195 protein-coding genes, 2 tRNA genes, 4 pseudogenes, 2 riboswitches and 2 other annotated features (2 of these 205 cut by a window edge) are annotated in these 230,686 nt (G+C 52.6%); of the genes and pseudogenes, 153 read left to right on the top strand and 48 right to left on the bottom strand.

Features of this window, described 5'->3' with window-relative positions; translation table 11 throughout:
• On the bottom strand, positions 1–349 hold the start of the coding sequence (locus tag MKY64_RS00815; RefSeq protein WP_340950463.1) for a YheC/YheD family endospore coat-associated protein. The gene continues 749 nt to the left of window position 1, outside the view; 349 of the gene's 1,098 nt are visible here — the first part of the coding sequence; it begins with the start codon at positions 347–349; the stop codon falls past the left edge of the window.
• A 220-nt stretch (positions 350–569) separates the two neighbouring features.
• Here MKY64_RS00815 and MKY64_RS00820 point away from each other — a divergent pair, with 220 nt between their 5' ends.
• The 5 genes from MKY64_RS00820 to MKY64_RS00840 all read left to right on the top strand — a co-directional run bounded on the left by MKY64_RS00820 (position 570) and on the right by MKY64_RS00840 (position 9,383).
• Positions 570–5,684: a WIAG-tail domain gene (locus MKY64_RS00820; protein WP_340950465.1), complete on the top strand. Its 5,115-nt coding sequence runs from the start codon at positions 570–572 to the stop codon at positions 5,682–5,684.
• A 351-nt stretch (positions 5,685–6,035) separates the two neighbouring features.
• On the top strand, positions 6,036–6,881 hold the full coding sequence (locus MKY64_RS00825) for a glycosyltransferase family 2 protein (protein ID WP_340950466.1): 846 nt from the start codon (positions 6,036–6,038) through the stop codon (positions 6,879–6,881).
• Positions 6,878–7,870: a glycosyltransferase family 2 protein gene (locus MKY64_RS00830; RefSeq protein ID WP_340950468.1), complete on the top strand. Its 993-nt coding sequence runs from the start codon at positions 6,878–6,880 to the stop codon at positions 7,868–7,870. The genes MKY64_RS00825 and MKY64_RS00830 overlap by 4 nt, the downstream gene beginning before the upstream one ends.
• Complete coding sequence (locus tag MKY64_RS00835; protein ID WP_036727116.1) at positions 7,867–8,604, top strand: glycosyltransferase family 2 protein; 738 nt, start codon at positions 7,867–7,869, stop codon at positions 8,602–8,604. Before MKY64_RS00830 ends, MKY64_RS00835 begins: the two co-directional genes overlap by 4 nt.
• A gap of 47 nt (positions 8,605–8,651) precedes the next feature.
• A complete protein-coding gene (locus MKY64_RS00840) occupies positions 8,652–9,383 on the top strand; it encodes a sugar phosphate nucleotidyltransferase (protein ID WP_036727118.1) in 732 nt (243 codons plus the stop codon).
• Between the two features lie 110 nt (positions 9,384–9,493).
• On the opposite strand, the gene MKY64_RS00845 is transcribed toward MKY64_RS00840, so the two are convergent.
• Positions 9,494–10,024 carry a GNAT family N-acetyltransferase gene (locus tag MKY64_RS00845; protein ID WP_340950470.1) on the bottom strand — a complete coding sequence of 177 codons (531 nt, stop codon included), beginning with the start codon at positions 10,022–10,024 and terminating at the stop codon, positions 9,494–9,496.
• Positions 10,025–10,296: 272 nt separating this feature from the next.
• On the opposite strand from MKY64_RS00845, the gene MKY64_RS00850 reads away from it, so the two are divergent.
• From MKY64_RS00850 to MKY64_RS00890, 9 genes are all read left to right on the top strand, one after another.
• On the top strand, positions 10,297–10,590 hold the full coding sequence (locus tag MKY64_RS00850) for a nucleoside-diphosphate sugar epimerase (RefSeq protein WP_081751236.1): 294 nt from the start codon (positions 10,297–10,299) through the stop codon (positions 10,588–10,590).
• Positions 10,591–10,623: 33 nt separating this feature from the next.
• Entirely contained in the window at positions 10,624–10,959 is a 336-nt protein-coding gene (locus MKY64_RS00855; RefSeq protein WP_036727122.1) for a hypothetical protein, read from the top strand.
• Positions 10,956–11,243, top strand: a complete 288-nt coding sequence (locus MKY64_RS00860; protein ID WP_036701531.1) for a hypothetical protein — start codon at positions 10,956–10,958, stop codon at positions 11,241–11,243. The genes MKY64_RS00855 and MKY64_RS00860 overlap by 4 nt, the downstream gene beginning before the upstream one ends.
• Positions 11,244–11,262: 19 nt before the next feature.
• A complete protein-coding gene (locus MKY64_RS00865) occupies positions 11,263–11,652 on the top strand; it encodes a hypothetical protein (RefSeq protein ID WP_036727124.1) in 390 nt (129 codons plus the stop codon).
• A 189-nt stretch (positions 11,653–11,841) separates the two neighbouring features.
• Positions 11,842–12,369: a GNAT family N-acetyltransferase gene (locus MKY64_RS00870; RefSeq protein ID WP_235191942.1), complete on the top strand. Its 528-nt coding sequence runs from the start codon at positions 11,842–11,844 to the stop codon at positions 12,367–12,369.
• 156 nt (positions 12,370–12,525) lie between these two features.
• Positions 12,526–12,624: riboswitch (purine riboswitch) on the top strand.
• A 61-nt stretch (positions 12,625–12,685) separates the two neighbouring features.
• Positions 12,686–14,029: a 5'-deoxyadenosine deaminase gene (locus tag MKY64_RS00875; protein ID WP_339311414.1), complete on the top strand. Its 1,344-nt coding sequence runs from the start codon at positions 12,686–12,688 to the stop codon at positions 14,027–14,029.
• Between the two features lie 309 nt (positions 14,030–14,338).
• Complete coding sequence (locus MKY64_RS00880; RefSeq protein WP_339311413.1) at positions 14,339–16,237, top strand: LTA synthase family protein; 1,899 nt, start codon at positions 14,339–14,341, stop codon at positions 16,235–16,237.
• A gap of 9 nt (positions 16,238–16,246) precedes the next feature.
• Entirely contained in the window at positions 16,247–17,659 is a 1,413-nt protein-coding gene (gene wsfD, locus MKY64_RS00885) for a glycan biosynthesis hexose transferase WsfD (RefSeq protein ID WP_340950475.1), read from the top strand.
• A 116-nt stretch (positions 17,660–17,775) separates the two neighbouring features.
• A complete protein-coding gene (locus tag MKY64_RS00890) occupies positions 17,776–17,949 on the top strand; it encodes an aspartyl-phosphate phosphatase Spo0E family protein (RefSeq protein ID WP_076082320.1) in 174 nt (57 codons plus the stop codon).
• Positions 17,950–18,042: 93 nt separating this feature from the next.
• On the opposite strand, the gene MKY64_RS00895 is transcribed toward MKY64_RS00890, so the two are convergent.
• Complete coding sequence (locus MKY64_RS00895; RefSeq protein ID WP_036727130.1) at positions 18,043–18,807, bottom strand: AAA family ATPase; 765 nt, start codon at positions 18,805–18,807, stop codon at positions 18,043–18,045.
• A gap of 253 nt (positions 18,808–19,060) precedes the next feature.
• On the opposite strand from MKY64_RS00895, the gene MKY64_RS00900 reads away from it, so the two are divergent.
• From MKY64_RS00900 to MKY64_RS00950, 11 genes are all read left to right on the top strand, one after another.
• Entirely contained in the window at positions 19,061–20,158 is a 1,098-nt protein-coding gene (locus MKY64_RS00900) for a glycosyltransferase family protein (RefSeq protein WP_036727132.1), read from the top strand.
• A 32-nt stretch (positions 20,159–20,190) separates the two neighbouring features.
• Positions 20,191–21,342: a CgeB family protein gene (locus MKY64_RS00905; protein ID WP_340950478.1), complete on the top strand. Its 1,152-nt coding sequence runs from the start codon at positions 20,191–20,193 to the stop codon at positions 21,340–21,342.
• A gap of 178 nt (positions 21,343–21,520) precedes the next feature.
• Positions 21,521–23,059, top strand: coding sequence for a glycosyltransferase family 4 protein (locus MKY64_RS00910; RefSeq protein WP_340950479.1), 1,539 nt, complete (start codon positions 21,521–21,523; stop codon positions 23,057–23,059).
• Between the two features lie 51 nt (positions 23,060–23,110).
• Positions 23,111–24,205: a non-hydrolyzing UDP-N-acetylglucosamine 2-epimerase gene (wecB, locus tag MKY64_RS00915; RefSeq protein ID WP_036727134.1), complete on the top strand. Its 1,095-nt coding sequence runs from the start codon at positions 23,111–23,113 to the stop codon at positions 24,203–24,205.
• Positions 24,195–25,181, top strand: a complete 987-nt coding sequence (locus MKY64_RS00920; RefSeq protein WP_036727136.1) for a polysaccharide biosynthesis protein — start codon at positions 24,195–24,197, stop codon at positions 25,179–25,181. The genes wecB (MKY64_RS00915) and MKY64_RS00920 overlap by 11 nt, the downstream gene beginning before the upstream one ends.
• Positions 25,178–26,017 carry a dTDP-4-dehydrorhamnose reductase family protein gene (locus MKY64_RS00925; RefSeq protein WP_036727137.1) on the top strand — a complete coding sequence of 280 codons (840 nt, stop codon included), beginning with the start codon at positions 25,178–25,180 and terminating at the stop codon, positions 26,015–26,017. The genes MKY64_RS00920 and MKY64_RS00925 overlap by 4 nt, the downstream gene beginning before the upstream one ends.
• A complete protein-coding gene (locus MKY64_RS00930) occupies positions 26,014–27,009 on the top strand; it encodes an NAD-dependent epimerase/dehydratase family protein (RefSeq protein WP_340950480.1) in 996 nt (331 codons plus the stop codon). Before MKY64_RS00925 ends, MKY64_RS00930 begins: the two co-directional genes overlap by 4 nt.
• Positions 27,006–27,722 (top strand): glycosyltransferase, encoded by a 717-nt coding sequence (locus MKY64_RS00935; RefSeq protein WP_036727141.1) that lies wholly within the window; start codon positions 27,006–27,008, stop codon positions 27,720–27,722. Before MKY64_RS00930 ends, MKY64_RS00935 begins: the two co-directional genes overlap by 4 nt.
• A 71-nt stretch (positions 27,723–27,793) precedes the next feature.
• Entirely contained in the window at positions 27,794–28,369 is a 576-nt protein-coding gene (locus MKY64_RS00940; RefSeq protein WP_036727142.1) for a class I SAM-dependent methyltransferase, read from the top strand.
• A gap of 24 nt (positions 28,370–28,393) precedes the next feature.
• Complete coding sequence (locus tag MKY64_RS00945) at positions 28,394–29,116, top strand: glycosyltransferase family 2 protein (protein WP_036727144.1); 723 nt, start codon at positions 28,394–28,396, stop codon at positions 29,114–29,116.
• Entirely contained in the window at positions 29,113–30,156 is a 1,044-nt protein-coding gene (locus MKY64_RS00950) for a glycosyltransferase family 4 protein (protein WP_036727146.1), read from the top strand. Before MKY64_RS00945 ends, MKY64_RS00950 begins: the two co-directional genes overlap by 4 nt.
• 105 nt (positions 30,157–30,261) lie before the next feature.
• Here MKY64_RS00950 and MKY64_RS00955 read toward each other — a convergent pair whose 3' ends face one another.
• A complete protein-coding gene (locus MKY64_RS00955; protein ID WP_340950481.1) occupies positions 30,262–31,332 on the bottom strand; it encodes a glycosyltransferase family 4 protein in 1,071 nt (356 codons plus the stop codon).
• 189 nt (positions 31,333–31,521) lie between these two features.
• On the opposite strand from MKY64_RS00955, the gene MKY64_RS00960 reads away from it, so the two are divergent.
• Positions 31,522–32,265, top strand: a complete 744-nt coding sequence (locus MKY64_RS00960) for a YhcN/YlaJ family sporulation lipoprotein (RefSeq protein ID WP_340950482.1) — start codon at positions 31,522–31,524, stop codon at positions 32,263–32,265.
• A gap of 193 nt (positions 32,266–32,458) precedes the next feature.
• Here the strand turns inward: MKY64_RS00960 and nagA are convergent, their stop codons facing one another.
• The 7 genes from nagA to MKY64_RS00995 all read right to left on the bottom strand — a co-directional run bounded on the left by nagA (position 32,459) and on the right by MKY64_RS00995 (position 41,489).
• Positions 32,459–33,652 (bottom strand): N-acetylglucosamine-6-phosphate deacetylase, encoded by a 1,194-nt coding sequence (nagA, locus tag MKY64_RS00965; RefSeq protein ID WP_340950483.1) that lies wholly within the window; start codon positions 33,650–33,652, stop codon positions 32,459–32,461.
• Positions 33,640–34,368 carry a glucosamine-6-phosphate deaminase gene (nagB, locus tag MKY64_RS00970; protein WP_036727151.1) on the bottom strand — a complete coding sequence of 243 codons (729 nt, stop codon included), beginning with the start codon at positions 34,366–34,368 and terminating at the stop codon, positions 33,640–33,642. Before nagB ends, nagA begins: the two co-directional genes overlap by 13 nt.
• Positions 34,368–35,246: a MurR/RpiR family transcriptional regulator gene (locus MKY64_RS00975; protein ID WP_036727152.1), complete on the bottom strand. Its 879-nt coding sequence runs from the start codon at positions 35,244–35,246 to the stop codon at positions 34,368–34,370. The genes nagB and MKY64_RS00975 overlap by 1 nt, the downstream gene beginning before the upstream one ends.
• Before the next feature lie 620 nt (positions 35,247–35,866).
• Positions 35,867–37,705, bottom strand: a complete 1,839-nt coding sequence (locus tag MKY64_RS00980; RefSeq protein WP_340950485.1) for an FTR1 family iron permease — start codon at positions 37,703–37,705, stop codon at positions 35,867–35,869.
• Positions 37,706–38,041: 336 nt separating this feature from the next.
• Positions 38,042–39,391 (bottom strand): iron uptake transporter deferrochelatase/peroxidase subunit, encoded by a 1,350-nt coding sequence (gene efeB, locus MKY64_RS00985; RefSeq protein ID WP_340950487.1) that lies wholly within the window; start codon positions 39,389–39,391, stop codon positions 38,042–38,044.
• 4 nt (positions 39,392–39,395) lie between these two features.
• Positions 39,396–40,310: an iron uptake system protein EfeO gene (efeO, locus tag MKY64_RS00990; RefSeq protein ID WP_340950490.1), complete on the bottom strand. Its 915-nt coding sequence runs from the start codon at positions 40,308–40,310 to the stop codon at positions 39,396–39,398.
• A 201-nt stretch (positions 40,311–40,511) separates the two neighbouring features.
• On the bottom strand, positions 40,512–41,489 hold the full coding sequence (locus MKY64_RS00995) for a LacI family DNA-binding transcriptional regulator (RefSeq protein WP_340950492.1): 978 nt from the start codon (positions 41,487–41,489) through the stop codon (positions 40,512–40,514).
• A 476-nt stretch (positions 41,490–41,965) separates the two neighbouring features.
• Between MKY64_RS00995 and MKY64_RS01000 the strand changes: the two genes are divergently transcribed.
• Positions 41,966–42,190, top strand: a complete 225-nt coding sequence (locus MKY64_RS01000; protein ID WP_019908812.1) for a helix-turn-helix domain-containing protein — start codon at positions 41,966–41,968, stop codon at positions 42,188–42,190.
• Positions 42,191–42,312: 122 nt separating this feature from the next.
• Here the strand turns inward: MKY64_RS01000 and MKY64_RS01005 are convergent, their stop codons facing one another.
• Positions 42,313–42,702 (bottom strand): hypothetical protein, encoded by a 390-nt coding sequence (locus tag MKY64_RS01005; RefSeq protein WP_340950494.1) that lies wholly within the window; start codon positions 42,700–42,702, stop codon positions 42,313–42,315.
• On the bottom strand, positions 42,699–42,959 hold the full coding sequence (locus MKY64_RS01010; RefSeq protein ID WP_339250786.1) for a hypothetical protein: 261 nt from the start codon (positions 42,957–42,959) through the stop codon (positions 42,699–42,701). The genes MKY64_RS01005 and MKY64_RS01010 overlap by 4 nt, the downstream gene beginning before the upstream one ends.
• 385 nt (positions 42,960–43,344) lie before the next feature.
• Between MKY64_RS01010 and MKY64_RS01015 the strand changes: the two genes are divergently transcribed.
• The 10 genes from MKY64_RS01015 to MKY64_RS01060 all read left to right on the top strand — a co-directional run bounded on the left by MKY64_RS01015 (position 43,345) and on the right by MKY64_RS01060 (position 54,748).
• Positions 43,345–44,334, top strand: coding sequence for a LacI family DNA-binding transcriptional regulator (locus MKY64_RS01015; RefSeq protein WP_036723514.1), 990 nt, complete (start codon positions 43,345–43,347; stop codon positions 44,332–44,334).
• A 20-nt stretch (positions 44,335–44,354) separates the two neighbouring features.
• Positions 44,355–45,344: an N-acetylglucosamine kinase gene (locus MKY64_RS01020; protein ID WP_036723512.1), complete on the top strand. Its 990-nt coding sequence runs from the start codon at positions 44,355–44,357 to the stop codon at positions 45,342–45,344.
• Positions 45,329–46,627: a 6-phospho-beta-glucosidase gene (locus MKY64_RS01025; RefSeq protein ID WP_340950498.1), complete on the top strand. Its 1,299-nt coding sequence runs from the start codon at positions 45,329–45,331 to the stop codon at positions 46,625–46,627. Before MKY64_RS01020 ends, MKY64_RS01025 begins: the two co-directional genes overlap by 16 nt.
• 24 nt (positions 46,628–46,651) lie before the next feature.
• Complete coding sequence (locus tag MKY64_RS01030; RefSeq protein WP_209876049.1) at positions 46,652–47,578, top strand: ABC transporter permease; 927 nt, start codon at positions 46,652–46,654, stop codon at positions 47,576–47,578.
• Between the two features lie 43 nt (positions 47,579–47,621).
• On the top strand, positions 47,622–48,512 hold the full coding sequence (locus tag MKY64_RS01035; protein WP_340950500.1) for a carbohydrate ABC transporter permease: 891 nt from the start codon (positions 47,622–47,624) through the stop codon (positions 48,510–48,512).
• Positions 48,513–48,546: 34 nt separating this feature from the next.
• Positions 48,547–50,193, top strand: coding sequence for an extracellular solute-binding protein (locus MKY64_RS01040; RefSeq protein ID WP_340950502.1), 1,647 nt, complete (start codon positions 48,547–48,549; stop codon positions 50,191–50,193).
• A 50-nt stretch (positions 50,194–50,243) separates the two neighbouring features.
• Entirely contained in the window at positions 50,244–51,983 is a 1,740-nt protein-coding gene (locus MKY64_RS01045; RefSeq protein ID WP_340950504.1) for a family 10 glycosylhydrolase, read from the top strand.
• Between the two features lie 58 nt (positions 51,984–52,041).
• The gene (locus MKY64_RS01050) at positions 52,042–53,763 is read left to right on the top strand and encodes a protein O-GlcNAcase (RefSeq protein ID WP_340950505.1); all 1,722 of its coding nucleotides are present in this window, start codon (positions 52,042–52,044) and stop codon (positions 53,761–53,763) included.
• Between the two features lie 225 nt (positions 53,764–53,988).
• Positions 53,989–54,483 carry a nitroreductase family protein gene (locus tag MKY64_RS01055; RefSeq protein ID WP_340950506.1) on the top strand — a complete coding sequence of 165 codons (495 nt, stop codon included), beginning with the start codon at positions 53,989–53,991 and terminating at the stop codon, positions 54,481–54,483.
• Entirely contained in the window at positions 54,452–54,748 is a 297-nt protein-coding gene (locus tag MKY64_RS01060) for a nitroreductase family protein (RefSeq protein ID WP_340950507.1), read from the top strand. Before MKY64_RS01055 ends, MKY64_RS01060 begins: the two co-directional genes overlap by 32 nt.
• 7 nt (positions 54,749–54,755) lie before the next feature.
• On the opposite strand, the gene MKY64_RS01065 is transcribed toward MKY64_RS01060, so the two are convergent.
• Positions 54,756–55,286: an NAD(P)H-dependent oxidoreductase gene (locus MKY64_RS01065; RefSeq protein WP_340950509.1), complete on the bottom strand. Its 531-nt coding sequence runs from the start codon at positions 55,284–55,286 to the stop codon at positions 54,756–54,758.
• 186 nt (positions 55,287–55,472) lie between these two features.
• Between MKY64_RS01065 and MKY64_RS01070 the strand changes: the two genes are divergently transcribed.
• The 3 genes from MKY64_RS01070 to MKY64_RS01080 are packed head-to-tail and all read left to right on the top strand — an operon-like array spanning position 55,473 to position 57,199.
• Entirely contained in the window at positions 55,473–55,829 is a 357-nt protein-coding gene (locus MKY64_RS01070; protein ID WP_209876059.1) for a winged helix-turn-helix transcriptional regulator, read from the top strand.
• A 59-nt stretch (positions 55,830–55,888) separates the two neighbouring features.
• Positions 55,889–56,311: a MarR family winged helix-turn-helix transcriptional regulator gene (locus MKY64_RS01075; RefSeq protein ID WP_340950511.1), complete on the top strand. Its 423-nt coding sequence runs from the start codon at positions 55,889–55,891 to the stop codon at positions 56,309–56,311.
• A gap of 51 nt (positions 56,312–56,362) precedes the next feature.
• Entirely contained in the window at positions 56,363–57,199 is an 837-nt protein-coding gene (locus MKY64_RS01080) for an alpha/beta hydrolase (RefSeq protein ID WP_340950512.1), read from the top strand.
• Between the two features lie 108 nt (positions 57,200–57,307).
• Here MKY64_RS01080 and MKY64_RS01085 read toward each other — a convergent pair whose 3' ends face one another.
• On the bottom strand, positions 57,308–57,493 hold the full coding sequence (locus MKY64_RS01085; RefSeq protein ID WP_340950514.1) for a hypothetical protein: 186 nt from the start codon (positions 57,491–57,493) through the stop codon (positions 57,308–57,310).
• Positions 57,494–57,744: 251 nt separating this feature from the next.
• Complete coding sequence (locus MKY64_RS01090; protein ID WP_340950516.1) at positions 57,745–58,206, bottom strand: histidine kinase; 462 nt, start codon at positions 58,204–58,206, stop codon at positions 57,745–57,747.
• A gap of 255 nt (positions 58,207–58,461) precedes the next feature.
• On the opposite strand from MKY64_RS01090, the gene MKY64_RS01095 reads away from it, so the two are divergent.
• Genes MKY64_RS01095 through MKY64_RS01105 form a run of 3 tightly spaced genes read left to right on the top strand, consistent with a single transcriptional unit; the run spans position 58,462 to position 60,969 of the window.
• Positions 58,462–59,460: an ABC transporter substrate-binding protein gene (locus MKY64_RS01095; RefSeq protein WP_036723493.1), complete on the top strand. Its 999-nt coding sequence runs from the start codon at positions 58,462–58,464 to the stop codon at positions 59,458–59,460.
• Positions 59,441–60,223: an ABC transporter ATP-binding protein gene (locus MKY64_RS01100; RefSeq protein WP_340950518.1), complete on the top strand. Its 783-nt coding sequence runs from the start codon at positions 59,441–59,443 to the stop codon at positions 60,221–60,223. Before MKY64_RS01095 ends, MKY64_RS01100 begins: the two co-directional genes overlap by 20 nt.
• On the top strand, positions 60,217–60,969 hold the full coding sequence (locus tag MKY64_RS01105; protein ID WP_340950519.1) for an ABC transporter permease: 753 nt from the start codon (positions 60,217–60,219) through the stop codon (positions 60,967–60,969). The genes MKY64_RS01100 and MKY64_RS01105 overlap by 7 nt, the downstream gene beginning before the upstream one ends.
• Positions 60,970–61,518: 549 nt before the next feature.
• Here the strand turns inward: MKY64_RS01105 and MKY64_RS01110 are convergent.
• Positions 61,519–62,346 (bottom strand): TerC family protein, encoded by an 828-nt coding sequence (locus MKY64_RS01110; protein ID WP_076083072.1) that lies wholly within the window; start codon positions 62,344–62,346, stop codon positions 61,519–61,521.
• A 569-nt stretch (positions 62,347–62,915) separates the two neighbouring features.
• Here MKY64_RS01110 and nifB point away from each other — a divergent pair.
• The 15 genes from nifB (at position 62,916) to MKY64_RS01185 (ending at position 81,126) form a co-directional block, all read left to right on the top strand.
• Entirely contained in the window at positions 62,916–64,283 is a 1,368-nt protein-coding gene (nifB, locus tag MKY64_RS01115; RefSeq protein ID WP_340950520.1) for a nitrogenase cofactor biosynthesis protein NifB, read from the top strand.
• A gap of 6 nt (positions 64,284–64,289) precedes the next feature.
• The gene (nifH, locus tag MKY64_RS01120) at positions 64,290–65,156 is read left to right on the top strand and encodes a nitrogenase iron protein (RefSeq protein WP_339250748.1); all 867 of its coding nucleotides are present in this window, start codon (positions 64,290–64,292) and stop codon (positions 65,154–65,156) included.
• Positions 65,157–65,378: 222 nt separating this feature from the next.
• Positions 65,379–66,836 (top strand): nitrogenase molybdenum-iron protein alpha chain, encoded by a 1,458-nt coding sequence (gene nifD / locus MKY64_RS01125; RefSeq protein ID WP_036723484.1) that lies wholly within the window; start codon positions 65,379–65,381, stop codon positions 66,834–66,836.
• Positions 66,833–68,392, top strand: coding sequence for a nitrogenase molybdenum-iron protein subunit beta (gene nifK, locus MKY64_RS01130; RefSeq protein ID WP_340950523.1), 1,560 nt, complete (start codon positions 66,833–66,835; stop codon positions 68,390–68,392). Before nifD ends, nifK begins: the two co-directional genes overlap by 4 nt.
• 88 nt (positions 68,393–68,480) lie before the next feature.
• Positions 68,481–69,845, top strand: a complete 1,365-nt coding sequence (gene nifE, locus MKY64_RS01135) for a nitrogenase iron-molybdenum cofactor biosynthesis protein NifE (protein WP_340950525.1) — start codon at positions 68,481–68,483, stop codon at positions 69,843–69,845.
• Positions 69,835–71,163, top strand: coding sequence for a nitrogenase iron-molybdenum cofactor biosynthesis protein NifN (gene nifN / locus MKY64_RS01140; RefSeq protein WP_340950527.1), 1,329 nt, complete (start codon positions 69,835–69,837; stop codon positions 71,161–71,163). Before nifE ends, nifN begins: the two co-directional genes overlap by 11 nt.
• Complete coding sequence (gene nifX, locus MKY64_RS01145; protein WP_340950528.1) at positions 71,138–71,548, top strand: nitrogen fixation protein NifX; 411 nt, start codon at positions 71,138–71,140, stop codon at positions 71,546–71,548. Before nifN ends, nifX begins: the two co-directional genes overlap by 26 nt.
• Positions 71,532–72,098, top strand: a complete 567-nt coding sequence (locus MKY64_RS01150) for a DUF269 domain-containing protein (RefSeq protein ID WP_340950529.1) — start codon at positions 71,532–71,534, stop codon at positions 72,096–72,098. The genes nifX and MKY64_RS01150 overlap by 17 nt, the downstream gene beginning before the upstream one ends.
• A 256-nt stretch (positions 72,099–72,354) precedes the next feature.
• Complete coding sequence (locus MKY64_RS01155) at positions 72,355–73,107, top strand: HesA/MoeB/ThiF family protein (protein ID WP_340950530.1); 753 nt, start codon at positions 72,355–72,357, stop codon at positions 73,105–73,107.
• Positions 73,104–74,246: a homocitrate synthase/isopropylmalate synthase family protein gene (locus tag MKY64_RS01160; protein ID WP_036723473.1), complete on the top strand. Its 1,143-nt coding sequence runs from the start codon at positions 73,104–73,106 to the stop codon at positions 74,244–74,246. Before MKY64_RS01155 ends, MKY64_RS01160 begins: the two co-directional genes overlap by 4 nt.
• A 396-nt stretch (positions 74,247–74,642) precedes the next feature.
• Complete coding sequence (locus tag MKY64_RS01165; protein WP_076083110.1) at positions 74,643–75,413, top strand: Cof-type HAD-IIB family hydrolase; 771 nt, start codon at positions 74,643–74,645, stop codon at positions 75,411–75,413.
• Between the two features lie 377 nt (positions 75,414–75,790).
• On the top strand, positions 75,791–77,083 hold the full coding sequence (locus tag MKY64_RS01170) for a BclA C-terminal domain-containing protein (protein ID WP_340950532.1): 1,293 nt from the start codon (positions 75,791–75,793) through the stop codon (positions 77,081–77,083).
• Between the two features lie 253 nt (positions 77,084–77,336).
• The gene (locus MKY64_RS01175; protein WP_340950534.1) at positions 77,337–79,043 is read left to right on the top strand and encodes a glycoside hydrolase family 13 protein; all 1,707 of its coding nucleotides are present in this window, start codon (positions 77,337–77,339) and stop codon (positions 79,041–79,043) included.
• Positions 79,044–79,351: 308 nt separating this feature from the next.
• Positions 79,352–80,089 carry a class I SAM-dependent methyltransferase gene (locus tag MKY64_RS01180; protein ID WP_340950536.1) on the top strand — a complete coding sequence of 246 codons (738 nt, stop codon included), beginning with the start codon at positions 79,352–79,354 and terminating at the stop codon, positions 80,087–80,089.
• Between the two features lie 41 nt (positions 80,090–80,130).
• Positions 80,131–81,126, top strand: coding sequence for an MBL fold metallo-hydrolase (locus tag MKY64_RS01185; protein ID WP_340950538.1), 996 nt, complete (start codon positions 80,131–80,133; stop codon positions 81,124–81,126).
• Positions 81,127–81,489: 363 nt separating this feature from the next.
• Here the strand turns inward: MKY64_RS01185 and MKY64_RS01190 are convergent, their stop codons facing one another.
• The 3 genes from MKY64_RS01190 to MKY64_RS01200 all read right to left on the bottom strand — a co-directional run bounded on the left by MKY64_RS01190 (position 81,490) and on the right by MKY64_RS01200 (position 83,130).
• Positions 81,490–81,807 carry a hypothetical protein gene (locus MKY64_RS01190; RefSeq protein ID WP_340950539.1) on the bottom strand — a complete coding sequence of 106 codons (318 nt, stop codon included), beginning with the start codon at positions 81,805–81,807 and terminating at the stop codon, positions 81,490–81,492.
• Between the two features lie 157 nt (positions 81,808–81,964).
• Positions 81,965–82,948 carry an IS3 family transposase gene (locus MKY64_RS01195; protein ID WP_339257364.1) on the bottom strand — a complete coding sequence of 328 codons (984 nt, stop codon included), beginning with the start codon at positions 82,946–82,948 and terminating at the stop codon, positions 81,965–81,967.
• Entirely contained in the window at positions 82,834–83,130 is a 297-nt protein-coding gene (locus MKY64_RS01200) for a transposase (protein WP_339223802.1), read from the bottom strand. Before MKY64_RS01200 ends, MKY64_RS01195 begins: the two co-directional genes overlap by 115 nt.
• A gap of 406 nt (positions 83,131–83,536) precedes the next feature.
• On the opposite strand from MKY64_RS01200, the gene MKY64_RS01205 reads away from it, so the two are divergent.
• On the top strand, positions 83,537–83,923 hold the full coding sequence (locus tag MKY64_RS01205; RefSeq protein WP_340950543.1) for a TetR-like C-terminal domain-containing protein: 387 nt from the start codon (positions 83,537–83,539) through the stop codon (positions 83,921–83,923).
• A 54-nt stretch (positions 83,924–83,977) separates the two neighbouring features.
• Here MKY64_RS01205 and MKY64_RS01210 read toward each other — a convergent pair whose 3' ends face one another.
• Positions 83,978–84,811, bottom strand: a complete 834-nt coding sequence (locus MKY64_RS01210) for a hypothetical protein (protein WP_340950545.1) — start codon at positions 84,809–84,811, stop codon at positions 83,978–83,980.
• 42 nt (positions 84,812–84,853) lie between these two features.
• The gene (locus MKY64_RS01215) at positions 84,854–85,453 is read right to left on the bottom strand and encodes a phosphatidylglycerophosphatase A family protein (RefSeq protein ID WP_340950546.1); all 600 of its coding nucleotides are present in this window, start codon (positions 85,451–85,453) and stop codon (positions 84,854–84,856) included.
• 263 nt (positions 85,454–85,716) lie between these two features.
• Between MKY64_RS01215 and MKY64_RS01220 the strand changes: the two genes are divergently transcribed.
• The 14 genes from MKY64_RS01220 (at position 85,717) to MKY64_RS01285 (ending at position 100,624) form a co-directional block, all read left to right on the top strand.
• Positions 85,717–86,838, top strand: coding sequence for a GerMN domain-containing protein (locus MKY64_RS01220; RefSeq protein ID WP_339250717.1), 1,122 nt, complete (start codon positions 85,717–85,719; stop codon positions 86,836–86,838).
• 191 nt (positions 86,839–87,029) lie between these two features.
• Positions 87,030–87,788: a ribonuclease PH gene (gene rph, locus MKY64_RS01225; protein ID WP_076083128.1), complete on the top strand. Its 759-nt coding sequence runs from the start codon at positions 87,030–87,032 to the stop codon at positions 87,786–87,788.
• Position 87,789: 1 nt separating this feature from the next.
• Positions 87,790–88,431 carry an XTP/dITP diphosphatase gene (locus MKY64_RS01230; RefSeq protein ID WP_036726063.1) on the top strand — a complete coding sequence of 214 codons (642 nt, stop codon included), beginning with the start codon at positions 87,790–87,792 and terminating at the stop codon, positions 88,429–88,431.
• Between the two features lie 485 nt (positions 88,432–88,916).
• On the top strand, positions 88,917–90,917 hold the full coding sequence (locus tag MKY64_RS01235; protein ID WP_340950548.1) for a glycosyl hydrolase family 18 protein: 2,001 nt from the start codon (positions 88,917–88,919) through the stop codon (positions 90,915–90,917).
• Positions 90,918–91,588: 671 nt separating this feature from the next.
• Positions 91,589–92,023 (top strand): NfeD family protein, encoded by a 435-nt coding sequence (locus MKY64_RS01240; RefSeq protein ID WP_209876844.1) that lies wholly within the window; start codon positions 91,589–91,591, stop codon positions 92,021–92,023.
• A complete protein-coding gene (locus MKY64_RS01245; RefSeq protein ID WP_081751185.1) occupies positions 92,023–92,958 on the top strand; it encodes an SPFH domain-containing protein in 936 nt (311 codons plus the stop codon). Before MKY64_RS01240 ends, MKY64_RS01245 begins: the two co-directional genes overlap by 1 nt.
• A gap of 145 nt (positions 92,959–93,103) precedes the next feature.
• Positions 93,104–93,562 carry a cupin domain-containing protein gene (locus MKY64_RS01250; protein WP_076083140.1) on the top strand — a complete coding sequence of 153 codons (459 nt, stop codon included), beginning with the start codon at positions 93,104–93,106 and terminating at the stop codon, positions 93,560–93,562.
• A gap of 189 nt (positions 93,563–93,751) precedes the next feature.
• A complete protein-coding gene (locus MKY64_RS01255) occupies positions 93,752–94,588 on the top strand; it encodes an aldo/keto reductase (protein ID WP_209876846.1) in 837 nt (278 codons plus the stop codon).
• A 159-nt stretch (positions 94,589–94,747) separates the two neighbouring features.
• The gene (gene nikB / locus MKY64_RS01260) at positions 94,748–95,692 is read left to right on the top strand and encodes a nickel ABC transporter permease (protein ID WP_340950553.1); all 945 of its coding nucleotides are present in this window, start codon (positions 94,748–94,750) and stop codon (positions 95,690–95,692) included.
• Between the two features lie 23 nt (positions 95,693–95,715).
• Complete coding sequence (nikC, locus tag MKY64_RS01265; protein ID WP_340950555.1) at positions 95,716–96,555, top strand: nickel transporter permease; 840 nt, start codon at positions 95,716–95,718, stop codon at positions 96,553–96,555.
• Positions 96,556–97,341 carry an ABC transporter ATP-binding protein gene (locus MKY64_RS01270; protein WP_340950558.1) on the top strand — a complete coding sequence of 262 codons (786 nt, stop codon included), beginning with the start codon at positions 96,556–96,558 and terminating at the stop codon, positions 97,339–97,341. It abuts the gene before it with no gap.
• A gap of 41 nt (positions 97,342–97,382) precedes the next feature.
• On the top strand, positions 97,383–98,210 hold the full coding sequence (locus MKY64_RS01275) for an ATP-binding cassette domain-containing protein (protein ID WP_340950560.1): 828 nt from the start codon (positions 97,383–97,385) through the stop codon (positions 98,208–98,210).
• Between the two features lie 197 nt (positions 98,211–98,407).
• The gene (locus MKY64_RS01280; protein ID WP_340950562.1) at positions 98,408–99,838 is read left to right on the top strand and encodes a nickel ABC transporter substrate-binding protein; all 1,431 of its coding nucleotides are present in this window, start codon (positions 98,408–98,410) and stop codon (positions 99,836–99,838) included.
• Positions 99,839–99,874: 36 nt separating this feature from the next.
• Positions 99,875–100,624 (top strand): class I SAM-dependent methyltransferase, encoded by a 750-nt coding sequence (locus MKY64_RS01285; protein WP_339250695.1) that lies wholly within the window; start codon positions 99,875–99,877, stop codon positions 100,622–100,624.
• An 80-nt stretch (positions 100,625–100,704) separates the two neighbouring features.
• Here the strand turns inward: MKY64_RS01285 and asnB are convergent, their stop codons facing one another.
• Positions 100,705–102,549 (bottom strand): asparagine synthase (glutamine-hydrolyzing), encoded by a 1,845-nt coding sequence (gene asnB, locus MKY64_RS01290; RefSeq protein ID WP_340950564.1) that lies wholly within the window; start codon positions 102,547–102,549, stop codon positions 100,705–100,707.
• Between the two features lie 148 nt (positions 102,550–102,697).
• On the opposite strand from asnB, the gene MKY64_RS01295 reads away from it, so the two are divergent.
• A complete protein-coding gene (locus MKY64_RS01295) occupies positions 102,698–103,054 on the top strand; it encodes a hypothetical protein (protein ID WP_036726047.1) in 357 nt (118 codons plus the stop codon).
• 190 nt (positions 103,055–103,244) lie between these two features.
• Positions 103,245–103,318: transfer RNA gene (locus MKY64_RS01300), tRNA-Arg, on the top strand.
• Between the two features lie 600 nt (positions 103,319–103,918).
• Here the strand turns inward: MKY64_RS01300 and MKY64_RS01305 are convergent.
• Positions 103,919–105,241 (bottom strand): IS4 family transposase, encoded by a 1,323-nt coding sequence (locus MKY64_RS01305; protein WP_339249709.1) that lies wholly within the window; start codon positions 105,239–105,241, stop codon positions 103,919–103,921.
• A gap of 836 nt (positions 105,242–106,077) precedes the next feature.
• Positions 106,078–106,302: a DALR anticodon-binding domain-containing protein gene (locus tag MKY64_RS01310; protein WP_445671687.1), complete on the bottom strand. Its 225-nt coding sequence runs from the start codon at positions 106,300–106,302 to the stop codon at positions 106,078–106,080.
• Here MKY64_RS01310 and MKY64_RS33355 point away from each other — a divergent pair.
• Positions 106,291–106,425: pseudogene (locus MKY64_RS33355) on the top strand (hypothetical protein); the annotation flags it as partial. The gene MKY64_RS01310 and the pseudogene MKY64_RS33355 overlap by 12 nt on opposite strands.
• 234 nt (positions 106,426–106,659) lie before the next feature.
• Here the strand turns inward: MKY64_RS33355 and argS are convergent.
• Positions 106,660–108,228, bottom strand: a pseudogene (gene argS, locus MKY64_RS01315) (arginine--tRNA ligase domain-containing protein); the annotation flags it as partial.
• Between the two features lie 54 nt (positions 108,229–108,282).
• Positions 108,283–108,505, bottom strand: a binding site (T-box leader).
• Positions 108,506–108,738: 233 nt separating this feature from the next.
• The gene (locus MKY64_RS01320) at positions 108,739–109,044 is read right to left on the bottom strand and encodes a hypothetical protein (protein ID WP_339311359.1); all 306 of its coding nucleotides are present in this window, start codon (positions 109,042–109,044) and stop codon (positions 108,739–108,741) included.
• A gap of 192 nt (positions 109,045–109,236) precedes the next feature.
• Here MKY64_RS01320 and MKY64_RS01325 point away from each other — a divergent pair, with 192 nt between their 5' ends.
• Complete coding sequence (locus tag MKY64_RS01325) at positions 109,237–109,596, top strand: hypothetical protein (RefSeq protein WP_339250689.1); 360 nt, start codon at positions 109,237–109,239, stop codon at positions 109,594–109,596.
• A 127-nt stretch (positions 109,597–109,723) separates the two neighbouring features.
• Here MKY64_RS01325 and MKY64_RS01330 read toward each other — a convergent pair whose 3' ends face one another.
• The 4 genes from MKY64_RS01330 to MKY64_RS01345 form a co-directional block, all read right to left on the bottom strand.
• Positions 109,724–113,068 (bottom strand): DEAD/DEAH box helicase, encoded by a 3,345-nt coding sequence (locus MKY64_RS01330; protein ID WP_340950568.1) that lies wholly within the window; start codon positions 113,066–113,068, stop codon positions 109,724–109,726.
• Positions 113,069–113,133: 65 nt separating this feature from the next.
• Positions 113,134–113,820, bottom strand: a complete 687-nt coding sequence (locus MKY64_RS01335) for a TetR/AcrR family transcriptional regulator (RefSeq protein WP_051478062.1) — start codon at positions 113,818–113,820, stop codon at positions 113,134–113,136.
• A 57-nt stretch (positions 113,821–113,877) separates the two neighbouring features.
• A complete protein-coding gene (locus MKY64_RS01340; RefSeq protein WP_340950569.1) occupies positions 113,878–114,915 on the bottom strand; it encodes an ABC transporter permease in 1,038 nt (345 codons plus the stop codon).
• Complete coding sequence (locus tag MKY64_RS01345) at positions 114,912–115,643, bottom strand: ABC transporter ATP-binding protein (protein ID WP_036726041.1); 732 nt, start codon at positions 115,641–115,643, stop codon at positions 114,912–114,914. Before MKY64_RS01345 ends, MKY64_RS01340 begins: the two co-directional genes overlap by 4 nt.
• Before the next feature lie 184 nt (positions 115,644–115,827).
• Here MKY64_RS01345 and MKY64_RS01350 point away from each other — a divergent pair, with 184 nt between their 5' ends.
• The 8 genes from MKY64_RS01350 to MKY64_RS01385 all read left to right on the top strand — a co-directional run bounded on the left by MKY64_RS01350 (position 115,828) and on the right by MKY64_RS01385 (position 123,425).
• A complete protein-coding gene (locus MKY64_RS01350) occupies positions 115,828–116,271 on the top strand; it encodes a hypothetical protein (protein WP_339250679.1) in 444 nt (147 codons plus the stop codon).
• Between the two features lie 171 nt (positions 116,272–116,442).
• Positions 116,443–117,876 (top strand): stalk domain-containing protein, encoded by a 1,434-nt coding sequence (locus tag MKY64_RS01355; RefSeq protein WP_340950570.1) that lies wholly within the window; start codon positions 116,443–116,445, stop codon positions 117,874–117,876.
• A 44-nt stretch (positions 117,877–117,920) separates the two neighbouring features.
• Positions 117,921–118,784 carry a phosphate ABC transporter substrate-binding protein gene (locus tag MKY64_RS01360; protein WP_036726036.1) on the top strand — a complete coding sequence of 288 codons (864 nt, stop codon included), beginning with the start codon at positions 117,921–117,923 and terminating at the stop codon, positions 118,782–118,784.
• Positions 118,785–118,874: 90 nt separating this feature from the next.
• Entirely contained in the window at positions 118,875–119,819 is a 945-nt protein-coding gene (gene pstC / locus MKY64_RS01365; protein ID WP_339250674.1) for a phosphate ABC transporter permease subunit PstC, read from the top strand.
• Positions 119,819–120,700: a phosphate ABC transporter permease PstA gene (gene pstA / locus MKY64_RS01370; RefSeq protein WP_076086486.1), complete on the top strand. Its 882-nt coding sequence runs from the start codon at positions 119,819–119,821 to the stop codon at positions 120,698–120,700. The genes pstC and pstA overlap by 1 nt, the downstream gene beginning before the upstream one ends.
• A gap of 249 nt (positions 120,701–120,949) precedes the next feature.
• Positions 120,950–121,756 (top strand): RQC-minor-1 family DNA-binding protein, encoded by an 807-nt coding sequence (locus tag MKY64_RS01375; RefSeq protein WP_340950574.1) that lies wholly within the window; start codon positions 120,950–120,952, stop codon positions 121,754–121,756.
• On the top strand, positions 121,749–122,165 hold the full coding sequence (locus MKY64_RS01380) for a hypothetical protein (protein ID WP_339250670.1): 417 nt from the start codon (positions 121,749–121,751) through the stop codon (positions 122,163–122,165). The genes MKY64_RS01375 and MKY64_RS01380 overlap by 8 nt, the downstream gene beginning before the upstream one ends.
• Positions 122,166–122,192: 27 nt before the next feature.
• Positions 122,193–123,425, top strand: coding sequence for an SEC-C metal-binding domain-containing protein (locus MKY64_RS01385; RefSeq protein WP_340950576.1), 1,233 nt, complete (start codon positions 122,193–122,195; stop codon positions 123,423–123,425).
• A gap of 757 nt (positions 123,426–124,182) precedes the next feature.
• Here the strand turns inward: MKY64_RS01385 and MKY64_RS01390 are convergent.
• Both MKY64_RS01390 and MKY64_RS01395 read right to left on the bottom strand, forming a co-directional pair.
• The gene (locus MKY64_RS01390; RefSeq protein ID WP_339257603.1) at positions 124,183–125,742 is read right to left on the bottom strand and encodes an IS1182 family transposase; all 1,560 of its coding nucleotides are present in this window, start codon (positions 125,740–125,742) and stop codon (positions 124,183–124,185) included.
• Between the two features lie 471 nt (positions 125,743–126,213).
• Positions 126,214–126,287 (bottom strand) — tRNA-Arg (locus tag MKY64_RS01395).
• A gap of 153 nt (positions 126,288–126,440) precedes the next feature.
• On the opposite strand from MKY64_RS01395, the gene MKY64_RS01400 reads away from it, so the two are divergent.
• From MKY64_RS01400 to ispG, 5 genes are all read left to right on the top strand, one after another.
• A complete protein-coding gene (locus MKY64_RS01400; protein ID WP_339250666.1) occupies positions 126,441–127,370 on the top strand; it encodes a hypothetical protein in 930 nt (309 codons plus the stop codon).
• 95 nt (positions 127,371–127,465) lie between these two features.
• On the top strand, positions 127,466–128,809 hold the full coding sequence (tig, locus tag MKY64_RS01405) for a trigger factor (protein ID WP_339250664.1): 1,344 nt from the start codon (positions 127,466–127,468) through the stop codon (positions 128,807–128,809).
• Between the two features lie 282 nt (positions 128,810–129,091).
• Positions 129,092–129,682: an ATP-dependent Clp endopeptidase proteolytic subunit ClpP gene (clpP, locus tag MKY64_RS01410; protein ID WP_036726029.1), complete on the top strand. Its 591-nt coding sequence runs from the start codon at positions 129,092–129,094 to the stop codon at positions 129,680–129,682.
• Between the two features lie 12 nt (positions 129,683–129,694).
• Positions 129,695–130,951, top strand: a complete 1,257-nt coding sequence (gene clpX, locus MKY64_RS01415) for an ATP-dependent Clp protease ATP-binding subunit ClpX (protein WP_209876883.1) — start codon at positions 129,695–129,697, stop codon at positions 130,949–130,951.
• A gap of 130 nt (positions 130,952–131,081) precedes the next feature.
• A complete protein-coding gene (gene ispG / locus MKY64_RS01420; protein WP_209877026.1) occupies positions 131,082–132,227 on the top strand; it encodes a flavodoxin-dependent (E)-4-hydroxy-3-methylbut-2-enyl-diphosphate synthase in 1,146 nt (381 codons plus the stop codon).
• 85 nt (positions 132,228–132,312) lie between these two features.
• Here ispG and MKY64_RS01425 read toward each other — a convergent pair whose 3' ends face one another.
• The 4 genes from MKY64_RS01425 to MKY64_RS01440 are packed head-to-tail and all read right to left on the bottom strand — an operon-like array spanning position 132,313 to position 136,390.
• Positions 132,313–133,434, bottom strand: a complete 1,122-nt coding sequence (locus MKY64_RS01425; protein WP_339250661.1) for a GerAB/ArcD/ProY family transporter — start codon at positions 133,432–133,434, stop codon at positions 132,313–132,315.
• Between the two features lie 33 nt (positions 133,435–133,467).
• Entirely contained in the window at positions 133,468–133,677 is a 210-nt protein-coding gene (locus MKY64_RS01430; protein WP_209876889.1) for a hypothetical protein, read from the bottom strand.
• Positions 133,674–134,879 (bottom strand): Ger(x)C family spore germination protein, encoded by a 1,206-nt coding sequence (locus MKY64_RS01435; protein WP_339250658.1) that lies wholly within the window; start codon positions 134,877–134,879, stop codon positions 133,674–133,676. Before MKY64_RS01435 ends, MKY64_RS01430 begins: the two co-directional genes overlap by 4 nt.
• A 41-nt stretch (positions 134,880–134,920) precedes the next feature.
• Positions 134,921–136,390: a spore germination protein gene (locus MKY64_RS01440; RefSeq protein ID WP_425355123.1), complete on the bottom strand. Its 1,470-nt coding sequence runs from the start codon at positions 136,388–136,390 to the stop codon at positions 134,921–134,923.
• A 182-nt stretch (positions 136,391–136,572) separates the two neighbouring features.
• Between MKY64_RS01440 and lonB the strand changes: the two genes are divergently transcribed.
• The 24 genes and pseudogenes from lonB to MKY64_RS01560 all read left to right on the top strand — a co-directional run bounded on the left by lonB (position 136,573) and on the right by MKY64_RS01560 (position 163,656).
• Entirely contained in the window at positions 136,573–138,282 is a 1,710-nt protein-coding gene (gene lonB, locus MKY64_RS01445; RefSeq protein ID WP_339250655.1) for an ATP-dependent protease LonB, read from the top strand.
• A 233-nt stretch (positions 138,283–138,515) separates the two neighbouring features.
• Positions 138,516–140,915 carry an endopeptidase La gene (gene lon / locus MKY64_RS01450; protein ID WP_340950580.1) on the top strand — a complete coding sequence of 800 codons (2,400 nt, stop codon included), beginning with the start codon at positions 138,516–138,518 and terminating at the stop codon, positions 140,913–140,915.
• Positions 140,916–140,927: 12 nt separating this feature from the next.
• Complete coding sequence (yihA, locus tag MKY64_RS01455; RefSeq protein WP_036726020.1) at positions 140,928–141,593, top strand: ribosome biogenesis GTP-binding protein YihA/YsxC; 666 nt, start codon at positions 140,928–140,930, stop codon at positions 141,591–141,593.
• Positions 141,594–141,623: 30 nt separating this feature from the next.
• Positions 141,624–142,211 carry a non-ribosomal peptide synthetase module gene (locus MKY64_RS01460; RefSeq protein WP_340950581.1) on the top strand — a complete coding sequence of 196 codons (588 nt, stop codon included), beginning with the start codon at positions 141,624–141,626 and terminating at the stop codon, positions 142,209–142,211.
• A 101-nt stretch (positions 142,212–142,312) separates the two neighbouring features.
• Positions 142,313–143,095, top strand: coding sequence for a tyrosine-protein phosphatase (locus MKY64_RS01465; RefSeq protein WP_340950583.1), 783 nt, complete (start codon positions 142,313–142,315; stop codon positions 143,093–143,095).
• A 92-nt stretch (positions 143,096–143,187) separates the two neighbouring features.
• Positions 143,188–145,197, top strand: a complete 2,010-nt coding sequence (locus MKY64_RS01470) for an S-layer homology domain-containing protein (protein ID WP_340950584.1) — start codon at positions 143,188–143,190, stop codon at positions 145,195–145,197.
• 92 nt (positions 145,198–145,289) lie between these two features.
• The gene (locus MKY64_RS01475) at positions 145,290–146,072 is read left to right on the top strand and encodes a YveK family protein (protein ID WP_076159883.1); all 783 of its coding nucleotides are present in this window, start codon (positions 145,290–145,292) and stop codon (positions 146,070–146,072) included.
• On the top strand, positions 146,053–146,739 hold the full coding sequence (locus tag MKY64_RS01480; protein WP_209876903.1) for a CpsD/CapB family tyrosine-protein kinase: 687 nt from the start codon (positions 146,053–146,055) through the stop codon (positions 146,737–146,739). Before MKY64_RS01475 ends, MKY64_RS01480 begins: the two co-directional genes overlap by 20 nt.
• Positions 146,740–146,780: 41 nt before the next feature.
• Positions 146,781–148,613, top strand: coding sequence for a polysaccharide biosynthesis protein (locus MKY64_RS01485; RefSeq protein WP_339250642.1), 1,833 nt, complete (start codon positions 146,781–146,783; stop codon positions 148,611–148,613).
• A gap of 23 nt (positions 148,614–148,636) precedes the next feature.
• Entirely contained in the window at positions 148,637–149,299 is a 663-nt protein-coding gene (locus tag MKY64_RS01490; protein ID WP_339250640.1) for a hypothetical protein, read from the top strand.
• A gap of 2 nt (positions 149,300–149,301) precedes the next feature.
• Positions 149,302–150,381: a stalk domain-containing protein gene (locus tag MKY64_RS01495; protein ID WP_339250638.1), complete on the top strand. Its 1,080-nt coding sequence runs from the start codon at positions 149,302–149,304 to the stop codon at positions 150,379–150,381.
• A gap of 109 nt (positions 150,382–150,490) precedes the next feature.
• Positions 150,491–151,120 carry a sugar transferase gene (locus MKY64_RS01500; RefSeq protein ID WP_339250637.1) on the top strand — a complete coding sequence of 210 codons (630 nt, stop codon included), beginning with the start codon at positions 150,491–150,493 and terminating at the stop codon, positions 151,118–151,120.
• Entirely contained in the window at positions 151,121–151,999 is an 879-nt protein-coding gene (locus tag MKY64_RS01505; RefSeq protein WP_339250636.1) for an NAD-dependent epimerase/dehydratase family protein, read from the top strand. It begins immediately after the preceding gene.
• Complete coding sequence (locus MKY64_RS01510) at positions 151,996–153,213, top strand: glycosyltransferase family 4 protein (protein WP_339250635.1); 1,218 nt, start codon at positions 151,996–151,998, stop codon at positions 153,211–153,213. The genes MKY64_RS01505 and MKY64_RS01510 overlap by 4 nt, the downstream gene beginning before the upstream one ends.
• A gap of 25 nt (positions 153,214–153,238) precedes the next feature.
• Positions 153,239–154,264, top strand: a complete 1,026-nt coding sequence (locus MKY64_RS01515; RefSeq protein ID WP_339250634.1) for a nucleoside-diphosphate sugar epimerase/dehydratase — start codon at positions 153,239–153,241, stop codon at positions 154,262–154,264.
• Positions 154,264–155,118 carry an SDR family oxidoreductase gene (locus MKY64_RS01520; RefSeq protein WP_339250633.1) on the top strand — a complete coding sequence of 285 codons (855 nt, stop codon included), beginning with the start codon at positions 154,264–154,266 and terminating at the stop codon, positions 155,116–155,118. The genes MKY64_RS01515 and MKY64_RS01520 overlap by 1 nt, the downstream gene beginning before the upstream one ends.
• A gap of 17 nt (positions 155,119–155,135) precedes the next feature.
• On the top strand, positions 155,136–156,260 hold the full coding sequence (wecB, locus tag MKY64_RS01525; protein WP_339250632.1) for a non-hydrolyzing UDP-N-acetylglucosamine 2-epimerase: 1,125 nt from the start codon (positions 155,136–155,138) through the stop codon (positions 156,258–156,260).
• A 10-nt stretch (positions 156,261–156,270) separates the two neighbouring features.
• A complete protein-coding gene (locus MKY64_RS01530) occupies positions 156,271–157,263 on the top strand; it encodes a hypothetical protein (RefSeq protein WP_339250630.1) in 993 nt (330 codons plus the stop codon).
• A 19-nt stretch (positions 157,264–157,282) separates the two neighbouring features.
• Positions 157,283–158,386, top strand: a complete 1,104-nt coding sequence (locus MKY64_RS01535; protein ID WP_339250628.1) for a glycosyltransferase family 1 protein — start codon at positions 157,283–157,285, stop codon at positions 158,384–158,386.
• 57 nt (positions 158,387–158,443) lie between these two features.
• Positions 158,444–159,892: an O-antigen polysaccharide polymerase Wzy family protein gene (locus MKY64_RS01540; protein WP_340950590.1), complete on the top strand. Its 1,449-nt coding sequence runs from the start codon at positions 158,444–158,446 to the stop codon at positions 159,890–159,892.
• A gap of 24 nt (positions 159,893–159,916) precedes the next feature.
• Complete coding sequence (locus tag MKY64_RS01545) at positions 159,917–161,191, top strand: hypothetical protein (RefSeq protein WP_339250624.1); 1,275 nt, start codon at positions 159,917–159,919, stop codon at positions 161,189–161,191.
• A gap of 11 nt (positions 161,192–161,202) precedes the next feature.
• Positions 161,203–162,714 (top strand): hypothetical protein, encoded by a 1,512-nt coding sequence (locus MKY64_RS01550; protein ID WP_339250622.1) that lies wholly within the window; start codon positions 161,203–161,205, stop codon positions 162,712–162,714.
• Positions 162,715–162,825: 111 nt separating this feature from the next.
• Positions 162,826–163,002: pseudogene (locus MKY64_RS01555) on the top strand (dTDP-glucose 4,6-dehydratase); the annotation flags it as partial.
• A 3-nt stretch (positions 163,003–163,005) separates the two neighbouring features.
• On the top strand, positions 163,006–163,656 hold the full coding sequence (locus MKY64_RS01560; RefSeq protein WP_339250620.1) for a YdcF family protein: 651 nt from the start codon (positions 163,006–163,008) through the stop codon (positions 163,654–163,656).
• Positions 163,657–163,908: 252 nt separating this feature from the next.
• On the opposite strand, the gene MKY64_RS01565 is transcribed toward MKY64_RS01560, so the two are convergent.
• Complete coding sequence (locus MKY64_RS01565) at positions 163,909–164,604, bottom strand: nuclear transport factor 2 family protein (protein ID WP_339250618.1); 696 nt, start codon at positions 164,602–164,604, stop codon at positions 163,909–163,911.
• Positions 164,605–164,778: 174 nt separating this feature from the next.
• On the opposite strand from MKY64_RS01565, the gene MKY64_RS01570 reads away from it, so the two are divergent.
• From MKY64_RS01570 to MKY64_RS01590, 5 genes are all read left to right on the top strand, one after another.
• On the top strand, positions 164,779–165,705 hold the full coding sequence (locus tag MKY64_RS01570) for a helix-turn-helix transcriptional regulator (protein ID WP_339250616.1): 927 nt from the start codon (positions 164,779–164,781) through the stop codon (positions 165,703–165,705).
• 165 nt (positions 165,706–165,870) lie between these two features.
• The gene (locus MKY64_RS01575; RefSeq protein ID WP_339250614.1) at positions 165,871–167,232 is read left to right on the top strand and encodes a helix-turn-helix domain-containing protein; all 1,362 of its coding nucleotides are present in this window, start codon (positions 165,871–165,873) and stop codon (positions 167,230–167,232) included.
• Positions 167,233–167,397: 165 nt separating this feature from the next.
• On the top strand, positions 167,398–167,550 hold the full coding sequence (locus tag MKY64_RS01580) for a hypothetical protein (RefSeq protein ID WP_155991469.1): 153 nt from the start codon (positions 167,398–167,400) through the stop codon (positions 167,548–167,550).
• Between the two features lie 77 nt (positions 167,551–167,627).
• The gene (locus tag MKY64_RS01585; protein WP_339250612.1) at positions 167,628–169,412 is read left to right on the top strand and encodes an aminopeptidase P family protein; all 1,785 of its coding nucleotides are present in this window, start codon (positions 167,628–167,630) and stop codon (positions 169,410–169,412) included.
• A gap of 261 nt (positions 169,413–169,673) precedes the next feature.
• Positions 169,674–174,944, top strand: a complete 5,271-nt coding sequence (locus tag MKY64_RS01590) for an S-layer homology domain-containing protein (protein ID WP_340950593.1) — start codon at positions 169,674–169,676, stop codon at positions 174,942–174,944.
• Between the two features lie 95 nt (positions 174,945–175,039).
• Here the strand turns inward: MKY64_RS01590 and MKY64_RS01595 are convergent, their stop codons facing one another.
• From MKY64_RS01595 to MKY64_RS01605, 3 genes are all read right to left on the bottom strand, one after another.
• Positions 175,040–178,195 (bottom strand): hybrid sensor histidine kinase/response regulator, encoded by a 3,156-nt coding sequence (locus MKY64_RS01595; protein WP_340950595.1) that lies wholly within the window; start codon positions 178,193–178,195, stop codon positions 175,040–175,042.
• Between the two features lie 69 nt (positions 178,196–178,264).
• Positions 178,265–179,173: a DMT family transporter gene (locus MKY64_RS01600; protein WP_340950597.1), complete on the bottom strand. Its 909-nt coding sequence runs from the start codon at positions 179,171–179,173 to the stop codon at positions 178,265–178,267.
• A 25-nt stretch (positions 179,174–179,198) separates the two neighbouring features.
• Positions 179,199–180,167, bottom strand: a complete 969-nt coding sequence (locus MKY64_RS01605) for a metallophosphoesterase family protein (protein ID WP_340950598.1) — start codon at positions 180,165–180,167, stop codon at positions 179,199–179,201.
• Between the two features lie 1,205 nt (positions 180,168–181,372).
• Here MKY64_RS01605 and MKY64_RS01610 point away from each other — a divergent pair.
• A complete protein-coding gene (locus MKY64_RS01610; RefSeq protein ID WP_340950599.1) occupies positions 181,373–182,143 on the top strand; it encodes a DeoR/GlpR family DNA-binding transcription regulator in 771 nt (256 codons plus the stop codon).
• A gap of 89 nt (positions 182,144–182,232) precedes the next feature.
• Here the strand turns inward: MKY64_RS01610 and bglX are convergent, their stop codons facing one another.
• The gene (gene bglX / locus MKY64_RS01615; RefSeq protein WP_340950601.1) at positions 182,233–184,398 is read right to left on the bottom strand and encodes a beta-glucosidase BglX; all 2,166 of its coding nucleotides are present in this window, start codon (positions 184,396–184,398) and stop codon (positions 182,233–182,235) included.
• Between the two features lie 29 nt (positions 184,399–184,427).
• The gene (locus MKY64_RS01620) at positions 184,428–187,778 is read right to left on the bottom strand and encodes a GH36-type glycosyl hydrolase domain-containing protein (protein ID WP_340950602.1); all 3,351 of its coding nucleotides are present in this window, start codon (positions 187,776–187,778) and stop codon (positions 184,428–184,430) included.
• Positions 187,779–188,186: 408 nt separating this feature from the next.
• Here MKY64_RS01620 and MKY64_RS01625 point away from each other — a divergent pair, with 408 nt between their 5' ends.
• From MKY64_RS01625 to MKY64_RS01645, 5 genes are all read left to right on the top strand, one after another.
• Positions 188,187–189,122: an ABC transporter permease gene (locus MKY64_RS01625; RefSeq protein WP_340950604.1), complete on the top strand. Its 936-nt coding sequence runs from the start codon at positions 188,187–188,189 to the stop codon at positions 189,120–189,122.
• A gap of 27 nt (positions 189,123–189,149) precedes the next feature.
• Complete coding sequence (locus MKY64_RS01630; protein WP_036725974.1) at positions 189,150–190,046, top strand: carbohydrate ABC transporter permease; 897 nt, start codon at positions 189,150–189,152, stop codon at positions 190,044–190,046.
• A gap of 79 nt (positions 190,047–190,125) precedes the next feature.
• Positions 190,126–191,700, top strand: a complete 1,575-nt coding sequence (locus tag MKY64_RS01635) for a DUF3502 domain-containing protein (RefSeq protein ID WP_340950605.1) — start codon at positions 190,126–190,128, stop codon at positions 191,698–191,700.
• A gap of 65 nt (positions 191,701–191,765) precedes the next feature.
• Positions 191,766–192,788, top strand: a complete 1,023-nt coding sequence (locus MKY64_RS01640; RefSeq protein WP_340950607.1) for a LacI family DNA-binding transcriptional regulator — start codon at positions 191,766–191,768, stop codon at positions 192,786–192,788.
• A gap of 44 nt (positions 192,789–192,832) precedes the next feature.
• Positions 192,833–193,729, top strand: coding sequence for a sugar phosphate isomerase/epimerase family protein (locus MKY64_RS01645; protein WP_340950608.1), 897 nt, complete (start codon positions 192,833–192,835; stop codon positions 193,727–193,729).
• 72 nt (positions 193,730–193,801) lie between these two features.
• Here the strand turns inward: MKY64_RS01645 and MKY64_RS01650 are convergent, their stop codons facing one another.
• Complete coding sequence (locus MKY64_RS01650) at positions 193,802–193,981, bottom strand: hypothetical protein (protein ID WP_036697495.1); 180 nt, start codon at positions 193,979–193,981, stop codon at positions 193,802–193,804.
• A 206-nt stretch (positions 193,982–194,187) separates the two neighbouring features.
• Here MKY64_RS01650 and MKY64_RS01655 point away from each other — a divergent pair, with 206 nt between their 5' ends.
• The 13 genes from MKY64_RS01655 to MKY64_RS01715 all read left to right on the top strand — a co-directional run bounded on the left by MKY64_RS01655 (position 194,188) and on the right by MKY64_RS01715 (position 207,720).
• The gene (locus tag MKY64_RS01655) at positions 194,188–195,378 is read left to right on the top strand and encodes a hypothetical protein (RefSeq protein ID WP_340950609.1); all 1,191 of its coding nucleotides are present in this window, start codon (positions 194,188–194,190) and stop codon (positions 195,376–195,378) included.
• A gap of 190 nt (positions 195,379–195,568) precedes the next feature.
• Positions 195,569–195,886: a hypothetical protein gene (locus MKY64_RS01660; RefSeq protein WP_340950610.1), complete on the top strand. Its 318-nt coding sequence runs from the start codon at positions 195,569–195,571 to the stop codon at positions 195,884–195,886.
• A gap of 116 nt (positions 195,887–196,002) precedes the next feature.
• Positions 196,003–196,782, top strand: a complete 780-nt coding sequence (locus tag MKY64_RS01665) for an SDR family NAD(P)-dependent oxidoreductase (RefSeq protein WP_340950611.1) — start codon at positions 196,003–196,005, stop codon at positions 196,780–196,782.
• A gap of 210 nt (positions 196,783–196,992) precedes the next feature.
• Positions 196,993–197,325 (top strand): DUF3139 domain-containing protein, encoded by a 333-nt coding sequence (locus MKY64_RS01670; RefSeq protein WP_340950614.1) that lies wholly within the window; start codon positions 196,993–196,995, stop codon positions 197,323–197,325.
• 128 nt (positions 197,326–197,453) lie between these two features.
• The gene (locus tag MKY64_RS01675; RefSeq protein ID WP_036725959.1) at positions 197,454–197,720 is read left to right on the top strand and encodes a hypothetical protein; all 267 of its coding nucleotides are present in this window, start codon (positions 197,454–197,456) and stop codon (positions 197,718–197,720) included.
• A gap of 247 nt (positions 197,721–197,967) precedes the next feature.
• On the top strand, positions 197,968–199,131 hold the full coding sequence (locus MKY64_RS01680) for a GntR family transcriptional regulator (protein WP_340950616.1): 1,164 nt from the start codon (positions 197,968–197,970) through the stop codon (positions 199,129–199,131).
• Between the two features lie 249 nt (positions 199,132–199,380).
• Positions 199,381–200,667 (top strand): glycoside hydrolase family 125 protein, encoded by a 1,287-nt coding sequence (locus MKY64_RS01685; RefSeq protein ID WP_340957994.1) that lies wholly within the window; start codon positions 199,381–199,383, stop codon positions 200,665–200,667.
• Between the two features lie 51 nt (positions 200,668–200,718).
• Positions 200,719–202,020 carry an ABC transporter substrate-binding protein gene (locus MKY64_RS01690; RefSeq protein ID WP_340950617.1) on the top strand — a complete coding sequence of 434 codons (1,302 nt, stop codon included), beginning with the start codon at positions 200,719–200,721 and terminating at the stop codon, positions 202,018–202,020.
• 75 nt (positions 202,021–202,095) lie between these two features.
• Positions 202,096–202,983, top strand: a complete 888-nt coding sequence (locus MKY64_RS01695) for a carbohydrate ABC transporter permease (RefSeq protein ID WP_339250561.1) — start codon at positions 202,096–202,098, stop codon at positions 202,981–202,983.
• A 34-nt stretch (positions 202,984–203,017) separates the two neighbouring features.
• A complete protein-coding gene (locus MKY64_RS01700) occupies positions 203,018–203,905 on the top strand; it encodes a carbohydrate ABC transporter permease (RefSeq protein WP_340950620.1) in 888 nt (295 codons plus the stop codon).
• 42 nt (positions 203,906–203,947) lie between these two features.
• Complete coding sequence (locus tag MKY64_RS01705; RefSeq protein WP_339250559.1) at positions 203,948–205,024, top strand: glycoside hydrolase family 76 protein; 1,077 nt, start codon at positions 203,948–203,950, stop codon at positions 205,022–205,024.
• An 18-nt stretch (positions 205,025–205,042) separates the two neighbouring features.
• Positions 205,043–206,101, top strand: coding sequence for a glycoside hydrolase family 76 protein (locus MKY64_RS01710; protein ID WP_340950622.1), 1,059 nt, complete (start codon positions 205,043–205,045; stop codon positions 206,099–206,101).
• A gap of 56 nt (positions 206,102–206,157) precedes the next feature.
• Positions 206,158–207,720 (top strand): glycoside hydrolase family 76 protein, encoded by a 1,563-nt coding sequence (locus MKY64_RS01715; RefSeq protein WP_340950624.1) that lies wholly within the window; start codon positions 206,158–206,160, stop codon positions 207,718–207,720.
• 111 nt (positions 207,721–207,831) lie between these two features.
• Here MKY64_RS01715 and hpt read toward each other — a convergent pair whose 3' ends face one another.
• From hpt to MKY64_RS01730, 3 genes are read right to left on the bottom strand one after another with little or no spacing between them, the layout of a single operon-like run.
• Complete coding sequence (hpt, locus tag MKY64_RS01720; protein WP_036725945.1) at positions 207,832–208,359, bottom strand: hypoxanthine phosphoribosyltransferase; 528 nt, start codon at positions 208,357–208,359, stop codon at positions 207,832–207,834.
• A 30-nt stretch (positions 208,360–208,389) separates the two neighbouring features.
• Positions 208,390–209,904, bottom strand: a complete 1,515-nt coding sequence (locus MKY64_RS01725) for an IMP dehydrogenase (protein WP_036725942.1) — start codon at positions 209,902–209,904, stop codon at positions 208,390–208,392.
• Between the two features lie 32 nt (positions 209,905–209,936).
• Positions 209,937–210,497: a phosphoribosyltransferase gene (locus MKY64_RS01730; protein WP_209876966.1), complete on the bottom strand. Its 561-nt coding sequence runs from the start codon at positions 210,495–210,497 to the stop codon at positions 209,937–209,939.
• Between the two features lie 124 nt (positions 210,498–210,621).
• Positions 210,622–210,724, bottom strand: a riboswitch (purine riboswitch).
• A 331-nt stretch (positions 210,725–211,055) separates the two neighbouring features.
• On the opposite strand from MKY64_RS01730, the gene hemA reads away from it, so the two are divergent.
• The 11 genes and pseudogenes from hemA to ypfJ all read left to right on the top strand — a co-directional run bounded on the left by hemA (position 211,056) and on the right by ypfJ (position 223,068).
• A complete protein-coding gene (hemA, locus tag MKY64_RS01735) occupies positions 211,056–212,447 on the top strand; it encodes a glutamyl-tRNA reductase (RefSeq protein ID WP_036725939.1) in 1,392 nt (463 codons plus the stop codon).
• Between the two features lie 5 nt (positions 212,448–212,452).
• Positions 212,453–213,280 carry a cytochrome c biogenesis protein CcsA gene (gene ccsA, locus MKY64_RS01740; RefSeq protein ID WP_340950627.1) on the top strand — a complete coding sequence of 276 codons (828 nt, stop codon included), beginning with the start codon at positions 212,453–212,455 and terminating at the stop codon, positions 213,278–213,280.
• Between the two features lie 61 nt (positions 213,281–213,341).
• Positions 213,342–213,989, top strand: a complete 648-nt coding sequence (locus tag MKY64_RS01745) for a precorrin-2 dehydrogenase/sirohydrochlorin ferrochelatase family protein (RefSeq protein WP_036726084.1) — start codon at positions 213,342–213,344, stop codon at positions 213,987–213,989.
• Between the two features lie 197 nt (positions 213,990–214,186).
• A complete protein-coding gene (gene hemC / locus MKY64_RS01750; protein ID WP_036725936.1) occupies positions 214,187–215,131 on the top strand; it encodes a hydroxymethylbilane synthase in 945 nt (314 codons plus the stop codon).
• Positions 215,132–215,222: 91 nt separating this feature from the next.
• Entirely contained in the window at positions 215,223–216,770 is a 1,548-nt protein-coding gene (gene cobA, locus MKY64_RS01755) for a uroporphyrinogen-III C-methyltransferase (protein ID WP_036726083.1), read from the top strand.
• A gap of 142 nt (positions 216,771–216,912) precedes the next feature.
• The gene (hemB, locus tag MKY64_RS01760; RefSeq protein ID WP_036725935.1) at positions 216,913–217,911 is read left to right on the top strand and encodes a porphobilinogen synthase; all 999 of its coding nucleotides are present in this window, start codon (positions 216,913–216,915) and stop codon (positions 217,909–217,911) included.
• A gap of 24 nt (positions 217,912–217,935) precedes the next feature.
• Positions 217,936–219,237, top strand: coding sequence for a glutamate-1-semialdehyde 2,1-aminomutase (gene hemL, locus MKY64_RS01765; RefSeq protein ID WP_200869542.1), 1,302 nt, complete (start codon positions 217,936–217,938; stop codon positions 219,235–219,237).
• Between the two features lie 125 nt (positions 219,238–219,362).
• Positions 219,363–220,088: pseudogene (locus tag MKY64_RS01770) on the top strand (RluA family pseudouridine synthase); the annotation flags it as partial.
• Between the two features lie 747 nt (positions 220,089–220,835).
• Complete coding sequence (locus MKY64_RS01775; protein WP_340950629.1) at positions 220,836–221,279, top strand: hypothetical protein; 444 nt, start codon at positions 220,836–220,838, stop codon at positions 221,277–221,279.
• Between the two features lie 182 nt (positions 221,280–221,461).
• Positions 221,462–222,013, top strand: a complete 552-nt coding sequence (locus tag MKY64_RS01780; RefSeq protein WP_036725930.1) for a hypothetical protein — start codon at positions 221,462–221,464, stop codon at positions 222,011–222,013.
• Between the two features lie 194 nt (positions 222,014–222,207).
• A complete protein-coding gene (ypfJ, locus tag MKY64_RS01785) occupies positions 222,208–223,068 on the top strand; it encodes a KPN_02809 family neutral zinc metallopeptidase (RefSeq protein ID WP_036725929.1) in 861 nt (286 codons plus the stop codon).
• A 127-nt stretch (positions 223,069–223,195) separates the two neighbouring features.
• Here the strand turns inward: ypfJ and MKY64_RS01790 are convergent, their stop codons facing one another.
• Entirely contained in the window at positions 223,196–224,437 is a 1,242-nt protein-coding gene (locus MKY64_RS01790; protein ID WP_036725927.1) for a GGDEF domain-containing protein, read from the bottom strand.
• Between the two features lie 195 nt (positions 224,438–224,632).
• Between MKY64_RS01790 and MKY64_RS01795 the strand changes: the two genes are divergently transcribed.
• From MKY64_RS01795 to MKY64_RS01810, 4 genes are all read left to right on the top strand, one after another.
• The gene (locus MKY64_RS01795) at positions 224,633–226,054 is read left to right on the top strand and encodes a glycosyltransferase family 4 protein (RefSeq protein WP_340950631.1); all 1,422 of its coding nucleotides are present in this window, start codon (positions 224,633–224,635) and stop codon (positions 226,052–226,054) included.
• Between the two features lie 135 nt (positions 226,055–226,189).
• A complete protein-coding gene (locus MKY64_RS01800) occupies positions 226,190–227,545 on the top strand; it encodes a LysM peptidoglycan-binding domain-containing protein (protein WP_036725924.1) in 1,356 nt (451 codons plus the stop codon).
• Between the two features lie 199 nt (positions 227,546–227,744).
• Positions 227,745–228,407, top strand: a complete 663-nt coding sequence (locus MKY64_RS01805; RefSeq protein WP_051478057.1) for a stalk domain-containing protein — start codon at positions 227,745–227,747, stop codon at positions 228,405–228,407.
• Positions 228,408–228,499: 92 nt separating this feature from the next.
• Positions 228,500–228,784: a binding site (T-box leader), on the top strand.
• 159 nt (positions 228,785–228,943) lie between these two features.
• A protein-coding gene (locus MKY64_RS01810; protein ID WP_036726078.1) for a valine--tRNA ligase crosses the window boundary here: on the top strand, positions 228,944–230,686 show its 5' portion. The gene runs 894 nt beyond the window's last position; the window shows 1,743 of its 2,637 coding nt (coding positions 1–1,743); it begins with the start codon at positions 228,944–228,946; its stop codon lies off the right edge, out of view.

Raw genomic sequence — 230,686 nt, forward strand, 5'->3', positions numbered from 1 at the left:
GGCCGTGAATCTGATCCTTGCCGTAGCGGTTGCAGCTGTTATAGACCTGAATTCCCTGCCGGAGCAGGCGCTCGACGCCAGTGCTGCGGGGATCATAGATTGCCCGGTTGTGGATGACCTCCGGCGTAGGGACGATTTGTCTGCGGTAGCCTTGCAGACCTTTCTTCATATAGACACTGCTGAAGCCGGACGCTACGTCGATGTCGGACAGCTTCACAAAGCAAGGGGTTAATCCGTATGCAGCGGCGGCCTCTTCATAGTTGGCCAGAGATTCCTGTCCGGTTTTTAACCGGGGAACGCCCCCGTGCATAGCGGCATTTAGCAGTATCCCAACGAGCTTTTGCCCCATGTTCGTTCCTCCTGTTATCTTGAAGTACTTCCCGGCTGTTTTTATGTCTCCTGTCATTGTATGTATGTACGTGCCCGTAAGGGTTGGACGGATGCGCGGCGGCAGATGCCCTTTTTTGAAAGGAGAAGATTGGATTACCGGCTAGGGGAAGGGTGTCATCCGCCCATGCTGCTGCATATGATGCCTAGAAGATACAATAGATGGAAGGAGGAGACTGCTTGTGAAGAGTCCCAAACGAAAACAGCAGCGCAGTTCCAAAAGACCGCTCTATTACGTGGATAATCCCGATACGACCGAACTTAGCATGTTGGACAGCAGTCCCAAAACACAAAAAAACCAGGAACTGGAATGGGTGGAAGTGGCAGAGGGGGAAGACCTTGCCCTGCAGGTGAGCGGGGTGGAGATGCTGGAAGTGACCGCGCCGCTCCAGCAGACTGTGCCTGCACCGGAGGGGAATCAGGGAACGGTGACGGAAGAGGAGCGCCAGCAGGAAGGCCCTGCTGCCCTGCTAGAAGCGGAGGTAACAGCTCCACCGGAAAAAGAACGCCTGCAGCCCGTATACACCGATGATCTGTCCGATGGCGCCGTCACCGGTGCCAAGATTGCTCCACGGACCATTGACGGGTCCAGGCTAAAGCATGGCATCATCGGCACACCCTGGCTGCAGGACTATGCAGTGCAGAGCATCAACCTTGCGGATCGGGCGGTTACCTCCTCGAAGATAGCGCCGGAGTCCGTTACCGGTGAGCATCTGGCGGAGAGCAGTGTCAGCGGGGGCAAGCTGCTGGATCACTCCATCGGCGGCGAGAAGCTGAAGGATGGCAGCGTCGGTCCGGAGAAGCTGGCAGACCGGATGATCAGCGGAGGACATATTGCCGATGGTGCCATCAGCAGCCGGCATCTCAGTGAGTTCATTATCACAGCGGAGCTGCTGGATGATGGGGCAGTGACTGGTGAGAAGATTCTCAGCAGCAGTATTGACAGCCGCCATCTCAGTAACGGCAGTATTGACCGCTCTAAGCTGGCTGACGAAGCGGTGTCCGCCGACAAAATCGCCGATGGCGAGATCAGCGGTGTCAAGCTGGGTGATGCAGTGATCGAGAGCCGTCATGTGGGGGAAGGCGTCATTACCGCGAGGCATCTGGCCCCGGGTGCCATTGGACGGGAACAGCTGGCGGCGCGCCTGATCGGCAAGGAGCAGCTTCAGCCCGGTATTATTGAGAGCGGGCATCTCGCAGATGGGGCAACCGGGTCCCGGCAGATCGCGGCGAAAGCTATCCGCAGCCAGCACATTAACCCGGAGAGCATCCATGCCGACCATATTGCCGAAGGTGAAGTTGGCAGCCGTCATCTGGCGGACCGCAGCATTTCTTTTGTGAAGCTGGCGGACGGCGCGGTAGGAACTGCACAGCTGATAGAGCAGGCGGTCACCTCTTCCAAAATTGCGGATCAGAGCATTCTCGCCCATAAGCTGGCTGACGAAGCCGTGATGACGCGCCATATTGCGAAATCTGCTGTGCGCAGTGCGCAGATTGCCGCGCAGGCTGTCACTTCGGCTCATCTGCAGCGCGAAGCCGTGGATAATTCTCATCTGGCTGCAGAATCTGTAGGCTCTGCCCAGCTGCAGGAGCATTCCGTCCTGACCGGCCATCTGGCCAAAGGGGCAGTTACGGAAGAACAACTGGGGTATGAATCCGTTACAGGAGAGCATATTAGCCCCCAGAGTATTACCGCAGCCAAGCTGGCGGACGGCAGCATCATTACCGCCAAGCTGGCCATGGGCGCGGTCGGGAGTACGATTCTGGCAAAAGAAGCGGTCAGCGGTGAGCATATTGCGGTCTGCGCCGTGGAGGAGAAGCACCTGGCGGATGGCAGCATCAGCGGGCGGGTGCTGCAGGAGGAGGCTGTAGACGCCAGTCATCTGGCATCCGGCGCCATCGAACGCCGGCATTTGGGAGACAGCAGTGTGACTTCATCCGCGCTGCAATCCGGTTCGGTAACGGCAGATAAGCTGTCCTCCGGTGCCGTCAAGGAGGCCCATCTCACTGCTGCGATTGTACAGCCGCATCATTTGGCCGACTATGCCGTCACTTCGCTGAAGCTATCGCCGGAGAGTGTCTCAACGGATAAACTCGGTGATCTGGCCGTCACTTCAATTAAGCTGGCGGACGGCAGTGTAAGCGCGGAGAAGCTGGCAGCCTCAGCAGTGCAGACTGAGCATCTGTCGGCAGGCGCGGTCGGCCCGGATTCGCTTAAGGATACGTCTGTGCAAGGCAGACATTTGGCGGCTGGCAGCGTGGGCGGAGCACATATCCGGCCGATGTCGATCGGCAACGGACATCTTATTCCAAGCTCTGTCTCATCGATCCAGATTCAGGATGGCAGCATCAGCGGCACCAAGCTGGCCGAGGGGGCGGTAGCTTCCCGTCATCTCACTCCTGGCAGTGTAGGCGGAAGCGAGCTGGCTGAGGCCTCAGTGGAAGGGCGGCATCTCGCAGATGGAGGCATTAGCCTGGCGCATCTGGCAGATGAGGTCCGCAGTGCGGACCTACTGCCCGACGGAAGCATTGGTGCAGAGAAGCTGGCAGCGGGTGCTGTAGAGTCAGTTCACTTGGCTGAAGCGAGTGTTCAGGCCGTTCATTTGGCGCAGGCAGCGGTGGAAGCCCGGCATATCGGTGCCGGAGAGATTACGCTGGCCCATCTGGCCAAAGAGACGCGCAGCGCGGATCTTCTGCCGGATGGCAGCATCGCAGGCAGCAAGCTGGGGGCAGGAGTGGTAGGGGCCTTCCATTTGGCTGCAGGCAGTGTGTATGGCGGCCACCTGGCTGCGGATGCAGTAAGCAGCCGGCATATCCGCGCCGGCAGCATTCAGCTCAGTCATCTGGCTTCCGATACGCGGGGCGCAGACCTGCTGCCGGATGGCTGCATAGGCGGAAGCAAGCTGGCTGAAGGCGCAGTGGATTCGCAGCATCTCCAGCCGCAGAGTGTGGACGCAGAGCATCTTGCTGGCGGAGTAATTCAGGAGCGTCATCTCGGGGCGGGGATTATCCGGCTGACGCATTTGGCTGAGGAAACGAGGAGTGCGGAGCTGCTGCCGGATGGCAGTATAGGTGGAATCAAGCTGGCTGAAGGCGCAGTGGATTCGCAGCATCTCCAGCCGCAGAGCGTGGACGCAGAGCATCTTGCAGACAGAGTAATTCAGGAGCGTCATTTGGGCTCAGGAATTATCCGGCTGGCGCATCTCGCGGAGGAAACCAGAAGTGCGGAGCTGCTGCCGGATGGCAGTATAGGCGGAAGCAAGCTGGCCGAAGGCGCAGTGGATTCGCAGCATCTTCAGCCGCAGAGCGTGGACGCAGAGCATCTTGCCGGTAGAGCCATCCAGGAGCATCACTTGGGCTCAGGAATTATCCGGCTGGCGCATCTCGCGGAGGAAACCAGAAGTGCAGAGCTGCTGCCGGATGGCAGTATAGGTGGAAGCAAGCTGGTTGAAGGCGCAGTGGGTTCGCAGCATCTCCAGCCGCAGAGCGTGAACGCAGAACACCTTGCAGGCGGAGTAATCCGGGATCGCCATTTGGGGCCGGGAATTATCCGGCTGGCGCATCTCGCGGAGGAAACCAGAAGTGCGGAGCTGCTGCCGGATGGCAGTATTAGTGGAAGCAAGCTGGCCGCAGGTTCTGTGGGCTCTATCCATTTGGCTTCCGGCAGCATCTACGGAGGTCACCTGGCGCCTGAAGCCGTGGATAGCTGTCATATCCGTCCCGGCAGCATCGGCCTGGAGCATCTGGCCCAGGATGCCCGGACCTCTGAGCTTTTGCAGGATGACAGTATTACAGGGGGGAAGGTTGCTCCTCACAGCATTGGAACCAGGCATCTGGCGGAAGGGGCAGTGGGAAGCTCAGAGCTTCAGGATGAGGCGGTGGATGGTTCCAAAATCTCTTCCTTTGCCATTCAGTCCCGGCATCTGGAAGAAGACAGCGTGCAGAGCTACCACATTGTTCAGAATGCGATAAGCGGGGATCATCTGGCGCCTGATTCAGTGGATAGCAGCCATCTCCGCGCGGGCAGCATCCAGCGTGAGCATCTGGCCGAGAATACGCTGACCTCCGAGCTGCTGGGTGAGGGCAGCATAGACGGCAGTAAGCTTGCGCCAGGAGCGGTGGGCTCTAATCATCTGGCTCAGGGCAGTATCTGCGGAGGCCATCTGGCTCCCGGAATCGTTGACGGACGCCATATCCGTCCTGGTAGTATAGGCCTCGAGCATCTGGCCGGGGATGCGCTGACCTCCGAGCTGCTCCCGGACCATAGTGTTACCGGAGAGAAGCTTGCGCTTCACAGCGTCGGCACCGGGCATCTGGTTGAAGGTGCGGTAGGCAGCACTGAGCTGCAGGACGAGGCGGTGAAGGCTGCCAAAATCTCTTCCTTTGCCATCCAGTCCCGTCATCTGGAAGAAGACAGCATCCAGAGTCATCATATTGCTCAGGGTGTAGTGAACGGAGATCATCTGGCGCCTGATTCAGTGGATAGCAGCCATCTCCGCACGGGCAGCATCCGGCGTGAGCATCTGGCCGAGAACACGCTGACCTCCGAGCTGCTGGGTGAGGGCAGTATAGACGGCAGCAAGCTGGCGCCAGGAGCGGTGGGGCCTAATCATCTGGCTCCGGGCAGCATTTACGGAGGCCATCTGGCTCCCGGAATCGTTGACGGACGCCATATCCGTCCTGGTAGTATAGGCCTTGAGCATCTGGCCGGGGATGCGCTGACCTCCGAGCTGCTCCCGGACCATAGTGTGAACGGAGCGAAGCTTGCGATTCACAGCGTCGGCACCGGCCATCTGGCTGAAGGTGCGGTAGGAAGCTCTGAACTGCAGGATGAGGCGGTGAAGGCTTCCAAAATCGCTCCCTTTGCCGTCCAGTCCCGGCATCTGGAAGAAGACAGCATTCAGAGCCATCATATTGCTCAGGGTGCAGTGAACGGGGATCATCTGGCGCCCGGATCAGTCAATGCGGAGCATCTGTCCTTCCATCCGGTGCAGAGTGTCGGGAACCGCGATGTTTTGCAGCAGTTCGGCATGACGGCGTTCATGTTCAATGGTGAGGCGGAGAGTGTGGAGGTGACGGTTTCTTTTGACGAGAGCTTCGGCCATACCGGCTATGTGCTGGTTGCCATGGCTAACCAGCCGTACTTCCATGCCTCGCTTAAGAACAGAACGGGCGGAGGAGCGACGGTTGAGGTGGTACGGCTGCGCGAGACCCAGCATTTCTATGGCGTGCTGTCGTGGATTGCGCTCGGTACTCCGCTGGTCAAACCTGCTGTGGAGCATCGTGCTTTTGATTGATTCAGGGCAGAATAGATTGTACATGAGGCGCAGCCGTGGGTTGCGCCTTTTGTGCATGATTACGCCAGCATTTATAGGCTTCACGCTATTCATTTCTGCTAATTGTAAGCAGGGAGGCCGGGAGAAGTGTTGTGGCTGCTTTAATATACTCCTGTTGCTGATGATCGGAAGTGTTCCTCCTCCTGTAAGCGCTCTCCTGTGGCGGCCTATTGCCGGGTGGAGGTGCATAGCGGCATTTGTCCAATTATCTGCGCTCAGGGAGACACTTGCCGTTACCGGGGGTGGCGGGATACATAGACTATGGTGTAACCCTCAGCCCGGGAGCAGCCCTGTGAAGGAAGGTGGATGAGCATGAAAAGAAAAGGAGCATCTGCCCGCCGCACGGGGCGGCGGGCAACCCGGACAGCACGGCGGCCGGTGGCAAGGCCGGTACGGCCTGCTGTACTGCCGCCTGCGGTGAATCATCCGCAGCCTGAGGTGTCGGTTATTATTCCGGCCATGAATGAGGCGGCGACGATTGCCGCAGTGATTGCCGGAGCCAGAGGCGTTCATCCCCGCTGTGAGGTTATTGTGATTGTTAACGGTTCTGCGGATCAGACCGCAGATATTGCGCGCTCCTGCGGAGCTAACGTAATTGTGTATGAACAGCCGCTCGGACACGATGTCGGGCGAAGCGTAGGTGCGGAGGCGGCGAAGGGAGCGGTTCTGCTGTTCACAGACGGGGATCTGGTGATCCCCGCCTCGCAGCTGCGTCCCTTCGTGAACGCGGTCAGCGGCGGAGCGGATCTGGCCTTGAATGATTATTCCGGCCCGGTCCGCAGCAGATTTCCGCATCCGGTGGTGTTATCCAAGCATGTGCTGAATCTTCTGCTCGGAAGGTCTGAGCTGAAGGGCTGCTCCTTGACCGCCGTTCCTCATGCGATTAGCCGCAGGGCGCTGGATGTCCTGGGCAGCGGTCTGCTGTCGAGGCCGCCGCTCGCACATGCGCAGGCGGTACTGGAGGGCCTGGTTGTGACGGCGGTGCATAACGTGCCTGTGGGCAGGATGAATGCGGTCCGCCGGAAGCACAGCGGCAGTGATCTTCTGCAGGAGGCTATCCTCAGAGACCACCTGGATGCTGTAGCAATGGTGCTGGAACGCAAGGGCGGCCGGGCAGGCTTCGGGGACGGCATCCGGCGAAGGGAGATGGTGAGATGATGGGAGCGCGGGAAGTATCCGTCAGCGGCCGGTCTTCAGCGGGGCGTACTGCGCCTGGAAGCAGCGGCTCTACAGGCCGCGCCGCCAGACGCAGCACAGTAGTGCGTGGAGGCGCGGCTAAGCGGCGGTCCGCGAAGCGCCGCAACAAGCCTGCGGCGGCGGGCTCTGGCCTCGCCCGGTCCAAGCGGAAGCCCGCTTCCGGGCGGCGGGGCCTGTCCCTGCCGGCATCGCAGGGTTCGCTGTCGGTCATTATCTCGGCCAGGAATGAGGAGCAGACGTTGCCGAAGCTGTTGGAGCAGGTGGAACGCCTGAAGCCGCAAGAAATTATTGTTGTGCTCAATGGATGTAATGACCGCAGCTTTCAGCGGACCCGGCTATGTACTCAGGCAAGTATAGTGTACATTCCGGAATCTGCCGGACATGATGTGGGACGTTCTCTTGGTGCCAAGCTTAGCCGGGGAGATATCCTGTTGTTTCTGGACGGCGATATGGTGATCTCCGCCGGGCAGCTGTCCTCTTTTGTGGCTGCGGTGGACCGGGGGGTGGATGTGGCGCTCAATGACCTTGATCCGCTGCTGCCGCCCTTCGGGCTAAGTGATGCGGTTACCCGCTGCAAGCTCTACCTGAATCAGGTTCTGGGCCGCCCTGATCTTGGAGCAAGCTCCATGACGGCGGTTCCGCATGCCTTATCCCGCCGGGCGCTGGAGAGAATCGGCTACCGCGAGCTGATGGTGCCGCCTCGGGCGCTGGCGCTCTCTATTCTGGGCCGCCTGCGGGTGGAGAAGGCCGGAGGGGTGAATGTGATCAAGCAAAACCGGCTGCGACAGGGGAACACGGGAGCCGGGAATGCCATGGAGCAGCTGATTGCCGGTGATCACGCGGAAGCCCTGGTCTGTGTGATTGCCCACCAGCAGAGCAGCGGGCAGCTGTCGGCCGATAATTTGCTGGAGCACCGCCGGCAGATTGCCGCCTGGAGGAACGCGTTATGACAATGACGAGCATTATTATTCCTACGTATAACAGGCTTGGGCTGCTGCGTTCCTGCGTCGAATCGATCAGAGCGCATACCCGGTCAGCCTATGAGATTATTGTAGTGGACAATGCCTCGGATGATGGTACCGAAGCCTATTGCCGTGCCAGCAAGCTGACGTTCATTTCCCTCCCGGAGAACCGCGGTTTTCCGCTGGCCTGCAATATTGGGCTGCAGCTGGCTGCGGGGGAGGAGCTGCTGCTGCTGAACAATGACGTCATTGTGTCGCAAGGCTGGCTGGATAATCTGAAGAGCGCTTTGTACAGTGCCTCCGATATAGGAATTGTCGGACCGGTGACGAATTATGCAAGCGGACGGCAGCAGGTACAGACCGGCTATACCGATATTGCAGGGTTCCATGCCGAGGCACTCCGGGCCAATATTCCTGATGCAGCGAAGTGGGTGGAGACTCGAAGGCTTGTAGGTCTGTGCTTTTTATTCAAAAGACAGCTTATGGACGCGATCGGTCTGCTCGATGAACGATTCTCGCCGGGCCATTATGAGGATGACGATTACTGCTACCGTGCCCGGCTGCAGGGATACCGGCTGCTGATTGCCGGAGATTGCCTGGTTCATCATGAAGGCAGCGCCAGCTTCAAGGAGGTCTATTCCGCCTCATTACAGGAGCTGGTGGAGCGCAACCGCAGGTTTTTTATAGAGAAATGGCAAGTGGACCCGGCGCAGTTCATCTGAGGCCGCTGGCCGAAGGCAAAAGACGTAGAGAAAGAGGAGGAACGTAAGTGAAAGGAGTCATACTGGCAGGCGGAACAGGAACAAGGCTATACCCGCTCACCCGGCTGATGAACAAACATTTGCTTCCGGTCGGCAAATACCCTATGGTGTGCTACGGGATTGAGCGGTTGCGCCAGGGGGGGATCACCGATATTCTCCTGGTCATCAGCAAACAGTCCGCAGGACAGTACACTGACTTTTTGGGCAGCGGTGCGGAATTCGGCGTATCCCTGACTTACAAAATCCAGGAGGCGGCAGGCGGCATCGCGGAAGCGCTGGAGCTGGCGGAAGGATTCATCCTGCCGGGGGAACGGTTTGTCGTACTACTGGGGGATAATCTGTTCAAGGATAGTCTGGAGCCTTACGTGAAGAGCTATCTGCAGCAGCCGGCGGGGACAGCGAAGGTGCTCCTCAAGCCTGTGGAGGATGCGCGCAGATACGGGGTTCCGGTGTTTGACAGCGCTGATGCCTCCCTGATAGCTTACATTGAAGAGAAGCCGGAGCAGCCGAAAACAAAATTCTGTGTTACAGGCATATATATGTACGATGAAGCCGTATTCGATATCATCCGCCGGATTTCGCCTTCCAGAAGGGGCGAGCTGGAGATTACCGACGTGAACAACCTGTATGCCGTAGAGCGCAAGCTAAGCTATGATGTGCTGCAAGGCTGGTGGAGCGACGCGGGAACCTTCCAGTCTCTGCGCGAAGCCGGAGATAAGCTGAGAGATACGCTGCCCTGAGGGGCGGCTTTTTTTTAGGAGCACTAATACCCCTGAATCCCGCCGCCGGCATACCGCCACTAACTTATCATCCGCAGCTTATCGCCCCAGCTTGGCAGCCACCCAACTCATTACGATCTGCTGCTTGCTGGCCGAGCGATTCTCCACCAGAACAAATCCTCGGTCTCGCGGTACAGCTCCGCACCCAGGTGCTGCAGGACACGGTGGGAGGCGAGGTTGTCCTTCTCGGTATCTGCAATGACCCAGCGTGCGCCGGGATGGCTGAAGATCCAGGCGGTGATCTGCCGCAGCGCTTCTGTGGCATAGCCCTGGCCCCAGTATCTCTCGTCCAGGACATAACCAACGATGACCTCTCCTTGCTCGTTCGGGCGGCCTTTGAGAATCAGGAAGCCGATGAGCTGCCGCTGCTCCCGGTGGATGATGGCCCACATGGTCAGCCAGCAGTAATTCTCTTCATCCTGTAGTACCTTCGCATGCCTGACCCGCATCGCATAGCGCATCTCTTCATCGTCCATGAGGGTTGCGGTTGCCGTCACGTTCAGGCCCAGCGCCTGCTCCAGCCCGGCGTAATCCGCTAAGGCTAACGCCAGCTCGGGTGCGCTCAGAGGAGATAGGTCCAGGTGTTCACCTGTAAGTTTCATAGATTGCCTCCAGTTCTAATCCGGGTACATAGATGCGGACATACACCATTAGGATGTGTTTTCAGCCAAGCATAGTCTGCCGTCCTGTTCCTTGTCAATATGCTCCAGCTTGCAGCCTTCTCCGTACCTTGAAGCGGAAGTTGACACGGGGATTCGAACGTTGAAATTAATGGTCATCTTGCGGCATGTCCCAGCCCAACTTGCGGCGCTTCTCCGGCACCGTCAAGGCGGATGCCGCATATGCTGTAGCAGGGCGTTTGAGCAAAGGAGACATGAAGGTGCAGAGTAAAATTACAAAAGTCCTGCAGCACATGGCCCATACGCACGAACAAATGGCACGGATTCTCGACGCCGAACGCCACGTAGCCGTCCGTATGTCGCAAATAGTTCACGATCTGCCGGATGCGGACCCTGATTTCGGCGGATTCAGTGGGCTGGTGGAAAGCTCAGGCCAAGTCAACAAAAATATCATTGCTTATCTCAATGCACTTGCTGATCTTGAAGAGGCGATGGCTGAGGGAGTAGGCAGGGTCATCAAGGAATTAAACGGTCAGGAAGAAGAGTAAGGGTAACGTGTAACCTGAGCAAGGAGGCGGAGGATGAGCAGAGAAAAGGCATATCTGCAAATGCTGGAGTCGACCGCTGCCATCCAGTGGAACATCGCGATGATTCTCGAGGCCAAAGCGGTGGAAGCGGAAAAAGTGAAGCAGTGGACCCATCATCATATCCACGCTAGAGCGTTCGACTCCCACGAAGACCAGTTGAAGGAATCCATCTCTATTCACGAGGTAATCGTGGAAATGGTAGAGGGGCTGACGAAGCTGGAGAACGGGCTGTACAGCAATCTGAAGGCGGTGCTGGGCAGCGGGGAAGACGAGGGCGGCGATTTCGGCGGGGATGGCGAGGGCTTCAGCTTCGGGGACGACAGCAAATGAGCGGCGGGCTGCTCTCCGAACACGCCGTCAAGCTGGAGATGATCCGCTCGATCGCCCGCAGCCAGGCAGCGCTTGCAGCCATCCTCGAGAGTATTGCTGAAGTGACGGGGCAATCGGAGCTGACAGCCCGCAAGCTGAGCGACAATATCAGGATTCTTAGCGGGTACCAGAGTTCGATGTGCCGGATGATATCCGGTATTTCGCTGCATGAGCCCAAAGAAGGAGTGCCTGCAGCCCCCTGGCTGAGCAAGGTCTGCTCAGAGGGGACCGCCAGAAGTAGATGAAGTACAGGAGGCGTAGATGATGAAGAGAAAGAGACTGGGCAAGCTTGGTTCCACGGGCAAGGGCAAGAGACGCAGACCGCTGCTGTCGCGGAAGACACGGATACGCAAAGGTCCCGGACGCAAATCGCGCAAGGGTCTGCCCGGTAAGCCGGGGAAGAAATCCCTGCAGCTGCGCAAAAAAAGAAGGCTCCGCCGCCGGTTACGCAGGGTGCGCGCTGTGCAGGTCATACCGGCAATCGAAACACCATTGGTGCCGCAGGTGATTCCGCTCCCCCCGGAGCTGGGCGTCCCGCCGGAACTGCCGCCGGGAGACGCCTATCAGCAGGGCTACACCGAAGCATACAACGTGGGGTTCGACGCCGGTTTCGCCAAGGGCTTCGAGGACGGGCATAAGCTGGAGCTTGGCTGACAGAGCCGCAGGAACAGCAGCGGACCAGGGCTGCGGTTATATAGGGGCTGGCGCATATTGCGCCGCCCCTATAGCACATGGGGAACTTTGGGATAAGGCGGGCTCTCGGAATTTCCGGCCGGATATGGTAGACTTCTTAACAGAATCTTTACCGGGGTCACTATTCAGGCAGGAAAGCGGGGAACACACATGATGGGTAATGAGATACGAAGAGCGCGGAGTGAGGAAATCCAGGAGATTATGAATCTGATTGCCGAATGTGTACAAGTTATGCAGGCAGGCGGAAGCGATCAATGGGATGAAGGGTACCCTAACCGGGAAGTCATTAGTGAAGATATCGGTAAGGGAACCTTATTTGTCTGCCTGGAGCATGAGGCGATTGCCGGGATTCTTGTGCTGGATGAGAACCAGGCGGAGCAATATGCAGGCATTGAATGGGAACAGCAGCAGGGGCCGCATCTGATCATGCACCGGCTCGCAGTACATCCCGAGATTCAGGGCAGAGGGATTGCCCGGCGGCTGATCGCCTTTGCCGAGGAATTCGCCCGCAGCAGCGGGTATAGAAGCATCCGGCTTGATACATATGCGAAGAATGACAGGGTGCTTAAGCTGTATCCTTCGCTCGGGTATTCGCAGAGAGGCGAGATTTGTTTTCCCGGCCGTACCGCTGCTTTTCCGGTGTTTGAGAAGGTGCTGCCAGATAATATGGAGAGATAATTTCTGCTAAAGTCAGTTAACATCACATTGAAGTCTGATTTTCTATTGTGAAAATGTTGATTCATGCCCTAAACTCACTTTATCGAATAATAATGTTAGCTTTAATAACTCTTATTGACATGAAAGTTGTCTTTGAATTATGATGGGATTATTCATAAGTAATTGAATAGTCCTTTTCGTATATCCTTAATAATTGGTTTAAGGGTCTCTACCGGGAACCGTAAATTTCTGGCTACGAAAATATGCTGAGGCATATTTTTGTGGCCTTTTTGTGTTACAGGCAGCCGGATATCAACAAGACTAGGGGGAGAAGACAATGGCGAATATCCTGATCAAGCATGCGGAGATTATTACGATGAACAAGCAGGAGGACATTATATACGGTGATATCCGCATCAAGGGCGATCTGATTGTGGAGATTGGCACCGGCCTTGAAGTGAATGGGGATGAGGATGAGCTAGTCATAGACGCCAAGAACCGGACGGTCATCCCCGGCTTCATCCAGACGCATATTCATCTGTGCCAGACGCTGTTTCGCGGCAAAGGGGATGATCTGGAGCTGATGGACTGGCTGCGCAAGCGGATCTGGCCGCTGGAGGCGGCGCATGACGAGGAGTCACTGTACTATTCTGCCATGCTGGGCATTGGGGAATTAATCACCAGCGGCACAACGACCATCGTGGATATGGAGACGGTACATCATACGGATTATGCTTTCCAGGCGATTGCGAAGAGCGGTATCCGCGCCTTGTCAGGGAAGGTCATGATGGACCGGAAGAACCCCGATGCACCGGCGGCCCTGCAGGAGGAGACGGCGGCTTCGCTGCAGGAGAGTGTGGATCTGCTGGAGAAATGGAACGGATACGCGAACGGCCGGATTCAGTATGCTTTTTCCCCGCGGTTTGTCATTTCCTGTACGGAGCCGCTGCTGCGGGAGGTGCAGAGCCTCTCGGCCCGTTACGGGGTGAAGGTGCATACCCATGCTTCCGAGAATTTGGGAGAGATCGAGCTTGTGCAGGCGATGACCGGTATGCGCAATGTCGTTTACCTGGATCACCTGGGGCTGGCTAATGAACGTCTGATTCTGGCTCACTGTGTCTGGCTGGATGAGCAGGAAAAGCGGATTCTGCGGGACCGCGGTGTTCATGTCAGCCACTGTCCGGGCTCGAACCTCAAGCTGGCCTCCGGCATTGCTGATACGCCTGGTATGTTACATGACCATATTCACCTCAGCCTGGGTGCAGACGGCGCGCCCTGCAACAATAACCTGGATATGTTCAACGAGATGCGTCTGGCAGCAGTCATCCAGAAGCCCGCGCATGGCCCGACTACGATGGATGCCCGGAGCGTCTTTCGGATGGCGACCATCGGGGGGGCGAAGGCGGTCGGGATGGAGGATCAGATCGGCAGTATCGAGGTCGGCAAGAAGGCAGATCTGGCTATCCTTAATCTCTATAATTTCCATACCTTCCCCTCCTATGATGTAGACCCGATCTCGCGGATTGTCTACTCGGGCACCCGTGCCGATGTGGAGACAACGATGGTTGACGGTGAGATTCTTATGCACACAGGGCGGCTGAAGACCATCGACAAAGAAGTCGTGCTCCATGAAGCGAACCTTTCGATTAAAAGATTACTGGGCAGCGCGCGGCTATCCTGAGCGGTAGGGGCTCCACGCCAGTTGTTCCAGACAAACTGACTATAGTGACCGGAGGCATGATTGCAGCCTGGACCAGAAGCATCTCAGATTCAAACTGTAGCCATGCAGGGGACTTTGCGCCTCTGCTTTTTTTGTCCGGATAATGATAATGACCTTAATGAACCTTTTCTCCCGCTCAGTTGTTTAATAGGGTGGCCCTCTTTTGATTCCCTTTACAAGTATTGCTATACTAGAGCAACGTGAGCTTTTTACAGAAATAAGGAATTAATTTTACACCACTATTAATGAAGAGAGTAAGAGGGGATGGCAATGAGAGAGGGCAAACCTGCGTCTGCGCAGGTGCATTTCTATATCGTGGCGGGACTGCTGTGGCTGAAGCTGCTGCTGTTGAGAGGGCTGTTCTTTGACCGGATTGCCTGGGAGTGGATCGCTGCGGATCTGGCGCCGGTGCTCCTGCTGCTAGGTGTGCTGGCTGTAATTACGCCTCGGCGGATGAGAAAAGGGGTCTTCTGGACCTTCAATGGCTTATTGTCGCTGCTGCTCTTCGCGGCCAGTGTGTACTTCAATCACTTCGGCTCGGTGCCTACCTATCTGGCGCTCTATGAGCTGAACCAGGTCTTTCAGGTAAAAGAGAGTGTGGAATCTACGATTGAGTGGGTCGATTATCTGTTTTTTGCCGATCTGCTGATAGTGATAATTTATTCGCTCTTCCGTAGATGGAAAAGAGGCCCTATGCGCTGGCAGCGGGGCAGTCAGCCTGCAAGCAGAACCCGGAGCATCTATCTGGTGGTGCTGCTGGTGGCAATCATAGGGGGCGGCTCGCTGTCGGCGTATTCGATTCATTCGGCCAGGGAAATTACCAATGAGCTGGTTCAGGCGGAGACGGCCGGATTCCTGAATTATGAGGTGGTGGCAGCGATCAAGGCCCGGGAGGATAACGGCCTCATCGGGACCGGTGATCTTCAGGAGACGATAGCCAAGGTGAAGTCACTGGAGGCTACCTATCCATACAAGGCTGTGACAGGCGGTCTGCCTGAGCATTTCGGATCGCAAAAAGGGAAAAACGTCATCATCATCCAACTGGAGGCGTTCCAGAATTTCCCGCTGCATCAGTCACTGGAGGGTCAGGAGCTGACCCCGGTGCTGAATGGTCTGGCCGGAGAGGGCTTCTATTTCCCGCATGTGTATCAGCAGGTAGGTCCGGGCAATACATCGGATGCGGAATTTATGAGCAACACCTCGATTTATCCGATCGCTTCGCTGGCCATGTCCACAGGCTTCGGGGACCGGCAGCTGCCGGGACTGCCGCGGCTTTTGCGGGATAAGGGGTATGAGGCGTACACGTTCCATGTGAATAAGGTCGGCTTCTGGAACCGGAATGAGCTGTATCCGGCGCTTGGCTTCAACGGCTACTATGACAAAGGCTCCTTCAAGAATGACCATTTCAATTCGTTCGGGGCTTCCGATGAGCAGCTCTATGCTACTGCCGTGGAGAAGCTGGCGGTGCTGCATCAGAAGGGTACGCCTTTCTACGCCCAGCTGGTGACGGCCTCCAGCCATCATCCGTTCAAGGTGCCGGACAGCTTACGCCGCATTCAGGTGCCGGACAAGCTCCAGGGTACGATGCTTGGCGATTATCTGAGCGCGGTGAACTATACGGATTATGCGATAGGCACACTGATTGACGGATTGAAGCAGCAGGGCATGTGGGAGGATACCGTGCTGGTGCTGTACGGTGACCATTTCGGCCTGCAGCCGAAGGACGTCCCGGCGGAGCAGGTGGAGGACGCGCTGGGCATCAAGTATGATGACCGGATCAGCCGGTTCAACATTCCGCTCGTGATCCACGTGCCCGGTATGAAGCAGGGACAGGTTGTGGAGCGGACCGGCGGACAGCTGGATGTGCTGCCGACGGTAGCCAATCTGCTCGGGGTATCGCTGAAGGACGAAGGGTTCACGGCGTTCGGGCATGATTTGCTGAATGTGGACCGTAATGTGGTGGGCATGCGCTATTATTTGCCGACAGGCTCGTTTTTTAATGATGAAGTGTTGTTTGTGCCCGGTAAGAGCTTCTCGGACGGTGAGGCGGTCTCGCTGGATACGCATGAGCCGGTGAAGGATTTCAGTGCCTATCAGAGCGATTACGACTATATCCTGAAGCTGATGGGCTTATCTGACGAATATGTGAAGCTGCTTCCGCAGCGTTAGGAGAATGTTATGAAAAGACTATGGAAACCCGAATACCTCATCTCGCTGGCCGGCGCTGTGCTGATCCTCTATCTGTTGTTCGTGCGGCCCTTCACAGGCGTTGCCGATAACGGCGATTTTTTGCGGATGATGAATACGGTCGGACTGAATTATTTTGATGCCGGGGAGGACTATGCCGACCGCTTCTTCAGCTACAGTCATTCTAAGTTTGCTTATGATGATCTGTTCAAGGGCTTCTACCCGTCCTCGCAAATTTTGCTGGTGCTGGTGCCAAGGCTGCTTGCGGGCTTATTTCACGGCAGCTACTTCGATATCCGTCTTCTGGCAGTGGTATATGCAGTGCTGCTGCTGGCTGCCACGTGGATGATCGTCAAGCTGGGTGCGAAGAGCTCCTATGCCACGGGCCTGCTGCTGGGTGCGGGAATGCTGTTTGTGTTCTACGATATCGGCTATCTGGCTTATTTCAACTCTCTGTTCGGCGAACCCGTGTCGATGGTCTTCATGCTGCTTACGTTCGCGCTGGGTCTGAGGCTTATCGGGCAGGAGCAGCCGTCCTCCAAAGGACTTACGCTGTTCTTCGTGGCCGTGCTGTTCCTGATCTGCTCCAAAATCCAGAATGCCCCCGTCGGCCTCGCCTTCGCGCTGATCTTCCTGCGCCTGCGGACGCTGCATGGAACAGGCAGCTGGCGCAAGCTGGCACTTGGGCTTGGGGTGGCTACAGCGCTGGTATCAGTGATTATGTACGTGACAGCGCCGAAGGAGCTTAAGCATATCAACCTGTATCAGACGGTGTTCTTCGGCATTCTGAATGAATCGCCGGATGTGCGCGGGGATCTTCGCGACCTGGGTCTGCCGGAGCACCTAGAAGTCCTGGCGGGTACGAATTATTTCCAGGGGGATACGGCAATCAAGCAGGATGATCCATCGCTGGGTCCGGATTTCTATGACCGTGTATCGCATAAGGATGTGCTTTTCTTTTATATGAAGCATCCTGGCCGGTTAATAGAGAATATGAAGTATGCGGGTGCTAACAGCATGTCCATCCGTCCCTACTATCTCGGAAGCTATGAGAAAAGCGAGGGCAAGCCTGCGGGTGCGGTAGCAGGAATGTACAGCGGGTGGAGCGAGCTCAAGAACAAGCATCTGCCCCATTCCCTCGGATTCCTGGTTATTTTCTATCTGGTGTATTACGCCGGAGTGTTCTATCAATACTTCCGTACGCGGGAGGCGGCAGGGCGGATTGCCGGAGAACTGATGATGCTGCTGGGACTGATCGGCCTGTTCTCGTTCCTGGTTCCGATCCTCGGTGACGGGCGCGCGGATATCGGCAAGCATCTGTTCCTGTTCAATGTCTGCTTCGATATGATGGCGGTAGCGATGCTGGGCTGGACGCTGCATAAGCTGACGAGGCTGCTGAAATAACCTGTCATGTCAAACCCTTAATTGACCCCTAGCGGATTATAGAATACAATGTGTTTGGAACTTTAGTAAAAGAGTGGAAATGGCTTGATACAGCCTCATCCTACAAGGGGGCCGCTATGGGGAATGACGAATACAAGGACAAGATTGAACAGGCAAGACAGGAACTGAACAAACTGGCCTTGGAGTACGGGATGCAGGATGTCCGGGTACTCCGCCAATCGGTGAAGCTGGATGCGCTCCTGAATGAATACAGTGATTGTAATACGGAGAAGGATGATCAGCTTTATTAGAGAAATACAGAGCAGCTATGCCAATTCAAGAGACATCTCGGGCGTTCAACGCCTGGAGGTGTCTTTTTTAAAATTTATATGTTTGTGGTTATTTTAGTGGTCGCCCAGCAGCTCGCGGAGCATCTTCTCCCGGTTCGTCATGAAGGCGCGGGTGACCGTATAATGATCCGTGTCTTCCAGCGCAACAGGCGTGATACTCTCTCCCTTCAGCAGAAGAATCTCTGCACCCGGATAGGACATCAGAATCGGGGAGTGGGTGGCGATGATGAACTGGGAATTCTGCGCAGCCAGCTCATGCATCCGCGCCAGCAGTGACATCTGCCGCAGGGGAGACAAAGCGGCTTCGGGCTCGTCCAGAATATAGATGCCCTGTCCGCCAAAGCGGTGAACGAATGTGGAGAAGAAGGATTCTCCATGCGACTGCTCATGCAGCGAGCTCCCTCCATAGGAGGATTTAATGGGTCTTCCCGCCTCGGGGTCCTCATCCAGCTCATCGATGTAAGTAGCCACATTGTAGTAGCTCTCCGCACGCAGGAAAAAGCCGTCCTTCGGCCGCCGCACCCCTTTGGCAATCCGCAAATATTCGTAGAGACTGGAATGCGAGGCGCGGGTATTAAACGAGAAATTCAGCGTCCCCCCTTCCGGATTGAACCCCCAGGCAGCAGCAACGCCCTCCAGCAAGGTAGACTTCCCGCTACCGTTCTCCCCTACAAGAAAAGTGACCTGTTTCTGAAAAGCAAGCCGTTCCAAGGTTCTTACCACCGGCAGATTAAACGGATAGCTTCCGAAGGAAGGGACCGCATCGCGCAGCAGCTCGACATGGCGCAGATACAGCATAGGGTCATAGATTGAACTCATATCTTAGTGCCTCCTCAGTAGGTGTTTCCCTAATTGTAGATGATTCCCGTTGTCCCCGCAAAGTACTTGAACAAGCATCGGAGTACAGAGCATGCACTCATGGACAAGAGTGGATGAATTCTGTAGAGGTTCGGGCCAAGCGGGCGAAAGACCGGGGGCATATGCCAATTTCGGTGTGATACAGACAGATGTCCATGAGGCGGATGCTGACTCCGCATATAGTACTACTGTCTTGAGAATATAACGGGGCAGGGTGAAGGCCGTGAAAACAAAAAAGAGAGGCGGGCTTCCACAGGATTACCGGGATGGCTATCTGCAAGGGTACCATCTCGGCCTGTGCGAAGCCGTGAAGCGCCTGAATACCCTTGAAGTGGGGGAATGTCAGCCGTTAAAACTGATGTATGTTCCCCAGGGGTTTCAGGCCATCGATGCGGGAGTCGCAGAAGCGCTGCGGCTGCTGGTAAGCGAGCTGATCATCTGTCCTCCGGAAACTATGCTGGAGGTGGCATCGCGCGAATTGCCTGAGGCGGTGCTGGTGATGAACGGGCTGCATGTATTTCCGGAGAATCATCTGGAACAAATTATGGCAATAAGACAGCTGGGTATCCCGGCGGCGATCTGGTTTGTGGATGATCCTTATTTCACCGAGGACACATCCGTCATCTGCCGGCATTACGATTATGTGTTCACGCATGAACTGGGCTGTGTGGAATTCTACCGTTCGCTGGGGACGGCGTCTGTGCACTATCTTCCGCTGTGCGTCAACCCCCAGATGTTCTACCCGCGCCACACCGGACCGCAATATCACTATGATGTCGTGTTCATCGGCAACGCCTTCCGCAACCGTACGGAGCTGTTCGATGAACTGGTCCCCTTCCTGCAGGGAAAGAAGGTGCTCATCGCCGGCGGATTCTGGGAGCGGCTGGCCCACTTCGAGGAGCTGTCTCCGTACATCAGAGAGGGCTTCATCCCGCCGGAGGAGACCGCCAATTATTACAGCGGCGCGAAGCTGGTCATTAATATCCACCGGCCCTGGGAGGGAGGGATGGACAACCGGAATACGTTCCAGCTTCCGTCCCTCTCCATTAATCCCCGGACCTATGAGATCAGCGCCTGCGGGACGATGCAGCTGACCGATATCCGGCAGGATCTGGATATCCACTACAAGCCGGGCCGGGATCTGGAGACCTTCGCTTCTGCCGATGAGCTGAAGCGCAAAATTGATTATTACCTGAAGCACGACAAGGAGCGCCGGCAGTATGCGCTGCGGGGACTGCAGACCACGCTGCGCCGGCATACCTTTACTTCGCGTCTGCCTCATTTACTGGGTGTTCTTACTTCAAGAGGGTGAATTTCATTATGGATCAAAAGGAGCGAATACTCATGAACAACGAATTTATTATGCCTGCCCCGCCGTTGCCGAGAACCCCTGCGGAGGAAGAGAAGCTGCGGGGACGTCTGACCGGCTTCAAGGGAGGCTATGACGAAGGATATCTGCGGGGACGTCTGGCTGTTCTGGACGGACGTCCGGAGGAGCCGCAGCCGGTAAGGAATATCCATGTGATGTACGTGGCTTCAGGCAAGGGCTATCCGTATTCACCGCTGGATGATGCCGTGCTCTTCGCACTGCAGCGGTTAACGGTTCAGGTCACGATTACTGATGTGCGGCAGAATCTGGTGGAGCTGGCTTCTGCCCAGCGTCCCGACCTCGTGCTGGTGCTGGATGGTCTGGATTTACCGCTGGAGCAGGTGGCTATTCTGCGGGGCCAGGGCATTAAGACCGCGATCTGGCTGACCGATGATCCGTATTACACCGATTTCACAATGAAGATTGTGGCTCACTATGACTATGTATTCACACTGGAGCGTAATTGCGTAGAGATCTACCGCGGCCTTGGCTGCACGGAGGTCCACTATCTGCCCTTTGCCGCACACCGTGAGCATTACCGTCCGACTACCGGACGTTCGCCGGTCAGCCGGGAGGTCAGCTTCATCGGGTCTGCCTACTGGAACCGGATTAATTTCTTCCGCGATATTATGCCGGAGCTGATGAGCTATAACACGGTCATTAACGGAATCTGGTGGGACCGGTTGCCTGAAGCGCCGCTCTATGGCGACCGGATTGAGATCGGCAAATGGATGTCCCCCCAGGAGACGGCTGTAGCCTACAGCGGCTCGAAGATTGTGATTAACCTTCACCGCTCGCACATTGACGATGCAGTCAACAACAACGCACTGTATATTCCGGCCGTATCGCCGAATCCGCGTACGTTCGAGATTGCTGCCAGCGGCACGCTGCAGCTCAGCGATGCCCGTGACGATCTTGGCTCCTTCTACAAGGTGGGCGAAGAGATCGACACCTTCTCCAGCCCACGCGAGCTGATGGACAAAATCCAGTACTATCTGACGCATGAGGAAGAGCGCCGGGAGATGTCCCTCCGTGCCTTCGAGCGGACGCTCAGGGATCATACGTATACCAGACGTCTTAGTCAGCTGCTCACTATTATTTACGGTAAGCCAGCAGGGCAATCGTAGAACAGGCTGTCAGCAAAATGTGCGTATCACAGGGGACAGGTGTCGTGCCGGCATCTGTGCCCCCTCAATATACTGGAGTACCGGGCAGAGATGTTAGCCTGTCAGCTAATATACCCGTCCCAAGCAGGAGCACTGCTGAGTGATAGTAGATTGTGTGCATTCAAATTTTAGGAGGTGAATGGCTGCTCCACAGCCCTTCGCAGGGGAGCGCCGAGACACCATGGCCGACAAAGCGACGATCGTCCTCTTTTCCCATGTCTCCAACACGCGCAGTATTACGGGTGCGGAGAAGCTGCTGTTATTCTTCAGCCGGGAGCTGTCTCCTTACTTCAATTGTATCCTCGTAGCCCCGCAGGACGGGAAGCTGACACAGCTGGCCCGGAGCTACGGCCTTCAAGTCCGGCTGATGTCTATTCCGCTGGTCTATGGAGTGTACACTCCCTATGCCGGTCTTCCGGCAGATATCCGCAAGCTGCAGGAGGGCCGGGAATATCATGAGCTGACTCACTGGCTTGCGGAGCTCCGTCCGTCCTTCGTGATCACCAGCACCTGTGTGCATGCCCTGCCGCCAATCGCGGCGAAGTCACTGGGCATACCAGTGATCTGGAAGATCTCGGAGACCATTACAGACAACGAGTTCACCCCGATCAGCGTAGAGCTGATCCACAACAACAGCGATGAGATTCTTGCGATTTCACAGACAGCGGCAGCATGCTTCCCCGAGGAGATCCGCGATAGCAAAGTGACCCAGCTTCCTCCGTCATGGAGTGACGCGGATTTGATGTTCGAGGCCTGGAGCAAGCTGCGCGGGGAACGGCGGAGTGAGCTGAAGATCGCCCCGGGGGACCCGCTGATCGGCTATGTCTCTTCCTTCATTAATAAGGAGAAGGGGCTGGAGCATTTCGTCAAGATGGCGGTTCTGGTGCATGAGCAGCATCCGGCTGCCCGCTATCTCGTAGTTGGGACTCCCGGGGATAAAAGCTACTATGAGCGCTGTGTCCGCAAGGTGAAGCTGGAGGGTCTGACCTCACGCTTCCGGTTTGTCGGGTACGAAGAATGTCTGCCGGCCGCTTACTGCGCGATGGATCTGCTTGTTGTTCCCAGCCTGATCCGGGAAGGCTTCGGCATGACCGCCCTGGAGGGCTATGCCTTCAGCAAGCCGGTTGTCGCTTATGATTCCGGCGGCCTGCGGGAGATTCTGGACGCCGCAGGCTGCGGCGAGCTGCTAGTGCCTGCGGGAGACATGGATGCGCTGGCCGGGCGGGTGAACGCGCTGCTGGTCGACCAGGCGATGGCGGCCGGCATTGGCCGGCAGGCGCGGGAGCGCATCGAGGCCGTCTACGGCCCGGCGGCTTACCGCGTCCGGCTGCAAGGCTTAGCGGAGAGGTGGCATCTCCGCTACTGCCTCCAGCCGCCGCAGCTCATCGGCGGCCCGGAAGCCCCGCCCGCAGCTGCGCCGGCGGGCGGGAAGAGCGCCCCCGCGGCACAGCCGACACGGGGAAAGACCGGGCGCCGCGCCGCACGGCTGCGGGCCGCGAAGCTGCGGCGCGGCAGGCTGCGCCGCGCCAAGTCCCGGAGCGGCGCGGCGGGAACGCGCCCGCGCCGCAAGAAGCGCGCGGCAGGCTCCTCGCGCCGTCGGGCCAGCAGCGGCGGCAAGAAGCGCCGCGCGGGCCAGGCCGGAAGCCGCCGGAGCAAGCGGCGGCGTAAGGCATCCTGAGCAGCCTGCCCGGTTCCTAAGGGCAGGCCATAATCAAAGGGGAGTGAACCCATGAAGATCATGACGATTTTGGGCACGCGGCCCGAGATCATCCGCCTTAGCGTTATCATTCCGCTGCTGGACCGGTATGCGGAGCGGCATGTGCTGGTGCATACGGGACAGAATTTCACGGCCAGCCTCAGCGGGGTATTCTTCGCTGAGCTGGGACTCCGCGCACCGGACTACGTGCTGCAGGATAAGCAGGCCGGACTCGGGGGTCAGCTGGCCGCCATGTTCGGCAGTCTGGAGAGCATTCTGCTTCAAGAGCAGCCGGACCGCGTGCTGCTGCTGGGGGATACCAACAGTGCGCTATGTGCCATTCTGGCCGAGCGGATGGGCATCCCTGTGGTGCATATGGAAGCAGGCAACCGCTGTTACGATCTGAAAGTGCCGGAGGAGAAAAACCGCCGTGTCATAGATGCCGTCTCCACCATAAATATGCCCTATACCCAGCAGAGTAAGAGACATCTGCTCAGCGAAGGGTTCCCCAGCCAGCGTATCGTGTTAACCGGCAACCCCATCCATGAGGTGATTACGCATTACGAAGAGCAGATCGCGGCCAGTGACATCCTGTCCCGGCTGAAGCTTGAAGCCGGCCGGTATCTGCTGGTAACAGCCCACCGGGCCGAGAATGTCGATGATCCGGAGTCGCTGCTCCAGATTATGTCCGGGCTGAACCTGGTGGCTGAGCATTTGGGACTCCGCCTGATCTGCAGCATCCATCCCCGTACACGCTCCAAGCTTACGGAGCAGTTCCCGCTGAGTATGAACCCGCTGGTGGAGTTTCACGAACCTTTCGGATTTTTTGACTTTGTTCATCTGGAACGTTATGCCCTGTGCGCCATTACCGACAGCGGCACCGTTCAAGAAGAATGTTGCCTGATGGGAGTGCCTACGGTGACCATACGCCGGACGACAGAACGCCCGGAAACTATCGATTGCGGAAGTAATGTAGTGTCCGGGGTAGAACAGAACAGCATTCTGCGCTGCACCGTGCTGATGACGTCGCTTAAGCCCGATTGGGAGGCACCGGAAGGGTATCTTGCCCAAGGTGTCTCGGTAAAGGTAGTTAAATTTCTGCTTGGAGGGAACCTGCATGTTCAATAATAAACGGATTCTGGTTACAGGCGGTACCGGTTCCTGGGGGCATGAGCTGATCCGGCAGCTGCTGCCGCAGCATCCCAAAGAAATCATCGTATTCTCCCGCAGTGAGTCTGCACAGGTAGCCATGAGCCGTGAATTTGAAGATAAGCATCTCAGCTTCATCATCGGCGATATCCGTGACAAGGATGCGCTGGTGGCTGCCTGCCGCGGTGTGGATTATGTCTTCCATCTGGCCGCGCTCAAGCATGTACCCGTCTGCGAGGACCAGCCGTACGAGGCGCTCAAGACGAATGTGGTCGGCACACAAAATGTCATCGAAGCCGCGATTGCCAACAATGTGGAGAAGGCAATCTACATTTCTACCGACAAGGCGGCCAATCCGTCGAACTTCTACGGTATGACCAAGGCCATCGGTGAGAAGCTGTTCGTCTATGCCAATCTGATCGGCTCAGGCACCAAGTTTGTTACGGTGCGCGGAGGCAATGTGCTGGGTACGAACGGCAGCGTGGTCCATCTGTTCATGAAGCAGATCAAGGACAAGGGACAGGTAAAGATTACGGATATGAACATGACCCGGTTTTTTTTCACCCTGCGCGATGCCATTACCCTGTTGTTCAAGGCTTCCGATGTCAGTATCGGCGGAGAGATCTTTGTCATGACCATGCCGACCTGCCGGATCGTGGATTTGGCCGATGTGCTGATTGAAGCTTCCGGCCGGACGGATGTCAGTATGATCGAGACCGGCATCCGCCCGGGTGAGAAAATCCATGAGATCCTGATGAGCGATTTCGAGAGCCTGACTACGGTGGTCTACGATGAGCAGTACCTGGTTATTCTGCCCACACTCGATATGCCGGAGCTGAAGGAGCATTACCGTCATTTCCCTCATGTGTCCTTCAGCAGCTTCAGCTCGGAGAATCATCTGATGGAGCAGGCTGAAATCAAAGATATCCTGATCCGGGGAGGGTTCCTCCAGTGAAGCTCCTGATTCTCGGCGGAAATGGTATGGCAGGTCATATGCTGGCGGAGTATTTTCGCCGCCAGGGCAAGCACCACATCTTCCATACAACCCGGGATAAGAAGGATCTTGGAGGGTTGTATGTAGACGCCGACGACATCGCCGGTGTAGAGAAGCTGGTTGAAATCGTCTCCCCCCATTGCATTATTAATGCGATGGGGGTACTCAATCAATTCGCCGAACGGGACCGGATCGGCGCGTATCATGTCAACGGATTTCTGCCCCACCGCCTGCGGCGGGCAGCGGACCAGATACATGCCCGGCTCATCCATATCAGCTCCGACTGCGTGTTCGAAGGAACACGCGGCGGATATACGGAGGAGGATGCCGCGGATGGAACCTCGGTCTACGCCCTCACCAAGAGTCTTGGAGAAGTGCGCGATCCCGGACATCTCACGATCCGTACCTCCATTATCGGGCCCGAGATCCGCTCCGGCGGAATCGGCCTCATGGAATGGTTTCTGGCCCAGAAAGGCCGGGTAACCGGATATGAATGCGTGATGTGGAATGGAGTCACCACCCTGGAGCTGGCCAAAGCCATCGATTCCCTGCTGGACTCGGATCTCTCCGGGCTGATTCATCTGGCCCACCCGCAGCCCGTAAGCAAATATCAGCTGCTGCAGATGATGCAGACCGCATTTCATAAAGAGGATGTTGAGATCATCCCGCAGCAGACGCCGGTTCAGGACCGGACGCTGATCAGTACGAGAAGCGATGTCACGATTGAGCTGCCTTCCTATCCCCGGATGCTTAGCGAGCTTGCCGACTTTATGCGCAGCTCAGAGCTGCTGACATGAGCGGGCGGCGTCTCCTTATTACCGGAGCTTCCGGCTTTACCGGCAGGCATGCCGTGGCCTACTTTGCCGCCGGAGGAGCGGAGGTGACTGCTGTAGTCCGCCGCAAGCCAGCCGCGGAGTTGTTCCCGGACGGCGTTCAGCAGTATGTCTGTGACCTGGGGGACCGCAGGGCTGTGGCGGCAATGATTGGAGCGGTGAAGCCGGATCAGGTGCTGCACCTGGCAGGCAAGAATTCGGTTCCGGAGTCCTGGAGGGACCCGCTGCTCTACATGGAAACCAATGTAATGGCTACTCTATATTTGCTTGAGGCGCTGCGTGTCCAGCCGGCCAGCCGTATTCTGGTGGCCGGCTCCCGGCTTAAGTATAGACCGGGTGCGGCAGATCCGCCCCACCCCTATAGCCTTAGCAAGACGCTGGAGGAGCTGGTATCGCTAGCCTGGGCAACGCTGTTTGCACAGCCGGTGCTGATGGCGGAGCCCTCGAACCTGATTGGTCCGGGTCCGTCCACCGGCTTCTGTTCCCTGCTGGCACAGCATATTGTGCGCAGTGAAGCAGCCGCTGTAACCGGATCGGCTGCACCTGCTGCGTTTCGGCTCTCCTCGCGCCATGCGCTGCGTGACTTTCTGGATGTGCGTGATGCGGTCAGGGCCTATGGCTTCATTCTGGATTCGGGCGAGACAGGAAGGATCTACCGCATTGATTCCGGGACAGAGCGGGAGCTGGGGGAGGTTGCGGCGAAGCTGCTGACCCATGCCGCAGCTCCGGTTGCGATGGACTGGGGCCCGCAGGAGGAGCACAGTCGGGGCAATCCTTCCCCGACACCTGCCGTTCCGGCGAAGCCTCCATTTGAATCTGCTGATAGTAAGGTACCGCCTGAAAAATCGGGGGACTATGCTGTTATTTCCGGCTGGATGCCGGAGATTGCGCTGGACCGTTCGCTGGCGGATATTATCGGCTATACAAGGGCCGGTAAGGAAGGAAGGTTGTTATGAAGCCCAGAGTATCCGTAGTTATTCCTTTTTACAATTGCCCTTATATTGAGCAGGCGCTGCAGAGCGCCATAAGCCAATCCTGGCAGCCTTATGAGATTATCGTAGTGGATGACGGTTCAACTCTGCATGCAGAGCGGATTACCCCTTATCTGCCCTACATTCACTATCTGGGCAAGGCCAACGGCGGCACCGCTTCGGCACTTAACCACGGTATTGCGCATGCCACGGGAGATTATGTAGTCTGGCTCAGCTCGGATGATATGTTCTATCGTGACAAGATCAATAATCAGGTTCTGTTCATGGAACAGAACCGTTTGCTGATCTCGTACACCAACTTCAATTACATTAACGGAAACTCGCAGGCTATGGAGCTGAATGCTGCGGCCGTATTCCCGAACCAGCTTGAATATCTGCGCTGCTTCCTGTACGGCAATCCCATCAACGGCTGTACGGTGATGTTCAAGCGGGAGATCTTCGGAGCCATCGGGATGTTCGATGAAGCACTGCCGTATACCCATGATTATGATCTGTGGTACCGGGCGATTCTGAACGGTTATGCACCGGTGATGCTGAACCAGTCCTTGACGGCTTACCGCCGGCATGAGGGAATGGGCACGCTCAGACACTACGATGTCATTATGGCTGAAGCTGCAGCAACCAGTGCCCGTTATCACGCTCCGTTAAGCGCCCTGATTGCCTCCATGGGCGGCTAGCTGCCGGAGCGCACAGCCGGCACTGCAGCACAGCCCAAGGTCAGGCAACTAACGCTTAGGAGGGAGAGCATATGTACCGGGAAATCGAAGTGAAAGACTTCCTGCCGGTCCTGCTGGAGCAGCTGAAATTCTCCGAGAGTATACTGGATATCGGCAGCGGTACCGGTACGCTGCTGGAGCGGTATGAAGCCGCTGTGGTGCTGGGGCTGGATATCCACAGGCCTTATCTGCTGCACCGCAAATACAAGGCTCCCCATATCATTCCGGTTCATGCCGATGCCGGTCATATCGATAAGCTGTTCCTGCCGGGAACCTTCTCTGCGGTTACTCTGATCGATTCGCTGGAGCATTTCTCGATGAGTGAAGGCATGGAACTGCTGCGTAAGGCAGAGCTCATCGCTGCGAACCGTGTCGTCGTATTTACACCGCGGGGCTTCTTCCCGCAGGAGGGAAAGGACCATTTCAATCTGCATGGAGAGTATTACCAGAAACACTGGAGCGGCTGGGAGCCTGAGGATTTTCTGAAGCTGGGCTACGCTGTAACTGTACTGAAGGGCTTTCACCATGCGGAGAATCCTTCATTCCGGGAAGCCTTCGGTGAGAATCACGCTCCGCTGGACGCCCTGCTCGCCTGCAAGACCGTATAAATGACTCAGGGAGGAGGCCGGGGCATGAATCAGAAGACCAAGGTCTCGGTGGTAATTCCGTTCTATAATTGTCCTTACGTATCTCTGGCAGTCGAAAGCGTGCTGGCCCAGAGCTACACGGATATTGAGCTGATCGTGGTGGATGACGGCTCAACGCTCCATACGGAGAAGCTTGACGCCTATAGAAGCCGGATTGTGTATGTCCGCAAGACCAACGGAGGGACTGGCTCGGCCCTCAATAAGGGAATCGAGGTGGCAAGCGGAGCTTATTTTGCCTGGTTAAGCGCGGACGATCTGTTTCATCCCGATAAAATCAGACGGCAGATAGAATCCATCCGCAGCTCGGGCACCTCCTTCAATCATACGGCTTACTACTATATTAATGAGTACGGGCAGCGGTTCTCCGATATAGTCCGAATGCCGGCCTGGAGCAGGCCGGCCCTCATACAGACCATGATGTCCGGCTGTCCGGTGAACGGCAGCACGGTGCTGTTAGATATGGAGATCCTCTCTAGGGTCGGTATGTTTAATGAGACCCTCCTGTATACACAGGATTATGATATGTGGCTGCGGATTCTGCCTCATTATGAGTGGTCTTATATAGAAGAGCCGCTGCTGGATTACCGCGTCCATAATGAGATGGGCTCGGTCCTGCACAGCGAAGCGCAGAACCGGGAAATTGCCAAGGTGCAGTTCATGCACAGGGGTAAATTGACGGAGCTGCTGAGAAAGGAGAGAAGGAATTGAGACTGACCTTTCCGGTTCTGACCTTATCCAGAGGCGGCGCGCAGCGGATGATAACCGAACTGGCTAACCGTCTGGCTGAAATTGGCCATGAGGTCGTTGTTCTTTTGCCCAGCCATGGCTTTGTTGAATATGAGATGAAATGTCCGATTATTACTGCACCCGCTACGGTACTTACGGAACATGATTTTCCTTATGGGGATGTAATTATCTCCAATTATTATACAACCGTTCCGGTTGCCGAGCGGGCCAGCCGGCAGGGCAAGGGGCTGCATATCCGGTTGGCTTTATGCTATGAGCCGAATTTCCTACCGGATAATAATCAGTCGTTTGCTTCCTACGGCATTACCCGCAACCTGCTTGTACTGTCGCGCTGGCAGCAGGAGGTCATACGGATCAATCATGGCATTAAGGGCAGAATTGTTCCGGTCGGTGTTGATTCGGATTTCCATAATACGCATTTACGCGACACTCCGGACCGGCCGCTGATCATCTCGGCCATTATGCGGCGCCCAGAAGGCGGATTCTCCGGCCACCGAGAGCAGGAATATCTGATTCAGCAGCTTGATATGGTCAAGCGGCTTCATCCTGAGGTGGAGATCTATATTATGACCCCTCCTGCTGAATTTGCGGCCTCGTTGAGTCTGCAGGCCTTGCTCAACACCGGTCGCTATCAGCTTAGGACACCCGGCAATGACAATGAGCTGGCTTATCATTATAATGAGACAGATATTTTTGTCAGCTCAAGTACCAATGACGCCGGTTCGTTGCCGGGGCTGGAGGCGATGCGCTGCGGTGCGGCGCTGGTCACCGTATATTCAGGAGGGAACCTCGAATACTGCGCACACGGGCAGAACTGCCTGATGTCGTATCGGCATGAGAACCGTCTTGCTGCGGATATCGTGACGCTCATTAAGGACCAGGAGCTTCGCCGGCGTCTGGCTGCCAGAGGAGAGCGGGATTCCTTGCAGTTTACCTGGGAGAGAAGCGTGAAGATTTTCCAGGCTGAGCTGTTTGAGATGGTGTCCAGACAAGGTACGTAACGCCTCAGGGCAGAATGCCATACACAGAGAAACCTTCAACCCCCGGCTGATGCTGGGGGTTGAAGGTTTTTTGCCGGAATACAGGGGATATGAAGCTTGCAATAGTTAGAAGATAGAGAAGGAATTCATCATCTCGCGGAAGGAATGCGCATACTGATCGAATCCGAAATGCGTAACCATATGCTGGCGGCCCTGATAGCAAATGGCTTCACGTAGCGGAATGTTATTCATCAGCTCCAGGCCTTCGTTCACAGCTGCCTCCACATTGCCAAGCGGATAGAATTTGCCGGTAATATTATGGGTGATGAAGGATCTGACCCCGTCGGAATCCGTACTGAGTACAGGACAGGAGCAGCAGACAGCCTCAGCTACGGCATATCCGAAGCCTTCTGTGACAGAGCTGGACAGCAGGAAGCCTCCTGAAGCAGCAATCGATGAATAGTAGACAGGCATCATCTGGTTAGGCATATTTGTGAACACATTCAGCCGGTCATTCAGGCCAAGAGCATGCAGCTCTTCATCGAATGCTGCCTTCTGGTCATCGGAGGCCAAGCTCGGATCATGGAACATCCAGAGATGCAGGTTAGGTTTCGCTTTACGGATATGGTGGGCAATCTTCAGGTACTCGCTCCAATTCTTGTTGGATTCCAGCCGCCCTACCCAGGCGATGACAGGATCAACGGGTGCCTCGGCTGGGATATAACGGAATCCTTGTACATCCACGAGGTTCGGAATAACATAGCGCTGTAGCCAGGGGCAGATCTCGATAAACAGCTCCAGTAAATGATCGGTGGGGGGAATCAGCACGGCATTGCAGAAGGCTTGGAGATAAGGCACGGACTCTATAATCACATTGCGGGCTTCGCTTCGTGTTCCCAGACCCTGGGACTCGTAGATCAGGATGCCGCCATACCCCAGCCGGCGCAGGCGTTCCAGCAGCAGATAATCGGAGGTTACGATAATGGCGTCATAATGATGGGTATTCAGTACCGTTCTGATCTCTTCATCCTGGTTCGTGACAAATACCGGGAAGCTTACACTATTGTGGGTGCCGGACCCCGGCATGAGATAGAGCACATGGCATTCGATGCCGTTCTTCTGAAGGCTCTCACACCGCAGTCTGTTCAGGGTCTCAACCCCGCCGCTCGGTACATAAAACGTAAATAGAATTCTCAAGCTTACCCCTCCTGATCTGGACTCTCGCGGAGAAACACAGTCTGCTGTTATATAAGATACGCCGGAGTTCTCTTACATGTGACTATGGGGGCAGCTCTGCCAAATCCTTTCTGGATAACCGGGCAGCGGAGGAGCCATGCTAAGGGTTGTCACACTACACTACATTATTCTGTGATGGGGGATGAAGGAATGTTGCGATCGAAATTAGGCTTGTCCGTGTCTGCAGCCTTGCTGCTCGGCACCATAAGTATGACCGGCTGCGGTGCCGGCCATTCGGCAGATAGCGGCAATATGCAGACGAAAAGTGTACGGGGGACAGACGGGCGAATCCACGTGAACTCCTCACGGGACATGAACCGTGACGATGACTTCGGCAGCATGGAGATGAGCAAGGAATTGGCTGACCGTGTTGCGGCGATGCGGGAAGTCCGTTCAACTAACGTTATTATGGTTGGCAGAAGCGCTTATGTCGCTGTAATGCTGGAGGATGCTTCGGGCAAGGTTCACACCCGGAGTACCACCCGCGACAAAGCTACCGGAAGAGGAACTGCTGCGGGGGTTCCGGGAATGACGGGAACAGGCGGCTCCATGGCCGGCATTCCGGGAAGTCTGACAGGCACTGGAACCATTGGCGGTACAGGTATGGCGGCTCCCGAAGATTATCCGGGGAACGGCAATAACGGGCTGATGTCCAGAAGCAGTATGGGGGATGATAAAGACACGCTTCCGGGGGAGATCAAGAACAAAATCGCCGCAGAGGTTAAAAAAGGCAACACATACGTCAGCAATGTCTATGTCTCGGCGAACCCGGATTTCGTGGAACGGGCCGATTATTATGCCCGGGAATTCCGTGCCGGACATCCGCTTAGAGGCTTCGCGAATGAATTCCGCATCATGGCGGAACGGATTTTCCCTGCGCGCAGCGGACAGTAAGCAGGTGCTACAGCATAGTGCCTTGAATGAAGATAGTATTCCAGAGGGATATGAGGCTTATTCAAATGACGGCACAGCAGGGCAAAAGTGAATGACGACAGATACAAACAATGCAGCCCTCTCACCCGGAAAGCCGGGTAAGAGGGCTGCATTGCCTGCGTTTATACGAATACAAAGCTGTGTCTTATCCGGATTAGGCCTCCAGCTTGCGTCCGCCGATCCATACGCCCCGCAGGTTCAGGTCTTGATCCAGCTGCAGAATATCGCCGCGCTTCCCTGCCTCAAGCGTTCCGATAGACCGCTGCATGCCGAGCGACAGCGCCGGATTAAGGCTGGCAGCCTGTGAGGCTTCCAGCAGACTGAGACCAACCTCCTGAACCAGATAACGGAACCCGCTAATCATCGTCAGTGTGCTGCCGGCCAGCGCTTCGGGGTGCTCCTTCAGCGTGGCTATGCCGTCCTTGACGATCACAGGCAGATCACCTATGGCATATTCTCCGTCGCTGAGTCCGGTTGCTGACATGGCATCTGTGATCAGCAGCAGATTATGATTGTCTTTGAGCCGGGTAATGAGGCTGATGGCTGCCGGATGAACATGGATGCCGTCGGCAATGACCTCTGCTCTGATCCGGGGATCGAACAGGACGGCACCGGCCGTTCCCGGCTTGCGGTGATGCAGCGGCGTCATAGCATTGAACATGTGTACCGCCTGGTTCAGCCCGGCATCGGCAGCGGTAATCACCTGCTCGAATGTGGCATCTGTGTGGCCGAGCGCAGCCGTAATGCCATGCTTGCGCAGCCACTGGATAGCTTCCAGAGCAGCTTCACGCTCAGGAGCCAGGGTGACCTGACGGATCATTCCCGGATACTTTTCCTCCCATTCCTCCAGCCATTCTATATTAGCCGGAACAATGTGCTCAGGATTCTGCGCTCCTGGCCATCTCACGCTGATGAACGGTCCCTCCAGATGTACACCTGCCAGCCTTGCATAAGGCATGCCGCCTTCACGGGAACGATAAGCATCCACCTCAGCTAACACCTGATCGATGTCTGCCTTGGCAGCCGTCATGGTTGTAGCAAGCATAGAGGTCGTCCCGTGTGAGGCATGGAACCGTGTGATATCGTCAAGCGCATCTGCATCGCTGTACATGAAGTCATGTCCGGCTCCGCCGTGCACATGCACATCGACGAATCCGGGGATCAGCAGACCTTGCGGCTCCCGGGTGACTGTCTGCCAGCTCTCATAGGCTGCGGGCAGCCAGGAGGCTTCTCCGGCATATTGAATCAAGCCATCCGCTACGGCAATTACACCCTGCTCGGTGATTCCGTCAGGAGTCAGCACCTTACCGTACAACAATTCTCCGTGCGCACCGTTTATTTCAGCCATTTCGCGGCTCCTTCATCCAGCAGGACGACCACATTTGGATGGCTCTGCAGCAGCGAGGCGGGACACTGGGTAGTGATTGGGCCCTCCAGCGCATTTTTAACCGCTTCCGCCTTCTCTTCCCCGCGGACAAGCAGTACAATCTGCTTCGCCTTAAGAATTCCGCCGATGCCCATTGTTACCGCCTGACGCGGCACATCCTCTACACGCTCGAAGAAGCGGGCGTTGGCTTCAAGGGTCTCTTCCAGCAGATCGACCACATGTGTTCCGCTGCTCAGGCTGGCATCCGGCTCGTTGAAGCCGATATGGCCATTGCTGCCGATGCCTAGGATCTGCAGATCCACCGGACCGTTATCCTCCAGCAGCTTGTCATACGCACGGCATTCGGCCGCAAGGTCCGGAGCATTTCCGTTAGGCACATGAGTGCGTGCCAGGTCGATATCAATGTGATTGAACAGATGCTCATTCATGAAGCTCCGGTAGCTCTGTGGATGATCCACAGGCAGTCCGACATATTCGTCCAGGTTGTAGGATGATGCCTTGGCGAAGCTGACATTGCCCTTGCGGTGCATCTCCACCAGCTTCTCGTATACCCCGACAGGGGAGCTTCCGGTAGCCAGCCCCAGAACGGCTCTGGGATTGCTCTGCAGCAGACTGGCGATCAGGTTAGCTCCTGTGGCTGCGAAATCTTCTTCATGCTGAAATTTCAAAATGTTCATTAGATTTGACCTCCCCGTTTATGACGGTAATGTTGGACGTTCAGATAAGATTGCTCCAGCTTGGGGATGAAATCTCCAAACCGGGTACTGACCATGCCGGTGAACAGAATATCGATAATGTGCAGCTGTGCGATCCGTGAGGCCATATCACCGCGCCGCATGCCCTGCTCAAGAGACGAGGAGAACAGCGGAATATCAGCGAGTGTAGCGAGAGTACTGCTTCCGTATGAGGTTAACGACACCGTGGCTGCGCCGCTTGCGGCCGCACAGGTTAAGGCATCCACCGTCTCCGGGGTCTCTCCTGAATAAGAGACTGCGAAGGCTACATCGCCGGAAGAGAGTGAGGAAGCGGAAGTAATCTGCATATGGGAATCGGCAAAAGCGGTACAGTTCACACCGATGCGGATCAGCTTCTGATAGAAATCCTGGGCTACGATGGATGAGGTTGCCATCCCGTACAGATCAACCCGCCGCGCCCGGCACAGCAGATCAATGACCTGCTGCAGCCGGCTCAGATCCAGCAGCGAGGTGGTATCCCGGATCGAAGCCAGGTGGTTGGCCTGCATGGCCTCTACAATGAATTGCAGCGGATTGCCGGCCACGATGTCCTGATAAGAGGAGCTGCCGGTCTCCGGCGAGCCATCGCTATGCGCCAGCTCAGCCGCCAGCTTGAGCTTGAAATCGGGATACCCCTTGAAGTGCAGCGCTTTGCAGAACCGCGTAATCGTCGCTGTGCTGATGCCGCATTCCTCCGCCAGCTCGGTGATGCCCATATGGACAATCTCCCCGGGCGAGGCCAGAATACGCTCAGCCAGCTTGCGTTCCATTTGCGACAGCTTGGGCTTGTCATGCTCCAGAGCATGCAGAATGGGAGACAAGCGTTCACCTTCTTTTCTATAGATTCAGATTCATGTAGCTTTCTCTACTTATAAGATGCACATGTAGAATGAATACTTAATCTGGCCGAATGCACCGCTTTCTGAAATTATTTTACACAATACATATGTTTATTAAGAAAATTATTTTCATACTCAGGATAAAACAAATTGCGGAAGGTTGCAATAGGCAGTTTGGTTTAAGGCTGATCTGGGGCTGAATTAAGGAGATGGAGGTGGTGGATTTGTGGTAGGGGAGTGGGGGTGAAAGGAATGAGGAGAGGAGGATGGAATGATTATTGTAAGAGGAAACAGTTGGATTTTTGTTACTTGTTAACTCATAATTCAGTTTGTCGTGGAAAATAATTGGATTTTTGCTGTTTAATTTTGCTCAAATTCCATTTTAAGCTGATTGCGGAAAAATTAACTGCTGTTTTTCCATCTATCATCCTTAAAAAGGATCCTACTCTTTTAGTAAGTGACGTTTTTCCACTAATTCATCTTTGCTTAATGCATTGGCGGATGGGAATACGGCTAACTCATATGGAAGGAGATACAAAAAGCTGCAATCTGCGTGTTTGAGGAGCACACGCACAGATTGCAGCTCTTTATAGTAAAAATGTTTACTTCGTGATCCCGTTTGCAGCCTTTGTCCTATTTGCAGTCCGTCTGCTGCGCAGCAGCTCCCAGAGGATGAAGACGAGGACAAGCAGCTGCGGGATGGTGGTCTCCCAGGTCGGATACATGCCAAGCCAGCCGATGGAAGGCAGCCTGTGCCCGTTATGGGCGGGCAGCTTGCCGGCGATCTGCAAGGCGTGAAGGCTCTCACCGAGGAAGCGGAACACCAGATAGTAGATCAGCACTGTAGCAGCGCGGAAGAAGGCGGCAACCGGCAATCTGGCGCTCAGTGCAATCATGGCATAGCCGAGGATAATCAGGACCACAAGGGCACTGCCAATCCCGAGCAGCAGTTGAGAGGTATCAATGGCCGGTGCCATTCCTGCGTAGAAAATCGTAGTCTCGGCCCCTTCGCGCAAAATGGCCAGCGCAGCGATGAAGAACAGGTACCATAGATTTCCTTTGGCCAGAGCGCCCTGCATCTGGCGGTCCACATATTTATTCCAGGCTGCCGTGCTGGATTTCCCATGCAGCCAGCGGCCGACGGTGAGCATCATGACCACAGCGACGAGGCCGGTGATGCCTTCGATCAGCTCGCGTGCGCCACCGGAGGCGGCTTGGGAGAGGGAATAGGTCAGCAATACGGCGAGGCCGATACTTGCAGCCAGACCCGCTGCCGCGCCGGACCAGACCCAGCGGCGGGCCGCCGGTACTGCTTCACGGCGCAGATAGGCAAGCAGGGCGGCGAGTACAAGAATCGCCTCCAGCCCCTCGCGCAGCAGAATGAGTGCCGCATCCCATGCGGTATAAGTCTGTTCCCCGGCCAGCGGCGTCAGCTCAGAGAGCATTGTGTCCATAAGCGATAGCGCTTGGTCCAGCTTCGGAGGACTGGAGAGCAGATAACCGGTGACGGCGGTGCTCTTGTTCTCGACGCTGGCATAGACCTTGGGTGAGGCCAGCTGGACCTGGCCTTCGGCCGAAGGCCAGGCAGCGATGAACTGTTCCATTATATCTGCGGCTGCTGTGCTGTCGCCGGTCTGGGCAGAGGCGGAAGCTTGCTTCAGATAGCTGATCAGCCCTTCAATGGAAGCCGGCTCCGCTGGCGCGCCACCGGTATCGACGGCCTTGCCTTCGCTGTAGCCGGACAGCAGCGTCACCAGCGCTTCCGCTTCCGCCTGCGCGGCCTCTCCACGGACCGGCTCTGCCTGCAGCGCAATGCGCAGCAGGCTCATCTTCGTCTCCAGCAAGCCGTAGACGGCGGGATTGTCCGCCCGGATGCCGCGTTCCACTGGCGTCCAGCCGTTCACCACGGCGCGGTAGGCTTCCGCCGCCGCGGCCCAGTCGGCGCTGCGCGCCGCATCCCGCGTGCGCTCCGCCGCGGGCAGCAGCTTCGCCGCCGCTGCGCGTCCGGCGGCGCCCGTGTCACCGCCGCCTTCGCCTGCGGCGGCGGTGACGAACGCGTCCACGCTGCGGGCGAGCGTGGACAGGGCCGCCTTGGCGGGCGCTCCGCCGCCGCCCGCCAAGGCTTCCGCCGCGGCGTCCAGCGCGGCGTCCACCTCAGCAGCCGGACCGGCGAGTGCCGGGTCCGGCTTGCTCTCGTTCGCGCTGCGCCACAGCGCCGCGAACGATTCAACATCGGCCGCCGCCGCCTCCCAGCGGCTCTGGCCGGCCTCGACCAGTGCGCTGCCTACAGGCGGCAGCAGCTCATCCAGCGGCGCGCCTGACGCAGAAGCCGGCGCGCCTGACGCAGAAGCCGGCGCGCCGGGGAGCAGCACAAGCAGGCAGAGGAGCAGCAGCACTGCCCTGATCGGCCGCCATGGACTATGTGTAACCGTGATCATCATCGGGATCATTCCCTTCAAGTTTAGCGAGGAGGGGTCAATTGCAACGGACTCAGCTGCGCCTATTTTAGTAATATTAACGTTTCTGCAAGTTAAACGGACTCAGTGGAGCTTATGTACAAATAATTGGGAGGAAAACGCCCGCTGTAGCGGAAATAAGCGCCGTGCAGTCCGTTGGAGTAGCTGAATATGCTCGAAAAGAGAAAATAAAGGCCTCTCAGTCCGTAACGATCAGCTACCTTTCCGTCCTCTCCGGTCCCCGAATCGCCGCTGCGCTTTCGGCCTCGCAATCCCCATAGCTCCTGCTTCCTCAGCGTCACCGGTCACAGCCTAGGCATTTCATCCCTCGAGCAGCAGCTCCCCGATATATCCGCCTTCCCGTACACCCGGGAAGCAGGCGAAGACGGCGCTGCCGGTGTGAACCATGTATTCATTCAGCCGGTCATTCTTCGCAAGGCGCTGCTGGATGCTGACGAACTGCTTCATCAGATCCTTTTGGAAGCTGATGAACACCAGACCGGCATCAAGCTGTCCGGTCTTGAGATCCATGCCGCTGGAATAGGAGTAGGAGCGCCGCAGAATCTTGACCGAGCCGTCCCCATGAGCGAGGGCGGAATGGGAATCCGGCGGAATGACGGGCTTGCCGCTGGCATCGGCTGCTGCCAGATTCAGCTCGGCGAATTCATCTCCGGCTCCAATCGGTGCACCGCTCTGCCGGTGCCGCCCGAAGGTGGCTTCCTGATCGCTCAGCGAGGAGCGGTCCCAGACCTCAATACGGAACCGTACGCGCCGCACCGCAAGATACGTGCCCCCGTTCATCCAGGCCGGGCCATCGGCGCTGCCGCTCCAGACGATATTTCGCATCTGCGTCTCATCGGTAACGTCCGGATTCCCCGTACCGTCCTTGAAGCCAAGCAGATTACGCGGGGTGCCGCCTGACGGATCGGCGCTGCCGCTGCGCTGGAAGCCTTCCTGGGTCCAGCGCAGCACCGCCGTACCCCTGGCGATACGGGCGAGATTGCGGATGGCATGGAACGCCACCTGCATATCGTCCGCGCAGGCCTGCACACAGAGATCGCCGCCGCACCACTGCGGCTCCAGGCTGTCCCCTGTGAATGCCGGGAGCTCGGTGAAGGAGGCGGGCCGTTTGCCGGAGAGGCCGAAGCGGCTGTCGAACAGGGCCGGACCTGCCCCGAAGGTAAGCGTGCACTTGGAAGGGGTGAGGCCGTCCGCCTCGCCGGTGTCAGTAGGCGGGAGATTGGGCTTGTCGTTCGCCGTGCCGATCATCGTACCCGAGGTCAGGGCAGCGGCGGCGGCAGTCCAGTCCTCCAGCAGTTTTTTCAGATCACTGACCTTGGTAGTCGTCACATCAAATGAAGCGAAGCACAGAAAATTCTGCGCAGGGGTAAGAATCCCCGCCTGGTGCTTGCCGTAGAAGGGGATCGTATCCGCCTGTTCTTCATTCTGCCCGGAGGCTGCGGCGGCCGGGACCGCCCGTCCTGCTGCCTGGCGTGCCGCCATAATGCCGCCCACACCGCCTCCGCCGAGCAGCAGCCCGAGACCCGAGGCACCGGTCAGCCGCAGCATATCGCGGCGGCTGAATTTGGTGTTGAACAGTTTGGTCTCCGGCGCAGGAATCCCGTGATCCGCGTCAGCCTTATTCCGGGAATTCTTATCTTTCTTGTTCATATCGTCACACTCCCAGAATCGTTCCCATATTGGATAGCGGCTCAGCCAAGGCGTCGAGGTTCTGGCTTAACCTGCGGACCTCCTCCGGTTTGAGCGTTTCGTAAGAGACGTAGCCCTCCCCCGATTTGAACGGCGCCAGCTCATTCATTAAGGCGGTGAACCGCTCGCCGATGGTTTGCTCAAGGGCCGGGTCTTTTTTGGCCAGCTCCGGCTTCAGCAGCTCATAGATCTTCTGGGCCCCCTCCACATTCGCCACAAAATCATACAAATCCGTATGGGAATAACGCTCCTCTTCCCCCGTTACTTTGGAGGAGGAGACCTCATTCAGCAGCTCAACAGCCCCGGTAACGAGCAGATTGGCATCGATTCCGGCCGTCTCCACCTTGGCGCGCAGCAGCTGCGCATCCTTCAGCAGGCGGTCCGCGACATCCGTCATGCCCTCCGTTGTATTGTTCTGCCAGAGAGCCTGTTCAATCTTATGGAAGCCGCGCCAGTCCGCAGCATCTACATCATTCTCACGGGCATCAATGTTCGGGTCCAGATCCCCAAGCGCTTCAGCGATCGGCTCGATCCGCTCATAATGCATGCGTGCCGGAGCATACAGCACCTTGGCTTCATCCAGCTTGCCCGCCTTGACAGCATCCGTGAAGCCCTCGGTCTGCTTAACGAACGCATCGCATTGTTCAATGACGTATTTGCGGTATTCATCGATGGCAGTGGTGAAATCTGCATTCGTCTCACCTCCGGCCTTCGCTACACTTTCTGCCCCGCTGCCTGCCTGGGCTGCAGCATTATTCCCTGAGTTGTTACCACTGTTGCCGTTGTTGCCATCGTTATTACTGTTGTCCTTGCCTGCACAGCCGGCAAACAGGAGGGAAGCCGCAAGCAAACCTGCGGGTACTGCATAGCCTATTTTCATCTGTATGGATACCCCTTTTCATTTATGAAAATGATAATCGTTATCAATAATGGACTTATCATAAATCTCCCCCTATTGGCTGTCAATAAAAATGTGATAATTATCATATTCATACTGATCCGCACAAATAAAATGCAAAAATACGCCTCCCGGCAGGCGGAAGACGCAGTTCGTATATATAAATTTCCGGCTGATCGGATTCTACACCGTAGCCCGCTCAATAATCCGGTAGTCCAGCTTGCGGTAGACCGGCTCGGGGCGCTCCGAGTGAATCTGCTCATGGATAATGCGGAAGGCGGCGGCCCCCATCTCATACAGGTGGTTGTCCATGGTGGTAATCTGAAGCAGCCGTCCGATCGGCTGGTTATCGAAGCCCATAACTGCGAGGTCCCCAGGGATGCTGAGGCCGGCTCTGCGCGCTTCAATAATCAGCCCGGCGGCGACATGGTCTCCAGTAATAATTATGGCTTCCGGCCGCTGTGGCATCTTCAGCAGGGACTGTGCAGCGGCTGCGCCGTCTTCCTCCGTTGTACAGTCATAGATCATCCATTCCTCTTCAAAAGCCAGCTTATGCTCAGCAATGAATTCGCGGTAAGCAGCCTGCCGGATCACGGCGCTGCTGCCGTTACTCCTTCCTTCACAATACCCGATGGAGCGGTAACCTTTGCTGGTCAAGTACTCCAGCCCTTCCTTGAAAGCCGCATAATGCTCAATATAGACAGAGGAATAGCGCCGCTCTCCGCTGTCCTGGCAGGTGACGACCGGACCGTAGGCCGTGTACTCCTCGATGATGTCCGGTTTCAGCGCAGTAGATACAATAACAACACCGTCAATCTCTTTATGGCGCAGCATCTCCAGCACTTTGATTTCTTCTTCCTCCAGGTAATTGCTCTGGCACAGAATCAGCCGGTATTGCGAGAGCAGCGCCTCGTGTGCAAGTCCATTCATAATAATCGAGAAATAAAAAGCATGAATATACGGCAGAATCACCGCCACCGCACCGGTACGTCCGGTAATCAGATGAACGGCGTTCATATTGCGGGTATAGTCGAGCTGCTCAATCGTTTGCAATACAGCGGCTCTTTTGTCCTTGCTGACATACGGATGATTATTGAGCACCCGTGAGACGGTCGTTACAGACACTCCGGCCATCCGGGCGATTTCTTTAATATTAGCCACGTTCGTCTGCGCCTCCTGTGTGAGACTGGTATGTCATTATTCTAACATAGAAATGAACAGCTTTTCGGCCGATAAAAAGCTTGCTATGGAATCCATTTCATACTTTACACTTGGGGTGCAACAAGCCTTACCGGAGAAACCGGCGTGACCGCAAGGGCGTGACGGACCGGTAACGTTAGCCGTTTCACGCTGCGGGCAGGAAGGATGTTCAGCAATTTTTTTTCCTGAGCAACCCTTTAGCAGCGTGGTTTCTATAGACATTGCCCGACGGATGCCGCCTTAATGACTAAGGAGCAGCAGCCGTTTTTTGTGTGCATTCCGGTCAGAAGTACCGGGTTTGTCCATGCTCCGCGCCTGCCCCCGCCCAATTTAATGCTGCGACAGCACCATTAACTGCCCCTCCACATAGTATGTTTTGACTGTATCCCTTTACCTTGTTATACCAAACAAACCCAGGGCAAGGAGGGGTGACACCATTGAAGGGCAACGAACATCATAGCAAATTTTTGCTGACGCATCGTGAACGCGAAGTATTCGAGCTTCTTGTGCAGGACAAAACTACACGGGATATTGCCGGACTGTTATTCATCAGCGAAAAAACCGTCCGCAACCACATCTCAAACGTAATGCAAAAATTAAACGTAAAAGGCCGTTCGCAAGCGGTTGTCGAGCTGATCAAGCTTGGGGAGCTGAAAATATAGCTGCCATGCTTCAGAGGTGATGCGTTTAAGCCTTCTCTTATCCTTCGGGATGAGGGGAGGTTTTTTGTTGCGGGCAAAAATAAACCAAGCGCTTGCTGACCTCTGATGGGGCATCGCTTGGTTTATTTATCAAGTTCGATGGTCATGGTTTCAAAATTCACCTTGCATTTGGCGCTCATCATAAAATCAATGCCAATAATTCCATCAAAGCCGTAAGGCTCTTGAATCGAACCAAGCTGTATGGGAAAATCACTCAAATCGATACCTTCAATGCAAAAGTCGGGAATCTGCTGCTTATAACAAATTTCGCTCGTTCCTCCTACTCCATACATTCGCTTGGCTCTTCCGTTAATAAAATCAATATCGATACCTATTACAGCAAGTATATCGGAATCAAAGACGGTTGCAGCACAGCCAGTATCAAATAAAAGATTCCTAAGAGAAATGGATTTACCTTGGTGAGTTAGTGTCAAAGAAATAATAGGCAGGCCATGGAGGAGGTGTAACTTCATATCGGTTGCCTTACTCCTGAGAAAAACTCTTCCACAACCTCAACATCATTTCTGCTTGTATGGAATACATACAGTTCACGGTTTGGATGAAGTTTATGCAGCTTTTTATAGCCGCTCCACGCTTCTTGCGGGTTATCGTAATCTTGTATGACTGCCATATCTTCTAAATGACGCATGCGGTTACTTGAGCTTGCTTTAATTGCTTCCACCAGTACAAAGCGGCTTGGGTGCAATTCTGTAATCTCTCCCCACTTCATTGGCTTCACCTCACTTGGTTTATCATATGTTTAGTATATCATAGCGGCTCTGCTTCAGCTTGCGCATCATTAAGCTTTCTCTTATCCTTCGGGATGAGATTTTTTTTGCTCTTACTAGTCCCGGCGATCCAACCTCCCGAAATATTAAGTCAAGTCCGGCTGCATTTTATGGATTGACGGCTGGGGGAATTGGTTGTAAAATCAGTGTAAAGTATAAACCTTTAAACTTTAGGGATGGTTTTGATACTTTTAATAAATGCAAAGCTGACGTCCAATGTTCGATTTTTCAGTCAGGCTGTAAGTTATGGCGTGCTGAGTAAATCTTTTTTATTTCTTTGAAAGTTAAATCGTTTAAACTTTTAAGTGTGGAGGCATAGATACTTAGATGAACATTCATGATGTAGCCAAGAAGTCGGGGCTCTCTGTAGTGACCGTATCCAGAGTACTTAACAATTCCCCCTCTGTACGTGAAGGCAACCGCCAGAAAGTGCTGAGAGCGATAGAGGAATTGAATTATCAGCCCAATTCAGCAGCACGGAGCCTTGTGCGCGGCAAGACCGGAGTCATCGGGATGTCGATTACCAACTTTAATGACTCTTTCTATGACCGTGTGATCCGCGTGGTGAACCGGAAGCTGGCAGAGCAGGGGTACTTTCTGGCCCTGTCCATAGCCGAGAACGATGATGATGGGGTGAACTTCCTGTTCCAGAAGGACCGCGTGGACGGGATTATCCTGCTGTCTCCGCTGGAGGAGAAGGAATATGTGGAGGAGCTGAAGCGAAAGAACATCCCGGTTGTCCTGCTGGATAACCAGTTCGAGCATGAGGATGTTCCGAGTGTCGTTGTCGATAACTATCAGGGCGGGTATGAAGCAACAAGACACCTGATTAGTCTTGGACACACCCAGATCGCCTATATCGGCGGCCCTTCGGAGTTCCTGAGTGTAACGGAGCGCAAACGGGGTTATGTCCAGGCGCTGGATGAAGCGGGACTAACGCCCTTTGGCACGGAATATTGCGGCTTTACGGTAAGCAGCGGTTATGAGGTGGCGAAGAGATGGGTCCGCGAGGATAAGCTGCCGACAGCCATTTTTTCGGGAGACGACTTTATTGCCCTCGGTGTTGTTCAAGCCCTGCGTGAGGAGGGGATTCTGGTGCCTCAGGATATCTCCGTGGTCGGCTTTGATGATCAGCAGTTCGTCGGTGAATTCTACCCGCGGCTCACAACGGTCAGACAGCCAGAGGCGCAGATGGGCAATATCGGCGTTGACTTACTGCTGAAGCTGATCAATGGGGAGGTGATGCCCCCTGCTGTAACGAAGCTTGCTCCTCAGCTTCTCATCCGTGAATCTACCGCTTCTGTTCGATTAACTTGAAATTTAGGAGTGAATGATCTGTGAAGTATTTTTTGGGAGTGGATGCAGGGGGCAGTAAGACCTACGCAATGATTGCAGATGAACAGGGGAAGCTTCTCGGTGCAGGCAAGGGCGGGAACGGGAATCATCAACTGAACCGTGAGCAGGCGGAGAATAGCTTGCAGCAGGCTGTAGCGGAAGCCATTACAGCATCCGGGCTGACCAGGGAGCAACTGGATTATTCCTGGTTCGGATTGGCGGGAGCGGACAGAGAGGCTGATTTTAGGATTTTACGGCCTATCATCGGCCGCCTCGGCCTTCCCCGGACGGAGATTTCCTGTGATACCTGGAATGCGTTGCGTTCAGGTACAGAGAAGAATTACGGGATCGTGCTGATTTGCGGATCGGGCGTGAACTGCAGCGGCAAGAATCCGGCGGGTGCTACCTATCAATGCGGCGGATTCGGCTACCGGTTCGGGGATTTCGGCGGCGGCTATGACTTAAGTATGGAGGTCTTCCGCAGCGTCCTCAGGGCGGATGACGGAAGAGAACAGAAGACGGTCCTAAGCGAACGCTTAACTCAGTTGCTGGGCTATTCCAATGTCCCGCAGCTAAGAGAGGATTACCTCGATCATTTCAGAGACCTGCCTCCCCAAATTGCGGAGCTGCTGTTTCAGGCGGCAGAGGAAGGGGACCCGGTGGCTACCGGGCTGCTGGTCAAGCAAGGGGATGAGCTGGGTCTGGCGGCTGCCTCGGCTGTCCGCCGGTTGGCCATGGAGGAGGAGTCCTTCGACATCGTGCTTGCAGGCAGCCTGCTGACCAAGGGAGACCGCCCGGGTATCATCCGCCGGGCCATTGAGCGAAGAGTGAAGCAGGCGGCTCCGTACGGCACATTAAGGATTTTAACCCGGGAGCCGGTTGTAGGGTCGGTCGTTCTGGCAATGGAAAGCGGCGGGTTGCATGTGAATCAGGAGGTTCTTGATCATCTATCACAGGGTAAGGAGGAGCAATTATCATGGGGGAAACATTGAAGCTGGTTGTTATCGGAGCGGGGTCGTCGTATACGCCTGAATTAATTGAAGGGATCATCCTGCACCACCAGGAGCTTCCTGTCCGCGAAATATGGCTGGTGGATATTGAAGAAGGAAGAGAGAAGTTACATACGATTACGGAACTGAGCAAGCGCATGATTGCTGAATCCGGACTGCCGATTACCGTTGCAGAGACGCTTGATCGCCGGGAGGCCATTGCCGGAGCGGACTTCGTCTGCACGCAAATCCGGGTAGGTATGCTGGAAGCACGCAAGTGGGACGAATTGATTCCGCTTCGATACGGTGTCATCGGTCAGGAGACGACGGGTCCCGGAGGAATGATGAAGGGCCTGCGGACCATCCCGGTCATTCTGGATATTTGCAGGGATATCGAGGAGCTGGCACCGGATGCCTGGCTGCTGAATTTTACGAATCCGGCCGGGATGGTGACTGAAGCAGTTCACAAATATTCATCGGTTAGAAGCGTAGGTCTATGCAACTCGCCAATCGGGTTTCAAAAGTGGCTCTCCGGGTTCTTCGGACTTCCCATAGAGAAGATCTATGCGGAGTTTGTCGGCATCAACCATCTGCACTGGGTATCCGATGTTGTGATTGACGGGAAGAGCAAGCTGCAGGAGCTTATTGATTACCCCGAGAGCTATAAGGCAAGCAATGTGCCGTTTGATTCCTGGGACTACCGGTTTCTGAACAGTCTGAAAGCTATCCCTTCCTATTACTTGAGCTATTACTATATGACGGATGCGATGCTGGCGGAACAGAAGGAAGCCGCAGCAACGGCCGGATCACGCGCTGAGGTCGTGAAGAAGGTGGAGGAGGAGCTGTTTGAGCTGTACCGGAACGTTGAGCTGAAGGAGAAGCCGGGGCAGCTGGAACAGCGGGGCGGAGCCTATTACTCGGAGGCGGCAGTACTGCTGATGCGTTCCATTCATAATGATTCGCGCGATATCCAGACGCTGAATGTAAGGAATAACGGAATCATTGATTTCCTGCCGGACGATGCCTCGATTGAGGTGAATTGTATAGTCACCAAGCAGGGTCCGCTGCCGATTCCGCTGCGCAGGGTTCCCCAGTCCGTCAGAGGTCTGCTGGCTGCTGTCAAGCAATACGAGAGCCTTACCATTGAGGCGGCTGTACACGGAGACCGGGATGTGGCCTTGCAGGCGATGGTTCATCATCCGCTCATGCCTTCGGTTACCGTAGCGGAACAGCTGCTGGATGAAATGCTGGAGAAGAACAAACCGTTTTTGCCGTTATTTCAATAGAATCGTCCAGAGGAGGTCAAGCGGATGAATACGGCCGGGAAACCGAGCAGGTGGAAGAAGTTTAACAGTCAATTGGATTTGCAGTCTATGGTTTGGCCGGGAATTATCTTTGTATTCATTTTCAGTTACATTCCGATGTATGGCGTGGTTATGGCGTTCCAGCAATACGATATTTTCGGCGGTATGATGAATAGCCCCTGGGTGGGATGGATGCAATTCAGAATGTTCTTCGAGGCGCCGGAGTTCTGGAATGTGATGCGCAACACCCTTGTGATTAGCCTGTTAAAATTGATTATCTCTTTTCCTGCCCCGATACTGCTTGCCCTGATGCTGAATGAAGTCGGGCATATGGGCTTCAAACGCGTGATCCAGACCGTCAGCTACCTACCTTATTTCCTGTCCTGGGTTATTGTATCCGGTTTCGTATTTTCGCTGTTGTCCGTTGATAACGGAACGGTGAACTATCTGCTGGAACGGTTCAATCTGGTCCAGGAGCCGGTTAACTTCCTTGCAGTACCGAAATACTTCTGGTCTATTCTGGTAAGTGTAAATGTCTGGAAGGAGGTCGGATTCGGAAGTATTGTCTATCTGGCGGCGATTGCCGGCATTGATCCGACCCTGTACGAGGCTGCATCTATAGACGGAGCAAGCCGCTTTAAGCAAATTCACCTGATTACACTCCCCAGCATTACCCCCATTATCGTCATCTTTATGATTCTTGCCATCGGCGGTCTGCTCAGCGCGGGCTTCGAGGATATTCTGCTGCTTGCAACCAATCCAATCCTCAGGCCCTACTCCGATGTGATCGACACCTATGTGTACCGCGTCGGGATATTAAATGCCAGATTCTCTTATGCGACAGCGGTAGGGCTGTTCAAAGCGGTAATCAGTGTCCTTCTGCTGGTGACAGCCAACAAAATCGCCCGCCGGGCAGATGTAAGTCTCTGGTAGATACCACAACAATGCTCCATAAACCTTTTAGGAGGGCCGAACAATGAGACTAAGCCTGGGCGACAAAATGATGCAGCGGAGTATTTATATCCTTTTGGCATTGCTGGCGCTACTCATGCTGTACCCGTTTTGGAACGCGCTCGTCATTTCCTTTAATCTGGGGAGCGATACGGCGCTCGGCGGTGTAACCTTGTGGCCGAGAGCCTTTACCCTGGAAAATTATTATATTGTGTTTCAGGATGACCGCCTGCTGAATTCGTTTCTGATCACCATTCTCAGAACGCTCTGCGGCACGGTATTATCCGTCTTCTTTACGGCCCTGTTAGCCTACGGCATGTCCAAGAAGACCTTGCTTTTCCGCAAACAATACATGGTGTTCTTCATGATTACGATGTTCTTCAGCGGAGGGCTTATCCCCAGTTATTTACTCATCCGTTCTTTGGGGATGCTGGATACCTTTTGGGTGCTGATTATCCCCGGCATCATCAGCGTCTGGAACATGATTGTCATCCGCACCTTCTTCAGCGCTTTGCCGGAGGGACTGGAGGAATCCGCCAAAATCGACGGCAGCAGCAACTACGGCATTTTCTTCCGGATCGTGATTCCCGTCTCCGGCCCGGTGCTGGCCACGATAGCCTTATTCACTGCAGTCGGTTACTGGAATGACTGGTTTACGGGAGCGATCTACATTACCGAGGATCGCCTGCTGCCTATACAGACGCTGCTGCGGCAGGTGATGAACTCCAACATCATGACCCAGATTGGCTCCTCGAATGCGATCGCGCTGGATCATATGAACCGGAATCGGACGATTACCACGAAGTCACTGACTATGGCTACGATGATGATCGCTACTATTCCGATTATCCTGACCTACCCTTTTCTCCAGAAGTACTTTGTGAAGGGCGTGATGGTCGGTTCATTGAAAGAATAGCAGTCCCCATCTTACGTAGAAAGAAGGAAAAAGAATGCGCAAACGCCTGACATGGGTAGCTCTGTTGCTGACTTCGCTGGTGCTGCTGCTCGCTGCCTGTAGCGGAGGGGGGAATTCTGACACTTCACAGAACACAAGCGGGAACAATTTGAATACCGGGGCCGCTACAGATGACGGCAGCGGGATCAAGCCTGTCACCTTCAGCTTCTATGGCAACTACGACTGGCTCACGACATCACCATGGGGGGAGAATGAGGCGACGAAGTGGATTCAGGAGAACCGCAAGGTTACGGTTGAACCGATCCAATCCGGAGGAGCGGCCGGAGAAAAGCTGAACACGATGATCGTCGGCGGCGATTTGCCGGATGTCATTTTTACGGACCGGGGGTCCTCAGTGGAGAGGCTGGTGCAGGCGGGGCAGCTCGTTGCACTGGATGATTACTATGAGAAATATCCGAACTTCAAGAAATATGTGAAGGAATCGACCCTGAATCTGCTCCGTTCCGACGACGGGAAAATCTATCAAATCCCGAACTGGTATACCTCCGGGCAATTCGGCAACGGCGGATGGATGGTGAATAAGGATATCTATAACGCGCTCGGCCGGCCGGCGCTGGAGACCTTTGATGACTTGTATCAATATTTGCTCCTGGTGCAAGACAAGTATCCGGATGTAGTCCCTCTGGAGGTTGGGGAGAAGGGGGCAGGTCTGGAGATAATGTATGGCGGCTTCAAGGAGAACTCCACCAGCAAGTTCGTTACACTCATGGGATATCCGGATGGCGACAAGCTGTCATCGATCCTGGATGATCCCGCTTACGAGGAGATGGTGCTGTACATCAATAAGCTGTACCGTGAACGGCTGATTACGCAGGATGCGCTGCAGCAAACCCAGGATGCGGTCAAGGAAAAGGTCAATACCGGCCGGGTAGCAGTCATGGTCGAATCCAATATCACTACGTATGGAGCCGAGGGACACCGGGCATTGACAGCAAGCAATCCGGACAGCGGTTATGAAATTATCTGGCCTGTCCACAAAGCAGGAGTAGACAAGACCAAAGTATTTGTAAGCGGCTTTGAGACGCTGGGCTGGAACGTCAGCGTCATTACCAAACAAGCCAAGGACCCGGAGGCTATCTTCGCTTATTTTGACTGGATTACGGGTCCGGAGGGACAGAAGGTGCTGTTCTTCGGCCCTAAGGGCTTGTACTGGGATGAAGAGGATGCTGACGGAGCACCGATCCCGAATGAGAAATACAAGACAACGCCTGCTAACGAGCGTACGGATACGATGCGGAAATTCGAGGACTTCAACTGGGCCGGGAATACGACCTTCATTGATACGGCCAAAATGAGCCTCGAGGCGCTGCTCTCCGCGAACCAGAAATCCTGGGAGACCGTGGCCCAGTCCACCGTGACCTGGAAAACCGCGCTGGACATTACACAATTCGTAAATACCGACCCGCTTCCGGATACGGAGACCGGCATTATCGCACAGAATATCGCAGATATTTACACTCTTGCTTACGCCCAGATGGTTCAGGCGAAATCGGATGAAGAGGTGCTGGCAGCACTGGATACTGCCAGAAAGAACACCGAAAAAGCCGGGCTGGATAAGCTGCTTGAGTTCAGAACTGAAAAATGGCAGGAAAATGTGAAGAAAATGAACCTGACGAAATAACTGCCGTACGGGCAACTGGCCAAATAAAACTATGATGTGGAGGCGATATTATGGCATTTGCATTGAGATCGAGGTTCATGGCAGTGTTAGGCATTGTGTTGGTTTCTTCGGTAGCGGGGGGTTCCCTTCCCCTTCCGGCACAGGCCGAGGAGCAGAGCAATCCCCCCTTTGAGACGGAAGTGATTGTACGGACTGTTAACCAGTTCAAGAACTTGGCGGATGTGCAGAATTTCATCGCGCTGTCCACAAGCTACGGGGTCGATGTCATCAGCATGAATGTGAAGCAGGATGAAGATGATGAGGTTCCGTCCGGCAGTGTATTTTATCAGAGTGATATCGCTCCTATTGCCCAGGGCTACCAGAATTTCGATGCTTTGCAGGCTGTCATTACGGCAGCTCATGCCGCAGGAATCAAGGTTCATGCCTGGATTCCCCAGTTCCATGACCAGCAGGCCTTCCTCGCTCATGATGAATGGCAGATGCAGTCGCTGGTGAACGGGGTTCAGACTCCGTTTACAGGCTCTAACGGTAACGAATATTTCGTCAATCCGATTCACCATGAAGTGCAGCAGTATGAGCGTTCTATTATTCAGGAAGTGATCGAGAATTATGATGTGGACGGCGTTGTGCTGGACTGGATTCGCTTCGACAATTACAACATGGATGTCAGTGATTACACGGTTGCGAAGTATCAGGCGGAGTTCGGGTATTCGCCGCTCAGCATTGACTTCGATACGGATTCGCCGCAGCGCCAGCAGTGGAATGAATGGAGAACTGAACAAATCGGACAGTATGTAGGCGATATCCGTGAGGATATTTCCGAATCCGCGAATCCGGATGTGCAGCTCGGTGTATATATTCTGCCGCCGGAATTTACCGAGGTTGGACAGAATGTAGCCAAGTTCAAGGATGAGATCGACTTTGTCGCACCGATGGCGTACTTCGATGACTGGGAATTCAACAGTGATTGGGTATACAGCACCTCCTACGGTATCCTGAAGGATACCAGTGACGCGATCAGCGGCAGTGATGTGGACATCGTAGCTACCCTGGATAATGACTGGACCGATGATCAATATCAGGAGGTCTACAAGGGCATCCGCGAGAATTATCCGGATGTGAAGCGCCTGTCGTTCTTTGCCTATGGGGCCTGGCCGGAAGACGAACTGGCGAACATCCATGAACGTGAGACCTGGCCGACGCCGGGCTGGACGGCTCCGGTAGAGCAAGATTATCCGGCCCAGCTGCCTGCAGTATGGAAGGCGCGGAATATCGGTTCCATGCCGGGGAACGCCACCTACAATTCTTCCAATAAGCAATTTACACTCAGCAGCAGCTCTACGGATATTTGGGGCAATGGAGATCAGCTGAATTATATCTATCAGCCCGTGAGCGGCAATGCGGAGATTGTGGTTAAGGTGCAGTCCACCAGCTGGCTGGACGGCTGGGCCAAGGCTGGCATTATGATCCGGGAGTCCCTGAGCCATAATTCCAAGCACGCGGATATGATGCTTACCCCATCGAATGGGGCCACCTTCCAGTATCGTTCAGAAACTGCGGGAAGTATGGCCGATCATACGGCAACTGCCTCAGCTCCGAAATGGCTGAAGCTGACGAGAACCGGCAATACGTTCAAAGGGTCGATTTCGGCAAATGGGAGCAGCTGGCAGACGGTCGGAACCATTCAGATCCCTATGAAAAGTAAGGTGTATATCGGGATTGCCCTCAGCAATCCCGGGAATGACTCGCGGAACAAGGCTGTGTTTGGAAATGTGAAGGTTACGGATTAAACCTGAGAGCCGGGAGAACCAATATGAGCTATAGATTAGGGCTGAAGGAGATATGTATATGACGATGCCGTTAAGGGAACGGCAGTATTACTTTCGGGACTATTACGATCAGGGTGAAGAGTTGGTGGTGGAAGGGCAGCAGTTGAGAATCGAGCTGACTTCAAAGTTCTCCATGATCCAGAAGTGGGAGTGGCCGCTTGCCGCCGAAGGCCCGATTGTGATCCTTGAGCCGTCTGGAGAAAATGAGGAAGCACCCGAACCTGGCAATATCAAGCTGGAGTTGGAATACGAGGGATCGCTTAAGGCGGATGGCTATCTGTTGGATATCCGTAAGGACGGCACAGTTACCATAGCTGCCTCCAATAAGAGGGGACTAAGGTATGGAATAGATGCTCTGCACTGGCTGCTGAGCCTAGATGAAGGCAAGTGCCGCTTGCCTGTGGCGACCATTCACGATGAGCCCTCTTTTCCGGTCCGCGGCATTATTGAAGGCTTCTACGGCACGCCGTGGAGCTGGGAGGACCGGATGGATGCTGTGCGTTATCTGGCGGCTCACCGGATGAATACCTTCATGCATGCTCCCAAGGATGATCCCTATCACCGCGAGCTATGGCGTGAGCCTTATCCTGAGAATCTGTTCGAGCAGATTCGTGAGCTGAAGCAGGAATGTGATACGCAACTGGTGGACTTCTATTATTGCATTAGTCCGGGGAATGATCTGCAGTTTCGCAGTGAAGAGGATTTTGCCAGTCTGGAAGCGAAGCTGGCAGCGATGATCGCCATCGGGGTCCGGCATTTCGCTCTGCTGATGGACGACATCGACTACGCCTTGTCAGGGGAGAACCTTCATTACCTTGAGCGCTCCGGACTGGCACACGCTTATGTGGCCAACCGTGTCTACGACTATTTAAGCCGTCAATTGCAGAAGGTTATGCTGGTGATGTGCCCCTCTGAGTACTGGTCCTCCTGGGATACCGAATATAAGCGGGATATCCGCGAGAAGCTGCATACGGATATCAAGATATTCTGGACCGGATCTGCCGTTTTTGCCCGGCAGGTCGGGAGCAGACCGGCACAGGAGAATTACAGCCATTACGGGCATGAGCTGTGGCTGTGGGACAACATACCTGTCAATGATGCCGACTATGACCGGTTGTTTCTGGACCCGGTCCGCGGGCGTTATTCCCGGCTTGGCCAGACCGGACATCAGGCCGTGGTAGCGAATCCGATGGTGCAGTGGGAATGCTCCAAAATTACACTGAACACCATGGCCCACTATATGTGGAACAGTGAGCGTTATATGCCTGAGCTGTCTTGGGAGCTGTCGGTCCGCGAATTTGCCGGAGAGCTGGCAGACGACATGATGTTCTTCTGCCGCCAGAATCTCAATAGCCAGCTCTATAGCGGTGGATATGAGGAACAGAAAGAGGCTGTGCACAGCAGAGATATACGCTGGCTTGACGCGTATTTCGCCCGCCTGGAGAGCGTCTCCTGCAGGCTGCTTGAAATGGAGAATTCCAAGTTCCAGACGGAAGCAGGCCCCTGGCTGCACAGAGCCCTGGCAGATGTAGAGCTGTGGAGAGCCTTGCGGCAGAAGATTGCCGGAACGGCTAAACCCGGGGCCGGCGAAGAATTGCGCAGGCGGGCCGAAGCTTGCCGGGCCTTTAAGGTCCGGCTGGGGAGTGATCCCGCCTGGATGGCAGCCGAGGCCTGGGGACTTGCTGCCAGGGAAGGCAAGAAGGGATACCGGCTGATTTTGGAGGATGAGGTGGTAATCTAAGCGCTTATTGATCCTGATTAATGCATAGTACCGTACACAAATCAAAGGTAATGCTGGAAATATTGCCGCCATACTCCAATGACAATACGTGTAAGCCTTCCTTTTCCCTTCGGGGTGAGGGGAGGTTTTTTGTTTGCCAAAATCACGGAAGAGTGAGTTAGATCACTATCTGAATTTTATCAAATGATAAATTATAGCTATTAAGGTAATCCGGGAGGAACTGTTATGACCAGATATGAACAACAACGAAATTTTCTGAAATCCAATTTTCATGAATTCACGCAGATCAAAACAGACAAGATTAAGGGCATTGCACAACCGCCGATTGTAAAGTCATTTCATGCGGAATCACAAATTATTGATCTGCCAAAGGTTAGTAGAGACATAGTGAGTAAAGAGAGTATATTTGAATGTATAGAGCAGAGAAGAAGTACACGCTTCTATTCTGCGGACACTTTGAGTCTGGAGGAGCTGTCCTATTTATTGTGGGCCACCCAGGGGATTACTGGAATGAACAAGAACGGGCTTACGCTGCGGACTGTACCCTGCAGTGGCGCGACACACACCTTTGAGACCTACTTGATGATTATGCGGCTAGAAGGCATCCGGCAGGGGATTTACAGATACCTTTCTGTGGAGCATCAGCTCTTGTTTATGTTTGAATTGGATGAGCTGGAGCAGAAGATTGATGCCATTACGCTGGATCCCGTTCGTCCCTAACTTTGCACGCAAGGCTTCTGTGCTGTTCGCCTGGAGTACCACACCGTACCGTTCTGAATGGAAGTATGATATTTCAGCCCACAAAAAAATCCTCATCGATGTTGGACATGTCTGCCAGAATCTGTACCTAGCCAGTGAATCGATCGGAGCAGGCGCCTGCGCTATCGGGATCTATGACCAGAAGCTGATTGACGAGATTTTGGCGCTGGACGGAGATGAAGAGTTTGTGATCTATCTTGGCGCAGTGGGGAAGAAGCGGGAATAGCGGAATATTACCGGTTCCGAAGAGTATACTCCAGATAATCCACGGCACTCTGATTAATTTCATCGTCACTCGCCTGGAAGGAAGCGCCGAACACGGCGAAGTAAGGCAAGGCGATTGCTCCAACATGGATGGCACTGGCGTGGAACGGGGCGATGAGCTCATCTACAGTAAAAGAAACAGAGCCGGCCGGCTGGTAGTTTTCCTTTTTATCGCCGATGGTCATAGCTATGCCCAGCTTCTTACCCTTCAGCTTGTTTCCGCTTGAGCCGTAAGCCCAGCCGTGAGTGAACACATCGTCCAGCCATTTTTTCAGCAGCGGGGGGTAGCTATACCAGTATAAGGGGAATTGGAAAATAATCAGGTCATGCGCCTCCAATAAACGCTGCTCCCGCGGAACATCGATGCTCCAGTCCGGGTACTCCTTGTAGAGCTCGTGGACCGTAACGTCCTCCGGATGCAGCAGCAGCTCTTGTCTCCATCTCCGGTTCACTCTTGAAGCCTCTATATCGGGGTGTGCCAGGATTACCAGGGTTGTCATTAGGGATCACCTTTCCGGTGTATAATTTGGGTTGTGCAGCTGCTTCTATTATTTTGTAAGTTCCTGAAAATGTAAATACACACAATAAAGTAACAAGGTTACCTCAAGGTGTGCACTAGACTTTGCCGGATATTGTGGCATGCTAAGAGAAGCAGTGTTCGAATTAAGATGGGGGAGGTACCGGGGATGAAGCAATATCATTTAGGGATCGAGGCAACACTTGAGATTATCGGCGGGAAATGGAAGTCGCTGATCATATGTATACTGATGTCGGGGACCAAGAGGACCAGTGAACTCCAGCGCAGTATTCCGGGCATCTCGCAAAAAGTTCTAATTCAGCAGCTCCGCGAGCTGGAACGGGACGGGATCATCGGCAGAGTGGTCTATAGCCAAATGCCGCCCAAAGTGGAATATTACATCACCGAGTATGGAGTCACAGCCAATGAAATCATTGACCTGATGTGCTCCTGGGGCAGAACCAATATTGCGATCCGGCAGCAGCGGGGTGAGGAAGTCATGCTGCTTGATAAGGACGCTGAATAGGAGTAGAACTGATGTACTAATCTATTGACAATGGTTTGATATCAAACTATAATCCCTGTATGGAGACCAGAGACGCTATTTCACTTATATCCAAGATCCGCGAGAAGGTTAACCGGTTCATCTTACAAGAGCTGGAGAAGCAGGGAGTAGAGGACATTGCCACCTCACACGGAGATATTCTCTATGCGCTGCTGTCTAAGCACAGACTCACCATGGCCGGGATCTCGGCACATATTCATAAGGACAAATCTACGGTTACAGCACTTGTGGATAAGCTGGTCCGGCTGGGACTGGTTAAGAAGGAGAGGGATCAGGAGGACACACGGTACGTATACGTTACTCTAACCGGGAAGGGGAAGGCGCTGGAGCCGGTATTTGAATCGGTCTCTTCTGCTATGCTGAAGCAGTTCTACCGCGATATCACGGAAGAGGAGCAGACGATTTTGTTGACGATTTTAATAAAAATCAATCAAAATTTCTAAAAATTTGGTGTTATAGTTTGATGTCAAACTAATTATAGAGAGGACATTATAATGAGAGACTACACTGATGAATTACCGCCGCATACAGAGAAATATGTCGGTGAGCATGATCTCTACCTGGAGATTTATAAGGGAGAGGAGGCGCGGGAAGGCCAAAAACAGGAAGATAGGGTACCCCTGCTGTTTGTGCATGGTGCGTATACCGGAAGCTGGATGTGGAGCAAGTACCTTCCCCATTTCATTCGTGAAGGCTGGACCTGTTATGTGATGAATCTGAGAAGTCATTACCGGAGCCGGGTGCTGGATATGACACAGATTACCTTTGAAGATTATCTGGAGGATATCCATGAGATAGTGCAGTTAATTCAGGCTGAATGCGGAGCTGCTCCTGTCCTGATCGGGTTCAGTATGGGCGGGATCCTAAGCCAGAAGGTGGCGGAGACAGCCAGGCTGGCCGGGCTTGTGCTGATGGATTCAAGTATATGCAGAGAGGTACATGAGGAGGTCCCTTATACGGATATCGTTAAGACAGTACCGGGTAACGTAGTACCCGCACCGGTCCGCGAAGAGGAGATCAGCCTGGATGAGACGGTAGAAGACATAGCGTTTCAGCGAAAATACCTGACGATGGAGTCCGCCAAGGCGTTTCGAACCTTTTCTTATCATTTCGGGGCAGCAGGGGTATCCGTAGACAGCGGGTTCATTACTTGCCCTTGTCTGGTGATCCATGCCATTAACAGTGATGAGGATGAGCACCGGGGCAGAGCTAATGCAGCGTATTTCCGCGCAGCCTACACAGGTCTTTGGAACACCACCCATACCGGCCTTCTCGTAGGACAGCGCTATCAGGAAGCGGCACAGACGATCCTGCGGTGGTTAGCAAGATAATGAATCAAGTGCAACAAATAAAAGGCCGCCTGAACCGGGATGCTCCCGTTCCTTAGCGGCCTTAACCTAATAGGTGAAGGGTGTTCTATATATACATCTAACTGTAAATTAGTGAAATTTGACAGTCTTGATGCGCGATTCCTGCTCGTAAGTTAGCGGGCTTGGCGTTGGCGGTGTGTGCAGATGGCGGTGTGTGCTGTATTCCATTCTCCGGTAATCCTCTTCTCCGGAAGCCATCCCCGGCTGCCACATCCCGGTTACCCAATTCTTCAGTTCCTTAATTCCTGCCAGCATTGCATTCATCCTCCTTGGCGATGAAATACGGTAATGAACCTCTGGGACATCTCTTTTGGTTACGCTTTCATTATAACATACATAATCCATAAAGCAATGGAATGTCCGCCTGTTAAAGACAAATAAATAAGGAATAATGTTGTCATAACTGGTTTTGTATTTGTATAAGAGAACAATGTCCTTGTGAGATGGACTGCGTGCGGGCAACAAAAAAGCGGCAGCCGGGAGGGCGGTCGCTTAGTGGCAGGGTGTTATGCAGAAGCAGCTAAACGTTTCATTTCAGCTTCCTGATCTATAGAGCGCCGGGCCAGGATATCCAGCGTTGCGTCATGTCCTCTTAGGCTCCGGTCAATCCGCTCCAGAGAATCCCGGCCAGCAACGACTTCAGTATTCACTTCGGACACCGCCTGTTGAATAAGCGGGATTAGCTTCGTATCTTCCTTGATGCTTTCGATATCATCCTTGATGGTAACGATGTCGGTCTTGATGTTTTCAATTTCATTCTTGATGTTTTCAATTTCATCCTTGATGATAACCAACTCGCCAACAATTTCAGACTTGAATGTAGCGAATTCTGACTGAAGATTTTTAACATCGGATTTGATGCCTGCAATTTCGGTCTTAATTCCTGCAATTTCAGATTTCATTCCGTTAATTTCGGACTTTACTCCTTGCAGCTCGGCAAGAATCTGCTGGAGAATTACATCGCTCATAGGGCACAGCTCCTTAGATAGGGTTGGAATAGGACTGCTGCTTGAAGGGGGGATACCTGAGGAATAGGTACAGGTCATTATAGCATATTTGCGTCATTATTGGGTGCTGCTGTAAAAAGAATTCCATGAACATATTGGACATTAGAAGACTGATACTTAAATTTATAAATATACAAAATAGGACAATGGGTGTACTATGTATGTGAATAAATTCGCATGAAGCGTAACCGATAAGAGATGGGGGAATCAAGATTCATGAAGACAAGAAACTGGAAACACCTTATGAAGCTAGTCGTGCTGACTGCTGCTGTCAGTGTAGTAGCTGCCGGATGCGGTAGCGCAAATCAGGCAGGAAATGCCAAAGATACTAATACAGGAGCTGCTACAGCTGTACCTGCTGAGGCCGTTACGATATCGCTGGGACTGCTGCCATCCATCGATGCAATTCCATTTATTATTGCCCATGAGCAGGGATTTGATCAGAAGCATCATGTGAACCTGGATATCCAGACCTTCAAGAGCGCGAAGGATCGTGATGTGGCTTTTCAGGCGGGTAAGGTAGATGGCCTCAGTGCGGATCTGGTGGCAATCTCGATCTATAATGAAGCAGGACTCGATGTCAAAATCACCAGCACGACCACAGGTGAATTCGACCTGCTGACCGGAAATGATGAAGTGAAAGAGGTAAAGGATCTGAAGGGGAAGACCGTCATCCTGTCCAAGAATACCTCAACCCAGTATACCGTTGCCATGATGCTGAAGCAGGCAGGCCTGACGGAAGCCGATATTACTGTAACGGAAGTGCCGCAGATTCCAACGCGTCTGGAGCTGCTTAAGAATCATAAGGCGGATGCGGCTGTTTTGCCGGAGCCTTTTGTCACCATGGGCCGTACTGCCGGTCTGCGCGTTCTCAGCTCCACCCATAGTGCGGGGATCAATCCGTTTGTGCTGGCTTTTCCACAGAGTGCCATTGATGCCAAGGGTCAGGGAATCCGCGATATGTACGCCGCTTATGATGAGGCTGTCGATTATATGAAGACGCATGACCAATCGGAATATATCGACCTGATTATTAAGGAAGTGGGCTATCCCGATACGCTGAAGAATGAGATTAAGGTGCCGGAGTATCTGCCTGCGAACCAGGTGGATGTGAAGGAAGTGGAGGCTGCTTTTGCCTGGGCCCGTGAAAAAGGACTGTTGACCAAAACGCTATCGGCTGAAGATGTGATCTCCGATGTCCAGTTTAAAAAATAGCGGTCTCCGCATTAATCAGCTCCATGTAGCTTATCAGAACGGGCAGCTGGCCCTGGGGGAAATGAACCTGACCCTGCCGGAGCACGGGATTTATACGGTGATCGGTCCCTCGGGCAGCGGCAAATCCACGCTGCTGCGGGCGATTGCCGGACTGCTGCCCGGTTACGAAGGCGAACTGCTCTTCAATGGCAGATCTGTCCATGACAAGGACACGCTGATCGGGCTCGTGCCGCAGAATTATGGTCTGCTGCCCTGGAAGACGGTCCGTGACAACATTCGGATTGCGATGCGGATCGCCCGTCCGGGCGGGGCAGGCCACAATCGGCGGGAGCAGGACCGGCAAATTATGCACTGGCTTGAATCCATGGGAATCGCCCAGCTCGCCGGCCGGTTTCCGCTCTCACTGAGCGGCGGTCAGCAGCAGCGGGTGGCCATTGCCCGCGCCTTTGCCATACTGCCGACGCTTCTGCTGCTGGATGAGCCGTTCTCGGCGCTGGATGCCATTACGCGGGAAGGGCTGCAGCAGATTTTTATCGACAACTGGCAGGCGCATCCGGCGACCACGCTGTTCGTGACCCACGATGTGGAGGAGGCGATTCTCTTGGGACAGAAGATTATCATCATGCTGCCGGGCCAGCAGGAGCCGCCGGAGATTCTCGATAACGCTGCTGTATTTGCCATGAAGCATTCCCAGAAGCGGGAGAGCGATGAATACTTCGAGCAGACGAAGAGAATCCGAAAGGTAATGATGGAGAAATGGTAAAACGACGGCATTTTATTCACCTGCTGCGCCTGCTGCTTGTTTTTGCCGGAATGAATGCAGTCTGGTATGTCGCTTATCTGCTGATGAATCACGCGATTCTGCCCAGCCCCGGCGCGGTCTATAAGGCAATGTTTCAGCTCGGGGCCCATGATGTGGTGCTGAATGTAGGCTACAGCCTGATGCGGATTACGGAAGGTGTGCTGCTGGCTCTGCTGCTGGGGCTGCTGGCCGGTCTGCTAATGGGCCGCTCTCCTTTCTGGAACCGGATATTGGACCCGGTCGTCTATCTGACCTATCCGATTCCCAAAATTGCGCTGCTGCCGGTGGTTATGCTCTTCTTCGGTCTCGGAGAAACCTCCAAGGTGCTGATGATTATGCTGATCCTGCTGTTTCAGGTCATTATCTCGGTACGCGATGGTGTGAAGGCTATTCCTGAGAGTACTTATGATGTCCTGACGAGTATTGGTGCCAGCACGATGCAGAAATTCTGGAATGTGACGCTTCCCGGCGCTTTATCGGTGATCCTCAGTACGATTCGCATTTCGCTGGGTACAGCGATTTCCGTACTCTTTTTCACCGAAATCTACGGCACGGAGCATGGCATGGGCTTCTTTATCATGGATGCCTGGCTGCGGCTGGACTACCCTGAGATGTATGCCGGAATTATGCTGTTCAGTCTGGTGGGATTCGTGCTGTTCCTGCTGGTGGATGTGCTGGATTACAGATTCATGAAGTGGCGGAGATAGTGTTTGAGTGGGAGCAACGTGAGCACTTGGGTGGACGCTGCGCGAACGGACCGTTGTTCCAATCGCTGTGGTCTCCAGATTTTTTTTATTCCCCTATGTGGTGAAAATCCGGAGACCAAGGCGACCGCTGCCGCTTCTACACAATCGTTCCGTCCTCTCCGCTGTTTAAGCGGTATACAATACATCTAAGTTTCAAAAACTCAAAAAGAAATCGCCCTTTTGGTAAGATGGAAGATCGACCATCCATCCCAAAGGGGCGATTTCTTTTTTATGGACTATATAAGACGAACTAAAGAATTAACAAAAAGCAAAAAGAAACGGAGGGGGAATTTGGAACTGTAGGAGCGGAAGCGACCGCCTGAAAGCTTTCCGAAGGAAAGCTCGCATCGTAAGCAAAAGCTGTATTTGGATTTCTACCGCGAGCAGCGGTTTCAATCAGGAAATTCAAATACAATAGCGGCCGGAAGTCCAAATGTTCACCGCAGCGACGACCAAGCTTTGAGTTCTAATCTTAAGGGCATCTTATAGAGCTTTTCTTTCTAATATAGATTATTTACCGAGCTGCTTATCGACTTCCTTGACAGGATTCTCGCCGACATTCTCTTCGGTCTTGACACTGCTCATGAACCAGCCTGTAGCTGCAATGATGATCAGAACTACATAGAAGGTCAGTTTCCACCAGGTGCTGTGTGCGAAGTCTTCAGACAATACACCCAGAGCAGGATGGGCCAGCGTGATGACTGCGAGCTTAACCCCTACCCAGCCGACGATGAAGAAGGCAGCAACCTCAAGACCCGGACGGGTGTGAAGCAGCTTAACGAAGAAGGAAGCAGCGAACCGCATAATCACGAGACCAATGAACCCGCCCGCGAAGATTACAAGGAACTGTCCGCCGTCGAGGCCGCCGATGTTGCGGATACCACTTGCCGGAAGAGCAACGGCCAGGGCTACGGCTGCGAGGATGGAGTCTACAGCAAAGGCAATATCTGCTACCTCGACCTTAAGTACGGTGAACCAGAAGCTGGCTTTCTTCTTATTTACAGCTCCAGGGCTTCCGCTTTCAGCGGCGTCTTCCGTGACCGGCTTAGCGAATAACACTTTTCGGAAGATGTGATTCCCCGCGATAAATAACAGATATAGCGCACCGATGGCTTGTACCTGCCAGATGTCTACCAGATAGGAGATGACGAACAGCGATCCGAACCGGAACACAAACGCTCCAGCCAATCCGTAGAACAATGCCTTCTTACGTTCCTCATCAGGAAGATGCTTAACCATAATTGCGAGTACAAGTGCGTTGTCTGCGGCAAGCAGCCCTTCCAGTGCTACGAGAACGAGCAATACCCATCCGTACTCTAATAATAATCCCCAATCCATTGCTGTTTCCTCCTCAAGTGGGTTTAGCTGCTTTTTGAGAAACTAACGGTGATACCATTAGTTTAACCAAAAATATATATAAAAAAGACCTTTACCAAACAGATTAGCCTTTGGAATAAAGGTAACCTGGTTGGTAAAGGTCTCGCTAACAATAATCTATTGCCGATAAAACCGGAGAATATCCTCATATTCTCGTATTGACGATTTTATCTAACAGCTACTCCCCTTTACGGGATTATATGAAATTTTAGGTGATTCGTTTCTGGCTAAAAGTATCATATCCGAGTTAAGAGGTGTTGTCAATGTTTTTGTAAGAACAACTATCAATAGAAATGACAGGCCTGAAAACGGAAACATGATAAGTGTGAGTCATGTAAGTTGACATGTCATATGGCGAAACTGCAAACAAAAGGAAATAAAGGGCAAAACGAACGTTGGACTAATTGACGATCCCCGGTAATGAAAATATGATGAAACTAATTAAAGCGGCCAAGTGAAATTAATGTTAGATAAAATAACATTAACCAAAACAAAGGCTATTTGAACCATAAACTTTTAGGAGGTGGGAAATGATGCAGCCGTCATGTCTATCAAGTGAAGCGGAAGAGGAGATTAGCCGCCACCCTTGCTACAGCGAGGAGGCCCACCGTTTCTATGCCCGGATGCACATCCCGGTTGCTCCCGCCTGTAACATCCAGTGCAATTACTGTAACCGCAAGTTCGACTGTGTGAATGAGAGCAGGCCGGGCGTGGTCAGTGAGGTGCTTACTCCGGAGCAGGCGGAACGCAAGGTGCGGGGAGTTGCCGCTGGGCTGATGCAGCTCTCGGTCGTGGGTGTAGCCGGACCCGGAGATCCGCTGGCGAACCCGGAGCAGACCTTCGATACCTTCGCCCGGGTCAGGAAGCATGTGCCTGATGTCTCCCTCTGTCTCAGCACTAACGGACTCACGCTGTACCGGCATGTGGATGAGATTATGGAGCTGGGCATTCGCCATGTCACGATCACCATCAACGCCATTGACCCTGAGGTCGGCCAGGCGATTTATCCCTGGGTGTTCGATGAAGGCGTACGGTACGAAGGCAGAGAGGCAGCCGAGCTGCTGATCCGCCGTCAATTACTGGGACTTGAGATGCTGGCGAAGCTGGGGATTCTGGTCAAAGTGAATTCCATTATGATTCCGGGGGTTAACGATCATCATCTGACTGCAGTGTCAGCGCGGGTAAAAGAGCTCGGAGCCACGCTGCACAATGTAACACCGCTTATTATCGCACCGGGCAGCCAGTATGAAGCGGATGGCCGCAAGGCACCCCGTCCGAAGGAATTGCTTAATTTGCAGGAGCAGCTGGGCCGCGGGGGAATGAAGGTTATGCGCCATTGCCGGCAGTGCCGGGCCGATGCGATCGGGCTGCTGGGCCAGGACCGCAATCCCGATTTTCCGCTCGAAGCGATGGAGGCTGAGCCAGTCATTAATGAAGAAGCCCGGGCGATGTTCCAGCGTGAGCTGGACACCAAGATCCGCGAGCGCGTCTTGGCCAGACAGGCCAGACGCATTCAGGCCGGCGGGCCGAAGACACGGGTCGCGGTTGCCACCAGAGGCGGCGACAAGGTGAATCAGCATTTCGGTCATGCCACTGAGTTCCTGGTCTACGACACCGACGGAACGGATGTACAGCTCCTGGGTGTCCGCAAGATCCAAGCCTATTGCCATGGCAAGGCCGATTGTAACGGTGACAAAGCAGCTACGCTGCAAGAAATTATATCAATTCTAAGTGACTGCCGTATTCTTCTCTGCTCCGGCATCGGCGAGGCCCCAAGGGCCAGCCTGAACGCAATCGGTGTCCTGCCTCTTGTCCGCAAAGGCGGCATTCAGGAAGCCATTCTCGAAAGCGTGAAGTACAGCTCTTATTTTGAAAAACTAAACATTTCGAAGGGATGATGAACAATGAGACAAATCGCGTTCTACGGTAAAGGCGGTATCGGTAAATCGACAACTTCACAAAACACCCTGGCTCAGCTGGCAACCAAATTCCAACAAAGAGTCATGATCGTAGGCTGCGACCCGAAGGCGGATTCCACCCGTCTGATCCTGAATACCAAAGCCCAGAACTCCGTGCTGGAGCTGGCGGCTGAGCTTGGCTCCGTAGAGGACCTGGAGCTTGAGGATGTGCTGCAGACAGGCTTCGGCGACATTATTAACGTAGAGTGCGGCGGACCGGAGCCGGGGGTAGGCTGCGCAGGACGCGGGATTATCACTGCAATTAACTTCCTGGAGCAGGAGGGCGCCTATCAGGATCTGGATTTCGTCTCCTATGACGTACTGGGTGACGTAGTATGCGGCGGGTTCGCCATGCCGATCCGTGAGGGCAAGGCCCAGGAGATCTATATCGTCTGCTCCGGCGAGATGATGGCGATGTACGCAGCGAACAATATCGCCCGAGGTATCCTGAAATATGCCACTAGCGGCGGCGTAAGACTCGGCGGCCTGATCTGCAACAGCCGGAATACAGACCGTGAGGATGAGCTGATCATGGAGCTGGCCCGCCGCCTGAACACACAGATGATTCACTTTGTTCCCCGCGACAACATCGTTCAGCATGCTGAGCTGCGCAGAATGACCGTAGCCCAATATAATCCTGAGCACCAGCAGGCGAAAGAATATGAAATACTGGCCGAGAAAATCCTCAATAACAAAATGCTGACGATCCCTACCCCGATCTCGATGGAAGAGCTGGAAGAGCTGCTGATGGAATTCGGCATCATTGAAGATGAAGAAGCTGCGATCAAGAAGCTGGCGGCTTCCGGGCAATAAGGCTTACTGAAGAACTTAACAAAAAGCGTAAAGAAGCGGAGGGGAAATTTGGAACTGGAGGAGCGGTAGCGTCCGCCTTTGTCTCCGGATGTTATCCGCTAAGCGGAATAATAAAAAACATCTGGAGACAACAGCGGCTGGAAGTCCGAATGTTCACCGCAGTGACGACCACGCTTTAAGTTCAACTCATAGGTAAGCCATTAAGAAAAGGAGGGTCAAACCATGGGACTCAATATTGAAGAGAATCAGAAGCTGGTTGAAGAGATTCTGGAAGCCTATCCCAAAAAGGCGCGGAAGGACCGTGAGAAGCATTTTCAGGTGGCGGATGAAAAGGCCATTGATTGCAGCACCTGTGCGGTAAAGTCCAATATCAAATCCCGTCCGGGTGTCATGACCCCGCGCGGCTGCGCCTATGCCGGCTCCAAAGGGGTGGTCTGGGGTCCGATCAAGGATATGGTCCATATCAGTCACGGGCCGGTGGGCTGCGGACAGTATAGCTGGGGCTCACGCCGTAACTTTGCGAATGGGACGCTTGGCATCGATAACTTTACGGCGATGCAGATTACCAGTGATTTTCAGGAGACGGATATTGTGTTCGGCGGGGATAAGAAGCTGGCCGTCATTATGCGTGAGATTACCGAGATGTTCCCGCTGGCTAAGGGGATCTCTGTCCAGTCGGAATGTCCGGTCGGCCTGATCGGTGATGATATCGAAGCGGTGTCGAAGAAGATGTCCAAGGAGCTGGAAATGCCGGTTGTTCCGGTACGCTGCGAAGGCTTCCGCGGAGTCAGCCAGTCGCTGGGCCATCATATTGCGAACGATGCGATCCGTGACTTCGTGATGGGCCGTGCCGAGCTGGCGGAGACCGGTCCCTACGATGTGAATATCATCGGCGACTATAACATTGGCGGCGACGCCTGGGCCTCCCGTATCCTCCTGGAAGAGATGGGCCTGCGCGTTATTGCCCAGTGGTCCGGTGACGGCTCTCTGAACGAGCTGGAGGTAGCCCACAAGGCGAAGCTGAACCTGATCCACTGCCATCGCTCCATGAACTATATGGTAGACCATATGGAGAAAACCTACGGTATCCCTTATCTGGAATACAATTTCTTCGGGCCTACGAAGACGTATGAGAGCCTGCGGGCGATTGCAGCCTTGTTCGATGAGACAATTCAAGAGAATTGCGAGCAGATGATTGCCAGATACAAGCCGGTCATGGATGCAGTGATCCGCAAATACAGACCTCGTCTGGAAAATAAGACCGTCATGCTGATGATCGGGGGCCTGCGTTCCCGCCATACCATCGGTGCTTATGAAGATCTGGGGATGGATATCGTAGCCTCCGGTTATGAATTCGCCCATAAGGATGACTATGAGAAGATGCTCCCGATGCTTGCCGAGGGAACCATTGTCATGGATGATCCTACAGCTTATGAGCTGGAAGAGCTCACGAAGAAGATGAACATTGATCTGGTGGGCTCAGGCGTGAAGGAGAAATATGTCTATCACAAGATGGGCGTGCCGTTCCGTCAGATGCATTCCTGGGATTACAGCGGCCCGTATCACGGCTTCGACGGCTTTAAGGTGTTCGCTAAGGATATGGATATGACCGTGAACAGCCCGGTATGGGATCTGGTGAGCAGACAAGGAACAATGGAGCCGAAGGAGGCGGGCGTATGAGCAGGGATGAACTGAACATTAAAGATAATACCAGCTTGTTCAAGGAAGAGCGTTATGTGCAGCAGCGGGAGAACAAGAAGCAGTTCGAAGCGCCCTGCAGCGAGCAGGAGACCGCCGAAGCACTCGCGTACTCCAAGTCCGCCGAATATATGGAGAAGAATTTCAACCGCCAGAATGTGGTGATCAATCCGCATAAAGCGTGCCAGCCGCTGGGTTCGGTCATGGCCGCGCTCGGATTCGAGAAGACACTGCCGTTCGTACACGGGTCGCAGGGCTGTAACGCCTACTTCCGCAGCCATCTCAGCCGCCACTTCAAGGAGCCTACGCCGTCCGTGTCCACGTCCATGACAGAGGATGCCGCTGTATTCGGCGGGATGAATAACCTGATTGACGGTCTAGAGAACAGTGTCGCCTTGTACAAACCGGAGATGGTTGCGATCTGTACCACCTGTATGGCTGAGGTCATCGGGGATGACCTGAACTCTTTTATCGGCAATGCCCGCATTAAAGGGGTGATCAGTGAGGAATATCCGGTAGCCTACTGCAACACGCCGAGCTTCGTCGGCTCACATATCACTGGCTACGACGCCATGATCAAGGGTATCCTGAGCTACCTCTACACCCGTTCGGGTATCGAGAGCAAGCCGGGAAGCGGCGCGGAGAGTGGAGAGAAGCTGAATGTGATGCTGGGCTTTGAGCCATACACCGGGAACTTCGCGGAGCTGCGCAAGATTCTGGGAGCCTTCGATACCAAGTACACCATACTTGGAGACCACAGCGGGAACTACGATTCACCGGCAACCGGAGAGTATGAATACTACTACGGCGGCACGAAGCTTGCGGATGTTCCGCAGGCAGCCAATGCGCTTGCCACCTTGTCCCTGCAAAAGTATACGCTGAAAAAGACCCAGGAATATATCAGCGGTACCTGGCACCAGCAGCTGGCAGCGTTATCCACGCCGCTGGGCATTAAGGGCACAGATACGCTGCTGGATACGATCAGCGAACTGACCGGTCTCCCGATTCCAGCAATACTCACGGAAGAACGCGGCCGTGTCGTGGATGCGCTGATGGACAGTCACCCTTATCTGCATGGCAAGCGGGTAGCGCTGGTAGGCGACCCGGACCTGCTCATCGGCCTGATCGGGTTCTGCCTGGAGACCGGGATGGAGCCGGTGCACATTATCTGCTCGAACGGTGATGTGGATTTCAATGAAGTGAAGTTCAAGGACGAAGCTGAATCGCTGCTAGCAGCAAGCCCGTATGGCACCGAAGCTACTGTGCATGTCGGCAAAGACCTGTGGCATATGCGCTCGCTGCTGCTGAATGACAAGGTGGATCTGGCGATTGGCAGCTCCCATCTGAAGTTTGCCGCCAAGGATGCGGAGGTGCCGCTGGTGCGGGTCGGCTTCCCGATCTTCGACCGCCATCATATGCACCGTTATCCGATTATCGGGTATCAGGGAACACTCAACCTGCTCAGCCTGATCGTGAACACGATTTTGCAGCAGCTTGATGATCATAACTCCGGCTTTAATTTTGAGCTGGTGCGCTAGAGCCGTTTGTCTTTAGCCATTAATAAGATAGAAGTGCGCAAGATTCGTGTGGAACACAAGCCTCTTAAGCGAAGGAGATGAAGAGCCGATGGACCCTTTACGGCAAGATGATTTTGATTCCCAGGCTTGCGGGAGTATAGCGCCTAAGGCGAAGCCCTGTCCAAGGCCCAAGCCGGGCGAAGCTGCTGGAGGCTGCTCCTTCGACGGAGCCCAGATCACGCTGCTGCCGATTATGGATGCTGCGCATCTGGTTCACGGACCGATTGCCTGCGCCGGAAACAGCTGGGAGAGCAGAGGCGCGTTATCCAGCGGCCCCTCCCTGTCCCAATACGGCTTCGCTACGGATCTTACGGATTCTGATATTATTTTTGGCGGCGAGAAGAAATTGAAGGACAGCATTGATTATATTGCCGGGCGCTTTGCGCCTCCGGCAATATTTGTATATTCAACCTGCGTGACCGCGCTGATCGGCGAAGATATGGATGCGGTCTGCAAGGAGGCGGGGGACCGGATCGGGATTCCTGTTATCCCGGTGAACAGCCCTGGCTTTGTCGGCAGCAAGAATCTCGGGAACCGGCTGGCGGGGGATGCGCTGCTGCAGTATGTCATCGGGACGGGAGAGCCGGACCCGGAGACGGCCCTGGGGGTCAACCTGATCGGGGAGTACAATATCGCCGGTGAGATGTGGGATATTGAGAAGCTGATGAACAGCGCCGGGATCGCCGTAACCTCGCGGATTACGGGGGATGCCCGCTATAAAGAAATTACGTGGGCGCACCGGGCGAGAGTGAATATGGTGGTCTGCAGCCGGGCGCTGCTGGGCTTTGCCAAGGAGATGGAGGCGAGATACGGTATCCCGTATTTCGAAGGCTCGTTCTATGGTGCGAAGGAGACGACCTATTCGCTGCGCCAGATGGCCTATCTGATGAATGACCGGGAGATGGAGCGGCGGGTGGACCGGCTCACCGAGCGGGAGGAAGCCCGCTTAAGCCAGGAGCTGCGGCCTTACCGCAAGCTGCTGAGGGGGAAGCGGGCTGTACTCTATACGGGCGGCGTCAAAAGCTGGTCCGTCATCTCGGCCCTGAAGGAGCTGGGCGTTCAGGTCGTCGGGGTAGGGACGAACAAAAGCACGGAGGATGATGTGCGGCGGATTGCCGACCGTGTGGGTGATGATACAGAATACATTCCCGAGGGCGGGGCCAGCCGGATTATTAAGACGGTAAGAGAGCGCAAGGCGGATATTATGATTGCCGGCGGCCGCAATATGTATGTGGCGATGAAAGAGCAGATTCCCTTCATTGATATTAATCAGGAGCGCCACAAAGCGTATGCCGGATATGAAGGGCTGCTGCGGCTGGCCAAAGAGTTGACCTATTCACTTGCGAACCCGATCTGGAAGCTGGCAGCAAGCCCCGCTCCCTGGGATAAGGAGGCACCGCCCTATGACCGTTAACCGGAGAAAAAAGCCCGCATCTGTCAACCCGATGAAGATCGGGCAGTCGCTGGGTGCCGTACTGGCCTTGCAGGGCTGTTACCGCGCCATGCCGCTGATTCACGGCTCCCAGGGCTGCTCCGCTTTTCCGAAGGCGCTCCTGACCCGGCATTTCCGGGAACCGATAGCCGTTCAGACCTCGGCGCTGCAGGAGATGGATGTCATCTTCGATGCCAACCGCAATCTGGAGGAGGCGCTGAATCTGGTGCTGAGCAAGCACCGCCCGGATATCATCGGCATCATTGGGACGGAATTGACCGATGTGGCCGGTGTGGATTATCAGAACATGCTTAAGACGTATAAAAGAGAGCGGAATTTGCGCGGAGGTCTCGCCTTCTCCGTGGTGCTGCCTGATTTTCGCGGATCGCTGGAATCGGGCTTCAGCTCTACGGTGGAGTCTATGATCGACGAGATGATCCAGCAGGTAGGACACCGGGGTCAAAGAAGCGTGAACACCCGGCAGATTACCTTGTTACCGGGTTCGTTCTTAACTCCGGCCGATGTGATGGAGCTGAAGGAGATCATCTCCTCGTTCGGCTTCGAGGTGATTGCGCTGCCGGATATCTCGACCTCCTTGTCTGGCCATCTGCTGACCGGCTTCTCGCCGCTGACGCGCGGCGGGGTTCCGCTGGATTCTATGCTCCAGAGCCTGCAGTCCGGGCTGACGATTGCCGTGGGCGGCAGCATGGAACGTCCGGCCAGACGGCTGCATAATGCGATAGGGACCCCGTATAAGGTATTCGAAGGGTCAATGGGGCTTAAAGCGACCGATGAACTGCTCCATTTCCTGCATCAGATCAGCGGGGAGCCGGTGCCGCTGCGGTATTGCTGGCAGCGGGAGAATCTGCTCGACAGCATGCTGGACGCCCATTTTCAATTTGCCGGAATGTCGGTTGTTGCCGCATTGGAACCGGATCATCTGCATTCGGTCTCGGGGTGGCTGGAGGAGCTGGGCGTAGAGCAGAAGGCGCTGATCACTTCGTTCGAGACCCCGCTCATTGCCGGAATGGAGCGCGAGGTGTGGGTGGGCGATCTGGATGATGCCGAGGTGCTGGGCAAGGGAGCGGATCTCTGGATCAGCAATTCCCACGGGATCGCCGGGGCACAGCGGATCGGTGCCGCGTTCATGCCGGCCGGGTTCCCGGTCTGGAATGAGCTTGGCGCTTACATGTCTGTCTCGGCCGGGTACCGGGGAGCGATGGAATGGAGCAATAAGGCAGGTAATCTGTTAATGCAAAGGGAGGCAGGGCACCGTGAAAGTAGCGTTCGCCACAGATGATGGAAGCCGTGTGAATGCGCATTTCGGACAGAGTCCGATGTTCGCTGTATATAATGTAACGAAAGCCGGGGCCGAGCTGGTGGAGCTGCGCAGACTGTCTGCCGTACCGCACCAGGATGAAGCTGGCAAAATCGACAGCCGCCTGGATTCCGTAGACGACTGCACCCTGATCTTCATCATGCAGATCGGCGCATCGGCCGCTGCGCGGGTAACACGCCGGAAGATTATGCCGGTGAAGGTTCCGTTCGGCAGCCCTATCGAGGAGCAGCTGAAGCGGCTGGTCGAGATGCTTCAAGGCAAGCCTCCGATGTGGCTGGCCAAGGTGCTGCGGGCGGAGGAAGCGGAAGAGAATGAAGGAGGAGAAGCGGATGGAACCCATGGCTAATGAGAGTGCGGCGCTGCAGGGTACGGTGGTTCCGGGAGCTGTGGCGGTGAGACAGCGCAGTCCCAGAGCGCGCAAGGAGCTGGATCCGGAGACCGCAGATGCTCTGATCCGGCGTCTGTGTCATCTTCTGGATGCCGGAGATTTCTTTGGACGTAACAGCAGTCTTCCTCCGCTGGAGAAGATCGCGAAGCTGTTCCTGGCGTCTGCCGGGGATAAGGATCAATCGGAATTCAATTGCGCGGTGTCGCCCAAGGTCCGCCAGCAGGTGCCGCTGCTGTTCCAGGCCATGGCAGGCGTTATGGAGGAGAGAACCGGCCTTATGATCCAGAGTACAGCGGAGATTAACGGCGAGGGCTTCGGACGGGGGCTGCTCTACAGCGGCAGAGTCATTGTGGTGCTTAAAAGCCTGCGGGCCGGCTTCCCCTTCCCGTTCACTTCGGCAGAGAAGACGATCTCGTACGGGGTGGAGTGCATTGAAGAAGGAATGGCATGGCTGGAGAAATATAAAGAGCTGACTTCAGCGCACGGCCTGCTTAGCCTGGAGGGCTAGAGTAAGAAAGGAATATCTATATAAGAAACACTAAAAAAATAACAAAAAGCAAAAGAAGCGGAGGGGAAATTTGGAACTGTAGGAGCGGTAGCGACCGCCTTTGTCAACGGATTTCAACCGCGAACAGCGGGAAAATTCAAGAAATCTGTTGACGGGCAGCGGCCGGAAGTCCAAATGTTCACCGCAGTGACGATAAAGCTTCAAGTTTAAACCTTAAGTACGTCTTATATAACTGGTTACAGGGGGGGAGTCAGGGATGGAGCAGCTTGCCGGAGGGTTGGAGCTGGAACGGTACACCCGGCAGCTGAAGCTGGTCGGGGAAGACGGGCAGAAGGCGCTGAAGGAAGCGACGGTTATGGTCGCCGGAATCGGCGGGCTTGGCGGAACGGCTGCCCTCTATTTGGCGGCGGCTGGAGTAGGCCGGCTTATTTTGGCCCATGAGGGGGTCATTGTAGCCCCTGACCTGAACCGGCAGATTCTGATGGACAGCGGGCATCTGGGTCAGGAGCGGATGAGTACGGCGATTGCCCGGCTGAAGCAGCTGAATCCGCATGTAGAGATTGAAGGCTATAATTCCAGAATTGAATATCCTCAGGCACGCCCCTGGGTGGAATCGGCCGATCTTGTGATCGATGCCCGCTACGACTTCCCGGAGCGTTATGCGCTGAACCGGCTATGTGTCGATACGAATACACCTATGGTGGAAGCGGCCATGTATGGCTTTGAAATATCGCTTACTACGGTGATTCCCGGACTTACGCCTTGCCTCGAGTGCCTGTATCCGGAACTGCCGCCGCAGTGGGAGCCGCTCGGGTTCCCGGTTCTGGGCGCCACCTCCGGGATTGCCGGTTGTCTGGCAGCGCTGGAGGCCGTAAAATGGATTACAGGGGTAGGGACAACTTACGCGGGCGTAATGCATCGCTTCAGCTCACTCGACTTCGCCTGTTATAGCGTCCGTATTGCCCGTAATCCGAATTGCGCTTGCTGCGGAGAGGGAGGTAAACCGTGAAACGTCTCAAGCTATGTGACACGACACTCAGGGATGGTGAACAGGCGGCTGGAGTATCATTCACGAGGGCGGAAAAGCTGGAAATCGCAAAGTTGCTGTCGGAGAGCGGAGTAGAGCAGGCAGAGGTAGGCATTCCTGCCATGGGCAAGCGGGAGCAGGAGGATATTGCCGCTGTTGCTGAGCTGGGATTACCCATGAAGCTAATGACATGGAACCGCTCGGTGCCAGGGGATATTGACAAGGCCAAGGCTACCGGCGTGAACTGGAGCCATATCTCCATCCCGGTGTCGGAGATTCAGCTGCAGGGCAAGCTGGGGCTGACGCCCCGGGAAGGTCTGAACAAGCTGCTGCGTACCGTGGAGTACGGGCTGCGGCAGGGCATGACCGTATCGGCAGGCATGGAGGATTCCTCAAGGGCGGATATGAGCTTCCTGATTGAAGTGGTGAATACCTTATACAAGGAAGGCATCCGCCGGTTCCGGTATGCAGATACTGTCTCGGCCCATCATCCGGGCCAGATGGCAGAGCGGGTAAGCCGGCTGCTGGGAGAAGTGCCTGAGGATGTGGAGCTGGAGGTACACTGCCACAATGACTTCGGGCTGGCCTGTGCGAACACGCTCAGCGGAATAGCTGCCGGAGCGGTGTGGGCCAGTACCACGGTGGCCGGGATCGGCGAGAGGACCGGCAATGCGGCCATGGAGGAAGTAGCCATGGCCTGGCGCTATTTGTACGGCGGGGAATGCGCGGTCCGGCTGGAGGGGCTCCAGGGCCTCGCCGACAAGGTAATCGCCGCGTCCGGCCGCAGTGTCGGCGATGCGAAGCCGGTCGTGGGACAGCTCGCCTTCACCCATGAATCCGGGATTCATGTGGACGGGCTTATGAAGGAGCAGGAGACGTATCAGTTCTTCGATCCGGCGGTGGTCGGCCGCGCGCACCGCTATGTGCTGGGCAAGCATTCCGGCAGCGGCGGCGTGGCCCATGTGCTGGAGCAGCAGGGACTTGCGGTCAGCGCCGAGACGGCCGGCCGTCTGCTGGAGAAGGTCCGTGCCTACGCGGAGGCCCGCAAGGGCACTGTGCCGGAAGTCATGCTGCTGCAGTGGCTGATGGAAGAGCAGCAGCGCGCGCAGAATGCGGTATAGGCAACGCACTAAAGAATTTAACAAAAAGCAAAAAGAAGCGGAGGGGAAATTTGGAACTGTAGGAGCGATAGCGACCGCCTTTGTGTTTGGATTTCTACCACGAGGAGTGGTTGCAATTAGGAAATCCAAAATACAACAGCGGCCGGAAGTCCAAATGTTCACCGCAGTGACGACCAAGCTTTGAGTTCTACTCTAAGTGCGTTTTATATATGCTGATGCTTAAGCTGGGCTGTCCTCCATGTGGAGTGCGGCGCAGCTTTTTTTGGAATACAACGGCTGATGATATCCGGGGCTTGCAGGCCGGGGGGAGAATAGACTCTACTTTGACGGAGGATTTTGTTACAATTTGAGCAGGCTGTAAATAGGCAGAGCGTATGGAGAAGGGAAGGCATCACTTTGAAGAAAACGATTTTTTTCGATATTGACGGTACGATCTATGATGAAGACAAGAATATTCCGGCTTCCACCAGAGAAGCGATAGCGGAGCTGAAGAGACGCGGGCACCATGTAGCAATTGCTACCGGAAGAGCGGATTATATGTTCGAGGGGCTGCGCGAGGAGCTGGGAATTGACTCATATGTCTCGCTGAACGGGCAGTATGTAGTCTATGAAGGGAAGCCGGTGTACAAGAACCCGATTGCGACCAGCGTGCTGGAGGAGCTGACCTTGTTCGCGGAGAAGCTGGATCACCCTGTTGCGTATACAGATACGGCGGGCATGAGAGTGAATGTGGCCGATCATGAGTACATCAATACGAGCGTTGGTTCGCTGAAGCTGGTATTTCCGACGCATGACGCCGGATATTTCCTGAAGAATGACATTTACCAGGCGATGATCTTCTGTCCGCAGGAGAGTCAGCAGATCTATGCCGAGCGGTACCCGGAGCTGAATTTCATCCGCTGGCACCCGCTGTGTATGGATGTGCTGCCCGGCAACGGCTCCAAAGCGAATGGGATCGCGGAGATGTTGAAGGTGATCGGGGTGAAGAAGGAAGAGGTCTATGCTTTTGGCGATGGCCTGAATGATGTGGAGATGCTGGGGTATGTCGGGTATGGCATTGCCATGGGCAACGGCGAGAAGGCAGCGAAGGCGGCCGCCTCCTTCATTACGAAATCTGTCCGCGAGGACGGGATCTATGAAGGCTTGAAGATGGTCGGGCTGCTGTAAATAGGAGCACTCGGTTGCTATGGTCTCACTTCATTGAACTCTTGAGGGGATATTCTTACTCCCGGATTTAGCATGGTGCTTTACTGGACGAGTATTCGATTGCAGTTTATGCAATGGAATACTCTTTTTTTGCATTGCAATCAAATATGATCAACGGGGCAATGAAAGCTTTTTGTCCGGCAATAGTATATGTTTTTGGTGGACGGGTGGTGAGCGGGTATGAGAACAAATTCCGGCCTGACGGGGTGAATTGAGCTTGTCCATCCTGTACAATTAACCACTTTTCCATAAAATAATTATTTGCCTACAGGATGAATGTCCATGCCCTTTCTGGGTGAACGGAGTAGGATACATAGAGTCTATAGGAGGTGTCAAATATGGGTCGTACGGAACATAAGAAGAAAAAGCGGAGCTGCACAGAGGAGCTTATGGGATGCCCTTTGCCGAGAGCGAAACGTCCCGTGAGAAAACGGAAGGACAACAATTGCAGCTGCAAGAAAAATATTATCGTCAAAAAGCAAATTGTCCGCGTTAATATTCCATTAGGTGCTTTGGGTGCAGCCGGAGCCGCAGGAGCCTTGAATGCGGCTGGAGCTGTAGAAGCACTGGGAACAGCTGGAGCAGCCGGAGCCGCAGGAGCGCTGGGAGCCGCCGGAGCCGCAGGTGCGCTCGGAGCCGCAGGAGCGGCCGGTGCGCTTGGGGCGGTTGGAGCAGCGGGAGCAGCGGGTGCACTTGGAGCCGCGGGAGCGGCTGGTGCGCTGGGAGCCGCAGGAGCAGGCGGGGCAGCAGGAGCAGGCGGGGCAGCTGGTGCCCGTGGAGTAGCCGGGGCTGCCGGGCTTCTGGGTGCAGCGGGAGCCGCCGGAGCATTGGGTGCAGCCGGAGCTCAGGGTGCACTCGGAGCCGCAGGAGCAGCTGGAGCAGCCGGTGCGTTAGGTGCAGCGGGAGCAGCTGGGATAGCCGGAGCGCTGGGAGGGATTGGCCCGGCAGGGCCAGCGGGCGCACCAGGACCCGCAGGACCTGCGGGAGCAGTAGGACCGGCAGGTCCCGCAGGAGCGGGCGGAGCGGCAGGCCCTGTAGGCCCGGCAGGTCCTGCCGGAGCAGCTGGAGCAGCCGGACCCGCCGGGGCCACAGGCGCTACAGGTGCAGCAGGGCCAGCTGGAGCCACAGGGGCTACAGGTGTAGCAGGGCCAGCTGGAGCCACAGGGGCAACAGGAGTTGCCGGTCCAGCGGGTGCAACCGGGGCCACAGGAGCGGCTGGAGGAATCGCCCAGTTCGCTTATGTATATAACCTCGGAGCACAGGTAGTGCCGATTGAGGCAGATGTGTCTTTTGATACAAATGGGCTGATTACCCCGGGAATTACACATGCCCCTGGGACAACTACAATTTCGGTTGCCAATGCCGGAATCTATGAGGTTAATTTCTCGGTATCCGGTGTGGAGCCCAGCCAGTTCGCCCTATTCGTGAATGGGGCACAGGTTCCGGGAACGGTCTACGGATCGGGCGCAGGCACTCAGCAGAATACCGGGCAGGCGATCATCGCTTTATCCTCAGGTGATGTGCTGACGCTCCGGAATCACAGCTCGTCTGCCGCCGTCACACTGCAGACGCTGGCTGGGGGCACACAAGCCAATGTCAATGCTTCGATTGTGATTAAGCAGCTGGCCTAGCAGATCAACTGCAAGGATAAAGAGCAGGGTTGTTTAGAGGGCGGGGGACCTGATCAGGTTTCCGCCCTTTCTTTTTTCGGCAAGGGTCTATAAGGCTTGTAGATACGCAGTTGTTGAAGTTGCTGTTCTGGGGTTGACACTAAGGAGCAGTTATACGCTTTTTAGACAAATTGTTATTCACTTCAGCCAGTGTGGTTAAGATATATTATTATGTCTAGCACCACAGGAATCGAGAGAAGCGGAGGTATCTGAAGTGAACCCTAAATGGTGGAAAGAGAGTGTTGTCTACCAGATCTATCCGATTAGCTTCATGGACAGTAACGGTGACGGCATTGGAGATCTGCGCGGGATCTTATCGAAGCTTGATTACTTGCAGGACCTCGGGGTGGATGTGATCTGGGTCTGCCCGATTTATAAATCCCCGAACCATGACAATGGCTATGATATCAGCGACTACTGCGACATTATGAAGGAATTCGGCACGATGGATGACTTCGACCTGCTGCTGCGCGAGATGCATTCCCGCGGCATGAAGCTGATGATGGATCTGGTGCTGAACCATACCTCGCATGAGCACCCGTGGTTCGTTGAATCGAGAAGCTCGAAGGATAATCCCAAACGGGACTATTATATCTGGCGCAAAGGCAAAAACGGCGGACCCCCGAACAACTGGGAATCCTACTTCAGCGGCTCGGTCTGGGAGCGTGACCCCCGGACGGATGAATATTATCTGCACTTGTACTCCAGGTTCCAGCCCGATCTCAACTGGGAGAATCCGGCCGTCATCGACAAGCTGCACGAGATGGTGCAATGGTGGCTGAAGAAGGGTGTGGATGGCTTCCGCTTCGATGCAATTGCCCATATCGTGAAGGCGGAAGGCTACCCGGATGCCCTGAATCCCGGCGGCACCCCCACTGTCCGCGCCTATGACATGTTCTCGAACCTGAATCATGTGCATACCCTGCTGCAGAATCTGCACGATCAGGTGCTCTATTACTACGACATCATGACGGTAGGGGAGACCTCCGGCCTCGGGCCGGAGCAGGCGCTGGATTATGTTGGAGACGGACGCCGCGAGCTGAATATGACCTTTCAGTTCGAGCATATGAATCTGGATGCCGCCTCGCCGGGCAGCGGGAAATGGGATGTGGTGCCCTGGAAGCTGACGGAGCTTAAGACCATCATCAGCGATTGGCAGACCGTCCTGCATAACCGGGGCTGGAACGCCAACTATCTGTGTAATCACGACCAGCCGCGCTCGGTCTCGCGGTTCGGCGATGACCTGTACTACCGGGTTCCGTCGGCCAAGATGCTCGCCACCTTCATTCATATGCTTGAAGGCACGCCGTATATTTATCAGGGTGAGGAGATCGGCATGACCAATGTGGCCTTCGAGTCGATCGATGATTACCGGGATGTGGAGACCTTGAACTATTATGAGGAAAAGCGCAACGCCGGTGTTCCCGAAGCCGACATCATGGCTGCTATTCATACCAAAAGCCGCGACAATGCCCGGACTCCGATGCAATGGGATGATGGCGAGGATGGCGGGTTCACCACAGGTGTCCCGTGGATCAGGGTCAACTCGAACTCCCGGGAGATCAACGCAGCAAGCAGCGTCAAGGACCCCGACTCTATTTACAACTATTATAAGAAGCTGATCCAGCTGCGTAAAAAACATCAGGTCATCGTCTACGGCGAATATGGACTGCTGCTGAAGGAGCATCCCGAAATCTATGCCTATACCCGGACGCTGGAGGACGAGCGCCTGCTTGTGATCCTGAATTTCTTCGGGCATGAGCCGGTATTCGAGCTGCCGGAGGAATTCCAGCCGGCCGCGAAGCTGGAACTGCTGATCTCCAATTATGAGCCTGCTCAGGAGGAGGATCTCCAGCAGTTGAAGCTCCGCCCTTATGAAGCGCGCGTGTATCTGCAGCGGATAGATAAGGGTTCTGCTTAAGCGAACCCAAGCGATAATTAAGCATAGAACCGAACGAATCCACAACCGACCTATAGATGTGCAGCAGTTCTGGCGGGAACGCCGGGACTGCTGTTTGTTATGCGGAAGACTGAATACATATACGCCGCGAGGTAATATGTTTTTAACCCGCACTGTGATCCTATTCCTTTAAATATAAATAAATGATTATGTGTTGCAGGTCTGTGACTTCGCTGGGCTTCTACACTAAAAGGCGGTACAATAGGCGTTATTAGAGACAGGGATAAGCCCGTGCGGTGAAGCGGGGTATGGAGGGAGTTAGGAGAGAGATGAGTGAGTGGTATGAGCAATGTTTTGGCGAGGACTATCTGATTGTATACAGACACAGGGATTTCAGCGGTGCGCGTCATGAGGTGGAGAGCCTGATCCAGTGGCTTGGCCTGCCCCGGGGCGCGAAGGTGCTGGACCTCTGCTGCGGCATGGGCCGCCATTCGCTGGCTCTGTCGCAGGCTGGCTATGAAGTAACGGGCGTGGATCTGTCGGAGGTGCTGCTGCGTGAGGCGCGTGCGCAGGCGGGTGCGGAGCAGGTAACCTGGCTGCGCTCGGATATGCGTGAGCTTCCGCTTACGGGCGGCTTTGATGCTGTGGTCAATTTGTTCACTTCTTTTGGGTATTTTGAAGAGGATGAGGAGCAGATTAAGGTGCTTAAGGAGATCTGCCGGATGCTGAAGCCGGGTGGCCGGTTCCTCATTGATTTCCTGAACCCGGCTTACGTCATCCGCCATCTGGTGCCCCATTCGGTCCGCGAGGATGGAGATATCACGATTGACGAGACCCGCCGGATCGAGGAGGGGTATGTGAAAAAGGAGATCCTGCTGACCTCGAAGGCCGGGAGCGCTCCGGCCCGCAAGTGCCAGGAACGGGTGAAGCTCTACACGCTGGAGGATTTCCGCAGAATGCTTGACGCTGCCGGGCTGCGGCTGGATACCGTTCACGGCGGCTACGATGAAGAGGAATATGACGCTGAAGCCTCAGCCCGCATGATCTTCATGGGAGGCAGACCTTAGAGATGGCATCAGGGAGAGGGCTTAGAGGAGGCGAAGGAAGGTTGAACAAGGAGATCATTCAAGCTTGGGACGAAGGAGTTCTTCAGGTATCTGTACCAATGAGGCTGCCGCTGCGCCAGATTAACAGCTATCTTCTGCCGGACAAGGACGGCAGGGTTACGGTCATTGATCCAGGCCCGCATACACCGGCTGCCGAGCTTGCCTGGCAGGGGGTACTCGAGGCGCTGAGCCTTACCTGGACGCAGGTGCGGGATATCGTGGTGACCCATCATCATCCCGACCATTACGGGCTGGCAGGCTGGATGCAGTCCCGCAGCGGAGCGCGGGTGTGGATGAGCGAGCGGGCGCATGCCGAGGCTGCCCTGGCCTGGGGGGACGAGGCGATTCTGAATGAGGCGCTGCCGCTCTTTTTCCGGCGGCATGGCATGCCGGAGGAGTGGCTTCTGGGTATCCGGGAGCATCTGGATAGCTTCCTGCCCGAGGTGACCCCGCAGCCGGAGGTCACCTATATCAATGCCGCGGAGCCGTTTGTGATGGGCAGCCGGAAATGGCAGCCCATTATCACAGGCGGGCATGCGCCGGGGCATGTGTCGTTCTACCACGGCGGCAGCGGGCAGATCCTCTGCGGCGATGCTGTGCTGCCGCAGATCTCGCCCAATGTCGGCCTGCAGCCGGGCAGCGATCCGCAGCCGCTGCTGACGTTCCTGGAGGGGCTGCGGGAGCTGCGCAGCCTGCGGGTTACGATGGCGTTCCCGGGCCACCGGGAACCGTTCCCGGGGTTCACGGCGCGGGCGGACAGCCTGCTCCGGCACCATGAGGAGCGGCTGGATGCTACAGCCGCGCTGCTCGCAGGCGGACCGCAGAGCGGGTTCGCGGTCTGCGAGGGGCTGTTCCGCAGCCGGGTCGCGACAGCGCACCAGATGCGGTTCGCCATGAGCGAGGCGCTGGCCCATCTGGCCGAGCTGGTGCGCCGGGGGCGGGCGGCCGAGACGGAGGCCGGGCCAGGCGGCGGCCTGCTTTTCACGGCTGTGGAGTAGACTGGCGCGAGGAAGCAGTGCGTGCTCCTGGCAGCAGATTACAACATACTGTAATCTGCTGCCGCTGCTCATCACATGTAGTTCATAACACATACACGTAGCTCATCACACTCAGCCAATTACAAGTAGCTCATAACACGTAACTCACAATTCATAACTCTTAAGCTCACAACCCGTAACTCACAACCCGTAACTCAATGGTACAACCCGCTGCTGATACCCCGCTGCACACAACCCGTTGACTCTAACATGCTTATTCGCCTGATGTTACGCTCACATTATTCTGAGAACCTAGAGAACTGGAATGCCTGGAAGAAATGACTAATTCGTTGGTGAAAACTTGTAGTCTGTAATCAACACATCTCATCCCTCCTCCAAAGTCGGCTGTAAGCGGTGAGGTATGAGATTCAAAGGGATAAATCCCATTGATTTTGCTGAAAATGGCGGATGTGTAGAAATGAAAGGGATAAATCCCATTGATTCAGCTGAAAATGGCGGATGAGCAGAAATGAAAGGGATAAATCCCATTGATTCAGCTGAAAATGGCGGATGAGCAGAAATGAAAGGGATAAATCCCATTGATTCAGCTAGAAGTGGCGGATGTGTAGAAATGAAAGGGATAAATCCCATTGATTCAGCTGAAAATGGCGGATGAGCAGAAATGAAAGGGATAAATCCCATTGAGCAGTCTGAATGAAGAGCACAAGTGCCAGTGAATTCGGCGAAAGCGGGCGGGGAGGGTAAATGAAGAGCACAAATGCCCCTGAATTCGCCAAAGTGGGCGGGGGAGAGTAACTGAGGAGCACAAATGGACTCCTGTCAAGAAAGTAGACAGCAACTACATCGTTGTTCGCTTAAATGTGGCTGCAAACTGAACCGGAGAAACGTAACCGAGCGCCCCATGGATTCGTTTGCGGTTGTAGAAAAATTCAATGTACTGGAAAATGGCATCATACGCCTGTTGCTTCGTTTTAAATCGATTCCAGTACACCAACTCTTTTTTTAAGAGGCTGTGAAAAGATTCGATACAGGCGTTATCATAACAGTTCCCTTTGCGGCTCATGCTTGCCGTCATCTGGTACGTCTTTAGGCGTTCCCGGTAGTCTTCCGAGGCGTACTGGGAGCCTCGATCCGAATGGTGAATTAAGCCCTTCCCGGGGCGTTTGGCCTTGTAGGCAGCGTCCAGAGCGCCTTGTACGAGGTCAGTGGTCATCCGGTCGCTAAGCCGCCAGCCGACAATCTCCCGGGTACACAGGTCCAGCACACTCGCCAAGTACATTCGTCCTTCCCGGCAGGGAATGTAGGTGATATCCGCCACCCACGTCTGGTTCGGCTTTTCCGTGTGAAATTGCTGGTTTAACAGGTTGGGGGCAATGGGTAACGGATGGTTGGAGTCGGTGGTGCATACGCGAAATCTCTTTGCGACACAAGAGCGCAGACCCAGTTCTTTCATGTACTTGCCTACAGTGCGTTCACTGACCTGGTGCCCTTCACGCTCTAGGAGAACCTTGATTTTGGGGCTGCCATAGCGACCCTTAGAGTCATGGAAATGATAGGCAATCCGCTTCAGCAACAAGGTTTTGCGGCTGGCTTGAGGGCTGGGCTTTGCTGTTCTCCATTTGTAGTACCCGCTCCGGGACACCTGAAAGACATTGCACATCTTCTCCACGCGGAACTCGGAGCGATGATCTTCAATAAACTGAAATCTCAGTTCTTTGGATTGCTGAAGATGTGCACGGCTTTTTTTAGGATTGCCATCTCCTCTGTCAGCTCTGCGAGTTGTTGCTCCCGCTCCTTCAGTTGACGTTCCAGCTCTCTGTATTTGTCTGGAGTCACGATGGGCTCATTCTCAAACTGCCGGTACTGTCCTAGCCATTTATGCAACGTTTTGGCGGGGACATCCAGTTCCAGGGCCAGTTCCGCCACCGTTTTCGTCTGCTCCTGGATGTACTTTACGGTCTGTCTTTTGTATTCTTCATTGTAGCTTCTCCGTGTTCCACTCATGGGGACACCTCCTCGTTAAGCTTATTATCTCTATTCTCTTAACGGGTGTCCACGGTTAACACTAACAGCAAAATGCCCCTGAATTCGCCGAAAGCGGGCGGGGAGCGTAAATGAAGAGCAGAAGTGCTCCTGAATTCTGCACACCTGTTGATTTTTTGACAACTGATAAATATGATAAACCCAACTAAGGGCTCAAGGGAAGGAGAGGTAAGAGGGATGGCTGTGGACAGGCGGATCGGGAAGACGCGGGATGCTATTTTTAAGGCGTTTCTTAGTCTGATGGAAGAGAAGAGCTGAACAGATTACGGTACATGAGATTGCGGAGCGGGCTAATGTCAGCAGAGGGACTATCTATCTGCATTTTGTGGACAAATATGATCTGCTGGATCAGTGTGTTGAGAAGGAAATGACGGAGCTGCGTGACCGCTGTATGGCTGTCCAGGAGAATTTGGATTTCACCTCTTCAGGTCCGCTGCTGCGTACGGCTGAATATGTCGAGCAACATGCTACCGTCTTCATTACCCTGATTAATAACAGCGGCATTCCTGCCTTCAGAAGCCGTCTGCATGCCATGCTGATGGAGGGACTGGCGGAGCAGATCGATATGGAGGGTGTGAACCGGGGGATGAACAAGGAGATGCTGCTGCATTTTATGGCTTCGGCTGCCGTGGGAGTCATGGAATGGTGGATTACACACTCACTGCCTATTTCGGCCAAAAAGCTGATGGAGGATATCAGCATCCTCCTCGAACGCAACCAAATGGGACCGCAGCCGCTGGACGCTCTGCCCTAGACAATAATCTGACGGTGCCGTCCAGTGGCCTGCGGTCTGCAATTATCCCCATTCTTAAGAATCCGGCTGGATCACCTTCATCTTGGACGGGTTGTTGATTTTGTATTTGACCGGGTGCTGGGAGAGCTTCTTAGCCACAATCTTCGCTTCAAAAGAAACAGGGTCGCCCTCCTTCAGCTCCAGCTTCTTCAGCGTGGCACTATGGCTTGACCAGACTTCGTCAATGGCCAGCTCATGCCCTTCTATCGCTACATTGTCATAGATAATCACTTCATCATCGTTATCCGAAAAGTGGTTGGGAACGGTCGTGAATTCTTTGACAACCGCTGTAACCTTGAGCTTGTCTTCGGGCAGCTGCAGGGCGGGCTTCTTCTTGGAGGCGGCTGGCTTACGCGGCTTCTCTGCCGGAGCCGCTGTCTCCGTAGCACTCACGCCTTCCGCAGCAATCCCACTCTCTGAACGCTCCGCAGTATCGCCCACCGCAGCACCAGCACTTCCCGCACCCTCCACATCAGCCTCACCGCGACCCTCCTCAACCGGCTGGTTCTCCAGCAACTCGGCTTCTCCGGCAGCTTCTGCCGGGTCCTCGGACCGTGCATCCGCCGCCGCTTGCGTGCGCTGGCCGAAGCTGGCGGTCTGCATTTCTTTGAGGTACGCCGGGTGGATACAATGCTGCTGCTTATTCTCGAACTGGACCACCACCGTCTGATTATCCACAAACCCTATAATTTCACAAGGCAGGGTCAGGCCCTGCCGCTTGTACAGATAAGTCTTGACCCGGGTGGCTGAACCGGGCAGAAGATTCCATTCCTTACACCGCTCAATCCGCTCATCCTCACTCTCGAAATCCTGGACGGCCAGCGGCTCCACTACGAACGAATAGGTCATGCACATCTCGCACCTTTCCAATGATCCATATTAAGTCCCGCTTTATTCCGGCAACGTCTCCTCCAGCCGGCTGCGCCGTGCAGCCTCTTCCGCGTCCTCCGGGGCATGGGGCAGGCCCAGCTCCTCCTCGCGTTCCGCCTGCTTGCGGTGGGCGATCCGGCTGCTGGCCGCTGCGGCTACAGCACCGACGATATCATCCAGATAGGTATGAATCTGGCCGGTGGTTTTGTCATTCAGCCTCTCCAGTACGCCGGGCTTGAGCTTGTCCACGTAACCATAGTTGGTGAACCCGATACTGCCATATACATTAACAATCGAGAAGGCGAGAATCTCGTCTACCCCGTACAATCCTTCATCGTTCTCAATCATATCCTGCAGCGGCGAGAACAGCTTGCCCTCCTCCGCCAGCACATCCAGCTGGATGCCGGTCAAGACTGCATTCTGCACCTCACGCTTGCTGAGGACCATCTCAACGTTATGAATACATTCTTCCATGGTCAGGCCCGGATAGTATTTCTTTTGCAGCATCATGACAAGCTCGGCAATCTCCTCCAGAGTGACCCCGCGCTTGTACAGCCAGTACCGGGTCGCTTCGGCAACGGCTTTGCTGTTGAGGCTGTAAGGAATTTTGGCATCAGTCATAGGAAGTCCTCCATTCGTGAGTCGGGTGTGATTTGGGTATGTACTAAATTGTACGCAAGCGGCAGACCGATGTCCAGAAACCTCCGGATTTGTATCCCGCAAGCAGGCTGAACTTGGATGAACACAGCAGTGTCCGCAGCCAAGCAGGGGTTCCGGCAGAACTTCTGTAATTTAGGATAAGCTGTTGTTATTTTTTGGACACAGGGCTCGTATACATAGCAGTACAAACTGATCTTAGCGCTAGAAAGGGGTAATGAAGATTGATGAAACCAGTGAAACACCTCCGCGGGGCGTCTGCGGCTTGCCTGCTGGCCGTTCCGCTTGTGCTCTCCGGCTGCAGTCTGTTCGGTTCAGAATCCGCCGCTGTGGACCCGCCTCCCGCCGCCGTAGAAGCGCAAATGCTGCAAGTGAGCGGGGAAGATACGCTGGATACCGGTGTATTCGGACCGGCCTCCATGGATGAGACTGATCTGTCTGCCGGGGTGAAGGATACCGGTGCGCCTGCTGTAGCCGGGGAGCGGACTACTGTGTATCTGGAGGATCAGAACGGTCTGCTGGCTCCGGTGGCTCTGTCTTTTCCAAAAAGCGAGGACACGGTCATGCTGAAAAATTCCCTCATGGCACTCGTCAGCAAGGGGGATTACGCGTCTGCACTGCCTAAGGGCTTCCAGGGCGTACTACCCGCAGGGACGAAAGTGAACAATGTATCTGTCGGCCAGGACCATGTCGCAATTGTTGAATTCAACTCGGCGTTTAACGACTACGATCCTGCGGATGAACGCAAAATCCTTGAAGCGCTGACCTGGACATTGACCGGGCAGGACGACATTAAGGGAGTACAGCTCTGGGTCGATGGCAAAAAGCTGACTGAAATGCCGCTGCAAGGCACACCGCTGGATCGCCCGCTGTCCCGTACCATGGGCATTAATCTGCCGAAGCATAACGCACTGATGATGAACTCCAGCGCAGTCACGGTCTATTTCGCAGCTGCTTCACCGGATGGCGGCCACCAGTATTATGTTCCGGTTACCCGTTTTGTACCCGCTGGCGGGGATACGGTGAAGGCAGCTCTGAGCGAGCTGATTGCCGGACCGCAGTCCGAGAACGGCCTGGAGATGGTCATGACGCAGGGAACGGTAGTTGATTCTGTAAAAGCAGGGCAGAACGGGGTAGTCACCGTATCGCTGACCGATGATATGTTCGAAGGCAGCACAAGCATTCCCGAGGAGATGCTGGAATCGGTCGTGCTGACGGTGGCCCAGAATACAGATGATTCGCTGGTACAGATCCGTCTGAATGGCAAGGATACGGTTACGGGTACCAACAACGTCGATTACGGCCAGCCGGTCTCCGCGCCGGAATATGTGAACGAGCTGCCGCTTTAGAGCGAATCCACCGGCCTAAAAAGATGCTTTTGTGCCTACTCTTTGATAGAATAAAGTATTGTTCATCCGAATAACGGGTCAGGAGCAGCGGTGCCGTTCTCTTCCATAGGGGGCGGCACCCGTTTCTGCGTATAAGATACGGATGAATGTATACACAAACTTTGCGCTATACGATGTAGGAGGCAGAAAAGATGAGATCAAACGGACGCAACGAAGACCAGCTCCGGCCACTGACGATAACGACCCAGACCAACAAATATGCAGAAGGCTCCGTCATCATTGAGATGGGAGATACCAAGGTCATCTGTACGGCAACCGTGGATGAGAAGGTCCCGCCGTTTCTGAAGGGACAAGGCAAGGGCTGGGTAACCGCCGAATATTCGATGCTTCCCCGCGCAACCCAGACCCGCAACCAGCGTGAAGCCGCACGCGGCAAGCTGACCGGGCGGACCATGGAAATCCAGCGCCTGATCGGACGGGCCCTGCGTTCGGTGGTGAATTTGCAGGCGCTCGGCGAACGCAGTATTACGCTGGACTGCGATGTAATTCAGGCAGACGGGGGAACGCGGACGGCTTCGATCACGGGTGCTTTTGTAGCGATGGCCTTCGCCATGAACAAGCTTGCCCTCCAGAATAAGCTGACAGTCTTCCCGATTACAGACTACCTGGCAGCCATCAGTGTGGGTGTCGTTGGCGACAAGACGCTGCTCGATCTGAATTATGAAGAGGATTCCAAGGCGAAGGTGGATATGAACGTGGTCATGACGGGCAGCGGCGCTTTCGTTGAGGTTCAGGGCACGGGCGAAGAGCGCCCGTTCACCCGCCAGGAGCTGGACCAGCTGCTGGGTCTCGGAGAGAAGGGGATCTACGAGCTGATCGCTGTGCAAAAAGAAGTCCTTGGCGCCATCGCGCTCAAAATCCCTGCCGGCCAGCCCGGTCAAGAGGTGTAGGATGAAGTCCGGCAGCGGAATTCTGATTGTCGCGACGAAGAACAAAGGCAAGGTGCGGGAGTTCCAGCATGCCTTTGCTCCCTTGGGACTTACGGTCAAAAGCATGTATGACTACCCGGATCTGCCGGATGTGGTCGAGGACGGGGCCACTTTTGCCGAGAATGCCTTCAAGAAATCCCGCGCTGTAGGGGACGCTCTTGGACTGCCGGTGCTGGCAGACGATTCCGGTCTCTGTGTAGAGGCGCTGGACGGAAGCCCCGGCGTATACTCGGCCCGTTATGCCGGCGAGGCGGCGGATGATGAGGCGAATAACCTGAAGCTGATGAGCGAGCTGGAGCGGCTGAAGCAGGGTGAGGATACCGGACAGCCGCTGCTGAGTCCTGCCCGGTTCGTCTGTGCCCTGTCGCTCTATGATCCGGCGGACGGCCGGGAATGGACGGCTGAGGGTACGGTCGAAGGCTGGATTACCTCGGAGCCTGCGGGTGCCGGCGGTTTCGGTTATGACCCGCTGTTCTATCTCCCGGAATACGAGAAGACGATGGCTGAGCTGACGCTTGAGGAGAAGCAGTCGATCAGCCACCGCGGGACGGCGCTGCGGCGTCTGACCGAGAAGCTTGCTGCTGCGCAGAGCGGCGGTAAATAGAAGAGTTGGAATCTTGGAAGCAGCCCGTAAGCAGAATATGCTCGGGGCTGCTTCTGTTTTTTTTTTAGATAATAATCCCCCCTGATTATGGAAATTTATCCCTAGCATATCCTCCGGCTTTGTATGAGAATAAGAGTTGACTTCACCCCTTCGCAGGTCCTGCATCCTTCCGCAAATCGCCGCAATCCACCCACCCTGCCCTCTACCAAACAACAACGTAGGCCGTAGCGGAGCGAGTGATCCGTATGCTGCTGAACTGCGCTTTTTTTGAGCTGTATTTCACTATTCTACCAGTCAGATTGCCAGGAGTTTAATAGTTTCACAGGGTGAAGGTCAAGGCCAATCGGGTCCGGGAGGTGAACGCTGAGCTTTCTCATTCGCGGCAAGGGAAGAACGGTCACTTAATATCCTTGATGGCAAAGACGCATGGATGTCCATGAAGCAGGCTTACAGGTTACGCATTGAACCGGGGAGGTAATCACGAAATGGCCTTTATCAAAAGCAAATCCTTTGTGCTTGGCTTGGCGGCAGTCCTTTTCCTTACTCTTTTTTCGGCTTTTGGTGCAAACAGCAGAACTGTTCAGGCAGCCGGAGACTACAAGATTGTCGGCTACTATGCTTCATGGGCCGCCTACGGGCGGGCTTATAATGTAACGGATATCGATCCTGGCAAAATGAATGTCATCAACTATGCCTTTGCCGACATCTGCTGGAACGGAATACACGGCAATCCCGACCCGACCGGGCCGAATCCGGTCACCTGGTCCTGCCAGAACGAGCAGGGACAGGCGATCAGCGTTCCCAATGGCACCGTAGTGCTGGGCGATCCCTGGATCGATGCCCAGAAAAGCTTCGGCGATGATAAATGGGATGACCCGATCAAGGGGAATCTGAAGCAGCTCTGGAAGCTGAAGGAGAAGAATCCGAATCTGAAGACGATGATCTCCGTCGGGGGCTGGACCTGGTCCAACCGCTTCTCGGATGTGGCTGCCACGGCGGCAACCCGTGAGGTGTTCGCCAATTCTTCCGTCGATTTCATCCGCAAATACAAGATGGACGGTGTCGATCTGGACTGGGAATACCCGGTCAGCGGGGGACTTGCGGGCAACAGCTACCGCCCCGAGGATAAGCAGAACTACATCCTGCTGCTCCAGAAGATTCGGGAGAAGCTGAATGCCGCAGGAGCTGCCGACGGCAAAACGTATCTGCTGACCATCGCTTCCGGTGCCGGACCGACCTACATCCAGAATAACAATCTTAGCGGAATCGCCTCTGTGGTGGACTGGATCAACATCATGACCTACGACTTCAACGGCAGCTGGAACCCTACTACCGGCCACAATGCGCCACTGTATTATGACCCGGCAGCCGCATCGTCAGGGCTGACCGAGCCGGCGAACTATAATATCGACAAGGCGGTGACCAGCTATCTGAGTGCAGGCGTACCGGCTAATAAGCTGGTGCTCGGCATGCCGTTCTACGGCCGGGGCTGGGGCGGGGCCCCTGCTGCGGGCAACGGGCAATATCAGGTATCTGCCGGGATCTCCCAGACCGGAACCTGGGAGAAGGGAAACTACGATTTCAGTGATCTGGAAGCCAATTATATCAATAAGAACGGCTACACCCGTTACTGGAACAACACCTCCAAGGTTCCCTATCTCTACAACCCGTCCAACCAGACCTTCATCAGCTATGATGATGCTGAATCCATCGGCTTCAAAGCCAGCTACCTGAAAACCAAGGGTCTGGCCGGAGCCATGTTCTGGGAGACCAGCGGGGACCGCAATAAGACGCTGCAGACCAAGCTCAGCGCAGAACTGGGCGGCGGAGTAGTGACACCAACGGCTACGCCGGTGCCGACCGCGACGGTGAAGCCGTCGGCCACGCCAACCGCAACAGTGGCACCGACCGCCACGGTGAAGCCATCCGCCACGCCGACCGCGACAGTGGCACCGACAGCAACGGTGAAGCCATCGGCCACGCCGACTGCGACAGTAGCACCGACGGCCACGGTGAATCCAACGGCTACGCCGACCGCGACAGTGGCACCGACGGCCACGCCGGGGCAATGCTCTACGGCAGCGTGGAGTTCCACCGCTGTCTACACACAGGGCCAGCAAGTCTCCTATGGCGGGCTGATCTATCAGGCCCAGTGGTGGACGCAAGGGGACCGGCCGGATCTTAGCGGAGCTTTCGGGGTGTGGCGGGTGACCGGAACCTGCGGTAACGCTACTCCGCAGCCGACAGCTACGCCACTCCCGACAGTAAGCCCTTCGGCTACGCCGACAGTAGCGCCAACCTCTACTCCTGTAGTGACGCCAGTCCCTTCGGCTACCCCAGGCGCTGCTGCCTGGAAAGCGGGCACCGCTTATAGTGTCGGCAATATCGTAACTTACAGCGGGCAATCCTACACCTGCCTGCAGGCGCATACCTCTCTGGCCGGCTGGGAGCCGAATGTCACTCCTGCGCTCTGGAAGCTGAACTAAAGGCGGAGCGGACAACACGGGAATCCAGTCATAGAGCATGACTATGCCTAAGTATAGAACAAGGAACGGTGCCGGCTTTTAAGCTGGCACCGTTTTTTTAAGTACTTTTTAGAATAGGCTGTTTCGTACACGATCCTGCTTATAGATGGGGAGTGCGAGCTGACACAGTTGGAAAAAAGGCATTTAATTTCGCTGAAACGCGGTCATTGAAGGAAGCAGTTGGAAAAAGTACAGTTAATCCGCCGAACGCTCCGCTCCCCATTCAAGGGAATCTGGGCCGATTAAGTGTTGTTTCTCCAACTAATTTCTGTAGGTGCCATAATATTTCTTATTTAGATGTATTAAATCCACTTGCTTGATCCGCCCCTCTCCATTCCAGTTCAGGCGTGGTGGCTGGCACCGTATTTATAACTAATTCCGTTCCTTGGAGGTTTTGGAAGCAGGATTCCGGGGTACGGAAATGTGGGTAATGAGTTTTTTGCGCTTCGATTGGATATATTTATGTTTAAATACAATTTAGCCGTCCTGTATCCCGCTTGAGGTTCATAAGCTTCCACAGGCTGAAATATAATGAACAGACAGGCGGCTGTCCCGGCCTCCAAAAATTTTGTGAAACGTGATGCCGATTATTTCGTTATAGTAGTATATAGCGGAAGGTGGTGGGTTCACCAATGAGTATGTGGGTATTGTGGTTAATTGCCGCTGGCGTCTTGTTTGTTGTAGAGATGTTTACGTTTACATTCTATTTGTTATGGCTTAGCCTGGGAGCCTTGGCTGCCGGACTGGTTGCGCTTGTGCTGCCGGATGCATGGCTGCTGCAGGTTGTAGTGGGTTCGCTGGTAGCCCTGGCCCTGACGTTCTTCACCAAGCCATTGTCTGAGCGGCTGCGCAATGCGCGGGGCTTCAAGGATACCGGGACCGAGATTATCGGCAGACAGGGTCTGGTGACCGAACCGATTGAGCCTGGCCGTTACGGGCAGGTCAAGATTGGCGGCGATACATGGAGTGCGACCTCTACAGTAGCACTGGGCAAGGGTCAGCAGGTAATTGTAGTAAGAAGAAGCACTACCATTATTGAAGTAGAACGATGGGGGGATATGTACTAATGGAATTGGTGATTATCGGAATTATTATTGTTGTCGTCGTAGTATTTATCGCAATGACGATCAAGATTGTCCCGCAGCAAAGAGTTGGAGTTGTAGAGCGTCTGGGTAAATTCCATCGCCTGCTCACACCAGGTCTGAACATTCTGATTCCGGTTATTGATCAGGTGCGGGTCTATCATGACTTGCGGATTCAACAGGCGAATGTACCGCCGCAGACGGTAATCACGAAGGATAACGTACAGGTGCAGATCGATACGATTATCTTCTATCAGGTAGTGGGTCCGGAAGAAGCAACGTACGGAATCTCCGATTATGTGTATGGGGTACGGAATATCTCCACAGCCACCATGCGTCAGATTATCGGTAAGCTGGAGCTGGATGAAACCTTGTCCGGCCGTGAAAAAATCTCCTCCGACATCCGTCTCGCGCTGGATGAAGCGACAGAGAAGTGGGGCGTGCGCATTGAGCGTGTCGAAGTTATCGACATCAAGCCGCCGCTCGATATCCAGGAAGCCATGGACAAACAGATGAAGGCAGAACGCAGCAAGCGTGCGATTGTCCTGGAGGCGGAAGCCGCCAAGCAGGATATGATCCTTCGTGCTGAAGGGGATAAGCAGAGTAAGATCCTGAAGGCCGAAGGGGATAAGGAAGCCCGCATCCGTCAGGCGGAAGGTCTCGGTCAGGCGCAGGAGCTGGAAGCTCTCGGTCAGGCCAAGGCGATCGAAGCAGTGGCGATGGCCGAGAAGGCCCGGATTGCCATGATTGCCAGCGCAGGACTGGATGAAAAAGTACTGGCCTATCAGTCCTTTGAAGCTCTGACTGACATGTCTAAGGGACCAGCGAACAAAATATTCCTGCCGACCAGTGCGGTGGAGACGCTGGGCAGCCTGGGAGCGATTGCCGAAGTATTTAAGGCTAGCAAAGAAGGCAAATAAGCGGAAGATAATTTACAATTGCTGCAGGATCCGTTACAGTTAATAGCACAATCAGGCCGAGGCTTAGCAGGTACGCTTGTACCTCTTAAGCCTTTGCTTATGAAGACTGTTTTGCCGCTGTGCAAAACTTGAAGGAGAAGAACCCATGACGCAAAAAGAAATTTCCCCGCTCGTAGAAACCTTGGGGCTACAGCCCCACGTGGAAGGCGGATGGTACAAGAGACTGTGGAATTCTCCGTTTGAGATTCCTCAGGACACGTTGGGCGAGGCTTATTCGGGCCCGCGCGCATCAGCTTCATCGATCTATTTCCTGCTTCATGCTGACGAGAGTTCGGATTGGCATACTGTATTGTCCTCCGAAATCTGGCTGTATCATTCCGGCAGCCCGATCGTGCTTAGTCTGGGAGGCAATGGCGCAGAGCCGGAGAACGTAACGGAGGTTATCCTGGGTCTGGATATCGCTGCGGGCCAGCAGCCGCAGGTAGTGATTCCTCCAGGCGTATGGCAGGCCGCCCGCCCGCTCGGCGAAGAGCCGGCGCTCGTCTCCTGCATCGTATCGCCGGAGTTCCATTTTGATGATTTCAAGCTGATCGACAAGAAATAAGCAGGTTTGTAGTGGAGTACGGCCGGGAAGGGGCTGTGCTCCATTTTTGTACATAAGAGGCATACAATCTTCACGATTTGGCAACCTATTCGCTATAACGGGAACAGATTTCGCAATTGGATGATTATGAGAGCGGTAATACGGTTAAGGAAGCTTGTTGAATTCAAATTAGGCTTGGAGGGTATTCATATGAGTGAAAAGAACGCACCATTTACAGGCGGGCCTACCTTGAACGATGGAGTAACTATGCCGTGGCTGGGTCTTGGCGTATGGCAGACCAAGGATGGTGAGGAGGTTATCCGTGCGGTGAAGTCTGCGGTGGAGACGGGGTACCGCAGTATTGATACGGCTGCCGGCTATAACAATGAAGAGGGTGTAGGGCAGGCAATCCGTGAATGCGGAGTCCCCCGGGAAGAGCTCTTTATTACCACCAAGGTCCGCAACCCGGATCAGGGGTATGAATCGACACTGAAGGCCTTTGAAGTCAGCCGCAAGAAGCTGGGCCTGGAGCAGGTAGATTTGTATCTGATCCATTGGCCGGTGGCCGGTAAATATAAAGAAACCTGGAAAGCGCTGATCCATCTGCAAAAGGAAGGACTGGTCAAATCCATCGGGGTGAGCAACTTCCAGCCGCATCATCTGGAGGATATCATCGAGGACAGCGGCGTGGTGCCGGTGGTGGACCAGGTGGAATTCCATCCGCTGCTGACCCAGCGTGAATTGCTGAAGTATGCACGGGAGCATGATATCCAGCTGGAAGCCTGGAGTCCGCTCATGCAGGGGAATCTGGACCTGCCGCTGCTGAAGGAATTGGCAGAGCGTTACGGCAAGACGGTAGCACAGATTGTTCTGCGCTGGGATCTGCAGCAGGGTGTCATCACCATTCCGAAGTCGGTCCATCAGGAGCGGATCATCGAGAACGCCGGATTCTTCGACTTCACACTCAGCGATGAGGATGTTAAAGCTATCGAGGAGCTGAATCAGAACCACCGCTTCGGCCCGGACCCGGATAATTTCAATTTCTAAGCTGACAGATAGAGCATTATAAGCTGTAGATGCACAGAGCGGCCTCCTCAAGGGGGGCTGCTTTTTGCATTTGGCGGCAGCATGCTATTTTTTTATTAGGACTATTCATTTAAAATTTTTATGTTATAATCGTAATAATTACGATTAAAGATTAAAGACATGGAGTTGAATGCCATTATACGAACTTTGTTGCAACGCTTATTGCAGCTCATTCCTGTGCTGCTAGGCATCTCAGTCATAACTTTTGCGCTGATGCACCTAACCTCAGGTGATCCTGCAGAGATTATGCTGCGTGCTGATGGTATTAAGCCTACATATGAAGCCATTGAGGCGGCAAGAATTGCACTGGGTCTGGATGGACCTGTATATATGCAATATGTTCATTGGTTGTACCGTGTGATCCATCTCGATCTGGGCATATCCTACAGCAGCAATCGTCCGGTATTCACAGAGCTGATGAATCGTTTCCCGGCTACTGCGCTGTTGAGCGGCTGTTCCTTATTGGCAGCTATTCTTATAGCTCTGCCTATGGGGGTAGGCTCTGCACTGTATCCGGGAAAATGGTTTGACCGGCTGGGAAGAGTATGTGCTCTGTTTAGCGTATCAATGCCAGGCTACTGGCTGGGTCTGCTCCTGATTTATTATGGTTCAGTGAAGCTGAAGCTATTACCTGTAACAGGAATGGATGGGGTCTCCAGTGTCATTCTGCCTGCTTTTACACTTGGGTTTGGCATGGCGGGGGTGTACATCCGTTTGATTCGTTCCAGTCTGCTGGACGTTCTGGCTACGCTCTACATCAAGGCGGCGAGGGCCAAGGGGCTGCAGGAATGGAGAGTCATCACCAGACATGCGCTTCGTAATGCACTGCTTCCGAGTCTTACCTTACTTGGGGTTAACATAGCAGGGCTTCTCGGCGGTTCTGTTGTTGTAGAGACTATATTTTCCTGGCCGGGGATTGGAAAGTATGTGATTGAGGCGATTTTTGCAAAAGACTATATTGTGATTCAGGGTTATGTATTATGGATGGCTGTCGTCGTTGTTCTGATTAACCTGGCAGTAGATTCACTGCATCTGATGCTGGACCCGCGAATCAGGCTGCGGTGACGCTGTAAAAGGAGTACGGTATTATGTTTCGAAGTAGCTTATTTAAGAATAATGGAGCGAAGCTGGGGGCAGGGATTATCCTTTTGTTCATTGGCGCCGGACTCTTTGCCCCCTGGCTCTCCCCTTCTGACCCGCTGCAGATTCACATGGAGCATAAGCTGAGTATGCCTTCCTGGGATTATCCGCTGGGTACGGATCATCTGGGGCGCTGTGTGCTATCCCGTTTAATCTATGGGACAAGAACTACGCTTTACTATTCATTTGCCGTTTTGACTGTAGTTTTTGCCATTAGCATCCCCGTTGGTTTACTGGCTGGTTACGCTGGCGGCAAAATTGATCAATTGATTATGCGGATCATCGACATCTTACTTGCTTTTCCCAGCTTAATTCTATCGCTCGCAATTACAGCCATGTTGGGCGCCAGTATGAAGAATCTGTTAATCGCCTTTGCAGCCGTCTGGTGGACGGGATATGCCAGAGTGATCCGCAGCCTGGTGCTTCAGATCAAAGAAGGCGGATATATCGCAGCCGCCGCAGCGTCGGGCACTTCCCATTTGCAAATTGTGCTCAGGCATATCCTGCCGGTTGCAGCCCGTCCTATTCTCGTTCTGGCTTCTATGGAGGTGGGGACGATTATGCTCTCGATTGCGGGGCTGTCCTTCCTTGGTCTGGGGGCGCAGCCCCCTACACCGGAATGGGGAATGATGCTGAACGACAGCCGTGCCTATATTCAGACTGAGCCGCGGCTCATGCTCTTTCCTGGAATGGTAATCCTGCTGGCAGTTCTGGGCTTCAATCTGTTGGGGGAAGGCTTGCGCCGCTCAGCGCGTAATTACGATACCCGGGAGGTGAGTGTCCGGTAAATGAACAATGAATCCACCCTGCTGAAGGTTAGTCACTTATCGATCAGCTTCCATACCGGAAGTCAGCAAGTCAGGGCTGTAGAGGATGTCAGTCTCGAAGTGAGGTCCGGGCAGATTGTTGCACTGGTTGGCGAGAGCGGCAGCGGGAAAAGTGTTACGGCGATGTCTATTCTGGGACTGCTAGATCCTCCAGGCGTCATTGATAGCGGAGAGATATGGCTTCGCGGCCACAACCTCAGGGAGTGCTCTGCCCGCCAGCTAAGGAAGCTCCGGGGAACAGAAATGGCGGTTATTTTTCAAGATCCCATGAACGCGCTGAATCCGGTGCTTCCGGTTGGAAGGCAGATCATGGAGACGATCGCCCTGCACCGGCAAGTCACTGGGCAAGAAGCAAAGCAACTGGCTATGAAGCAGATGCAGCAAGCGGGCCTCAGCGATCCGGCACAGCTATTCAATAAATATCCGTTTCAGATTAGCGGCGGGATGTGCCAACGGGTGATGATCGCTATCGCGCTGGCTTCCGGGGCAAGCTTACTTATTGCAGATGAACCTACAACGGCTCTGGATGTAACCATCCAGGCACAGATACTTACGGAGCTGGACCGGATCAGACGGGCGAATCATATGGGCATCCTGCTCATTACGCATGATCTCGGCGTTGTCGCAGAGCTTGCAGATTATGTATATGTGATGAAATCCGGAAGGATTGTGGAATCAGGCAACGTCTTTGACATCTTTTCACGTCCAGTGCATCCCTACACTAAATACTTAATGGATTGCAGATAACAACTATGAAATTACATGTTCTACTGGGGAGGTGGGGATCCATGAAGCTGCTGGAGGCGGTAAGCCTGAATAAGAAGTATGGAATGAAAAGGGGGTGGTTCACATCTGAAGCCAGGAGTGTACAAGCTGTGAATGATGTGTCCTTCAGTCTGGAGAGCGGAGAAACCCTGGGACTGGTGGGTGAAAGCGGCTGCGGGAAGAGTACCTTAGCCAGACTCTTGCTGGGACTGGAGAAACCGTCCTCTGGAAGAACGCTGTACCGGAGTATGGATTATACAGACTGGAGCTTCAGCGAGATGCGTCAGATCCGCAGCAGGATGCAGATGGTGTTCCAGAACAGTCTGGCTTCCTTCAATCCACTGTTCACAGTAGAGCAAATTATTGGAGAGCCTCTGCGGAACTACGGGGAGAGGAAGGCAGGCGCGCGCAGAGTTCTGATAGCTGACACGCTTGAGCTTGTTGGACTTGAGCGGAAGCACATTCACAGTTATCCGCATGAACTCAGCGGCGGACAGCAGCAACGGGTCGGAATTGCCAGAGCTATTGCACTGCGTCCGGAGCTGATCATCTGTGATGAACCGTTCTCCAGTCTCGATGTTACCCTGCGCAAGCAAATGATTGATCTGTTGCAGGCATTGAAGCGGGAGCTGGGATTAAGCTACGTGTTCATTACACATGACTTGTCGGTCGTGAACCGTTTTTGCGACAGTGTGGCTGTGATGGTTCAAGGGGAAATTGTGGAGAAGCAATCAGGTGAGGGGCTCATGCAGCAGGCAGACCATCCGTATACCAGAAAATTGCTCTCCTCGATACCTGTGCAAGACCCCCGCTTAAGGAGAAAAGATAGAGAAAAGGAGTACAGAGAATGAGAGCCAGCTCAAAGTCAAAAACTGTATTAACAACATCACTATTCATCCTGCTTCTTGTAATAATAATGGGGATATCAGGTTGTAGTCATTCTGATAGAGCAGCCCAAACCTCTGACTCCCCGGACAAGGCAATCACTGTTGCCATAGCGGCTGATGCCGGTCTTGACCGGCTGGATGCCAGGGCCTATGAGGGTTCGATGAATGTACATGCGATGATATACGACGGATTAGTTGAGTACGGCGAGAAGGGCGAAATCCTGCCTTCGCTTGCGGAGTCATGGGACATCTCTGAGGATGGGAAGGTCTATACCTTCCATCTTCGTCAGGGGGTCAAATTCTCGGACGGTACGGAATTTAATGCGGATGCGGTCAAGTTCTCCTTCGAACGCTGGGTTAAAGATCCGGCCAATTCGCTGAATGTAGCTACCGCCATGGAATCTCTTGAGGTCGTAGACGAGAATACGATTACTATGACATTCAACAAAGCGTATTATCCGTTCCTGACCGAGCTGTCCTTTGCAAGACCGGTACGGATTATCAGCCCTACCGCAGTGGAGCCAGCAGGTGATATTAACGGTACATTCGTCCGGGCGATTGGAACCGGTCCTTGGATGGCAGAGAGCTATAAGACGGATCAGGAAGCCGTACTGGTCAGCAATCCTAATTATTGGGGAGACCTGCCGAAGCTGTCCAAAATTATTATGAAGGTCATTCCTGATCCACAGTCCAGAGTACTGGCGCTGCAAAGCGGGGATGTAGATATTGCCGGGGGACAAATGGGGAAGCTTCCAGTCGAAAGTGTACCCGTGATCGAAGCGGATTCCTCACTAACTCTGCAAAAATCACCAGGAACAAGCTCGCATTTCATGATTTTTAACTATAATACATCTGCTCTCCAAGACCTGAATGTCCGCAAAGCGATTAATTTGGCGATGAACAAAAAAAGCATTGTGAACGATCTTATGAATGGTATTGGACAGGAGGCCAAGGGCTTGTTCCCGCTGACCGTTCCCTATGTCACAGAATCCAATAACACATGGTACGGCTTCGATCCCGAGGAAGCGAAGCAACTGCTGGCCACTGCCGGCTATAAGGATTCGGATGGAGATGGAATTGCCGAGAAGGACGGAAACCCGCTTGAGTTCAATTTCGTGCTGCAGCAGGCGGAATATCCGGAATGGAAGACCATCAGTGAGCTGATTCAATCGGAACTTAGGGAGATTGGCATTGACGTCAAGCTTCAGGTGCTTGAGCCGAATGCTTATTATGATGCCTTATGGACAAGCAAAGCTTACGATCTCATCCTGTACCGGACCTATGATGATGCTTATAATCCGCATTCGTTCCTGTTGTCCCTGTTCCACCGAACCACTGAAGCACCTGCTGTGGTATGGTCTGATGCGGAGCTGGAAGCACAGATTGATAACGCAGTCGGAGCCATGGATCTTCAGGAACGTCAGAGTGCCTATGATTCCATATTCCTCAGAATGTATCAGGAGGCGATGTTTGCAGCGATTTATTTCCCTGATGACATATTGGCCGTTAATCACAGAGTGACCGGATTCAAGCCGGGGTACACCACGTTCACACCTGTCTTTTGGAACCAGCTGGATGTGGATAGTAAATGATAAGATACAGTACTTGCCAAGAAGGAGTGAATGATAATGAGTATACAACAAGAGGTAGAACAGTATTGGGAAGGCGAAGCAGAGCTGTATAGTGAAGGAATCCAGAAGGAACTGAACGGCTTCCAGCGGGAGGCCTGGCTGAAGCTTATCCTCGATCATGCTCCGCAGAAGGACAGCCTGCATGTTCTGGATATTGGCTGTGGTCCCGGCTTCTTCTCCGTCATTCTCTCAAGCGCCGGACATTTGGTTACGGCCATAGATTGTACAGACAATATGCTGGAAGAGGCGCGTCTGCACTCCAGCCGGGAAGGAGTCGATGTAACGTTCCGCAAGATGGACTCGCATAAGCTGGATTTTGCTGCGGAGAGCTTTGATCTCATCGTGTGCCGCAATGTCACTTGGAGTCTTGCCGATCCGCAGTCAGCCTACAAGGAGTGGGCAAGAGTACTCAAGCCCGGGGGACGGCTGCTGGTCTTCGATGCCAACTGGAACCGTCATCTTTGGGATGAAGAGATGGCGCGGAAGCACGCAGAGGATCAGCAGGCCTATATCGATAGAGGCTATGGTGAGCTTCCCCATCACAAGGACATTGAAGAGACTGACCGTCTGAGTCTGGCCTTGCCGCTGACCAGAGAGTGGCGGCCGGAGTGGGATGTGCGCGCACTCACAGAGGCGGGCTTCTCCGCTGTCTATACGGAAGAGAATCTGAACGGCCAGGTGTTGGATGAGCAACAGCAAGTCTTGTACCGGTCAACGCCGGTGTTCATGATTTGCGCTGAAAAATAAGGCGGACCGGCTTGCTAAAATGTAAAATAAAAATAGCGACTCTCTTTGATGAGAGCCGCTGTTTTTGGTTTGAAGCGGCATCAGCCGATCGACACATTGTATGTCTTCAGCCACAGGTTGACCTGGGCCAGATAAGCGAATAATTGCGGGCCGGACATCAGCTGGCCGAACCACGGCAGATTGGTGGAGGACTCTGGCGAGGCGGCGATTTCTCTGATTTTGGCTGGATCAATGAGCGGGAGAATGGGGGAGGAAGGATCGTCCAGAATGCTTAGTACCTGTGAGCGCACCTTGTTCAGATAGGCAGGGTTATGCGTTTTGGGGTACGGGCTTTTTTTGCGGTAGAGCACATCGTCCGGCAGTACACCCTCCAGCGCCTTGCGCAGGATGCCTTTTTCCCGGTTGCCTACCATCTTAATCTCCCATGGAATGTTAAAAACATATTGCACCAGCCGGTGGTCACAATACGGAACGCGTACCTCCAGTCCCACGCCCATGCTCATCCGGTCCTTACGGTCCAGCAGGGTCGGCATGAAGCGGGTTATGTTGAGATAGGACATCACGCGCATCTGTGCCTCTTTGCTGGTCTCGCCGTCAAGCTTCGGTACCTCAGCCACCGCATCGCTGTACCGGTCTCCTAAATATTCCAGCGGACGTATCCACTCCCGGATTTCCGGCGATAATAATCCGGCACGCATATTGGGGGCCACTGACCAGGGGAAGGTACCGGAAGATAACATCTCCTCGCGGTGGAACCAGGGATAGCCGCCGAAGATTTCGTCTGCGGCTTCGCCTGAGATGGCTACTGTAGCCTTCTTTTTGATCTCCTGGCAGAACAAATAGAGTGAGGAATCCACATCGGTCATCCCTGGCAAATCGCGGGAGTACAGGGCATTATCGAGAGCGGCTACCAGCTCCGGTGTGTCAAAAGCGATAAAGTGATGATTCGTGTCCAGCTCGTCGACCATCCGCTGAATCCAGGGACCGTCGGCTCCGGGCTGGAAGCTATGGCTTTTGAAATGCTTATCGTTGTCTACATAATCGACGGAGAAGGTGTCGATCCGGCCCTGGCCGGTCCGCTTGTAATAATCTACAGCAAGCGCAGTCAGGGCACTGGAATCGAGTCCGCCGGAGAGCAGTGAGCAGACCGGAACATCGGAGACCAGCTGGCGCTCCAGCGTATCCTGAAGCAATTCACGCACCCGTGCTGCCGTCGCATCCACGTTATCGGTATGCTGGACGCTCTCCAGCTTCCAGTAAGCATAGCTGCGGATTCCGCTGCGGCTGTAAATCATGGCAGACCCAGGGCGAAGCTCGAATATATCTTTGTATACCCCTTGTCCCGGAGTCCGTGCCGGACCAATAATGAAAATCTCGGCGAGGCCCTCCGGCCCGACCTTCGGCTGGACGAGGGGATGCTGCAGCAGCGCCTTGGGCTCGGACCCGAAGACGAAGACGTCCTCCACTTGGCTGTAGAACAGCGGCTTCACGCCCAGACGGTCGCGGGCCAGGAATACCTGATCGCGCAAGCTGTCCCAGACGGCAAAGGCGAAGATGCCATTGAGCTTCTCCGTGCAATCCGGCCCCCATTCGATGTAGGCATGCAGCAGAACCTCGGTATCGCATTCCGTGAGAAAATGATGCCCGCGCTGCTTCAACTCTTTTTTCAGCTCAGGGGCATTATATAGCTCGCCGTTATATACTATAGCGTATAACTTATCCTCATGGCGGGCAATCATCGGCTGTGCACCGTTCTCGGGATCGATGACGCTGAGTCGGCGGTGTCCGAAGGCAATAGGCCCTGAAATCCAGGTTCCGGCTGCATCCGGTCCGCGGTTGGCTAACGTTTCGGTCATTCTGACGAGCAGCTGCGAGTGCCCGGTAAGATCACCGCGCCACTGGACAAATCCGGTTATTCCGCACATGTCTGATTCATCCTCTCTTTTGTGCGATTGTTGTCTGTCCTTTCTTTTTTGCCAAGTAATACAGATATATGCCGATTGAAGGGATAAAATGTATGTCCTTATCCGAACACTAGGGGAGAGGGAAATTTGCCAGGAGGGATGATGACAAGTGTATTACATTAAAGACGCCAAAATCCGCAGAATGACTGACTATGACGGCGCGCCTTGCGCAGAGGTTGGCGTATTGCCTGGAGCTGTGGGCGATTCCGCACTGCTGGTGTATATTGTTGAGGATCAGCGCGAGGAGGGCTATGAAATTGTCCGGATTCTGACGAATGATGCGGATACGGCCACCGACTGGTTCGACAATAATCTGCATGATGCCTTCAAGGACGTTACGGTTAGCGGCTTCACCGGCAGTACGGTGATGACTCCGGAGGATGAACGCTCCAAGTTCCAGCGCGAGCTGCTGATCTTCGGCGATCTGAAGCGGCAACTGGGCGAGCACTTCCGGCAGCTTCCCTGAGCCTACATCTTCCGCAGGTCATGTCCAGTCTTGACTATAGAGCAGGAGGCTTTCCGTGAGGGCGGTTGCGGGAAGCTTCTTAACTGGAAGAGTTTGGTCTTGCTAATTCTGCTGAATCAGGTATAATGAATAACGTTGCGTTAATACATATCTCTTCAAAAGCTTCAAGTGATACAACGTTATCCTACATGTCCCGGTAGCTCAGTTGGATAGAGCATGCGCCTTCTAAGCGCACGGTCGGGGGTTCGAATCCCTTCCGGGACGTCAAAACAGCAGCCTTCCTTCGGGAGGGCTGTTTTGACGTCCGGGGGATGAGAACCCCCTTTTTATTTTGAGTAGGATCAACGTGGGCACTTGGGTGGACGCTCCGCAAACGGACCGTTGTTCCAATCGCTGTTGTGTCCAGATTTTATGTATTCCCCTTAGCGGTGAAAATCCGGACACAAAGGCGACCGCTATCGCTTTTACACAATCGTTCCGTCCGCTCCGCTGTTTAAGCGGGGTGCAAAATACATAACAATCCAAAAAAGCTCAAAAACCATCCATTCCAAAGGAGCGATCTTAATACGCTCAATTTAGAACGGACCAATTGACTCTAAATTTACTGAATGCGGCCCAAATGAGCGAATGAGGTACATAAGTGCTCCTGAATTCACCAATAGTGAGGAAAATGAGCAAATGAGGGGCATTAGTGCCAATGTCATTAAGATAAGTTCAAAGATAAGTTTGGAATTAATAAAGAGAATCCAAAACGGTATGGGGAAACGTCCTATGCCGTTTGTTTTTGGTGTAAGGAAGGAAAAAAGCGCATAGCAAACAAAGCGGATGGAAGATCCACTTAAAAAAATGTTCATGCGAACCGAATTATGCTACTCTGTAGACGAAGCTAATGGCGGATTTGCTACGTATTCTGCGTGTATTCCTTTGCCCAGGACGGGTGAGACGAATCGGCAAAATATTTTTGCGAATCAAAGCTTCCACATCAGGCGGGGGTCCATCGCCCTTGGAGCGCAGGAAATGTCTACAGACGTGAACGGCTACCGTGAAGTTGACTTGGTAGAGGTGCCGTTTATCCTTTTGGGAAATGACTACGTGCGAGGTAATCATTTCAGCGAAGTTGTAGAGGATCATTCTTGCGAATATCTCTTGGGTAATGGACTCTTGCTTTTTTGCGTGAAAATGGGTCAAACCAATGGTGTATTTCAAAGCCCGGAAAGAGGTCTCAATGCCCCATCGCAGATGATACAGATCCCGGAGTTCATCCGGTGAGAATTCAGCAGTAGACAGATTGGTAATGACGGTTTCATAATCGCCACTGGGCAGGAGGAAACGAACCACCCGAAAGGAAATGGGGTAAAACAAGTTCTCTTGCATGTCCAGAAAATCAAAGCTAGAGGTAGCCGGAAGAACTTTATAGATTTCGGGGCGATTCCTGAACTCTTTTGTTTGTTTTTTAGTCAGCGTCAGGTGAATCTCCTGATCAAACGCTCCGTCCAAGGTCAAGTGCAAACCCGAAAGAATACCATTCGAATGCAAATCCTTGACGCGTATGACGTAATTCCATCCTTTCCGTTCCAGATGTGCGAACGTATTATAGCTTTCAAATCCTCGATCCCCCGTCACAAGGACGTTACCCTGAATGGGGGAGCGATCCACCATTGTGGCCAGTGCCCTTCCTTCGTTGCGGAACTTTCGAGGTTGAACAATGGCATCCACATAAAGCCGGTTACAGAGGTCATAAGCAGCGTTCAAGTGCAGAAGGTTAAAGCCTTTCGAGTGGGGCTGACTTTGAGAATAGGTCAACGGGTCCGCAGGATCTGTTGCAATATGCAGATCGGAACCGTCAATGGCCAATAATCGATAGCCTCGATAATCCTTGAATTCCGTATGGGACGCGGTAAAGGTGTGAAACAAAGATTCGACCGCAGACGGCAAAATTTTATTTCTTTGCTGAACAAAAGCAGAAGAAGTTGCGGTGTTAACGTCATAGCCCTGCGATTCCAACAGTTCCTTATAGAGGCTATTGCCGCCCATAAAGATCAGGGTTTGCATAACCGTTTCAAAGGGTAGTTTTTTCGTTCGGGTAAAATCCTTTCCCGGGTTTCTGACGTAAGGCGCGGGGGCAGCCGCCATCTCTCGGATAAGAGAAGTCAGTCTGTCTTTCAGCGAATTTGCATAAGCATTCATTGGCGTAACCTCCTCGTTTTTTCAAGGGGCTTCGCCACACGTTTTCTACGGATTGTCAAGATTTTTTTGTGCAAAAAAAGAGCAGGCTATCTTTTCGATAACCTGCCTTTTTCTTGTTTTGGCTCTATATCTTAACTTAATGACATTGGCATTAGTGCCCCAGAATGTGCCGGAAGTGGGTGTCGAGCGGAAATGAGGGGCACAAGTGCCCCAGAATGTGCCGGAAGTCGGCGTCGAGCGGAAATGAGGGGCATTAGTGCCCCAGAATGTGCCGGAAGTGGGCGTCGAGCGGAAATGAGGGGCACAAGTGCCCCAGAATGTGCCGGAAGTCGGCGTCGAGCGGAAATGAGGGGCACAAGTGCCCCAGAATGTGCCGGAAGTGGGTGTCGAGCGGAAATGAGGGGCACAAGTGCCCCAGAATGTGCCGGAAGTGGGTGTCGAGCGGAAATGAGGGGGCATTAGTGCCCCAGAATGTGCCGGAAGTGGGTGTCGAGCGGAAATGAGGGGCACTTGTGCCCCAGAATGTGCCGGAAGTTAGCGTCGAGCGGGAAATGAGGGGCACAAGTGCCCCAGAATGTGCCGGAAGTCGGCGTCGAGCGGAAATGAGGGGCACAAGTGCCCCAGAATGTGCCGGAAGTGGGCGTCGAGCGGAAATGAGGGGCATTAATGCCCCTAGTGTATAAGTACACTTGAATTCTCTTGAATTCAGAGGATGCCCCCAGGAGTGGGCGGATGGAGAAGGGAGAGTAGCTGTGCAAGCTGCACGGACCCGCATAGGTTCTGCTCATTCATCCGCTAGAGTAATTGGTTCTTAAGAGGATGAAGACTCAATGTGTCTACATCCGCTCCGGCTTAGGCAGACCGAGTACGTCGAGCGCTTCGCCCAGCGTATCGGTGAAGCTCCGGGTCAGCCACAGGCGGAAGGTGATGCTGGCTTCCCCGCCTTTGAGAATTGGACAAGCGGAGTAGAAGTTACTGAACAACGACGCCAGGGAATAGGCATAGTTACAGATCGTATCGGCGTAAGCTCCCGGCTTGCTGTATAGAGTGTGTCTTGCCACAAGCTGAGCTGTCTCAGCAGGGCAAGCTCAGCCGCTTCGAGCCTGCGCCGGGAACAGCGGTACCCCGCCAACGCCAGACTCGCCCACACCGTACTCGCCAACGCCAGACTCGCCAACGCCAGACTCGCCAACGCCAGACTCGCCAACGCCAGACTCGCCCACACCGTACTCGCCAACGCCAGACTCGCCAACGCCAGACTCGCCAACACCGTGCTCGCCAACGCCAGACTCGCCAACGCCAGACTCGTCAACGCCGGACTCGTCAACGCCGGACCCGTCAACGTCAGACTCGCTAGCGCCGAACTCGCCCACACCGGACTCGCTAGCGCCAGACCCGCTAACACCGCTCCCGCCACCTGCCGCAGCGGCCTTACTAAGCACGCGCTGCGCCCGGGCATAGGCGTACATCAGGTAGACGCCGGTGTTGCCGGAGATTTCCATTGCCTGCTTGAAGTCGAACACAATCTCGGTGCCCAGATTGAAGCGCAGCAGGTAGTAACGGATGGCAGCGGTGGCGATGAGCCGGCTGGACAGGCCGTTTTTGTCCGAACGGGTGGATTCAATCATGTCTTCCATGAGCCGGACCAGCTCGGTTACCTTAATGCCGACTCCCTGGCGACCGGACATGGCGTAGGAGCTTTTGCCGCTGGAGGTATCAATGCCGAGCCCGGCCGCAGAAGCGGGACTCAGCGAGACCACCCCATAGCTGACATGATGCAGCGCGTCTGCCTGCGCACCGAATCCCAATGCCTTGAGCGCCTGCTTGACCATCTGCTGCGGATATTCCTGCCGGTAATCGATGACGTTCACGACCTGGTCCGCCCGTCCAAAAGGCAGAGCCTGTCCGCTCAAGCCGGTCGTCCACAGTCCGCTCTGAAATTCGCTGTAGCTAAAGTCCTTCTCCAGCAGTCCGAACTTCCACAGATGATAGGCGATGTCCTTGGCGGTATAGGTCAAAATTCCGTTCGAGCGAACCAGCACCTTATCCTTCTGATGCTCCTCCAGCGTGTCTGGTGTAGCGTCTTCAGCGGGTTGCTTCAGAATCCAGCAGCCTGCCAGCTTGCCTTCCGTCTCCTGCACGAAGATCTCCGTCTGCGACAGAAGCTCGAATGCCGAGGCCCAGAAGCCCTCCTTCAGAATGTTGCTCTCCCACACCAGCAGATCGTAGTCAATGCCGAACCCCCGCATCTCCTCCACATGCTCTTTCACGATCTGCCCGGCGACGAGGTTGCCAATCCAGGCGGTGTTGCCGTGGCCTTCCTCCAGCGCATGAAGAATCTCGGTCCGCTTCTGCACCATCTCGGGCTGCTGCGCGTACGTTTTGTTAATCTCGGCATAGATGTCCCAGCAATAGTCCCCGAACCGGACATGGGCTCCCGCCAGCGGAACATTCAGCAGACCGGCTACGGTGTCTGCCAGCTGATTGCCGAGATCATCGACGTAGTTGTGCACCTCAACGGTATGGCCAGTCGCCCGCAGTACTCTCACCAGTGCATCCCCGATACAAGAGTTTCTCAGGTGGCCTATATGCATACTTTTATTCGGATTGACCGAGGTATGCTCTACAATCACTTTCGACCCTCCTGCATGCTGAGGCAGCGTGAAACTCCCCTTCGACCGTGCCCAGGCCTGCCAATCCAGGTACATATTAATAAACCCCGGACCGGCGACCTCGGTTCTCAGCACCAGTCCGTGAACAGAGCCCGAAGCTTCAAGCTCGGCAACGATCAGCCCGGCGATAGCCAGGGGAGCTTTGCGCAGGGGGCGGGCGAGCTGCATGGCGATATTGCTGGAATAATCCCCGTGGTCGGCACTCGCCGGCTGCTCCAGGGCAACATTCATTTCAGCGATGGCGGGCACGCTCAGAGTTAGCGCGATTTTGTGAACAGACTGCTTCAGGCTTTCTTGGATTAGCTCACTTAGCATTGGCATGAATAACAACCTCCTGAATAAAATAACGACAAAAAAAGCCTTCATCTCCTAAGAGACGAGGCTTGTGCGCTCGCGGTACCACTCTCGTTGCTAAACCTCACAGTTCAGCCACCTTACAGGTTAACGGTCCTCAGCCGGGGCTTCCTACTCTCAGGGTTCAGAAGTCCATCTCACGGGTGCGCTTCATGGTTCTAATCTGTACCGGCTTCCACTAACCCGGCTCGCTGGGGACTAGATATAAGACCATTACTCTCCCGGTCATCGATTAAATATGGATTTGTATCAGTATAGCGAAATTCTGAAAGAAAGCAAGAGCAGATTGCTGAGCAGCAGGGGTCCTCCGGTTAAGAATTACTCATCATTGGGCGCCCCTGTCAGATTCTTGATGTCCGTTGATCCATAAATCAGCAGCATGATTACAATGACCAGCAGGAGTCCACCGGCAAATCCCTCTCCGTCAAAACTGTCCATAGCCCCGTCCCTCACTTTCACTTGCGTATGTGTTCAGGTGTTTTCGGCTTTCTTTTTCAAAGCGGCCATGATCTCGTTCAGCGTAAGGCTGCTGTTGTTATCGAGGAAGCTGACCAGCTTATCGACATTGTCATTGCTCAAATCACTTAAGGTTTTATATTTGCCCACCAGACTGACGAACATGGATGCGTCCGTGTACATCTGGATGGAGTCTACTTTCAGCTTGCCGGTCAATAGAAGTGCAGCTACGGCGAATTCAAGCCCCTTAGGTGTCTGGGTTTTGGAGCTGGACGGTGTTTTTTTTGCGGCGGGCTTCTTTCCTTTTCCTGGAGGGGGCATGGGACTCCCTTCTTCCGTTCGGCGTTCGTATGCAGAAAGCGCGGCCCATGGGCGGTCTTTCCTTATTCAAGAATATGCGTGCCTGCGGTCATTGGTGAATAGGCTCAGGCCTGTGTCCACACCGTTACAGGAAAGTCCGAATATGAATATATCGTACTTTGACACTAGAACTTCAAGGGAGGACGAGACAGGATGGCGATTTTGTCAACAGGACCGATAGAGAACAATGCCGTTTCGGGAGTCAGACCTACGCAGACGGTGACGGTAAGAATAGTGAAGCGGAATGCCCCAGGCAGCGCCTCTATTAGTATTCAGGGATATGTGCTGGGCGCTACCAGAACGCTGTATGTCAGTGAGGTGATTGATGTTGCTCCGAATCAAGTGGTAACCCGGGATTATTTTGCCGATCTGAATGCCTATGAATTTGTGTTCATCACTGGAGAAGTAGACGAAGATGAGATTGGAATATCCGTGTGGGGCAAGACATCAACCGGCCAGCTGGTGAATGCACACCGTGTAGTGACGCATGAGAAATTAAGCTCAGACGTATAGAGGGTTAGGGTATTATTCTGGACTTGCCAGTTGTAAAATGAAACAGGGACCTTTCAGAGCTACTCGCTCAGAAGGTCCCTGTTTATATTGCGAATAGAGCAGAACGGGCTACAACAGGTTGTTCAACTCAGATCGAGAGGATTTCACGTATATCATGCTCGCTCAGGCTCGACAACGCCTCCTGCCCCGGCTGGATCACCTCGTCAATCAGGTTTTTCTTTTTCTGCTGCAGCTCGTACATCTTATCCTCCACCGTACCCTGGGCTACCAGGCGGATGACCTGTACGATCTTTTTCTGCCCGATCCGGTGGGCGCGGTCGGCGGCCTGCTGTTCGACCGCAGGGTTCCACCACAGGTCATAGAGAATGACCGTATCGGCGCCGGTCAGGTTGAGGCCGGTGCCGCCCGCCTTCAGCGAGATCAGGAACAGGTCGCGCTCGCCTTCATTGAAGCGGCTGCAGAGCTCAACCCGCTGGGAGGCCGGGGTCTGTCCATCCAGATAGAAATGCGGAATCCCGAGCAGCGCCAGCTCGCGCCCGATCATGCCGAGCATCTGCGTGAACTGCGAGAAGATCAGCATCCGTTTGCCGGAGCTCCGGCATTCGTCGATAATCTCCAGTAGCTGCTCGAATTTGCCGGAGCCTCCTGTGTACCCGTCCACGAACAGGGCGGGATGGCAGCACAGCTGGCGCAGCCGAGTCAGTCCGGCCAGCACCTTGAGCCGGCCGTTCCCGAAGCTGTCGCTGTCCAGATGCTTAAGCGCTTCTTTGCGCAATCTGGCCAGGTAGGCGACATAGAGCCGTTTCTGCTCCGGCAGCAGCTCGGAGGCCTGGAGGGACTCGATTTTGTCCGGTAGCTCCTTCAGCACATCGCTCTTCAGGCGGCGCAGCAGGAAGGGGCGGGCGCGTCTGGCGACCGTCTCCCGGGGAAGGTCATGGAACGCCTTCTTTCCGGGGAACAGTCCAGGGAAAACGACACTGAAGATCGACCACAGGTCCTCCAGTGCATTCTCCACCGGCGTACCGGTCAGCGCAAAGCGGTAGCGGGCCTGAAGCAATCTGACCGCTTGCGAAGTCTGAGTCTCGTGATTCTTAATCATCTGCGCTTCATCCAGAATGAGCGTATGGAACGACTGCTTGGCATACTCATCCACATCTCTGCGCAGCAGCGGGTACGAGGTGATGATGACATCATGCCCGGCCGTGTTCCGCACGGTCCGGCTGCGCTCACCAGAGTTGCCGTCAGCAATGACTGCCTTAATCTCCGGGGCGAAGCGCTTCAGCTCATTGAGCCAGTTATAGACCAGGGAAGCAGGGGCAACCACCAGCGCAGGTACGCCGCTCTTCCGGATGTCCTCCAGCTCAGAGAGCAGGAAGGTGATGCTTTGCAATGTTTTGCCAAGGCCCATATCGTCCGCCAGAATCCCGCCGAAGCGGTAATGGGCCAGCGTCCTCATCCACTGGAAGCCGTACTGCTGGTAATCCCGCAGCACGGGAGCCAGACTCTCCGGCACTGGGAAGTCCAGATTTTCGGGACTCGCCATGTTGGCCAGCAGCCGCCGGAAGGAGCGTCCGGTCTCGATAGTCTGCCCCTGGAAGGTGCCTGCATGGAGATGGAGGGCACGGACCAGCGGCAAGGAGAACTCCGTACTCCGGATATCCACGCTGCGGACGCCGAGCTCGTTCATCAGCGCGATAATCTCCTGGAACTCAGCGGTATCCAGCGGGAGCAGAGCTCCGTCCTTGAGCCGGTGATATTTACGTTTTTCCTGGAGAGATTTCAGGACCGCGGTAATGTCATTCTCCGTGATGCCCTCCATGGCGAACTTGAAGTCCAGCCAGTCGGTCTTCTCGTTCCAGCTCAGGCTGACCTTGGGCGCTGCATGCTCCGTAAGCACCCGCTCCTTGACCGCAGTGGTCGCATAGACCTGAAGCAGCGGTTCCAAGAGCGGGATGGTATGGTGCAGGAAGTCGAATTCCCCGTCCTCGTCACGCATGATATACCCGCTCTCCGTCCGCGAGAAGGACTCATGGGCCATCAGGTCCAGAATCCGCCGCTCCGCTTCCCCGTCCCGCATCAGAATGACCTCGCTGCTCCGCTCATGCGCCTTCTCCTCCAGCGGATTGATGACAATTCCGCCGTATTGGAATTCCAGCCCGGCCAGCAGCCGGTCCCTTACCCGGTCCAGGTAGAGTCTGGCGTGTAGCCGGGTCTGGACGATCCGGTCCGCGATGGCGTCGGCAATGCTTACTCTGCCCAGCTTCTTCAGGCCGGGTATGACCCTGTCCATGAAGGGCTCCATCTGCTCAGGCGCAATCGCCAGGCTATCCCGCCGGCTGCTGCTGAGCATCCGCTTCAGCTCGGAGAGACGCCCGCATTCCTGCGCCGGGAGCTTCAGCAGCCTGCCTTCGGTCAAGACCAGCCCGTAGCTCTCCAGAACCGTAAGCTGCTCAAGCCCCCGGACATCCAGCAGGTAGCCTTCCTCCTGTGCCTGGTCGAACTGGAAGCTGAGCGGCAGCAGCTCCTCCGAGACCGACAAGCGGTCAAGTTGAAGCTGTCCATGCTGAAGGCGTACGGCAGGCGCTGCTTCTAGCAGGGGGTACAGACTCTTCCAGAAAAAAGGGGCCACCGGCAGCAGCCGGTCATTTCCCGGATGGCTGGGGCCGGCAGCATACGGATTGTTGAGGCTGTTGTAGACTTTCTCATTCTGCATGATCTCAATCAGCTTCAGCAGGACCTCATTATCTTCCTTGGAGAAGCTGTGCAGGGCGGGATCATAGCTGAAGTGTGCTGTGAACTCAAAAGGCTCGCCCCGGCGAACCTGCTCCAGAAAAGGTCTGATCTTCTGCGCGATATAGAGGCGCTTGGGGCCAAGCTTCACTTCGATTCCAAGCATCGTGCTGCTGTAGCCGAAGCTGAAAGGCCGGCAGATGAACTCGACCTGGAGCGGTGTCCGCAGGTCGATATACGTGCCGGCACCGCTTGGCAGCTGCCGCCCTCCGGTGAATATTCCGAGCATGCTGTTCACCAGCTGCCGGTCTGCGCTTCGCTCCTTGTGGTCTGCCCCGGAGAGGGCAGAGCTGCCTTGCACGAGCGGCAGACTGCCGTCCCTTGCGGGATAAATCTCCTCCGCATCTTCCTGAATATCCGCCGCCTGGTCAGCTCCGGCCGCCCGGCTGCGGTAGAGGACCGCCACCAGCGCCGCCGCAATATGCTTGCAGAAGGGGCCGCCGTGATAGTAAGCCGGGCAGGTGCATTCCCCCTGCACATCCCCGTCACTGTCGATAATCAGCGCGATCTCATGGCTCTCCAGCCCATGGACCTCAGCGCGGTATTTGGAATATTCGTCTTCCTCGTTATGCTCCGTATAGACAAGATCCACCTTATGGGCATGATAATAAGCCGCTCCCTGGTCAAAAGCAGCATTGCCGCACAGCAGCTTGATTACCCGTTCCGGCACCTGATAACCCACGTATACTCACTTCCTTTTATTGCTTCTATCTAAGCCACCCCCACGGGGGATATCGTACTTAAAGATTATCCATTCCCGCCGATCCCGTGCAGAATGAAGCTTATCGTCTGTTCAATCTCTGCCTCATCATTCCAGTCCTGCTCCGGCATCAGCACCAGCCGGGTCAGCAGGTATCCGGCAATCGCGGAGATGGTAAAGCGGATAATCGCAGGAGTGGGCGCATCAATCACTTCACCTTCCGCCTTGAAGTGCTCGGTAATTGCAGTGACACGCGCCAGAACCTGCTCGAAGATATTCTCGGTCAGCTGCTCCTTCAGCGCAGGCTGGAAGGGGATCTCCTGAATGAGAATTTTGACGATTTTCAGATTCCTGCGGACGAACTCCAGCCGGTTCACCATGAAGGCCTTAAGGAAGGCTTCGTAGCTCTCGAACGGCACATCCAGCACACCGCTGAAGTTGCGCAGCACGAACGGGGCGATCATCCGGCTCATGGTGGGCACAACGATGGCGAGCAGCAGATCTTTTTTGGTCCGGTAATAACGGAAGATCGTGCCTTCGGCCACGCCGGCCTTCTGGGCAATCTCACTAGTGGCGGCCGCCGAGAATCCCTTCTCTGCAAAAACATCAATCGCCGCCCGCAGAATGGACAGCTGCTTGGGCGTGACCTGCTCCTTCTCGCTGAGGTCCAGCAGCTCCTGGACCCACTGGTCTTGCTCCAGCTGCCCCTGATCGGCAGCAGGGTTATTCTCCATCAATAGAACCTCCAGACTCTTGCAGTTCCTCCTAGTGTACCATAGCCCGTTCACCCTTTACATTCTGCGGTGCTTGCGCAGAGCCAGTACATTCAGCAGCATGAACAGCAGGGAGAAGCCGATCAGCATGAACACATCCCCGGCGATATCACTCCAGCCTCTGCCGCGTACCATGATATCCATCAGTGCCTCTGAGCCGTAGTACATGGGAGTGACGAGTCCAATGCGCTGGAGCCAGAGCGGGAGGGTATCCAGCGGGAATAATCCGCTCAGGAAGATCTGCGGCACAATGACCAGGGGGATGAACTGGATCATCTGCAGCTCATTGGCGGCGAATGCCGAGAGCAGGGTGCCGAGGGTCAGCGCCGACATCGACAGCAGCAGCGTCATCAGCAGCACGTAGCCGAAGCTGCCGGTCATCATAATCCCCAGCACCTGGATGGAGAACCAGGAGATCAGCAGGGCCTGGAAGACGGTGAAGATGCCGAAGCCGCACACATATCCGGTGACGATCTCCCAGCGCTTCAGCGGGGTGGAGAGCAGACGCTCCAGTGTGCCCGTGGTCCGTTCGCGCAGGAAGGAGACACCGGCAATCAGGAAGACAAAGAAGAACACGAACACCCCGATCATAATCGGGCCAAAGCGGTCGATCGTCTTCATATCCTCCGCGCCGTAGAGGTAGCTGATCTGCGGCTGGAGCTGCCCGCCGCCCGGAGCTTGCGGCCGGAGGCTCTGCACAGCTTCCTGGAGCGCCAAGATCACAGCGCGGTTAGCCGCCGGATTGCTGCCTTCAAGGACAACAGCAGGAGCGTCTCCCTTCATTGTAAGGAGAGCATCGATGGCTCCCGCCTTCAGGGCGGCCTGCCCGGATGCTTCATCGGCATAGCTGGTAACCTCAGCCTGCTCGGCTTCCAGCGCTGAACTGAACACTGCCGCGCCGCCGGAGACGTCGATCCTAGGCTCATAAGCATCGCTGCCGAACACCAGGCTCATCAGGCTAAGCACCAGCAGGGGAGCGATGAACATCAGCGCCATGGTTCTCCGGTCATGGATGAATTGCTGCAGAATTCTCAGGGTAATGGCCCGGATTCTCATCGGCGTACACCTCCATAGCAGAGGAAGGCTTCTTCAATACTGGCGGTGCCGGTAGCCTGAAGCAGTCCGGCCGGAGTATCAGCCGCCAGCAGCACGCCGTCCCGGATCATCGCCAGCCGGTCACATTTCTCCGCCTCATCCATCACATGTGTGGTCAGCACAATCGTCGTTCCTTTGCGGTTCAGCGCCTTCAGCTCCTTCCAGATAGACTGGCGCAGCACCGGATCGATGCCGACGGTCGGTTCATCCAGCAGCAGCAGCGGCGGCTCGTGCAGCAGGGCAATCGCCAGGGACAGCCGGCGCTTCATGCCGCCGGAATATTGGTCCACCCGCTTCCGCAGATGCTCCTGCAGATTCACCAGCTCCATCACATCCCCGATCCGCCGCGTGCGGTTGCCGCCCTTCAAGCCATACAGAGCAGCGAAGAACTCCAGATTCTCCTTGGCGCTAAGCTCGGTATACAAGGCATCCGACTGGGCCATATATCCGATCTGCTGGAGCATGGCAAGCTTCGGCATCCGCACCCCCAGCACGGTGACCTCACCGGAGGTTACCTCGTCTATGCCCGTAAGCAGCTTGACCAGCGTGGTTTTGCCGGAGCCGGATGGCCCCAGAATCCCGAAGGTCTCTGCCTGATTCACCTGAAGCGTAATATCCTTCAACACTGTTTTATCGCCAAAAGCCCGGTTCACATGAGTAACCGCAATGACAGGCTTCCCCTCATCCATACCAATCTCCTCCATTCGCCATAATAATGAGTGAGCGCTCACTCATTATACTAATGATTCCCTGTTCAAAAGTAAATAAAATTGTAAGGATTATCCGTTACTCCTGCTCTTGATCCGGGTAATAAAAGGGACATCCTATGGTTACCGGCATCCTGAAACCCAATTCACTAAAGGCGGTGGAATTATGGCAGGACATAAGCTGCTCCTTCCTCTGGCAGCTCTGCTGGCTGCGGCTGGACTTAGCGGCTGCGGCGATGCGGACAAGTCCGGCAGTGGCGGACGGTTTCATACCTTGGCAGACGAGAAGACGGAGGCAAGGCAATATTTGCCGGAGGATCTGCCGATTCCCGAAGGGGCAGGCATTACTTTTACCCAAGGTGAGCAGTCAGAGGGGAAGAAATCCTCCATGCTGGTCTATCAGACGAAGGAGAGTATGGCCGCTCTTGGAACTACATATCAGAAGTATGTAAGAGAGAAGGAGCTGGAACTCGGGACAGAGATTGTCGACAGCCATAACCTGCTGATTAACGGCAAAGTGAACGGCTCTTATTCGTATTCTATTATTGGCAGTCCCTCGGAATCAGAGCGCGGCGGGAACGAGATTATCGTGACGTGGATTGTGAATTAACACAGGATTTACAATAGGCCGGTCCGGGAGGGTTCCCGGGCGGGTCTTCTTTGGTTTGGGCTTGTAATTATTTTTACAGTTAATATTTCCATAACATTCCTGCGCAACAGAATTGACACTCGTAGACGAAAATAACATTAGCAGTTACCTATAGGAAAAGGGTGAATCTAATTGAAGAATAGTAAATGGATCGGCGCGGCTCTGGCTTCTGCACTTCTCGTAACAGGGGGAGCTGTTAGTGTTCTGGCCACAAGCAGCCAAGTAAGTGCCGCAGCTGTGAACACAGCAGCCGTAGAGGGCAGCATGTCCTGGAGCATCAACGGTACGCCGGTTACACTCAGCACAATTAACAGCGGCGGATACAAGCTCTATTCATTGAGCCAGGTAGCCGCAGAGCTGGGAGCAGGACTTGTGCACGGCAGCAGCGGAATCCAGCTGAATGACAGCAAAGGTCTACATAGTGTGCAGCTCCAGCCTGGCGTGAAAAGCTATCAGGTGGATGGCGAAGCCCTGGAATTCACAGTGGCCCCGGTTGTACGTAACGGCAAAACGTATGTGGAGCTGACGAAGCTGGTTACGGCGCTTGGCGGTGAGCTTGCGGCCGATGCCCACACGATTCTGAGCTTTGCCCGGCCCGCCGGTTCATTTGATACCCTTCACTGGAGCGCTGACGGCAGCCTGATTGCGAATAGAAGCGACGCTGAGTCCACACTGCTCTATAAATTCACCCAGACTCCAGGCAACTATGATCTGTTCTCTTCCAGCGAAGGCGCGGTGGATTTCGCAGTCTCCGCCGACCAGCAGTGGGGCGCATTCAGCGATGAGACCAGCCAGCTGAAGCTGATCAACCTGTCCACCGGCTTAATCAGTCCGCTCGGCAAGGACACCAGCGTGAAGACAGATATCGTGTGGTCCAGTGACGGCAAGACGCTCTATTTCGTCCAGGGCGACAAGCAGGAGAAGCTGGCACAGATTTCAGTAGAGACCGGAGAGATCAAGGCTCTGCTTGAAGATAAAGTGGAGAACAAATCGGAGCTTCGCATATCGGCAGACGGCAAAAGTGCAGTATACATCGTCAACATCACCGGTACCGCGAAGAATGATGCCGACAGCACAGAAGATTCACTTACCGTAGACTTCAGCAAGGCTGGAGAACAGCTCTATAAGCTGGATCTTACGACCAAGGGTGCTAAGCCGGCAGCCTTGACTACTACGCCTGACAACAAGCTGTATCCTGAGATTCTGGCTGGCGGCAGCGTGAGCTACCTGAGTGCGGATGCAGACGGCAATGCTGCTAACACGCTGAAGCTGATTGCAGCAGACGGTAAAAGCACAGATGTCGCCCTCGGTGCAGAAGCGAACTGGTCCATAGGGGTTAGCACGGGCCTCGTTGTCTCCGGGACTACAGCGGACGGCAACACGGTAATTTACTCTATTGCAGGCAGTGCAGCTCCGGTTGAACTGTACCGGACAGCCGAAGATGTATCGGAAGTGGCGGTATCGGCAGACGGCAGCAAGCTGGCTATTATCAGCGACGGCAAGGTACTGGTCATTCAGAACGGCAAAGCGCTGCAATTGTCAGTCTCACCGGAAGCTGCTAATTAATTACAACATTTATCGGCGCACACCGCCGGGAGGAGAATTCAGACATGAAGATGTTCAAAAAATTCACAGTTACAGCACTTACCGCGGTGATCGCGGTTACCGCATCCTTTGCAGGGGCAGCCGCAGCAGCGGACAGCCTCAAGGGTAAAATCACCGTTAACGGTTCTACGGCCCTGCTTCCGCTGACGCTGCAGGCCGCTAAGGAATTCCAGAAGCTTCACCCTAAAGTGAAGATTGCCGCTTCCGGCAAGGGCTCCGTGACTGGACCGCAGGCCGTGAAGAAGGGGATTGCCGATATCGGAGCCTGCGACTGGGATGCCAGCATTGATGTTCCGGGCTTCAAGGCTTTTGACGGACAGGTAGCGAATAAGGTCGCGGTGATTCCTTTTGCAACCATCGTTAATAAGAATGTCGGAGTAGACAACCTGACTACAGAGCAGCTCAAAGGCATCTACGCCGGTAAAATCACCAACTGGAAAGAGGTCGGCGGATCGGATGCGAATATCGTAGTGATCACCCGTGCCTTCGGCTCCGGGACCCGCGTTAACTATCAGGCCAAGGCGCTGGGCGGCGGAGATATCGTGAAGAAAGAGAAGAACTACAAGGAAACCGGCTCCAGCGGCGACATGAAAACAGCTGTAGGTACAACGCCTAACGCTATCGGCTACATCGACCTTGTCTATGTAACGGGCGGCGATATCAAGGCTGTGAAGTTCAACGGTGTGGAAGCTAACACGGATAACGTAATCAACGGCTCGTACAAGATCTGGGCTTACGGCTACTACATGACGAAGGGCCAGCCGACCGGCGCGACCAAAGAATTCATCGAATATGTACAGAGCAAGAAGTTCCAGCAGGGCTCGCTTAAGAAGCTTAAGTTCATTCCAATCTCTGCGATGCAATCCTAAGATTCTTGAACCAAGCAAGCACAATAGATGGATAGGTAACAGCGGCCAGCTCCGGGATATACGGGGTTGGCCTCTTACAGGAGGGAAAGTATGGGGGCACCGGTTCATGGCCTGACAGCAAAGACACAGACAAGCCTAGAGGAAGTTAAACGTAACACCAAGCGGCACCGCAGACATCTGCTGGGCAACAGCATCTCCCGTTATTATTTTTTATTCAGCATCCTTGCGCTCTGTCTTGTGCTGGGACTAGTTATTGTATTCATCGGCAAAACGGCGCTGCTGCTCTTCACCCGCATCTCCCCGCAGGACTTCTTCTTCTCGTTCAACTGGACGCCGGAAGAGGATGCCTTCGGCGCCGCCGCCTTCATCGTAAATACATTGTCGCTTACCGCACTGACCCTGGTCATTGCCGTGCCCATCTCGGTCGGGATGGCTGTGCTCTGTGCGGAGATTGCCCCGAATTGGCTGAAGAGCTTCATCCGTCCGGTGCTTGATCTGCTGGTCGGTATTCCTTCTATTGTATACGGCTATCTGGGCTTGACCGTGCTGCTGCCCTTCCTGCGCAGAGTCAGCGGAGAAGGTCTCGGGGACGGACTGCTTGCAGCCGCACTCGTGCTGGCATTGATGGTGCTGCCCACCATCTGCCGGATCAGCGATGATGCGATTGTCTCTGTTCCGCGCAAATACCGTGACGCTGCCTATGCGCTCGGATCGACCCGGCTTCAGGTCATTATGCGCGTCGTTCTGCCCGCGGCCAGCCGGGGCATTATCTCGGCGGTCATTCTTGGCATGACCCGTGCAGTGGGGGAGACCATGGCGGTGGTAATGGTCATCGGCAATACGCCGCAGCTGGCGAAAAGCCTGTTCGCACCCACCTCGGTGCTGACCAGTAATATCGTGATGCAGATCTCCAACGTGGAGTTCGACTCCACCTGGAACTATTCCCTGCATATGATGGCCTTCCTGCTGCTGCTGATCTCGTTTGTACTGATTCTGATTATCCGGCTCCTGGGCCGCAAACGGAGGGACGCCTGATGAACGGATTCACGCGCACACGCCATACAGCCAGAGCCCAGCGGCGCAATAAACTGGCGACCATCGGCTTCTATACGCTGGGCGTTCTGGTCATGCTGCTAATCTTCTGGCTGCTGTTCACCATTCTAAGCAAAGGCTTGCCTTCGCTCAGACTGGACTTCCTGCTCAAGCAGCCGGAGGAGATTGATCCCGGCGGCGGGATTGGTCCCGTCCTGTTCAACTCCTTCTATATCCTGTTCATCTCGCTCCTGATCTCCGTTCCGATCGGGATCGGGGCAGGGATCTATATGGCGGAGTACGCGCCGGATAATGCCTTCACGGGTGCGCTGCGCATCTGCGTGGAATCCCTGTCCTCGGTGCCGTCCATCGTGTTCGGCCTCCTGGGCCTGGCGATCTTCGCCGAATATTTCGGCGTCGGCCTGACGATCCTCGGCGGGGGTGTCAGCCTGGCGCTGCTGAATCTGCCGATGCTGGCCCGCGTCACGGAGGAAGCAGTGCGAGCGGTCCCCGGCGAGATCCGAGAAGCCGGCTACGCCCTCGGCATGACGAAGTTCCATGTCATCCGCAAGGTGGTTGTGCCAGTAGCCCTTCCGGCCATCGTCACAGGCGTCTGCCTGGTGGCCGGCCGCGCCTTCGGGGAGTCGGCGGTCATTATCCTGACCGCCGGGCTCAGCACCTCCGGCGAGATGTGGGACTTCAACCTCTTCTCACCGGGCGAGACGCTGGCTGTGCATCTGTGGTACGTGCAGTCTGAGGCCATCGTCGAGGATGCGCGGCAAATCGCGGATAAGTCTGCCGCTGTGCTGGTCTTTGTCGTGCTGCTGATCAACTTTATGTTCCGCTTCCCGCTGTGGCTGGGCAACCGCCGCCGGGGACGCTGAGAGGGATGCGGATGCGCGGATTCACGCTATCGCTATAACCCTGTAAGAACAGGCTGCTCTGCTATGGAAGTTTCATGGCGGGCAGCCTGTTTGCTGTGTAATGGAGGAAGCTTCGGAGTGCTCAGGAAAGCGCTGTAACTCACCTCTAAATTTCCTGTTTCCCGGTCCTGATATGCTATAATTGACTATAATTTAGGTGCGGGCTGGACTAGCCTGTGCCCATTATAAAGGACAAGGAGGCAGAACGCTGTGGGCACACAGAAGACCAACCGCCGTAAGCCGAACCGGAAGCAGGTAGCTGCGTATCCATTGAATACACCACTGCCGAGGCCGGAGCTGCTAGCCATTCTGCAGGCAGCCGATGAGATTATCGCCGCCGGAGGGCGTACGCTTTTAGCCAAGATCCTGAAGGGCTCGAAGGAGAAGAAGCTGCTTGAACTCGGCCTGGATCACATTCCCGCCTATGGCTTCTACCGCGAACTGACGATGGAGCAGACCATGGAGAAGGTGGACGTCCTCATTGAGGCCGGTTACCTGAAGACCGAGCTGTCCGGGAAGCTTCCCATGATCGAATTCACCGTCTACGGCTGGACCGTCCGGCGGGAGCGGGCGACGGAGGAGCTGCTGCGGGAGTGGGAGAACTGGCTGGACCAAGGGATCACGCCGGTCAGTATGGAGTATCTGAAGGACCGGAACCGGGGGATGATTCTGATGTTCCTGTTCAAAATCCTTTGTTCCGGTGACCGGAAATACATTCCTTTTTTACAGCAATGGCAGCCCATAGAGTTCAAGAAGGTACAGGCTGAGATCAGGCAGGTAATAGCAGACCTGAATGAGCGCGAACGGCTGGTGGAGATGGAGTGGCATGAGCTGCTGCGGGAACGTGCGCAATCACTGATTGTACGTTCGCGCGATCCCGTTATACTTGTGTGTCAGGAATGCGACGGTCCGTTTGTATTCGATCACCTTGATTTTAGCTGCTACCGGGCAGATGGCATTTACTTTCCGGAGAAGTGTCCCGATTGCCTGCATCAGGAGGAGTCCTTGCATGAATAGGCTTGAACTGCGAACGAAGGTACGCCATGTGGTCAATGAAATCGTTTCGGAGAAGGGTTTCGTAAGTCCCCTGGATGTATTCTTGAGGATCGGGAAAATCACTCCTAAGCTCGTAGAAGAGTGGCGCTTCGGAAGAGTGCCATATTTGGAACGTGTGCTTCAGGGCAATCTGTCTCAATTCAGCTTTATCATGTCGCTGCTTCGCGAGAACGCGCGGGAGCTTCATTTGAAGCCGTCTTACACCGCCTATATGAGGTGGGGCAAAGGCCCGAAGCGACCGCTCCGCTTTTCAAAGTCCGGAGATCCCAATGTTGAGAAACATTACGCTACTCATTATGTGCCGGCTAAGCAGGAGGTACCTCGAAATCCATCGTTGACTAGTGGAAATATGCAGCCGAAGGGTGAGTAAGCAACATAATAAGAGGGGGACCTGCTAATGTTCAATTCCGAACAAGTAAAAAGCTTTATTCTCCATCCGGAGCCGGCTGTGAGCAATACCGCTTTGAGGTATTTTGCCGACAGTTTCTTGTATGAGCACGATACTACGCTGATGCCGCTTGTGTTACAAAAGCTGAAGCAATGCAAGGATACCGGAGAGGTTCACCTGTTTCATGCCTATAAGTTCCCGCAGACCGAGGAAACGATCCGTGAGCTGCTGGCTTGGTACCAATCTCCTTCCACCCACTATAATACAAGATTTCTGGTGCTGGGAATTTTGAAGAATTGTGATCTTCGGCTATTGGACCCGTTCATGGAGTCTGTCCAGGAAATTCCGGAATGGAAAATTAAGGTTGATCAGAAGATTCGCCTCTCAAAGATGACAGAGCAGGAGCTGTTGGACGAATTCAGCTTATTTCTGGAGCAGAGTTCAGGGAAATACTGGGATGAGTTCGATAATGTGTACGGGGATGAGCTAGTGAATGAGCTGGCGCTTAGACAATGTCTGGACGCTGATACTGTGCTGGAAAAGCTGCGCGATAACGACCCGGATTCTCCGAGCTACGAAGTCCACTATCTAATCCAACTGGCAGGTCAGATGAAGCTGGAGACGGCTATCCCTGTGCTGTGCAGTTTTTTGGGTACAAATGATGATTTGCTTCCAACCACTTCCGTTGACGCGCTGGCTCAAATAGGCACAGCCGGGGTGATCAAGACGTTAACCGAGCAATATGTCTCTGCTTCACAGGAATTCTTCCGGATATTTGCCGCCGATGTATTCGGAAGAATTAAGCTGCCGGACTCCGAGGAGGCGCTGCTCGCCTTATTGCCGGAAGAACGTGATATTACCAATGCGACTAAACTGGCTGATGATCTTTGCCAATTGGGATCGGTAAAAGGACTTCCGCTGGTTGCGGCGATGGTGGAGGAAGGCTATGACGAGGGGTACTTGAATCTCACAGAGTCCATCTATGCTTACTGTGTAATTTCTGATACGGCTCACCCGTCACTGCCGCAGTGGAAGAAGAAGCTTGATGCGGAAGAGGCACGGATGGCCAAGCGCAGGAAAGAAGTAGACCGGATGTCTAGAGTTAAAGCCCCTATAGGAACTTATAACAGACTTAACGGAACTGACAAAACTTATATAAGCCCGGCAAAAGTAGGCCGTAACGACCCCTGCTCCTGCGGAAGCGGGAAGAAGTTCAAGAAATGCTGTGGTGCTAACGCTTAATGGGTGGGACTAGAGCCGGTTCATGTTGAACGATTGAACGAATAGACATGTAGCCACCAGCAGATGTATACGGACTGAGGGTACGCTATTCTCCGAAAAAACCAACTTTTCTGTCTTAAACGGACTCAGAGGACGTTAAACTGTTCATTCGAGCAGAAAAAGCGGAGAAACAGGTTACTTAACGGCCCCTGAGTCCGCATGGCCCTGCGGACAGGCGTGATCCGCCGGAATAAGGGATCTCCAGTCCGCAATGTTCGTGCATGGTTCTTATTCCTCCACTACTAAAGAGTGAGGGCGGGTCTGTGAAGTTCATTTCCCGCTCAAACAGCGGAGTGGACGGAACGACCCGCGGAAAAGCGATAGCGTTCGCCTTTGTCTCCGGATTTTTACCGATCAGGGAAATAAATAAAATCTGGAGACAACAGCGATTGTAACAACGGTCCGTTCGCGCAGCGTTCACCCAAGTGCTCACCCTGATCCTACTCAAAAAAAGGGGGGGGTTCTCATCCCCCGGACGACAAAACAGCCCTCCCGAAGGAAGGCTGTTTCTATGACGTCCCGGAAGGGATACAGCCCATTCGGGCTGATTGCGAAGTAGTGCTAACGAAGCGTATGCTCCAACGTCCCCGGCTGGCGCCAAGGGTTCTCATCCTCCGGACGACAAAAGGGGCTGTCCCAAAAGTAGATACTCTACTGGTGGGGAAAAATTCCATGCCTTCTTAAAGGATTAATTTGTAAGAAAGGGAGCGATTCTCCGTTATTGGAGGATCGCTCCCTTGCGTTTCTGGTCATTCGCTGCTTGCTTCAGCAGGTTGTGAGCAAGCGAAAGCCAACCGACCTCTAGCGTCACTTTTTCCATGCCGCGAAGCAGAAAGCGCCGGAAGCCCCGGTTATTTTTTAATTGTCCAAATACACTTTCCGGCTCCGTCATTCGACGTACGGCCAATAGATAGCCTTCCTCGCTTCGGAGGATTTCTTTCGCCTGTTTCTGGTATCTAAGCCGCTCCAAACTGACTGCGATTTCCCGGTTTCCGCTTCCCTTCGTGCAGTTTTCTTTTAGCGGACACCCTCCGCAGCTTTGACTTTGGTAATGACGCTTCGTAATTTCGTATCCACTCTCTGTGGTTTCCTTGCTCTCTCGTTGGAAATACAGCGGGTATCCAGCTAAACACGTCCAGCGATCCTCGGATGCGTCGTAGGTCCAGTTCTCGATTTTTCCGACGTCGGCTTTCCAGGCTTTGCTCTTTTCTTTGTGGTAGGTGCTGTATTTCACGACGGCCTGTATCTCGCTCTTTTCCAGATAGGCGTAGTTTTCTTCACTTCCATAGCCGGCATCTGCAATGACCGTCTTTGGAAGTTTTCCGAGGAATTGCTTTGTTTTTGCCAGATGTGGTTCTAAACAGCGGGTGTCACCCGGTCTTTGATGTAGACTGTAGGTTAAAATAAATTGGTTTTCGGTCCCGATCTGTAGATTGTAACCTGGCTTCAGTTGGCCATTTTGCATGTGATCTTCTTTCATCCGCATAAACGTTGCCTCGGGATCGGTCTTGCTGAAACTATTCCGGTCCCCAAGCAGCTTTTGATATTGTTCGTACTTCTGCAGTCGAGGGAGCAAATCCTTACGCAACTTCCGAACCGTCTTTTTTAGGGGCTTGTCTTTCGGTTTTTCGGCAAGCTGAGCTTCAAGCTTTTGCACGGCTTGTTCGAGTTTCTCACTGTCCATTTGCGAACCCGTGCTGAGTTCAGCCAGATCTTTGCCCTGATTCTCTTGTTCTTCCTGCTCTTCCGCTGCTTCAATGTCAGCGAATAGGGCCTGTACCTTATCTTGCAGTTTCGCTTTGTGTTTGCTGACCGCTTTGCTCCAGACAAAGGTGTAGCGATTGGCATTCGCTTCGATCTTAGTTCCGTCCACAAAATAATGCTCCAGAGACACGTATTTTTCGTCAGCCAGAAACTGAAGCACGGCGGTAAATACCGTTTCGAGGACCTTTCTCATCCGCTGGGAACGGAAGCGATTCAGCGTGCGGAAGTCGGGTCGCTGCCGTCCGGCCAGCCACATGAAGGGAATGTTCTCCCGGACCGCTTTGGCGATTTGGCGAGACGAATAGATTCGCTGAGTGTAAGCGTAGATGATGACTTTGGTGAGCATTTTAGGATGGTAGCTGTCACGGCCGCCGCCGGGATAGGCCGCGTCAAAAATGGCGTTGTCCAGCCGATTGACGGCGGCATTCACGACGCGAACGAGGTGATTTTCCGGGATATCTTCTTCCAGATCCATTGGCAAGCAAAGCTGGTCCATGGTATATTGAATGTACAAAAGAAACCTCTCCTTTGAAATGGTTGTGTGGTAACTCCATTTTAACAAAAGAGAGGTTTCTTTTTGTGATTTTAGAAAGATTTGAAGAAACTTTTCCCGCTTAAACAGCGGAGAGGACGGAACGACCCGCGCAAAAGCGGCAGCGGTCGCCTTGGTCTCCGGATTTTCACCGCTAAGGGGAATGAAAAAAATCTGGAGACCACAGCGATTGAAACAACGGTCCGTTCGCGAAGCGTCCACCCAAGTGCTCACGTTGATCCTACTCCAAAATAAAAAGCTGTCCCAAGCAGCCATTTCATGGCTTTTGGGACAGCCCCTTGTTTTGACGTCCCGGAAGGGAGACAGCCCATTCGGGCTGATTGCGAAGTAGTGCTATTGAAGCGTATGCTCCAACGTCCCCTCGCTGACGCGCTGGGTTCTCATCCCTCCGGACGACAAAACAGCCCTCCCGAAGGAAGGCTGTTTCTATGACGTCCCGGAAGGGATTCGAACCCCCGACCGTGCGCTTAGAAGGCGCATGCTCTATCCAACTGAGCTACCGGGACATGAAGACTGACTGAAAAGCAAGCAAAAATTATGTTATCATACATAGTTAACTTTTTCAACTTGTTTTTTTGAAACCGTGCAGGGATATGCTATAATCTACAATTGATTAAGGTTCAGAAGCGATTACAGTTCGGAGAAAAGGAGGTGCCCTCATGAATCAATTCAATTCCCCCGCCAAAGAGAACATCGTGCTGTTTCCCAAGACCCTGGATTACTACCAGATTCAGCTCACAGTTATGCTGGAGAATGAACGTTACGGGGAAGCGATGGAGCTGTTGCGTTTTTTGCTGCAGTGCCAGGGACAGGAAGAGCGGCACTACGAGGAATGGCGGTCGCTGCTGGAATGGCTGGTGGCGGCCTTCCCCTACGCGGCGCAGGGCGGTGACGGGGACGATGCCCCGGATGCGGAGGATATGGATCTGGGGGAAGAGGACATGGCCCGGATTCTGGCCAGATCCAAGCTGGAGGAGGATGCGGAATACCCGGATAAGCTGCTGAAGCGGGTGATGAACGAACCGCTGTCTGAAGCGACAGTGCTGGCGCTGGAGCAGCTCTCCTACCTGGAGGGGAGCGGGGTGGATGAAGCGCTGACCGGCTGGCTGCAGCAGGCGGAGGTGCACCCCCTGCTGCAATTCCGTACGCTGCAGACGCTGCGGCGCAGAGGGGCTCAGGGGGCAATCAGGCTGAGCCGGGGCCATGAGGCTGCTGAGGTGGAGATCGAGACCGTGCCGCTGCAGAACGACGAATTCCCGCCGCAGATCAGCCAGGTGCTGGAACGGGTGGCAGAGCAGGCGGAGGTGCATGAGCCGACGCTGTATTATTTTGCCCAGGAGCTGTGGGGGCAGTTCGTCATGTCCATCTACGGGACGGCGGATTACCGCAAGCTGCTGGATGGGGAGTATTCGGAGCTGGATATTTGGGCGGGGGCCCTGCACCAGATGGTGTCGGAGAGCCTGAACGGGAACCGCAAAGAAGAGGAAACACGGGGGATGTACGGCATCACCGATAGCATGCGCTTCCAATTTGAGGGGGCCTACCGTTCGCTCAGGGGATTCGTGAAGAGTTCTCTACTTGATAAATAAAGTAATGTTGTATATAATATAGTGGTTATTCTGTGCGTGAAATGTTGGACTATTTAAGTAAACATGTAACCTATTTTTGGAGGGAAAAGTATATTATGAAAGCAACTTGGGAAAAGATAGAGAAGAACCTCGGAGTTCTTGAAGTCGAAGTAGAAGCAGACCGCGTAGCTGCAGCACTCGACAAAGCCTTTAATAAAGTGGTAAAGAAAGCAAACGTACCTGGATTCCGTAAAGGTAAAGTACCGCGGCCGATTTTTGAATCCCGTTTCGGTGTTGAAAGCCTGTATCAGGATGCTATCGACATTCTTCTTCCTGAAGCTTACGGCGAAGCCGTTGAACAGACTGACATCTTCCCTGTAGACCGTCCTGAAGTGGACATCGAGCAATTCGCCAAGGGCCAGCCGTTCATCTTCAAAGCGAAGATCACAGTTAAGCCAGAAGTGAAGCTGGGCGAGTACAAAGGTCTGGAAGTTCCAGTACAGAAGGCAGAAGTTACTGACGAAGAGCTGGATGCTGAACTGAAGCGTCTGCAAGAGCGTCACGCTGAGCTTGTTGTCATTGAAGAAGGAGCAGCAGCGAACGGCGACATCACAGTAATTGATTTTGATGGTTCCGTTGACGGCGTTCCATTCGAAGGCGGACAGGCTGAGCGTCATTCCCTGGAGCTGGGCAGCAATTCCTTCATTCCAGGATTCGAAGAGCAGGTAGTGGGCATGTCCACTGGAGACTTCAAGGATGTTGAAGTAACCTTCCCTGAGACTTACCACGCTGCTGAACTCGCAGGCAAAGCTGCTGTATTCAAAGTGAAGCTGCACGAAATCAAGCGCAAACAGCTTCCTGAGCTGGATGATGAATTCGCCAAGGATGTTAGTGAATTCGACACACTGGAAGAATACAAAGCAGACCTGAAAGCACAGCTCGAATCCCGTAAGCAGGAAGAGCTGAAGAGCGTTCGTGAATCCGCGGTAGTCGACGCAGCAGCAGCTAATGCTGAAGTGGAAATTCCTGAAGCCATGATCGCCAGCGAAGTGGAGAACATGGTTCGTGACTTCGATACCCGTCTCCGCCAGCAGGGCATGAACATGGATATGTTCCTCAGCTTCTCGGGCCAGACTCGTGAAGACCTGCAGGGACAAATGAAGGGCGATGCTGAGAAGCGCGTTCGTAACAACCTTGTTCTGGAAGTTATTGCCAAGGAAGAGAAGATCGAAGTGTCGGAAGAAGAAGTTACGCAAGAGCTGGCTACTATGGCTGAAGCTTACAAGCGTACTCCTGAAGAGATCCGCAGCATTCTGGCAGCCAACGGTTCCCTGAGCAGCCTGAACGATGAGATCTCCCTGCGCAAGACCATCGAATTCCTCGTTAGCAACAGCGTGGAAGTTGAAGCTCCGGCAGCAGCTGCAGAAGAAGCGGCAGCAGAAGAAGCAAAGGCTGAGTAAGCTTCAATCCTTTACCTAGAACGGCTATCCATTAGCCTCCATAGAGATTTGATAAGGCACGTAAGTTTTTGTTACGTGCCTTATTTTTATCGGGGGCCGGGCGTTTGGTAGTACATATCATGAATCCGTCAATTGGCATTGTCCGTGGAATTGCGTTATAATGGCATGCACATGAGCAATGCGGTTTAGGGGCACAGTGAATAAATGACATCCCGCTTTGAACGTGTTAAAATATTTCTGAAACGGAAAGACTAATCTGTATAGAGAAAAGAGGTTGGTGGCATGAGTCTGGTACCAATGGTTGTGGAAACGACAAGCCGGGGAGAACGCTCATACGATATCTATTCCAGATTGCTCAAGGATCGCATCATCTTCCTGAGCAGTGCGATTGACGATGATGTCGCCAATCTGGTTATTGCGCAGTTGCTGTTCCTGGCAGCAGATGACCCCGAAAAAGACATTCACTTGTACCTCAACTCGCCCGGTGGTTCTGTCACAGCCGGCATGGGTATATATGATACGATGCAATATATCAAACCGGATGTTTCAACGATTTGCGTAGGGATGGCAGCCAGTATGGGATCATTGCTCCTGACAGCCGGAGCGCCCGGCAAGAGATATGCGCTGACCAACAGCGAGGTCATGATTCATCAGCCGCTTGGCGGCGTTCAGGGGCAGGCGTCCGACATCTGGATTCATACCGACTGGATTCTCAAGACCAAGGCGAAGCTGAATCAGATTTATGTAGAGCGCACAGGTCAGCCCCTTGACAAAATCGAACGGGATACAGACCGCGATAACTTCATGAGCGCGGAAGAAGCGAAGGAATACGGGCTCATTGACCAGGTACTCTCTTCACCGATCATATCTTAAAGGGGTGGTAAGATGTTTAAATTTAACGATGAAAAAGGACAATTGAAATGTTCCTTTTGCGGGAAATCACAAGAGCAGGTTCGTAAGCTCGTAGCGGGACCTGGCGTTTATATATGTGACGAATGCATCGAGCTGTGCACGGAGATTGTGGAAGAGGAGCTGGGCCACGAAGAAGAGCTGGATATGAAGGATATTCCGAAACCGAAGGAAATCCGTGATATCTTGGATCAATACGTTATCGGCCAGGAGCAAGCGAAGAAATCGCTCTCCGTTGCTGTATACAATCACTACAAGCGTGTCAACAGCCAGAGCAAGATTGAAGATGTGGAGCTGACGAAGAGCAACATTCTGCTGCTCGGACCTACAGGCTCCGGTAAGACCCTGCTGGCGCAGACGATGGCGAAGATCATCAACGTGCCTTTTGCCATTGCAGATGCCACTTCCCTTACGGAAGCCGGTTATGTGGGTGAAGACGTTGAGAACATTCTCCTGAAGCTGATTCAAGCGGCTGATTATGATGTGGAGAAAGCCGAACGCGGCATTATCTATATAGACGAAATTGACAAGGTAGCGCGTAAATCCGAGAACCCGTCCATTACCCGTGACGTATCCGGTGAAGGCGTTCAGCAGGCGCTGCTGAAGATTCTGGAAGGTACAGTCGCTTCGGTTCCACCGCAAGGCGGACGCAAGCATCCTCATCAGGAATTCATTCAGATCGATACTACGAACATTCTGTTCATCGTGGGCGGTGCCTTCGACGGCCTGGAGCAGATGATCAAGCGCCGTATCGGCAAAAAAGTCATCGGCTTCAACGCTGCGGTTGAAGGACAGAAGGACCTCAAGGCCGGTGAATACCTGTCCATGGTATTGCCTGAGGACCTGCTGAAGTTCGGTCTTATCCCAGAGTTCGTCGGCCGTCTGCCGGTGATCTCGACCTTGGAGCCGCTTGATGAGAGCACCCTGGTACGTATTCTCTCCGAGCCTAAGAATGCGCTCGTGAAGCAGTATGTGAAGCTGCTGGAGATGGATAATGTAGCTCTGAAGTTCGAACCGCTTGCTCTTGAAGCGATTGCGAAGGAAGCGATCAAGCGCAACACTGGTGCCCGCGGACTGCGTGCCATCATCGAGAGCATTATGCTTGATGTGATGTACGAGGTGCCTTCACGGGATGACATTAAGGATTGTGTCATTACCGAGGAGGTTGTTAAGGAGAAGTCCCTGCCGGAGCTTAGTCTCAAGAAGGATAAGAAAAAAGAAGAAAGCGCGTAAGCCAGGCTTAAATAACCGGGCCTGACACGGCTTAACAATACAGCTCAGGGTCTCCACTTTCTCCCGCACACCCCGCATGACCTGCGGGGGCGGGGAGGGTGGAGCTTTGATCGTTATGGGGGAGAAAACCATGTTCCTGAGACACCAGACCCGTCCCGTCAATGTTGGCGGAGTGATTATCGGGGGTAACAACGAGGTTGCCATCCAAAGCATGTGTACGACCAAGACCGCCGATGTAGAAGCAACCGTGGCCGAGATTCTGCGGCTGGAGGAAGCCGGCTGTCAGCTCGTGCGCGTAACGGTCAACAATGAAGAAGCGGCAGCAGCAATTAAGGAAATCAAGAAGCAGATTCATATCCCGCTCGTAGCGGATATTCATTTCAATTACAAGCTGGCCCTGCTGGCGATTGAGAACGGCATCGACAAGGTGCGGATCAATCCCGGTAATATCGGACGCCGTGATAAGGTGGAAGCTGTCGTTAAGGCCTGTAAGGAGAAGGGGATACCGATCCGTATCGGCGTTAACGCCGGTTCACTGGAGAATCACCTGCTGGAGAAATATGGTTATCCTACACCGGAGGCGATGGTGGAGAGTGCCTTGTACCATATCGGCATTCTGGAGGAGCTGGACTTCCACGATATTATCGTATCGCTGAAGGCGTCCGATGTGCCGATGGCCATCGAAGCCTACCGCAAGGCAGCGGAGGTCATTCCTTATCCGCTGCATCTGGGGATTACCGAGTCCGGTACTCTGTTCGCAGGAACAGTGAAGAGCTCCGCCGGGATCGGCGCGCTGCTCTCCATGGGCATCGGCAGTACAGTGCGGATCTCCCTGAGTGCTGATCCGGTGGAGGAAGTGAAGGTAGCGCGTGAACTGCTGAAGACCTTCGGTCTCATCTCGAATGCGGCAACTCTGATCTCCTGCCCGACCTGCGGACGCCTGGATATTGACCTCTTCTCGATTGCGAACGAAGTGGAGGAGTACATCTCCAAGCTGAAGGTGCCGATTAAGGTATCCGTCCTCGGCTGTGCGGTGAATGGTCCGGGGGAAGCCAGAGAAGCGGACATCGGCATCGCCGGTGCGCGCGGAGAAGGGCTGTTGTTCCGTTACGGCAAGATGATCCGCAAGGTGCCTGAGGCGGAGCTGGTCTCCGAGCTGAAGAAGGAGATTGACATTATTGTGGAGCATTTCGAGGCGACCGGCGAGATTCCCGGCCGCAGTCATGCCGGACTGGCTCCGGCCGCTGCGCTCAGCAATTCGGAGAACGGGAATTAACAGAACGCCCCGTTCGTTACGAACCCTGTCCTAATTATAATTATGTCCATGTACCTGAAGTGCCCCGCTGCAGAAGTCTGTCCAATCAGACGTTTGCACCGGGGCGTTTTTTTATGCGAATCTTACGTATAGTCTTCTTCAACAAAGTTAGCATATAGAGCAGTAAGGGAAGAATCACCAAGAAGATGAACGCGAAATTCCCCCATACTTTTGCAATGATTTCATTAACATAAACGGTATTGATATAAGTATTCCAAGCGATGATGATGAACAATACAGCCAGGGGATAGATGAGATAGTCCTGCTTCCGCAGATGGAAGACGGATTGCAGCCCCTTCAGAATGGAGAAGTAGAGCAACGAGATTTTGATGAAAAAGGTCAGTACCCAAATGGTGATCAGAATGCCTTCGACCCGCTGCAGAATATTTCCGATATTGATCGTTTTGGCCAGTGCATAGGCGGGGAAGGTGCTGTTCTCCGTCTGTTCAATCCCAAGAATGAGCAAGCTGAGCAGTACAATGATGCTAAGGACCATGCCGCCTGTGAACGTGCCCAGCAGAAAGGCCCGCTCCCCGCTTTTTGGCTTCCTGACGAGTGGCAGGAAGGTCATCAGCACGATGAGTTCCTGAAACACAGCGGATTGATAGCCGCCAAGGAGGATAGGAGGTAACCCCCCTTCCAGGACCGGCTTGATATGATTCCATTCGATTTTGGGAATCAGGGCCAGCACAAGAATCAGGAACAGGAACAGCACCCAGGGGAATAATAATTCGCATACTCTGGCAAATACGACTACCCCTGAACTGACACTCACTATGGCAGCGATCAGGAAGATAATCTGGACCGCTTCAATTGGTGTTTCGGGCAGAATCTCACTGGTGATGAAGAAGCCGAGGTCGCCCAGCAGCGTACCGGTGAGAATCATGAAATAGAACAGATACAGTAGCGAGACAATTTTGCCAACCCATTTGCCGAAACCCGCTTCGAGTATTTCATAGAGATCTCTGCCGGGATACAGGCGGGCAACCGCGAGATACAGGATGACCATAATCAGATTAATCAGGAGGCTGCAAAGAGCAGCGACCCAGGCATCTTCTCTTGCAGTATGTGCTAATCCGCTTGGGATGATCAGAATGGAAGTTCCGATGGTGAGTCCGAAGGTCATGATATAGAACTGCCGTAAGGAAATACCCGAACGATTCTTCACAGGTGGTTCACTCCCTCGCTCATGAAAGTTATTTCAGGACAGAAGCTGCATGATACTGCGTACCCAGTCGAGCGGCCTGAACTGAGGCAAGTCTGCCATGTCCAGTAAGGTTGCCGCAACCGTAAGACTCCAGAGACTATAGAAGGCGGCTGCATCCCGCAGTGACCGTAGCCTAATTACGGCAGGTGTCTTCAGGATCAATACCAGTAACAGAAAGAACAGCAGAATCAGATTCCAAGTCATTTTTCCTCTATCTCCTGTTTCAAGGGTTGGATGATCGAACCGATGCGCTGAATCACTATCTTGGAGCGTACTTTTACCTTGACGGTTCTGAAGCTGTCCTCCCAATTCTCGCGGTACGTTCGCCACAGACGGGGATACTTCCGGTGTAGGGCTTCGCCGAACCCGAAGATGTCAGCGCCGTATTTCTGCTGGACCTCCCGGATATTTTGCGTGAGGCTGAGGTCATAATCCTGCTCCAGATTCCTCTGAATATCTTCGATGCTGGCCGGATTATTCAGATTAAGCTTGCCTTGAATCGTGGTGAGATTGGCTTCAATATTTAGCCTTACCGTAAATTCAGGCTTGCCCTGTGCATCTAGCCGGACGTCCAGATTGCTGTCTGAACGGGTTATTATGAAGCCTGCAAGTCCGCCTCCGGGACTGTGTTCATTGCTAACTGTGGAGTCTACTTCATCCAGGACATAATTGACCGTTTTGCTGCCAGGTTCGTCCAGCCAGCCAACCAGCTTGTCTTTTTTGAACACTGCGATTCCCGCATGCTCGATCATGGTCTTCGGGCTGATCGTATCCACATTATTCACGGACCCTCCATTCTGCCCGTCTCCATTCAGTTGCACACCGGACATCACCGGATTGGAGCCGCCGCGCTCCAGCTCGGTAATGAACTGCTGGAGGGTCACTTTCCCGGTGGCTGCCCATTTTTTATGCGAGACCAGAATCGAAGAATACAGGGAGTTCGCCGGAATATGCTCGAATGGAGTGATAATTTCCAGTATCTTGGAAGCCTTGGATTCCTTCGCCACCAGCAGGAAGAAATCCGTACGCAGCTCATGGTTGCGTGAGATGAAATCCAGCACATCGCTGACTCCCCTGCGGGCCAAGGCCTCTCCGATGACTAACACGCGGATGTGGGCCAGATACAGCATACGCGGAGTCATGCTCAACATACGCTGCAACGCATCGGGAACAGTTCTGCCAATGGCCTGATAAGTCACCACAGGCACCCCCCCGGAGCTGCCTCCCTTCTGGTTGCCCGCCTCCCCGGGATTCATCACCTGAACAGTGACGGCATAGCCGCCCGGATCGAGATCAATGCCGAGCGCCATGACGAGCGCCAGATCATTCAGCTCTTTGCGGCTCCAGCATCCGGTGAGCAAGGTAAGGCTGATGATCAGAAGGATACACAGGAATTTTCTCCACATGGCCAGCAGTCCTTTCGTTGAAGAGAGTTCATGTCGCACTGCTAATTCTGCCCAAAATACTTCTTCATGGTGCGCCGGGATAAGCGGATGAACGTATCTTTCTGGCTCTGCCGGCGCATGGGGGCAAAAGAGGTCATGTAAGGGATGCCCATAGATTCAAGGCTGCACAGATGCAATCCCAGAATAATCAAGGCAATGATGATTCCGAATAGACCGAAGGAAGCGGCAATAACCATCAGGACAAACCGCAGCATCCGCACGGAAATCCCCACATTGAAGGCAGGCAAGGTGAAATTGGCGATGGCTGTAATGGATACGACGATAACCATGGCCGCCGAGACAAGCCCTGCATCGACCGCCGCTTGACCAATCACCAGCGTTCCGACGATGGACACCGACTGGCCGATCGACTTGGGCAGACGGATGCCGGCCTCGCGCAGAATCTCGAAGGTAATCTCCATGATGAAGGCTTCAAGGAAGGCCGGAAAAGGAATCCCCTCGCGCTGCCCGATCAGACTGATCAGCAGGGTGGTCGGAATCATCTCCTGGTGGAAGGTAGTGATCGCTATATAGAAGGAGGGAGTCAACAGTGCGATGGCAAAGCAGAAGAAGCGAAGCATCCGGACCAGAGTGGCAAAATCACTCCGCTGGTAATAATCCTCACTGGACTGGAAGAACTGCACTAATAGCGCTGGAACCACCAGGATAAACGGGGTGCCCTCCACCAGAATGGCGATCCGGCCTTCCAGCAGTGCGGATGCGGCCGAATCCGGCCGCTCCGTATTATAGACAGTCGGAAAGGGGCTGTAGCGCTGGTCCTGAATCATCTCCTCGATATAGTTACTCTCCAGCACACTGTCGAGCTTAGCGGCATCCAGCCGCCTGCGCAGCTCCTGCAGCACTTCGGGATCGGCATTGCCTTCAATATACATCACTGCGACATTGGTCTGGGTCTGCTCTCCAAGCTTCCGCTGTTCAATACGCAGCTTGGGGTTCTGGATACGCCGGCGGATCAGCGCCGTGTTCTCCCGCAGGGATTCGGTGAAGCCTTCACGCGGCCCTCTTACTACAGATTGGGATACCGCGTCTTCCACTGAACGCTGCTTCAGCGCTTCTGTACCGGCAGATAACGCATGCGTGCTTCCATCGATATAGATGACCGAGTTGCCGGCCAGCAGCTCCGTCTCTACCTCTGTATAATTAGTAATCCCTCCAACCTTGCCGAGGGAGAGTGTTCTGTCCTGCAGCAGCTTCAGGCAGCGCTCCGGCTGCGGTTCACTGAACTCATTGAACTGGCCCGCGTCTTCATGAATGGCCTTCATCAGAGCCTGCGGATCAGCCATTCCTTCAATATATACAACCACTACAGACGAGGGTCCGAGTGTAATGAATCGGTAGATGATATCTGTACTTGTGCCCAGACGGACTTGTATTCCCTCTATAAAAGCGGACAGAGAGTCCGGCAGTTTCTCCTGCGGCGAGCCTGCGTTCTCCAGCTGTGTCATGTTCATTCGCCTCCCATCATCCCGTATAGTCTCTCCGTATGAGGTGATCCTATGCAATCTATCGGCAAGGAAGGAGACGGGGCTGCGGTTTTTTTGCTGCGGGAGTTTACGAATGTCTGAAACGGCTATACTACCTAGTAGTAGCTGAATACAGAATAGGCAGACGGAAGGATACAGGAGGGTGACCTATGGAACTAAGTATATTGCTGATGGTCGTGCAGCTCTTTTTCGCGCTGGTCATCGGCGTTTATTTTTGGAATCTGCTGCGGGGACAGAAGACGAACAAGACAGCGGTGGACAGGGAATCGCGCAAGGAGCTGGACAAGCTGCGGAAGATGCGAATGATCTCACTGACCAAGCCGCTCTCGGAAAAGACACGCCCCGCCTCCATCGACGATATCGTCGGACAGAAGGATGGGCTGCGCGCCTTGAAGGCCGCGTTATGCAGTGCCAATCCGCAGCATGTTATTATCTACGGGCCGCCGGGTGTAGGCAAGACGGCAGCGGCGCGGGTAGTTATGGAAGAAGCGAAGAAGAATACGTTATCGCCATTCAAACGCGATGCCAAATTCACCGAGATCGACGCCACTACGGCGCGCTTCGACGAGCGCGGCATTGCCGATCCGCTGATCGGCTCTGTGCATGATCCGATCTATCAGGGAGCGGGGGCCATGGGGGTGGCCGGAGTCCCACAGCCGAAGCCGGGCGCAGTAACCAAGGCGCATGGGGGAATTCTGTTCCTCGATGAGATTGGCGAGCTGCATCCGATTCAGATGAATAAGCTGCTGAAGGTGCTGGAAGACCGCAAGGTGCTGCTGGAGAGCGCCTATTACAACTCGGAAGACAGCAATACACCAGCGTATATCCATGATATTTTCCAAAATGGCCTGCCTGCCGATTTCCGGCTGGTCGGAGCCACGACACGTTCGCCGGACGAGATCTCGCCGGCGCTGCGTTCGCGCTGCATGGAGATTTATTTCCGTCCGCTGCTGCCGGAGGAGATTGCCGTGATCGGACGGGATGCCGTCCAGAAGATCGGGCTGAAGCCAAGCCCCGAAGCGGTCGAGGTCGTGCAGCAGTACGCTACGAACGGCCGCGAGGCGGTGAATATGATTCAGCTGGCTGCGGGCCTTGCCTTGACCGAAGGCCGGGATACGCTGAGCGCTGCGGAAGTGGAATGGGTCGCCAGCAGCAGCCAGCTGCCGCTGCGGACGGAGCGCAAGATACCATCCGCCCCGCAGGTCGGACTGGTCAACGGCCTTGCCGTCTACGGGCCCGGCATGGGCACACTGCTGGAGATTGAGGTCTCAGCCGCGCCAGCCCTTAATGGGCCGGGCAGGCTGAATATCACCGGGGTAGTCGATGAAGAGGAGACACGCGGAGGCTCGCGGACTGTGCGGCGCAAGAGCATGGCCCGGGGTTCGATTGAGAATGTGCTGACCGTCCTGCGCTCCATGAAGCTGGAGCCGGACAAGTATGACCTGCACATTAACTTCCCCGGCGGGACGCCGATTGACGGCCCGTCCGCCGGGGTGGCCATGGCGGTAGCCATCGTCTCTGCCATCCGGCAGCTGCCGGTGGACAACACGGTGGCGATTACCGGCGAGGTCGGCATCCATGGCCGGGTGAAGCCGGTCGGCGGCGTAGTCGCCAAGGTGGAGGCTGCCTTCCAGGCGGGAGCAACGACTGTGCTGATTCCGAAGGAGAACTGGCAGTCGCTGTTCGCCGATCTCGGCGCGCTGCGGGTGATCCCGGTAGACACGGTGGAGGAAGTCTTCCGCCACCTGTTCGGCACCGATACGGCAGACATCAGAATGCCCGCCGTATCAGGCGAGACCTTTTCTTCGGCGCCTTCACTGCTGAAGGCGGACGCTTCGGGCGAGAGTCTGCCCGGGTAAGACAGACACATAGTAGAATCCCCTGGCGGGTAGCTGCCGGGGGATTTTTTTTGGCGGATTAGGAGGGGGAGCAGCAGCGGCATAGGACACGAATGTTCGGCGAATACTACATACCGATGGGTGAGCGTGCCAATAACGCCAATTGCGGACACGGGTTGTTGGTGTTTTCATGCGGCTTTTGTTAGAATGAATGCATATGACACTACTTATGAACCATGGGAGGTGCGAAAGCGATGATACAAAATAAATCCAAAGGTCGTCGTTTTCCTTTATTACCGCTTAGAGGTCTTCTTGTATATCCCAGTATGGTTCTGCATCTGGATGTAGGCCGTGAGAAGTCCGTCCGGGCACTAGAGAAAGCTATGGTTGAAGATAATCTTATTCTTCTCTGCTCCCAATCTGAAGTTAATATTGAGGAGCCGGGGCAAGAGGATATATTCCGCGTGGGTACAGTGGCGAATGTGCGGCAGATGCTGAAGCTTCCCAATGGTACGATCCGTGTGCTGGTGGAAGGCGTAGAGCGGGCTGAGATCATTCATTATACGGACAACGAGGAGTACTATGAGGTGATGGCGCGTGAGCTGCCGGAGCAGGAGGATGTGGACCAGGAGAGCGATGCCCTGATGCGCAGCGTACTGAGCCAGTTCGAACACTACATCACTTTGTCCAAAAAAGTAACGCCAGAGACACTCGCTGCGGTCTCCGATATCGAGGAGCCTGGGCGGCTGGCGGATGTCATCACCAGTCATCTGGCGCTGAAGATCAAGGACAAACAGGAGATTCTGGAGACCATTGACGTCAGCAAGCGTCTGGAGAAGCTGCTCGATATTCTCAATAATGAGCGCGAAGTGCTGGAGCTGGAACGCAAGATCAGCCAGCGTGTGAAGAAGCAGATGGAGAAGACCCAGAAGGAATATTACCTGCGTGAACAGATGAAAGCGATCCAGAAGGAGCTTGGCGAGAAGGAAGGCCGGGCCGGTGAAGCCGATGAGCTGCGCACCCAGATGGAAGAGAAGAATCTGCCGGAGCGGGTGCAGGAGAAGATCCTGAAGGAGATCGACCGTCTGGAGAAAATGCCGGCAAGCTCGGCCGAAGGCAGCGTCATCCGCAACTACGTGGATTGGCTGCTCGGTCTGCCCTGGAGTGAAGCCACGGAAGATGATCTGGATATCCGTAAGGCGGAAGAGGTGCTGGACGCAGACCACTACGGTCTGGAGAAGCCGAAGGAACGGGTACTGGAATACCTGGCCGTGCAGAAGCTGGTCAAGGGTCTGAAGGGGCCGATTCTGTGTCTGGTAGGTCCTCCGGGTGTCGGCAAAACCTCGCTCGCCCGCTCCATCGCCCGCTCCCTGAACCGCAAGTTCGTCCGCATCTCGCTGGGCGGCGTGCGGGATGAAGCCGAGATCCGGGGTCACCGCCGCACGTATGTCGGTGCAATGCCGGGCCGGATCATCCAGGGGATGAAGACGGCAGGCAGCATCAACCCGGTCTTCCTGCTGGATGAGATCGACAAGATGGCAGCGGACTTCCGCGGCGATCCGTCGGCGGCCCTGCTGGAGGTGCTGGACCCGGAACAGAACAATACGTTCAGCGATCACTTCGTAGAGCTGCCGTTCGACCTGTCGAACGTCATGTTCGTCACTACGGCGAATGCCGTGCACAACATTCCGCGTCCGCTGCTGGACCGGATGGAGATGCTGTTCATTCCCGGCTATACGGAGCTGGAGAAGCTGCAGATTGCCAGCCGTTATCTGCTGCCGAAGCAGCGCAAGAGCCATGGCCTTGCGGAAGAGCAGCTGTCCATCGGAGACGATACGCTGCTGAAGATTGTCCGCGAGTACACCCGCGAATCCGGGGTGCGGAATCTGGAGCAGCAGATTGCTGCCCTCTGCCGCAAGGCGGCGAAGCAGATTGTCTCGGAAGAGAAGGAACGCGTCAGCATTCTTCCGGAGGAGATCAAGGATTACTTGGGAGCCTCCAAGTTCCGTTATGGAATGGCTGAGCTGGAGGATCAGATCGGTACCGTTACCGGGCTGGCCTGGACAGAGGTTGGCGGCGATACGCTGCTGATTGAAGTCACGGTGGTCCAGGGCACCGGGAAGCTGACGCTGACCGGACAGCTCGGCGATGTAATGAAGGAGTCGGCGCAGGCCGCCTTCAGCTATACCCGCTCGAAGGCGGAGGAGCTGGGGCTTGCCCCTGATTTTCACGAGAAGAACGATATTCACATCCATATTCCCGAAGGTGCGATTCCCAAGGACGGCCCGTCCGCAGGGATTACAATCGCCACGGCGCTGATCTCCGCGCTCACCAAGCGTTATGTCTCCAAGCATGTGGCCATGACCGGCGAGATCACGCTGCGCGGACGCGTATTGCCGATCGGAGGCCTGAAGGAGAAGTCCCTGGCCGCCCACCGTGCAGGCTACAAGAAGATTCTTATGCCGAAGGACAATGAACGCGACCTCAAGGATATTCCTGAGAGTGTCCGTAATGATGTCGAGTTCGTACCGGTATCCCATATGGACCAGGTGCTGAAGCACGCGCTCGTAGACCATGCAGAAGACGTTAACACCGGCTCAGATTCAGATACAGATACAGAAATAAGTATTGAAGCGCCCAGTAGTGTGCATTAGAAAGGAAGTCTTATGAAAGTTAACAACGCAGAATTTATTATCAGTGCCGTAGGCCCTGACCAATACCCAGTGGATGCCTTGCCGGAGATTGCTCTGGCAGGGCGCTCCAATGTAGGGAAGTCCTCTCTGATCAACCGGATGATTAACCGCAAGAATCTGGCCCGCACCAGTTCTACGCCAGGCAAGACGCAGCATATGAACTATTATCTTGTGAATGAGAGCATGTATTTCGTTGACTTCCCGGGCTATGGCTACGCCAAGGTCTCGAAGACACAGCGCGCCTCCTGGGGCAAAATGGTCGAGAAGTACATGGCGGAGCGCGAGACGCTGAAGATGGTCCTGCTTGTCGTGGATCTGCGCCATCCGCCGACAGCCAATGACAAGATGATGTTTGACTGGCTGAAGCACTACGATCTGCCGCTCTGCGTAGTGGCTACCAAAGCGGACAAAATTCCGAAGACCCGCTGGCCGAAGCATATCAAGGTAATGAAGCAGGAGCTCGGTGTGCTGCCGGGAGACAGCTTCATTGCGTATTCATCAGAGATTGGACTTGGCAAAGACGAATTATGGGAACTTATAGATAGACATACTCTACCCACCGAAGAAGAGCTTCCGGCAGAACCGGATGATCAGGATTCCGGGGATGAACCGCAGCACGAAGCGCCTTCCGAGACTTAAGGGTTTGTCATTAAGAATTGAGGGATGTTTATGGCTCAGCGTCTGGCAATGGAATATGTGAATGCAACGATGCAAATGACCGAATTTCAGCTGAACCAGTTTCTGCTGACCGCTGATACCAGCTATATCAGTCACCGTGTGAAGGTACTAGGCGCGGGCGAACAGGAGATTGTGCTGGAGGAGGCCGGAGGCGAGGAGGTCCATCTGTCTTTTGAACGCAAAGGCGGCATCTATATGGGTTCCTTGTCCTGCAGGGTGGTGAATCCTCATCTGATTAATGCAGTCCGCAAACTATTCTTCATGTATAAGGGCACGGGGACCGTAAACCGGATTTATAAGGATCTTACAATGATGTACTACTATGAAGGCGGCTCGGTGCGCCGGATCTCGGAAGTGAGACCGGGCGGTACCAAGCTGATCTATCAGCATAAATATTCAGTGGCAGAGATGCTGGCTGTCTACAAGCGTCAAACGGTAGAATGTGAGATTGAGCAGCTCCGTCAAGAGATTGATAGACTGCTAGATATGCGCAACCGTAGTCAGCAAGAGGCAGTAATTAAGGAAGTCGATGAGAGACTTGCAGAGGCGGCCGGCCGGCTGTTCCGACTGGAAGCATAAATGATATTGTTTTAAAATTTGGCAATCATTTCCTAGTGAAATGGTTGTATTTTTTTGCGAAAACTATACATATCCTCTACGAAAGGACCGATAAACAACATATGATAGATATCCATAGCCACATTCTACCCTTCATGGATGACGGAGCCGCTGATTACGACGCCGCTCTCGCCATGGCGCTTGACGCCCATAACGATGGTATTACAACTGTAGTGGCTACCCCCCACCATGCGAACGGAGTCTATATGAATCCGGCTCCTGAGATTGAAGCGGCGGTGCGGGTGCTGAACGCGAAGCTGCAGGAGGCAGGCAATCCGCTGGTCGTGCTGCCGGGGCAGGAGATCCGGATCTACGGAGAACTGCTCGATGATCTGGAGCGCGGACAACTGCTGACGCTTGCCGGTTCCCGGTATATTTTGCTGGAGATGCCCTCTTCGCGGGTGCCCCGCACGATGGAGGAGACCTGCCATGAGCTGGTCATCCAGGGCATGGTGCCGGTTATCGCCCACCCGGAGCGCAATGCGGAGGTTGCTGCCGATCCGTCCAAGCTGCTGCGGTTAATAGAGCTTGGTGCCCTGGGGCAGGTTACCGCACAGAGTATGGCCGGCGTCTTCGGGAGTAAGCTGCAGAAGCTGTCGCTCGAATTATGCCGCCAGCATGCCGTGCATATTATTGCATCAGATGCGCATGATTCTGTGCACCGTCCCTTTGGATTAAGCGAGGCTTACGGAGTGGTGCGGCGGGAATTGGGAGAAGAATCATTCGACTTTTTTCTACAAAATGCGCGCGATGTGCTTGCAAATAACGAGATTAATCGAGTGAATTCTATTCAATCTAACAGCAAACTTCATAGATTGTTCGGATTTTTTTCTCGCAAAGGGTGACCTTCTGTGTCATTAATGGTAGAATGGGTATTACTGGATTCTTGCACTAGTATTAATACAAATACATACCAAGAGGTGGATGACAAGTGACTTTGAAGAAAAAACTAGCAGTATCTACACTAGCAGTAAGCATGGCAGCGGCATCCGTTGCCGGGTTCCCGTTCAGCAGCAAGGGGCTGGCTGAACATTTTGGAGTGAGTACAGCTTCCGCAGCAGCAGTATCGCAGGCAGATGTGAAGGCGAAGGTTGAGAAGATTTATGGTCAACTGACAGAAGCCGACAGATTATTGCTTCTGAATTACAAAAATCAAGCAAACGCTGTGGATCTTGCAGCATTCAGAGAAATCTTCAAGCCAGTACTTGAGAAGCTTACCTTCCTGGAAGAAGCTGACGTGGTAACTGCCCATGAAGCATTCAAGAGCGTATCCAGTGTAGTCTATGATGTGTATGACAAGGATTACACTGCAATCAAGAATATCCGTTATGATGTGAAGAATGTGGACCTGCTGAAGAAGATTGCAGACAAGGCAGGCGTAAAGAATCTTACAACGGATCATTTCATTGAATTCCTGTTCGGTGATAACGGTGTTGAAGCTGAGCTTCGCGCATTGGTCAGCAGCAAGACAAGTGCTGAACTGCTGGAGATTGTTGCTAATCCTGCAAGCCAGGATAAATTGATTAATGATGCTATTACTACAGTACTTAACCATAACACAGGTACTGGAGCCCTTACAGTAAGCCAGGTAGTGTACAATCTTCACATTTCTCCTGATGATGTTAAGGAGAGCCTGAAGAACCTGAATATTGCAGTTCCAGCAACGAAGCCAGCAGTGAAAGCCCTTGCTACAGCTTATATCAAAGCTTACGGCTTCAGCGATGGCGGTACTACTAACCCTCCTGGAACTGGCACAGGTGGCGGTGGCGGTGGCGGCACAGTAACTGCTCCGGTTACGAACCCTACAGCTACACCAGGTCTGTACGATGTATCTAAGCTGGTAACGATTGTGGGCGACAAAGCAACCCTGAAGCTCGTAGATGCTGACGTACTGAAAGCCTTCGATGCACTGGTTGCTGCCAATGCCGGTAAGACAGGTCTTACCCTTACCTTGGACCTGGGTACAGTAAATGCGGCGACAGTAGAAGTGCCACTGTCCAAAGCGATCATCGAAGCAGCCAAGGCGAAAGGCATTGCCAACATCGCCATTACCTTCAACGGCTTGACCGTAACGATTCCGGTAGGACAATTCAGTGAAGCTATTACCCTGACCGCTTCCACCGTAGCAGATACAACTGTAACTTCTGTGTCCAGCCTGAAGCTGGCATCAAGCGTGTATGATTTCGAACTGACTGTAGGCGGTGTTGCTACAACAACCTTCCAGCAGCCAATCATTATCAAGCTGCCGCTTAAGAATACAGAAGGCCTTGACCGTGAACTGCTGTCCGTAGCGAAGGTAGTATACGGCGCACTGCAATTCCAGGGCGGTGTTGTAGATGGTGATCACATCACTGAACCGCGTGACGGCTTCTCTTCCTACGCTGTACTGGAGAACAAAGTCAGCTTCAAGGATGTTGCAAGTGTTCAGGCTTGGGCTGGAAGACAGATCTCAGTCGTAGCAGCCAAGGGTGCTATTGAAGGCGTAGGCAACGGCAACTTTGCTCCGAAGAACAATGTGACCCGTGCAGAATTCGCCAAGATGCTGATCCGCGCACTGAACCTGGAGAACAACTCCGCGAAGCAGAGCTTCGGCGATGTTAGCTCCACTGCCTGGTATGCTCCTTACGTAGCTGTTGCTGCTGAGAAGGGAATCATTACTGGACGCAGTGCAGCCCAGTTCGATCCTAATGCAACGATTACCCGTGCTGAGATGGCAACGATGATTGCCCGTGCCGTGAAGTCGCAGAAGCCGGAAGCTGCAACGAATGTCAGCTCCCTCAGCAAATTCTCCGATGCAGGCAAGATCGCTGCTTCCCTGAAAGACGGAGTAGCCTTCGCTGCCAGCAACAACCTGGTGATCGGCAACGCCGGCAAGTTTAACCCTAACAACACAGCTACACGTGCTGAAGCTGCAGTGATTATCTACCGTACAATCAACTTCAAGTAAGTAAATAGGATTGTGGAGAGCCTCCTCTCGTCGTATAGAGAGGAGGCACTTTTTTAGGATATAGGGTATAAGAATTTACAGCTTGGAGGGAAATGCACTTGTCAGCACAAGAATTGGATTTGCGCGATTATTTCCAGATTGTCAGGAAGAGACTGTGGATGATTATCAGCATTGTTATCGTGGCTTGTGTTCTTGCCGGGATCTACAGCTTATATATCAAGAATCCGGTCTATGAAGCTTCAACGAAGATCATCGTTAATCAGACGCCTACCCAAGCTACGGCAGCACAGCTGGATCTGAATCAGATCAATACCAACATTCAGCTGATCAATACGTACAAGGAAATTATCAAGACTCCGGCGATCCTCGATGTTGTGGCTAAGAACTACCCGCAGTTCGGGATTACGGCAGAGGAAATGCTGAAGAAGGTTAACGTGAGTTCTGTAAATAATACGCAGGTGATGACACTTGTCGTTCGAGATAATTCATACCAGAGAGCCGCAGAGATCGTGAATGCCATATCACTTGTATTTAAGCAGGAGATTCCGTCCTTGTTCAACGTACAGAATGTGTCCATCCTCAACGAAGCCAAGCTTAATCCGCCAGTTGCACCCGGACCGGTAGAGCCGAATGTGGTCATGAACCTCGCCATTGCTTTTATCGTATCCCTGATGATTGGTCTGGGGATCGCCTTCCTGCTGGAGTATCTCGATGATACGCTGAAGACAGAAGACGACATTAAGAAATACCTTGGACTTCCGACTATAGCTATGATTACCCGGCTGGGCCAGGAAGAAACCAAGACCACCGGGCAGCAGGCTCAGACACAGAGCAGAAAGGCGGGGGAACTCGAGCATGTCACAGCAGCCAAATAAACAACGTCATCTGATCACCGTGACCAACCCGCGTTCGCCGGTATCCGAAGCCTTTCGGGCACTGCGCACGAACATAGATTTCTCCTCTGTAGATGAACAGATCCAAATTATTATGGTCACTTCTTCCGGACCGGAGGAAGGAAAATCAACCGTTACTGCCAACCTGGCCGCTGCGTACGCGCAAGCGGATAAGAAGGTGCTGCTGATCGACGGTGACTTGCGTAAGCCTACAGCGCATAAGACTTTTACACTGAGTAACCGGTATGGGTTGTCCTCCTTGCTCTCGCAGCAGGCGAATCTGTCCGATGTGATTCAGGAATCCGGTGTGAACAACCTGTATCTGATGACATCTGGCCCGATTCCTCCGAATCCCGCTGAGATGATGGCCTCCAACCGGATGAGTGCGGTGCTGCAGGAGCTGCGTCAATTATATGATGTGATTCTGATTGATACTCCGCCGCTATTGGCCGTTACAGATGCACAGATTGTTGCCTCCAAGAGTGATGGCGTAATTATGGTGGTCAGCTACGGTAAGGTGAAGCGCGATATTGCAGCTAAGGCGAAGGCCAATCTGGACCGGGTCGGGGCCAAGATGCTGGGCGTGGTCCTTAACAATGTGAAGCGCAAGGCCAGTGAAGGCTACTACTATTACTACTATGGCAATTGAATTGTTTAATAGATAAAATGTTGTTTTTGGAGGCACTGAAAATGACAGCGAAAACCAGAGTGTTGGTATTATTCATGATCGATGTTGCGATCATATGGTTCAGCATCGTGACGTCCTACCTGTTCCGGTTCTACAATGAGATTCCGCCGGAATATGTGGTACAGATGATCGTGTTCGGCGTAATCTCCACGGTGGCCATCGGGGGAAGCCTGGTCTATTTCGGACTCTACCGCAGAATGTGGCAATATGCCAGTATTAACGAGATTATATCGGTTCTCAAAGCTATTGTAGTAGGAGCGGTGTTATCTTACGCTGCCGCATATCTGATCCTGCCCGAGCGCGTGCCATTCAGCATAGAAGTCCGGTCGATGGAGACGGTTCTGCTGCTGGTGGGAGGCGTCCGCTTCTTCTGGAGAGTCTTCCGAAGTGACCGGAGCAATAATAAGAATACAGAGCTTCATACACTTATTGTCGGGGCCGGAGATTGCGGAATCCTGATTGCCAAAGAACTGACGGGACCTTCTTTCGCGGACACCCGGCTGGTTGGATTCATTGATGACAGCGCCGATAAATATCACTTGTCCATACTGGGTGTACCTGTACTGGGTAACCGTTATGATATTCCGCGGATTGTGAAGGAGAAGGAGATTCACGAGATTATTATCGCGATGCCCTCGGTCTCCAGAACCCAAATATCCGAGATTATTAATCTGGCCAAGGCTACAGGTGCGAAGCTGAAGATTATTCCGGCACTGAATGACCTGATCGCTGGCAAGATCTCTGTCAAGAAGCTCCGCGATGTCAGCGTAGAAGACCTTCTGGGCCGTGAGCCGATTGTTGCAGACATGAACAGTATTCTGGGCTATGTTCATAACAAGACCGTACTGGTTACGGGGGCAGGCGGTTCGATCGGATCCGAGCTATGCCGCCAGATATCCCCTTTTGCACCGGACAAGCTGCTGATTCTGGGACACGGCGAGAACAGTATCTATACGATTGAGATGGAGCTGCGCAAGAGCTTCCCTTACCTGGAGATCGTGACCGTAATTGCTGATATTCAGGACCGCACCCGGTTAATGGATGTATTCCAGAGCTACAAGCCGCAGGTGGTCTTTCATGCAGCAGCACATAAGCACGTTCCTCTGATGGAGCGCAACCCTTCCGAGGCCATCAAGAATAATGTCTTCGGGACCCGCAATGTAGCCGACTGTGCTGACATGTATGGTGCAGAGCGCTTCGTGATGATCTCTTCCGACAAGGCCGTGAACCCGACCAGCGTCATGGGGGCTACGAAGCGGATTGCGGAGATGTATGTACAGAGTCTTAATGTAACAAGTCCTACCAAGTTCTCTGCGGTACGCTTCGGTAACGTATTGGGCAGCCGGGGCAGCGTCATTCCCGCCTTCAAGCAGCAGATTGCAGCCGGTGGACCTGTCACCGTAACGCATCCCGAGATGGTCCGTTACTTCATGACTATTCCCGAGGCTGTTCAACTGGTGATCCAGTCCGGTTCCTTCGCGAATGGCGGAGAAGTCTTTGTTCTGGATATGGGTGAACCGGTTAAGATCCTGACGCTTGCGGAGGATCTTATAACACTGTCGGGTTACGAGCCTTACAAGGACATCGACATCACCTTCTCAGGCGTCCGTGAAGGCGAGAAGCTGTATGAAGAACTGCTGACCGATGAGGAGAACCTGGGTTCCACTCAGCATGACCGGATTTTCATCGGCAGACCTAATGTCATCACCCGGAGCCAGATGGAGCTGGAATTCAAACGGTTAGAACGGGTGATCACCGAAGATGCAGAAGCCATCCGCGAAGTGATTAACCAGATCGTACCGATGCAGCCAGTGATCCAGGCAGCCATTAGCTAATTAGAGATGTGGAGGTACCTGAAGTGAAAAGATGGAAAAAAGTATTGATCTGGACGCTGTCGGTCATCGTGGTGTTAGGGGTTGGCGGACTATTCGCAGCCAATTATGCTGTCGACAAGCTGATGAATTCTATGGCTGGCGGCTTCGATGTGGAAGCTGGCAATACGCCTAGTGTTCCTCAGGGACAAGTGATTGAGCCTGTGGTAGCAGATAGCGACCCGTCTGCAGAGCCAGCAGCTTCCGTTGATCCTTCTTCAACCGCTACACCAGATAGTACGCCTGCTTCCAGTAATGCCGGTGAGCCGGCAGCTGCCAGCACGGACAAGCCTGCAAGCACTCCTGCTCCAACACCTGCGGGTGTGGATGGATTAGCCCATATCTCAACGGACAAGGCCAAGGAAGTTCAAGAGAACGTAACGATCACAGATAAAGCGAATGTGGCAGCAATCGTAGCTAAGCAGCTCAGTGTCTCAGATATCAAGAGATTGCAAGAGTTAGCCCAAGGCGGACTAACAACAGAAGAGAAGCGGGAAGCCCGCAGCATTATCCTCGGCAAGGTCACAGAGGAGCAATATAACGAATTAGCTCAGATTGCCAAGAAGTACGGCGTTAGCCAAGGCAAGACCCGGGATCAGATTCTGGCTGAAGAAGAGAAACTCAAAGCCCAAGAAAAAGGAAGTGAATAGGCATGTTCAAGATCAAGATTCCAGCAGCAGCACTTCTGAGCGTAGCCTTAATGGGCTGTGAGCCCCTGACGGCATCGGCTCCAGTTACTGTAGCGGCGGCTACTCCTGTAGCCACTGCAACAGCAGCACCTATTCCTGTAGCCACTGCAACAGCAGCACCTATCAAAGCATCCAATTCCATCAAAGTACAGAATGTGGATGTGACGATGCTATTCGATGGTGTAGCACTGCAGCCGCCAGCCGGACAACATGTGTTCATGTACAATAACACCACTTATGTCCCTTTGCGCTTCATGTCGTATGCCCTGCAGAAGAGCGTAAGCTGGGATGCCAAAAACCTAAAGGTAACCGTAGCGGAGCCAAGCAGCTCAGAGATGGTAGTCATTAAGGAATACCTGATGAATGCGACTTCCAGTCCTTCTTTTACAGCCAAGAATATTACGCTGAACAACGTTAAGGCAAGTTATGTATTTAACGGGAGTACGAAGGCATTGCCCCAAGGCCAGTCCAGTTATCTGCTGAACGGCTCGATCTATGTCCCTCTAAGATTCTTATCGGAATCTGTAGGAAATTCCATTAGCTGGAATCCGAAAACAAAGACCATTACAGCAAATTCCAAGAACTACGAAGAAAATACGGCTTCTGCGAAACCAACCGACAAGGGTCCTAGCCCATCTGCAAGTGCAACACCGGCACCAGCAGCAACTCCAACAGCTGAATCAGGTGGAGCAGCAGGCGGTTCAGGATCGGCAGGAACAGGGTCCGGTAAGGTTTCTTATGAGAGTATCACTAGTGAGACTGAGGCGAAGTTAAATGCGCTAAAATCACAAAGTACTTCTACTTTGTTTGGAATTGCTTTGGAATATGTGAATGCTACAGATGCTGCAACTAAGCAAAGTATTAAGGCCAAAGGGATAGAGCAACTAGCTTCTTTTAAAGCTTCATTTAACAGTATAATCGCTGACGCTGAACAAAAACTAAACACTAATGGATATAGCACAGCTATTATTGCTCAATATAGAGCTGCCTTTGAGGCTGAACTGGATAATGGAAGAGCTGCAGCTGAGGGTTTGGGGAAATAATAGATTTAAAAAAAGTATCAATATCAGAACAAACATGGTTTACAGTTGTAGGATGCATTCTATTCAACCGTAGCTGTAAACCATAGTATCTCAAGGACAAGGTGAGCGTATGAAGCCTTATATTATCGTCAAACAAACTTTAGATTTCATATTGGCTCTAATTGGAATGCTCCTGTTATGGCCTTTTTTCTTGATTATTGCCGTGGTGATCAAGTCCACATCTAAAGGACCTGTTCTATTCCGGCAAAAGCGGTTAGGCAGGAACAAGAAAGAGTTTTATATTCTCAAGTTCAGAACCATGCGTACAGATACACCAAGCGATATGCCTACACATCTGTTGCAAGACCCAGACTTTTTCATTACCAAAGTGGGCAAATTCCTTAGGAAGACAAGCTTGGATGAGCTTCCTCAGATTATAAATATTCTCAAAGGCGACATGAGCATAGTAGGCCCGCGCCCTGCGCTGTGGAATCAATATGACCTGATCGCGGAGCGAGATAAGTATGGAGCGAATGAGATTAAGCCTGGGCTTACGGGATGGGCGCAGATTAATGGGCGGGATGAACTACCGAATGAAGTGAAGGCTAAGCTTGATGGAGAGTACACACAGAGAATCTCTCTAGGATTGGATCTTAAAGTATTCTGTATGACGATCCTCAGTGTGCTGAAGTCAGATGGGGTTAGAGAAGGCGCAGTGAGCACAGAAGCCCCCCCCAACACCAAAGGAGCCTCGTTATAAATGGAGAAAAAAAGAATTCTTATCACAGGTAAGGGGAGTTATGTAGGTACAAGCTTCATCAACTGGGTAAAGCAATGGCCCGAGCAATACGAAGTTGAAGAGTTGTCAGTACGAGGTGAAGCCTGGAGAGAGCATGATTTCTCAGTTTATGATGTTGTGCTGCACGTAGCTGGTATAGCGCATGTGTCGACTGATCCAAGTATGGAGCAGGAGTACTATAGAGTTAATCGTGATTTAACGATAGAAGTTGCTAGAAAGGCAAAGCAAGAGAAGGTAAAGCAGTTTATTTTTATGAGTAGTATTATTGTGTATGAAGATAATGGTAGGGTTACACTTATCGATAGTGATACCCCAGCGAATCCTAGTAATTTTTATGGGAGGAGTAAACTACAAGCTGAAAAGGGTATACGAGGACTTGAGGAAGAGAAGTTTAAAATAGCAATATTAAGGCCCCCAATGATATATGGAAAAGATTCTAAGGGCAACTATAGGAAAATGGCTCGAATATCAAGAAAAATTCGAGTTTTCCCTGATTTCTATAATAAAAGAAGTATGCTACATATTGATAATTTGTGTGAGTTATTGAGACTTATCATAAATAATGAAGATAAAGGGTTCTTTTATCCCCAAAATAAAGAGTATTCTTCAACAACAGAAATGGTTAGGCTAATATCTCTTGTCCATGGAAACAAAATTCATTTCACAAAGATGTTTAATCCGGTTATGAAAATAACAGTAAAAAAAATAAGCATATTTCGAAAGATATTTGGAGATCTAATTTATGATCAGAAGATTAGTGTTTACAAAGAGAATTATCAAATTAGAACTTTAAAGGAGTCAATCAAGTTATCAGAAATTATAAACAGGAATGAGACATGAAATTGAAAAAGAAAATTCTAGTTATTGCACAATACTTCTTTCCAGAACAATTTAGGATAAATGATATTTGCTCGGAATGGGTGAAAAAGGGTTATGAAGTCACAGTAGTTACTGGTATTCCTAATTATCCTCAAGGTGAATATTATAAAGGTTATGGAATTTTCAAAAAAAGAAAAGAAATATATAACGGTATAAATATTCTGAGGATTCCACTGATTCCCCGTGGTAAAAGTTCGATTATGTTAATGATGAACTATCTCTCTTTTGTTATATCAGGCTTCTTTTGGAGTGTTTTTACTAGAATTAAAGCAGATTATGTTTTTATTTATGAAGTATCGCCAATGACTCAAGCATTACCTGGTGTTTGGTATGCGAAAAGAATAAAAATACCCTGTTATTTGTACGTTACAGATTTATGGCCAGAGAATGTTGAGATTGTGGCTGGGATTAAAAATCAACGTATTCTAAAAAGTATAGGTATTATGGTTGATTATATATATAAACGTTGCAATAGAATTTTCACCTCTTCTGAAAGTTTTATAGAGGCTATATCCGAACGAGGTATAGAAAATAATAAAATAGAATTTTGGCCTCAGTACGCTGAGGATTTTTATGTCCCAATAAATAATGGAAATGTTCATGTAAGTGAAATACCACAGGATGGAAAATTTAATATAATCTTTGCTGGGAATATTGGTGTTGCTCAGGGGTTAGATGTATTGGCTGATACTGCTCTAAAACTTAAAGAGGTAGGTGCAAAAGTTAGATTTAATATTGTGGGTGAAGGACGATACAAAGAAACTTTAATTAATTTGGTAAAAGAGTATGGTGTCGATAATATGTTCAATTTTATTGACAAACAACCTAGTTTACTTATACCTGATTTTATGTCCGTTTGTGATGCCACTTTGATATGTCTTTCCAGAAGTAAAGTATTCTCTATAACGTTGCCCGCTAAAACTCAATCTTGTCTCGCTTGTGGAATTCCGATATTAGTTTCTGCAGATGGAGAAATTCAAAAAGTTATAAGTGAAGCCGAGGCAGGTTTTTGTAGCAATGCTGGAGACGCTGGTGGTTTAGCTGAAAACATATTAAGGATGGTATCGTCTACAAAGGGTGATCGTGAGGATATGGCTCAAAATGCTCTACGATATTATCATACTCACTTTAACAAAGAAAAGCTTTTGAATCGAATGGATTTTTGGTTAAACTAATTAAAGTTGATTGGAGATAATGTGAATGTTTACGGATAAAACTTTATTAATAACTGGTGGTACTGGATCATTCGGAAATGCAGTTATGAGAAGATTTTTAGATACAAATGTTCAAGAAATTAGAATATTTTCACGAGATGAAAAAAAACAGGATGATATGCGGAAACTATATAGAAATGAAAAGTTGAAGTTTTATATTGGTGATGTTCGAGATTTAGCGAGCGTTAAAAATGCTATGCATGATGTAGATTATGTATTTCATGCAGCAGCTCTAAAGCAAGTACCATCGTGTGAATTTTTTCCGCTAGAAGCTGTGAAAACTAATGTAATTGGAACAGATAATGTTATAACTGGTGCCATTGAGATGGGGGTAAGGAAAGTCATATGTTTATCAACTGATAAAGCAGCCTACCCAATAAATGCAATGGGGATTTCAAAAGCAATGATGGAGAAAGTGTTTGTGGCTAAATCTAATACTGTTAGCCCTGATAAAACATTAATCTGTGGAACGCGTTATGGTAATGTAATGGCGTCTAGAGGTTCAGTGATTCCACTTTTTGTCGATCAAATTAAGAGTGGTGAACCGTTAACTATTACTGATCCTAATATGACTAGATTCCTCATGAGTCTAGAGGAAGCTGTTGAACTCGTTGTATTTGCTTTTCAGAACGCAGAAACAGGGGACATAATGGTGCAAAAATCTCCGGCTTCAACTATTAGAGATCTAGCACAAGCACTAGTTGAATTGTTTAATGTGAATAATGAAATAAAGATTATAGGCACACGTCATGGAGAAAAATTATACGAAACTCTTCTTACTAAGGAAGAGCATGTAGTGGCAGAAGATCTTGGAGGATTTTATAGAGTTCCCGCGGACAAAAGGGATCTTAATTATGATAAGTATTTTGTTGAAGGGAATAAGCAAATTCATCAAGTTGAGGATTACAACTCACATAACACTGAAAGGCTTGGAGTTACTGAGATCAAAAATAAATTAATGGAACTTGAATATATTCAAAATGAATTAAGAACTTGGAAAGGGAAATTCTAATGAAAGTACTTGTTCTTGGAGCAGCCGGTATGGCAGGACATACAATTTCGCTCTTTTTCAAAGAAAAAGGGCATGTGGTAACTGGTTTTAGTAGAAATGAAATTGGATATTGTGATGAAAATATTAATGGTGATATAACTGATTTTAGTTATCTCAATAGGGTAGTAGAGGAAGGGAACTACGATGCAATTATAAATGCTATTGGTATCTTAAATAAAGATGCCGAAGACAACAAAGATTTGGCAGTTCTTATAAATAGTTATTTGCCGCATTATTTGGTGAATGCAACAAAAAATATGAGCACTAAAGTTATTCAAATGAGTACTGATTGTGTGTTTTCCGGAAAAAAGGGTGGGTATATAGAAAATTCTTTTAGAGACGGTGAAACTTTCTACGATAGATCAAAGGCATTAGGTGAGCTTGAGAATAATAAGGATCTAACTTTTAGAAATTCAATAATTGGACCAGATCGAAATATGAATGGAATTGGTCTATTTAATTGGTTTATGAAGCAAGAGGGAGAAGTTAATGGGTTTACTAAAGCCATATGGACTGGAGTAACAACGTTAACTTTAGCTAAAGCAATGGAGAGAGCTCTCGAAGAAAATTTAACTGGTATATATAATTTAGTTAATAATTGCAACATTAATAAATTTGAATTACTTAAACTGTTCAACCAATATTTCAAAAATGATAGATTAACTATTTTGCAAAGCGATGCAATTTCAGTTGATAAATCTCTTATCAATAATAGAAACGATTTTTCATTTGTGGTCCCCAGTTACGAACAAATGGTTTCTGAGATGAAAGTATGGATTGAAGACCATAAAGATTTATATGCACATTATTTCTGAAAAGAAGGAGACACAAAATGAAAAAATTAAAATTAATGACAATTGTGGGTACACGACCTGAAATCATTAAACTTTCTGAAATCATAAAGAAATGTGATAAATACTTTGAACATATATTAGTACATACAGGTCAAAATTATGATTTTACTCTTAATGAGATTTTTTTCAAAGAATTAGGCTTAAGAGAGCCTGATTTTTATTTGGGAGTTGTTGGAGATAATCTAGGCCAAACTATGGGAAATGTTCTCTCAAAATCTTATGAAATAATGGTTGATCAGGCTCCAGATGCACTATTAGTTTTGGGAGATACTAATTCCTGTTTAAGTGTCATTTCAGCTAAAAGACTCAAAATCCCTATTTTTCATATGGAGGCTGGGAATAGGTGTTTTGATGAGAATCTTCCTGAAGAAATTAATCGGAGAATTGTTGATGTTACAAGTGATGTTAATCTATGTTATTCGGAACATGCAAGAAGATATCTTAATTCTTCTGGAGTACCAAAGGAACGTACTTATGTAGTGGGTTCGCCTATGGCAGAAGTTTTATCAGCTAATATTGCAAATATTAATAAAAGTAATGTTCTTGATATTTTGAAATTGGAAAAGAAAAAATATATTTTACTTTCAGCACATAGAGAAGAAAATATAGATAATGAACAAAATTTCTTTGCATTAATGAATGCTATCAATAAAATGGCTAAGACATATGAAATTCCAGTTGTTTATAGTACACATCCAAGGAGCAAAAACATAATAAATCAAAGAGGATTTAAATTCCATCCATTAGTTAGAACACTTGAACCGTTTGGTTTTTGGGACTACAATTACCTCCAAAAACACTCGTTTTGTGTAGTTTCTGATAGTGGTACACTTCCTGAGGAAGCTTCATTTTTTCAATTCCCAGCAGTATCTGTAAGGACGAGCACAGAAAGACCGGAAGCTCTTGATAAGGGGAATTTTGTTATTGGGAGTATCTCAGTCGAACAAGTACTACAAGCCGTAAATATGTCAGTTACTATGAGTAATAATGGAGATTTTGGAGTTTCTGTACCAGATTATATTGATGAAAATGTTAGCACAAAGATAGTTAAGTTAATTCAAAGTTATACAGGCATCATAAATAAGTTGGTTTGGAGAAAGTGAGAGATTTAGTGTGAATGATAAAATAGATTTTGTGATTATTTGGGTAGATGGAAATGATGATAAGTGGAGAGAAGTTAGATCAAATTACAAATCTGATTTTACTAATGATACTAATGTACATAGATATAGAGATTGGGATAATTTGCAATATTGGTTTAGGGGAGTTGAAAAATTTGCTCCATGGGTGAATAATATTTATTTTGTTACATGGGGGCATCTGCCCTCATGGTTAAATATTAAACATCCCAAGCTTAAAATTGTAAAGCATGAGGATTTTATTCCAAAAGAGTATCTTCCAACATTTAGTGCCAATCCAATTGAACTTAACCTTCATAGGATTGATGGTCTATCTAACAATTTTGTATATTTTAATGATGATATGTTTTTAATTAAAGATGTAAACGAAAATGTGTTTTTTAAAAATAATCTTCCATGTGATTCAGCAATAATGAATGTTCATTGCTACAATATAGAGGAAATGTTTATAATGACACCCTTTAGGAATATTGGGATAATTAATAAACATTTTAAAATGAAAGAAGTTTTAAAAAAGAGTCCTACAAAATGGTTTAATTTTAAATATGGTTTAAATGTACTTCGGAATTTTTATCTCCTACCATGTCCTAGATTTCCAGGACTATTACAGCAACATTTGCCAACTTCGTTTTCAAAAGAAGTTTTTAGTATACTTTGGAACAAGGAGTTTGAAGTACTCCATGAAACATGTAAAAATAAATTTAGACATATGTTAGATGTCAATCAATGGCTCATAAAGGGATGGCAAAATGCAAGCGGACAGTTTTATCCAAGAAAATATAATATCGGGAAGTCTATCGCTGCTTATGATATAAAAGCAGCTTGTGAATTTATTTCTAAACAACAAGGTTCCATGTTATGTCTAAATGATGTCGATATGGACGAAGAAACATTTATAACCTCTAGGGATTTGGTGAAAGCTAGCTTTAATACTATCCTTCCAAAAAAATCTGCTTATGAACTATAGAATTACATCAGGAGGAAATATGAAAAAAGTAGTATATTTTATTCCATCTTTAGGGACTGGTGGGATAGAAAAAATGGTGATTTCCTGGATTGAGAATATAGATAAAAATAAGGTTCAGGTTGATATTGTAACTCAAGGAATAAAAAATAAAAAAGCAAAAAGCTATTTAGAATTACTGGGGTGTAATGTGATTGATATGCCTTTTAGACAAAGGCAAATGGTAAAAAAACTTGCTTTTATGACTAAATTATTTAGATTGAAAAAGTATGACATAGTTCATGTGCACACAAGTGTTGCATTTGATTTTTTAGCACTTGTCATAGCTAAGTATTTTTGTGTAAGACATAGAATAATTCATAGTCATAATACCAATTCATTCTCAAATTCATTTATAAAAAGATTGCTTCAAAGATCCTCAAAGTTCTTTTTGAAAAGATACGCTACAGCTTTTTTTGCCTGTTCAAAAAAGGCTGGATCAGTAATGTTTGGTGATGATTTAATGGGTAAAGTTGTAGTTGTTAAAAATGGAATTGATATTGAAAAATTTAAATTTAACAAAACAATTCGTGAGGAAATAAGGGATAAACACAATTTATCAGAAAAACTTGTATTAGGGCATGTTGGGAGGTTCAATGAACAAAAAAACCACTCATTTGTTATTGATGTTTTTTATGAAATTACAAAAATAAAAAAAAATTCAGTTCTTTTGTTAATTGGTGAAGGTGAACTGTTTGATTTTTGTAGAAACAAAGTTGATAAACTTGATATATCAGATAAAGTTCTTTTTTTAGGTAGTCAAGATAATGTAAACAATTATATGCAAGCAATGGATGGCTTTATTTTCCCTTCGCTTTATGAGGGGTTAGGTATTGTTTTGGTTGAAGCTCAATGCGCTGGATTAGAATGTATAGTATCTAACGAAATTGTAGAAGAGGCAATATTATCTCAAAGAATAGAACAATTCGATTTACAGTTGTCTCCTTCTGACTGGGCTCATAATGTTTTGAAGTTACTTGATAATAATAAAAATAGACAAAATGCATGGGAGGATATTGTTGAAAAACAATTTAGTATTAAAGAAAGCGCGCAATTTTTAGAAGATTATTATTTTAAGTTAAGTTAGATTTATTGGAAGCTTCTATTTTTAATTCAAAGAAATAAATACTATTAGGTGGATATTATGAAAAAAGTAATACATATTATTTCCGCATTAATTTCGATTAATATATTTCTTTTGGGGTTACTACTCATTGATTATGATTTGCTTTTATTAAGCATACTACTCCTTTTAGTGGGAAATCTTTTTTTTGGCTTAACAAATGTAAGATATATCTTGTTTTTTATTTTTAATATTTGTATGTTTGTTTTTTTAATAAGTAGACCTTTTGTATCAATGATGAGAGGGGGCGAGTGGTGGCAGGTTGGGAGTGAACATGCTACTTTAAGTGCTCTAATTAGTTTATATTTATCATTATTTTTTATGTATATTGGAGCTTTTTGTCTTGATAAAATTATCTTAATTAAAACTAATGATTATTCGATGGTTAAAGATTTGCAACCTATAGAGTTAGAACATCCATTTATGAAAAATTTACAGAATATATCAATGATAATATTTTATATTGCGGTTCTGGCCTCTTTTATTGAGGGATGGGAAAAAATAATTTTCATGCAGTCTCATACGTATACTCAATATTATATTAGTTACCAGACTTCACAGAATTTTATTGTTAAGGGCCTAATTCAACTAATGAAACCATCTATTTGTATTTTTTTAGCAACTATGCCTAATAAAAACAAAGCATTACTCCCACTTTCTTTATTTTTAATTTCTACATTACCCCAATTATTTGTTGGTATGAGATCACCAACAATGCTTGCCTTTGCGTTCATATTTTCTTATTTTTTCTTACGCGATGTTTATAAATTTAAAGAATCGAAAAGATGGATTGGGAAGATTGAAAAATTAGTTATTGTAATAAGTATCCCTTTATTAATGGCATTCTTATATGGGTATAATTACTGGAGGACTGGACGTGCAGTCGAATTATTTGAAGGAAACTTAATTACTAATTTTTTGTATCAACAAGGGATTTCTTTCGATGTGTTGGTTCAGGGTTTTGATGTTATGAACTTATTGCCTGAAAACAAATTCCCTGGATATATGTTCGGTCCCATATATGACAACGTCATTCATAATAGTTTAATTGGTAGACTTTTATTTGATACAGTTTCTATTAATAATCAATCTTTGGATGCATTAGCATTAGGGCATGATATGAAGGCGCATCTTTCATTTGTCCTTATGGGAAATAATTATCTGCAAGGCGCCGGTGTAGGAGTTGTTCATATACTAGAAGTTATACATGATATTGGTTGGATTGGATTGATCTTTTATAATTTGATTCTAGGTGCAGGTATGGTCAAAATGGTGGATTGGTTTGGATTATATAACGAAAATAAGTGGGTTTTAACAACTTTGGTTATATATGCACTGTTACAACTATTTTATACACCGAGATCAGATGCTATCTATATGATAGCTCCAATTTTTAGTCCATACTTTTGGATTTGTGTTTTTGTTTGTTATCTTTTTGCAAAAGCTAAAATGAGTTGGAAGAAAATATAAATTAATCTTTTTACTGGAGGAGTTATGAAAAGTGTTTTAGTAATTCTAGCGGAATTTTATCCATATCCTTCTTCAAATACAAATTGTGTAGAACCTTTTTTATATGGTTTGCTGAATGAAGGTTACGAAGTTGATGTTGTCACAAGAAGACATGACATTAGTTTACCAACTCAAGAATCTTATAATGGGCTTAATATTATCAGGGTTGATGATTATAAGACTATGAATACAGTTGCATTTAGTAAGTTGTTGAAAAATAAAACAAATAAATATTTAAAAATTATTAATAATTCTTTATCCTTTATTTCTAAGGTATTCTTCAGTATCAACTATAGGGACTTATATGGTGAACAAAGATATGCAGGTTGGGATATTAAGGAGGTTATGAATACTTGTATTAATTTAAATGAAACCCAAAAATACAATTTTATTTTGTCAATATCTCATCCAATTATTACTCATAGGATAGCCTATGGGTTAAAAAAGGAATTTAAAACTTCTAAATGGGCTATCTTCGAATTCGATCCATTTGCATACAATGATGATGAGTACGGGAGATTTAATAGAAAGAAAAGAGTCTTGCAAGAAAGTGAGTTGTTTAAGCAATGTGATAAAGTGTTCCTGACGCCCGAACTATTTGAATTTTATAAAGATACACCACTGAATAAATTTTCTGAGAAATTTCATGAGTTTAATTTTCCAAATATGAATGAAATTTCTTTTGAAAGTGAAAAATCTCTACTTAAAAAGCAGGAAGGGAAATATGATGCAGTTTACGGAGGAGCATTGTTAAAAACAATACGGAACCCAGTATTTATGATGAGTTTTTTACAAGAATTAAATGATATTGTTAATGTTACAATTATGTCGAATTCTAGAGTAAGGTTTTTGAAAAAAGAAATAAAAAAAATGTCTTCTTTAAATTTTTATTCAGGCCAAAACAAAGAAATTGCACATGCTACTATGTTAGATTCAGACATATTGGTGAATATAGGCAACACAGTAGTTTTTCAAACACCAGGTAAAATATTTGAATATATGTCTATGGGAAAACCAATAATTCACTTCAGTAAAATCCAAAACGATCCTTCAATTAAGTATCTGAAAAAATATCCATTGCTTTTTATAGTAAATGAAAAAAGTTTGGATATTGAAAAAGAAATAGAAAATTGCAGAAAATTTATTGTTGAAAATAAAGGGAAAAAAATTACATTTGAGGAAGTAATAAAATGTATGCCTGAAATGGATAGCGATTATATTGTAGGGAGTTTTCTTGAACAGATAAGCTCTTTAAATTGAGGATGGAATTTATGGGTAAAAGTAAAATTAGTGTATTTAATGCTATCAGTGCATTAGTATTATCTTTGGTTAATGGAGTATTAGGCTTGGTAGTGACAAGACTTGTCTTATCAAGATTTGGTTCAGAGTTTAATGGTTTAAACTCAGTAGCAACACAAATAATAAATATGATGCTTATAATTGAGGGAGGGATTACTTTAGCTACTAATGTAGCATTGTTAAAACCATATAGAAATCGTGAATTTAAAGCAATTAGTAGCATAATAATAGCAACAGGTAACATATTTAAGAAAATTGGTGTTATTTTTCTTATCCTTGGAGTAGTTGTTACTATAATATATAGTTACATAGTAAGAACATCTTTAGACAATATAATTGTAGTCTTGGTATTATTAATGACATTTGTCCCAGCAGCTATTAATCTTTATTTCACTATGAAATATCGTATTTTAATACAAGCAGAGCAGAAGGAGTACATTATCTCTTCAATAGCTATTTTAACAATCACTTTAGGTCACCTCATTAATATGTTCCTGATTTATTGTGATTTTAATGTTATGTGGGGAGTTAGATTAGTAGTTATGATCTGCTCAATACTTAATAGCGTAATTATTATAGTATATTGTAAGAGGAAATATAGTTTTCTTGACAAAAGTGTCAAGCCAGATTATTTATCTATTAGAGGGACTAAGGATGTATTTATACAGAAAATAACTGGAGCATTTTATAGTACATTGCCTATTATATTTATATCCATATTTTCTGCTTCAGGGACTGCAGCTGCAAGTGTCTATGCTGTTTACAATAGTGTTTTTTTACTAGTTAAAAGTATGTTGTATGCAATAACAAATGCCCCTCGTTTAAGTATGGGGCAAACTATAAGTGAAGATAAGAGTCAAAAGACATACAGTATATATTTGCAATATGAACTAATATCCCTTTTGATTTTAATTTTATTTTTGATCTCTACATCTACTTTGATAACTCCTTTTGTAAATATTTACACTAAAGGTATAAATGATATAAATTATACTGATTATTACATTTCTCTTCTTTTGATAATAATTACATTTTTAGAAATATTACATATTCCGAGTGGGCATATAATTAATATGTCTGGAAATTTTAAAATAAGCAAAATATTTCAAATTATTGCGTGTGGTATATTGTTAACCGTTACAATCGTAGGTTCAATTATTTTTGGGATATATGGGGTTTTATTTGGGGTTTTGTTAACGGCATTATTTTTAGCAATTGCAGAAATATATTATACTCATTGCGTCTTTTTTAAAAAAGGCCTAAAAACCTATTGGAAGATACTATATCCAAATATAATTGTAGGTATAATTTTAATTTCTCTTGAGTTGAATTTCACACTAAATATTGACCATTATTTTGCATTTATGATTAAAGGATTATTATTAATAATAATAAATTTCTTTCTTTTGATTCTTACTAATTTTTTATTTAATAAAAAATTAATGAAACCTATTCTTACAAGAATGAAAGATATAGTTCTTTGATATAAGCAAAAACTATGTTGAATGGAATGAATTCTAGAAAGATTAATTATAAGGTTGCTTATCAGAAGGGGTTTGGATTACTATTCACTATTTAACAAAATGTGGGTTTAATTCGTTGCCGACCGGCTGGGTCATGATAAACGTTATGCGATTGATCCGGCTAAGCTGGAGAGATTGGGCTGGAAGCCTACGTATACGTTCGAGACCGGAATTGCCCAGACCATTCAGTGGTATACGGAGAATGCACAGTGGTGGGAACAGATTCTTAGCGGCGAGTACCGGAATTAGCTTATGAGCCGTAACCTAAATAGAACTAAGATGGGCAAGCGCAGAAAAAGAATTCCCTTTCTGTACTTGCCCCTTCTGCTAATGGTCTTGCTGCTCCTGTGCGCCGGGCGTTTCCTTCCCGTATCGGAGACTCCAAAGCAAGCAGACGTCATCATCATCCTTAGCGGTGGCGGAGGACGGGTGGAGCAAGGGGTTAAGTTGTATCAAAAAGGCTACGCGCCGCAGCTCCTGCTGTCTAACGCTAAAGAGATCACCGGCCCCGCAGGTGACATGCGTGAAACAGCCCTTTCCTTGGGCATCCCGGAATCCGCTATTCTGACGGAAGATGCTGCCGAGAGCACCTACCAGAACGCCCAGCTTACGCTCCCGATCATGAAGCAGCACGGGTTCAAGTCTGCCATTGTGGTCTCTTCTGACTTCCATATGCGGCGGGTGAAGTTTATTTTCGATCATGTGTATAAGAAGTCGGGGATTGAGCTGACTTATATCGGGGCGGACTCGGGCTATAACGCGAAGGCGTGGTGGAGTGACCGGTATAGCCGGGAGACGACTTTTAACGAATATATTAAGATGATTGGCAATGCCTTCGGCTATAATGGCCCGGAAGCGAAGGGTTCGCTGGAGCAGATCAAGCGCTGGTTCCGCAGTGGGTGAAGCAGGGGAACAGTAGGGGCAGCAGCTTTGCAATTGTGATACCAGGACGACAGAGACCTTATGAGTCTACTAGATGTTTCTGCTGAATCATAACGCCGCGAAGCTGGCGGGATTGCCTGTCCGGAATTTGCCGGATATAATAACAGGATTCTAACAAAGAAGACATAGACGACGTTCATATGCAGCAGGTTATCTTTTCGATAACCTGCTCTTTATCTTGATTTACCTTAATTAAATTCTCCACCATCATCTTTATACACCTGACACTACGATATTCAAGGCTTTGATTTTCCCGTTATTAAGCGTGAAGCGGAAATCCAGTGGAATTGGACTGCCTTTGAAATTACCTGAAATGGTGGCGGTGACAACCGTTTCGTCATTTTTCTCCGCACAATTGGTGATTTCAGTCCTACCCGCAGCGTCTCTGTTTGCCTTCACAATGAACTTGCTGATAACTTCGGGACCATGAAATTCTTCTCCATTGTCAACTAATATGGCATCCTCTGCAAAGCAGTTAGCGAGAAGGTCACCGTCAAAGATATCTGAGGCATGATAATAGGCTGCAATAGGCTGCGGCAAAGGAATTGCCCTACTGTTAGAGGAAAGAACATTGTGCAGGCGTGTAATTTTATCCCCTTCCACAGTAAAATGAAAATCAAGATAGAGGGGGTCCGGTAGTCCGGTTTTGTCGTAATTTCCGTCTGATTTTGCGGTAACAACGATCTGCTTGGCATTCTGAACGACATTTATGATTTCTAGTCTTAAGCCTACTTCGAAATAATCGTGGTCGCTCCACTCTTTGATAGCGGTTTTCCCGTGATATTCTTTGCCGGCGTCAAAAACAACGGCATCCTCGGCAAAGATCGAAAGGAAGGCCGCGGGATCATCTGTATTTGTCGCATGAAAATGTTCCTCAACCGGTTGGGGTAATTGAATTTTGTTTATCATAATCATCATTCTCCTTTATAATGTGCGGACAACGCCGCAGTTGATTGTACACTTCTTAATATAAAGGACAAAACCTGACAACAGTCCGTCTGGTTTTGTGTTAATAAATATGTAAATATGACACACTGGTGTCGTGTTTAGAAAGATATACTGTACTTGAATTGAGGTGCTTTAATGCAGATCAGCAGACTTTTCGGCATTGTTTATTACTTACTTGAGAAAAAAGAAACTACGGGGAAAGAGCTTGCCGACCGTTTTGAAGTATCGGTTAGAACAATATATCGCGATATTGAGACATTAAGCAGCGCTGGCATACCTATCTATACGAATCAAGGCAGAGGCGGCGGAATCGTCATTCTTGACAAATTTATACTCAATAAGTCATTACTTTCTGAAAAAGAACAGGATGAAATACTGCTCGCCTTGCAGAATCTATCAGCAGCGCGGTATCCGGAAATTGAGACTATTCTTTTACGATTAAGCAGCCTTTTCAAAAAGAGTGATGTTAATTGGATTGAATTGGACTTCTCACCCTGGGGAAGTGATGAACGAAACAAAGAAAATTTCCATGCACTAAAAATGGTAATTATAAGCAAACATATTATTATATTCGAATATTTTAATACCTCAGGTGTGAAAAGCTTGCGCAGGGTTGAGCCGCTTAAGTTGATTTTTAAGGATAAGGCATGGTATTTGAAAGCGTATTGCTATGATAAAAGAACATACAGAACATTCAAAATATCCCGTATGGCTAATATTGAAATCACTGAAGAGGTTTTTGAGCAAGAGACATCAGTGGAATCTGCGGCTGAAGTGACAGATAATCAAGTTCAGAAATTTATTGATATTCGGTTAAAAATCTCTTCGGCTGGAGCGTATAGAATATATGATGACTTTAGTGAAAAAGAAATAACAAAACATGAAGATGGATCTTTTACTGTTATCGCATCGATGCCCGAAGGAGATTGGCTTTCAAATTACTTTCTCTCTTATGGTCCGATTATTGAAGCGATGGAGCCTCAAAGTCTACGGGATGCTGTTATGAGCAAGATAGAGGTGATGATGGGGAATTTGAATCGAAAGGGTGGACTTACCTTATGAGACTACTAGAGTCTCTATTTTTTTGCCCTCATGGCAAATGGGTTGCCTGTAGTTCACGGATTAGACTAATCTGCAGCAGTCTGCGTTATTGACCATTGGAATAATGTGACATATTATTACAACTATAAAAGAAATTATATTGGATTCCAGTTAGGTGGTGTTTGCGTGGTCCCTACTACTAGAACGATGATTCGCGATCAATTAGCGTTGTATTTGTCGCAGAAGGGAATGCCTATTAATCAATTCTCGGGACAATCCGGAATTAATTCAGGAACGCTCAGCAGGATACTCAGTGGTCACCAGCCCATTGCTATGAACCATCTGGAGCGAATCACCAAGGCGATGGATCTGCCGGAGGATCATTTTTATAGCTTATATGTGGATGAATGTTTCTTTTTCTCGTCACCCACCTGGCGGCGTCTAAGGCCATTTCTTGTGCGCTCCGCTGAGCTTGGCCGTCTGGATTGCGTTGAACAGGTGGTTCAGAATCTGCTGGAGAATCTGGTCTATGCCCCCATGCTGTTTGAAGTGGCTGAAGGCCTATTTCAAGAGGGGCTGTGGCAAGCTGCCGAATTACTCTATAAGAATGTGAGTGCCAGCGAGAAGTATCAGAATTCCGAGAGACTCGCAGTGTGTCAATACCGTCTATTCCGAATCGCCATTGGTAATGACCAGGCGCGGAATTTACAGGCGGCGCATCTCTTCGAAGGTTACCTGGACCGGCTGGATGAAGCGGATCAATTGGACGGCTTGAAGCACTTGGGTCATGTCTATGGTTCATTGGATCGATGGCATAAGGTGGATGAACTCGCGAAGAAGATGCTGCAATTAGCAACTATTCGTTATAATCTCCAGTGGAAGTCAAACCGTAGAGAGAGTAACGAGAGAAAACCTGAGAAACCCCTGTACTTCTATATCCTGTACGCACAGCTTATCCGTTCAAATGTGTGTGAGCAACTAGGAGACTATTCAGCGGCATTAGATTGGGTATCCCTCTATATGGACGGAAGCTGGATAAGGGAAGACGATGAAGAAGTGAAGCGTACTGTGGCTCAATTCCAGGAGTGGGGGCTCGCAAACAGACTGCTTTATCGGGTGATGGCAGGAAAATACGAGGCTCTCTCTGAATATATTGAATTTATCTCCCACCGGCCAGATGAGATATTTACAGCATTATACAGTATTGTCTTGTCGGCTAACCGCTATGGTTGGAATATTGATAATATTCTGGAGCGGTTTGCTGCCTATCTCCCTTACCGGACAAATCTTGCAGAGTATGGGATTAATCATAACCAACAAATCATAACCAACCAGTACTCCCAACTCCTTGCTGAATTAGCAGCCTACTATTTACATAACAAACGCAAAGAAGGAATTAGATTTGTCCTGCAAAGTTTAGAATCGTCTGTTAGAATCAATAACGAGAGCAATGTAATCAAATGTGTCGATCTGTTTGGGCAGCATCGGAATCAAGCAGATGAAGAAGAGAATCAACAATACAGAGTTCAAATTGGAGCATACCTATAAGTCTATGGGTTCGCTAGAGCAGATCATGCGCTGGTTCCGCAGATAAGGCGATTTTGGGAAATAGGCGGTAACCTTAAGGCTCTCCTTCCACAATGCGACAAACAAACCAGGTATCCCGGTCTATAATTAGGAGCAAATCTATTTATAGTCTGGGAGAAATGGACCATGCCTAATTATTATTTTAGGGAAGTGTGGACACCGTTACGCTTGTTCGGGATCAGATTCTACCGGGATGACCAGGACCGGCTGTGGGTGAAGAAGGGGAAGCAGCGGCGGAAGCTGGTACGGAAAGAGGATAATGAGACGATGGAGACCTGAGGGTCTTCATCTTTTTTTATAGGAAATGCAGGTGTATGATAATTCAGTAGACTAGATAGAGAGAAGGAGTGGCGGATATGTTGCCTAAGGAGAAAGTACATAAGTTAAGAGAGTGGATGGCGGAGCGCGGGATAGAGGCTTGTGTGGTATTAAGCGGGGATGCGCACATCAGTGAGTATGAGGGGGAGCACTGGAAAAGCCGCCGCTGGATTACCGGCTTCACCGGTTCCGCCGGAACGGCTGTGATCACGCTAACGGATGCTGGCTTGTGGACGGATGGCAGGTACTACATTCAGGCGGAGCGGGAGCTGGAAGGCTCGGGCATCCGTCTGTTCCGTATGGCTGAACCGGGCGTCCCGCAATGGGATGAATGGCTGGCAGAGCAATTGCCGCAAGGCGCACGTATGGCGGTAGATGGCAGAACGCTGTCCGTATCCGCTATGAAGGGCTTGCAGGGCAAGCTCGCGGAGAAAGGGATTCAGGCGATTACAGACGTCGACCCGGTAGGGGCGATCTGGACGGACAGACCGGCCATTCCGGCCGAGCCGCTAATGCTGCATGATGAACAGTATGCGGGCCTCAGCCGGGTAGATAAGCTGGAGCAGGTCCGGCAGGCGATGAAGCGTAAGGACGCTGATTATTATGTGCTGTCCGCGCTGGATGATCTGTGCTGGCTGTTCAACATCCGGGGACGGGATATCCCGTTCAATCCGTATGTGACTGCTTTTGCCATAGTAGGGGTACATAACGCAATATTGTTCGCCGGAGGACATAAGGCCACCCCGGAAGATAAGGATACGCTGGCCAGGGATGGAGTGGAGATCAAGGAGTATGAGGACATCCTTCCGTTCCTGCAGGCGCTCCCGGAAGCGGCTTCGGTGCTGTACGATCCGAATAAAACCGGATATAGCCTGGCGGCTGCCATCCCGGAATCCGCTTTTATTATGGAAGCGCCGGGTCTTGTGGTGGCCCTTAAATCGATTAAGAACGAGGTGGAGATCCGTAATATCCGTGATGTCTATTTGAAGGATGCCGTTGCCCTTGTAGGATTGTTCAAATGGCTGCAGGAGACCGTCCCCGTGCGTCCGGTGACAGAGGTGGAAGCAGACCAGAAGGGGCTGGAGCTGCGCCGGCAGCAGCCGTTATTCGCTGAGCTGAGCTTTTCCAGTATCTCTGCCTACGGCGCGAATGCTGCGATGATGCACTACTCGCCGTCCGCCGACCATCCGGTGCTGTTGGAAGCTAAGGGATTGTATCTGCTCGACTCGGGTTCACACTTCTTGAACGGGACGACTGACATTACCCGCACGCTGGTGCTTGGCGCGCTGACGGATGAGGAGAAGAGAGATTTTACACTAGTGCTGAAGTCTGTGATTGCGCTCTCTACGGCCAAGTTCCTCTATGGCTCCACCGGATCTACGCTCGATATTCTTGCCCGTAAGCCGATGTGGGATAATGGCCTGGATTATAAGTGTGGAACCGGACATGGTGTGGGCTATTACTCCAATGTGCATGAAGAGCCGCAGCGGTTCAGCTTCAAGCCGAATGAGGTCCGCCTGGAGCCTGGGATGATTATTACGGTAGAGCCGGGAGTCTATAAGGAAGGCCGTCATGGGATCCGTACGGAGAACACGCTGCTGATTACGGAGGATGTGACTACGGAGTTCGGAAGATTCCTGAAATTTGAAGACCTCTGTTATTTACCGATAGACCTCCGGGCGATTGAGCCGTCTATGCTAAACAGCGAGGAGCTGGATTGGGTGAACCATTATCATGCTGAGGTGTACGATAAGCTGGCTCCGCTGCTGGATGAGGAGCATCGGGCGTGGCTGAAGCGGGAGACGGGGGATTTGGTGTTGTGAGGAATAGCAGAATTGAACGGCGGAGACCTTGGGGTCTTCGTCTTTTTTATATGTTTTTGGAATTTGTTTCAGACAAAATATGACAAAAACCCGGCGTAAAGTTAACTTTCCGGGACCCTGTTAAGGAAGTAATAGACATTTTCGCGAAAAAAATGTAACATCCTTGTTGTGAGTCTTCTGAATAGGATTAACTGGGGAGGGAGTAATAATCTAACTATAAGTTAAAGTGTATGGATTGAACTGGGGAGAAGGAGATGGAATATGTATTCGAAGAAATTAAGAACGGCAGTTTCCATGGTTATGGTCGTATTATTATCGTTTTTAAGTGTGCTTGAGGTATCAGCCGCCCCGTTCAGGGCAGGGGTAGTCTCTAACGACAGGCTCCCGGACGGGACACAAAGGATTACGGTCAATAGTGTAGTAGATGTGACTTATAGCGATCTTAAGGTTCTAAATGAGGTTAAGTTCGTACTTATGAAAGAAGATGCCCAGATAGCCAGTAAGGTGAAGGCGAGAAGTGAAGCCAAGCTGACTGTGCTGGATGCAGTGTATACTTCTATGGAGTACAATTATCTTTCTTTTGAAGGGCTGGCTGCCGGTGAGGAATATTCTCTTCATGCCGAATATACGGGCGAGCAGGGGCTGGTGGTGACACCCCCGCAGAGCATCCGGGTGCCTTCAGCTACGGGGATTGAAATCTCTGTAGAACGGATGACTAAGGATTCCAATACATATGAAAGTGCTACACAATCGGAGATCCGCAGCGATGATAAGAATGTAAGGCTTACCATCCTGAATAATGGTGTTCCGCTTGTGAATGGGTCTGTGGCGGTATGGATGAATTATCAGTCTTACAACTATACCACGGATGCGAACGGACAGATTCAGCTTAGGGATAATCATCAATTATCTATGAATAGTCCGGTAATGTTCGTATTGCTTAAGCAGGGAAGCGAACAGTATGAGGCTAAGCCTATCTATGTAACTGACCGGGAGCAAGCGGGTACATATATGGTGGCTGTCCGTTATCTGGATGCCAAGGGGAAGCTGTTCACTCAGCCGTTCCTGACTAACTCCGGACTCAGTGGAATGGTGAATCAGTTTGCTGTACCGGGATATACGGTGCTGGTATTCAGAACGGGAGAGGTGTCTGGAGACTATAAAGCTTATATAGCCACTGAGGACCGTGAAGCTTACATGTTCCAGCTTCCTGCCTCTTCATTGTACGCAACGGAAGACGGGCTACACAAAGAAATCATCAAAGATGCCAGTGACTACAGCCGGATCAGCTTCCGTGCCTCCTTGGACGGTGAGCCTGTATATGTAGAGAACTATTCTCTCATTGATAATACCAGGTACAAGCAGATTGGCGATGCGAGAGGTGCTAAGCTCTTTTTCGGGCAAAGTATCTATCTTGAGAAGAATAAGGAATATGAATTCACGTCGCTTGCTAGAAATCGTGATACCGGCGTCAATATCTTATTCCGCAATAAAATCACGCCGACTGAAGCAAAACATGAAATATTCTATGATGGACATTCCCGGGATTTCAGCAAGCTGCAACTTCAGATACCGGCTATGGGGATGGGACGTGGTAAAATAAACATCTCTTATCTGAACGAAAGATATAACTATAACCAGATCAGTATGAATCTTGCTGTAGGCGATCATCTGTATGTACCTAAGGGTGAAGAAATTCACCGCTTGACGGCAAACACTACTTTTGGCGGTGCGGATTCTAACAGCAACCCGAATGAACTTGTATTGAGTTCATACTTCACTCCGGTTGACGATGAGTATACGATCCGTGGAGGCAGTACTTATAAGGCCGGAATCAGCTTCCGGGTTCCGGGTTCCAATTATTATGACGAGGCTGAACTCCGCAATCAGGTAGTTCTGGGCGAGAGTGTAGATGTTCTGGTGAAGGTGACAGATGAGTACGAGAATCGTCTTGATCTCAGCAGTAATTATAAGCTGGTCATCACAGATGAGAGCGGTGCAGTGATCTCGGATGACTCTCTGTATTGGTCTACTGAGGAACAGGAAGGCAATCCGCAGCGAATCAACATGCGGAATTGGAAGCCTGCCAAATCAGGCACGTATAAGGTTCAATTATTCCCAAACACCTGGATAAATAATGGTTATGTTCAGGGGGACTTACTGAGTGAGGCTGAGCTGAAGGTTCTGCCGAAGAACGAATTGGATATTGAGATTAGAGGCAATGACGGCAAGCTGGTGGATCTGGTAGACAAGCCATACCTGACCGTTGACCAGGCGCAGAAGGTAACGATTACTGTACGCCAGCATGATACGGGTGCCCAGGGGCAACCGGTGGCAGGAGTGCAGATCCGCCGTTATGAGGAGGTGCTTGGCACCACCGATGAGCAGGGAACGTTCACCATTCCGGCTGACAAGGCTTCTTATATAGGTGAGCTGTATTTTAAGAAGACTGATTATTTAGCTAAAAGTGTGTACGTAGCGATCATTGATCCGCAATCGCAGGCTGTCATCCGTGTACGGGGTCTCGATAAGGCGGAAGGCGGGAACTATGCGGGCGGGATTCCGCTCGATAATGCGAATATCCAGGCTATAGTGAAAAGAAGCGACGGAACTTCTGCTACCGCCTCTTCTTACATTCGCACTCCCGGATCACAGGGATTCCTGGTAGTAGATTCTCCTTCTGCCGTAGATGTTGATTTCATACGCTACAACAGAAGCCATAATGGAGTTGAGTCCAAATATGGTTACTACATGTATGGCTCCATTAACACAGAACCCGGCAAGGATTATTCGCTGGTGCTGGATGCAAGACAAGAGCTTCAGGAAGTCAGCAAGGTTCTATTAGATCAGCCGACAGACGAGCTGTATGTAGTGCGCAGGGATTTGCCAGGAGCTGATTACATTCCTTATGTGATCGACAGTAATCCTGCAGGTGAGAATTATTTCTACGCAACTCAAGGAACCTACAGCATGCTGGCACATACCCGGTCGGACACTTTTGTATACCATGATCAGGTGGTAATCGGTGCAGGAGACAATAGCTTGTCGATGGATGATAGTGCGTCCGCGCTGGCTACGCTGGTGGCGCCTGAATCGGGGACCATCTATGCGGTTAAATATACAACTGCGGGCCAATCGACACTCCAGGGCTATGCGTTCAATGCCAATCAGGTACAAGTTACCCCTGGCGATGTAGTAGTATCTGTAGACCAAATCAAGGGTGCCATCGAATACCAGTACGATATTCATTTCGCACCTGGAACGCTGCAAGCTGGCACACTAACCCAGATTGCGCCACCGGCCTTGAAAGGGCTGGATATTGTAGGGTTGCAGAATGGAAAATTAATCCGGCCCGCAGGTACGACCTTGCTTGAGATTGGACTGGTCGATACGGCAGGCAACTCCATCGGACAAATCAAGAAGCCGCAAATTCTGGTTGCCAATGGCGGATCAAGCAGAGGCAGCAAGAGCCTGTACCCGGACAAGGCTACCTATGAGCTTCAGGACGAAGCGGGGAAAGTGCTCTCTACAGAGACGATACAAGGCTACCCGCTAATGGCGGTCTCTTATAATTATGCAGATAACAAATTTTTGACGGACGGTACTTATGTGATCAAAGCTTCGATGACTATTGATGGACAGACCTATACCCTGGACAAAAAAGTAATCCTGGAGTCGTCTGGAGGTACTGTGGTTAATCCGGCCCCGAACCCGCCGGGAAGCGATAATGGTGGTAGCGGCGGCAACACCGGTACGAATCCAAATCCTGCACCGGCACCAGGAGGAAGCGGGCCGGGAGCACCTGGACCAGCAGCAACACCGGCTGCTCCGGCTCCGGCTGCGGCAACAGGGAATGACGCGAATGTTCAGCAGCAGAATGACAAGCTGCAGGACTTGCTGAAGAATACTTCCGGCTCTGCGGCAGAGAAGGCTTCGGCGGCCCAGAATGCGCTGTCCAGCATTGCCGAGTCACTCAAATCGGCTAACACGCCTGCACAGGCTGAACAGAACGGTAAGAGTCTGTCTCTGGCCATGGATACAGCAGCGCAGCTGCTGGGAACTATTCAGGATTCCGCAGAGAAACAGAAGATTGTGAGTTCAATTACTCAATTGATAGGAAGTGCGCCTTATTTACTGAACAAGCTGGATAGCTCCAGCAAGGCAGTAGAGGTTGCCCAGGCCCTTATTAATAATGCGGCTGCGGTGCTGAATAACGCGCAGGGCATCAAGGCTGAAGAGGTTCAGAAGCTGAAGGATGCTGTTATTCATTCCAGCCAGGCCGCGCTGAACAAGGCTGGCGAAGCTACAATTGCCAAAGAAAATGTAACTGTAGCAGGAAACGCCGTCTCTTCGCAGCTGGATTCGGGATTCATCAGCGCACAGATTGAAACGGCCAAGCAGGCATTAGCTTCAGTCGCTGGAGAGCTGACAAGCAAGCTTGGGGCCGGAACAGCTGCTGACCTGAAGCTGAGCCTGACGGTGAAGGTACCTCCGGTGGATAAAGGGATTCATCAGCTCAACACCACGCTTCCCTCCGAGATTCTTACCCTGGTGCGGGAGAATGATATTGCCGGATTGAAGATTCAAATGGATCAGACGGCATTTACCATTGAGCCGGATACCTTCGGTAAGGTTGAGGCAGGCCAGAAGATTAATCTGGCAGCAGAAGTTGTACAGAATGCTGTGATTAACAAACCCCGTCAGGCAGAACCGCTGGCTAACATCCCAGTGATGGAATTCAGTGCTTCTGTTGGCGGCCAGCCGGTGAAGAGCTTCGCTAAGCCGATCGATGTGACCTTTGATGTGTCAGCCATTGATATTTCGAAATATTCGGAGGCGAATCTGGAGAATCTGACCGTGTACGTCCTGAATGAGGAGAGTCTTACCTGGGAAGCGGTTGGGGGTAAATATGATCCTGTTACTCAAACTGTAACTGCGCCGAGAGGACACTTCAGCAAGTACACTGTGATGCTTGGAGCTGCTGCATTCACAGATGTGCCTGCCAGTCACTGGGCAGTGAAAGAGATCAATTACCTGTTGACCAAGGGAATCCTGGACGAAAGCGGAGCATTTGCTCCATCTGACAAGATTACCCGCGAGCAGTTCGCGGCAATGATCGCCAGAGCTTACGGACTGAATGGTGAGGGAGTGGTCTTGCCGTTTAAGGATATCAAGACAACGAATCCTTATGCGGATGAGATTGCTGCGGCTTATGCAGCCGGGATCATTAACGGCAAATCACTGGCAGCTTTTGACCCTGAGGCAACCATCACACGTGAAGAGATTGCAACAATGCTTGCACGTGCACTTACAGCGTATAACGGTAAATCGGCTGTTACCCAGCCGGAAGCATTGATTGCCTCCTTCACAGATGGAGCCAAAATATCGAAATGGGCGGCATCCAGTGTGGCATTGACCAAGAGTATGCATCTGTTCGAAGGCTTCGGGGATCAGAGCTTCCGTCCTGCCCAGACCGCCAGTAAAGCAGAGGCTGCGGCCTTGATCTACCGGTTATATCAGTTGAAATACTGAATGATATCTAAACTCAAAAAAGCAGCGGTTCTCCCGATATTGGAGAATCGCTGCTTTGTGTTGTGGTCAAAAGTCTGAGCTGTATAACTACAGGATCACTCCCGCCTCCGCTCAGGAATCACAAAGGATACTGTAGTGCCAACTTCGGGCTGGCTGCGGATGACGAGGCCTTCGCCGTAGAGCTGAGTCAGGCGCCGGTTGGTGTTCAGCAGGCCGATGCCGCGGTGGGCCCGGAAGGTGTCGTCGAGCAGACGGGTCACCTGTTCCCCGCTCATGCCCTTGCCGTTATCCTCCACCTCGAAGGAGGTGTATCCCTCCTGACGGTGAATGCGGATCTGGAGCTTGCCTCCGGCTTTGCGGCTCAGCAGGCCGTGTCTGACGGCGTTCTCCACCAGCGGCTGTAGGGTGAGCGGAGGAAGCAGCAGCTCGATGCCGGGATCAACCTCCCATTCGATCTGCAGACGTTCCTCGAAGCGGGCTTTCTCAATGAAGAGATAGGATTCTACCAGCTCCAGCTCATGGGATAATCCGACGAGCTGCTGGGAGTTCATATAATCGAAGCTGATGCGCAGGTAGGAGGAGAAGGCTTCTCCGAGATCGCGCATCTTCGGCTGGTCGAATTCACTCAGCGCCATTAGCGCGTTCAGCGTGTTGAACAGGAAGTGCGGCTGAATCTGAGCCTGCAGGTAAGCTGCCTCCATCCGCAGGCTCTGGTTGATGGACTGCTTCAGTCCGGTCAGCGAGCGGACCCGGTACTTCAGCTCCAGCGCGTCCACCGGCTTGGCGACATAATCGTTGGCTCCGGCCAGGAAGCCGGTGTAGATGTCCGCCGGCTGGTTGCGGGCGGTGAGCAGCAGGATCGGCAGCTCCGAGAGGGAGAAGCGCTGCCGGACGATCCGTGTTAATTCATAGCCGGACATATACGGCATCATCACATCGGCGATCAGCAGATCCCACGGTTCGGTGCCAAGCAGCTCCAAGGCTTCCCCGGCGCTGGTGGCGGTGGCCAATTGATAATGCTCTGCCGAGAGCATGCTGGAGAGCACCTTCAGATTGACCGGATCATCATCGACAGCCAGGATCAGAGACTTGGCCGACTGAGAGGCGTCCTGTATCTGCGGCGGAGCCGTTAACTCTACAGGGACTGTGAGATTGCGGATATCGGACTGTTGTAATAGCAGCCGGTTCTCCTCAAGCAGCAGTCCCTTCAGATCCGGGTTGTCCGGCTGCCTTGCGGCATCTGTATCCTGACCTGTCCTCTCCCGGGCCCCAGCAGAGGAGGCCAGCGGAAGAGTGAAGGTGAACACGGACCCTTTTCCCGGCTCAGAGTCTAGTGTAAGGTCTCCTCCGTGCAGCTCCGTCAGCTGCTTGCTGATGCTTAATCCCAGACCGATGCCGCCTCCGTCAATGATGCCTTTGCTGCCCTGTTCATAGGGCGAGAAGATCCGCGCCTGCGTCTCCTTGTCGATCCCTGCCCCGGTATCGGCTACACTAATCCAAGCAAGCTTGCCGTCGTTAACGGCGGAGACAGTGACTGTTCCGGCCTGCGTGTATTTGATGGCATTGTGCAGCAGGTTATACAGAATCTGCACAATCCGCTTCTCATCGCCCCAGACCGGGGGCAATGAAGCGGGCAGCTCATTACGCAGCTGCAGGCGTTTGCCCTCGATCATGAATTCGAACATCCCCAGTACGCCCGAGACCAGTGAACCCATGGCCAGCGGCTCACGCTGCAGCACAATCCGCTTCTCCTGCAGACGGGTCACATCGAGCAGATCGTTAAGCATCAGGGACATCCTGTGGCTGATCGTAATGAGCAGCTCCAGATCCTTAGAGCTCTGTTCGTCCAGCACCTGTTGTTCCTTGGAGGCTACAGTCTGGGCAATGCTGATAATGCCGTGCAGCGGTGTCCGCAGCTCATGGGAGGTATTCGCCAGGAATTCGTCCTTCTTCTGGTCGCTCTCCTTCAGTTGCTGGTTGAGCAGCCGGTTCTCCTCTGCATTGCGGAAGTACCGCTTGAACCAGTAGGAGGAGAAGCCAATAATTGCGGCAATGACATCTATAGGATAATACAGGATACTTCCCTTGGCATTGGATTCCATGGCCCCGCCAATGACGCTGGAGCCGATAGCGGCGGCAGCAAACAGCAGGAAGAATGAATCCTGCTCCTGTCGCATCACCATCCGGCCGATAGAATAGATGACTCCGACTACCGGAAGCAGGTAGAGGACGGAGAAGAAGGGTCTGGCATAGACCACGTAATGTGCCGGTAAGATCAGAACATAGGCGGTATAGACCAGGAGACCCAGCAGATAGATTTTGAACAGACGGCCGGGGCGCTCGTAGGCAGAGAAGCTGCGCGTCAGCAGTAGCATGAACAGGGACAACGCAGGGTAGGCCAGCATTTTGAGCTTCAGTGCCCAGGTATAGTTAATGGGGAACCAGAGCAGGAGAATCGTATCGTTATCGGCTACAATGGTAGTTGCTACTGCCATCAGCAGGAGGAAGAAGAGCAGGAACGCCCGCTGCTTCCGGTTAAAAAAGAATAAAATCCCCGCATACAGCGCATGCAGCAGCATGATCATGAACGCCACCAGCTGGAAGCCGAGTGAATACATTCGTTCGCTATCCACCGCTGCTTGGGAGCCGAAACGGATCGACCTCACAATCCCGCCCTCCAGCGGATGGTCGTAGTTGGCTGCCCGGACGAGGAGAACGATCTCCTGTCTTCCCGGATTCTCGTAGGCTGCGGTGTAAGAGACCGCCTTAGGGATATAGTCCCCGCTATCCGTGGACAGCTTCCCGAAGCTGGTCTCTCTCTGCTCGTTAATATCGATGCTGGAGGTGGCCTGAATCCGCTGAATCCAGAAGCCGTAAGATTCGGTCTGTGACGGGTCTATAAGGATACGCAGCTTGTATGTACCATAGCCCAGAGAGGATTGCTCCCCTTCCGGGAAGCCGCTGCTCCAGTCACCTGGAACCTGGACAACATGCGGTGTGGCCGCAGCAAGTAGGGCGGAATCCTCATAGCCCAGGAGCTGGCCGGGATAGAACTCCCATTCTCCATCCAGCTGAATGGACGGGGAATTCACGAAGTCCCAGCCCCGCATATCCAGCACACCTTGCTGTGCCTCGGGATGCTCAGACGCCGTATTGGCATTGAACCACAGATCGCGCAGACTGATCAGAATGGTTAAGTAGAGAAGCAGCAATAGAGCATGCTTAGGGTTGAATCTGGCTTTTGTCTTCATTAGGTGTGTACTCATCGAGGTTATCTTCATCATACGGTTTCAATTCGACATCTGTGATAGTTATCCTGCTTACCCCCAGATGCCAATCAGCAGAATTCCGCAGAAAATGACGACCGAGCATATCATCCGCCGCAGGCCCTGCCGCTCCTTCAAGAGCAGCACACCGAGGAGCGTAGCGAATATGGTTCCGATCTCTCTCAGCGGGCTGATGTGGGCGAGCGGTGCTTGCTGAAGTGCGAACAGGAACAGCAGATAGGAGCCCGGATTCAGCACGCTGCCCAGCAGGATGGTGAATTTGTTGCGGCGCCACTCTTCAAGCAGCTTCCGCGATCTCAGGACCGCGGGGGTCAGTCCGGCCACGAAGCCGATATTGGTTACCTCAAGCAGCGCCAGCGGCGACATATGCTGAAGGTTCAGCTTATCGACGAACACGTAGCAGGTAGTGCATAATCCCACACAGAGGGCCATGAGTATCGGTGTGTAGTAGCCTAAGGTGGTGCCGGGGCCGGATGCAGATGCAGGGCCGGACATAGACTCAGGGCCAAATGAAGCCGGGAGGCTTCTTCTTGCGCCGATTCCGCTGAGGACAGCGAAGCCGCCGAGCATGCAGCAGATCCCGATCCAGCCATAGACAGATAAGGATTCCTTCAGAAAAATAACGCCGATCAGCGGGATCAGCAGCGTGCTTGTCCCCCGCATTACCGGGTAGATCTGGGACAGGTCGCCCATCTCATAGGTTATGGATAAAAGCCAGGAATATAAGGCCTGCAGCGCCACAGACAGCAGCAGCAGGGCGTAAGCACCGGCGGCCAGCGGCTGTGTCCACAGCTCGATAAGCAGGACCGGCAGCAGCAGCACTGTGGAGACCATCATGATCGACCACAGGAAGATACTTTTATTCAGGCTTCTTTTGGTGAACATGCTCCACACCGCGTGGCACATTCCGGAAGCCAGCACCAAAAGAATTGGCAGCAGCATGGATAGTCAACCCCTCAGGAAGTAGTTAGTGTTGTGAATCGGCAGCAGAGAGAGGTATATGGGCAGGCTGTTCAGTGCACCGGGAGCCGTCTGCCAGCCGGAGCCAGGTATCGAAGGACGGATGGTCCTGCTCTAGACGGATGACGCGCGCGCCCCGCTTGAGGTTGTCGTGCCCGTAAGTATTATAGCCGGTTGCCCGGCCATAGCTGAGGCGGATGCCATGCAGCGTACCGGTGAAATCATTGATATGGTCATGTCCGCAAAAAGTGCCTGCCACATCGCCCATCTCTATGAGCGTAGCGAATAACCCTGAATTCAGAACCGGGGCGCAGACCCGTTCATACTTGTGTCCGTAACAGACTTCGGTGTTCCACATCTCGTCATATTCGGGCAGCGGGATATGGAAGAATGCCAGCGCCGGCCGCTTGGCCTGACCTTCTCCGGGATTCAGCCGCGCAGACTGCTCTGCCAGCCAATCCATCTGGTTGCGCCGGACCCAGCTATACCCGGGAATCTGCTCCAGCGGAGAGTAAGCGCCCGTATCGAGCATATAGAGGATGGCTCCCGCATGATTGCCCGCGCCCTCAATCTCCAGGACGTAATTGCTTGAACCGGCAAGCTCCGCCGGACCAGCTTCAGCCAGACACTGCGGGGACTCCTGAGCAATCTCCATCAGCTCGCTGTAGGTTACTCCGTTCTCAGTGTCGTGATTGCCGAATACGAATGCCCAAGGCACACCGGAATTCACTACAGCAGCCACGGCATCGCGGAAGGCCTGCTTGGGGTCCTGGCAAGTCAGCTCGCCTTCACGGACCGGCCCCGTATAGATCGTATCCCCTGTGAAAATAACCAGGTCCGGCTGCTCCGCCTTCAGCACCAGATCCATCAGCTCCCGGGTCTGCTGATCCTCTGCTCTTCCATCCATCCAGTGGAGGTCGGTGAACTGTACGATGGTGAAGGTACCGTCTGGCCGAAATGATAATTTACTGTTCATGCGGAAAATCCCCTCTCTTGTCAATCCGATTATGGGTTAAGCGGTAAGGCGTGTGGTGATGTAATAGTGCGGTGTTTGTTAATTCAATGTGTTGTTGATTCGTGTTTCTTTATGTTGTTTCATGTTGATTTTAGGCTCGGATAATTATTCTGTCAAGCTTCATTTCGTGCTGGTTGTATTCTCTGCAATAGAATTAGCACGAGATTAGGCAAAAGCTCATTCTGCTGTAGTTCATACATTAGATTTCACTAATATAGCTTCAAAACCTCTTCTTAGCAGAATTCTAGTGCACAAAGTGCAGTAGAGGCTAATTTTCGGAAGATTTTGGAGTAATCTACTGTATAAAGTACAATGTGTGTCATACCCACATATCTACCAAGGATGTTTCTGTGGTAAGGGGTCCGCATTGACAAGTGGAATTCAGATTCATATACTGGTGAAAACAACATCAATAAACTAGAAACAACATTTTGACTAGAGATACCCAACATACATTTGAGTTTACTAACTAGTACCTTATCGTATTTTAAAATAGTGGAGCAGACGCAATACCCCTTCAAATTACATCTTTTTTCCAAGAGGGCCTTGTTCTTCAGGGGCGTTTGGCTTAGCGTACCGGACTGAGGTGCTCTTATTTGGGAAGAAAGTCGCCAATTGGGCGAGTAACGGACTCCACAGGCCTTATCCTTTGCACTTCAACTCCGAAATGTCTCATAGAGAGACTATAAGGTCCACTGGGTCCGTTAAGCCGCAAAAAGTGGCGTTTTCGCGGGGATAAGATCTCTCCGGTCCGTTAGATTTTGGGTTTTATTCTGATGCTCTACTAGTTCGTGCAGCAGAATGTATGCTGTTTTTCGCATACATTGGTCCTGGTTACTTTCGCGCAAGCAGAATGTATGTTGTTTTTCGCATACATCGGGCCTGGTTACTTTCGCGTAAGCAGAATGTATGCTGTTTTTCGCATACATCGGGCCTGATTACCTTCGCGTAAGCAGAATGTATACTGTTTTTAGCATACATACGGCCTGGTTACTTTCGTGCAGCAGCCGTCACCGGATTTCTCCCGCGAAAAATGGCTGAATCAAGGGAATCTGGGACAACAGCGGCTGGAGGGGCAACTATTCTCTGGTGTCACGGCCAATCCCATCATAGAAAAAATAAAAGTACAATCTATATAAAATCCACAACGATTGGAGGGAGCTTGGATGTCGCTGACCTATGAAGAACGCAAGCACACGATTCTGTCCCAGCTGGACCTTGAGGGCAAGGTGCAGGTGCATTTTCTCGCGGAGCGGTTCGGGGTGACGACGGAGACGATCCGGCGCGATCTCGACCGGCTGGAGAAGGAAGGGCGGCTGCGCAAGGTGTACGGGGGAGCGGTGCGAATCCGCTCGGAGAATCATGAGCCTACGTTCATGAAGCGCGCCCAGATGCATCTGCCGGGCAAGCAGGCTATCGGCAAGCTGGCAGCCTCGCTCATTCAAGACGGTGAGACGGTGATTCTCGACAACGGGACAACGACCCTTGAGATTATGCGCGCGCTTAAGGACCGTACACAGGTGACGGTGATTACGAACTCTGTTCCCGTGCTGAATTGTGCGCTGGAGCAGTTTGCGGGGAAGGTTATTTTTGCCGGGGGTGAGGTGAATGCAGGGTATCAGGCGGCAGTAGGAGGCACCGCCCATGATCTGCTGGGTCAGTTCAAGGTGAATAAGGCGTTCATCTCTGCCGGAGGGATCTCGCTCTCGGAGGGAATCACCGACTACCACCTGGAGGAAGCCCTCATCTCCCGCAAAATGATGGAACGGGCCGAGGAATCCATTCTGGTCGCAGACCATTCCAAATTCGGCATCACTACCTTTGCCCAGATCGCTCCGCTTGAGCATATCTCCATGGTGCTGACCGACAGCGGCTGCTCTGCGGAATGGAAGGATACCTTTGCCCGGCTGGATATTGAGCTGCTGATCGGGGCGTAACGCAGAGTTGTTCAATATAAATAGCGCCAATCCGTACACTTGTAAAGTGAGGGATTGGCGCTATTTGTTATGTCCATTGGTTACTAGGGTCAGCCGATCCAGATCCGCTGCGTGCTATGGTCGCTGGAGTTGGCACCAAGCATAATATCGAAGTCTCCAGGCTCGAACACAAGCTGATCGTCCTGGCCGTAGAACATGAGCATGTCTCTGGTAATCTCGAAGGACACCGTCTGCTTCTCATGCGGGGCAAGGGTAATCTGCTTGAAGCCCTTCAGCTCTTTGCCGGGACGGACCACACTTGCGGTAACATCGCGGATATAGAGCTGAACGGTCTCCTTGCCGGTAACCTCCGAGGTGTTCTCCACCTGGATGGAGGCAAGCACCTTGCCGTCTGCCGCAGCTTCTACCGTAAAGCCGCTGTAGGCAAACGTAGAATAGCTCAGGCCGTAGCCGAAGCAGAACAGCGGATCATTCGGAATATCCAGATAACGGGTTACATAACGCACATTCGGATACTGGGGATCATAAGGGCGTCCCGTCTGATATGCGTTATAGTACACCGGAATCTGTCCCACGGAGTAAGGGAAGCTCATGGAGAGGCGTCCAGACGGATTATAATCTCCGAACAGCACATCTGCAATGGAATTTCCCGACTCGGTGCCGAGGAACCAGGCCTGTACCAGCGCGTCACTTGATTCAAGCACTGGTGCAAGCTCCAGCGGGCGGCCGCTGAACACAATGGTGACCACCGGCTTGCCGGTTGCCTTGAGGCGGTGGATCAGCTTCTCCTGATTGGCGGACAGCCGCAGGCTGGCCTTGCTGCCGCCTTCTCCGGTATCCTGCTGATTCTCGCCGACTGCGGCCAGAATGACATCGCAGTCCTTCAACTGCTCGTAAGCCGCTTCGGAAGCATCCTCTACATCGAATACACCCTCCAGCATGCTTCCCAGCTCGCCGGTCATGGCTGTGAGCAGGTCCGCTGCCGGGATTTTGCCGGTGATGCCCGTGTAGAGGGAGACCGCCGGGTCTTTCTCGGTACCGGCCCAGCCTCCAAGAACATTGATCGAGGTAGCGAAGGGACCGGCGAGGCCGATCTTCATGCCGCGCTTCAGCGGCAGGACTCCGCCTTCGTTCTTCAGCAGAACGATCGAGCGGGCGCCCATCTCGCGTGCCGCCTGAAGGTGCTCAGGACTTGGCTTATCGGCTTCGTCAGCTACAGGGTCGGCATCCTTGAACGGATTGTCGAACAGGCCGAGGGCATCCTTAAGCTCCAGTACCCGCGTAACCGCTTCGTCGATGAGGCGGAGGTCGAGCAGACCTTCCTGGACCAGCGAGGCAGCATGGTTCAGATAGTGGGTGGACATCATCTCGATATCAAGTCCCGCTACCAGGCTCTTCAGGGCAGCTTCACGTCCGTCTTGCGCTGCGCCGTGGGGCACCAGCTCGTTCACGGAGTTGAAGTCGGCGATGGTTACGCCGTCGAAGCCCCATTCCTCGCGGAGAATACCGCGCAGGAGCTTGCTGTTGCCGCTGGATGGAATGCGGTCAATGGTATTGAACGCAGCCATCACCATAGCGACACCGGCATCTACTGCCGCCTTGTAGGCTGGCAGATAGAACTCGCGGAGTACGCCGGTGGACATGTCCACCGTGTTATATTCACGGCCGCCTTCAGGCGCGCCGTAGCCGGCGAAATGCTTCACGCAGGCAGCGATCCGCCCCGGCTCCTTCAGATCCTTGCCCTGGTAGCCCCGGACCATGCTCTCAGTCACCCGGGCGTTCAGGTAAGGGTCCTCACCGGAGGTCTCCATGACCCGGCCCCAGCGCGGATCGCGTACGAGGTCGGTCATCGGAGAGAAGGTGAGGTGAATGCCGGCGGCAGCGCTCTCCCGCGCAGCTACTTCAGCGAACTGCTCACAGGCATCAAGATCGAAAGAACAGCCCATGGCGAGCGGAATCGGCAGAATGGTCCGGTAGCCGTGAATGACATCGGCCATGAAGATCAGCGGGATCTTCAAACGGCTGGATTCCAGATGCCGGGTCTGCAGCTCAATGACATTCCGTGCGCCGATACCGTTCAGAACGCTTCCGATGCTTTTGATCACCTGCGGCTCGATATTAAGCTCTTTGAATGGACCCGTCAAATCCACGGTATCATCCAGACCCCAATAGTATGGACCAAGCTGGGTAAGCTGGGCTAACTTCTCGTCTAGTGTCATATCGTTCACGAGATCCTGGATAAACGGTTTAGTCATGGCTAACTCCTTCGTAAGCGTACTGAAAGTTATTGTGTTACATAGATATGCAGCTCATCGCCGGGCAGGCTCAGCAGGTGATTTTTGGCAATGCTTACCGCGCCCGGGCGGTATGGATTCGGTAGTACCTGACCGGTTACAGCAACGCCTGCTGCCTGCACTTCCGGGGTGCGGGCCTCACCTGCGCTAATGTGATAGACGAAGGTCATCTTCTTGCCGAAGCACTCATAAGTGAAGCGCAGGCCGTCAAGGCTGGCCGGAAGGACCGGATCGATAATCAGCTCTTCTTCACTGAAGCGGATACCCAGAACGGCTGAGATCAGCTGATTAAGATAGATCCCGGGACCGCTGGAGTACAGCCGCCAGCCGCCCTTCACTTCTACGCTGCCGTCACGCAGCTGGTCGAAGTTCTCCTGATAGCTGTAGCGGTCAGGGAAGTCGCCGTCCGAGCTGCTGAAGTACATGTTACTCTGGCGCAGCTGGGCATTAGGCACACTCTGCCGGATGTTGATCGGGTTGATCTGGAACAGGCCATCCCAGGCACGCTTCGCTTCGCCCAGCTTGGCGGAAGCTTCAATATAGCGGATATGGGCATGTACATATTGCAGGCTGATCTCACGGCCGACGCTGGCTGCTTGCTCCGCACGGCGGAAGATGGTGCTTACGCCGCCTTCATAGCGGGCAGGACGGTCCATCAGGCGCACGCCATCCGGGCAGTTCAGGTGCTCGTCGATCAGGCGCAGGTTCTCTGCCGCCTGCTCCGGAGTAACCAGCTCCGCAATAATACTGCGGGTCATAGGTAGTAACCGGTAATGAATGCCGGTCTCTGTATCCAGCGGATGAAGCATATAATCAATGCTGCCGTCCTCCTGGAAGTAAGCGAAGCCGGCGATCACGCCGTCTTTGATCAGGAGGGTGCGGAACGATTCCTTCATCTCTTCAGCCATAGCTGCCAGGCTGGCGGAGAATTCAGGATCGGCAGAAGTCACCTGGGACAGATTGCGGATTACCTGGAAGGCGAGCGCGACCGTCCATGCGCTGACCAGCTTGGTCTTGAGCGCTTCATTGGCAGGCTGCAGGGTGTCATCCCAGTCGCCGCCGGCATAGTTGATCAGAGCTGTGCCCGGTACGAAGCGTTCACGGATGGTCTCTACAGCAGCCTTCACATGTTCGAGGACTGTCTCGGTCTGCTGGCTTGGCTGAGCGTTTGCCAGATGGTGATAACCGATTTTCTCGTCAAGAATCGCGTAGTCTCCGGTAGCCGTGATGTAATCGCTGATGCATTTCAGCGGCCAGAGCACGACGTCGCCATGCCATTCATGGGCCTGAACCGGATGCTGGTCGAACATGAACCATTGCGGCCATTCCTTGCTCTCCCACAGCTGATGCGAGTAGATCTTCAGCAGAACATTGCGGGCCAGCTCATAGTGCTGGGTCATCAGGAAGTATTCCATTGGCCCCTGGCAGACATCGCGTGTACCCCAGGCAGCTCCGCCCGGCTGTTCAAGGCCATGCGGCATGATGAAGTGGGTCATCGCATTATGGGTGTACCACCATGCGGTCTCATTCAGAATGTCAATCCGCGCCTGCTCTGCGCCATCCAGCTCAAGCTGGAAGCCGGAGGTGAACGAAGCGTAGAATTCGTTATACTGTGCCTGCTCCTTCTCCAGTGTGTAAGGGACCGTCAGCGGAAGAGCCTCTGCTGCTGTAAGTCTGCCCTGAATCACAAGCTGGAAGCCGGAGGACTGCGTTACCGACAAGGTGAGCAGAGTGCCGTTGCGCGGTTGTCTGTCGGCAAAGAACATCCGGTCATCGCTGTAGGTATATGCGGTTCCCGGCAGCTGGATATCGAAATGCAGGCCCGGATAAGGAAGCTTCTGAAGTAATGCTTCATCAGGAAGAAGCTGCAGGATGTTGTCCTTCTCTTCCACCCGTAACGGATGCTGGAATTCATGCTCGCCCATGACCAGCTGGTTCGTGATCAGATAATCATAGGATCTGCCCAGCTTAGACTGTACCTGAAGGGCAATATCCGGCTGGCCTGCTGCGGCGATCGAAGTAACGGTGAGCACATCGTCTTCAACCTGATAATGCCATTTCGCAAAATTCACGCCCATCTCGTAAGCCGCAGGCAGTGTAAGAATCCGGTAAACCCCGTCCATGCGGACATAGATCCGCTGACCGCTATTGCGTTGAATGTTCAGCAGGCCGCGCGGCGTGGAGAGACCTTTATGGAAAGAGGTATTCCCCACCACGGTCTGACCGTTGAAAAGACCGTACATATAGTTAGTGGAGGAGATCAGGTTGTTGTCTACCTGCTTGTCGCCCAGCAGCGAGGTGATAATATGCCCATGCGGACGTTCCACCAGCAGCTCCTTAGGCTGCAGAACCACATGGACATGCCCGTCTGTGAAGAAAGAGAGCAGCTGGCCGTTCTCCATCTCCTCAAGCTTCCGGTTAGGGAAGGCGGCATCAATCTCGGCCTGTGACCACTGTGGGGAGACATAAGGCTTGCCGATATCGTCACTAAGCACAGGAACATCCCGGCTTGGCACGGCTTCCTTGCCGTTCCAGTCGATCTCTGCATAAGCTGCCTGCAGCTCAGCCTGGAATTCAAGCTCTGTAACAGCAGACGGATGATTCGGACGGAACAGGCCGTAGAAGGCGAACTCAGCCGGAGCCGACAGGACCATAGTCTCGGTCTGGAGTGCGGTATAAGCCAGCTCGTATTGATAATTACGGTTCTGAAGATTGCCGTTCAGCGCCTCCGGCACATAGCTTCCTTTATAGGAAATGCCGAAGAACTGCATACCATCCGTGGAGTAGCCTACAGCCCGTGAGCCGACTACACCCTGCTGGAGATACGGGAAGTTAGTTCCCTGCGGCTGGTTCTGGCGCGAGCATACGGCGTAGCCCTGCGGGCCTTCCCAGATGCTGTGATCCAGATATTGGCTCATGTACAGCTCATTGGCGAGAATGCCGCCTTTGTCTGCAATGCCCACATCCTGGCCATACACTACATCTACAGTCTCACCGTTGCCGGAGAGCTGAAGCTGCCAGAACCAGATGCCGTCCTTGGCCGGTGCGAAGGTAACGCGGTAGCTGATTGCTTCTAAAGAACCTTCAAAAATCAGTTTGTCATCTGTACGGGACAGCGTGGAGCCCGACTTAATACCCAGCAGCGGATAGCTCTGGATTCCTTGCTCCGTATATACGCGCAGATAGATATTATTGGAAGAGCCGTCTGCCGGATTACCCTGGAACAGATTAATAAGAGTGGAGCCCTGCGTGAATTCAAAAATATCTCCTGTAGGCAGGAATGTATACGACAGGTCATCCCGGGTTAAGGTAATCATGTTCATTTGTTGTTTGAATATCATATCGAGCCTCGCTTTCCAGTGCTTAAGTTAGGACATGAAATCGATCAGAACGGGGGAATTCATCATCAGATGTCACAAAAAAGGGCTGACATGTCCATGTAAAGAATAAATAGAAACGTTTCCATAGGCGATACATTTCGAGTTTAGACTTTTGACTGAAAAAAGTCAATTATCTATAAAAAAAACGCCTTTTCATCTATTATGAACAGCAAAATGTAATTTTATTACTTGTTATTTAAAAATAAAAAATGTTTGACAGCGTATACAAGGAAGGAGTATGCTCTGAGCAAGGGGAAACACAAAGAAATAATGGAAACGTTTCTATATGGTCGAAAAGGGTTAATTAGTTGCAGTAGAATGCTTAATTAGTTGCAGTGGAATGCAATGTTTAATTTGGAGGTGGGTTCATTGGCAAGATTTGTACAATCGGGCGGAAATGTTGTCCGGGAATTAGTGAAGAACAAAGTGCTGTATCTCATGCTGCTGCCTGTCATTGTGTATTTTGCTGTGTTTCATTATGCGGTAATGCCTGGCGCGTACGTTGCATTCGTAGATTACAAGCTCAACAAAGGGATCTTTGGCAGTGACTTTATCGGACTCAAGAATTTTGAGTTCCTGATTCAGAACGGAGACCTCTGGAATATCACCAAGAATACTTTGCTCTACAATCTGGTGTTCCTTGCACTGGGTAACATCATCCAGATTGTATTTGCCATCATGCTGTCGGAGATTGCGGGCAAGTGGTTCAAGAAGATCTCCCAGTCGGTTATTCTGCTTCCGAATTTCATCTCGATGGTCATAGTCGGCGTGTTCGCGTATAACCTGTTCAATTTCAACTCCGGGTTTATCAATACGATGCTTACCAGTACGGGCTTAGACAAGATTGAGTTCTACTCCGACGCTGGAATCTGGAAATACATCATTGTAGCGTTCAAGATCTGGGCAAGTACCGGTTACGGTATGATTGTCTATCTGGCAGCCGTTACGGGAATTAACCATGATCTCTATGAAGCAGCTTATATGGACGGCGCCACTACCTGGCAGCGTATCCGTTATATGACCCTGCCGATTCTGAAGCCAACCTTCATTCTGCTCCTCCTGTTCGGTATGGGCGGAATTCTCAAAGGCTCATTCGACCTCTTCTACAATTTGATTGGAACAAACTCCGTGCTGTATCCGCAGACGGATATTATAGATACTTATGTCTTCAGGTCGCTCGTGGGACAATTTAACTTCTCCATGGGTGCTGCTGTTGGCTTCTACCAATCCTTATTCGGTCTGGTTCTGGTGCTTGTCGTTAACTTTATTGTGCGCAAGGTTGAACCGGATAGCGCGTTGTTCTAAGACAAGATAAGAAACAGGGGTGTTAATATGGCAAGTAATACTATTAAACAGGATTCAGGCAGCATTTTTATTAAGGTGATCAGCTACATTTGCATCTCCGTATTTGCCCTGTTCTGTGTGTTTCCTTTTGCGCTGATGATTTCCTCCTCCTTCATGAATGAGCAGGAGATTATCCGCGAGGGGTACAAGCTGATACCGAATGAGATCTCTTTCAAGGCCTATGAATTGTTGCTCAGTAACTCCTCCAAGCTGGTGGATGCTTATCAGGTAACGATCTTTATCACAGTCGTCGGTACGGTGCTCGGGCTGTTCATGATGTCCATGGCCGGATTTGTCCTGAACCGCAAGGATTTCAAATACCGTAACTTCTTCTCCTTCCTGATCTATTTCACCACCTTGTTCAGCGGAGGATTGATTCCGACTTACATTCTGATGGTTAAGCATCTGCACCTCAAGGACAATCTGTTCGCCATGATCCTGCCGGCGGTGGTAGGGGCGTGGTCGATCTTCCTGATGCGTAACTTCATGAAGGCGATCCCGGATTCCCTGTATGAATCAGCGACGATTGACGGCGCAGGCGATTTCCGCATCTACTGGCGGATTTTCATGCCGCTGGCGGTTCCGTCACTGGCAACGATCGGACTGTTCTCGGCACTAGGCTTCTGGAATGAGTGGTACAACGGAATGCTGTACATGGACACTCAGAGCAAGTTCCCGCTCCAGTACTTCCTGCAGCGCATGATCAACCAGGCGAATATGGGCAGTCTCATCAACTCGGGGGCGGTCATTAATACAGCCGATCTGCCGACCCAATCGATCAAAATGGCTACAGCCGTGCTGGCCACAGGCCCGATCATTCTCCTGTATCCATTCATTCAGCGTTACTTCGTAACCGGTCTTACCATCGGTGCTGTCAAGGGTTAATGGACGCCTGCTTCAAATGAAGGGTGTTTGTTATAGATGCAAAAACCATAATATAGAAAAGAAAAGGGAGGCTTACCGAATGAAAGGTAAAAAGATTGCTTCTTCTCTAGCCGCTGTCCTCATGCTTACTGGAGTGCTATCCGCTTGTTCGTCAAGCAATAATGCAAATGGTGGAAATACAGGCTCGTCGAACACTCCATCCACTTCCACTAATTCCGGAGGCGTAGACACTTCTAAGGAAGCGAAGCTGACGTACTACCTGTGGGGCAGTGAGGGAGTTACCAATAAAGACATTCTGGCTGAGATTAACAAGAAGCTTAAGGCCGATCTGAATACTACGCTTGAAATCAAATATATTGACTGGGGTGACGTAGCGACCAAGTATCCGCTGCTGTTCGCTTCCGGCGAATCGTTCGATCTGTCGCATGCTTCTCCGGGTGCTCCTGTGTCCTACTACACCCTGGCTACTGAAGGCGCGCTGACTGACATTACCGACATGCTGGACAAGGTAGCGCCTAAGCTGAAAGCGGAGATTCCAGAATCCTCCTGGCAGAACACCAAGGTGGATGGCAAAATCTACGGCGTACCGAGTCTGTTCAGCGAATATACGCCTGCCGGTTATGCTTATCGTACCGATCTGCTGAAGAAATACGGTATGACTGAAATTAAGACAATCGATGATATGGTTAAATACATGGATAATGTGGTTGCCAATGAATCCTTCCCGCCAATTAACGGTAAGGCTGAGGATGCACAGAACATGTACAGAATGCTCGTAGATACTACAGGCATGTGGCTGAACGCACCTGGTATCTCGCTTAATGAATTGAACCTGGTCACTAAGAGTCCAGAGGATTACAAGACTGTATTCCATCCGGCCTTCACTCAGGAATTCGAGGATTGGGCTGTGAAAATGCGTGAGTGGGGCGACAAGGGCTACTGGGGCAAAGACGTTCTGTCCGCTTCCCTCGGCAGCAAAGACAACTTCAGAGCCGCGAACTCTGCGGGTTATCTGACTCATGCCCAGGACTGGATCGGCCAGTATGGCGGAGATATCAAGGCGCTGCCTGACGCTCCTACAGCCTTCTATACTTTTGCTGAAGCCAATAAGAAAATCAAACGTAAGATGGGTGTAGACAACTCAACCGTTATTAGCGCCAATTCCAATAATCCAGAGCGTTCTCTGATGGTTATTGAGAAATTCATGACAGATGAAAGCTACTACAACCTGATGCAGTACGGTATTGAAGGCAAACACTATATCATTGAAGACGGCGTGAAGAAACAGCCTCCAGGCTTCAATGAGAAAACAGACGGCGGCGGCTTCTCGGCTTGGTCGCTCAGAAACGACAAGTTTGTGATTCCTAGTGATACTGAGAACCCGGTCCGTAAAGACCTGTTCACGGCATGGGATAAAGAAGCGATCGATGATCCGTACAACGGCTTCAGCTTCGACCCGGCTAATGTAACTACTGAAATTGCCTCGATCTCGAACGTGAATGCACAGCTTGGTATTCAGCTCATGCTGGGTAAAACAAATAAAGATCCAAAAACGGCTGTAGCAGAATACCGCGATCAGCTGAAAAAAGCAGGAGTTGACAAGGTCATTGCCGAAGTAGAGAAACAATTGGCAGATTTTACACCTGTTAACTAAAAGAATGTATAGGTTACAGGGGAGCTATATCTTATAGCTCCCTTACCTATAAATGGGGGAGTAGAGTGGACGTAAACATTAAGGATATCGCCAGGATATCCGGTGTCGGCATTTCAACAGTGTCCAGAGTGATCAATAACAAGGGTCTGGTGAGCGATGCCACCCGGGAGAAGGTACTGAGTGTCGTCAAGGAATATAACTATATTCCCAATTCCAATGCCCGAAATCTAAAGACAACCCAATCCAAGAATATTGCACTCATGGTAAAAGGGATTACTAACCCGTTCTTCTCCATTATGATTAAGGAGATTGAACGTCAGGTCAATCTGCGCGGCTATCCGTTTCTCATCCATCAGGTAGAGGACGGCACCGATGAGATCAATGCTGCCATTCAGCTGGTGAAGGAGAAGAATCTTAGCGGTATCATTTTCATGGGCGGTACCTATAACCACTCCGAAGAGAAATTCAAGCAGTTAACGGTTCCATTCGTACTCACGACCATCACCACCTCACAGGAAGTGGACCCGTCTATCTTCTCAAGCGTAACGATCGATGAATCCAAGGAAGCCTATAAGGCAACCTCATATTTACTTTCGCTTGGACACCGGAACATCGGCTTTCTCGCCAAATCCCCTTTACTGGAAGACACCACAGGCAGCCGCCGCCTTCTTGGCTACAAGATGGCGCTGGAAGAACATAACATAACTTATAATCCGGGATTCGTAGAGGATTGTGAATACAGTCCAAGCTCGGGCTTCAACGCTGCACGCAGATTGCTGAACCGCGACAGAACCGTAACTGCTATCTTTGCAGCCTCTGATACGATTGCAATCGGTGCGGCCAAAGCTGTGCTTACGGCAGGCTTATCTATCCCCGATGATATTTCGATCATCGGCTTCGACGGTATTGAGATGGCCGAATACTATCATCCTGCACTGGATACGATCAGCCAGCCGGGCACTGAAATGGCGTTGTCCAGTGTGGGCGTGCTGTTCGACCTGATTACCAAACATTCCTCCCATCAGCATATTGTCTATGATGCGGTATTGCTCAAGCGTGGCTCTTGCAAGATGATTAAGGGCCGGTAACAGCAGGGCGCTTACTATAAAACTAACTGGAGTTGATATTAAGGATGCAAGAATCTTTGAGAATAGGCACTTTGGTCCGTGGCGGCGAAGCCGTCCAGGTCATTCCGCAGATTGTGGAGCATGGCTTCGAATCCTTTCAACTGAATTTCTGGCAGACGACAGGCGGAATCGACCTGGTGGAGACCGCAGCCCGGGTCCGGGAGCTGGCGGCGGAGCATCACTTCGTCATCTCTGCTGTCGGCATCTACGGCAATCCGCTCGGCGGCGGACCGGAGGCTGAGACGGAGGCCACCTTGGCGGGCTGGGAGCAGCTGATCGAGCACGCTCACTTATTCGGGACGGACATTATTGGCGGCTTCACCGGACGGCTGCCCGGCTCGTCGATTGACGAATCGCTTCCGAGATTCGCCGAGGTGTTCGGGGAATTGTCGAAGCGGGCGGCAGATAAGGGTCTGCGGATTGCTTTTGAGAACTGTGCGATGGGCGGGAGCTGGCAGAAGGGTGACTGGAATATCGCCCATAACCCTACAGCTTGGGAGAAAATGTTCAACGCCGTTACGGCAGACAATCTCGGGCTGGAATGGGAGCCTGCCCATCAGCTCACCGCGCTGATTGATCCGATCCCGCAGCTGCGCAAATGGGTGGATAAAATCTTCCATGTCCATGGCAAGGATGCGACGATTGCCTGGGACATAGTCAAGGAGTACGGAATTCATGGTCCGAAGCCTTATGTGTGGGACCGGACGCCGGGCTTCGGGGATACGAACTGGACGGATATTATCACCATTCTCCGGCAGGGCGGCTATCAGGGCACCATTGATATTGAAGGCTGGCATGATCCGGTCTACCGGGACGAGCTGGAGATGACCGGCCAGGTCCATGCGTTGAATGTTCTTAAGCATTGCCGGGGCGGCAGTATGATACCAAATCCGGTTGTATGAGTATACAAGAAAGACCTCATGATTCACATCTGCGGATGTGGCCGTGAGGTCTTTTTGGTTGTAGTTATGTGATTAGATGAATCGCTTGATGGTCCAATAGGGGACGGTGAAGGTCCCTTTATTCGTTTCAATATGCAGTGCATCTGCGGAATGATCGATTTGGCATACTCCGGTGTACGTTTCTCCGCTGATCAAATGCACGCGCTGGCATAGATTGGAGAGAAGTGCATGCTGAATATCCTGTTTAATCATACTCTTCACTTCCTCCTTGAATGCAGAATGCTTGTAAATCTCTTTACTTATTATTAAACACGAATAGGAGATTTTAACAGCGAAATTAGTTACAGTTTTGTACCATTTCACACCTACATAGTTGGCCTCAGATGGAGTAACATGTTCATGTACTGTCAGAGTAACGTTCTGCTCAGAGGGTATATATATTCTAGGAGGTGTCACCAATGAATTGGACAACCAGATTACAGCAGATCACCGTAACGCTCCTTACCGCAGGTCTAATCTCTCTAGTCGGCTGGGGGGCGTCATCTTCCTCGGTTCAGGCAGCAGCACCGGCCCCAACTCCGCCGCAGGGATGCAGCACCGGAGACCATGGGCTTCTTAAGGATCTGCAGAAGGCACACCAGAGAGCGGAAACGCAGCCGCTCACCTTCTCGGATGTAGAGTTCCTAAGCTCAGATACGGGGCGGGCAGCCGGGAACGGCTTCCTGATTGGAACCTCGGACGGCGGCTGCCATTTCCAAAAGATCTATGAAGGACAGTGGAGCTTCCAGCAGATTGATTTCCCGGATAATGTTCACGGCTGGGCGCTTGCCGCGGTCAAGGACGGACAGGCTAAATATCTGTTAAGAACGGCAGACGGCGGCTCTACCTGGACAAGGCTGTCGAACCAGGCCGTGACCTTTGAATCGGTAGAATTTCTGGACAGCAGCAAGGGATTCGGCTACAACCGGACCTCTACTTACTATACGAACGATGGCGGGGAGAGCTGGAGCCTGATCAAGACACCTGCCAATACCCGCGGAGCCCATTTCACCAGCAGGAATAACGGCTGGGCTGTGGTAGTTGTTCCCGGGAGCGGCTATCGGGTAATGAAGACAACTAACGGCGGAGCAGCCTGGAAGCAGGTACTTAGCGCCTCCACCCCTGAGGCGAATTACGGGCAGATCTACGCCAAGGACAGTCAGGTGTATGCGCTGCTGTACGGCGGCGTCGGCATGTCGCAGACCTCTTATTCTCTCTACGGCAGCTCTAACTCCGGCGGCAGCTGGACCCGGGTGATTGCCCAGGAGACCGCAGGCGGCGGTCCGGCTCCGGGCAGGGGCGCAGCCGTAGCGAAGAAGGGGCCGGCCTCGGGCAGTCCCGGCAATATGGTGCTGATCGGCAAATCGGTAGCTTTCCTGGCAGGATACCAGCCGGCAGCGGAGCAAGTGGGCATCGGGCTCACCAAGAACAACGGACAGAGCTGGAAGAATCAGCAGACCGTTCCCGGCTTCGAAGGAACGATCTCGTTCACCGATGCCAATCAGGGCTGGATGGCTGTGAAGGATATGAATAGCTCTACCCTCTATGTGACGAAGGATGCAGGTGCTACGTGGACAGCGCGGTTTTCTTTTGAGACGGCAGGGCGGTAGGTTGTCCGTAAGATAATGATGAATTACGAATGACGAATGACAAAGACGAAGACGGGTCTTGTCCCTATGAGGACGGACCCGTTTTTGCTTGTGGTGCAGCAGAAGAATAGGTAGGTATTGTGGAGAATGGAGTTAGCTTTGGTGTAATACTTTCGATTAGCGGGTAATGGGATAGCATAGGGGGTGAAGCATGGTTAGACCGGTTAGAATAATCTGGATCAGCGCTGTCGTGGTGAATATCGTAGGATTGGCCCTCTTTCTGTTACATACGAGCGCGGGGTTCAGCCAAGGGTTTATCCTGGATATCGTAAATATAATGCTGCTGCAGATCTTAGGCATTCCCTCTGCGGTTTTGGTTGTTGCATCGCTTCTTCTGTTGAAGTACACAAGGAAACCGCCAGGCTGGGCGGGGTACATAGGAATCTTCATCATGATAGGGGCACTGCTGTGGATTGGGGGATATTTTCTGCTTTTTGCAAGGCTGATGCTATTTGAGAACGTCCGGTAAAAATAATACTTTACTGATCGTTCTAGAATATGCTAAGATGCTGGTACGAGGCAGATTATTTTTTTGACTATAGTAGAACGAACGGTCTCAAATAAAACAGATGAGGAGTGGTAACGATGGGGAAGCTTGACGGGAAAGTTGCATTGATTACTGGAGGAAATAGCGGGATTGGGCTGGCTAGTGCCAGGTTATTTGTGACGGAGGGCGCAAGAGTGGTCATAACCGGCCGTAATCCGGTATCTCTGCAGGCGGCGGTAGAAGAGCTGGGTGCGGAGCATGCAGTTGCTGTCCAGGCGGATGCGACTGATCCGCAGAGTGCGGTGAAGGCTGTGAATGCAGCAATAGAGGCCTTCGGCAGACTGGATGTGGTCTATGCGAATGCAGGAATCGCGGGCTATACACCGCTGGGCAGCACAGAGCTTGCCACCTTCGAGGAAGTGCTCCGGATCAATGTGACCGGTACCTTCTTCACCGTCCAGGCTGCACTGCCTCATCTGAAGGCCGGAGCCTCCGTCATTCTGACCGGCTCCGTGTTAGCCAAGGCCGGAAGACCCGGCAATTCCGCCTATGCCGCCAGCAAAGGAGCGGTCAGCAGCATGACGAAGGTGCTGGCCTCCGAGCTGTCTCCGCTGGGCATCCGCGTCAACAACATCGTGCCTGGCGTAACGCGCACTCCGATCTGGGGAGAGTCGGCGATGGATAACTGGAAGCAGGTCGAGGCAGGCATGGCACTGTCGATTCCTCTGGGCCGCGCGGGTGTACCCGAAGAGATCGCTAAGGTCGCCCTGTTCCTGGCCTCCGATGATTCTTCGTATATCCAAGGTGCAGATATCGCCGTGGACGGCGGTGCAGGCAGCTCGCCGCTGGGCGCGCCGATATACCGGCAGAACTCATAAGGATGGAAAGTGGTAGGAAGAGTGGCTAGTGGCAGGAAGCACCTTGAGGGGTGCTTTTTTTGCGTTCAGGCCGGAGAGAAGAATGTATGCGAAAAACCGAATACAATGTGCTGGCATTCACACTGGTATGGTAAAATGAACTGACACATGTAAAAATATGTTATCCCCACTCTGAGCTAAAACCCTATTTTTTGAATGGAGGTTATCCGCATGAGGCTTACGAACCGGACTACGATTATAGCTGGTATAGTAATAATTATAGTTGTGGGTGGAATCTATGCGTCGCTTACAGGCTTACCTTATAAAAGAAGCCAAATTGCAAGGGAAGTCAGGGAGTACCTGGTTCATACCAGAGCTTACCCCGCAGCAGATATTCAGGAGGTCCGGGGAGTCTACAGCTTCAAATCGGGAGATTATGAAGTGGAGGTACGCTATAAGGATGAACCCAATCAGAACTATACGTACGCCAAAGTGGATGGAGCGTTCAGATTGGTTGGCGCTTCCAGCCTGTACGGAAATCATATGGATGAAACTTTTTACTGAATGAGCTTGGCGGGAAGAGGTAATCAGCATACACTGTCGAATTAGAGAATATATATACAGTTGGAAAATATTTGTATACGCACAGCTGGTATATTGTAAACGCTAACAATAAGCGGGAGGCGAACGGGATGGACGGAAGCAAGTCGTTGATCTATCAGATTCTCAAGACGATTGAAGAGGGCAAAGAACCGGTACTGGATAACCTGGAGGGTGTGACGGTCGGGGGCTTCCACAGTGCGCTGGAACAGATCGCAGAGAACAAGCTGGCGAGCAATATCAGCTTCTCTGTTAGCGGGAAAGGCAAGAAGGCAGTCCGCGTCGCGAATACGAGCGGTTCTAAACTGACTGCGCAAGGCGTTAATTATATTCATATTCAGGACAGCCGCAGCTTCTAGAATGTCTTGATCCTGGCAGAGATAAGGCACTACCCCTCATCCGCAGACTGGACAGATCTCCTGCTGCGGTTTTTTGTTGTAAGCAGAATGTGGCTTACACCAGCCTTCGGATCACCCGGGCGATGGAATTCTGTTAGAAGCCGTGATCAGAATGTTCATGGGCCGACCCGGATCGACAATTACAATATATCATGATATATTATTATGTATGATACCGAAAAATGAACGTCAGGGGACCATGAACGTTATGACTGAAACAACCTCTTCCAAGCCGATGTATGAGAAGATCTTTGATGAAGTGAAGGATAGCATCCTTACACAGGCTTATAAACCCGGAGAGCGGGTTCCTTCCGAGAAAGAGTTGGCTGAGACCTATAGTGTCAGCCGCATAACCAGCAAAAAAGCACTTGAGATGCTGGCCGCCGAACGGCTGATTGTCCGCAAGCCCGGCCGCGGCTCGTTCGTAACAGATGCTTCCGCTGAGCAGTCTGACCCGGGGATGAACCTCACAGCCCCGGCTGCGTTGAATATTCGTGCCAATGAGAAAACAATCGGCCTGATCATCACCGACTTCGGCAACAGCTACGGGACGGGGCTGATCTACGGGATGGAGCAGGCTTCGCGCGATAATGACTGCTTTCTGGTGCTGCGGAGAACCTTCGGGATTCCGGAGAATGAAGAGCAGGCGATCCAGAAGCTGCTGAATCTGGGTGTAGACGGTCTGATTATTTTCCCGGCCCAGGGCGAGTATTTCAATGCGGAAATTCTGAAGCTGGTCATCGGACGTTTTCCGCTTGTGCTGGTAGACAGACATCTAAAAGGAGTAGCTGCGGCCTCCATCAGCACCGATAATCTGCAGGCGGCCCTTGAAGCAACGGAGTATTTATTTGACCTCGGGCACACGCATATTTCGTTTCTGTCTCCGCCTCCCGTGGACACCACTGCGGTGGAGGACCGGATTGAGGGCTTCATTCAGGCCCATGCCCAGCGGGGAGTCATGGTTGACAAGGAGCTGTGGGTCAGCGATCTGACCTCGACGCTGCCGAAGTTTTTTAATGCGGATAATATTGAACGGGATATCTCGCGGCTGGTCACCCACCTGCAGAGCCATCCGTCTGTCACAGCGTTATTTGCCATTGAATACAATATCGCGCTGCTCGCGAAGACTGCGGTGGAACGTCTGGGGCTGCGCATACCTGAGGATATCTCCATTATATGCTTCGACAGTCCGCCGACCCATCTGGGAGGCGGGTATGCCTTCACCCATATGCGGCAGAATGAAGAGGAGATGGGCCGGATTGCCCTGGAGAATGTGCTCCGTATTATGAACGGGGAGGCCGTTCCCCATAAGGTGATGCTGGAAGCTGAGCTGGTGCCCGGGAATTCGACCGGCCCTGTCCGTCACAACTAGCTGCTGTAATCTAAAGACCCATTCCGCCGGACATTCCGCCGGATGGGTTTTTTTGCTGTGTCCAATGTGATCCGTTTCCGGCCGGAAGATTAAGCTTGCAAGTTAGCCTAGTCTAGTCAATATCAGTGTATTTCATATGTTAATATATTATTATCTAAAAATACATATTGACATATCATTTACATACCAATATACTCATTTGTGAAAGCGCTTCATTCATTACAGAGGAGGTCATTCCGATTGAAAGCGATGAAGGAAACACCTAATTCCCTGCGGGAGCTGGCTGGCCGTGTACGTCAAAAACTGCCCGGCTATCCGCACCTGGCAGATATGTTTGAACAGTGCATGCTTAATACCTGGAACACAACGATACAGCGCAACCCGGATGGAACAACCTTTGTCATTACCGGTGATATACCGGCCATGTGGCTGCGGGATTCCACCGCACAAGTCCGTCCCTTCCTGATCCCCGCCTCCGAAGATGAAGAAATTGCCGGCATGATTGAAGGGCTTATCGCACAGCAATTTGCCTATATTGCCATTGATCCCTATGCGAATGCGTTCAACCGGGAAGCGAATGGACGGGGTCACCAGGAAGACAAAACGGCGATGAGTCCATGGATTTGGGAACGGAAATACGAAATTGACTCCCTCTGCTATCCCATTCAGCTCAGCTATCTGCTGTGGAAAAACACCGGGCGGATCACGCAGTTCAATTCAGCGTTTGAAGCAGGAGTGTGGCAGATTATTAAATTATGGATCAGGGAGCAGAGTCATGAGAGCGGTTCCGATTATGTTTTTGAACGCGTGAACTGTGTGCCAACCGATACGCTTGTCCGCGACGGCAAAGGCTCTGTAACCGCCTATACCGGAATGACCTGGTCAGGCTTTCGTCCAAGCGATGATGCCTGCGAATACGGTTACCTGGTGCCTGCCAATATGTTCGCCGTCGTTGTCCTGCGGTACGTCAGCGAAATCGCATCCGATGTGCTTGGCAACCCGGAGCTTGCACAGGCGGCGGAAGATCTGGCTGAGCAGATTGACGGGGGAATCCGGCGGCATGGCATTGTGGAGCACCCTGAATATGGTCCTGTCTACGCCTATGAGACCGACGGCCTGGGAGGCGTGAACCTTATGGATGACGCCAATGTGCCCAGCCTGCTGTCTATTCCTTACCTTGGCTATGCATCTGCGGATGATCCGGTGTATCTCAACACCCGCAAGCTTATTCTAAGCCGGACCAACCCCTATTTCTATGAAGGCAAGGCGGCAGCAGGTATTGGCAGTCCGCATACCCCTCCGCATTATATATGGCCTATCGCCTTGGCGGTTCAAGGAATGACCTCCGGGAAGAGGGAGGAGCAGGAGGCAATGCTTGAGCTGCTGCAACAGACAGATGCCGGAACCGGATTGATGCATGAGGCTTTTCATGCGGATCATCCGGAAGAGTATACCAGACCCTGGTTTTCCTGGGCCAATATGATGTTCTGCGAGCTGCTGCTTATGCGCTGCGGAATTGAGGTGAGTAGAGGCTGAGCAGCCCGGGCTCTAATAACAGACAAATATACAAATGAAGGGGATGTAACAATGAAAAAAGGATGGGTTACGGTACTCTCGGTGATGATGGTCGCTTCCTTGGCGGCAGGGTGCAGCAGTAATTCGGCAAAAGAAAGCCCTGCGAATGACGGCAAAGCCGGAAGCGGCAGCAACGGCAAGAAGACGGAGCTGACGTTCTGGGGCGATTGGGGCGGTGAAGGCCAGAAGCAGTTCGAGACCATGGTGGATGCCTTCAACAAATCACAGGACAAAATTCATGTCAAATATGTGCTGCAGCAGGATATGATCACCAAATTCCTGACGGCGGCTACGAATGGCGGTGCACCTGATGTTCTGTTCTGGGACCGCTGGCGGACCTCGCTGTATGCTCCCAAGAACGTGCTGCATCCGGTGGATGAGTACTTAACGCGTGACGGCATTTCCAAGGATGATTTCTACAGCGAGTCATTGACCGAGCTCTCCTACAACGATAAATTATACGGGCTTCCGCTGACCGTTGATGCACGGGCATTATTCTACAATAAGAAGCTGCTGGATGAAGCAGGGCTTCAGCCTCCGACTACCTGGGATGAGCTGGAGCAGGCTGCTGCCAAGCTGACCAAGTGGAACGGCGACAAGCTGGAGGTGGCGGGCTTCTCCATGGGCGACCTCGGCCTGTTCAATATGTATCTCCAGCAGGCAGGCGGCCAGATGCTTACAGAGGACGGCAAAACCAATTTCAATAATGAGCGGGGCAAGCAGGTGCTTGAATTCTGGGACCGCCTGATGAACAAAGACAAGGTGTATAAGGTTGGCTTTGAGCTGGGACTTGGCGAAGGGCAGGATGCCTTCGTTACAGGCAAGGTCGCCATGCTCTATTCCGGCCCCTGGATGCTCAGTACCTATAACAAATACGGTAAAGATCTCGAATATGGCATTGTCCCCCCTCCTGCCGGGCCGAACGGCGACAAGGGCAGTGTGATGGGCGGCTTCGGACTCGTGATTCCGGAGGGCTCCAAGCATCATGATGAGGCATGGGAATTCATTAAATGGTGGACCGCGAACAAGGATAATGCCTTGATGTGGGCCAAGACCAGCCTGAATCTTCCGGGCTTCAAGCCTTCGATGGAAGATCCGTTTTTCCAGGATGACCCGCAGTGGAAGCCGTTTCTGGATACGCTGGAATTTGCCAAAATCCGCCCGACTCATCCCGGCTATTCCGTGATGGAGACCGATGCGCTTGCGCCTAATCTTCAGCTGAACCAGCAGAACAAGCAGAGCATTGAAGACACGCTGAAAAAGGCTCAGGAACAAGGCGACAAGATGCTGAAGGATAACGCGGTTGTTAAGTAACCAGCCTGATGCCGCGGGGAGGCGGTGCCTCCCTGCTGCCATGGAGCCTTGCCGGATGATGAGAGGGGGAGTTGTATGGCTTCCATGAGAAAAGTGGAACGGCACGAAGCCCGGACGGCTTATGTATTCATTACGCCTACGGTGCTGCTGTTCACTGTGTTTACAGTTATACCTGTAGTGATGGCCCTGTATTTAAGCTTCACCAACTATGATGTGCTTAGCCAGAATGACTGGGTCGGCCTGGACAACTACCGCCGCCTGATTGAAGACAGCCTGCTGTGGAAGACGTTCAAGAATGTGTTCTTCTACTCGATTATTTTTGTTCCGCTGAATATTATCATTTCCCTCCTGCTGTCCATGCTGCTGAGCAGGGCGTGGCGGGGAGTCAAGTTGTTCCGCACCTTCTATTATCTGCCCACGCTGACGTCGGCTGTAGCTGCGGCCACCGTATGGATCTGGCTGCTGCATCCGGAATTCGGTCTGGTGAACGGCTTGCTGTCCTATGTGGGCATTACCGGTCCTGCCTGGCTGTCCGAGACAAGTACGGCGATGCTGTCCATTGTAATGCTCACCCTCTGGCAATCCGTCGGCTCCAATATGATTATTTATCTGGCCGGTCTGCAGGGGGTCCCGGATTATCTCTATGAATCGGCACGGCTGGACGGGGCGAATACATTTGACAGCTTCCGCTTCATCACCTGGCCGCAGCTGCGGCCAACTACCTTTCTGGTCAGCACGATGGCGATTATCGGTGCGCTGCAGCTGTTTGACCAGGCCTTTGTACTGACGCAGGGCGGTCCGGCCAATGTGACCAAGACCCCGGTCTACCTAATCTATCAGCAGGGCTTCAATCAGCTGCAGATGGGCTATGCCTCGGCGCAGGCCTTTGTGCTTGCTGTAGCCATTCTTATTTTCTCGCTGATTAATATGCGGGTCTCCAAAGCGGAGGAATCGATCATTTAGGGGCAGCTTGTCCAGGAAAAAGGAGGTTTGCAGGATGGGTGTTACTGGGGGTTCGGCCTTGAAGAAGGGCCTCTACAAGCTCATTTTCTATATTGTATGTATCCTTATAGCGGTTGTTATGTTTCTGCCATTCTACTGGAGTTTGCTAACCTCACTCAAGCCGGATGATGAGATTTTTGCGATGCCGATCCAGTGGTTTCCGAAGCATCTGACCTTCGAACATTACCGCAAAGCCTTTTCAACGGTGCCGTTTGCTTTATTCTTCTGGAATTCGCTCGTGCTTGCCGTGTCGGGCGTCCTGGCTAACCTGTTTTTCGGATCACTTAGCGGCTATGCCTTTGCGAAGCTGAGATTCAGGCTGAACAAGCCGGTGTTCCGCGTGCTGCTGGCGGCAATGATGATTCCCGGCATTGTGACCATGATCCCGACAGTGTATGTGATGCGCCATATTCCGTTCGCCGGGGGCAATGATCTTTTTGGCGGGGGCGGCAATGGGCTGATGAACTCCTTCTGGGGCATTATTCTTCCCGGCGCTTCCGGGAGCTTCGCTGTATTCTTTATGCGGCAATTTTTTCTTACGCTCCCCACTGACATGCTGGAGATGGCCCGGATTGAGGGCTGCGGGGAATTTAAAATTTTCTTGCGGATCTATCTGCCGCTTACCCGTCCGGCGCTGGCGACCTTGAGCATCTTCACCTTCCAGGCCGGCTGGAACAGCTTCCTGTGGCCGATGATCGTGCTGAATGATCCGGACAAGGCGACGATTCAGATGGGCCTGCAGGCTTTTTCTTATAATTTTCAGACGGATTACGGGCCGATGATGGCCGGGGCGCTGGTGGCGATTCTGCCGATACTGGTGCTGTTCCTGGCGCTGCAGCGTTATTTTGTACAGGGGATTGCCTTCAGCGGCATCAAAGGCTGAGCCAACTAAGGGAGGCAAATTATAGACGGGGAGAGAGACCATATGAAGCAAATAGAGCTTGAACAATGGGCGGAACGGGCGGACTCGGCGCAGGAAGCGCTGGATGTATTCTTCTGGAACGAAGACATCGGAATGTATGACATTGAGACACCATGTCCGGAAGGCGCATGTAATACAGTCTTTCATTATTGGTGGATGGCCCATGCCGTGGATGTGCTGGTCGACGGCCTGCTGCGGACTGGGGCTGCTAAGTACCGCGAACGACTGTCCGCTCTACATGGGGGGCTGCTCCGCCGCAATGACGGAGTATGGCCCAATGAGCTGTACGACGACATGGAGTGGATGGCCCTGGCCTGGCTTCGCGCTTATCAGGCAACGGGAGATGAGCTGTACAAAGAGACGGTTCTTATCCTTTGGACGGATATCAGAACCGGCTGGAACAGCCATTCGGGGGGCGGCATCGCCTGGCAGAAATCGCAGCTGGATTACAAGAACACCCCGGCCAATGCACCGGCTGCCATCCTTGCCGCCCGCCTGTATCAGGCCTTTGGAGATCCGCAGGACCTGGAGTGGGCGCATGCGCTCTATAACTGGCAGCAATCCCGTCTGGTGGACCCGGACACGGGCTTCGTCTGGGATGGGATGAACCGTACCGGTGACGGCCGGATCGATAAGGATTGGAAATATACGTACAATCAGGGTGTTTATATCGGTGCGGCTATCGAGCTGTACCGGGTTACCGGGAGCCGTGACTATCTTGAGGAGGCCCGGCGCACGTTCGCCGCAGCGGTCAAGGAGCTGGCTGGCCCGCATTCCGGTATACTCCCGGATGAGGGCGGCGGCGATGCCGGTCTCTTCAAGGGCATTCTGGTCCGCTATGCGGCAGAACTGGCACAAGCCGTGCCGGAAGACGGAGCCGCTGCGGCCTTCCTGCGCAGTAACGCAGAGATGCTGTGGGACCAGGGGAAGCCGGCAGACCGGGTTCTGTTCGGACCTGATTGGACTGCGGTGCCTTCAGGCGTAGTTCAATTGAGCACCCAGCTGAGCGGCCTGAAGCTGCTGGAGCGGATGGCTGTGCTTGCAAGGACCGGGCAGCCGAAAACTCGAACCTCATTTTAGAATAGGAGGAGGTGGCGTATGGATCATTACAACGGGACATCATCAGCAGAAGACTGGGCAGCGCGTGCAGACTGGATCCAGGACTCCCTGTGGCGGCACTACTATAATGCGGACAGCGGAATTATGAACCAGTGGTATCCGCGGGAATACAGCAGGGCAGGCGACAATTTCTACTACTGGTGGCAGGCGCATGTCATTGATGCTCTGACCGATGCTTACGAACGGACGCGGGATTCTGGATATGCCGAACGCATCCGCGGCCTGAGCCGCAGCTTGAAAACCTATAACGGCGGGACGTTCAAGCATAATTATTATGATGATATGGAATGGACTGCCCTTGCGCTGCTGCGGGCGCATCAGGCTACCGGTGAAGCGGAATATCTGAATGCTGTACTTGAATTATGGGCGGATATTCAGACGGCCTGGAATGAGCACTGCGGGGGCGGCATGGCCTGGAAAAAAGACCAGCTGGATTACAAGAACACGCCGGCGAATGCCCCGGCCGCTATTCTGGCCGCCCGCCTATACTCGCTGCTTGGGCATGAAGAGGATCTGAACTGGGCGATCCGGATTTACCGCTGGAACCAGGCCAATCTGGTTGACCCTGACACCGGGTTCGTATGGGATGGAATGAACCGGCAGGGCGATGGGCAGATCGATTACGACTGGGAATTCACTTACTGTCAGGGCGTGTTCGTGGGAGCGGGGAGAGAGCTCTGCCGTGTCACCGGCGATTCCGGCTATGCCGCAGATGCCCGCCGGACCGCTGAGGCCTGCATCGGCCGCTTATGCCATTCTGATTCGCTGCTGCTGCCGGATGAAGGGATTGACGACACCGGATTGTTCAAGGGAATTCTGATCCGCTATCTGGTACAGCTGGAGCAGCATTTCCCCGGAAATGACCGGGTCCGTGAAGTCATATGGGCCAATGCCCGTACGCTATGGGCGCAAGGGCTGGACCGGACGCTGGGGCTGTGCGGACCCTCTTGGGAGCAGGTTCCCGTATTGCCGGTACAGCTTAGTGTACAGCTCAGCGGTCTGATGCTGCTTGAGGGGGCAGCCAAGCTTAGCCATTAGCCCGCTGCCGCCTGACGGTTGTGGACTGGATGTACAAATGAAGGGGGTATTTGGTAATGTTCACCTGGAAGAAAGTAAGAACGGCCGCAGTTCTCTGTCTGTTGTCCCTGTCTCTGTCTGTACCGTCTCCCGGTGCGGGAAGTACGGCAGAGGCTTTCACCGTCTCCAATGCTGATGCTGCAATGAACTCTTTTGTGCAAGTATTCTATGATTCTTCCGCCAAATACTTCTATACCAACAGCGATCACCAGATTTATTCTGAACATGCCCATGGGCCGAACGGGGGTCTCTACACCGACTTCTGGTGGGAGGCACAGCTCTGGGAGACCGTAATGGATGCCTACGAGCGCACGGGCAGCAATGTCTACCGCACGATGATCGATGAGATCTACACCGGATTCAACGCCAAATACCCGGATATGATGACAAATCCGTTCAACGATGACCTGGGCTGGTGGGCGCTGGCCTGCGCAAGAGCCTATGAACTGACTGGAACCACGGAGTATCTGAACCGCGCCAGCTTCCTGTTTGGCCAAATCTACAGCGAATGGGACAGCACGTACGGCGGCGGGATCTGGTGGAGAAGGGACGCCCATGTGCCGGGCCAGGCCAACGCCCAGAAGAATATGGCCACGAATGCCCCGATGGTTATGACCGCAGTCAAGCTGTCTAGTGCCTACAGTGATCCTGCTTATCTGACCAAGGCTACTCAAATCTATAACTGGACCAAATCTACCCTGGTTGGCGGCAGCAAAATCAACGATCATATTGAAGGTGCAGGCAGCGGTATCGTTAAGGATTGGGACTTCACTTACAATTACGGAACGTTCCTGGGGGCGGCTGTGTCCCTGTATCAGGCTACCGGAACTGCCGCCTACCTTACGGATGCCAATAATGCAGCCGGGTATGCCGTTAACAAAATGGTATCAGCCCAGACTCTGATGTATGAAGGGGAGAATGATGCCGCGGGCTTCAAGATGGTCTTCGCCCGCAACCTGAACCGTCTCCGTACGCTGGGCGGACAGCCGCAATACCTGAACTTTCTCCAGCAGAATGCAACGCAGGCCTGGAATCACCGCCGCGTAAGCGATGGAATCATCGGCAGCGACTGGCTGCGCAATACAGGCTCCTCCTATGTGCAGAGCCTGGCCGCCGCTGCGGGCGCTTCTATTCTGCAGCTCGTTCCCGCCGACGGCTACACCGGGTACATTGCGGGCAACGGGGCTTATGAAGCGGAGAACGCAGTGCGGACGCTGGTTGGGGGAGGCGGGATGATCAATGAGAGCACCAATGCCGGATTTAGCGGAAGAGGGTATGTCGGGGGATGGAACACAAGCGGCACCTCCATTGATTTCTATGTCAACCAGAATACGGCCGGAACCAGAACCGTCACCTTCCGCTACGCGGCGGCGGCCGGCAGTGCTTCACGCTACGTGAAAGTGAACGGCGTGGTAACAGCCTCCAATCTGTTATTCAATTCTACCTCCAGCTGGAGCACCTACGGAACGGTATCCGTCACGATTCCGCTGAATGCAGGCTCGAACACTATTCAACTCGGGTATAACAGTGCACTCGGAAATACGAATTATCTGAATGTTGATTTGCTGAGCGGGCTTTGAATTTTTCAGGATAATTTTAGGGGAAATGGACCAAAAAACAAAAAGCAGCGGTTCTCCAATAATGGGAATCGCTGCTTTCTTAACGTTTGAAACTTTTGGAACAGCCCTGTATTAGTCCCCGGTCTCTACGATCCAGACCTCCGGCAGATTGCGGTACTGCTCGGCGTAATCCAGGCCATAGCCGACGACGAATTCGTCGGGAATATCAATCCCGCTGTAGTCGATGGGAACATTGACGAGACGGCGGGAAGGCTTGCTGAGGATGGTGCAGATACGCACGCTTGCCGCCTCGCGCAGGGCGAACAGCTCCTTCAGATGCTGAAGCGTCAGGCCGGTGTCGATCAGATCCTCGACCAGCAGGATATGCTTGCCGCGGATATCCATGTCGATATCCTTCTTGATCGTAATGACGCCGGAGGAGGTGGAGCTTGCCCCGTAGCTGGACACCGACATATAGTCGACGCCGACCGGGAAGGTGATCTCACGCATCAGATCAGACATGAAGACGGCCCCGCCCTTAAGAATGCCGATAAGCACCAGTTCCTTGCCTTCATAGTCACGCGATATTTCAGCGCCCAATTCCTGTACTCGCTGCTGCAGCTGGTCCTTGCTGACCAGAACTTTGGTAATTTGGGTCATGGTTGACGCTCCTTATGGATTAGGATGTGATCACGAGGATGATCTGTCCTTTTCCTTAAGCATAACATCATGTGCGCCTCCTTCAAAGATCGTTGTCGAGGAGACCAGGGTAATCTTGGCCTTCTGCTGTAGTTCCGGGATGGTCAGCGAGCCGCAATTGCACATGGTGGACTTGATTTTGCTGATGCTGAGATCGAGATTGTCCTTAAGCCGTCCCGCATAGGGAATGAAAGAATCCACGCCTTCCTCGAACTCCAGCTTGCTCTCCTTATCGGCATTGCCGAAGTCATAACGCTGCCAGTTGCGGGCCCGGCTGGAGCCTTCGCCCCAATATTCCTTCACGAAGTTCCCGCCGACCAGCAGCTTGCGTCCGGGACTCTCATCGAATCTGGCAAAATAGCGCCCAAGCATCACGAAGTCAGCGCCCATCGCCAGCGCCAGCACAATATGATAATCATGGACAATCCCGCCGTCCGAGCAGATGGGGACATAGATGCCGGTCTGCTCATAATATTCCTGGCGGGCCGCCGCCACTTCGATGACAGAGGAGGCCTGGCCCCGGCCGATGCCCTTTTGCTCCCGGGTGATGCAGATGGAGCCGCCGCCGATACCGACTTTGATGAAATCTGCTCCTGCCTCTACGAGGTACAGGAAGCCTTCCTTGTCAACAACATTGCCCGCGCCGACCTTCACGCTCTCCCCGAAAGTCTCCTTAATATAATGGATGGTCTCCGCCTGCCACTCCGAGTAACCGTCCGAGGAATCAATGCACAGCACATCTGCCCCGGCTTCGACCAGCGCCGGTACACGGTCCTTGTAATCCCTGGAGTTGATACCCGCGCCGACAATCAGCTGCTTGTTGCCGTCATGCAGCTCCAGCGGATACTCCTGGTGGCTGTCATAATCCTTGCGGAAGACGAGATGGACGAGATGTCCGCCGGCATTTACAATCGGCAGGCAGTTCAGCTTGTGGTCCCAGATCATGTCGTTCGCTTCGGTCAGGGTAATACCTTCCCGCGCGAATATCAGCGAAGCGAGCGGAGTCATGAACTCCGTAATCGGGCATTCCGGAGGCAGCCGGTTCTCGCGGTAATCGCGGCTGGTGACAATCCCCATCAGCTTGCCAGTCGGTTCCCCGTTGTCCGTAATGGCAATGGTAGAGTGGCCGCTGCGTGCTTTGAGCGCCAGCACATCCTGCAGGGTATCCTCCGGCCGCAAATTGGAGTCGCTGAGGACGAAGCCGGCCTTGAATTTTTTGACCCGGCGGACCATCTCGACCTGCTGCTCGATAGACTGCGAGCCATAGATGAAGGAGATGCCGCCGCTTTTGGCCAGGGCAATCGCCATGTTATGGTCGGATACCGCCTGCATTACGGCCGAAGTCACGGGGAGGTTCATGGTCAGTGCCGGGGTCTCTCCTCGCCGGAATTTGGTTACCGGTGTGCTAAGATCCACATTTGCGGGAATGCAATCTTTGGTGGTCAGGCTGGGTACCAGCAGGAACTCACTGAAGGTTCTTGAAGGCTGCTCGTAATAAAAAGCCATGGCTTGTCACTCCCCTGCTATTTTTTTACAACTCATACCTGGGACAAAAATCTGACGGGTACTCCAATGTCCGCTTCCAGCTGCTTGTAATGCTCCCCTTTGGCCAGAATCGCCTGCACACCGACGAGCTCTATGCCCATCACGGACAACTGAGCAGCAATGCAGCGGATCGTAGCACCTGAACTAATCACATCATCCAGCAGCAGCACGCGGTCACCGGCAGAGAAGCCGTCAAAATAGATATAATTCTCATTATACGCCGTCTCGCGTCTGACACTAACCTCATAATTCTCATACAGCTCCGTGCTAAGCCGCAGAATATTCATCGGCTTCATCAGCTTATAGGCAGCCAGCATCCCCCAGGTATGACCGCCGGGTTCAGGGGAGACAATGTAATCAAAATCGGGAAACTGCTCCGTTACAGCATCCGCCAGATTGTGAGTGATTTCACGGATCAGCTCGGGGGCAATGTACGTACCGCGTTCTCCGAAAGGGTAGAGCTTGAAGTCATAGGCGGTGTCCTTGTTCTTGTAGATCCTCACATTCTTGGCCTCACGGATCGATTCACTTAAGCTTGCGTAGGATGGACTCATTGCCCTCACTCCTTCTATTATAATGGATGTCAAAAACCCCAGGCTAAAGGAGGCGCAGTCCAAAGCAGGATACATCAGCGGAGAAAAGCACGGTTTCGCCCGTGAGCTCACACTGATTAATCCAGCAGGGGGTCTGGCCTCTTGTAGCCTGGGGCAATTTACGGTTGCCTGTAGATACGCCCATTCCGGATTAACGGGCTTATACAAGAGAGGTTTGAAGAGATATAACTGACGTGATGCTAACTTGGATACGGATAATCAGATTATTTTTGCTACATATGTCATAAAACTTAACTCAGATCATTTGTTATATGCTATCATCCGCAATAAAGTGTGTCAATATTTCATCAATATGTTATATTCCATAACTTTCGAACTTGTTTATAATAATTATTATCTGCAATTCATAAATAGTTCAAAGGTTTTGTTAAAAGCCGTATTTTGATGTGATATACTTAACACAGCGATTTGAGATCTTGTGAAATTGATACTAATATTTGCTGCTAAGCAGTAACAGAGCCTACACCAATGAATATAGATTAGGATGGTGAACAAGCGATGCATATTGTCGTCGTTGGCCTGAATTACCGTACGGCTCCCGTAGAGGTGAGGGAACAGTTCGCTTTTGCCGAAAAGGATCTGCCTGCTGCGCTTCATCAGCTGCTGCAGACGAAGAGCGTTCTGGAAGGGGTCGTTGTCGCCACCTGTAACCGGACGGAAATTTATGTGGTCGTGGACCGCCTTCATATGTGCGGATATTTCATCCGCAGCTTCATGGAGCAGTGGTTCGGAGTAAGAAGCGATGTATTTACGCAACATATGTATATATATGAAGACGAGCAGGCGATTGCCCATCTGATGCGTGTCACCTGCGGTCTGGATTCCATGGTGATTGGCGAGACACAGATTCTGGGTCAGGTGCGCAGTGCCTTCCTGACGGCTCAGGCGGAAGGGGTTACCGGAACCTGGTTCAACCGGCTGTTCAAGCAGGCGGTGACGCTCGGCAAGCGTGCGCATAGTGAGACCTCGATTGGCGAGAGCGCGGTGTCGGTCAGCTATGCGGCAGTGGAGCTGGGGAAGCGGATCTTCGGCATGTTCACCGGCAAAAGAGTGCTCATTCTCGGCGCCGGCAAAATGAGCGAGCTGACGGTGAAGCATCTGTACAGCAGCGGCGCGGCGGAAGTGATTGTCGCCAACCGTACCTTGTCCCGTGCTATCGAGCTGGCCGAGAAATTCTCGGGTAAGCCCAGCACGATTGAAGAGGCGCTGAAGTCTCTGGATGAAGTGGATATTGTGATCAGCTCTACGGGTGCAGACGGCTATGTGCTGACGGCGGCCCAGGTAGCCGAGGGCATGAAGCGCCGCCCTTCACGGCCGCTGTTCATGATCGACATTGCTGTGCCGCGCGATATTGACCCTGCTGCTGCCAGTGTGCCGGATGTATTCCTCTATGATATCGATGATCTGGAAGGCATTGTGGAGAGCAATCTGGAGATGCGCCGCAGTGAAGCCGCCAAGATCGAGGTTATGATTGAAGGCGAAATGGCGGATTTCCAGCAATGGCTGAAGACGCTGGGCGTCAGACCAGTGATCCGTGCACTGCAGGACAAGTCTAACGGAATATATGAAGAAACGATGGATAGTCTGTTCAACAAGCTGCCTGAGCTGGATGAGCATCAGCGCAAGGTGATCCGCCGGCTGACCAAGAGCATTGTCAACCAGATGATGCATGATCCGATCAATGTGATCAAGGAGATGTCCGGCGGCAAGCAGGGCAATGAAGCACTGGAGTATTTCACTCAAATCTTCGCTCTGCAGGAGCAGCTGGATGCAGCTCCGGCCGGTGGAAGTGTTGAACCGCATCAGCGCAGCTCTGCTGAACGGCCCTCCGGCGGAGAGATCCGGGGGCCGGGAGCGGTGCTTACCCCAGCCGGTCTGCTGGGCGGGTGAGCAACATGCTACTGCTGAACGGAATATATGATGCCGCTCTGCTGCTATATGCCCTGAGCCTGCTGTTTGTTTTCTCGGATTGCCTTCGGCGCAATCCGGGCGGAAAGCGGCTGGGCACAGGGCTTCTTGCTGTCGTAGGCCTGCTTCAGCTGACCGGCCTTGCGATCCGCTTCTCCCAGGAGGGCGGATTGCCGATTTTCACGCCTTATGATTTCCTGTTCTGGTTCTCCTTCAGCATGGTGGTTACCTCGTTTGCCGTGACGTATACACGCGGCGGTGAGTTCACGGTGCTGCTGCTCAGCATGGCGGGCTTCAGCGTATTTCTGCTGAACCGGGTATGGCTGACGGCAGAGGATCATACGCTGCAGAGCTGGAGTGCGGTGCACGGGTGGCTGGCGATGCATGTCATTTTGGCGAATCTGAGCTTTGCCGCACTGACACTGGGGACGGTATTTGCGATAATGTATCTGTTCCTGCATACGAAGCTGAAGAATAAGAAGTGGGATGACCGCGTCCGCAGGCTGCCCAGCCTGGAGACGATGGACAAATATTCCTACACGGCGATCCTGGCCGGAGTTCCGCTGCTGCTGGCCTCGCTGATTCTGGCGGGACTGTCGATTGTCGCGGAAGGGCGGACACCGCTGTTTCAGGATACGAAGGTACTGACTACGCTTACGGGCCTAGGCGTCTACATCGTCTACCTTGTGCTGAAGTTCTCCGGCCGCCGAAGCGGTACAGTCATGGCCCGCTGGGCGATTGCGGGTTACGGCTTCATTATTCTTAATTTCCTGCTGAATTCCTGGTCGGAGTTCCATGGCTGGGGCGGGGAATGAAGTGGGATGGACGATGGATGAGAGCGAGTTGGAAGTGCTGGGGAGAGCTGGAGTGAGCAGGATGAAAAAGTATCTGCCGATTATGCTGGATGTGGAAGGCCGGCGCGTGGTGATCGTTGGAGGCGGGGCGGTGGCTGCACGTAAGGCGGGTCCGCTGCTGGAAGCAGGCGCGGAACTGGTGGTGATCAGCCCCTCGCTCAGCGGGACGCTGGCTGCGATGGCTGATGAGGGGCGGCTGCAATGGATCAGCCGCCCCTATGCTCCCGGGGATCTCCAGGGAGCGGTTCTGGTCTATGCCGCCAGCGATAATAGGGCGGTGAACGAGGCCGTTGCCGCGGAAGCCCGGCAGCTGGGGCTGCCCGTTAATGTGGGCAGCCATGCGGAGGCGGGCACATTCATTACGCCCGGCGTGCTCCGCCGCGGGCGCTTGACGGTTGCGGTCTCGACCTCCGGGGCGGGACCGTCTGCGGCTGCGGATATTACGCAGCAGATTGCGGGGCTGCTTGGCGAGGAATATGAGCCGTATCTGGATTTCCTGCATGAGCTGCGGACAGCGATTAAGCAGCTGGAGCCAGCGGCAGAGAACCGGTCGCGGCTCTTGCGGCGGCTGGGGAAGCTGGATGTGTTGAATGAGCTGCGGCAGGGCACCTTTATACCATGGACGGCCGAGGAGATTGAGGCTTGGGTGGCGCGCAACCGGGAGGAATAGGGGGCTTAAGTAGCTGGGCTACCGAGATGAGCAAAGCAAGGGCAAAAATGCCCTTAATTCGGCCGAATCAGCTCATTCGAGCAAATGAGGTGTATAAATACAACTGAATACGGCCGAATCAGCTCAATCGAGCAAATTCAGGGGATAGTTACGGCGGCGGATGGAATAAGGGACTGACTTGAACAGGGGGAGTGGGCATGCGGAAGATTATCGTGGGCAGCAGACAAAGTGCGCTGGCTTTAACGCAGACGGGGCATGTGATTGCTGATCTGGAGCGGCTTAGCGGAGAGCATGGGTTTGATTTTACTTTTGAGGTGCATAAGATTGTGACTAAGGGTGACCGGATTCTCGATGTGACCCTGTCCAAAGTGGGCGGCAAAGGTCTGTTCGTCAAGGAAATTGAACAGGCGATGCTGGCAAAGGATATTGATATGGCAGTACATAGCATGAAGGATATGCCTTCCGAATTGCCGGAAGGCTTGATGAATGGTGCGGTGCCGAAGCGTGAAGATCCGCGCGACGTTCTGATCTCTAATAGCGGAGTGGGCCTGGAGGGTCTGCCGCAAGGCGCGCGCGTAGGAACAAGCAGTCTGCGGCGCTCCAGCCAACTGGCTGCACTCCGGCCGGATCTGCTTATTGAGCCGGTACGCGGCAATATTGATTCGCGGCTGAAGAAGCTGGAGAGCGGCGAATATGACGCGATTCTGCTGGCAGCAGCGGGGCTGTCGCGGATGGGCTGGCAGGACCGGATTACGGCATATTTGCCGCCTGAGGTCTGCCTGCCCGCTGTAGGCCAAGGAGCACTCGGTATTGAGTGCCGTGAGGACGATGAGGAACTGCGCAAGCTGCTGGCGCTGTATAATGATGAGCGCACGGCACTCACGGTGACAGCGGAGCGGACCTTCCTGGGCGCCCTGAACGGCGGCTGTCAGGTGCCGATCGGCGCTTACGCGATCCTTGAGCCGGAAGGCGAAGCTGCAGGTCCGTCCATAACGTTAACCGGAATGGTCGGAACACCGGACGGCACAGTCATTCTGAAGGAGACCTGCACCGGCAATGATCCGGTGGAGCTGGGTTCGGAGGTCGCGCGTAAGCTGGTGGCCAGAGGTGCGGAGAAGATTTTGGCAGATGTAAGGGAATAAGGGGTAAGGGTTAGACAGGGAATAGTGTGCGTTGGGGAGAAGCTTATGCAGGCCAGAATCGCATGTGTAGAGGGATAAGGGGATGACGGAGATGGCGGGGAAGGTATATCTGGTAGGTGCAGGTCCGGGGGATGCGAAGCTGATTACAGTCAAGGGGCTGGAGTGTATCCGGAAGGCCGATGTGCTGGTCTATGACAGGCTGGCCAGTCCAAGGCTGCTGAAATGGATGAAGCCCGGCGGTGAGAAAATATACGTAGGCAAGCTTTCGGACCGCCATACGATGAAGCAGGAGGATATTAATCAGCTGCTGGTAGATCTCGCATTGGAGGGCAAAACGGTGGTGCGTCTGAAGGGCGGGGACCCCGTGATTTTTGGCCGGGTGGGTGAAGAAGCGGAGCTGCTGCGCAGGAATGGCATCTACTATGAGATTGTGCCGGGCATTACCTCGGCCATCAGCGTCCCGGCGTATGCCGGTATTCCGGTGACCCACCGGGAGGCATCGTCTTCCCTGTCGATTATTACCGGCCATGAGAGCCCGGATAAGCTGGATCATTCCATTCAATGGGATAAAGTAACGAATGCGACAGGCACGCTGGTATTCCTGATGGGTGTCGCCAAAATTGGCTACATCAGCGCCCAGCTCATGAAGCACGGACGTCCGCCGGAAACTCCGGTGGCGCTGGTGCGCTGGGGAACCCGTGCGGATCAGGAGACGCTGACCGGCACGCTGGCCGATATTGAGGCGAAGGTTACGGCAGCGGATTTTCAGCCGCCGGCGGTTATTGTGGTCGGTGATGTTGTGCTCCAGCGGGAGCACCTGATGTGGGTGGAGGCGCTGCCGCTGTTCGGCAAGCGCATTGTAGTGACGCGGGCACGCGCACAGGCAAGTGAGCTGGTGGACCGGATCGAGGAGCTGGGCGGCGAGCCGTATGAGTTCCCGGTCATTGAGACGGTGATGCAGCGGGATGCGGGCAAGCAGGCGGAGATCGCTGCGGCTCTTGGCGGGCTTGCGGCGTACGACTGGGTGTTCTTCACCAGTCCGAACGGCGTAGACTTCTTCATGCGTCATCTGACGCAGCAGAAGCTGGATATCCGCAGTTTGCACGGGGCGCGGCTGTGCGCTGTGGGACCGGGGACGGCTGCGGCGCTCGCAGAGCGCGGGCTGATCTCCGAGGAGCTGCCCGGACGCTTTCAGGCGGAAGGGCTGATCGAAACCTTCGGCCCCGAGCTTAAGTCCGGGCAGAAGGTGCTGCTTCCGCGCGGCGACCTGGCGCGTGAGTGGCTGCCGGCGAAGCTCGGGGAACTGGGGCTGGAAGTGACCGAGGTGGATACGTATGAGACGATTGTCACCGGGGAGGATGATATTGAGCTGGTGAAGCTGCTGGAGGAGAAGCGCATCCATGCGGTAACCTTCACCAGCTCGTCCACGGTGCGCAATTTCCTCGGCATTCTGAAGAGAATGGGCCTGGAAGATCCGCTGGAGTTGCTGGCGGGCGTCAAGATTGCCTGCATCGGCCCGGTTACCGAGCAGACCGCAGTCGAAGCGGGCCTCACTCCGGGACTGCTCCCGGAAGAAGCCACCATCGAAGGACTGGTGCAGGAGCTATGCCGCTGGAATGAATCGACGAGGCTGAGATAGCCTGTTCCTGCCGGATCTGTCAGCATTGTCTTTGAGCATTGCAAACGGGTCTGGCCTACTGGCAGCGATAACTTTAACATCTCAATACTGCTTAAGACGAATAGATGTGATTATATACTTACTGAACAGGAGGATACAACAAATGAGCTTTCCAATAACCAGACACCGCCGTTTGCGCGGGTCGGCCGGTATTCGCGGCATGGTGCGCGAGACCGTTCTGAATGTGCTGGATTTCATCCAGCCGATTTTTGTAACCTATGGAACAGGTGTGAAGAATGAGATCAGCTCCATGCCCGGCGTCTATCATTTCTCGCTGGATACGCTGAAGGCGGAGGTGGATGAGATTGCTTCCCTCGGCATTCCGGCGGTACTGCTGTTCGGTATTCCCGAGACGAAGGATGCGGTTGGCTCGTCCGGCTTCGCAGACGATGGCATTGTGCAGGAAGCCACGCGTCTGATCAAAAAATGGTATCCCGACCTACTGGTTGTCGCCGATACCTGCCTGTGTGAATTCACCGACCACGGCCACTGCGGCATGGTGCATACCCATACGGTGGACGGTGTGGTGCACGGGGATGTAATCAACGATGCTTCGCTTGAGCTGCTGACCCGCACGGCGGTCTCGCAGGCCCGGGCAGGGGCGGATATTATCGCGCCGTCCAACATGATGGACGGATTCGTGCAGGCGATCCGTGCCGGACTCGATGCGAATGGCTTCGAGCAGGTGCCGATTATGTCCTATTCGGTAAAATACGCCTCCGCCTTCTACGGCCCGTTCCGCGAAGCAGCGGATTCCGCTCCCCAGTTCGGCAACCGCAAGACGTATCAGATGGACCCGGCCAACCTGCGGGAAGCCGTTCGCGAAGCGGATTCCGATGTGCTGGAAGGCGCGGACATGCTGATGGTGAAGCCTGCGCTGGCTTATCTGGATGTCATCCGCACCATCCGCGACCAGTTCGATCTGCCGCTTGTAGCCTACAACGTCAGCGGTGAGTACTCGATGGTCAAGGCGGCTGCGCAGCAGGGCTGGATCGATGAGCAGGCGGTTGTGCTGGAGATGCTGACCGGCATGAAGCGCGCCGGAGCAGATATAATTATTACCTATTTCGCCAAGGACGCAGCCCGTTGGCTGCGCGGCTAGGATCAGGAACTGGAGGGAACAAGCATGGGCAATATGCCGTTGAACCGCCGGGAAGAGGCTTCCCGCATGGCTTTTGAAGAGGCAAAACAATATATTCCCGGCGGGGTGAACAGCCCAGTCCGGGCATTCAAATCTGTAGGATTGACCCCGGTCTATGTGGAGAGGGGCGAAGGCTCACGGATCTACGATATTGACGGCAACAGCTTCATTGACTACGTCTGCTCGTGGGGACCGCTGATTATGGGACATGCCCATCCTGAGGTGGTGAAGGCGCTGCAGGAGACTGCGGCCAGAGGGACAAGCTTCGGCGCGCCGACCCTGCTTGAGACCGCAATGGCCAAAACCGTGGTAGAACGCGTAGCCTCGGTGGACATTGTCCGCATGGTGAACTCGGGAACGGAAGCGACAATGAGCGCGATCAGACTGGCCCGCGGCTATACCGGACGCAGCAAAATCCTCAAATTCGAAGGCTCCTATCACGGCCATGCCGACAGCCTGCTGATTAAGGCCGGTTCCGGGGTGGCGACCTTGGGGCTGCCGGATAGTCCGGGCGTGCCGGAAGGTGTGGCCGTGAATACGATCACGGTACCTTATAATGACCTGGACGGGGTCAAAATCGCGTTTGAACGTTACGGCAACGAGATTGCCGCTATCATCGTTGAGCCGATCGCCGGAAATATGGGCGTAGTGCCTCCGCTTCCGGGCTTCTTGGAGGGTCTCCGCAAGGTGACGACAGGGTACGGGGCGTTGCTGATTTTTGACGAGGTGATGACCGGCTTCCGTGTGGACCGGGGATGTGCGCAGGGGCTGTTCGGGATGGACCCGGATCTGACCTGCTTCGGCAAGGTGATTGGCGGCGGTCTGCCTGTAGGGGCTTACGGCGGCAAAAGAGAGATCATGGAGCAGATCGCCCCGTCCGGCCCGATCTATCAGGCGGGCACACTCAGCGGGAATCCGCTGGCGATGGCGGCGGGCTACAGCACGCTTGCGCTGCTGACCCCTGAGGTCTACACCCGTCTGGAGTCGCTTGGCGCGAGACTGGAAGCCGGACTTAAGCGCAATGCGCAGGAGACGGGAATTCCGCTGACGATTAACCGCGTGGGCTCGATGGTATGTCCGTTCTTCACGGAGGAGCCGGTCATTAACTTCGAGACGGCCAAGACCAGTAACCTGGAGCTGTTCAAGCGTTATTTCGGTAAAATGCTGGATCAGGGCATCAGCGTTCCGCCGTCCCAGTTCGAGGGAATGTTCGTATCTGCTGCGCACAGCGAGCAGGATATTGACGATACGATTGCGGGCCATTACCAGGCCCTGAAATCGCTATGACGGCTGGACCGGAGGAGCTGTCCGGCCAGCATGGCGGCGGCGAGATCCAAGACGGAAGTGATGGCGCCAGCGGCCCCTTCGCGGGCGGCGGCAAGTGGACCCGGCGCGGAGAATGGCTGGAAGCCATGCCTGGCCGGATCATTACAGCGGCTGCCGACAAGCAGGCCGCCATCGATGCCTGGCTGCTGGGCGTAGCCGGGATGCCAGCGAAGCTGCACGCCCGGCTGCGCCGCGAGAACGGCATCCAGTGGCGGGGCGACCGGCTGCGGCTGGCCCTATTCCCTCACCGGGAAGCCGGAATAGAGCCGGTATGGCAGGAGGCTACGGCTGAGGTGCTGTTCGAGGACGACTTCTGCCTTGTGGTCCACAAGCCTGCGGGTCTGGCGGTTCATCCGGACGGAAGCAGCACGGAAGTGACGCTGGATCATCTCGTAGCCGCGCATTATGCGGCCTCCGGCGGAGGGATTGCCGTCCGCCATATCCACCGGCTGGACAAGGATACTACCGGACCTGTACTGTATGCGAAGAACGAATACGCCCAGCTTGTGCTGGATGAGGATATGCGTGAGAAGAACGTATCCCGCCTGTATGCCGCGATTGTTGAAGGCACAGTGCCGCCGGAGCTTACGGTGATCGATGCCCCGATCGGCCGTGACCGCCATCATGCGGCGCGCAGGCGGGTATCCCCGGGAGGGCAGGAGGCGGTAACACGGATTGTGGGACGCGAAGCCCTGCCCGGCGGGACCGTAGTGAAGCTGCAGCTGGAGACGGGCCGGACGCATCAGATTCGTGTCCACCTCAGCCATGCGGGGCATCCGCTCTTCGGGGACGACCTCTATGGAGGATCGGCCTGGCATACTGCGGGCATTCCTTCCGGCAACAGCCTTAAGGAGAAGCAGCCCCTTCGTTCGGAGCCTGGTCAGGTGAAATCTGCCATTACGGCCTGGTTCGAAGAGCAGGAGAAGGCAGGCCTTACCCCTGGTTTGCAAGTCCAAGGCAAGCAGCCGCCAGCTCCACCTTCGAAGCCGGGAGTCAAGGCGAAGCAGGAGAGTTCCGACCGCCAGGCACTGCATGGCGAGAAGCTGATTTTCGCCCACCCCTGGACCCGAAGTAAGATCGAGGTATCAGATCCCTGGCCGGAGGATCTGCGCCGCCTGCGCGAGCAAATCGGCGGCGTAGATCAGGAGTAGGCCATTACCTAATCGGCTCCGTGAAGTTAAGTAACTCAATAGATGCCATGCCCAGCCGGGCCGCGTTTCTCTGATATCTGGAGGATTGCGGCTCGGCTTTTTAGTTGTTGTTCAGTGTGACCTCCCCCAGCCGAAACATCGAACAAGAAGTGGATTATTTACGCACTATTACTCTCCAGGGAACGTTAAGTGGATTTAGGGCATCTAATTTTCTCAATATGTCCTATATGTTTATTTTCAGGTTATATAAGTGTTGTTGTTCCAACTGTTGCCGGATATTCGTAGATTTACTGGTGAACAGTTGTCCTTTTTCCACTTATTTCATTGTAGCCACCAGTTAGCCCACGTGTCCTCTGATACATTTCCGCGCTCAAGCCCGTCTTACTAATATGAGGAGATGATCTGGCTGTGAGATTGAGATGGAATCGCAGAGTGTTAGGAATCTTAGCCGCCTCGACCCTGGTGATTGCCGCCGGAATAATGGTGGTTGTGCAACTGAACAACAACTACGGTGTACTGGGTCTGGTTGCCCAGCTTCAGAGCTTCCGGGTGACGGTAGACAATCAATCGGACTTTGAGCTGAGTATTCAGGAGACAGGAGTGGTAACCGGCGCAGCAGCGGAGGCGTCAGCAGACGAAGTTGGCAAGATACTCAAAAGCGGAAAAACATTAAAAATTAAGCCCCGGCTGACCTTAAGCGGTGAAGGCGGAATTTATCTGAAGTATTCAGACCCGAGAGAACCGGACGTTCCCAAAACCATCGGAGTATGCTCCTACACCGAAACTTTATCCGGATATTCCAAGGTAATAATCACGAATGACAAGGTGGCGGTTAAAGAGAATTGCAGCTAATCTATGGAGGCTGACTGCTATTTTGGCAGCTTGGTCTCCAAATATCCCCTTTAATTTCCCTCTGCGCATTTACAATCCAGATATTTGCAGATTTCCAGTAACATTTGTAACTGACGAGCTTCCAATATATTGATAAAAATATTATGTAAGCGCAGTCTATTTGATGAACTGGGGGAATATTTGTGAAAAAAGTTACTAAGTTAATGCTCGTGGCCGGCATCTCGTTGGCACTTGTCGGGGTAGGGAACAGCGGCGCTCTGAACAATGTCACTTCGGCAGCGAGTGCACCGCTTAAGGTAGGCCGGGTGGAAGCGGCTGCCCATGGCACCAAATGCTTCACCGTAGCGGTTGCTGTAGTCCAGAATGGCGTAATCGTTGCGGCTTCGCTGGATGATTATCAGTTCCTGGGCACCGATGTAGCCACTGGCGTACCGAACTCGGACAAGGATTTTGGAAAGAATTACAAAGACCCTAATATGGTGCTGGCCTCCAAGAAGGCCAACGCCAAATACTACAGTGAGCACATGACGGAAGAAGCCAAATCGACAGTAGCCTATGACAAGAACCTGGCGGCTATCGAGAAATTCGCAACAGGCAAAACTATAAAATCCCTTGAAGCTACACTGACTAACAAAAGCAAAGAGCAAGTTGTTGACGCTGTAAGCGGTGCAACTCTGGTGGATACTCAAGGTTACCTGAAGGCCATTCTAAGTGCGGCCAAAGCTGCAAAATAAACAGCTGTTCCATCATTTAAACGATGTTAACCCCTTCATGGCTGCGGCTGTGGAGGGGTTTTGCTATGCTGTTTCCATTTGTCGACAGACCAGCTCCGCTGTTCAAGAGAGTGGCACCCCTGCAATTATGGGTATAACAGTAATAAGTACAAATACATCAGCATGCGCGAGTATTCATAACTGGGGGGAAGGCCATGAAATGGCAGGGTAGAAGAGGCAGTTCCAATGTGGAAGACCGCAGAGGCCGCGGCGGCGGAGGCGGGGGCAAGCTGATTGGCGGCGGAATCAGCGGGATTGTGATTATAGTGATTGTTACGCTGCTGAGCGGAGGGAATATCGGCGATATTATGGGGAATTTGACTTCAACGGGTTCGGGCACGAACTCAAGCGTCCCTTATGAACAGAGCGCCCAGGAGAAGGAGTTATCCGAGTTCGTATCCGTGGTGCTGGCCGATACCGAGGATGTCTGGTCCGATATCTTCAAGGAGCAGGGGATGACTTATCAGGACCCGACGCTTGTGCTCTACAGCGGCAGCGTGAACTCTGCCTGCGGAACCGCGAGCTCGGCCGTCGGCCCGTTCTATTGCCCGGGGGATGCCAACCTGTATATCGACCTCAGTTTCTATGATGAGCTGCAGCAGCAGTTCAAGGCGCCGGGTGACTTCGCCATGGCGTATGTGATTGCCCACGAGGTGGGTCATCATGTGCAGACGCTGCTGGGCGCTTCCGAGCAGCTGAATTCAGAGCGCCAGCGTCTCAGCGAGACTGAATTCAACAAGGTTCAGGTCCGCTTCGAGCTGCAGGCCGATTATTATGCCGGGGTATGGGCCCATCATGCCCAGGGGATGAATCTGCTGGAGGAAGGAGACCTCGAAGAGGCGCTGACTGCTGCGAGCGCGGTGGGTGATGATACGATCCAGAAGCGGGCGCAGGGATATGTGGTGCCGGACAGCTTCACACACGGAACGTCCGAACAACGCAAGCGCTGGTTCTACAAGGGTTTTAACTCCGGCACGATTGCCGGTGGAGATACCTTTAAGGCTGCTGAACTGTAGCCGCCGGCATTCCGAAATAGGAACACTAAGAGCCGTCCATCCGCTTGACGGAGAGCGGCTCTTGTTCTTATTTGGGATATTATTATGAGGGCCCCTCCCACGCAGTTCCCCTGCGCGGAACATGTGCTTACGGCTGCACATCATTCCGGTAAGACAGACGGTTGCGGCCAAGCTTCTTGGACTCCAGCAGGAGCTGGTCGGCGTAGACATACCCTTTTTCCATAGAGGTCTTCTGATCCGGGTCTGCCTTATAGTAAAAGAGTCCGAAGGATGCCGAATAGGGCACGCGGATGATCTGCTCCTCGAATTCTGCACTTACGGTGTGACCGTGAAGGCTGTCCAGAATCTCCTGAATCTGCGTTCTGCACTCCTCGAAGGTCTTGCCCCTTAGGAAGAGCGTGAACTCTTCCCCGCCGCTGCGGAACAGAACATCCTGTTCCTGCAGATGCTTCTGCAGCGTCTTGGCAAAATGAACAATGACCCGGTCACCAACGGCGTGGTTGTAGCTGTCATTGATTTTTTTGAACCGGTCGATATCCGCCACTACAATCCCGATGTACTCCCCGCCCTGGTTCAGCTCCTTCATCATCTTGTCCATATGCGCCCGGTTATAGGTTCCGGTCAGGAAGTCGCGGTAAGCCATCTGCTCGAATTTGTCGCGTTCATACTTGTGCTGGGCACTCTGCGACTTGGAATAGAACGAGATACTGACTACATAGTTGAGCAGGAACAGGGCGATCAGCATCTCCCATTTCTCCATTTGCAGCAGCCGCAGCAGCAGAGCATTACTAAGAGCCACCTTGCTGAAATCCAGCAGATTCCGGCTTCGGAACAGTAGGTTCCTCGCTTCCCGGCGTGTCTTGATATCTCCCGACAAGGCAAAGGTCAGCACCAGGAAGGTGGAGGACAGCAGGGTGGTAACGCAGACCACGAGCAGGAACAACAGCCAGTATCCGAGAAGAAGCTTGTCCGCCAGGGGAGAGAGCGCCGTATACAGATAGTACGCAGCAGAGCCGCCCAGTGTGAACGAACCGATATTGTAGAAGGTATCCAGGAACTCTCCGGGATCGGCGGTTTTTGTTTTCTTTTTATAGAAATATACGATGAACCGGTATACAGTCTCGAACAGGAGCGTGCCGAGCGGACCGGCAAAAATCCCGAAGGAGGAGGTATAGCTGATGGCATAATCGATTGTTGAGTTCCCGCTCCGGGTCACAATCCGCAATTGGAAGTAGATGCTGGAGAAGATAGTGTATAGCAGTAATGCTTTTATATAGGTAGCGTCCAGGACTACAGCATGCGCGGGAATGAAGGCTATAGCCAGGGATGCGACAAATAGAAAAAGGTCAAATACCCTCGCTTTTGACATGTCGGAAATTTCCTTTCAGGATTTATACCGATTATACCCGAAAAGATGATTCTTGATTAAAAGATATTTTTGAAATTTGCAGGGAATGATCATATATCCCTTTCCGCCTGCCCGCAGCCTACATATACTATTCTGATTAGGGTGGAGCAGACTGCTCCTGTACCTAAATACATCTATAGCCGGGGAGAGGAATGCATGAAGATATTGCTGGTCACCTACTGGGGCCTCACCAATATGGGCGGAATTTGGACGTATATGAAGCAGCTGGCCGACAAGCTGGGCGAGCAGGGCCATTCCGTTACACTGATGGGCAGCCATGTGGAGAACAATACATTGTATTTGCTCAACCGGACGGAGTCTTTTGATAAAAAAGCCTTCTATTCGCTGCTGCTGCCCCAGCTTGATATCGGCCGGTTCCCCTCGCTGCATCTGGAGCATGGCATCTTCAGCTTTGAGCTGGGGCGTTACGTATTCGAGGGCGGCGCCGCTGTGCTGGGGCTGGAGGAATATGATGTCATTCATGCCCAGGACCCTATAGCCACATATGCACTGCGGCGGATCATGCGCCGTCCTGTTCTGCTGGTCGCAAGTGTTCATGGGGCATTGACCAAGGAGACCTACTATGAGTACAAAGGACTTGAGCCCGGACTGACCCGGGAGGCCTATGAGCAGCGGCCGATCTGGAGCTACTTCCGCAGGCTTGAGACACTGGGTGCCCAGGCGGCTGACCAGATTCTGGTCTCTTCGGAGTGGATCGGACAGCTTACGCAGAGCCTGGGGGTCAGCCCGGACCGTATTCATACCTTGCCGTACGGGTTGGACCTGCATCAATATGCAGCCAGGGCCGCAGAGACGCCACCGCTTCAATTTGCAGAAGGAATCCCTGTAATCATGTATGCCGGACGTCTTGAATATATTAAAGGCGTCCATGTGCTGATAGAGGCGCTAGGCATTCTGGAGCAGCGCTGTCAGCGGTGGATCTGTGCGGTGGCCGGAATCGGCAGCCTCCTGGAGGAGCTCATGGAGCAGGCCCGCCTGCTGGGTATCGCCGGGAAGGTCCATTTCACCGGGAAATTGAACAATATTCCGGCTGCACTCCGGGCTGCCGACATCTATGTGCAGCCCTCACTCCAGGATACGCAGCCTTTCTCGGTTACAGAAGCGCAGCTTGCCGGGATCGCGCCGATTGTCGCCGGAACCGCAGGCATGCCGGAGATGGTCCGGCAGGGAGAGACGGGCTGGATTGTTCCTCCCGGAGATGCCGCTCAGCTCGCCCTGCAGATGGAGCAGCTGCTGGGGGATGAGGGGCTGAGAAGACGCACCGGCCTCCAGGCTAAGCACTGGGCAGAGCAGACCCGTTCGCTGGATGTCATGGCTGCGGGTACGCTGCATGTATACCAGAGAGCGGTCAATCTGCGGGCGGGCCGGCCGGGAATTCCGGATCACCTCCGGTTTGGGGAAGAACCGGGCGCGGGTGCGCTGCCGGCAGCTTTTCATCCGGCAGATGTGCTTAACGAGGGTGATCCGGGGAATCCGCTTGCCGTAACGATGCGTGTCAAGCTTCCGCAGCACTACTCTATTCCTGATGCACGTACGGCCCTTCCTCCCCTGGGATAGGCGCTGTCCGCAATTGAAGCGGCAAAGTTGTCATGCCTGCCTGATTGAAGCATATACATGAGGGGAGTAACATTTTGGGCTTATACTCTGGGCTTGTCTCAGGGATAGATTATGCCAAGAAGGAGGACATTTCCCGTGTTTGACCAGTCCCATGGCTTGCGGTTTGATATTTATGAACGCATTCACCTTTCGGAAGAGCTTCCGGGAATAGCAGAGCTGGAGGAAGTCGAGCTGGTTCCCGACATCCAGGTCATCCAGCGGGAGGACCGGGCCGAGCTACACGGACAACTGCTGCTCACCGGACTCTACCGGGGGGAGGATGACCTTACACAGCGTCTGGAGCATGCAATACCTGTTGAAATCACTGTTCCGCTGACCCGGGTCAGCTCACTTGATGACATAGGGGTGGAGATCGAGAATTTCGATATTGATCTGCTGACGATGCGAACCGTCAACATTACCGGAGTGCTCTCGCTACGCGGAATCGGAAGTGCAGATGTACAGCCGGCCTGGCAGCAGGAGGAATACACGGTAGCGTATTCGCCGGAGGCAGGAGACAGCAGGGCGGCTGAGGAGATAATCCGCAATCCGGAGAATGATACCCTGTATGAGAATTCGCTCTGGACCTATGGCGAAGGGACTGCAGAGGGCTCTGCGGAAGATCAGAACTCCGCTGCTCCGGCTGAGACAGCGCTGTACGCGGAAGATACTTCTTACAGCCAGCCCGCGGCCTATCTCTCCACACCCCTGAAGGACAAGGAACCCAGAGTAAGGACCCATAGCCTGGATACGGCTTCTTCGGCAGGCAGCAAGCCGGCGGCTGATAAGGCCTCCGCTCACTTCCTCACCTCCAGAGAGAAGACGGCACCAGCGGCTGTGAACGGCTCGGTTCAGGAGGACACCACGCTTCAGACAGGCACCGCCGCCTTGAATACTGTGGATCATTGGGGCAATGCGAAGCTTCATGCCGTGTCGCAGCCGGAGCCGGTGCTTACCTCCGCTGCCAACGATGCTGCTGCGCTGTTTGCCGGGAACGAAGGAGGGGAGGCGGCAGAGGAGATCCAGGCCACAGACAATGAAGTCTTCCTGTCTGCGGAATCTTTGTCTCCCCAGGAGGAGAAGCAAGATCTCAAGGTTGCCCTTGGCAGCAAAAAAGAACCGGGAGCCGCCGAGCAGGAGCCGCTCACCTTCTCCTCGCTGCTCAGCGCAAGCCGCGCCAACAGAGAGCAGGAGGAGCTGCTCTCGGGCAATATAGACTCTGTAGCGCAGGCTGTTCCTGAGGCAGGCAATGATACAGCGTGGAAGAGCCGTTTCATCGGCGGGATGGGCGGGACAGAGCTGTTCCGCAAGGTACGGCTCTGCATCGTGCAGCGGGAAGAGACGCTGGATACCATAGCCGAGAAATACCAGCTAAGCACCCGGGAGCTGACTATGTATAACCGGCTGTCCGGTCAGATTGTAGAAGAGGGACAGGTATTATACATTCCTTGAGATTGACGCTGTGCGGAGAATTCAGGCTTAACAGGAACAGCCCTTGCCTTACGTATGGGGCTGTTCCTGTTTCTTTGTGAAATCCGCTTCTGGTTTACAAACCGTTCAGCCGGGGGTAATAGTCACTACCGGCCTACATACATTACACATTCAGGCAGCTATGCGCTGGTACACTACTTCTGGAAGGATGATATATCACATGAAGAGAAAAGTGGCAGCCACTGCGGCCGCACTAAGCTTGACGCTCACAGTCTCGGCCGGTGTCTACGCCGCCAGTAATCTGCAGGAGATCAAGGCGCTCCTGAACAACAAAATCGGGATCGTCGTGAACGGCCAGGCGTACACGCCCAAAGACGGCAACGGCAAAACCCTCGCCCCGATTACCTATAACGGCATCACTTATCTGCCTGTACGCTCCATCGGCGAAGCGCTGAACACTGCTGTTACTTACGATGCTGCAACCAGCCGGGTCATCATCGGTGATGCTGCAGCTCCGGCTGTCTCCTCCGGCGGCTCGTCCACTGGAACACCAGCAGATTCTGTGAAGCGGCCGAAGAGCCTGCCGGCGGATTTCCCGCTTCCGGCGGACGCGAAGATATTTGATCTGATCGAAGGCTCGGCGACCGGTAAGCCGTCCGCAACCTTCAGCTACCGTACGAAGCAGAGCCTGGAGACGCTCGGCAATACGTACAAGGACTATTTTGTGCAAAAAGGAGCTACCTCCAAGTCTGAGGAAGTCTCCGCCTCAGCCTTCTCGATTATTGATGCCGGAAGCACATTCTCTGTTACGCTGGATGGCGCTCCCGGAACGGGCAGCCATCAGGGCTTCAATGTGGTTCAAGTGATCTGGAGCGGGGAGTAGGCATCAATGTACGTCTGCTGCGCGCCCATTGTGTATATGCTGGTTGACTAGGGATAACACTGAATGTATTATTGAACTAAGTAATAACTAGCATAAAGACTGGGAACGGGAAGAGTAGGCGGTCAGCCCTTCAGAGAGCGGGATTATCATTGGTGTGAATTCCCGCAGGATGCAGCCCCCGAAGTCGCCCCGGAGTTGCCCTTCTGAGCTTGTCTTCATCATGAAGACGGGTTAGGATGCGGCCGGTTGCAGCCGTTACCCTGCATGAGTGTCGCGCTAAGCTTCAGGAACCTGTAAGGGAACTTAAGGCAGTGGTTTATTTTTTATTGGCGCGAAACAAAGGTGGTACCGCGAAAGAATGGCCTTTCGTCCTTTGAGACGAAGGGCCTTTTTGTATTCTCAGAAACCGCTAGCTACTCAATACATTTAACAGTGGAGGGTTCACAATGGCTGATAACAACAATGCAGCAGCAGAGCTGCCGAACGGGCAGGAAGCGGCAGAAGCTACCGCTTCAGCTAATCACAAGCAGAGCGACATGCCGACTACATATGATCCGGGAGCGGCAGAGAAGAAATGGTATGCGTACTGGATGGAGAAGGGCTTCTTCGAAGCCGGCAAGCGGCCGGATGCGGAGCCTTACAGCATCGTGATTCCGCCGCCGAATGTAACAGGAATGCTGCATATCGGACATGCGCTGGATTTCACGCTTCAGGATGTGCTGATCCGCACCAAGCGGATGCAGGGGTATGATACCCTGTGGCTGCCGGGTACAGACCATGCAGGGATTGCTACACAGACCAAGGTAGAGCAGAAGCTGCGCCAGCAGGGAATCTCCCGCCATGATCTGGGACGCGAGAAGTTCCTGGAGCAGGTGTGGGCCTGGAAAGACCAGTATGCAGAGACAATTCATGACCAGTGGGCTAAGATGGGCCTGTCCCTCGATTACTCCCGCGAACGCTTTACCTTTGATGATGGAATGAAGAAGGCGGTAAGCAAGGTATTTGTGGAGCTGTACCAGAAGGGCCTGATCTATCGCGGCAAGCGGATTATTAACTGGGACCCGGCTGCCCGTACAGCGCTGTCGGATATCGAGGTTGAATACAAGGAAGTGAACGGGCATCTGTACCATCTGCGTTATCCGCTGAAGGATGGCAGCGGCCATATCACGGTGGCTACCACGCGGCCCGAGACGATGCTGGGCGATACAGCGGTAGCGGTACATCCGGAGGATGAGCGCTATAAGGATCTGATCGGTAAGACGCTGATTCTGCCGGTTACCTTACGTGAGATTCCGGTTATTGCCGATGAATACGTAGATAAGGATTTCGGCAGCGGTGCAGTTAAGATTACACCGGCGCATGATCCGAACGACTTCGAGATGGGAGTCCGCCATAACCTTCCGCAGATCAACGTAATGGATGAAGGCGGAGTGATGAATGAGGAAGCGGGCGCTTACCAGGGAATGGACCGCAGCGACTGCCGTAAGGCCATCGTAGCCGACCTGAAGGAGCAAGGCGTGCTGATCTCCATTGAGGATCATGTACACCAGGTTGGGCACAGTGAGCGTTCCGGGGCCGTAGTAGAGCCTTATCTGTCCACCCAGTGGTTCGTCAAAATGCAGCCGCTGGCAGAAGCAGCCATCGCTGCACAGAAGGACGGTGACGGGGTCCACTTCGTGCCGGACCGCTTCGAGAAGACGTACCTGAACTGGATCGAGAATGTCCGCGACTGGTGTATCTCCCGCCAACTGTGGTGGGGCCACCGTATTCCGGCCTGGTACTCTGAATCCACCGGGGAGCTTGTAGTTGCACATGATGAAGAAGAAGCACGCCGCATCAGCGGGCTGTCCGACCTGAAGCAGGATGAGGATGTTCTGGATACCTGGTTCAGCTCGAACCTCTGGCCGTTCGCTACCTTAGGCTGGCCTGATCAGGACAGCAGCGACTATCAGCGTTACTATCCGAACAATGTACTGGTTACCGGCTACGATATCATCTACTTCTGGGTAGCGCGCATGATTTTCTCAGCCATGGAATTCACTGGCCAGAAGCCGTTCTCCGATGTGCTGATGCACGGACTCGTACGCGATGCCGAAGGACGCAAGATGTCCAAGTCTCTGGGCAACGGTATTGATCCGCTGGATGTTATCGAGCAGTACGGCGCTGACGCCATGCGCTATATGATTACTACCGGCAGTACAGCGGGCCAGGATCTGCGGTTCCGTATGGAAAAGGTAGAGCAGGCGCGTAATTTTGCCAACAAGATCTGGAATGCCTCC

It is taken from the genome of Paenibacillus sp. FSL R7-0210, assembly GCF_038009085.1.
Lineage (GTDB): Bacteria > Bacillota > Bacilli > Paenibacillales > Paenibacillaceae > Paenibacillus_AQ > Paenibacillus_AQ silagei.

Bases quoted from the DNA above. Each gene is read 5' to 3' on its own strand.
- MKY64_RS00825 (WP_340950466.1), top strand. From the start codon at position 6,036: ATGAAAAGAAAAGGAGCATCTGCCCGCCGCACGGGGCGGCGGGCAACC.
- MKY64_RS00830 (WP_340950468.1), top strand. From the start codon at position 6,878: ATGATGGGAGCGCGGGAAGTATCCGTCAGCGGCCGGTCTTCAGCGGGG.
- MKY64_RS00835 (WP_036727116.1), top strand. From the start codon at position 7,867: ATGACAATGACGAGCATTATTATTCCTACGTATAACAGGCTTGGGCTG.
- MKY64_RS00845 (WP_340950470.1), bottom strand. From the start codon at position 10,024: ATGAAACTTACAGGTGAACACCTGGACCTATCTCCTCTGAGCGCACCC.
- MKY64_RS00850 (WP_081751236.1), top strand. From the start codon at position 10,297: ATGAAGGTGCAGAGTAAAATTACAAAAGTCCTGCAGCACATGGCCCAT.
- MKY64_RS00855 (WP_036727122.1), top strand. From the start codon at position 10,624: ATGAGCAGAGAAAAGGCATATCTGCAAATGCTGGAGTCGACCGCTGCC.
- MKY64_RS00860 (WP_036701531.1), top strand. From the start codon at position 10,956: ATGAGCGGCGGGCTGCTCTCCGAACACGCCGTCAAGCTGGAGATGATC.
- MKY64_RS00865 (WP_036727124.1), top strand. From the start codon at position 11,263: ATGAAGAGAAAGAGACTGGGCAAGCTTGGTTCCACGGGCAAGGGCAAG.
- MKY64_RS00870 (WP_235191942.1), top strand. From the start codon at position 11,842: ATGATGGGTAATGAGATACGAAGAGCGCGGAGTGAGGAAATCCAGGAG.
- MKY64_RS00875 (WP_339311414.1), top strand. From the start codon at position 12,686: ATGGCGAATATCCTGATCAAGCATGCGGAGATTATTACGATGAACAAG.
- MKY64_RS00880 (WP_339311413.1), top strand. From the start codon at position 14,339: ATGAGAGAGGGCAAACCTGCGTCTGCGCAGGTGCATTTCTATATCGTG.
- wsfD (WP_340950475.1), top strand. From the start codon at position 16,247: ATGAAAAGACTATGGAAACCCGAATACCTCATCTCGCTGGCCGGCGCT.
- MKY64_RS00890 (WP_076082320.1), top strand. From the start codon at position 17,776: ATGGGGAATGACGAATACAAGGACAAGATTGAACAGGCAAGACAGGAA.
- MKY64_RS00895 (WP_036727130.1), bottom strand. From the start codon at position 18,807: ATGAGTTCAATCTATGACCCTATGCTGTATCTGCGCCATGTCGAGCTG.
- MKY64_RS00905 (WP_340950478.1), top strand. From the start codon at position 20,191: ATGAACAACGAATTTATTATGCCTGCCCCGCCGTTGCCGAGAACCCCT.
- MKY64_RS00910 (WP_340950479.1), top strand. From the start codon at position 21,521: ATGGCTGCTCCACAGCCCTTCGCAGGGGAGCGCCGAGACACCATGGCC.
- wecB (WP_036727134.1), top strand. From the start codon at position 23,111: ATGAAGATCATGACGATTTTGGGCACGCGGCCCGAGATCATCCGCCTT.
- MKY64_RS00920 (WP_036727136.1), top strand. From the start codon at position 24,195: ATGTTCAATAATAAACGGATTCTGGTTACAGGCGGTACCGGTTCCTGG.
- MKY64_RS00930 (WP_340950480.1), top strand. From the start codon at position 26,014: ATGAGCGGGCGGCGTCTCCTTATTACCGGAGCTTCCGGCTTTACCGGC.
- MKY64_RS00935 (WP_036727141.1), top strand. From the start codon at position 27,006: ATGAAGCCCAGAGTATCCGTAGTTATTCCTTTTTACAATTGCCCTTAT.
- MKY64_RS00940 (WP_036727142.1), top strand. From the start codon at position 27,794: ATGTACCGGGAAATCGAAGTGAAAGACTTCCTGCCGGTCCTGCTGGAG.
- MKY64_RS00945 (WP_036727144.1), top strand. From the start codon at position 28,394: ATGAATCAGAAGACCAAGGTCTCGGTGGTAATTCCGTTCTATAATTGT.
- MKY64_RS00960 (WP_340950482.1), top strand. From the start codon at position 31,522: ATGTTGCGATCGAAATTAGGCTTGTCCGTGTCTGCAGCCTTGCTGCTC.
- nagA (WP_340950483.1), bottom strand. From the start codon at position 33,652: ATGGCTGAAATAAACGGTGCGCACGGAGAATTGTTGTACGGTAAGGTG.
- nagB (WP_036727151.1), bottom strand. From the start codon at position 34,368: ATGAACATTTTGAAATTTCAGCATGAAGAAGATTTCGCAGCCACAGGA.
- MKY64_RS00980 (WP_340950485.1), bottom strand. From the start codon at position 37,705: ATGATGATCACGGTTACACATAGTCCATGGCGGCCGATCAGGGCAGTG.
- efeB (WP_340950487.1), bottom strand. From the start codon at position 39,391: ATGAACAAGAAAGATAAGAATTCCCGGAATAAGGCTGACGCGGATCAC.
- efeO (WP_340950490.1), bottom strand. From the start codon at position 40,310: ATGAAAATAGGCTATGCAGTACCCGCAGGTTTGCTTGCGGCTTCCCTC.
- MKY64_RS01005 (WP_340950494.1), bottom strand. From the start codon at position 42,702: ATGAAGTTACACCTCCTCCATGGCCTGCCTATTATTTCTTTGACACTA.
- MKY64_RS01010 (WP_339250786.1), bottom strand. From the start codon at position 42,959: ATGAAGTGGGGAGAGATTACAGAATTGCACCCAAGCCGCTTTGTACTG.
- MKY64_RS01015 (WP_036723514.1), top strand. From the start codon at position 43,345: ATGAACATTCATGATGTAGCCAAGAAGTCGGGGCTCTCTGTAGTGACC.
- MKY64_RS01025 (WP_340950498.1), top strand. From the start codon at position 45,329: ATGGGGGAAACATTGAAGCTGGTTGTTATCGGAGCGGGGTCGTCGTAT.
- MKY64_RS01030 (WP_209876049.1), top strand. From the start codon at position 46,652: ATGAATACGGCCGGGAAACCGAGCAGGTGGAAGAAGTTTAACAGTCAA.
- MKY64_RS01035 (WP_340950500.1), top strand. From the start codon at position 47,622: ATGAGACTAAGCCTGGGCGACAAAATGATGCAGCGGAGTATTTATATC.
- MKY64_RS01040 (WP_340950502.1), top strand. From the start codon at position 48,547: ATGCGCAAACGCCTGACATGGGTAGCTCTGTTGCTGACTTCGCTGGTG.
- MKY64_RS01045 (WP_340950504.1), top strand. From the start codon at position 50,244: ATGGCATTTGCATTGAGATCGAGGTTCATGGCAGTGTTAGGCATTGTG.
- MKY64_RS01050 (WP_340950505.1), top strand. From the start codon at position 52,042: ATGACGATGCCGTTAAGGGAACGGCAGTATTACTTTCGGGACTATTAC.
- MKY64_RS01055 (WP_340950506.1), top strand. From the start codon at position 53,989: ATGACCAGATATGAACAACAACGAAATTTTCTGAAATCCAATTTTCAT.
- MKY64_RS01060 (WP_340950507.1), top strand. From the start codon at position 54,452: ATGCCATTACGCTGGATCCCGTTCGTCCCTAACTTTGCACGCAAGGCT.
- MKY64_RS01065 (WP_340950509.1), bottom strand. From the start codon at position 55,286: ATGACAACCCTGGTAATCCTGGCACACCCCGATATAGAGGCTTCAAGA.
- MKY64_RS01070 (WP_209876059.1), top strand. From the start codon at position 55,473: ATGAAGCAATATCATTTAGGGATCGAGGCAACACTTGAGATTATCGGC.
- MKY64_RS01075 (WP_340950511.1), top strand. From the start codon at position 55,889: ATGGAGACCAGAGACGCTATTTCACTTATATCCAAGATCCGCGAGAAG.
- MKY64_RS01080 (WP_340950512.1), top strand. From the start codon at position 56,363: ATGAGAGACTACACTGATGAATTACCGCCGCATACAGAGAAATATGTC.
- MKY64_RS01085 (WP_340950514.1), bottom strand. From the start codon at position 57,493: ATGCTGGCAGGAATTAAGGAACTGAAGAATTGGGTAACCGGGATGTGG.
- MKY64_RS01090 (WP_340950516.1), bottom strand. From the start codon at position 58,206: ATGAGCGATGTAATTCTCCAGCAGATTCTTGCCGAGCTGCAAGGAGTA.
- MKY64_RS01095 (WP_036723493.1), top strand. From the start codon at position 58,462: ATGAAGACAAGAAACTGGAAACACCTTATGAAGCTAGTCGTGCTGACT.
- MKY64_RS01100 (WP_340950518.1), top strand. From the start codon at position 59,441: ATGTCCAGTTTAAAAAATAGCGGTCTCCGCATTAATCAGCTCCATGTA.
- MKY64_RS01105 (WP_340950519.1), top strand. From the start codon at position 60,217: ATGGTAAAACGACGGCATTTTATTCACCTGCTGCGCCTGCTGCTTGTT.
- MKY64_RS01110 (WP_076083072.1), bottom strand. From the start codon at position 62,346: ATGGATTGGGGATTATTATTAGAGTACGGATGGGTATTGCTCGTTCTC.
- nifB (WP_340950520.1), top strand. From the start codon at position 62,916: ATGATGCAGCCGTCATGTCTATCAAGTGAAGCGGAAGAGGAGATTAGC.
- nifH (WP_339250748.1), top strand. From the start codon at position 64,290: ATGAGACAAATCGCGTTCTACGGTAAAGGCGGTATCGGTAAATCGACA.
- nifD (WP_036723484.1), top strand. From the start codon at position 65,379: ATGGGACTCAATATTGAAGAGAATCAGAAGCTGGTTGAAGAGATTCTG.
- nifK (WP_340950523.1), top strand. From the start codon at position 66,833: ATGAGCAGGGATGAACTGAACATTAAAGATAATACCAGCTTGTTCAAG.
- nifE (WP_340950525.1), top strand. From the start codon at position 68,481: ATGGACCCTTTACGGCAAGATGATTTTGATTCCCAGGCTTGCGGGAGT.
- nifN (WP_340950527.1), top strand. From the start codon at position 69,835: ATGACCGTTAACCGGAGAAAAAAGCCCGCATCTGTCAACCCGATGAAG.
- MKY64_RS01150 (WP_340950529.1), top strand. From the start codon at position 71,532: ATGGAACCCATGGCTAATGAGAGTGCGGCGCTGCAGGGTACGGTGGTT.
- MKY64_RS01155 (WP_340950530.1), top strand. From the start codon at position 72,355: ATGGAGCAGCTTGCCGGAGGGTTGGAGCTGGAACGGTACACCCGGCAG.
- MKY64_RS01170 (WP_340950532.1), top strand. From the start codon at position 75,791: ATGGGTCGTACGGAACATAAGAAGAAAAAGCGGAGCTGCACAGAGGAG.
- MKY64_RS01180 (WP_340950536.1), top strand. From the start codon at position 79,352: ATGAGTGAGTGGTATGAGCAATGTTTTGGCGAGGACTATCTGATTGTA.
- MKY64_RS01190 (WP_340950539.1), bottom strand. From the start codon at position 81,807: ATGGGATTTATCCCTTTCATTTCTGCTCATCCGCCATTTTCAGCTGAA.
- MKY64_RS01200 (WP_339223802.1), bottom strand. From the start codon at position 83,130: ATGAGTGGAACACGGAGAAGCTACAATGAAGAATACAAAAGACAGACC.
- MKY64_RS01205 (WP_340950543.1), top strand. From the start codon at position 83,537: ATGACGGAGCTGCGTGACCGCTGTATGGCTGTCCAGGAGAATTTGGAT.
- MKY64_RS01210 (WP_340950545.1), bottom strand. From the start codon at position 84,811: ATGACCTATTCGTTCGTAGTGGAGCCGCTGGCCGTCCAGGATTTCGAG.
- MKY64_RS01215 (WP_340950546.1), bottom strand. From the start codon at position 85,453: ATGACTGATGCCAAAATTCCTTACAGCCTCAACAGCAAAGCCGTTGCC.
- MKY64_RS01220 (WP_339250717.1), top strand. From the start codon at position 85,717: ATGAAACCAGTGAAACACCTCCGCGGGGCGTCTGCGGCTTGCCTGCTG.
- rph (WP_076083128.1), top strand. From the start codon at position 87,030: ATGAGATCAAACGGACGCAACGAAGACCAGCTCCGGCCACTGACGATA.
- MKY64_RS01230 (WP_036726063.1), top strand. From the start codon at position 87,790: ATGAAGTCCGGCAGCGGAATTCTGATTGTCGCGACGAAGAACAAAGGC.
- MKY64_RS01235 (WP_340950548.1), top strand. From the start codon at position 88,917: ATGGCCTTTATCAAAAGCAAATCCTTTGTGCTTGGCTTGGCGGCAGTC.
- MKY64_RS01240 (WP_209876844.1), top strand. From the start codon at position 91,589: ATGAGTATGTGGGTATTGTGGTTAATTGCCGCTGGCGTCTTGTTTGTT.
- MKY64_RS01245 (WP_081751185.1), top strand. From the start codon at position 92,023: ATGGAATTGGTGATTATCGGAATTATTATTGTTGTCGTCGTAGTATTT.
- MKY64_RS01250 (WP_076083140.1), top strand. From the start codon at position 93,104: ATGACGCAAAAAGAAATTTCCCCGCTCGTAGAAACCTTGGGGCTACAG.
- MKY64_RS01255 (WP_209876846.1), top strand. From the start codon at position 93,752: ATGAGTGAAAAGAACGCACCATTTACAGGCGGGCCTACCTTGAACGAT.
- nikB (WP_340950553.1), top strand. From the start codon at position 94,748: ATGGAGTTGAATGCCATTATACGAACTTTGTTGCAACGCTTATTGCAG.
- nikC (WP_340950555.1), top strand. From the start codon at position 95,716: ATGTTTCGAAGTAGCTTATTTAAGAATAATGGAGCGAAGCTGGGGGCA.
- MKY64_RS01270 (WP_340950558.1), top strand. From the start codon at position 96,556: ATGAACAATGAATCCACCCTGCTGAAGGTTAGTCACTTATCGATCAGC.
- MKY64_RS01275 (WP_340950560.1), top strand. From the start codon at position 97,383: ATGAAGCTGCTGGAGGCGGTAAGCCTGAATAAGAAGTATGGAATGAAA.
- MKY64_RS01280 (WP_340950562.1), top strand. From the start codon at position 98,408: ATGAATGTACATGCGATGATATACGACGGATTAGTTGAGTACGGCGAG.
- MKY64_RS01285 (WP_339250695.1), top strand. From the start codon at position 99,875: ATGAGTATACAACAAGAGGTAGAACAGTATTGGGAAGGCGAAGCAGAG.
- asnB (WP_340950564.1), bottom strand. From the start codon at position 102,549: ATGTGCGGAATAACCGGATTTGTCCAGTGGCGCGGTGATCTTACCGGG.
- MKY64_RS01305 (WP_339249709.1), bottom strand. From the start codon at position 105,241: ATGAATGCTTATGCAAATTCGCTGAAAGACAGACTGACTTCTCTTATC.
- MKY64_RS01320 (WP_339311359.1), bottom strand. From the start codon at position 109,044: ATGCCCCCTCCAGGAAAAGGAAAGAAGCCCGCCGCAAAAAAAACACCG.
- MKY64_RS01325 (WP_339250689.1), top strand. From the start codon at position 109,237: ATGGCGATTTTGTCAACAGGACCGATAGAGAACAATGCCGTTTCGGGA.
- MKY64_RS01335 (WP_051478062.1), bottom strand. From the start codon at position 113,820: ATGGAGAATAACCCTGCTGCCGATCAGGGGCAGCTGGAGCAAGACCAG.
- MKY64_RS01340 (WP_340950569.1), bottom strand. From the start codon at position 114,915: ATGAGAATCCGGGCCATTACCCTGAGAATTCTGCAGCAATTCATCCAT.
- MKY64_RS01345 (WP_036726041.1), bottom strand. From the start codon at position 115,643: ATGGATGAGGGGAAGCCTGTCATTGCGGTTACTCATGTGAACCGGGCT.
- MKY64_RS01350 (WP_339250679.1), top strand. From the start codon at position 115,828: ATGGCAGGACATAAGCTGCTCCTTCCTCTGGCAGCTCTGCTGGCTGCG.
- MKY64_RS01360 (WP_036726036.1), top strand. From the start codon at position 117,921: ATGAAGATGTTCAAAAAATTCACAGTTACAGCACTTACCGCGGTGATC.
- pstC (WP_339250674.1), top strand. From the start codon at position 118,875: ATGGGGGCACCGGTTCATGGCCTGACAGCAAAGACACAGACAAGCCTA.
- pstA (WP_076086486.1), top strand. From the start codon at position 119,819: ATGAACGGATTCACGCGCACACGCCATACAGCCAGAGCCCAGCGGCGC.
- MKY64_RS01380 (WP_339250670.1), top strand. From the start codon at position 121,749: ATGAATAGGCTTGAACTGCGAACGAAGGTACGCCATGTGGTCAATGAA.
- MKY64_RS01385 (WP_340950576.1), top strand. From the start codon at position 122,193: ATGTTCAATTCCGAACAAGTAAAAAGCTTTATTCTCCATCCGGAGCCG.
- MKY64_RS01400 (WP_339250666.1), top strand. From the start codon at position 126,441: ATGAATCAATTCAATTCCCCCGCCAAAGAGAACATCGTGCTGTTTCCC.
- tig (WP_339250664.1), top strand. From the start codon at position 127,466: ATGAAAGCAACTTGGGAAAAGATAGAGAAGAACCTCGGAGTTCTTGAA.
- clpP (WP_036726029.1), top strand. From the start codon at position 129,092: ATGAGTCTGGTACCAATGGTTGTGGAAACGACAAGCCGGGGAGAACGC.
- clpX (WP_209876883.1), top strand. From the start codon at position 129,695: ATGTTTAAATTTAACGATGAAAAAGGACAATTGAAATGTTCCTTTTGC.
- ispG (WP_209877026.1), top strand. From the start codon at position 131,082: ATGTTCCTGAGACACCAGACCCGTCCCGTCAATGTTGGCGGAGTGATT.
- MKY64_RS01430 (WP_209876889.1), bottom strand. From the start codon at position 133,677: ATGACTTGGAATCTGATTCTGCTGTTCTTTCTGTTACTGGTATTGATC.
- MKY64_RS01435 (WP_339250658.1), bottom strand. From the start codon at position 134,879: ATGTGGAGAAAATTCCTGTGTATCCTTCTGATCATCAGCCTTACCTTG.
- MKY64_RS01440 (WP_425355123.1), bottom strand. From the start codon at position 136,390: ATGAACATGACACAGCTGGAGAACGCAGGCTCGCCGCAGGAGAAACTG.
- lonB (WP_339250655.1), top strand. From the start codon at position 136,573: ATGGAACTAAGTATATTGCTGATGGTCGTGCAGCTCTTTTTCGCGCTG.
- lon (WP_340950580.1), top strand. From the start codon at position 138,516: ATGATACAAAATAAATCCAAAGGTCGTCGTTTTCCTTTATTACCGCTT.
- yihA (WP_036726020.1), top strand. From the start codon at position 140,928: ATGAAAGTTAACAACGCAGAATTTATTATCAGTGCCGTAGGCCCTGAC.
- MKY64_RS01460 (WP_340950581.1), top strand. From the start codon at position 141,624: ATGGCTCAGCGTCTGGCAATGGAATATGTGAATGCAACGATGCAAATG.
- MKY64_RS01465 (WP_340950583.1), top strand. From the start codon at position 142,313: ATGATAGATATCCATAGCCACATTCTACCCTTCATGGATGACGGAGCC.
- MKY64_RS01475 (WP_076159883.1), top strand. From the start codon at position 145,290: ATGCACTTGTCAGCACAAGAATTGGATTTGCGCGATTATTTCCAGATT.
- MKY64_RS01480 (WP_209876903.1), top strand. From the start codon at position 146,053: ATGTCACAGCAGCCAAATAAACAACGTCATCTGATCACCGTGACCAAC.
- MKY64_RS01485 (WP_339250642.1), top strand. From the start codon at position 146,781: ATGACAGCGAAAACCAGAGTGTTGGTATTATTCATGATCGATGTTGCG.
- MKY64_RS01495 (WP_339250638.1), top strand. From the start codon at position 149,302: ATGTTCAAGATCAAGATTCCAGCAGCAGCACTTCTGAGCGTAGCCTTA.
- MKY64_RS01500 (WP_339250637.1), top strand. From the start codon at position 150,491: ATGAAGCCTTATATTATCGTCAAACAAACTTTAGATTTCATATTGGCT.
- MKY64_RS01505 (WP_339250636.1), top strand. From the start codon at position 151,121: ATGGAGAAAAAAAGAATTCTTATCACAGGTAAGGGGAGTTATGTAGGT.
- MKY64_RS01510 (WP_339250635.1), top strand. From the start codon at position 151,996: ATGAAATTGAAAAAGAAAATTCTAGTTATTGCACAATACTTCTTTCCA.
- MKY64_RS01515 (WP_339250634.1), top strand. From the start codon at position 153,239: ATGTTTACGGATAAAACTTTATTAATAACTGGTGGTACTGGATCATTC.
- MKY64_RS01520 (WP_339250633.1), top strand. From the start codon at position 154,264: ATGAAAGTACTTGTTCTTGGAGCAGCCGGTATGGCAGGACATACAATT.
- wecB (WP_339250632.1), top strand. From the start codon at position 155,136: ATGAAAAAATTAAAATTAATGACAATTGTGGGTACACGACCTGAAATC.
- MKY64_RS01535 (WP_339250628.1), top strand. From the start codon at position 157,283: ATGAAAAAAGTAGTATATTTTATTCCATCTTTAGGGACTGGTGGGATA.
- MKY64_RS01540 (WP_340950590.1), top strand. From the start codon at position 158,444: ATGAAAAAAGTAATACATATTATTTCCGCATTAATTTCGATTAATATA.
- MKY64_RS01545 (WP_339250624.1), top strand. From the start codon at position 159,917: ATGAAAAGTGTTTTAGTAATTCTAGCGGAATTTTATCCATATCCTTCT.
- MKY64_RS01550 (WP_339250622.1), top strand. From the start codon at position 161,203: ATGGGTAAAAGTAAAATTAGTGTATTTAATGCTATCAGTGCATTAGTA.
- MKY64_RS01560 (WP_339250620.1), top strand. From the start codon at position 163,006: ATGAGCCGTAACCTAAATAGAACTAAGATGGGCAAGCGCAGAAAAAGA.
- MKY64_RS01565 (WP_339250618.1), bottom strand. From the start codon at position 164,604: ATGATAAACAAAATTCAATTACCCCAACCGGTTGAGGAACATTTTCAT.
- MKY64_RS01570 (WP_339250616.1), top strand. From the start codon at position 164,779: ATGCAGATCAGCAGACTTTTCGGCATTGTTTATTACTTACTTGAGAAA.
- MKY64_RS01580 (WP_155991469.1), top strand. From the start codon at position 167,398: ATGCCTAATTATTATTTTAGGGAAGTGTGGACACCGTTACGCTTGTTC.
- MKY64_RS01585 (WP_339250612.1), top strand. From the start codon at position 167,628: ATGTTGCCTAAGGAGAAAGTACATAAGTTAAGAGAGTGGATGGCGGAG.
- MKY64_RS01590 (WP_340950593.1), top strand. From the start codon at position 169,674: ATGTATTCGAAGAAATTAAGAACGGCAGTTTCCATGGTTATGGTCGTA.
- MKY64_RS01595 (WP_340950595.1), bottom strand. From the start codon at position 178,195: ATGAAGACAAAAGCCAGATTCAACCCTAAGCATGCTCTATTGCTGCTT.
- MKY64_RS01600 (WP_340950597.1), bottom strand. From the start codon at position 179,173: ATGCTGCTGCCAATTCTTTTGGTGCTGGCTTCCGGAATGTGCCACGCG.
- MKY64_RS01605 (WP_340950598.1), bottom strand. From the start codon at position 180,167: ATGAACAGTAAATTATCATTTCGGCCAGACGGTACCTTCACCATCGTA.
- MKY64_RS01610 (WP_340950599.1), top strand. From the start codon at position 181,373: ATGTCGCTGACCTATGAAGAACGCAAGCACACGATTCTGTCCCAGCTG.
- bglX (WP_340950601.1), bottom strand. From the start codon at position 184,398: ATGACTAAACCGTTTATCCAGGATCTCGTGAACGATATGACACTAGAC.
- MKY64_RS01620 (WP_340950602.1), bottom strand. From the start codon at position 187,778: ATGATATTCAAACAACAAATGAACATGATTACCTTAACCCGGGATGAC.
- MKY64_RS01630 (WP_036725974.1), top strand. From the start codon at position 189,150: ATGGCAAGTAATACTATTAAACAGGATTCAGGCAGCATTTTTATTAAG.
- MKY64_RS01635 (WP_340950605.1), top strand. From the start codon at position 190,126: ATGAAAGGTAAAAAGATTGCTTCTTCTCTAGCCGCTGTCCTCATGCTT.
- MKY64_RS01645 (WP_340950608.1), top strand. From the start codon at position 192,833: ATGCAAGAATCTTTGAGAATAGGCACTTTGGTCCGTGGCGGCGAAGCC.
- MKY64_RS01650 (WP_036697495.1), bottom strand. From the start codon at position 193,981: ATGATTAAACAGGATATTCAGCATGCACTTCTCTCCAATCTATGCCAG.
- MKY64_RS01655 (WP_340950609.1), top strand. From the start codon at position 194,188: ATGAATTGGACAACCAGATTACAGCAGATCACCGTAACGCTCCTTACC.
- MKY64_RS01660 (WP_340950610.1), top strand. From the start codon at position 195,569: ATGGTTAGACCGGTTAGAATAATCTGGATCAGCGCTGTCGTGGTGAAT.
- MKY64_RS01665 (WP_340950611.1), top strand. From the start codon at position 196,003: ATGGGGAAGCTTGACGGGAAAGTTGCATTGATTACTGGAGGAAATAGC.
- MKY64_RS01670 (WP_340950614.1), top strand. From the start codon at position 196,993: ATGAGGCTTACGAACCGGACTACGATTATAGCTGGTATAGTAATAATT.
- MKY64_RS01675 (WP_036725959.1), top strand. From the start codon at position 197,454: ATGGACGGAAGCAAGTCGTTGATCTATCAGATTCTCAAGACGATTGAA.
- MKY64_RS01680 (WP_340950616.1), top strand. From the start codon at position 197,968: ATGACTGAAACAACCTCTTCCAAGCCGATGTATGAGAAGATCTTTGAT.
- MKY64_RS01685 (WP_340957994.1), top strand. From the start codon at position 199,381: ATGAAGGAAACACCTAATTCCCTGCGGGAGCTGGCTGGCCGTGTACGT.
- MKY64_RS01690 (WP_340950617.1), top strand. From the start codon at position 200,719: ATGAAAAAAGGATGGGTTACGGTACTCTCGGTGATGATGGTCGCTTCC.
- MKY64_RS01695 (WP_339250561.1), top strand. From the start codon at position 202,096: ATGGCTTCCATGAGAAAAGTGGAACGGCACGAAGCCCGGACGGCTTAT.
- MKY64_RS01700 (WP_340950620.1), top strand. From the start codon at position 203,018: ATGGGTGTTACTGGGGGTTCGGCCTTGAAGAAGGGCCTCTACAAGCTC.
- MKY64_RS01705 (WP_339250559.1), top strand. From the start codon at position 203,948: ATGAAGCAAATAGAGCTTGAACAATGGGCGGAACGGGCGGACTCGGCG.
- MKY64_RS01710 (WP_340950622.1), top strand. From the start codon at position 205,043: ATGGATCATTACAACGGGACATCATCAGCAGAAGACTGGGCAGCGCGT.
- MKY64_RS01715 (WP_340950624.1), top strand. From the start codon at position 206,158: ATGTTCACCTGGAAGAAAGTAAGAACGGCCGCAGTTCTCTGTCTGTTG.
- hpt (WP_036725945.1), bottom strand. From the start codon at position 208,359: ATGACCCAAATTACCAAAGTTCTGGTCAGCAAGGACCAGCTGCAGCAG.
- MKY64_RS01725 (WP_036725942.1), bottom strand. From the start codon at position 209,904: ATGGCTTTTTATTACGAGCAGCCTTCAAGAACCTTCAGTGAGTTCCTG.
- MKY64_RS01730 (WP_209876966.1), bottom strand. From the start codon at position 210,497: ATGAGTCCATCCTACGCAAGCTTAAGTGAATCGATCCGTGAGGCCAAG.
- hemA (WP_036725939.1), top strand. From the start codon at position 211,056: ATGCATATTGTCGTCGTTGGCCTGAATTACCGTACGGCTCCCGTAGAG.
- ccsA (WP_340950627.1), top strand. From the start codon at position 212,453: ATGCTACTGCTGAACGGAATATATGATGCCGCTCTGCTGCTATATGCC.
- MKY64_RS01745 (WP_036726084.1), top strand. From the start codon at position 213,342: ATGAAAAAGTATCTGCCGATTATGCTGGATGTGGAAGGCCGGCGCGTG.
- hemC (WP_036725936.1), top strand. From the start codon at position 214,187: ATGCGGAAGATTATCGTGGGCAGCAGACAAAGTGCGCTGGCTTTAACG.
- cobA (WP_036726083.1), top strand. From the start codon at position 215,223: ATGGCGGGGAAGGTATATCTGGTAGGTGCAGGTCCGGGGGATGCGAAG.
- hemB (WP_036725935.1), top strand. From the start codon at position 216,913: ATGAGCTTTCCAATAACCAGACACCGCCGTTTGCGCGGGTCGGCCGGT.
- hemL (WP_200869542.1), top strand. From the start codon at position 217,936: ATGGGCAATATGCCGTTGAACCGCCGGGAAGAGGCTTCCCGCATGGCT.
- ypfJ (WP_036725929.1), top strand. From the start codon at position 222,208: ATGAAATGGCAGGGTAGAAGAGGCAGTTCCAATGTGGAAGACCGCAGA.
- MKY64_RS01790 (WP_036725927.1), bottom strand. From the start codon at position 224,437: ATGTCAAAAGCGAGGGTATTTGACCTTTTTCTATTTGTCGCATCCCTG.
- MKY64_RS01795 (WP_340950631.1), top strand. From the start codon at position 224,633: ATGAAGATATTGCTGGTCACCTACTGGGGCCTCACCAATATGGGCGGA.
- MKY64_RS01805 (WP_051478057.1), top strand. From the start codon at position 227,745: ATGAAGAGAAAAGTGGCAGCCACTGCGGCCGCACTAAGCTTGACGCTC.